Annotated in this window: 222 protein-coding genes, 1 tRNA gene, 6 pseudogenes and 2 riboswitches (1 of these 231 only partly in view); of the genes and pseudogenes, 103 read left to right on the forward strand and 126 right to left on the reverse strand. The window is 66.0% G+C overall.

The genetic code is table 11. From position 1 onward, the window contains the following. Nucleotides 1-189 precede the first annotated feature (189 nt). From AWB95_RS16235 to mntA, 13 genes and pseudogenes are all read right to left on the reverse strand, one after another. Entirely contained in the window at nt 190-693 is a 504-nt protein-coding gene (locus tag AWB95_RS16235; RefSeq protein ID WP_062539332.1) for a DUF3293 domain-containing protein, read from the reverse strand. Beyond that, nucleotides 690-1,700 carry a metallophosphoesterase gene (locus tag AWB95_RS16240; RefSeq protein WP_062539331.1) on the reverse strand — a complete coding sequence of 337 codons (1,011 nt, stop codon included), beginning with the start codon at nt 1,698-1,700 and terminating at the stop codon, nt 690-692. The genes AWB95_RS16235 and AWB95_RS16240 overlap by 4 nt, the downstream gene beginning before the upstream one ends. Nucleotides 1,701-1,933: 233 nt before the next feature. Next, on the reverse strand, nt 1,934-2,560 hold the full coding sequence (locus tag AWB95_RS16245) for a TY-Chap domain-containing protein (RefSeq protein WP_062539330.1): 627 nt from the start codon (nt 2,558-2,560) through the stop codon (nt 1,934-1,936). Next, nucleotides 2,557-4,068 (reverse strand): ADP-ribosylglycohydrolase family protein, encoded by a 1,512-nt coding sequence (locus AWB95_RS16250; protein ID WP_084707021.1) that lies wholly within the window; start codon nt 4,066-4,068, stop codon nt 2,557-2,559. Before AWB95_RS16250 ends, AWB95_RS16245 begins: the two co-directional genes overlap by 4 nt. Beyond that, the gene (locus tag AWB95_RS16255) at nt 4,059-4,457 is read right to left on the reverse strand and encodes a hypothetical protein (RefSeq protein ID WP_139818504.1); all 399 of its coding nucleotides are present in this window, start codon (nt 4,455-4,457) and stop codon (nt 4,059-4,061) included. Before AWB95_RS16255 ends, AWB95_RS16250 begins: the two co-directional genes overlap by 10 nt. Nucleotides 4,458-4,585: 128 nt before the next feature. Beyond that, nucleotides 4,586-4,697, reverse strand: a riboswitch (SAM riboswitch). A gap of 64 nt (nt 4,698-4,761) precedes the next feature. Then, a complete protein-coding gene (locus AWB95_RS16260; RefSeq protein WP_062539328.1) occupies nt 4,762-5,562 on the reverse strand; it encodes a hypothetical protein in 801 nt (266 codons plus the stop codon). A 32-nt stretch (nt 5,563-5,594) separates the two neighbouring features. Continuing rightward, nucleotides 5,595-5,703: riboswitch (SAM riboswitch) on the reverse strand. Nucleotides 5,704-5,783: 80 nt separating this feature from the next. Next, nucleotides 5,784-6,131 (reverse strand): hypothetical protein, encoded by a 348-nt coding sequence (locus AWB95_RS16265; RefSeq protein ID WP_062539327.1) that lies wholly within the window; start codon nt 6,129-6,131, stop codon nt 5,784-5,786. After that, a complete protein-coding gene (locus tag AWB95_RS16270; RefSeq protein ID WP_338016599.1) occupies nt 6,128-8,536 on the reverse strand; it encodes an AAA family ATPase in 2,409 nt (802 codons plus the stop codon). Before AWB95_RS16270 ends, AWB95_RS16265 begins: the two co-directional genes overlap by 4 nt. Beyond that, nucleotides 8,533-14,922: an anti-phage protein ProA gene (gene proA / locus AWB95_RS16275; RefSeq protein ID WP_062539326.1), complete on the reverse strand. Its 6,390-nt coding sequence runs from the start codon at nt 14,920-14,922 to the stop codon at nt 8,533-8,535. Before proA ends, AWB95_RS16270 begins: the two co-directional genes overlap by 4 nt. A gap of 419 nt (nt 14,923-15,341) precedes the next feature. After that, a pseudogene (locus AWB95_RS16280) lies at nt 15,342-17,636 on the reverse strand (GH92 family glycosyl hydrolase); the annotation flags it as partial. 81 nt (nt 17,637-17,717) lie between these two features. Further along, nucleotides 17,718-18,596, reverse strand: coding sequence for a DMT family transporter (locus AWB95_RS16285; protein ID WP_062539325.1), 879 nt, complete (start codon nt 18,594-18,596; stop codon nt 17,718-17,720). 129 nt (nt 18,597-18,725) lie between these two features. Next, a complete protein-coding gene (gene hepT / locus AWB95_RS16290) occupies nt 18,726-19,145 on the reverse strand; it encodes a type VII toxin-antitoxin system HepT family RNase toxin (protein ID WP_062539324.1) in 420 nt (139 codons plus the stop codon). Next, nucleotides 19,135-19,515 carry a type VII toxin-antitoxin system MntA family adenylyltransferase antitoxin gene (mntA, locus tag AWB95_RS16295; protein WP_099539564.1) on the reverse strand — a complete coding sequence of 127 codons (381 nt, stop codon included), beginning with the start codon at nt 19,513-19,515 and terminating at the stop codon, nt 19,135-19,137. Before mntA ends, hepT begins: the two co-directional genes overlap by 11 nt. A gap of 116 nt (nt 19,516-19,631) precedes the next feature. Between mntA and tpx the strand changes: the two genes are divergently transcribed. The 5 genes and pseudogenes from tpx to AWB95_RS16320 all read left to right on the forward strand — a co-directional run bounded on the left by tpx (nt 19,632) and on the right by AWB95_RS16320 (nt 23,645). Further along, nucleotides 19,632-20,126: a thiol peroxidase gene (tpx, locus tag AWB95_RS16300; RefSeq protein WP_062539322.1), complete on the forward strand. Its 495-nt coding sequence runs from the start codon at nt 19,632-19,634 to the stop codon at nt 20,124-20,126. A 42-nt stretch (nt 20,127-20,168) separates the two neighbouring features. After that, entirely contained in the window at nt 20,169-22,535 is a 2,367-nt protein-coding gene (locus AWB95_RS16305) for a lysylphosphatidylglycerol synthase transmembrane domain-containing protein (protein ID WP_085168409.1), read from the forward strand. A gap of 104 nt (nt 22,536-22,639) precedes the next feature. Continuing rightward, nucleotides 22,640-22,888, forward strand: coding sequence for a hypothetical protein (locus AWB95_RS16310; protein WP_062540788.1), 249 nt, complete (start codon nt 22,640-22,642; stop codon nt 22,886-22,888). Next, nucleotides 22,885-23,355 (forward strand): annotated as a pseudogene (locus tag AWB95_RS16315) (hypothetical protein); the annotation flags it as partial. The gene AWB95_RS16310 and the pseudogene AWB95_RS16315, both read left to right, overlap by 4 nt. Before the next feature lie 38 nt (nt 23,356-23,393). Then, nucleotides 23,394-23,645, forward strand: coding sequence for a FitA-like ribbon-helix-helix domain-containing protein (locus AWB95_RS16320; protein WP_062540787.1), 252 nt, complete (start codon nt 23,394-23,396; stop codon nt 23,643-23,645). Nucleotides 23,646-23,664: 19 nt separating this feature from the next. Here the strand turns inward: AWB95_RS16320 and AWB95_RS16325 are convergent, their stop codons facing one another. Further along, nucleotides 23,665-24,603, reverse strand: a complete 939-nt coding sequence (locus tag AWB95_RS16325) for a class I SAM-dependent methyltransferase (protein WP_085168410.1) — start codon at nt 24,601-24,603, stop codon at nt 23,665-23,667. A 66-nt stretch (nt 24,604-24,669) separates the two neighbouring features. On the opposite strand from AWB95_RS16325, the gene AWB95_RS16330 reads away from it, so the two are divergent. The 3 genes from AWB95_RS16330 (at nt 24,670) to AWB95_RS16340 (ending at nt 26,350) form a co-directional block, all read left to right on the forward strand. Further along, a complete protein-coding gene (locus AWB95_RS16330; RefSeq protein WP_085168411.1) occupies nt 24,670-25,185 on the forward strand; it encodes a hypothetical protein in 516 nt (171 codons plus the stop codon). Next, nucleotides 25,178-25,804, forward strand: coding sequence for an RES family NAD+ phosphorylase (locus tag AWB95_RS16335; RefSeq protein ID WP_099539565.1), 627 nt, complete (start codon nt 25,178-25,180; stop codon nt 25,802-25,804). Before AWB95_RS16330 ends, AWB95_RS16335 begins: the two co-directional genes overlap by 8 nt. A 66-nt stretch (nt 25,805-25,870) precedes the next feature. Continuing rightward, nucleotides 25,871-26,350 carry a hypothetical protein gene (locus tag AWB95_RS16340; RefSeq protein ID WP_062539933.1) on the forward strand — a complete coding sequence of 160 codons (480 nt, stop codon included), beginning with the start codon at nt 25,871-25,873 and terminating at the stop codon, nt 26,348-26,350. Here AWB95_RS16340 and AWB95_RS16345 read toward each other — a convergent pair. The 4 genes from AWB95_RS16345 to galT all read right to left on the reverse strand — a co-directional run bounded on the left by AWB95_RS16345 (nt 26,347) and on the right by galT (nt 29,939). Then, nucleotides 26,347-27,093 carry a Mut7-C RNAse domain-containing protein gene (locus AWB95_RS16345; RefSeq protein WP_062539934.1) on the reverse strand — a complete coding sequence of 249 codons (747 nt, stop codon included), beginning with the start codon at nt 27,091-27,093 and terminating at the stop codon, nt 26,347-26,349. The genes AWB95_RS16340 and AWB95_RS16345 overlap by 4 nt on opposite strands. Before the next feature lie 115 nt (nt 27,094-27,208). Then, complete coding sequence (locus AWB95_RS16350) at nt 27,209-27,574, reverse strand: hypothetical protein (RefSeq protein WP_062539935.1); 366 nt, start codon at nt 27,572-27,574, stop codon at nt 27,209-27,211. A 203-nt stretch (nt 27,575-27,777) separates the two neighbouring features. Then, entirely contained in the window at nt 27,778-28,869 is a 1,092-nt protein-coding gene (locus AWB95_RS16355; protein WP_062539936.1) for a galactokinase, read from the reverse strand. Then, nucleotides 28,866-29,939 (reverse strand): galactose-1-phosphate uridylyltransferase, encoded by a 1,074-nt coding sequence (gene galT / locus AWB95_RS16360; RefSeq protein WP_180275975.1) that lies wholly within the window; start codon nt 29,937-29,939, stop codon nt 28,866-28,868. Before galT ends, AWB95_RS16355 begins: the two co-directional genes overlap by 4 nt. A 119-nt stretch (nt 29,940-30,058) precedes the next feature. Between galT and AWB95_RS16365 the strand changes: the two genes are divergently transcribed. Continuing rightward, on the forward strand, nt 30,059-32,119 hold the full coding sequence (locus AWB95_RS16365; RefSeq protein ID WP_062539939.1) for an FUSC family protein: 2,061 nt from the start codon (nt 30,059-30,061) through the stop codon (nt 32,117-32,119). On the opposite strand, the gene AWB95_RS16370 is transcribed toward AWB95_RS16365, so the two are convergent. After that, nucleotides 32,094-32,894: a glycoside hydrolase family 16 protein gene (locus tag AWB95_RS16370; RefSeq protein ID WP_062539940.1), complete on the reverse strand. Its 801-nt coding sequence runs from the start codon at nt 32,892-32,894 to the stop codon at nt 32,094-32,096. The two genes, AWB95_RS16365 and AWB95_RS16370, sit on opposite strands and share 26 nt — an antisense overlap. A 132-nt stretch (nt 32,895-33,026) precedes the next feature. Here AWB95_RS16370 and AWB95_RS16375 point away from each other — a divergent pair, with 132 nt between their 5' ends. Next, nucleotides 33,027-36,206 (forward strand): adenylate/guanylate cyclase domain-containing protein, encoded by a 3,180-nt coding sequence (locus AWB95_RS16375; RefSeq protein WP_085168412.1) that lies wholly within the window; start codon nt 33,027-33,029, stop codon nt 36,204-36,206. Next, the gene (locus AWB95_RS16380; RefSeq protein ID WP_062540521.1) at nt 36,203-37,918 is read left to right on the forward strand and encodes a hydroxysqualene dehydroxylase; all 1,716 of its coding nucleotides are present in this window, start codon (nt 36,203-36,205) and stop codon (nt 37,916-37,918) included. The genes AWB95_RS16375 and AWB95_RS16380 overlap by 4 nt, the downstream gene beginning before the upstream one ends. Nucleotide 37,919: 1 nt before the next feature. Here AWB95_RS16380 and AWB95_RS16385 read toward each other — a convergent pair whose 3' ends face one another. After that, nucleotides 37,920-38,753, reverse strand: a complete 834-nt coding sequence (locus AWB95_RS16385; RefSeq protein WP_062540522.1) for a DUF5995 family protein — start codon at nt 38,751-38,753, stop codon at nt 37,920-37,922. A 648-nt stretch (nt 38,754-39,401) separates the two neighbouring features. On the opposite strand from AWB95_RS16385, the gene AWB95_RS16390 reads away from it, so the two are divergent. The 6 genes from AWB95_RS16390 to AWB95_RS16420 all read left to right on the forward strand — a co-directional run bounded on the left by AWB95_RS16390 (nt 39,402) and on the right by AWB95_RS16420 (nt 44,085). Continuing rightward, nucleotides 39,402-40,052 (forward strand): hypothetical protein, encoded by a 651-nt coding sequence (locus tag AWB95_RS16390; protein ID WP_062539262.1) that lies wholly within the window; start codon nt 39,402-39,404, stop codon nt 40,050-40,052. A gap of 89 nt (nt 40,053-40,141) precedes the next feature. Beyond that, nucleotides 40,142-40,864, forward strand: coding sequence for a type VII secretion target (locus AWB95_RS16395; protein WP_169714693.1), 723 nt, complete (start codon nt 40,142-40,144; stop codon nt 40,862-40,864). Between the two features lie 76 nt (nt 40,865-40,940). Beyond that, entirely contained in the window at nt 40,941-41,804 is an 864-nt protein-coding gene (locus tag AWB95_RS16400; protein ID WP_139818505.1) for an NHL repeat-containing protein, read from the forward strand. 382 nt (nt 41,805-42,186) lie between these two features. After that, a complete protein-coding gene (locus AWB95_RS16410; RefSeq protein ID WP_139818506.1) occupies nt 42,187-42,504 on the forward strand; it encodes a hypothetical protein in 318 nt (105 codons plus the stop codon). Between the two features lie 370 nt (nt 42,505-42,874). Beyond that, the gene (locus AWB95_RS16415; protein WP_084707007.1) at nt 42,875-43,681 is read left to right on the forward strand and encodes a zinc ribbon domain-containing protein; all 807 of its coding nucleotides are present in this window, start codon (nt 42,875-42,877) and stop codon (nt 43,679-43,681) included. Between the two features lie 80 nt (nt 43,682-43,761). After that, nucleotides 43,762-44,085 (forward strand): DUF732 domain-containing protein, encoded by a 324-nt coding sequence (locus tag AWB95_RS16420; protein ID WP_169714694.1) that lies wholly within the window; start codon nt 43,762-43,764, stop codon nt 44,083-44,085. Nucleotides 44,086-44,901: 816 nt separating this feature from the next. Here AWB95_RS16420 and AWB95_RS16425 read toward each other — a convergent pair. Continuing rightward, nucleotides 44,902-44,984, reverse strand: a tRNA-Tyr gene (locus tag AWB95_RS16425). 80 nt (nt 44,985-45,064) lie between these two features. Between AWB95_RS16425 and AWB95_RS16430 the strand changes: the two genes are divergently transcribed. Genes AWB95_RS16430 through AWB95_RS16450 form a run of 5 tightly spaced genes read left to right on the forward strand, consistent with a single transcriptional unit; the run spans nt 45,065 to nt 48,594 of the window. Beyond that, nucleotides 45,065-45,556 (forward strand): YajQ family cyclic di-GMP-binding protein, encoded by a 492-nt coding sequence (locus tag AWB95_RS16430; RefSeq protein ID WP_062540027.1) that lies wholly within the window; start codon nt 45,065-45,067, stop codon nt 45,554-45,556. 56 nt (nt 45,557-45,612) lie between these two features. Next, complete coding sequence (locus AWB95_RS16435) at nt 45,613-46,119, forward strand: hypothetical protein (protein ID WP_062540028.1); 507 nt, start codon at nt 45,613-45,615, stop codon at nt 46,117-46,119. Nucleotides 46,120-46,174: 55 nt separating this feature from the next. Next, on the forward strand, nt 46,175-46,729 hold the full coding sequence (locus AWB95_RS16440) for an RES family NAD+ phosphorylase (RefSeq protein WP_232315675.1): 555 nt from the start codon (nt 46,175-46,177) through the stop codon (nt 46,727-46,729). A 42-nt stretch (nt 46,730-46,771) separates the two neighbouring features. Continuing rightward, entirely contained in the window at nt 46,772-48,247 is a 1,476-nt protein-coding gene (locus AWB95_RS16445; RefSeq protein WP_373280773.1) for a flavin-containing monooxygenase, read from the forward strand. Nucleotides 48,248-48,279: 32 nt separating this feature from the next. Further along, nucleotides 48,280-48,594: a hypothetical protein gene (locus AWB95_RS16450; RefSeq protein ID WP_062540031.1), complete on the forward strand. Its 315-nt coding sequence runs from the start codon at nt 48,280-48,282 to the stop codon at nt 48,592-48,594. Nucleotides 48,595-48,605: 11 nt separating this feature from the next. Here the strand turns inward: AWB95_RS16450 and AWB95_RS16455 are convergent, their stop codons facing one another. Both AWB95_RS16455 and AWB95_RS16460 read right to left on the reverse strand, forming a co-directional pair. Then, nucleotides 48,606-49,064: a hypothetical protein gene (locus tag AWB95_RS16455; RefSeq protein WP_232315674.1), complete on the reverse strand. Its 459-nt coding sequence runs from the start codon at nt 49,062-49,064 to the stop codon at nt 48,606-48,608. Between the two features lie 70 nt (nt 49,065-49,134). Further along, nucleotides 49,135-51,006, reverse strand: a complete 1,872-nt coding sequence (locus tag AWB95_RS16460; protein ID WP_062540033.1) for an alpha/beta hydrolase — start codon at nt 51,004-51,006, stop codon at nt 49,135-49,137. A gap of 130 nt (nt 51,007-51,136) precedes the next feature. On the opposite strand from AWB95_RS16460, the gene AWB95_RS16465 reads away from it, so the two are divergent. Together AWB95_RS16465 and AWB95_RS16470 are read left to right on the forward strand one after the other, a co-directional pair. Further along, nucleotides 51,137-52,159: an NAD(P)H-dependent glycerol-3-phosphate dehydrogenase gene (locus AWB95_RS16465; protein ID WP_062540034.1), complete on the forward strand. Its 1,023-nt coding sequence runs from the start codon at nt 51,137-51,139 to the stop codon at nt 52,157-52,159. A 1,038-nt stretch (nt 52,160-53,197) separates the two neighbouring features. Further along, a complete protein-coding gene (locus AWB95_RS16470; RefSeq protein WP_062540035.1) occupies nt 53,198-53,908 on the forward strand; it encodes a YoaK family protein in 711 nt (236 codons plus the stop codon). Between the two features lie 13 nt (nt 53,909-53,921). On the opposite strand, the gene htpX is transcribed toward AWB95_RS16470, so the two are convergent. Both htpX and grcC1 read right to left on the reverse strand, forming a co-directional pair. Then, complete coding sequence (htpX, locus tag AWB95_RS16475; protein ID WP_062540036.1) at nt 53,922-54,785, reverse strand: zinc metalloprotease HtpX; 864 nt, start codon at nt 54,783-54,785, stop codon at nt 53,922-53,924. A 63-nt stretch (nt 54,786-54,848) separates the two neighbouring features. Continuing rightward, nucleotides 54,849-55,856: a nonaprenyl/(2E,6E)-farnesyl/geranylgeranyl diphosphat synthase gene (gene grcC1, locus AWB95_RS16480; protein WP_062540037.1), complete on the reverse strand. Its 1,008-nt coding sequence runs from the start codon at nt 55,854-55,856 to the stop codon at nt 54,849-54,851. 15 nt (nt 55,857-55,871) lie between these two features. Here grcC1 and menJ point away from each other — a divergent pair, with 15 nt between their 5' ends. From menJ to AWB95_RS16500, 4 genes are all read left to right on the forward strand, one after another. Then, a complete protein-coding gene (menJ, locus tag AWB95_RS16485) occupies nt 55,872-57,098 on the forward strand; it encodes a menaquinone reductase MenJ (protein WP_099539568.1) in 1,227 nt (408 codons plus the stop codon). 141 nt (nt 57,099-57,239) lie between these two features. Beyond that, nucleotides 57,240-57,923, forward strand: a complete 684-nt coding sequence (locus AWB95_RS16490; protein ID WP_062540471.1) for a class I SAM-dependent methyltransferase — start codon at nt 57,240-57,242, stop codon at nt 57,921-57,923. Nucleotides 57,924-57,927: 4 nt separating this feature from the next. Next, nucleotides 57,928-58,377: a nitroreductase family deazaflavin-dependent oxidoreductase gene (locus tag AWB95_RS16495; RefSeq protein ID WP_062540470.1), complete on the forward strand. Its 450-nt coding sequence runs from the start codon at nt 57,928-57,930 to the stop codon at nt 58,375-58,377. Then, entirely contained in the window at nt 58,377-58,733 is a 357-nt protein-coding gene (locus AWB95_RS16500) for a DoxX family protein (protein WP_062540469.1), read from the forward strand. The genes AWB95_RS16495 and AWB95_RS16500 overlap by 1 nt, the downstream gene beginning before the upstream one ends. Before the next feature lie 58 nt (nt 58,734-58,791). Here AWB95_RS16500 and AWB95_RS16505 read toward each other — a convergent pair whose 3' ends face one another. Beyond that, nucleotides 58,792-59,478, reverse strand: a complete 687-nt coding sequence (locus tag AWB95_RS16505) for a demethylmenaquinone methyltransferase (RefSeq protein WP_062540468.1) — start codon at nt 59,476-59,478, stop codon at nt 58,792-58,794. 68 nt (nt 59,479-59,546) lie between these two features. Here AWB95_RS16505 and AWB95_RS16510 point away from each other — a divergent pair, with 68 nt between their 5' ends. After that, nucleotides 59,547-60,386 carry an SDR family oxidoreductase gene (locus AWB95_RS16510; protein WP_062540467.1) on the forward strand — a complete coding sequence of 280 codons (840 nt, stop codon included), beginning with the start codon at nt 59,547-59,549 and terminating at the stop codon, nt 60,384-60,386. Here the strand turns inward: AWB95_RS16510 and AWB95_RS16515 are convergent. Beyond that, entirely contained in the window at nt 60,308-61,465 is a 1,158-nt protein-coding gene (locus tag AWB95_RS16515) for a glycosyltransferase family 4 protein (RefSeq protein ID WP_062540466.1), read from the reverse strand. The genes AWB95_RS16510 and AWB95_RS16515 overlap by 79 nt on opposite strands. A gap of 142 nt (nt 61,466-61,607) precedes the next feature. Between AWB95_RS16515 and AWB95_RS16520 the strand changes: the two genes are divergently transcribed. After that, nucleotides 61,608-62,231 carry a DsbA family protein gene (locus AWB95_RS16520; RefSeq protein WP_084707171.1) on the forward strand — a complete coding sequence of 208 codons (624 nt, stop codon included), beginning with the start codon at nt 61,608-61,610 and terminating at the stop codon, nt 62,229-62,231. Here the strand turns inward: AWB95_RS16520 and AWB95_RS16525 are convergent. The 8 genes and pseudogenes from AWB95_RS16525 to AWB95_RS24160 form a co-directional block, all read right to left on the reverse strand. After that, nucleotides 62,195-62,716: a DUF3592 domain-containing protein gene (locus tag AWB95_RS16525; RefSeq protein WP_062540472.1), complete on the reverse strand. Its 522-nt coding sequence runs from the start codon at nt 62,714-62,716 to the stop codon at nt 62,195-62,197. The genes AWB95_RS16520 and AWB95_RS16525 overlap by 37 nt on opposite strands. 5 nt (nt 62,717-62,721) lie before the next feature. Further along, nucleotides 62,722-64,353 (reverse strand): 2-succinyl-5-enolpyruvyl-6-hydroxy-3-cyclohexene-1-carboxylic-acid synthase, encoded by a 1,632-nt coding sequence (gene menD, locus AWB95_RS16530; RefSeq protein WP_085168417.1) that lies wholly within the window; start codon nt 64,351-64,353, stop codon nt 62,722-62,724. 23 nt (nt 64,354-64,376) lie between these two features. Beyond that, a complete protein-coding gene (locus AWB95_RS16535; RefSeq protein ID WP_062538291.1) occupies nt 64,377-65,165 on the reverse strand; it encodes an alpha/beta fold hydrolase in 789 nt (262 codons plus the stop codon). 34 nt (nt 65,166-65,199) lie between these two features. Then, entirely contained in the window at nt 65,200-65,904 is a 705-nt protein-coding gene (locus AWB95_RS16540) for a sensor domain-containing protein (RefSeq protein WP_085168418.1), read from the reverse strand. Between the two features lie 4 nt (nt 65,905-65,908). After that, nucleotides 65,909-66,643: a DJ-1/PfpI family protein gene (locus tag AWB95_RS16545; RefSeq protein ID WP_062538289.1), complete on the reverse strand. Its 735-nt coding sequence runs from the start codon at nt 66,641-66,643 to the stop codon at nt 65,909-65,911. A 12-nt stretch (nt 66,644-66,655) separates the two neighbouring features. Beyond that, on the reverse strand, nt 66,656-67,618 hold the full coding sequence (locus tag AWB95_RS16550; protein ID WP_062538288.1) for a GlxA family transcriptional regulator: 963 nt from the start codon (nt 67,616-67,618) through the stop codon (nt 66,656-66,658). Nucleotides 67,619-67,672: 54 nt separating this feature from the next. Beyond that, a complete protein-coding gene (locus AWB95_RS16555; RefSeq protein WP_062538287.1) occupies nt 67,673-68,632 on the reverse strand; it encodes an o-succinylbenzoate synthase in 960 nt (319 codons plus the stop codon). 101 nt (nt 68,633-68,733) lie between these two features. After that, nucleotides 68,734-68,808 (reverse strand): annotated as a pseudogene (locus tag AWB95_RS24160) (hypothetical protein); the annotation flags it as partial. 87 nt (nt 68,809-68,895) lie between these two features. Here AWB95_RS24160 and AWB95_RS16565 point away from each other — a divergent pair. Next, nucleotides 68,896-69,303: a YciI family protein gene (locus tag AWB95_RS16565; RefSeq protein ID WP_062538285.1), complete on the forward strand. Its 408-nt coding sequence runs from the start codon at nt 68,896-68,898 to the stop codon at nt 69,301-69,303. Nucleotides 69,304-69,357: 54 nt separating this feature from the next. Further along, nucleotides 69,358-70,959 (forward strand): fatty-acid--CoA ligase FadD8, encoded by a 1,602-nt coding sequence (gene fadD8, locus AWB95_RS16570; protein WP_062538284.1) that lies wholly within the window; start codon nt 69,358-69,360, stop codon nt 70,957-70,959. A gap of 81 nt (nt 70,960-71,040) precedes the next feature. Here the strand turns inward: fadD8 and AWB95_RS16575 are convergent, their stop codons facing one another. Next, complete coding sequence (locus AWB95_RS16575; protein ID WP_062538294.1) at nt 71,041-71,577, reverse strand: TetR/AcrR family transcriptional regulator; 537 nt, start codon at nt 71,575-71,577, stop codon at nt 71,041-71,043. 93 nt (nt 71,578-71,670) lie between these two features. On the opposite strand from AWB95_RS16575, the gene AWB95_RS16580 reads away from it, so the two are divergent. The 8 genes from AWB95_RS16580 (at nt 71,671) to menE (ending at nt 78,133) form a co-directional block, all read left to right on the forward strand. Beyond that, nucleotides 71,671-72,591: an aldo/keto reductase gene (locus AWB95_RS16580; RefSeq protein ID WP_062538283.1), complete on the forward strand. Its 921-nt coding sequence runs from the start codon at nt 71,671-71,673 to the stop codon at nt 72,589-72,591. 136 nt (nt 72,592-72,727) lie between these two features. Then, nucleotides 72,728-73,630 carry a 1,4-dihydroxy-2-naphthoyl-CoA synthase gene (locus AWB95_RS16585; protein WP_062538282.1) on the forward strand — a complete coding sequence of 301 codons (903 nt, stop codon included), beginning with the start codon at nt 72,728-72,730 and terminating at the stop codon, nt 73,628-73,630. A 101-nt stretch (nt 73,631-73,731) separates the two neighbouring features. Further along, nucleotides 73,732-74,616: an SDR family oxidoreductase gene (locus AWB95_RS16590; protein WP_062538281.1), complete on the forward strand. Its 885-nt coding sequence runs from the start codon at nt 73,732-73,734 to the stop codon at nt 74,614-74,616. A 13-nt stretch (nt 74,617-74,629) separates the two neighbouring features. Further along, on the forward strand, nt 74,630-75,037 hold the full coding sequence (locus AWB95_RS16595) for a VOC family protein (protein ID WP_062538280.1): 408 nt from the start codon (nt 74,630-74,632) through the stop codon (nt 75,035-75,037). 95 nt (nt 75,038-75,132) lie between these two features. Further along, nucleotides 75,133-76,353, forward strand: coding sequence for an inorganic phosphate transporter (locus AWB95_RS16600; protein ID WP_062538279.1), 1,221 nt, complete (start codon nt 75,133-75,135; stop codon nt 76,351-76,353). Further along, entirely contained in the window at nt 76,350-76,634 is a 285-nt protein-coding gene (locus AWB95_RS16605; protein ID WP_062538278.1) for a hypothetical protein, read from the forward strand. Before AWB95_RS16600 ends, AWB95_RS16605 begins: the two co-directional genes overlap by 4 nt. A 60-nt stretch (nt 76,635-76,694) precedes the next feature. Then, complete coding sequence (locus AWB95_RS16610) at nt 76,695-76,997, forward strand: DUF3349 domain-containing protein (protein ID WP_062538277.1); 303 nt, start codon at nt 76,695-76,697, stop codon at nt 76,995-76,997. 50 nt (nt 76,998-77,047) lie between these two features. After that, nucleotides 77,048-78,133, forward strand: a complete 1,086-nt coding sequence (gene menE, locus AWB95_RS16615) for an o-succinylbenzoate--CoA ligase (protein WP_062538293.1) — start codon at nt 77,048-77,050, stop codon at nt 78,131-78,133. Nucleotides 78,134-78,178: 45 nt separating this feature from the next. Here menE and AWB95_RS16620 read toward each other — a convergent pair whose 3' ends face one another. Further along, nucleotides 78,179-78,799 carry a hypothetical protein gene (locus AWB95_RS16620; RefSeq protein WP_142358460.1) on the reverse strand — a complete coding sequence of 207 codons (621 nt, stop codon included), beginning with the start codon at nt 78,797-78,799 and terminating at the stop codon, nt 78,179-78,181. A gap of 174 nt (nt 78,800-78,973) precedes the next feature. Here AWB95_RS16620 and AWB95_RS16625 point away from each other — a divergent pair, with 174 nt between their 5' ends. Beyond that, nucleotides 78,974-80,326 (forward strand): hypothetical protein, encoded by a 1,353-nt coding sequence (locus AWB95_RS16625; RefSeq protein WP_062538275.1) that lies wholly within the window; start codon nt 78,974-78,976, stop codon nt 80,324-80,326. Between the two features lie 3 nt (nt 80,327-80,329). Here the strand turns inward: AWB95_RS16625 and AWB95_RS16630 are convergent, their stop codons facing one another. From AWB95_RS16630 to AWB95_RS23510, 3 genes are all read right to left on the reverse strand, one after another. Beyond that, nucleotides 80,330-80,992, reverse strand: a complete 663-nt coding sequence (locus AWB95_RS16630) for a TIGR04282 family arsenosugar biosynthesis glycosyltransferase (protein WP_062538274.1) — start codon at nt 80,990-80,992, stop codon at nt 80,330-80,332. Continuing rightward, nucleotides 80,989-81,645, reverse strand: a complete 657-nt coding sequence (locus AWB95_RS16635) for a glycosyltransferase family 2 protein (RefSeq protein WP_062538273.1) — start codon at nt 81,643-81,645, stop codon at nt 80,989-80,991. The genes AWB95_RS16630 and AWB95_RS16635 overlap by 4 nt, the downstream gene beginning before the upstream one ends. A gap of 338 nt (nt 81,646-81,983) precedes the next feature. Then, entirely contained in the window at nt 81,984-83,762 is a 1,779-nt protein-coding gene (locus AWB95_RS23510; RefSeq protein ID WP_062538272.1) for a DUF7159 family protein, read from the reverse strand. A 252-nt stretch (nt 83,763-84,014) separates the two neighbouring features. On the opposite strand from AWB95_RS23510, the gene AWB95_RS16645 reads away from it, so the two are divergent. Next, the gene (locus AWB95_RS16645; protein WP_099539580.1) at nt 84,015-85,466 is read left to right on the forward strand and encodes a DUF7937 domain-containing protein; all 1,452 of its coding nucleotides are present in this window, start codon (nt 84,015-84,017) and stop codon (nt 85,464-85,466) included. Here the strand turns inward: AWB95_RS16645 and AWB95_RS16650 are convergent. Both AWB95_RS16650 and AWB95_RS16655 read right to left on the reverse strand, forming a co-directional pair. Next, complete coding sequence (locus AWB95_RS16650) at nt 85,463-86,497, reverse strand: NAD-dependent epimerase/dehydratase family protein (protein WP_062538271.1); 1,035 nt, start codon at nt 86,495-86,497, stop codon at nt 85,463-85,465. The two genes, AWB95_RS16645 and AWB95_RS16650, sit on opposite strands and share 4 nt — an antisense overlap. Beyond that, nucleotides 86,494-87,270 carry an S-methyl-5'-thioadenosine phosphorylase gene (locus tag AWB95_RS16655; protein WP_062538270.1) on the reverse strand — a complete coding sequence of 259 codons (777 nt, stop codon included), beginning with the start codon at nt 87,268-87,270 and terminating at the stop codon, nt 86,494-86,496. Before AWB95_RS16655 ends, AWB95_RS16650 begins: the two co-directional genes overlap by 4 nt. Before the next feature lie 87 nt (nt 87,271-87,357). On the opposite strand from AWB95_RS16655, the pseudogene AWB95_RS16660 reads away from it, so the two are divergent. Next, a pseudogene (locus AWB95_RS16660) lies at nt 87,358-88,218 on the forward strand (1,4-dihydroxy-2-naphthoate polyprenyltransferase); the annotation flags it as partial. A 146-nt stretch (nt 88,219-88,364) separates the two neighbouring features. Here the strand turns inward: AWB95_RS16660 and AWB95_RS16665 are convergent. Continuing rightward, entirely contained in the window at nt 88,365-88,676 is a 312-nt protein-coding gene (locus tag AWB95_RS16665) for a DUF4229 domain-containing protein (RefSeq protein ID WP_062538860.1), read from the reverse strand. Nucleotides 88,677-88,722: 46 nt separating this feature from the next. Between AWB95_RS16665 and AWB95_RS23040 the strand changes: the two genes are divergently transcribed. After that, nucleotides 88,723-88,884 carry a hypothetical protein gene (locus tag AWB95_RS23040; protein ID WP_099539569.1) on the forward strand — a complete coding sequence of 54 codons (162 nt, stop codon included), beginning with the start codon at nt 88,723-88,725 and terminating at the stop codon, nt 88,882-88,884. Here the strand turns inward: AWB95_RS23040 and AWB95_RS16670 are convergent. The 7 genes from AWB95_RS16670 to hemL all read right to left on the reverse strand — a co-directional run bounded on the left by AWB95_RS16670 (nt 88,881) and on the right by hemL (nt 96,127). Next, entirely contained in the window at nt 88,881-90,173 is a 1,293-nt protein-coding gene (locus AWB95_RS16670; RefSeq protein WP_180275976.1) for a MinD/ParA family ATP-binding protein, read from the reverse strand. The two genes, AWB95_RS23040 and AWB95_RS16670, sit on opposite strands and share 4 nt — an antisense overlap. 56 nt (nt 90,174-90,229) lie before the next feature. Beyond that, nucleotides 90,230-91,177 carry a c-type cytochrome biogenesis protein CcsB gene (gene ccsB / locus AWB95_RS16675; protein WP_062538862.1) on the reverse strand — a complete coding sequence of 316 codons (948 nt, stop codon included), beginning with the start codon at nt 91,175-91,177 and terminating at the stop codon, nt 90,230-90,232. Next, nucleotides 91,174-92,754, reverse strand: a complete 1,581-nt coding sequence (gene resB, locus AWB95_RS16680) for a cytochrome c biogenesis protein ResB (RefSeq protein WP_084706961.1) — start codon at nt 92,752-92,754, stop codon at nt 91,174-91,176. The genes ccsB and resB overlap by 4 nt, the downstream gene beginning before the upstream one ends. Nucleotides 92,755-92,852: 98 nt before the next feature. Continuing rightward, nucleotides 92,853-93,614: a cytochrome c biogenesis CcdA family protein gene (locus AWB95_RS16685; protein ID WP_062538864.1), complete on the reverse strand. Its 762-nt coding sequence runs from the start codon at nt 93,612-93,614 to the stop codon at nt 92,853-92,855. After that, a complete protein-coding gene (locus AWB95_RS16690) occupies nt 93,611-94,216 on the reverse strand; it encodes a TlpA disulfide reductase family protein (protein ID WP_062538865.1) in 606 nt (201 codons plus the stop codon). Before AWB95_RS16690 ends, AWB95_RS16685 begins: the two co-directional genes overlap by 4 nt. Nucleotide 94,217: 1 nt before the next feature. Next, nucleotides 94,218-94,820, reverse strand: a complete 603-nt coding sequence (locus AWB95_RS16695) for a histidine phosphatase family protein (protein WP_062538866.1) — start codon at nt 94,818-94,820, stop codon at nt 94,218-94,220. Beyond that, nucleotides 94,814-96,127, reverse strand: coding sequence for a glutamate-1-semialdehyde 2,1-aminomutase (gene hemL / locus AWB95_RS16700; RefSeq protein WP_062538867.1), 1,314 nt, complete (start codon nt 96,125-96,127; stop codon nt 94,814-94,816). Before hemL ends, AWB95_RS16695 begins: the two co-directional genes overlap by 7 nt. 100 nt (nt 96,128-96,227) lie before the next feature. Here hemL and AWB95_RS16705 point away from each other — a divergent pair, with 100 nt between their 5' ends. From AWB95_RS16705 to car, 3 genes are read left to right on the forward strand one after another with little or no spacing between them, the layout of a single operon-like run. After that, nucleotides 96,228-96,623, forward strand: coding sequence for a nitroreductase family deazaflavin-dependent oxidoreductase (locus AWB95_RS16705; RefSeq protein ID WP_062538868.1), 396 nt, complete (start codon nt 96,228-96,230; stop codon nt 96,621-96,623). Between the two features lies 1 nt (nt 96,624). Next, nucleotides 96,625-97,011 (forward strand): nitroreductase family deazaflavin-dependent oxidoreductase, encoded by a 387-nt coding sequence (locus tag AWB95_RS16710; protein WP_062538869.1) that lies wholly within the window; start codon nt 96,625-96,627, stop codon nt 97,009-97,011. A 33-nt stretch (nt 97,012-97,044) separates the two neighbouring features. Next, on the forward strand, nt 97,045-100,590 hold the full coding sequence (gene car / locus AWB95_RS16715) for a carboxylic acid reductase (protein WP_085168420.1): 3,546 nt from the start codon (nt 97,045-97,047) through the stop codon (nt 100,588-100,590). Nucleotides 100,591-100,654: 64 nt separating this feature from the next. Here the strand turns inward: car and AWB95_RS16720 are convergent, their stop codons facing one another. Genes AWB95_RS16720 through AWB95_RS16730 form a run of 3 tightly spaced genes read right to left on the reverse strand, consistent with a single transcriptional unit; the run spans nt 100,655 to nt 103,944 of the window. Further along, the gene (locus tag AWB95_RS16720) at nt 100,655-102,466 is read right to left on the reverse strand and encodes an amino acid permease (RefSeq protein ID WP_062538875.1); all 1,812 of its coding nucleotides are present in this window, start codon (nt 102,464-102,466) and stop codon (nt 100,655-100,657) included. A gap of 43 nt (nt 102,467-102,509) precedes the next feature. Then, a complete protein-coding gene (locus AWB95_RS16725; RefSeq protein ID WP_062538871.1) occupies nt 102,510-103,112 on the reverse strand; it encodes a TetR/AcrR family transcriptional regulator in 603 nt (200 codons plus the stop codon). Then, nucleotides 103,090-103,944, reverse strand: coding sequence for an oxygenase MpaB family protein (locus AWB95_RS16730; protein ID WP_062538872.1), 855 nt, complete (start codon nt 103,942-103,944; stop codon nt 103,090-103,092). Before AWB95_RS16730 ends, AWB95_RS16725 begins: the two co-directional genes overlap by 23 nt. A 102-nt stretch (nt 103,945-104,046) precedes the next feature. On the opposite strand from AWB95_RS16730, the gene AWB95_RS16735 reads away from it, so the two are divergent. Both AWB95_RS16735 and AWB95_RS16740 read left to right on the forward strand, forming a co-directional pair. Continuing rightward, the gene (locus AWB95_RS16735; protein WP_198157750.1) at nt 104,047-104,829 is read left to right on the forward strand and encodes a class I SAM-dependent DNA methyltransferase; all 783 of its coding nucleotides are present in this window, start codon (nt 104,047-104,049) and stop codon (nt 104,827-104,829) included. A 74-nt stretch (nt 104,830-104,903) separates the two neighbouring features. Beyond that, on the forward strand, nt 104,904-105,758 hold the full coding sequence (locus AWB95_RS16740) for an alpha/beta hydrolase (RefSeq protein ID WP_062538874.1): 855 nt from the start codon (nt 104,904-104,906) through the stop codon (nt 105,756-105,758). Between the two features lie 4 nt (nt 105,759-105,762). On the opposite strand, the gene AWB95_RS16745 is transcribed toward AWB95_RS16740, so the two are convergent. From AWB95_RS16745 to AWB95_RS16785, 9 genes are all read right to left on the reverse strand, one after another. Continuing rightward, nucleotides 105,763-107,832, reverse strand: coding sequence for a heavy metal translocating P-type ATPase (locus AWB95_RS16745; RefSeq protein ID WP_085168421.1), 2,070 nt, complete (start codon nt 107,830-107,832; stop codon nt 105,763-105,765). A gap of 9 nt (nt 107,833-107,841) precedes the next feature. Continuing rightward, a complete protein-coding gene (locus AWB95_RS16750) occupies nt 107,842-108,096 on the reverse strand; it encodes a hypothetical protein (protein ID WP_062541923.1) in 255 nt (84 codons plus the stop codon). Next, complete coding sequence (locus AWB95_RS16755) at nt 108,083-108,628, reverse strand: DUF3093 domain-containing protein (protein WP_085168422.1); 546 nt, start codon at nt 108,626-108,628, stop codon at nt 108,083-108,085. Before AWB95_RS16755 ends, AWB95_RS16750 begins: the two co-directional genes overlap by 14 nt. Before the next feature lie 22 nt (nt 108,629-108,650). Next, nucleotides 108,651-109,004 (reverse strand): hypothetical protein, encoded by a 354-nt coding sequence (locus tag AWB95_RS16760; RefSeq protein ID WP_084707488.1) that lies wholly within the window; start codon nt 109,002-109,004, stop codon nt 108,651-108,653. Nucleotides 109,005-109,126: 122 nt separating this feature from the next. Further along, nucleotides 109,127-110,113 (reverse strand): porphobilinogen synthase, encoded by a 987-nt coding sequence (gene hemB / locus AWB95_RS16765; protein WP_099539571.1) that lies wholly within the window; start codon nt 110,111-110,113, stop codon nt 109,127-109,129. An 83-nt stretch (nt 110,114-110,196) separates the two neighbouring features. Further along, nucleotides 110,197-111,855, reverse strand: coding sequence for a bifunctional uroporphyrinogen-III C-methyltransferase/uroporphyrinogen-III synthase (locus tag AWB95_RS16770; protein WP_062541860.1), 1,659 nt, complete (start codon nt 111,853-111,855; stop codon nt 110,197-110,199). A 25-nt stretch (nt 111,856-111,880) separates the two neighbouring features. Further along, nucleotides 111,881-112,810 (reverse strand): hydroxymethylbilane synthase, encoded by a 930-nt coding sequence (gene hemC / locus AWB95_RS16775; protein WP_062541861.1) that lies wholly within the window; start codon nt 112,808-112,810, stop codon nt 111,881-111,883. Nucleotides 112,811-112,823: 13 nt separating this feature from the next. Then, entirely contained in the window at nt 112,824-114,173 is a 1,350-nt protein-coding gene (locus AWB95_RS16780) for a glutamyl-tRNA reductase (protein WP_085168423.1), read from the reverse strand. A gap of 93 nt (nt 114,174-114,266) precedes the next feature. Beyond that, nucleotides 114,267-114,542: a glutaredoxin family protein gene (locus tag AWB95_RS16785; protein ID WP_062541870.1), complete on the reverse strand. Its 276-nt coding sequence runs from the start codon at nt 114,540-114,542 to the stop codon at nt 114,267-114,269. A gap of 41 nt (nt 114,543-114,583) precedes the next feature. Between AWB95_RS16785 and AWB95_RS16790 the strand changes: the two genes are divergently transcribed. The 3 genes from AWB95_RS16790 to AWB95_RS16800 all read left to right on the forward strand — a co-directional run bounded on the left by AWB95_RS16790 (nt 114,584) and on the right by AWB95_RS16800 (nt 117,029). Next, nucleotides 114,584-115,489, forward strand: a complete 906-nt coding sequence (locus AWB95_RS16790) for an HAD family hydrolase (protein ID WP_085168424.1) — start codon at nt 114,584-114,586, stop codon at nt 115,487-115,489. 123 nt (nt 115,490-115,612) lie between these two features. Next, complete coding sequence (locus AWB95_RS16795; RefSeq protein ID WP_062538623.1) at nt 115,613-116,167, forward strand: FAS1-like dehydratase domain-containing protein; 555 nt, start codon at nt 115,613-115,615, stop codon at nt 116,165-116,167. After that, entirely contained in the window at nt 116,160-117,029 is an 870-nt protein-coding gene (locus AWB95_RS16800; protein WP_062538622.1) for a cyclopropane mycolic acid synthase family methyltransferase, read from the forward strand. The genes AWB95_RS16795 and AWB95_RS16800 overlap by 8 nt, the downstream gene beginning before the upstream one ends. A gap of 76 nt (nt 117,030-117,105) precedes the next feature. Here AWB95_RS16800 and AWB95_RS16805 read toward each other — a convergent pair whose 3' ends face one another. The 9 genes from AWB95_RS16805 to AWB95_RS16845 form a co-directional block, all read right to left on the reverse strand. Further along, a complete protein-coding gene (locus AWB95_RS16805) occupies nt 117,106-118,173 on the reverse strand; it encodes a lysophospholipid acyltransferase family protein (RefSeq protein ID WP_062538621.1) in 1,068 nt (355 codons plus the stop codon). Further along, nucleotides 118,163-119,281, reverse strand: coding sequence for an SDR family oxidoreductase (locus AWB95_RS16810; protein WP_062538620.1), 1,119 nt, complete (start codon nt 119,279-119,281; stop codon nt 118,163-118,165). The genes AWB95_RS16805 and AWB95_RS16810 overlap by 11 nt, the downstream gene beginning before the upstream one ends. A gap of 77 nt (nt 119,282-119,358) precedes the next feature. After that, a complete protein-coding gene (locus AWB95_RS16815; RefSeq protein ID WP_003402602.1) occupies nt 119,359-119,460 on the reverse strand; it encodes a 30S ribosomal protein bS22 in 102 nt (33 codons plus the stop codon). Nucleotides 119,461-119,594: 134 nt separating this feature from the next. Next, entirely contained in the window at nt 119,595-119,858 is a 264-nt protein-coding gene (locus AWB95_RS16820; protein ID WP_045383791.1) for a helix-turn-helix domain-containing protein, read from the reverse strand. Between the two features lie 138 nt (nt 119,859-119,996). Further along, on the reverse strand, nt 119,997-120,872 hold the full coding sequence (gene proC / locus AWB95_RS16825; protein WP_180275978.1) for a pyrroline-5-carboxylate reductase: 876 nt from the start codon (nt 120,870-120,872) through the stop codon (nt 119,997-119,999). A gap of 26 nt (nt 120,873-120,898) precedes the next feature. Then, nucleotides 120,899-121,678, reverse strand: a complete 780-nt coding sequence (locus tag AWB95_RS16830) for a thioesterase family protein (RefSeq protein WP_084706929.1) — start codon at nt 121,676-121,678, stop codon at nt 120,899-120,901. 50 nt (nt 121,679-121,728) lie between these two features. Then, nucleotides 121,729-122,565, reverse strand: a complete 837-nt coding sequence (locus AWB95_RS16835) for a sugar phosphate isomerase/epimerase family protein (RefSeq protein ID WP_062538617.1) — start codon at nt 122,563-122,565, stop codon at nt 121,729-121,731. Nucleotides 122,566-122,572: 7 nt separating this feature from the next. Continuing rightward, the gene (locus AWB95_RS16840) at nt 122,573-123,565 is read right to left on the reverse strand and encodes a hypothetical protein (RefSeq protein WP_085168425.1); all 993 of its coding nucleotides are present in this window, start codon (nt 123,563-123,565) and stop codon (nt 122,573-122,575) included. Next, entirely contained in the window at nt 123,562-124,581 is a 1,020-nt protein-coding gene (locus tag AWB95_RS16845; protein WP_062541385.1) for a Ppx/GppA family phosphatase, read from the reverse strand. The genes AWB95_RS16840 and AWB95_RS16845 overlap by 4 nt, the downstream gene beginning before the upstream one ends. Nucleotides 124,582-124,699: 118 nt before the next feature. On the opposite strand from AWB95_RS16845, the gene AWB95_RS16850 reads away from it, so the two are divergent. Beyond that, nucleotides 124,700-125,485 carry a DUF3109 family protein gene (locus AWB95_RS16850; protein WP_099539572.1) on the forward strand — a complete coding sequence of 262 codons (786 nt, stop codon included), beginning with the start codon at nt 124,700-124,702 and terminating at the stop codon, nt 125,483-125,485. Here the strand turns inward: AWB95_RS16850 and AWB95_RS16855 are convergent. Next, on the reverse strand, nt 125,441-126,235 hold the full coding sequence (locus AWB95_RS16855; RefSeq protein WP_085168426.1) for a FadR/GntR family transcriptional regulator: 795 nt from the start codon (nt 126,233-126,235) through the stop codon (nt 125,441-125,443). The two genes, AWB95_RS16850 and AWB95_RS16855, sit on opposite strands and share 45 nt — an antisense overlap. A gap of 27 nt (nt 126,236-126,262) precedes the next feature. On the opposite strand from AWB95_RS16855, the gene AWB95_RS16860 reads away from it, so the two are divergent. The 4 genes from AWB95_RS16860 to AWB95_RS24165 are packed head-to-tail and all read left to right on the forward strand — an operon-like array spanning nt 126,263 to nt 129,973. Beyond that, on the forward strand, nt 126,263-127,207 hold the full coding sequence (locus tag AWB95_RS16860; protein ID WP_062541800.1) for a tocopherol cyclase family protein: 945 nt from the start codon (nt 126,263-126,265) through the stop codon (nt 127,205-127,207). Then, complete coding sequence (locus tag AWB95_RS16865; protein ID WP_062541801.1) at nt 127,204-127,536, forward strand: hypothetical protein; 333 nt, start codon at nt 127,204-127,206, stop codon at nt 127,534-127,536. Before AWB95_RS16860 ends, AWB95_RS16865 begins: the two co-directional genes overlap by 4 nt. Then, nucleotides 127,533-129,386, forward strand: a complete 1,854-nt coding sequence (locus AWB95_RS16870) for a GMC family oxidoreductase (RefSeq protein ID WP_099539574.1) — start codon at nt 127,533-127,535, stop codon at nt 129,384-129,386. The genes AWB95_RS16865 and AWB95_RS16870 overlap by 4 nt, the downstream gene beginning before the upstream one ends. Before the next feature lie 23 nt (nt 129,387-129,409). Further along, the gene (locus AWB95_RS24165) at nt 129,410-129,973 is read left to right on the forward strand and encodes a DUF6624 domain-containing protein (RefSeq protein ID WP_420799436.1); all 564 of its coding nucleotides are present in this window, start codon (nt 129,410-129,412) and stop codon (nt 129,971-129,973) included. Here the strand turns inward: AWB95_RS24165 and AWB95_RS16880 are convergent. After that, a complete protein-coding gene (locus tag AWB95_RS16880; RefSeq protein ID WP_062538466.1) occupies nt 129,966-131,030 on the reverse strand; it encodes an oxygenase MpaB family protein in 1,065 nt (354 codons plus the stop codon). The two genes, AWB95_RS24165 and AWB95_RS16880, sit on opposite strands and share 8 nt — an antisense overlap. Before the next feature lie 136 nt (nt 131,031-131,166). Between AWB95_RS16880 and AWB95_RS16885 the strand changes: the two genes are divergently transcribed. Beyond that, nucleotides 131,167-131,763, forward strand: coding sequence for a TetR/AcrR family transcriptional regulator (locus tag AWB95_RS16885; RefSeq protein ID WP_062538465.1), 597 nt, complete (start codon nt 131,167-131,169; stop codon nt 131,761-131,763). A gap of 30 nt (nt 131,764-131,793) precedes the next feature. Here AWB95_RS16885 and AWB95_RS16890 read toward each other — a convergent pair whose 3' ends face one another. The 6 genes from AWB95_RS16890 to AWB95_RS16915 all read right to left on the reverse strand — a co-directional run bounded on the left by AWB95_RS16890 (nt 131,794) and on the right by AWB95_RS16915 (nt 138,171). Beyond that, complete coding sequence (locus tag AWB95_RS16890; RefSeq protein WP_062538464.1) at nt 131,794-132,705, reverse strand: alpha/beta fold hydrolase; 912 nt, start codon at nt 132,703-132,705, stop codon at nt 131,794-131,796. Nucleotides 132,706-132,712: 7 nt separating this feature from the next. Then, entirely contained in the window at nt 132,713-133,666 is a 954-nt protein-coding gene (locus tag AWB95_RS16895; RefSeq protein WP_084706907.1) for an SDR family NAD(P)-dependent oxidoreductase, read from the reverse strand. Then, the gene (locus AWB95_RS16900) at nt 133,663-135,219 is read right to left on the reverse strand and encodes a flavin-containing monooxygenase (RefSeq protein WP_238600898.1); all 1,557 of its coding nucleotides are present in this window, start codon (nt 135,217-135,219) and stop codon (nt 133,663-133,665) included. The genes AWB95_RS16895 and AWB95_RS16900 overlap by 4 nt, the downstream gene beginning before the upstream one ends. A 34-nt stretch (nt 135,220-135,253) precedes the next feature. Then, nucleotides 135,254-136,150 carry a metal-dependent hydrolase gene (locus AWB95_RS16905; RefSeq protein ID WP_062538462.1) on the reverse strand — a complete coding sequence of 299 codons (897 nt, stop codon included), beginning with the start codon at nt 136,148-136,150 and terminating at the stop codon, nt 135,254-135,256. Nucleotides 136,151-136,180: 30 nt separating this feature from the next. Beyond that, nucleotides 136,181-137,080, reverse strand: a complete 900-nt coding sequence (locus AWB95_RS16910) for a metal-dependent hydrolase (protein WP_084706906.1) — start codon at nt 137,078-137,080, stop codon at nt 136,181-136,183. Between the two features lie 383 nt (nt 137,081-137,463). Further along, nucleotides 137,464-138,171 (reverse strand): TetR/AcrR family transcriptional regulator, encoded by a 708-nt coding sequence (locus AWB95_RS16915; RefSeq protein WP_062538460.1) that lies wholly within the window; start codon nt 138,169-138,171, stop codon nt 137,464-137,466. Nucleotides 138,172-138,325: 154 nt separating this feature from the next. Here AWB95_RS16915 and AWB95_RS16920 point away from each other — a divergent pair, with 154 nt between their 5' ends. From AWB95_RS16920 to AWB95_RS16940, 5 genes are read left to right on the forward strand one after another with little or no spacing between them, the layout of a single operon-like run. Further along, nucleotides 138,326-139,882: a flavin-containing monooxygenase gene (locus AWB95_RS16920; RefSeq protein WP_062538459.1), complete on the forward strand. Its 1,557-nt coding sequence runs from the start codon at nt 138,326-138,328 to the stop codon at nt 139,880-139,882. Next, nucleotides 139,872-140,459, forward strand: coding sequence for an SRPBCC family protein (locus AWB95_RS16925; RefSeq protein ID WP_099539576.1), 588 nt, complete (start codon nt 139,872-139,874; stop codon nt 140,457-140,459). Before AWB95_RS16920 ends, AWB95_RS16925 begins: the two co-directional genes overlap by 11 nt. After that, nucleotides 140,456-142,018: a flavin-containing monooxygenase gene (locus AWB95_RS16930; protein ID WP_062538458.1), complete on the forward strand. Its 1,563-nt coding sequence runs from the start codon at nt 140,456-140,458 to the stop codon at nt 142,016-142,018. The genes AWB95_RS16925 and AWB95_RS16930 overlap by 4 nt, the downstream gene beginning before the upstream one ends. Then, the gene (locus AWB95_RS16935; RefSeq protein WP_062538457.1) at nt 142,015-142,899 is read left to right on the forward strand and encodes an SDR family NAD(P)-dependent oxidoreductase; all 885 of its coding nucleotides are present in this window, start codon (nt 142,015-142,017) and stop codon (nt 142,897-142,899) included. The genes AWB95_RS16930 and AWB95_RS16935 overlap by 4 nt, the downstream gene beginning before the upstream one ends. Before the next feature lie 59 nt (nt 142,900-142,958). Then, nucleotides 142,959-144,437 carry a flavin-containing monooxygenase gene (locus AWB95_RS16940; RefSeq protein ID WP_062538472.1) on the forward strand — a complete coding sequence of 493 codons (1,479 nt, stop codon included), beginning with the start codon at nt 142,959-142,961 and terminating at the stop codon, nt 144,435-144,437. On the opposite strand, the gene AWB95_RS16945 is transcribed toward AWB95_RS16940, so the two are convergent. Then, nucleotides 144,425-145,852 carry an ABC1 kinase family protein gene (locus AWB95_RS16945; RefSeq protein ID WP_062538456.1) on the reverse strand — a complete coding sequence of 476 codons (1,428 nt, stop codon included), beginning with the start codon at nt 145,850-145,852 and terminating at the stop codon, nt 144,425-144,427. The two genes, AWB95_RS16940 and AWB95_RS16945, sit on opposite strands and share 13 nt — an antisense overlap. A gap of 122 nt (nt 145,853-145,974) precedes the next feature. Between AWB95_RS16945 and AWB95_RS16950 the strand changes: the two genes are divergently transcribed. The 13 genes from AWB95_RS16950 (at nt 145,975) to AWB95_RS17010 (ending at nt 158,200) form a co-directional block, all read left to right on the forward strand. Next, entirely contained in the window at nt 145,975-146,646 is a 672-nt protein-coding gene (locus AWB95_RS16950; RefSeq protein WP_062538455.1) for a TetR/AcrR family transcriptional regulator, read from the forward strand. After that, nucleotides 146,643-147,254 carry a TetR/AcrR family transcriptional regulator gene (locus tag AWB95_RS16955; protein WP_062538454.1) on the forward strand — a complete coding sequence of 204 codons (612 nt, stop codon included), beginning with the start codon at nt 146,643-146,645 and terminating at the stop codon, nt 147,252-147,254. The genes AWB95_RS16950 and AWB95_RS16955 overlap by 4 nt, the downstream gene beginning before the upstream one ends. Nucleotides 147,255-147,366: 112 nt before the next feature. Further along, nucleotides 147,367-148,368: an alpha/beta hydrolase gene (locus AWB95_RS16960; RefSeq protein WP_062538453.1), complete on the forward strand. Its 1,002-nt coding sequence runs from the start codon at nt 147,367-147,369 to the stop codon at nt 148,366-148,368. A gap of 173 nt (nt 148,369-148,541) precedes the next feature. Further along, nucleotides 148,542-149,351 carry an MlaE family ABC transporter permease gene (locus tag AWB95_RS16965; RefSeq protein ID WP_062538471.1) on the forward strand — a complete coding sequence of 270 codons (810 nt, stop codon included), beginning with the start codon at nt 148,542-148,544 and terminating at the stop codon, nt 149,349-149,351. After that, nucleotides 149,351-150,223, forward strand: coding sequence for an MlaE family ABC transporter permease (locus AWB95_RS16970; RefSeq protein ID WP_085168428.1), 873 nt, complete (start codon nt 149,351-149,353; stop codon nt 150,221-150,223). Before AWB95_RS16965 ends, AWB95_RS16970 begins: the two co-directional genes overlap by 1 nt. A gap of 3 nt (nt 150,224-150,226) precedes the next feature. Then, nucleotides 150,227-151,273, forward strand: coding sequence for an MlaD family protein (locus AWB95_RS16975; protein WP_062538452.1), 1,047 nt, complete (start codon nt 150,227-150,229; stop codon nt 151,271-151,273). After that, nucleotides 151,270-152,340 (forward strand): MlaD family protein, encoded by a 1,071-nt coding sequence (locus tag AWB95_RS16980; RefSeq protein ID WP_062538451.1) that lies wholly within the window; start codon nt 151,270-151,272, stop codon nt 152,338-152,340. Before AWB95_RS16975 ends, AWB95_RS16980 begins: the two co-directional genes overlap by 4 nt. Beyond that, nucleotides 152,340-153,356 (forward strand): MlaD family protein, encoded by a 1,017-nt coding sequence (locus AWB95_RS16985; RefSeq protein ID WP_062538450.1) that lies wholly within the window; start codon nt 152,340-152,342, stop codon nt 153,354-153,356. The genes AWB95_RS16980 and AWB95_RS16985 overlap by 1 nt, the downstream gene beginning before the upstream one ends. Before the next feature lies 1 nt (nt 153,357). After that, nucleotides 153,358-154,530 carry an MlaD family protein gene (locus tag AWB95_RS16990; protein ID WP_062538449.1) on the forward strand — a complete coding sequence of 391 codons (1,173 nt, stop codon included), beginning with the start codon at nt 153,358-153,360 and terminating at the stop codon, nt 154,528-154,530. Further along, on the forward strand, nt 154,527-155,618 hold the full coding sequence (locus AWB95_RS16995; protein ID WP_062538448.1) for an MlaD family protein: 1,092 nt from the start codon (nt 154,527-154,529) through the stop codon (nt 155,616-155,618). Before AWB95_RS16990 ends, AWB95_RS16995 begins: the two co-directional genes overlap by 4 nt. Then, the gene (locus AWB95_RS17000) at nt 155,615-156,598 is read left to right on the forward strand and encodes an MlaD family protein (protein WP_232315468.1); all 984 of its coding nucleotides are present in this window, start codon (nt 155,615-155,617) and stop codon (nt 156,596-156,598) included. The genes AWB95_RS16995 and AWB95_RS17000 overlap by 4 nt, the downstream gene beginning before the upstream one ends. 2 nt (nt 156,599-156,600) lie before the next feature. Continuing rightward, the gene (locus tag AWB95_RS17005) at nt 156,601-157,350 is read left to right on the forward strand and encodes a hypothetical protein (protein WP_062538447.1); all 750 of its coding nucleotides are present in this window, start codon (nt 156,601-156,603) and stop codon (nt 157,348-157,350) included. Between the two features lie 28 nt (nt 157,351-157,378). Continuing rightward, nucleotides 157,379-158,200: a hypothetical protein gene (locus tag AWB95_RS17010; RefSeq protein ID WP_084706908.1), complete on the forward strand. Its 822-nt coding sequence runs from the start codon at nt 157,379-157,381 to the stop codon at nt 158,198-158,200. A 5-nt stretch (nt 158,201-158,205) separates the two neighbouring features. Here the strand turns inward: AWB95_RS17010 and AWB95_RS17015 are convergent, their stop codons facing one another. The 5 genes from AWB95_RS17015 to AWB95_RS17035 all read right to left on the reverse strand — a co-directional run bounded on the left by AWB95_RS17015 (nt 158,206) and on the right by AWB95_RS17035 (nt 163,352). Beyond that, nucleotides 158,206-159,081, reverse strand: coding sequence for an oxidoreductase (locus tag AWB95_RS17015; protein WP_062538469.1), 876 nt, complete (start codon nt 159,079-159,081; stop codon nt 158,206-158,208). Nucleotides 159,082-159,086: 5 nt separating this feature from the next. Then, the gene (locus tag AWB95_RS17020) at nt 159,087-159,860 is read right to left on the reverse strand and encodes a class I SAM-dependent methyltransferase (protein ID WP_062538445.1); all 774 of its coding nucleotides are present in this window, start codon (nt 159,858-159,860) and stop codon (nt 159,087-159,089) included. Further along, nucleotides 159,857-160,786, reverse strand: a complete 930-nt coding sequence (locus AWB95_RS17025; RefSeq protein ID WP_232315467.1) for an SAM-dependent methyltransferase — start codon at nt 160,784-160,786, stop codon at nt 159,857-159,859. The genes AWB95_RS17020 and AWB95_RS17025 overlap by 4 nt, the downstream gene beginning before the upstream one ends. Before the next feature lie 26 nt (nt 160,787-160,812). Continuing rightward, nucleotides 160,813-162,549, reverse strand: a complete 1,737-nt coding sequence (locus AWB95_RS17030; RefSeq protein ID WP_062538443.1) for an SDR family oxidoreductase — start codon at nt 162,547-162,549, stop codon at nt 160,813-160,815. Between the two features lie 212 nt (nt 162,550-162,761). Beyond that, on the reverse strand, nt 162,762-163,352 hold the full coding sequence (locus AWB95_RS17035) for a TetR/AcrR family transcriptional regulator (protein WP_169714696.1): 591 nt from the start codon (nt 163,350-163,352) through the stop codon (nt 162,762-162,764). A gap of 168 nt (nt 163,353-163,520) precedes the next feature. Here AWB95_RS17035 and AWB95_RS17040 point away from each other — a divergent pair, with 168 nt between their 5' ends. After that, nucleotides 163,521-164,879, forward strand: coding sequence for an oxygenase MpaB family protein (locus AWB95_RS17040; RefSeq protein WP_062538468.1), 1,359 nt, complete (start codon nt 163,521-163,523; stop codon nt 164,877-164,879). Nucleotides 164,880-164,887: 8 nt separating this feature from the next. Here AWB95_RS17040 and AWB95_RS17045 read toward each other — a convergent pair whose 3' ends face one another. Next, a complete protein-coding gene (locus AWB95_RS17045) occupies nt 164,888-165,799 on the reverse strand; it encodes an oxygenase MpaB family protein (RefSeq protein ID WP_062538441.1) in 912 nt (303 codons plus the stop codon). Between the two features lie 99 nt (nt 165,800-165,898). After that, nucleotides 165,899-166,531 carry a TetR/AcrR family transcriptional regulator gene (locus AWB95_RS17050; RefSeq protein WP_062538440.1) on the reverse strand — a complete coding sequence of 211 codons (633 nt, stop codon included), beginning with the start codon at nt 166,529-166,531 and terminating at the stop codon, nt 165,899-165,901. A 70-nt stretch (nt 166,532-166,601) separates the two neighbouring features. Here AWB95_RS17050 and AWB95_RS17055 point away from each other — a divergent pair, with 70 nt between their 5' ends. Continuing rightward, nucleotides 166,602-167,597 carry an oxygenase MpaB family protein gene (locus AWB95_RS17055; protein WP_139818510.1) on the forward strand — a complete coding sequence of 332 codons (996 nt, stop codon included), beginning with the start codon at nt 166,602-166,604 and terminating at the stop codon, nt 167,595-167,597. A 15-nt stretch (nt 167,598-167,612) separates the two neighbouring features. Here AWB95_RS17055 and regX read toward each other — a convergent pair whose 3' ends face one another. The 6 genes from regX to AWB95_RS17085 all read right to left on the reverse strand — a co-directional run bounded on the left by regX (nt 167,613) and on the right by AWB95_RS17085 (nt 173,597). Then, complete coding sequence (gene regX, locus AWB95_RS17060; RefSeq protein ID WP_045385245.1) at nt 167,613-168,296, reverse strand: two-component sensory transduction protein RegX; 684 nt, start codon at nt 168,294-168,296, stop codon at nt 167,613-167,615. Then, nucleotides 168,293-169,528 (reverse strand): sensor histidine kinase, encoded by a 1,236-nt coding sequence (locus tag AWB95_RS17065; RefSeq protein WP_099539577.1) that lies wholly within the window; start codon nt 169,526-169,528, stop codon nt 168,293-168,295. Before AWB95_RS17065 ends, regX begins: the two co-directional genes overlap by 4 nt. 197 nt (nt 169,529-169,725) lie before the next feature. Then, complete coding sequence (locus tag AWB95_RS17070; RefSeq protein ID WP_062538437.1) at nt 169,726-170,475, reverse strand: phosphoglyceromutase; 750 nt, start codon at nt 170,473-170,475, stop codon at nt 169,726-169,728. A gap of 13 nt (nt 170,476-170,488) precedes the next feature. After that, nucleotides 170,489-170,995, reverse strand: coding sequence for a type III secretion system chaperone family protein (locus tag AWB95_RS17075; RefSeq protein ID WP_062538436.1), 507 nt, complete (start codon nt 170,993-170,995; stop codon nt 170,489-170,491). After that, nucleotides 170,992-172,266: a D-inositol-3-phosphate glycosyltransferase gene (gene mshA, locus AWB95_RS17080; protein ID WP_062538435.1), complete on the reverse strand. Its 1,275-nt coding sequence runs from the start codon at nt 172,264-172,266 to the stop codon at nt 170,992-170,994. The genes AWB95_RS17075 and mshA overlap by 4 nt, the downstream gene beginning before the upstream one ends. Before the next feature lie 35 nt (nt 172,267-172,301). After that, nucleotides 172,302-173,597, reverse strand: a complete 1,296-nt coding sequence (locus AWB95_RS17085; RefSeq protein WP_099539578.1) for an ROK family transcriptional regulator — start codon at nt 173,595-173,597, stop codon at nt 172,302-172,304. A 196-nt stretch (nt 173,598-173,793) separates the two neighbouring features. Between AWB95_RS17085 and AWB95_RS17090 the strand changes: the two genes are divergently transcribed. Then, nucleotides 173,794-174,534, forward strand: a complete 741-nt coding sequence (locus tag AWB95_RS17090; RefSeq protein WP_085168429.1) for an SDR family NAD(P)-dependent oxidoreductase — start codon at nt 173,794-173,796, stop codon at nt 174,532-174,534. On the opposite strand, the gene AWB95_RS17095 is transcribed toward AWB95_RS17090, so the two are convergent. Together AWB95_RS17095 and AWB95_RS17100 are read right to left on the reverse strand one after the other, a co-directional pair. Then, nucleotides 174,509-175,753, reverse strand: coding sequence for a L,D-transpeptidase (locus AWB95_RS17095; protein WP_099539581.1), 1,245 nt, complete (start codon nt 175,751-175,753; stop codon nt 174,509-174,511). The genes AWB95_RS17090 and AWB95_RS17095 overlap by 26 nt on opposite strands. Before the next feature lie 113 nt (nt 175,754-175,866). Then, a complete protein-coding gene (locus AWB95_RS17100; RefSeq protein WP_373280787.1) occupies nt 175,867-176,955 on the reverse strand; it encodes a UDP-N-acetylmuramate dehydrogenase in 1,089 nt (362 codons plus the stop codon). A 2-nt stretch (nt 176,956-176,957) separates the two neighbouring features. On the opposite strand from AWB95_RS17100, the gene AWB95_RS17105 reads away from it, so the two are divergent. The 4 genes from AWB95_RS17105 to AWB95_RS17120 all read left to right on the forward strand — a co-directional run bounded on the left by AWB95_RS17105 (nt 176,958) and on the right by AWB95_RS17120 (nt 180,451). Next, nucleotides 176,958-177,470, forward strand: a complete 513-nt coding sequence (locus AWB95_RS17105) for a DUF2505 domain-containing protein (protein ID WP_062540623.1) — start codon at nt 176,958-176,960, stop codon at nt 177,468-177,470. An 85-nt stretch (nt 177,471-177,555) separates the two neighbouring features. After that, a complete protein-coding gene (locus AWB95_RS17110) occupies nt 177,556-178,374 on the forward strand; it encodes a carbon-nitrogen hydrolase family protein (protein ID WP_085168430.1) in 819 nt (272 codons plus the stop codon). Beyond that, a complete protein-coding gene (locus AWB95_RS17115; protein WP_062541897.1) occupies nt 178,371-179,321 on the forward strand; it encodes an LmeA family phospholipid-binding protein in 951 nt (316 codons plus the stop codon). The genes AWB95_RS17110 and AWB95_RS17115 overlap by 4 nt, the downstream gene beginning before the upstream one ends. A 44-nt stretch (nt 179,322-179,365) precedes the next feature. After that, nucleotides 179,366-180,451 (forward strand): LmeA family phospholipid-binding protein, encoded by a 1,086-nt coding sequence (locus AWB95_RS17120; protein WP_085168431.1) that lies wholly within the window; start codon nt 179,366-179,368, stop codon nt 180,449-180,451. Between the two features lie 52 nt (nt 180,452-180,503). Here AWB95_RS17120 and deoC read toward each other — a convergent pair whose 3' ends face one another. The 6 genes from deoC to AWB95_RS17150 form a co-directional block, all read right to left on the reverse strand. After that, the gene (deoC, locus tag AWB95_RS17125) at nt 180,504-181,181 is read right to left on the reverse strand and encodes a deoxyribose-phosphate aldolase (protein ID WP_085168432.1); all 678 of its coding nucleotides are present in this window, start codon (nt 181,179-181,181) and stop codon (nt 180,504-180,506) included. Further along, the gene (locus AWB95_RS17130) at nt 181,181-181,570 is read right to left on the reverse strand and encodes a DUF2599 domain-containing protein (protein ID WP_084706992.1); all 390 of its coding nucleotides are present in this window, start codon (nt 181,568-181,570) and stop codon (nt 181,181-181,183) included. The genes deoC and AWB95_RS17130 overlap by 1 nt, the downstream gene beginning before the upstream one ends. 4 nt (nt 181,571-181,574) lie before the next feature. Beyond that, nucleotides 181,575-181,847 (reverse strand): DUF2516 family protein, encoded by a 273-nt coding sequence (locus tag AWB95_RS17135; protein WP_373280755.1) that lies wholly within the window; start codon nt 181,845-181,847, stop codon nt 181,575-181,577. An 83-nt stretch (nt 181,848-181,930) separates the two neighbouring features. Continuing rightward, the gene (locus tag AWB95_RS17140; RefSeq protein ID WP_062539155.1) at nt 181,931-182,548 is read right to left on the reverse strand and encodes a hypothetical protein; all 618 of its coding nucleotides are present in this window, start codon (nt 182,546-182,548) and stop codon (nt 181,931-181,933) included. A gap of 67 nt (nt 182,549-182,615) precedes the next feature. Further along, a complete protein-coding gene (locus AWB95_RS17145) occupies nt 182,616-183,008 on the reverse strand; it encodes a helix-turn-helix domain-containing protein (RefSeq protein ID WP_062539156.1) in 393 nt (130 codons plus the stop codon). Between the two features lie 85 nt (nt 183,009-183,093). Continuing rightward, nucleotides 183,094-184,449: a DUF445 domain-containing protein gene (locus tag AWB95_RS17150; RefSeq protein WP_084706993.1), complete on the reverse strand. Its 1,356-nt coding sequence runs from the start codon at nt 184,447-184,449 to the stop codon at nt 183,094-183,096. Nucleotides 184,450-184,568: 119 nt separating this feature from the next. Between AWB95_RS17150 and AWB95_RS17155 the strand changes: the two genes are divergently transcribed. Both AWB95_RS17155 and AWB95_RS17160 read left to right on the forward strand, forming a co-directional pair. Then, entirely contained in the window at nt 184,569-185,270 is a 702-nt protein-coding gene (locus tag AWB95_RS17155) for a TetR/AcrR family transcriptional regulator (protein ID WP_062539158.1), read from the forward strand. A 1-nt stretch (nt 185,271) separates the two neighbouring features. After that, nucleotides 185,272-186,237, forward strand: coding sequence for an alpha/beta fold hydrolase (locus AWB95_RS17160; protein WP_373280756.1), 966 nt, complete (start codon nt 185,272-185,274; stop codon nt 186,235-186,237). Between the two features lie 11 nt (nt 186,238-186,248). Here AWB95_RS17160 and AWB95_RS17165 read toward each other — a convergent pair whose 3' ends face one another. The 6 genes from AWB95_RS17165 to AWB95_RS17190 are packed head-to-tail and all read right to left on the reverse strand — an operon-like array spanning nt 186,249 to nt 191,565. Beyond that, nucleotides 186,249-186,941, reverse strand: coding sequence for an anti-sigma factor (locus AWB95_RS17165; protein WP_062539160.1), 693 nt, complete (start codon nt 186,939-186,941; stop codon nt 186,249-186,251). Continuing rightward, a complete protein-coding gene (locus AWB95_RS17170; protein ID WP_062539167.1) occupies nt 186,938-187,501 on the reverse strand; it encodes a sigma-70 family RNA polymerase sigma factor in 564 nt (187 codons plus the stop codon). Before AWB95_RS17170 ends, AWB95_RS17165 begins: the two co-directional genes overlap by 4 nt. Before the next feature lie 35 nt (nt 187,502-187,536). Beyond that, entirely contained in the window at nt 187,537-188,322 is a 786-nt protein-coding gene (locus AWB95_RS17175; protein WP_062539161.1) for a DUF1295 domain-containing protein, read from the reverse strand. Then, nucleotides 188,319-189,578, reverse strand: a complete 1,260-nt coding sequence (locus AWB95_RS17180) for a class I SAM-dependent methyltransferase (protein ID WP_085168433.1) — start codon at nt 189,576-189,578, stop codon at nt 188,319-188,321. Before AWB95_RS17180 ends, AWB95_RS17175 begins: the two co-directional genes overlap by 4 nt. Continuing rightward, a complete protein-coding gene (locus tag AWB95_RS17185; RefSeq protein ID WP_062539168.1) occupies nt 189,575-190,267 on the reverse strand; it encodes a DUF1365 domain-containing protein in 693 nt (230 codons plus the stop codon). The genes AWB95_RS17180 and AWB95_RS17185 overlap by 4 nt, the downstream gene beginning before the upstream one ends. Further along, entirely contained in the window at nt 190,267-191,565 is a 1,299-nt protein-coding gene (locus tag AWB95_RS17190) for an NAD(P)/FAD-dependent oxidoreductase (RefSeq protein WP_062539162.1), read from the reverse strand. Before AWB95_RS17190 ends, AWB95_RS17185 begins: the two co-directional genes overlap by 1 nt. 130 nt (nt 191,566-191,695) lie before the next feature. Here AWB95_RS17190 and AWB95_RS17195 point away from each other — a divergent pair, with 130 nt between their 5' ends. The 9 genes from AWB95_RS17195 (at nt 191,696) to AWB95_RS17235 (ending at nt 201,034) form a co-directional block, all read left to right on the forward strand. Further along, on the forward strand, nt 191,696-192,358 hold the full coding sequence (locus AWB95_RS17195; protein ID WP_062539169.1) for a fasciclin domain-containing protein: 663 nt from the start codon (nt 191,696-191,698) through the stop codon (nt 192,356-192,358). A 106-nt stretch (nt 192,359-192,464) separates the two neighbouring features. Then, nucleotides 192,465-194,147, forward strand: a complete 1,683-nt coding sequence (locus AWB95_RS17200; protein WP_062539163.1) for a cytochrome c biogenesis protein DipZ — start codon at nt 192,465-192,467, stop codon at nt 194,145-194,147. 67 nt (nt 194,148-194,214) lie between these two features. After that, nucleotides 194,215-194,802, forward strand: a complete 588-nt coding sequence (locus AWB95_RS17205) for a fasciclin domain-containing protein (RefSeq protein ID WP_062539164.1) — start codon at nt 194,215-194,217, stop codon at nt 194,800-194,802. A 19-nt stretch (nt 194,803-194,821) separates the two neighbouring features. Then, a complete protein-coding gene (locus AWB95_RS17210; protein WP_085168434.1) occupies nt 194,822-196,078 on the forward strand; it encodes an SAM-dependent methyltransferase in 1,257 nt (418 codons plus the stop codon). Further along, nucleotides 196,075-197,334, forward strand: a complete 1,260-nt coding sequence (locus AWB95_RS17215; RefSeq protein WP_085168435.1) for a molybdopterin-dependent oxidoreductase — start codon at nt 196,075-196,077, stop codon at nt 197,332-197,334. Before AWB95_RS17210 ends, AWB95_RS17215 begins: the two co-directional genes overlap by 4 nt. Nucleotide 197,335: 1 nt before the next feature. Next, nucleotides 197,336-197,854, forward strand: a complete 519-nt coding sequence (locus AWB95_RS17220) for a hypothetical protein (protein WP_085168436.1) — start codon at nt 197,336-197,338, stop codon at nt 197,852-197,854. Continuing rightward, nucleotides 197,851-199,059 carry an MFS transporter gene (locus AWB95_RS17225; protein WP_420799446.1) on the forward strand — a complete coding sequence of 403 codons (1,209 nt, stop codon included), beginning with the start codon at nt 197,851-197,853 and terminating at the stop codon, nt 199,057-199,059. Before AWB95_RS17220 ends, AWB95_RS17225 begins: the two co-directional genes overlap by 4 nt. 170 nt (nt 199,060-199,229) lie before the next feature. Next, nucleotides 199,230-200,099, forward strand: coding sequence for a cyclopropane mycolic acid synthase MmaA2 (mmaA2, locus tag AWB95_RS17230; RefSeq protein WP_085168437.1), 870 nt, complete (start codon nt 199,230-199,232; stop codon nt 200,097-200,099). A 38-nt stretch (nt 200,100-200,137) separates the two neighbouring features. Then, nucleotides 200,138-201,034 (forward strand): cyclopropane mycolic acid synthase family methyltransferase, encoded by an 897-nt coding sequence (locus AWB95_RS17235; RefSeq protein ID WP_085168438.1) that lies wholly within the window; start codon nt 200,138-200,140, stop codon nt 201,032-201,034. Here the strand turns inward: AWB95_RS17235 and AWB95_RS17240 are convergent. Continuing rightward, nucleotides 201,009-202,369, reverse strand: a pseudogene (locus AWB95_RS17240) (FAD-dependent oxidoreductase). The gene AWB95_RS17235 and the pseudogene AWB95_RS17240 sit on opposite strands and share 26 nt — an antisense overlap. 67 nt (nt 202,370-202,436) lie before the next feature. Between AWB95_RS17240 and AWB95_RS17245 the strand changes: the two are divergent. Beyond that, entirely contained in the window at nt 202,437-203,447 is a 1,011-nt protein-coding gene (locus tag AWB95_RS17245; RefSeq protein WP_085168439.1) for a prenyltransferase, read from the forward strand. Between the two features lie 122 nt (nt 203,448-203,569). Further along, nucleotides 203,570-204,433 (forward strand): cyclopropane mycolic acid synthase family methyltransferase, encoded by an 864-nt coding sequence (locus AWB95_RS17250; protein WP_085168440.1) that lies wholly within the window; start codon nt 203,570-203,572, stop codon nt 204,431-204,433. A gap of 3 nt (nt 204,434-204,436) precedes the next feature. Here the strand turns inward: AWB95_RS17250 and AWB95_RS17255 are convergent, their stop codons facing one another. Then, nucleotides 204,437-205,312 carry a cyclopropane mycolic acid synthase family methyltransferase gene (locus AWB95_RS17255; protein ID WP_085168441.1) on the reverse strand — a complete coding sequence of 292 codons (876 nt, stop codon included), beginning with the start codon at nt 205,310-205,312 and terminating at the stop codon, nt 204,437-204,439. A 113-nt stretch (nt 205,313-205,425) separates the two neighbouring features. On the opposite strand from AWB95_RS17255, the gene AWB95_RS17260 reads away from it, so the two are divergent. After that, nucleotides 205,426-206,322, forward strand: a complete 897-nt coding sequence (locus AWB95_RS17260) for a cyclopropane mycolic acid synthase family methyltransferase (protein WP_062539268.1) — start codon at nt 205,426-205,428, stop codon at nt 206,320-206,322. 21 nt (nt 206,323-206,343) lie between these two features. On the opposite strand, the pseudogene AWB95_RS17265 reads toward AWB95_RS17260, so the two are convergent. From AWB95_RS17265 to AWB95_RS17285, 5 genes and pseudogenes are all read right to left on the reverse strand, one after another. Next, a pseudogene (locus tag AWB95_RS17265) lies at nt 206,344-207,245 on the reverse strand (cyclopropane mycolic acid synthase family methyltransferase). An 80-nt stretch (nt 207,246-207,325) separates the two neighbouring features. After that, nucleotides 207,326-208,186, reverse strand: a complete 861-nt coding sequence (locus AWB95_RS17270; protein WP_062539269.1) for a cyclopropane mycolic acid synthase family methyltransferase — start codon at nt 208,184-208,186, stop codon at nt 207,326-207,328. Between the two features lie 92 nt (nt 208,187-208,278). Further along, a complete protein-coding gene (locus AWB95_RS17275) occupies nt 208,279-209,133 on the reverse strand; it encodes a 3-hydroxybutyryl-CoA dehydrogenase (protein WP_084707013.1) in 855 nt (284 codons plus the stop codon). A gap of 90 nt (nt 209,134-209,223) precedes the next feature. Next, nucleotides 209,224-210,510 (reverse strand): isocitrate lyase, encoded by a 1,287-nt coding sequence (gene aceA, locus AWB95_RS17280; protein ID WP_062539271.1) that lies wholly within the window; start codon nt 210,508-210,510, stop codon nt 209,224-209,226. Nucleotides 210,511-210,774: 264 nt separating this feature from the next. Beyond that, the gene (locus AWB95_RS17285) at nt 210,775-211,569 is read right to left on the reverse strand and encodes an acyl-[acyl-carrier-protein] thioesterase (protein WP_062539272.1); all 795 of its coding nucleotides are present in this window, start codon (nt 211,567-211,569) and stop codon (nt 210,775-210,777) included. 131 nt (nt 211,570-211,700) lie between these two features. Between AWB95_RS17285 and ramB the strand changes: the two genes are divergently transcribed. Continuing rightward, on the forward strand, nt 211,701-213,113 hold the full coding sequence (gene ramB / locus AWB95_RS17290) for an acetate metabolism transcriptional regulator RamB (protein ID WP_062539273.1): 1,413 nt from the start codon (nt 211,701-211,703) through the stop codon (nt 213,111-213,113). Beyond that, the gene (locus AWB95_RS17295) at nt 213,110-213,664 is read left to right on the forward strand and encodes a carboxymuconolactone decarboxylase family protein (RefSeq protein ID WP_062539274.1); all 555 of its coding nucleotides are present in this window, start codon (nt 213,110-213,112) and stop codon (nt 213,662-213,664) included. Before ramB ends, AWB95_RS17295 begins: the two co-directional genes overlap by 4 nt. On the opposite strand, the gene AWB95_RS17300 is transcribed toward AWB95_RS17295, so the two are convergent. The 7 genes from AWB95_RS17300 to exaC form a co-directional block, all read right to left on the reverse strand. Beyond that, nucleotides 213,652-213,927, reverse strand: a complete 276-nt coding sequence (locus tag AWB95_RS17300) for a hypothetical protein (protein WP_099539747.1) — start codon at nt 213,925-213,927, stop codon at nt 213,652-213,654. The genes AWB95_RS17295 and AWB95_RS17300 overlap by 13 nt on opposite strands. Nucleotides 213,928-213,932: 5 nt before the next feature. Further along, nucleotides 213,933-215,330, reverse strand: a complete 1,398-nt coding sequence (lpdA, locus tag AWB95_RS17305; RefSeq protein WP_085168442.1) for a dihydrolipoyl dehydrogenase — start codon at nt 215,328-215,330, stop codon at nt 213,933-213,935. Nucleotides 215,331-215,382: 52 nt separating this feature from the next. After that, a complete protein-coding gene (locus tag AWB95_RS17310) occupies nt 215,383-216,624 on the reverse strand; it encodes a fatty acid desaturase family protein (protein ID WP_085168443.1) in 1,242 nt (413 codons plus the stop codon). 250 nt (nt 216,625-216,874) lie between these two features. Further along, nucleotides 216,875-217,234: a hypothetical protein gene (locus tag AWB95_RS17315; RefSeq protein ID WP_373280760.1), complete on the reverse strand. Its 360-nt coding sequence runs from the start codon at nt 217,232-217,234 to the stop codon at nt 216,875-216,877. Nucleotides 217,235-217,346: 112 nt separating this feature from the next. Then, on the reverse strand, nt 217,347-217,625 hold the full coding sequence (locus AWB95_RS17320) for a putative holin (RefSeq protein ID WP_084707014.1): 279 nt from the start codon (nt 217,623-217,625) through the stop codon (nt 217,347-217,349). A gap of 30 nt (nt 217,626-217,655) precedes the next feature. Beyond that, entirely contained in the window at nt 217,656-218,195 is a 540-nt protein-coding gene (locus tag AWB95_RS17325; protein WP_062539277.1) for a DUF779 domain-containing protein, read from the reverse strand. Next, nucleotides 218,196-219,719 carry an acetaldehyde dehydrogenase ExaC gene (exaC, locus tag AWB95_RS17330; RefSeq protein ID WP_062539278.1) on the reverse strand — a complete coding sequence of 508 codons (1,524 nt, stop codon included), beginning with the start codon at nt 219,717-219,719 and terminating at the stop codon, nt 218,196-218,198. 56 nt (nt 219,720-219,775) lie between these two features. On the opposite strand from exaC, the gene AWB95_RS17335 reads away from it, so the two are divergent. The 3 genes from AWB95_RS17335 to mca are packed head-to-tail and all read left to right on the forward strand — an operon-like array spanning nt 219,776 to nt 223,433. Further along, nucleotides 219,776-221,803 (forward strand): prolyl oligopeptidase family serine peptidase, encoded by a 2,028-nt coding sequence (locus AWB95_RS17335; protein WP_062539279.1) that lies wholly within the window; start codon nt 219,776-219,778, stop codon nt 221,801-221,803. 32 nt (nt 221,804-221,835) lie between these two features. Continuing rightward, nucleotides 221,836-222,483 (forward strand): LpqN/LpqT family lipoprotein, encoded by a 648-nt coding sequence (locus AWB95_RS17340; RefSeq protein ID WP_062539280.1) that lies wholly within the window; start codon nt 221,836-221,838, stop codon nt 222,481-222,483. A 2-nt stretch (nt 222,484-222,485) separates the two neighbouring features. After that, entirely contained in the window at nt 222,486-223,433 is a 948-nt protein-coding gene (gene mca, locus AWB95_RS17345; protein WP_062539281.1) for a mycothiol conjugate amidase Mca, read from the forward strand. Here mca and AWB95_RS17350 read toward each other — a convergent pair. Beyond that, the gene (locus tag AWB95_RS17350) at nt 223,405-223,962 is read right to left on the reverse strand and encodes a DinB family protein (RefSeq protein WP_062539282.1); all 558 of its coding nucleotides are present in this window, start codon (nt 223,960-223,962) and stop codon (nt 223,405-223,407) included. The two genes, mca and AWB95_RS17350, sit on opposite strands and share 29 nt — an antisense overlap. Between AWB95_RS17350 and AWB95_RS17355 the strand changes: the two genes are divergently transcribed. After that, complete coding sequence (locus AWB95_RS17355; protein ID WP_085168444.1) at nt 223,961-224,347, forward strand: DUF732 domain-containing protein; 387 nt, start codon at nt 223,961-223,963, stop codon at nt 224,345-224,347. The genes AWB95_RS17350 and AWB95_RS17355 overlap by 2 nt on opposite strands. Before the next feature lie 15 nt (nt 224,348-224,362). Here the strand turns inward: AWB95_RS17355 and AWB95_RS17360 are convergent, their stop codons facing one another. From AWB95_RS17360 to AWB95_RS17375, 4 genes are all read right to left on the reverse strand, one after another. Beyond that, nucleotides 224,363-225,424, reverse strand: coding sequence for a 3-deoxy-7-phosphoheptulonate synthase (locus AWB95_RS17360; RefSeq protein ID WP_062539284.1), 1,062 nt, complete (start codon nt 225,422-225,424; stop codon nt 224,363-224,365). 324 nt (nt 225,425-225,748) lie between these two features. Continuing rightward, a complete protein-coding gene (locus AWB95_RS17365) occupies nt 225,749-226,777 on the reverse strand; it encodes an aminotransferase class V-fold PLP-dependent enzyme (RefSeq protein WP_062539285.1) in 1,029 nt (342 codons plus the stop codon). Beyond that, the gene (locus tag AWB95_RS17370) at nt 226,774-227,349 is read right to left on the reverse strand and encodes a pyridoxamine 5'-phosphate oxidase family protein (RefSeq protein WP_062539286.1); all 576 of its coding nucleotides are present in this window, start codon (nt 227,347-227,349) and stop codon (nt 226,774-226,776) included. Before AWB95_RS17370 ends, AWB95_RS17365 begins: the two co-directional genes overlap by 4 nt. Before the next feature lie 127 nt (nt 227,350-227,476). After that, nucleotides 227,477-227,916, reverse strand: partial view of an SRPBCC family protein gene (locus AWB95_RS17375; RefSeq protein ID WP_062539287.1) — the 3' portion only. Its footprint extends 19 nt past the window's final position; 440 of the gene's 459 nt are visible here — the last part of the coding sequence; its start codon lies off the right edge, out of view — the gene reads right to left on this strand; it ends in the stop codon at nt 227,477-227,479.

Consider the following 227,916-nt stretch of genomic DNA (forward strand, 5'->3'; position numbering starts at 1 on the left):
CACCGGCGCCTCACACCCCGCGAGCCAGCCAACCCCGGCCCTCGCAACCGAATAGGAACAAAACTTGGGGTACTTCACTAAGTCGTTCTGCGGCCGTACAGGCCAGTGGTTGGCGGCATAGCCGCGAGCAAGATGGGCTCTAGCATTTCTGTCACCGACCCCTCATTACCCGTGGAGGTAGAACCTACGTCAGCAATCGGGTGCGGGATCCCACAGCCAGCCGCGGTGAGTTTGTCGGTCAGCTGCACATGCCAGTAGTGACCAATCCGTACCGCGCCAAGCGAAGACGGCGACCTGCCCGAATCGTCGGCCCAACGCCCGGGCTTGCCCATCGTCGAGGCCGAACACGGCACGGCTGTCTTCGCGATGACGGCCGTCGAGGCTCGCCCCAACCGCCGGCAGCGCTTGCAGACCAACGTCGCGCAGCTCGCGGTCCAACACGGCCATCCGCGCGATGTTCTCCCCGTTATCCGGCTCGGCCTCCGGCTGAACCACGGCGATGACGTGCAGCGGCCCGAAAGGTGGGGTCTCCTCACCAGTTCCGGGTGCAACGGGAAGGACGGTCCCGCTGCAGTTCGGTCCGCTGAACTGCACCACGGTCCTCAAGTAGTGGCGCCAGGGAAACTCATTGCGGGCCAACAATGTCAGCCGCGCGGGGGTGGTCCACTCGAAGTCGTCGTAGGCCGGGATCACCAGTGGGCTCTCGACACGTAATGCTCAGGGCGGATGTGCTTTTCCCCGGACCAGCGGTAGGCGGTCAGTGTCCCGCCCATGACGGCACTGAAATCCACACACGCGGTGTAGTCCGTCCAGTCGCGCCCGCGTTGGGGCAAACCCTGCCGCCAGTAATGGCCGTAAAACACTGGAATTTCGTCGGCGTAGACGTACGAGTGGGTGCCCTCCGGCAGAGTAAGTTCGGGCAGCTGCGGGTACGGCTCACCGGACGCGGTCCTGAATTTGGCCCCTGTTTCGGCGATCTCGCGAAGCGTGCGGGCGCTGCTGTTCCACCATTGGACTCGCGCATGGTCCCGCGGGGTGCCGTCCTTGTCGTAGTACTCGGGCTGGCCGTGGTCAACCAGACTGATTTCCGGACCCTTAAGCAGCGTCTCCACCGCCCGGTGCAGCGGATCCTCCTCCTCACGGTTGGCCGCTGCCACGAGATGATCCGGCTCAGTGAACGGGGTGCTTGAACCGCACCGCTGCTGGACGAGCGCAATCGAATCGTCATGCCAGCAGGCGTGTACGACGCGTAGCTCGCCGAGATCCAGCCAAAGTGACATGGTCTTGAACCAATCAAGGTAGAGGCGGCGATCAGCGCCGGTGACCTGATCGAGGAAGGCTCGGTGCTGCCTGGTGTTCTTCTCCGACCAGGGGCTCTCCGGGTCGTCGTGTGCACGCAGATATTTTCCACTGCCGTACGGCCATTCGGTGTGGTAGGCGATCGCGTTGAATTCGTGATTGCCCATCACAATTTGGGCGCTGCCCTCGTCGACCATGGGCTTGACGAGTTGCAGCACGCGAAGTTGTTCGTCTCCGCGATCGATGAGGTCGCCGACAAAGATGGCCTGCCGACGAGGGTGCCGATACCCGGCCCCGCCGGCTTGCCGGTAGCCGAGTTCAACCAGCAACGCTTCGAGCTGGGTGGCGCATCCGTGGATGTCTCCGATGATGTCGTAGCCCTCCGCCGCGGCGTTGGCCATGGCGCACCTCCTGTCGTGATACCCGATCGACCGTTGAACTTGGCGAGAATCATTCCAGTATCCACTGACAAGTACGTCAGCAGTTTTGTCGCGAGCGCACCGCCCTGGCTGCGGCGCCCACGGACATGGAGCCAGTTGCAGCCCAGGCATTCAGCCTTCGCACCTGGCCACCTGGCGGTCGCGTTGGAACTGTTCCGGCAGAGTAACTTTCGGCGGCCTGACACTGGTGGCCCTCACTCCTCGGCGTACTTCGGCACACCGCCGCCGACCAGGTACCCAGTCTTCGGCGTCGCACTGAATGGATCGACCCAACTTCGGAGACGGGCCAACTCAGCCGCGAAGGCGATGGAGGCGATCGAACCGCTCTTGGTCGCGGCGAAGGCGCTTTGGCCGACCGCTCGGGCCGCCGCATCAATCGCGTCACCCTCGGTATCGATGTCGGCGGACCTCCTCGCGTGTAATGCGGCGTTTCTGACCGGGTCGCTGCCATCACCGCTCATGAACCCGGCCTTAGCGAGCACGGCCACCGCACTGGCGGGGCCGCTGCCACTGAGCCGCAGCTCGCTCGGGTCATCCACGTTCGCCTGATCGCGGAGCACACGTACCGTCTGCTCCGCGACCTGATTCAGTTGCTGACGTGAAACTTGGACGGCCGCGCCATCCTCGTCACTCCATGACAGCGCGCCGACACTGAACCATAGGCGGCCGGCGGCATCGCAGCGGAACTCCACGAGCGGAGGTGCCACCGCAGACTTCCGCGAGATGGTGAAGACATCCCGGGAATGCAACATCCCCGCGAGGTACGCCGCGACGAAAGTCTGGAACGATCGCCACTGGTCGTCCGAAGTGAACTCACTCATAAAACGCCACCCTTTCTCTCGCGTATCCTGCGCGCGTCGATGGCCTCACGACGCACCTCCGGGGTGGGATGCAGTCGCCGCAACGCCCTGCGGAACTCAGCATTCGGGTTTGCCTCCTGCAGAACGGCGAGCACGTCGCGCAGCGCATCGTCAATGTCGCTGTGCTGCTTTCGAGCTCCGTAAAGTGCCGCGATGGTCGGCGTGCGACTGTATGCCTGAACGCAGTGCAGGAACACCGTGCGGCCGTCGGCTCGCAGTTTCTCGATGGCTCTAACGGTGTCGAGCAGCACGAAGTACAGGTTCGCGTTCTTGCCCGGCTCGTCGATCAGGCGGACGTCGAGGTGTTCGGCTCCGGCCGGCACATGCTCGTCAGCGACCCGACACAGCGACACGACCGCATCGATCTCCGTAGACAACTCCAGCAGCGCGGCGATACCGCCGATCCATACACCCTCGTCGTGGGGATGCCGAACAGCCTTGCGGGCTTGCGGAAAGCCGCCGTAGGTGTAGTCGAAAATGTCTAGCTTTCCCTTGTCAATGATCTTGTCCGCCAGCTGGATCAGGCCGCGGCTCGTCAGACCGGGCCAGCCCTGCAGCATCAACCGCCAGTGCGACGGCACCGCTGAGGCACCGTAGGCCGCGCCAAGCAGGCCGCCCGCGATGGCGGCGACCGTGTCGGTGTCCCCGCCGCCGCGCACCGCGGCTTCCAGCGCCAGCCGCAAATGATCGACACGGAGCACCCCTGCCGCGGGATCCTCCTGTGGAACCGGTGTGCAATGTATCGCCGACCAAGCCCCCTGCAGTGCCGCAACCACCCAACCGTTCTTGTCTGCGAACGCCGCAGGTCCCGACTTCTCCGCCTCATCTAGGCGTGATGCCCACAGGCCGCGGCGCTCGTCGTCGATGTGCCGCAAGCCGATTCGTGCGTCCATCTCCCCCGTCAGCACCGCGTGGCGGATCGCGGCGCACCACAATACGCAGGCGTCACCGGCTTCGGGGTCGTAGTGAGTGAGCTCGCTGATCACGCGTGCCGCCTTGACCAGACCCGCCTCATCGTCTAGGAATGCGAGTGCCACCGGTGCGGTGCGCATCAGCGACCCGTTGCCCGCCGTGCGCCCAGTGCGTTGGTGCAACGCAGCCGACTCATCTCGTGCGGCTTGCGCGGAGATACCCCGCTGGCCCGCACCGGTCAGAACCGAGCGTGTTTGCACACCGACATCCGGTGCGGTTCTGGACCACTCGCGCCAACGTTCGACGATGTGGTCCAGCGCCGACTCGGAGCACAGATCAGTTCCCGTAGCGGCAATCTCGGCGATCGCGATCGCCATCGAGGTGTCGTCGGTCCACTCGCCGGGCTTGAACGGGCCTAGACCGCCGCCGACCATTGCGACCGGCTCATTGGACGCGCGCGGGCGGCCGAATTCGTAGCCTGCGCCCAGTGCATCGCCGGCAGCGGTGCCGAGCAGTGTGCCGCAGGCCCGATCACGTTGTGAGGTAGTCAGTTCCATAGGTTCTCTCCTTCAAAGCAGTAGCGGTAGAACGGCAACGGGCAGCTCCACGGCAGGTCATCGGTGTCGCCGTCCGGTACGGCGTCGAGATCGACCAGCCAGCGCGCCGGCACCGTGTAGCCGTAGTAACCACGCATCGCCCGTTCGATGAACTGCCGGGTGCTTTCTGCCGGATGCCGGGAAATCGGTGGTACGCATGGCGTCACTTTGCCCGGACTGGCGAGGCTGAAGAGACCGCCCGAAACCACAGACAGCACATGGTATTTCGGCTTCCATTGCGCATCACTGCCCACCGCCCGGCGAAGACTGCTGGGAACGTGATACCAGAGCGTCAGTTCTAGGTCGGCGCCCTCGATGTCGACGCGACCGTCGTCGTAAACAGCGACCACTTCGACCTCGATGACCGGTTGGCCGGGCTCATGCGATTTCTTGGCCTGGATCCAGTGCGGGCAGTGGCCAGGCCGATACGAGGCGCAGGACATTGCAGTACTCCCGATAACTCGGGCCTCCGTCGCGGGAGGCGCTCTTGCCGGTGCCGGTTGGCGTCGGCCGCTTCGTCATCCGAGCCACCCACGAGCGTGGGGTTGGCGTGCCGTCTAGTCGGAGCTTGGCGACGACATCTCGTGAAGCAAATTCAGATTATCGCACCGGACCGACAACCGGGGCCGAATTCGGACTGCGGCAGCGGATTTCTCACATGCGGGCCTCCGCCCCCTGGTCGTAGCGACCGTTGAGCAGAGCCGACACCGTCGTCGGCCGCCAGAGGTGGCCTTTAGCGGTGCGCTGGCCCGCCGAGTTCAGAACACGCGCCGTGGCCACTTGCGTGACGCCGCATCCATGCACGAGCCAACGGACGTAGCGCTTCAGCGCTGGCTGCCGCTGCGCCCAGGGCGCCGTCGGCGCCGGAAGCATCGGCGGCAAGGCGCTTTCCGTGCGCGGACCAGCATCGCTGCCCATCCCGCGCTGAGCCCCTCGCGTCCCCGGCGTGACGGGCGCGGCGGCACCGGCGGCAACCAAGGCTAATTCGATTTCACGGCCAAGGCTTTCGGCTCCGACCGCAGCCAGGGCTGCGATGTCGAGTCCGTCGACGGCTTGGACTTCGCGTCGGAGAGCGAAGTCGATTTCGCTGGAACCGCCAGCCGTCGGGCATGACGCGAGTTCCCGACCGAATCGGAGATTGAGGCCATGGCGCTGCAGCACCAAACTCAGCCGCCGCCAGTGCTGCTCACGTCCGAGATCCGGCCCCAGGAAGGGCACCCAGATGTCCATGCGGTCAGCGATTGCGCGACCCAGCGCTGAGACAACGGCATCGACCTGAGTTAGGTCGTCGCTCGCCATCGGCACTCCCGGCGAGAACGAGAACGCCTCTTCGATGGCGCATCCGTGGTGCGCGGCAAGTTCGGACAAGTCGTCGCGGTGGCGCAGCACAGTGTCATGGTCGCCGAGCAGAATGACGTGAGATTCCGCTGGCGAGTGGTCGGGGGAATGCGCCATGGATACCTCCTGATGTTCGAACCTCCGCTGTGGAGGCGCTCTTACCGGCCGTTGGAGCCGGCCGCTTCGTCATCCGAGCCACCCACGAGCGTGGGGTTGGCGCGCCGTTCAGTCGGAGCTTGGCGACGGCGTCTCATGAAGCTGAAGTAAACGTAGCGCGAGGCACCGACAAGTCCTGGCCAGAGCGTTGCCCCCGCCGGCCGCTGGCCGGCGAGTGACAACTACTGCGGAGCTTTTGGCAGCAGCGCGGCCACCATGGTGCACAGGTGCTCGATCTCGGCGGACGAGGGCTGCATCTCGTAGGCGTGTACGTGGCATGCGTTGCTGAGACGGTTCCACGCCCGCGCGACACGGTCGGCTGCCTCGTCGGTATCCAGCGATCGAAGCACTAGGAGTCGGCTGCGTGCGGTCGCCGACGGAACCGACGCACCGAGGTCGGCGCAGCGTTGCTCGATGATCTCCTCCAACGCCTGGCGGGCAAGGAATGCCGCTAGCCGCGACGACAACCCTTCGACATCGGATCCGCTGAGGATTCGCTGGGCATGGCCGAGTAGTTCTACAGCGCTCATCGCAAAGCCAGCACCTCCGCGACCGTCCGTTCGAGGTCACGCGCGTCCTCAATAGAGACCGCACCGGCGTTCCCATGCACCGCGTTGCTGATCTTCAGCGATCGCCTGCGCGCAGGCTTGGCATCGAGCCAGCTCGTCAGATCGGCGGCAGGGTCACCGTGGACGACTAAAGCCAGCCTCGTGGCGGTCTTCTTCGCGGACAGCCACCTCTCCTCGGATTCCGCTCTGGGTCGTCCTGCCAACGCCTGCTTGGTGTAGTACGCCTGCCGCGCGGCGGATTCGAGCGCCATCCTGAACAGACCGGGTGCCACCCGCTTCTTGACGTCGTCGGGCATGCGGTCGTCTTTGATCAAGGCAAAGACATCACTCACCTGCCGGAGAGCTGGATTGACGTTGTCACGCAAGGTAATCCGTGATCCGGTCTCGCGTACAACTTCGACCATACGCGCGTCCGCACCGGTTTCTCGGATAACCGAGGCGAGCCGGTCATCGTGTGAGAAGACGACTACTTGATGGGTCTGCGCAATTTCGGAGAGCACCCGGACGAAGCCGTCGATCTTGGCGGGGTCCATCGCCTGGATGGGGTCGTCGAGTACGACGAATCGGAACGGACTCTTAGCGGTAGTGGCGCGCGGGAGGAAAAGCGCCAATGCCAGGGCATGCAGTTCGCCCTGGCTCATCACCGATAGCGCTTTGGTGGGCTCGCCGTCCACGGAGCCGCCGAGGACCACTTTGCGCCGGTTTGCGGTTCCTTCCAGGGTGATGTCATCAAGGTCGACGTTGCTTTCTTGACGGAGTTGACTCCAAATGTGCCGTGCTTGTGCAGCAATGGGTTTCAGTCGCAGATTTCGAAATAGGCCGGCGTGATCGGCCACCCACTTCTTGGCATCGGTCAGGGTCTTGACGGTGCTGTCAAGGTCGCGGGCTTGCTCTTCGAGGCGCACCCAACCGCCGAGCTGGGCAGCCAATGGCGCCCAGGCGCTCTCCCGTCGCGCCAACGCGGCGTCTGCCTCGGCGCGCAGCGTCTCCGCGGCAGCGATGACATTTGTCAGCTTGGACTCGAGGTGGTCCGCCAGCGCGTTGTCGTCTGCAGGTACCTGCTTGGCGGCGGTGACGGCGCGGTTGTATCCGGGCACCGCCGGAAGGTCGACTCCGGAGATTTCGTCTGCTGAGCGCAAGCCGGTCAGGAGAGCCGTCGCCACGGAGCGTGCGGCTGTGAGTTCTTTTGTTGCAGACCGGTATTCGGCTAACTCGCCTTGGCTTCTGGCGACGAAGTCGCGCGTCCGCATCGCCCAGTCGGCATCTAGTTGGCCCTGTCCGCAGACCGGGCATTCGGTGTCACCGGCGTGGTCGTGGAAACGCAAAGCGTCCTGCAGTAACTCCACGCGTTGATCGGCGAGGTCGATCACGGCGGTCGCAGCGTGAGCCGCAGCCTGCGCTGCCGAGCGGAGCCGACTGGTAGCGGCCTCAACTTCATCGAGTGTCGGAGTTTCGAGGTTCGTCAGCGCGCGTAGCACGGGGACTACTTGTAGTTGCGCGTCTCCGGCCCCAGTTGCCAGGGCCAGCACCTCGTCTGTGGGCACACTCCGTTTCCGTAGCAGCGTGGACGCACGCTCGGCGCGCTCGTCCGTGTGCTCGGCGAGCACGGTGAGCAATCTTTTGCGTTCGTGGTCGGCGCGGCTGCGCGTGTCCTTAGTTTCCTTTAGTTTGGCGGCAAGCCATTTCTCAGTGTCGGCCAGCACTTCCAGACCAAGTACCTTGGCAAGTGCGTCATAGAGCACTGACGGCCCACCGTCGAACAGTCGGCCCAGTTCGTCGTAGGACAGAACGGGCCGATACACCTCAAGGGGGCGAGACCACCCGAGGCCATCGGTGCCCTCGACCCGTTTTTCCGTGCCGGTCTGGGTCCAGGATGTGCGAGCCGTCAGCGAGTCCTCTGCTTCCCATTCCATGCCGACGGTAAACGGGCCGGTCCCCTCACGGGTGAACCCGATCAGGATCTCGCAAGGGTTGGAGTGATGTAGGTTCCGCCAGGTTTCAGCCCATAGTGCCTCCTTGTTCCGCCAGCGGTAGCTGGTACCGGTCAATGCCAGCTCAATGGCCTCGGCGAAACTTGACTTGCCGCAGCCGTTTCGGCCGCTGACCACCATCAGTCCCGGGGCCGGGTAGAGATCCAGCCGGGCCGCCGGCCCGATACCACGGAAGCCCTCTACCGAGATTGCGGTGAGAAAAGTTGCCGCCGGATCGGCTTCGTCTGACCCGACGGTCTGTCCGATAATCTCGGCGAGCGCTTCCAACACGACGTCTTTGACGGTGGTGTCGACCGCAAAATCGTCCTCAAGCATCTCCAAGATGACGTCTTGAACGGAGCGGTCCACTTGTTCGACAACCGGTGGCGCACTCAATTTGTGCTTCCTTCGCTGAAGATCAGGCCATTGTCGGATTGCCGTAGTAACCCCTTCGCCAGTGCGCGTTTGAGCGCAGCCTCCAGGCGAGAACCGACAGACTGCGTAATTCTGCGTCCTCCAAACAGATTGAGCGCTTCCCGCTTCAACTCCTCGGCTGCGATCCCCCCAGCCTGTTCGGCGACCACGATCATTGCGTTTCCGATCTCGATGAGGCAGACCTCTTCGAGCGCACGACTCGAACCATCCCGAGGACAGCGGATAGTCCGCCACGCCTGGGGGTCCAGCCCGGGAGGCCAGTAGAATCCCTCCTCGTCATTGCGGGTGTACTCCGACGGGACGACGCGCTGGATGGATCGCCGCCGTTCCTCGCTAACCCGGTTCAAACCGAATGCGCCAGCGACAATCTTGGCTAAGCGATCCGGGTGGATGGGAGCCTCGGCATCGATCGCGGCGTGAATCGCCATGCGGACTTCTGACTTCGCCCATGAATCGGGAAGGTGATCGAGCGTGCTGACATCACCACTAACCTGCGGAACCCACTCGTGGTAGTCCCGGATCATCGGATGCCGTTTGATTTCCTGCGGTCGAGTCGGCGCCACGGCAATCTTGGTCGATGCGACAACCGTTGGCGCGACCTTAATCGGCGTCGGTTCCGGTGCTCGCCGTGAAGGATCCGGCTGAACGTCGTGCCGCAGTACCCGTTGCCTTGCCTCGTCCACCGTCTTCCGGACGCGGGCAACGATCTGTTCCTTGTTTCGCAGCCACCCCGGCAGCCAAATCCGCTCTACCGCAGGCCAGTGCATCAGATTCTCCAGGACGTCGACCGGTAGCCCATCACGGTCGGCGGCCGTCTTACGGGAATACCAATTGGGCCCGTCGAGCAGAACGGCGACCAGCGGCTGCTCGGGATTATCGGGGTCCGCGATAACGAGGTCGACTCTAAAGTCGGAAAGCCCTACATCTGTTCGCACCGGTAGCCCTTCAGCCCGCAGCGCCTGGGCAATGTCATCGCGATGCCGGTCGATCACCGGCAGGCGTCGCCCACCTTCAGAGAAGGCCTGCACCCCATGGGCTGCCATTTCGAGATAGGCCTTGAGGTGCTTGGTGCCGACCTGCGTTGTCTCTTCGGCACGCAGCGCTTCGGGGTCGAAACTTGAGTACAACACGACCTCGCGACGGGCACGCGTAACCGCCACATTGAGCCGGCGTTCGCCGCCCGGTTTGGATAAGGGGCCGAAGTTCAGCGGTACCACGCCTTTGTCGTTTGCACTGAATGCAACCGAAAACAGGATGGTGTCCCGCTCATCACCCTGCACGTTCTCGAGATTCTTGACGAATAACCCATCGGGCTCATCCAGCGCCTGCAACAGTCGTTCATCACCGCTGTCCCGCAGCAGATTTTCAATCAGATCACGCTGCTGCGCGTTGAAGGTGATTACACCCAAGGACGGTGGCGCCCCGGGTGACGCAGAGAATCGTTGGCGAATATCCGCCACGATCTTTCCTGCTTCCACACGGTTGGTGCGCAAGGCTCTTCCGCGGCCGGTCCGGTCAAAGACGCCGTTGACGCGGATCAGCGAAATGCCGTGTCCAGCAGCAGAAGTCGTCGTACCCAGCGGCGCCGGGAATGACGCGAGTCGCCCTTCGTAATATTGATGGTTGCTGAATGCGATGAGCGACTCATCTTGACTGCGGTAGTGCCATGACAGCCATTGCCGCGGGACCTGAGCCTGTACGCACTCAGTCAGGATCGACTCCTCGTCAAACACAACGTCAGGGTTGTACTCGTCCTCGTCTTCGAGGCTTGCGTTCGCCTCGGCGAAGCTTGTCGGCGGCATCTGCTTGCTGTCTCCGACAACGACGACCGCCTTCGAGCGCCCCATCGCCCCAACGGCGTCGGCGACTCTAATCTGCGATGCTTCGTCGAAAACTACGATGTCGAAGGTTCCCTGTTGGGCCGGGAAGAACCGAGCTACGGAATCAGGGCTCATCAATGTGCACGGCAGAATCTGAGTGATCAACTCGCCGTAATTCTCCATCAGCATGCGCACGCTCATCCCACCGCGCCGGCGTTCCAACTGCCGTCGCAGACCACCGATTTGACCACTCGCCGTATTGGCATCGAACCTTCTGTTGCCGACCACGCGAGCCGGAATAGCCCTGGGTAACTCATGGCGTATCGCGCGAGTGCTCTCGGTGAACCGTCGTATTGTCTTGCTGTGCGCGACCACGTCGAAATCGTTAAGTGCGCTTGCTTCCAGGCGTTCTGAGACGGAGGCGATAGCTGTCCCGCGGTCGAACGCCAGTGCAGCGTCTTCAGCGGCAATCTTTCCTCGGAGGATGGCAGTCCTGGCGGACTCCATTCCGGCGCTCCGCAATGGTTCCACATGTCGGATCAAGTCGATCCAGCGCTCGAGAGTCGCGGCCGTTTCCAGCCGGCGATGTGGTCGCGTGGCTAACCACTGCGCGATGAACGTTTTTCCATTGCCCCAGGCCCGTTGTCTTCTAACCGAAGCTTCGGTCATCTCCTCGAGTGCCTGCCAGGCGGCTGCGAGTCGCATAAGCGGCTCCGCCAATGTTCCGGCCGGTGTTCGCGCGTAGTACTCGCGCAGATCACAAACATGGGGGTCGTTCGGTTCCGCGCACAACGCGGAGGCAGTCCAGCTGACCGATTGCAACCCTCGTCTCAGTTGTTGCACATGCTCATCGATCAACGGGTTCCACCCGGCGCCCACAAGGGTCACCGGCAGTTTAGCGACGCAGCACCGCAGGTTGGTAACAAGTGCGTGCGTCTGGGCGATCTCGGCAGCCGTTGACGACAGTGATTTGAGATCAATAGCTTTGGGATCCACTACCAACACATCCATCAGCTGCGCGAGGACCGCTCTGCGCCGTTTCTTTCGACCGAAGAAGCTCGAATGATCGGCGGCGACCGTCGCTTCGTGGATCGCTGGTATGTCGAGGTCCATTGCTGCGGGACTTGCGATCGCCAACCAACCAGGCTGCGCATCGGATGTTTCCGCCATCGACTGGCGGAGGGCTTTCAATGCGCTTTGCCACGCGTCGCTGTGGAGCTTATCGAGGGCTGCAAGCGCGTGACGGGGCGCCGTCGCGAGCTTAGCCCACTGGTTCATTGCGGCCGACGTCTCAGTTCGGCTGAGCTGGTCAAGCCCGACGCCACGTTGCAACAAGTCTTCGAGCGCCTTGTCAAACTCGACCGCGGCGGCGTGAACCTTGACCACATCCAGCTTGTTTGGTGAATCATCGATGAAACCCCACGCGTGGTTTTCACCTGGACGAGCCAGGTCAGCCTTCTCGGGAAGTTCACGAAGGGCACGTCCAATTGCGTCAAATGTTTCGGGGGCGCCGCTGGCGACGAGGTCGTGCGGAACATCTAATGGTGGGACTTCTTGGTCAGCCGCCAATTCCGAAGTCCTCGCGGTGTACAGGGATTGCCCCGCAGCGTTTAATTCATGCAGACGGTCCGCATAGCGCGCAAGGCTTCTGCGAGTGGATACGGCAGTCTCAGTCTGAGTACGCAGAAGATCCGTGTCCTGACTGACCCGAAGGTCGAGCGCCTCCTTGATTTGAGCGCGCACCGCCGCCGGCCGCGCAGATTTGTCATGAAGGTTGAGCGAAAGCTCGCCTAAGCCAACGGCTTCCAGGCGCTTCTTCACGACTTCAAGCGCGGCCCGCTTTTCAGCGACGAATAGCACGCGTCGCCCCGACGACATCGCATGGGCCAGCAAGTTGGTGATCGTCTGCGACTTCCCGGTGCCGGGAGGCCCCTCGAGCACGAAAGTTCGCCCGCCAACCGCTTCTGCGACCGCCCGAAGCTGTGACGAGTCAGCGGGAACGGGCAGCATCGAGCCCAGGTCGTCGAGATCGACCTCAGTAACCTCGCTCACCGGATCGACATACTGATCGTTCGGCGTCTCGATAAGATGAGATACCAAACTGTTGTGTGACAGCAGCTTCCACGACTCGTCGAGGTCTTTCCACAAAGGGAACTTGGCGAACTGGAGTATCGACAGATGAACCGATTCTTCGACACGGAAGTGCAGTCCGGCCTCGGCGATTGCGCGACGCACTGCGTTGAAGGTCTCACTGAGATCAATGCCAGACCCATCGTCCGAGGGGTTCGCCAGACCAGGGATCTCCAAACCAAATGCCACCCGAAGCTTTTCAACAAGGCAGTAATTGGGCGTCGAAGCTCCCATTTCATCGATCGTGAGAAGGTACTTTTCACCCAGATTTGCGGTCGACATCGACACCGGTACCAGCACCAGGGGCGACCGCAACTCCCTGTCGTTGAACCGCCAGCTCAGCATTCCGAAAGCCAGATACAGGTTGTTAGAGCCTGTTTCCTCGACAATGGTCTTGGCCTTGTACGCCAAGTACCGCAGCTTGCTCTTGTACGACGCACTGCTTATGTCGATGTATGCGCTGTGCTTCTCGGCTAGCAGAAATTCCCGTTCCTGCTCGGGTAAGTCTCGCCCGTAACGAATGCCCCGCGCGAGATCGATCTCGTTGATCGCGTCTGACGCCAACAGCGCGATGCGCGCCGACGCGTTGACCATGTCTTCGAACCGGCCGGGCGCCGGCCCTGGCACTTCGAGCCGGTATCCGGAACGCTCGGTGTAGTTGATCAGCTTGTTGCGCAGGCTCAGGTCCAGCAGCGCGTTCTTCCATTGGCTCACCCGCGCCGGTACCGCCTCGAAGTTCCCACTCGGCTTAGTGCCTTGGGTGGGTGTATACGGTGCCACCACGCGCTTGGGCGCAGGTTCGTATCGGGTGACAACGACGTTGCCCTCCCCGTCGACCGTTCTGCTCGGCAAGGGAAATATTTGCGCCTCGCGTGCCTGGCGGATACCGGTTACACCAACAATCGCGGACAAGTCATCCGAGAGATGTTTTGTCCGTGGCGCATTGACAGCCTCAGTGAATGAATGCGGTTCCTCGCTAGCGGTCACCATCGTTGTCTCGACAAGACGGATGTGCCCCAGATCAACCAGATTCACCGCGTCCACAACGTCTGTGGACGAAACCGTGGCGAGGCTGGAATCGATCCGCCAGTAGCCCAGGAAGGCGTGGTTCTTCAGCACCCAGACCGTCGAGTTGATGCCGGCCTGTTCGAGCGCCGCAGCCATCGTCAGTGTTGTATCCAAACAAGTTCCGAGCCGGCGTTCGAGAACCTCGGCGGGTGTGCGGACCTTTTGGCCGTCAAGGCCCCAACTGGCGGGCGGTTCGGCGTAGCGGATGTCCTTCGCCCGCATGGCTTCGAAAACCGCCTGCGCGATCGCATCCACTCGATCGGGATTTTCGCTTTGATATCCGTCGATCGCGGGATTTCCGGTCAGTGCCTTCAGGCGGTCGGAGACCTCTGTCATCAGCGCTGCTATCGCAGCCGAGTTGGGCTGCACATGCGCGGCCAGCATCTCGAGAGCGAGTTGAGGAGGTACCGCCTTCCACTGGTTGGCGGCCAGAATGTTGACGTTCTTCAGCGCTTGAGCTAGCACGTTTCGAGCGGCGTCGCGCAGGACCACCCGGATAGAACCAGGGCGTTGCTCGTCAATCCGTAGCATTGACGCCGGGTCGAGAACCAGGTCGATGTCGCGCAGAATGGTGGGCTTGTGTGCGGCGAGGTCAAGGTACACCTCTCGGGGTCCTCCGTGAGAGCCCTCGGCGCTCAGGACGTCGACTTCGACGACGGCGCCGTGTATCTCTCCACCGACGTTGTCGACGGTGACATGGTCGATCACCGGCACGCGGCAATGCGCCATCGCGTAACTCAAGTCAGTGACCGCTTGTAGTTCGATCCGCGGCGCGGGCTCTTGGTGCTGCGCGGGCGGCACCTGAGGTGCCGATACCGCGCTCGCGTCGATTGATTGCTCGGTGGCTGGGGCCTCCCTCGTGACGGGTTCAGCGGCGGCATGCTGTCCACGGCTGGGTGCGACCGAGGCCTTCAATTGTGCAGCTTGACTTGCCGCCGTCGCGGCGCCCACAGAACGCAGCAGCAATTCGACCGTGTCGATCGCCCTATACGCCTCAGATTGGGTGAACGCCTCGTTGTGGGCCCATCGGTTGCGCACATCGCGTAACTCGCTGGCGTAGTTCTGCCCCTGCCGCGACAAATGCTGGCTGAACGGGTAACCGAGCTCGCCGAGCCGCTCGGTCATCGCCCGAAGCATCAAGGACAAATCGCGGTTTCGGTACATGCCGACCCGCCGGCCGACGGCGAGGTCCTTCCGACGAAGAAGCTCGGTCCACTCAATGCTGGGCGGCAGAGTATCTGCAAAAACTTGCTCAACGAACGGCGTCAAGCCTTGGACGAGGATTCCCAGCGCATCGCCTACTGCCGAGTGATGGTCAGCGTTGTCCATCGCGTGTTCTCCTGCTTGAGGTGTCCTCGAGCCACCGGCGGTGTGCCGAGGTCTCAGCAGCATAAGTCTCCGCACTGACAGTCGGGGGCGCATTATGCAGCACGAAGGCGCCGGCTTCGCGTCGGATTCCGGTACATAAATAGGGCTCCCGATCGAATGGGGACCAGCACCTCTGTGCGGGGCTGGGTTGGGATGGACCGAACCGGCGGCGTTTAAGTCCGCATCCGGAATTAACCATCTGCGTGCGCGTGTCGGCTCCGTTAGTTTCACTTCCAATCAACTCACAGCGACGCCCCGTCGGCGCCGCCGCTGGAGGTGGGGTTCGGCAACGCTGGGCCGCATCTGTGGCAAACAAGCGCGGATCTCGACACGGCGATACATACCGCGCCGTGCAGGCGACGCCGTCGGGGCAGACGTTAACTTTCCGCACCGAATGACGGTGGTGCGGAGGACTCGGCGAAGCCCCACAGGATGTTGCGGATCGCGGAGAGTGAAAAGGTGATGTCGCCGCCAGTCCGCACGAACGACTCCGGCAGATACGTCTGATCGGTGGGCCGGCCGTCGACGCTCAGCCCATCGATGTACTTCAGCCCGCTCGATGCGCCCGGCGCCGAGATTCGGATGAATTTGTCTGCAGGAAGCCGAATCTCGACGCGATCGAACAACGGGGTGTTCGCCGTGAGAAGCGCGGTGCCCGGAGTAATCGGATACAGGCCCAGAGCGGCCCAGACGTACCAGCTCGACATTGCGCCGAGGTCGTCGTTGCCCGGCTCACCGCCCGGCGTAGGGCCGAACAGTTCGCGGCGCACCCGGTCGACCGTCTCCTGGGTTTTCCACGGTTGACCGACGTAGTTGTACAGCCACGGCACCCCGAAGTTCGGCTCGTTGCCGAGCCACAGATTCGGCTCGTCGGGGCCCGCGTTGAGCCCCGTCGTGAACCGGTCCAGCCGCTCGGCCACCGCCTCCCGACCGCCCAACGCGTTCACCAGCCCGGCGATGTTCTGCGGCACCATCCACAGGTACTGCTCGGAGTTGCCCTCGTCGAATCCGTCCTCCCCAAGGTCTGACGTCGGCCCGGTGAACCCGGGGTTGTCGAGGAATGCCCCGTCGTCGCCCCGCGGCGTGATGCGACCCGTGGCCGGGTTGAACAGGTTCTGCCAGAACTGTCCCCGGCGCAGGAATTCGGCTCCAATCGCCTTCTCGCCCAACGCATCCGCGATTCGTGAGATAGCGAAGTCGTCCACCGACCACTCCAGCGTGATCGAGGCCCCATCGATCCCGTGATCGCCGCGGAACTCTTCGGTCTGCGGCGCGTAGCCATGCTCCAGGTAGCTGGCGATTCCCGGCCGCTCCATATAGCCGCCCCGCCCCACACCCCCGTCGGTCGCGCCCTTCACCATGTAGTACAGCGCCCTTTTGGTGTCGAAGTCCTTGGCGCCGAACGCATACAGGCTCGCGATGAGCGGCACCACGTTGTCCCCTGTCATCTCGCCGGTCGCCGAATTCGCCAGCGCCCAGCGAGGCAGCGATCCGCTCTGCTCGGCGTCATTCACCAGCGACTGTGCCATGTCGCTGGCCCGATCCGGGAACAGCAGCGCCTGCAATGCGGCCAGACAGCGGTAGGTGTCCCAATCCGAGAAGTTCGCGTACCGCGTGTGCCCGGTGGCCACGGTATGCACCACGCCGTCGAAACCGAGGTAGCGTCCGTCCGCGTCGTTGAACGTGTTGGGATGCAACAGCGATCGATACAGCGAGGTATAGAAGGTCTCGATGTCGGCGCTATTGCTGCCCGCCACCGCCACCCGCGACAGCACGGCGTTCCACTCGCTCGACGCGGCAGCACGCACATCCTCGAAACTCCCGCCACTCTCGGCGGCCAGGTTGGCCCGCGCCCCCTCGACGCTCACATACGACAGCGCGGTCCGCACCTCGATCACCGAGCCGGCCGGAAACTCCACGTACCCGCCGCTGCTCCACGAATCCGCTTGCCGGGCACCAGCGAAGACCGATTCGCCGTCCCAAGTGCCGAACGACGTGAACGGCTGGCTGAACCTCATCGCGAAGTACACCGTGTAAGTGTTGTCCCTGCCGCAGAATGCTCCGGTGGTCGCCGAGCCGGTGATCGTGGTGTTGTCCGCGCCGAGCTGGATGCTCGCCGCGTAATTGCCCGCCAGCGACCCACCGGACCGCACATGGAACAGTGCGGGCCGACCGTCGTCGGGATAGCTGAACCGGCCCACACCGGTGCGAGTGGTGGCGGTCAGCTCCGCCGTCACTCCGGTATCGGGAAACCGCACCGTGTAGTAGCCGGGCACCCCGATCTCGGTGTCGTCGTGGGCGATCGTCTCCCAGGCGTACCAGGGCTGCGCGCCGATCGGCGTCGTCGTCGGCAGCATCGGGAGGTCGCCGAACGCCGCGCAGCCCACCGAGGCGTGGGTCATGGAAAAGCCGGTGGAGCGGTCGTTGTCGTGGTCGTAGCCGGCGTAGGTGTCGGTGGTGTCCGGCGAGTACTGCACCATGCCGAACGGCACCGAGGCACCCGGGAAGTTGTTGATCTCTCCCCACGTCTCGTTGCCCGTCCCGGTGCCGTCGAGCGTGTCGACGTGCTCGACCGGGTTCGCGACGAAGGCGGCCTCTTCGGCGTGCACCATCGGCGTCGGCCATACCGTCAGGCAGACAACCGCCAGCGCGGCGATGGCCCTTCGTGACCGCATAGCTGTCTCTTACTGCATACGTGTCACGACCGGGGGGTTTTCGGCCTTACCTGCAGCCCGCGCGCCGCTGGCGCGGATATTTCAGGCAATATTCGGCTGCGCCGGCTGCTTTTTCGCAGGTTCAGAATCAGGTGCTTCACCGAATCGGGCCAGTACCAGTGCTCCGGCAACTGCTATGGCGAATCCCGCGAAAACCATCCAGCCGAGGCCGCCGCGAGTGCGGTCACCCAGCCAAACCACTCCGACCAGCGCAGGCCCGATCGTTTCTCCCACGACCATTCCGGCGACGGCCGTTGTCACCGATCCGCGGTTGAGGGCAGACGTCAGCAAGAGAAACCCTGCCGCCCCGCCGGCGAGCACCGCGTACAGCGCCGGATTGCCGTAGAACGTCGCTTTGGTGGGATCGATGGGATCGACCAGGCGCACGCCGACCTCGACGACACCGAAACCGCATCCGGCGCCGACCCCCAGCGCCAGCGCGCGCGAGCGGTCGCCCAATCGGCCTCCCGCGACGCCGGCGAGAAATATCGCGACGACCACGCCCAGTAGCCCCCATGCGAGTCCGGCCGGGCCGTGCCGGGAGCTCTCCGGTCCGGCCGCGAACCCGAGCATCGCGAGCCCCACACAGACGACGCCCACGGCCGCCCACTCGGTTGATGACAGCCGCGCCGACAGCAGCCACGCCGCCACGATGGCCGTGACCGCCAGCGAGGCCGCTATCGCCGCAGCGACGACGTAGATCGGCACCAGGCGCAGCGCCACCACTTGCAACAGAAAGCCGAGGCCGTCAAGCCCGAAGCCCGCCAGGTAGCGCCACTGCCGAACGGCGCGCAACAGCAACACAGCGTCGACACCCGAGCCGCTGCCGACTTCCACCGATCGCGTCGCCACGGCCTGCAACACCGTCGCCGTGCCGTAACACAGCGAGCAGCCCAGAGCGAGCAGTAACCCGATCAGCACACACCGACCTTAGAAGGCAGGTCGGTTGGCTACACACCCCAATGCTGAAAATCCTTGTCGCGCAGGGATGCTGCGCTCGTCACCACAATTCTCGACATCCGGCGGACTGGACGGCCCGGCGTCGCCAGGCTAGGACACGTCGGTGACGAGTGCGGCTATTTGCTTGACGAAGCCCTCAAGGTCGCCGACGTCGCCAAGCCGGGCGATCACGACCTCGTCCGACACCTCGACATATTCGTGGACGAGAACGCTTCGAAAGCCAACAGCTTTGCGCAGCGGTTCGGCCAGGTCAGCCGCGAGGACACCATGCCTGCCGAGCAGACGCATCGCGTCGCCGTTGTCGGCCGGCGGGCCCCAACCCTCCGCGGCACAGATGTGCTGCGCGATGTCGATGCACGCCTCAATCGCTGTTACGAACGTGTACTTGATGCCGCGCAGCCAAATCGGGTCCGCACGCCGAGCGTCGTCGGCCGCCGATTCTCGATGCAGTATTGCCAAGTCGTCGGTGACGCCCCGCAGCAGCCGCAAGACTCGAGTCTCATCGACCACGACGCACCGCTTCAGCGAACTCGCGGTGTGCCCTTGTGATTCTCGGCAGTTCATCGAGGTAGATCTTGCGGGTCGTCGCTTCCCAAGCCACTCGCCTCGCGCGATCGGTCTCGAAAAGAAGTTTTCCGCGCATCGCGACGCGGCCCGCAAGTTCAAGGGGAGCATTGTCCAGGACCAGGAGGTCAACACCGCTGGGCAACATAATCTCGAACGCCTCAGGTTGCTGCGCGCCGAAGTACGCAGCGATGTCGATGTCGGAGGTTGGCCGAGCCGAGTTGTCGGCACGGCTGCCATGCAGGTAGGCGAACACCGCGCCGTGTCGCCGCAGCGCCTCGCTGGCCTCGGCGGTTCGCTCTGCGACATCGCTCACGTGGGCAATTGTCTCATCGCTGCCCGGCCGCACGCTAAGGATGCGGTCATGGCGAGTTCCGTGGAACGACCACCCGCCTCCCAGGGTGATCCGCACCGCTTGGCAGACTGGTCGCCATGGCACAGATCACGTTGCGCGGAAACCCCATCAACACCGTCGGCGAGCTGCCGGCCGTCGGCTCGCCGGCGCCGGACTTCACGCTGACCGGCACCGACCTCGGCGCGGTCAGCAGCGACCAGTTCCGTGGTAAGCCTTTGCTACTCAACATCTTTCCGTCCATCGACACCCCGGTCTGCGCGACCAGCGTTCGCACCTTCAACGAGCGCGCCGCCGGAAGCGGTCTTTCCGTGCTGTGCGTCTCCAAGGACCTGCCATTTGCCCAGCAGCGGTTCTGCGGCGCCGAGGGCATCGAGAACGTCACCACCGCATCGGCGTTCCGCGGCAGCTTCGGCGACGACTACGGCGTCACCCTCACCGACGGCCCGATGGCCGGGCTGCTGGGGCGGGCCGTCGTGGTGATCGACGCGGACGGCAAGGTCGCGCACACCGAGCTGGTGCCCGAGATCGCCCAGGAGCCCAACTACGACGCGGCGCTGGGCGCGCTGAGCTAATCGGTCTGCCGGGCGTCACACGCCCGGTTAAGTTGTTGGACCATGCGAGTCGACGGGCGCGAGGTCGCCGTTTCCGGCAGCCTGCTGCAACCGCTGACCCGCCGCACCAACGACATCCTGCGGCTCATCCTGGCGGCGCTGTTCCTGGCGACGGTGATCACCAGCTCGCTGATCACCCGCACCCAGTGGGTCGCGCTGGAGAAGTCGATCTCGCAGATCGTCGGGGTGCTCACCCCCGCCCAGTCCAATCTGGTGTACCTGATCTACGGCATCGCGATCCTGGCGCTGCCGTTCGTGATCTTGATCGGGCTGATCGTCGCCCGGCAGTGGAAGCTGCTCGGCGCCTACGCGGCCGCCGGCATCCTTGCGATCCTTGCGCTGTCGATCAGCGGCAAGGGCATTGCCGCGCCGCGGTGGCACTTCGACCTCTCCGACCGGCTGTCCACGATGCTGTCGCAGTTCCTCGACGACCCGCGGTGGATCGGGATGCTCGCCGCGGTGCTCACCGTGTCGGGTCCCTGGCTGCCCGCGCGCTGGCGACGCTGGTGGTGGACACTGCTGCTGGCCTTCGTGCCGATCCATCTCGTGGTCAGCGCGATCGTGCCGGCCCGCGCCCTGCTGGGGCTGGCGGCGGGGTGGTTCGTGGGCGCCTTGGTGGTCCTGGTCGTCGGGACACCCGCGCTGGAGGTGCCGCTCGACGGCGCGGTCCGCGCGCTGGCCCGCCGCGGCTTCGTCGTGTCCGCGCTGACGGTGATCCGGCCGGCCGGGCCTGGGCCGCTGCTCCTTTCGGCCCAATCGCACGATCCCGCGGTGATCGAGCTGTACGGCCCGCACCAGCGAAGCGGCGGCGCGCTGCGCCAACTGTGGCGCAAGCTCCGTCTGCGCGGCACCGAGACCGCGCCCCTGCACGCCTCGATGCGCCGCGCCGTCGAGCATCGCGCTTTGATGGCCATTGCGATCGGCGCGGCCGGTGTGGCAAACACCTCGACGGTTGCCGTCGCGTCCCTCGAGCGCGGATGGACGCTCTACGCGCACAAGCCCGTTCGCGGTAAACCGATCACCGAATGCGCGACGACGACGCCGGTCACCCGGGTATGGGAATCGTTGCGGCGGCTGCATGATCAGCAGATCTCCCACGGCGACTTGCGCAGCAAAGAGATCACGGTCAACGACGGCACTGTGCTGTTCGGCGGCTACGGCAGCGCCGAATACGGTGCCACCGACGCCCAACTGCAATCCGACATCGCTCAACTGCTGGTGACAACCTCGTCGCTCTACGACCCGCAGTCCGCGGTGGCCGCGGCCATCGACACCTTCGGCAAAGACGCCGTACTGACCGCGTCGCGCCGACTCACCAAAACTGCTGTGCCCAAACGCATCCGGGACTCGGTGCCCGACGCGCGGAAAGTCATCGCCGACAGCCGCGCAGAGGTGAAGCGCCAAACCGGGGCCGATCAGATCCAGGCCGAAACGATCACCCGGTTCACCCGCGGCCAGCTCATCCAACTGGTGCTCCTCGTTGCGCTCGTCTACGTCGCCTACCCGTTCATCAGCACGGTGCCGACGTTCTTCTCGGAGCTGAAGACCGCCAACTGGTGGTGGGCGCTGCTGGGGCTGGCGGTCTCGGCGCTGACGTATGTGGGTGCGGCCGCCGCGCTGTGGGCCTGCGCCGACGGATCGGTGAGCTTCGTCAGGCTGTCAATCATGCAGGTGGCCAACACCTTTGCCGCCACCACGACCCCGGCCGGGGTCGGGGGGCTCGCGCTCAGCACCCGCTTTCTGCAGAAGGGCGGGCTCAGCGCTCTGCGTGCCACCACGGCGGTGGCGCTGCAGCAGTCGGTTCAGGTGATCGTGCACGTCGTGTTGCTGATCATCTTCAGCACCGCCGCGGGCGCGGGAACCGACCTGTCGCACTTCGTTCCGAGGGCGACGGTGTTGTATCTGATCGCCGGTGTGGCGCTGGGCATTGTCGGCGCGTTCTTGTTCGTGCCTACGCTGCGGCGCTGGCTGGCGACCGCGGTGCGCCCGAAGCTTGCCGAAGTTTCCCGCGACCTCGTCGAGCTCGCGCGCGAACCGCAGCGCCTCGGGCTGATCGTACTCGGTTGCGCCGGAACAACTCTCGGCGCGGCGCTGGCACTGTGGGCCAGCGTCGAAGCGTTCGGTGGGACCACGACGTTCGTCACCGTCACCGTGGTGACGATGGTCGGCGGCACCCTCGCCTCGGCCGCCCCCACTCCCGGCGGCGTCGGCGCCGTCGAAGCCGCACTGATCGGTGGGCTGGCCGCCTTCGGCGTCCCCGCGGCCGTCGGGGTGCCGTCGGTGCTGCTGTACCGGGTGTTGACGTGCTGGCTACCGGTTTTCATCGGCTGGCCAGTGATGCGCTGGCTGACCGACAACGAAATGATCTGAGGGCGACTACAACCGCCGGTGAAGTGCGCGGGACACCCCGCCTCAGTAGCGTCATCGCGGGTGCTCCGCCTTAATTCTTGACAATACGCAAGAGAATGGGCATTGTGAACAGCGACATTCACCACATCGCCAAGTGGGCAGTGTCGCAAGGCTGGCGAGTCGAGGACGATAGCAAGGGCTATACCCGCTTTCATGACCCGCACGGCAATTACGTGGCTGCGTACCCGGCGACACCGAGCAACCCGCGCCGACGGATGCACGACCTGCTGGCAAAGCTGAAAAAGGCCGGACTGACGTGGCCTGCACCCAGCAAGAAAGAACAACGCACACAGCGCAAGAGAGGAGTGACGTGACCGCCGATTGGGTTATCTCACTCACTTTCGATCTCGACCCATCGATGGAAACGATGGACCGCTGGGAGAGCAACCTCAGCACGGTCGACGGATCGGTCGCACGCATTCCGGGCCGTGGCATTGACGTGACTGTATATGCTCCGGGATCACTTGGCGTGTTAGATGCGGCCGCGAAGGCAGCAAGCAAGGTCGCCCATGTCGTAAATGCTGAGCCGGTCGGCATGGAAATCTTGCGGGAAACTGAGTGGCGGCGTCGAGCTGAGGCACCGACTATGCCCGAGCTAATGTCCGCGACGGAGATCGCCGAGGAACTGAGAGTGTCGCGTCAGCGGGTACACCAGTTGCGTGAATTAACTGCGTTCCCCGCCCCTTTAGCTGAGCTGCGTGGTGGCGCAGTTTGGGACGCGGCAGCGATACGGAAGTTCGCGCAAGAGTGGAAACGAAATCCCGGCAGGCCCCGCGCCGGGGTGCATTAACAGCAAATTGCCTGCCGATTGGAGATGCGATGCCGGTTATCACAGTGCGCAACTTGCCCGCAGAGGTGCACCGCGCGCTTAAACTGCGCGCCGCCCGGCAGGGCCGCAGTATGGAAGCCGAGGCGCGCGCCATCTTGACAGAAGCGGTAAAGCCAGAGCGGCGCAGCAAGTTTGGTTCCGTACTTGCCGACATTGGTCGCGAGGCCAAACTCACCGATGAGGAGTTTGCCGTCTTTGGGCAGCGCGAGAGAACACGAATTCAGCCGGTCAGCCTGCAATGATTATCGGCGTTGCCAATTCCTACAACCGCTGCGCGGACACAAACAGACTGCGCGGCGACGAGTCCTCGATGTCGGCGGGCGGGCGGCGGTAACTGGCCATCAACTCCTCGGCCGGGACCACCGAGACCTCCCAGCCGTGGTCGCGCAGCCAGTCGCCGACGTCGGCGCGGTCCTCGAGGTACCACAGGTCCTGCACGTCGGGAATGTCGCGATGCTCGCCCAGCCTGGCCGCGAGATCGCGGATGCGCTGCATCTGCTCACGCTGGCGCGCATGAACCTCCGGGTCGTTGAAACCGGGGCCATGCGCCTCCACGGCGATACGGCTGCCGGGTGCGCTGAGCGCGGTCACCCGCTCGAAGAGCAGATCCTGGGCGGCTGCCGGCAAAAACGGCAGCAGCCCCTCGGCCGACCAGACGCTGGGCGCCGACGGGTCAAAACCCGCGTCCTGCAATGCCTTCGGCCAATCCTGGCGCAGGTCGACGGCGACATTGACCAGCTTGGCCGTCGGCTCGGCGCCGTGCTGCTGCAGCGTCGACGACTTGAAGTCCAGCACCTTGGGCTGGTCGAGTTCGTACACCGTCGTCCCGTCCGGCCACGCCAAGCGCCATGCACGCGAATCGAGGCCGGCCGCCAAGATCACCGCCTGGCGCGCCCCGGCCTTGGTGGCCGCAAGGAAGAACTCGTCGAAAAACGCTGTGCGCGAGGCCATGTAGTTGCGCATTGACCGCATCCGCAGCGGCAGGTCAGGCTCGGCCTCGACGATCTCGGGGGGCAACTCGGGCCCCGCGAACCAATTCCACATGCCCTCGCCGGCCGCGTCGAGGAAGACCCGCGCGAACGGGTCGTTGATCAGCGGGTCCTCGCTCTCGGTGTCAGCGGCGCGGGCCGCCGCCACGCCCAGCGCCGTCGCGCCCACGCTTTCGGTGATGTCCCAGGTGTCGTTGTCGGTTCGTGCCATGGCCTCGACCGTACGCGAGCTTCCTGTGAGTGTTTCAATTGTTTCAATCGATGGTAGTATTAGGGCATGCCCACTGCCGTTGCCCCGCTTGTCCGCCAGGTCGCCGAGCGCGCCCAGAAGGATTCCGGGTTCGCCGAGGTGCTCGACGCCATCCTGGACGCACCGACCGCCCCCCAGGGGACGCTGGAACGCATCGCCGCGCGCAGCCTCAACGACGAGCGTCGCGGCGCCCTGGTACACGAGTTCGTCGACGGCTCGCTGCCGACGCCGGCCGTGCAAGCCCGGCTGGGGCTGAAATCGCCGCAGGCAGTGCACCGGCTGCGCAGCCGAGGCAAACTGATCGGTTCTGCTGTCGGCAACCAAACATGGTTCCCGGCTTGGCAATTCGACGACGATCGGCTGCGGACGGATCTGCCGCGGATCCTGGAGTTGCTGGTGCGGTTCACATCAGATCCGCTGGCCGCCGACCGGATCATGCGGCTAAAGCACGACGAGCTCGGCGGCTCGTCGATCGCCGAGGCGCTGCGCCGCCCGAAGACCGCCGAGACCGCGTGGCGGATGCTCGCCGCCGTCGGTGCCTGACCTTCCCGACGGTTACCGGGCGCCGCTGCCCGAGGCCCGGCCCGTCGGGCTGCGCCGTCGACGCGTCGAGGCGGGCACCGAACTGTGGCGCGTGGAGGCTGCCGCGCCGGCGGAGTGGACATGGGACGGGTTCCCCACCCCGCGCTTTCGCTTCGATCCGGAGTCTGGCGCGTTCCGAACCCGCTATGCCACAAGCACACTCGTCGGCGCGTTCCGCGAGCGCTACCGGCCGACGGGACTGATGATTCCCGCCGACCATGCGGCGCACTATCTGGTGCGGCTGGTCGCGGTCCGGCATCTGAGGGTGCTCGACCTGCGCACCGAGGCGAACCTGGATGTCCTGCACGTCGACGACCAGATCAACACCGGCCAGCACCCCGACGTGTGGGGCACGTGTCATCGGCTGGCCGATGCGGTGCGGCGATGGTGGACCGGGCCCGACGCTCTCGACGCCATCGTATACCGGCCGCGCACCACCCCGGAGACATCGATCAACTACGCCTTCTTCGCCCTCGACGCGTTCACCACCTCGTCATCGACATTGGCCGAGCGCACCGACGTTCTTACCGAACTTGTGCTGCGCCATGGGTTTACCGTCGGCTGGGATATCGGCGGCTAGTGCCGTGTAGGCAGACCATCGGCACCATGTATAGCCAAACCGGCGCCCCGTACTTACGGTATTGGCATGGCCGAACAGTCACCCGCGATCACGGTTTCTCACCACCCGACGGCAGTGCTCCGTGTCATCAACCCGGTCGTCCGGCTCTTGCTGCGTCTTCCCGTTGGGGCGGCCCGCAAGCAGCTGATGTTGTTGAGCTTCACGGGACGAAAGACCGGTCGCCAGTATTCAATTCCCTTGACTGCACACCGGCTCGGCAATGACCTGTATGCGCTGACCGACTCGGGCTGGAAGTGGAACTTCCGCGGCGGTGCTCAGGCGCAGGTTCTCCACGACGGCAAGACCAGCACGATGCGTGGCGAGCTCGTCGAAGACCCGGTGGTCATCGCAGATCTCTACCGCCGCTGTGCGCAGTCATCTCCGGGCAAAGACCCACAGCGCGCAATGGGATTGAAGTTCCGCGATGGCGAGATCCCGTCGGTCGAGGCCTTCACCGAAGCGGTGGATCGGCTCAATCTGGCCGCGATTCGGTTGACTCCCGCTTAAAGCTGCTCGCGCAGCCGCTCGACCAGCCGGACCAATCCGGTGTGATGCGACCCGGGCCAGTAGATCCGGCCACAATCCGCGCAGCGTCGAAAATCGTTGTAATAGCGCCTTGTTAGCGGTTCCAGGTCCTCGATTACCTCGTCCTTGGAAACCGTGACCAGCGGGCCATTGCAGCGCAGGCATCGGGTCAGCGGCGCCAACCGTTGCGCCAAGTCCAGTCGCCGGATCACCTCCAGCGTCTGCTCCTCGGCGTGCTCCGAGTACACGAACAGACCATGGGTGATCGTGCGTCGCTTCAGCAGACCGCGGTCGCGGGTCAGCAGGATTCGCTGTCGGCTCAGGCTGATATCGGTCAGGGTCTGGTCGTCGGCGTCATTCGACCACCACACGTCGAAGCCGAGCACGCGCAGCAGCCGCGCCAACCGGCCGAGGTTGACGTCGACGACGAAACGCGGCTCCCGTAGCGGCACCGGCCGCAGCTGGGCCGTCGACCCGACGTCGAGCGCCTCGAACATCGGGTAGGCGGCGATGCGGTCGCCCACCGCCGGGCGGTGCGCGAACCCGACCGGATCCCCGTTGACGAGGATCAGGTCGACCTCGGTGTGCGGCACGCCCATCGCCTCGAGGATGTCCTTGACCGTCTGGTGCGACCGGAACGGGCGGCGCACCGTCACGCCGCGGGACTCGGGCCCCAGGAACTCGTTCAGCTCGGCGTATGCCCGGACGTCTACGTAGCCGGCCATTGCTCCATGCTCTCCCCGCGGGATCGCGGGGCACAAGAATAGGTGGACGTCGATGTGCCCGCCTCGCAGCGACAACCGCCGGTACGACGCTCGTCGACGCGCGCGAATTGCTCACCTACGCCACTGGTGACTCGCCAAGCACACCAGTGGTCCCGAAAAGGGCGGTTTCGGCCTGCCCGGCTATCAGCGACAACTTGGCTTTGTCGCGCAACGCCAGCACCCGCTTGTGGATCCGGTATTCAGTGCTGCGCGGCATTCCGCCGGGGCCATAGCGACCGCGGCCGAGCCGGCGCACGCGGCCGTATCCCATCTCCCAGCGCAAGGCATCCGAGATCGCCTTCGACGCGCGCCCGCTCACGGCAAAGCCGTGCCACCTGAGCGCCTCGGCCAACTCGGTAATGGTTGCCGGCCCGTGCAGGGCCAAATGCCATGTCAGTACATAGCGGAGTTCGGTACCCCGCAGCTGCAACGGTTCATTCATCATCGAACCCTCGCAGCTGCCACCGACAACTCCAGTCGTTGTCGCTGATAGCCGGGCACCCCGAAATGGCCGAATCTGCGGTAACAGATGGGGCGCACCAGCTTTGAGTGTCTGGTGTGACGACTCGGTCACCGGCTGAGCCCGTCAAACCCCGGTTTGTCGCTAGGAGGAGGGCACATCGTGCATCCCTTCTCGCCGGTGACTCATGTGACGCGTGGGACTCCGGCGCCTTGTGCCGCATACGTCCGGGTAATCACCGGCTGCTCGTACCCCGCTTCGTGCACCGCCCCTCGTACCGCGGAAGCGACGGCATCCACCCGCTCAACCGGAACCAACGCGATCACACAGCCACCGAACCCGCCACCGGTCATCCGCGCCCCGAGCGCGCCCGCGCCCACCGCCGCGTCGGCGATCACATCGATGTGCTCCGTGGTGATTTCGAAGTCGTCCCGCATCGAGGCATGCGACGCGGTGAAGATGCGCCCCGCCTCGGAAAAATCCGAGTCGCCCAGCGCCGCAACGAAATCCAACACCCGCTGGTTCTCCGTCAGCACGTGCCGGGCACGACGCGCATCGACCGCATCGCCGACAGCCGCCAGCGCCGACACGTCAGAAACCTCTCGCAGCGACGACACCCCCACCGCGGCGGCCGCCCGTTCGCACGACGCACGACGGGCCGCATACTCGCCGCCGGCGTGGGTATGCCGCGCCCGAGAGTCGACCAACAACAGCGCAACCCCCGCGGCCTCGGGATCGAACCGCACCGGCCGCACGGTCAGGTCGCGAAAGTCGATCAGCAAAGCCGTCGCCGGCTCACCGAACAGCGCAGCCAACTGGTCGAGCAAACCCGTTGGCGCGCCAACGTATTCGTTCTCCGCGCGCTGAGCCAGCCGCGCCTGCGAGATGCGGTCGACGCACACACCGGCGGCCGACACCAGCGCGCCCAGTACCGCGCACTCCAGCGCCGCCGACGACGACAGGCCCGACCCGATCTCGACGTCACTGCTCACCGATATCGCGCCGCCGGGCACCGAGTAGCCGGCGCAGCGCAACGCCCACACCACCCCGGCCACATAGCCGGCCCAGCCCGTCACCTCACCGGGAGCGGTGTCGAGCGGAATCCGCACCGAGCCGTCCATCCGGTCGCTGCGCACGGTAATCGCACGGGCATCCGAGGGTTCGAACGTCACCGTGGTGCGCTGCGGCAGCGCGATCGGCAGCGCGAATCCGAGGTTGTAATCGGTGTGTTCGCCGATCAGGTTGATCCGCCCGGGCGCGGCGTATCGGACGGTCACCCGAGTTCTCGCAACCGCTGCGCGACGGCTTCCGGCATCACGTCGCTGATGAACGCGTCCATCGCCGACTCGGAGGCCGCCAGGTATTTCAACGCGGTGGCGCTGCGCCGGATCGACATCAGCTCGACGTGAAAGTAGCCCTCCCGCTGCGCGTCGGTGTCGGTGTACTGGTGCAGCGCCGACATATACGGCAGCGGAGCGGAATACAGCCGGTCGAATCGCCGCAGCAGGTCGAGATAGATCTGTGCAAAATCGTCCAGTTCAACGTCAGAGAGATCACCGAGGTTGTGCACGAACCGATTCGGGTAGATGTGCACCTCCACCGGCCAGCGTGCGGCAAACGGCACGAACGCCGTGAACGACGTGGTGCGCGCAACGACACGACTGCCGTCGGCGACCTCGCCCGCCAGCAGATCTTCAAACAGGTTGCGGCCACACCGGTTTCGATGCACACGCGCCTGCTCCAGCATGGTGGCGGTCCGCGGCGTCAGATACGGATAGCCGTAGATCTGACCGTGCGGGTGGCTCAGCGTCACCCCGATTTCCTCGCCGCGGTTCTCGAAGCAGAACACCTGCTCCACACCCGGCTCGGCCATCAAGTCGACCGTGCGATGCCGCCACGCGTCCACGACCAGCCGGGCGTGCGCTGAGTCCAGGTCGCAAAACGAACCGGTGTGATCGGACGAAAAGCAGATCACCTCGCAGCGGCCGTAGCCGGGCACCGGCACGATCCCGTCGGGCACCTGAAGCTCCCCACTCCCGCACAGGCTCGGGAACCGGTTCTCGAAAACCACGACGTCGTACTCGGGCGCGGGCACCTCGCTGGTAAGACCGGTCGGGCCCGGGCACAGTGGACACTGGTCGGCGGGCGGCTTGTAGGTGCGGTCCTGGCGCAGCGCCGCGACGATCACCCACTGCCCGGTCGTCCGGTCGAACCGCAACTGCGACTGGCGCGGGTCACGCTCGGGCAGCGGCCGGCGGTCTACAACCGGCGCCGGCGTGTGACCGGGCAACGAGAAGAACAGCAGGTCGCGGCCGTCGGCCAGCTTCGCCCGGGTCGGCGCCGTCACGATGTCGAAGACTAATCGACCGCCGCGTTTGGACCACGGCGCCACAGTGCAGTAACGATGAGGAAGGCAGAAGGAGGCGGTCACAGGTGCGCGGTCGGTTCGAGCGAGCCCTGAACTGGCTGATCGGATCCGACCCCGGGGCGCTCCGGCTGCGGATGGCCACCCGGACGACGGCCGCGCTTGGGTGCGCGCTGGCGATCCTGTTCCTGCTGGCCAAGGCCACCGGCCAGCCGGTGACCGTCGCCCTGCTCGGCGTGCTGATCACGATGGTCGCGGCGCGGTCCGTCAACGAGCCCGACCCTCGTCAGCAGAAAATCACGATGGCGCTGCTTCCGCCGCCCGCCGCGGTGGCCATCTCCGCCGGCACGCTGCTGGCGCCACACAAGCTGGTAAGCGACATCGTGTTCGTGGTGGTGGTGTTCGCCGCGGTCTACATCCGCCGCTTCGGCCCGCGCGGACGGGCGCTGGGCATGGTCATGTTCATGGCCTACTTCTTCACGTTGTTTCTGCGGGCCACGACTGCTGAGCTGCCCTGGCTGATCGGGGCCGTGCTGGTGGGCACGCTGTGCAGCTTTGTCTTCGCCACCTATGTGCTGCCCGATCGGCCCGAACGCGTGCTGTCGGCAACCCTGCGCTCCCTGCGGGCGCGGATGGCCATCGTCGTCGACACCACTGCAGAGGCAGTCCGGGCCGGGCGGCTCGACGAGCGACGGCGCCGCCGGCTACGGGCCCGGATCGCCCGGCTCAACGAGACCGCGCTGATGGTCCAGAGCCAGATCGAAGACAAGGTCAACCCCGCGACGCTGCCCGGCATCACCGGCGAGCAGCTGGCGCTGTGGCTGTTCGACGCCGAACTCACCGTCGAGCGAGTCGCCACCGCCGGGGCGCGAGCCGCGATGGCCGACATTCCGGCCACGGACCGTGCCGAAGCGGCCGCGGCGCTCACCCAGCTGGCCACTGCCATCCGCCTGCCCGACCGCGGCGGGCTCGAACAGGCCGCGACCATGGCTCAGCGGATGCTCGACCAGCGGCCACCCGGCCCAATCAGGCGCCTCGCGATGGCGGTAATCGCAACGACCACAGCCACTTCCGAAGTTCGCGCGCGCATCGAGCACCAGGAAAGCAGAGCGCCGACGCCGCCCGACACGGAACCGCCCGAACCCGGTCTGCGGCCAACCACCCGGCAGGCCATTCAGGTCGCCGTCGCCGCATCGTTGGCGATCGTCGTCGGCGAAGCGGTATCCCCGGCGCGCTGGTATTGGGCGGTGATCGCTGCGTTCGTGATCTTCGCCGGCACCAACTCCTGGGGCGAAACCCTCACCAAGGGCTGGCAGCGGCTGCTCGGCACCGCGCTCGGTGTGCCGAGCGGCGTGCTGATCGCCACGCTGGTCTCCGGCGACCGCGCCGCGTCGCTGGTCCTGATCTTCGTGTGCCTGTTCTGCGCCCTCTATGTCATGAAGATCGCCTACAGCATGATGATCTTCTGGATCACCACGATGCTGGCGTTGCTGTACGGCCTGCTCGGTCAGTTCACCGTCCACCTGCTGTTGCTGCGCATCGAGGAGACCGCGATCGGCGCGGTGATCGGCGCCGCGGTCGCGATCCTGGTGCTGCCGACCGACACCCGAAGCGCCATCCGCGACGACGCCCACGCCTTCTTGACGACGCTGTCTGCCCTGATCGAAGCGTCCGTGTCGTCGCTGCTCGGAAAGGCCGAGGGCAACCCGACAGACCTGGCCCGTCAACTCGACCGCAACCTGCAGCAGTACCGAGTCACGGCCAAGCCGATGATGGCCGGGGTCGCCGGCCTCTCCGGGCGCCGCAGTATCCGTCGCGGCCTCCGCATGCTCTCCGCCTGCGACCACTACGCGCGGACCCTGGCCCGCAACAGCGCACCGTACGACGACGCGCCGTCCGCGCTGGCCGATGCCGTGAGCGCAGCTGCCGCGCAGGTCCGCCGCAATATCGACGCGCTGGACGCCACCCGCGACGGCACCGCAACAAACGTAGCGCCCGCCACCGACTACCTCGACGCCGCCGAAACCCTGGCTCGTGAAAACGAGCGCCCCAGCCTGCTCGCCGCCCTCCACGCGCTGCGTCAGATCGACCGGGCTGTCGTGACCGCGGCCGTCGAACTGGGTGCCGACGACGCTGCTACCAGACCCGTAGCCAGTCGATGAGCATCTCGGCCGGGTAGCTGCCCGGGCCGGGGTCGCCGCCGCCTGACCCGGCAACGGCCAGGTTGAGCACCGGAAACACCTGGTAGCCGGGGTCGTTGAACGGCCAGTCCGCGATCGAGCGCGCCGGGACGGTGAAGTACGGCGCCGCGCCGTCGGTGTAGTCCTGCCAGAACCGCATACCGGCGTCGTCCCATTGGCACCGCCAGGTGTGCCACCCGCTGTCCAGCGCGATGTTGTGCGTCGCCCACTCGGCGCCGTTCGCCTTGGTGTGCACCGTGGTGGCCGACGGCCAGCTGCCGTTGCCGTACCACTCCATGACGTCGATCTCGCCGTTGTTGTCGTTGCCCAGCCAGAACGCGGGCCAGCAACCGGCGGTCAGGCAGTTGAGCTTGATCCGGGCTTCCCAGGTGTGCCCGATGCCGCCGCGCCACGAACTTTGCACCTTGCCGCTGTAAAAGGTGTTGCCCTCTTTTGCGGCGCGCAGCACCAGGTTCGAATTGCCGTCGAGGAACACGTTTTTGCGGTCGTCGCGGTACTGGCCGACGTTTTCCGGCCGTTCCCAGTACGTCGGGTCCTTCATCGACTCGCGGGCCCGCGCCACCGTCCACTTCGACCGGTCGGGCGCCGAGCCGGCCGGGCCGTCGAACTCGTCGTGGAACAGGTAGTTTGCGGATGCCGCGGGTGGCGCGGCGCTGGCCGTGGGAACGGGAACGGCGGCGGTCAGCAGGCCGAATCCCGTCATCAACATCATGCTGCGTCGGTCCATCTCAGGCAGACTACCCATTCGAGTACCGGCCGACCGTGAAGCGGGTAGACGCCTACTCCACTTGTGTCGATTTGCTGAACATCGCTGGTCACACGCGTACCCTTAGGCACCCAGGGGAGCCTTCGGGGGCCGGAGGCGCATGTGAGCCCATCTAATACCGCGATCGACGATTTGCTGGACCGCGCAGTGCGGGCCATCAACGCGGGCGACCGCGCGACCGCGACCACCCTTGCCGGACAGGTCCTGTGCGTCGACCACGGCAATCCGGAGGCCGAGGACCTGCTCGCCGCTCCCGACCGATACGGCGAAATCCGACGCCTCACAATCATGTTCGCCGATCTGGTGGATTCGACGCTGCTGTCCACCCGGCTGGAACCGGAGACCTACCGGACGTTGGTCGGCCGCTACCGCGACGAGGTGTCCCGGCTCATCGACCGGTACGAGGGCCATATCTGCTCGATCAAGGGCGACGGACTGCTGGCGGTATTCGGCCACCCCAAGGCACACGAGGACGACCTGCGCCGCGCCATCGCCGCCGGACTCGACATCACCCGGGCGGTGGCACGGCTCAGCGAGCAGGCCAGCCGCAAGTTCGGGGCCCCGATCAGTGTGCGGGTCGGCATCCACCGCGGCCTGGTCTACCTCGACACCGGCCAGGACGACGTCTACGGATTCGCCGCCAATCTGACGGCCCGCATCTCCGGTCTGGCCGACCCGGGCACCGTCGCGGTATCCGATGCCGTCGCGCCGTTGGTGCGCGACGCGTTCGAGCTCACCGCCCGCCCACCGGCTGCGGTGAAAGGCGTCGACGGCCTGATCCCCCACCATCGGGTGGTCGCCGAGCGGCCGGCCGCCCCGCCGCTGCGCCCGCTGCCGCTGATCGGCCGGGACCGGGAACGCGACTGGCTGCAGCAGAGCTGGCAGCGGGCCTGCGACGGCGTGCTGACCACTCCCGGCGTCGCATTCCGCGGCGAGCCCGGAATCGGCAAGACCCGGCTCGCCGGCGAGGCCGTCGCATTGGCCCGCGCCTCGGGCGCGCCGATCGTCGAGCTGATCGGCTCGCCGCTGCATACCGACAGCGGCCTGCACCCGGTGCGAATGCTGTTGCAGCGGCACTGCGGCATCACCCGGCTCACCGACGGCGCGGAGCGGCTCCGGCTATTGGAAAACGAATTAGCCGCCCGCGCAATGGATCCCGAAAGCACAGCGCCACTGCTGGCGCCGGTGCTGGGCGTTGGCCCCGAGCACGGTTATCAGCCGGCGGCCGCGGAAGGCCGCACCCTCTACGAGTCCATCGGCGCGGCCGTCCGGCAGTACGTGCTGGCCTGCATCGGTGACCAACCGGGATTGGTGGTCGCCGAGGACCTGCACTGGTTCGACCCGTCCACCCTGGAACTGATCACCGCGCTGCTGGGCACCGCCGACGGCCGCCTGCTGGTAGTCCTGACCGGGCGCGAGGACGGTTGGATGCAATCCGATTGGCCGGTAACGCTTTTCGACCTTGCCCCGTTGACCGACGAGCAGTCCGATGCGCTGATCGATGCGTTGGAACCCGAGCTCAACGATGCGCAGCGGGTAGCGGTGCGCAGCCGGTGTGACGGTGTGCCGTTCTACCTCGAACACGTGGTCGGCGAACTCGACGCCGAGGTCGGGGTGCCCGAGGCGTTGTACGAGTCGCTGTTCGCCAGGCTGCATCGCCCGCACGCCGACGTGGTGCCGGTCGCGGAAGCGGCCGCCGTCATCGGGCGCGCCGGCGACATCGCCTTGCTTCGCGCCGTGGTCGGCCGCGACGCCAAGGACGTCGACGAAATCGCCGCCGAACTCGTACGCGCGCGGGTGCTCGAACTCATCGGAAACGACGGCTGGCGATTTCGCCACGAGCTGCTCCGCGAGGTGGCCGCCGAGTTGGCCCCGCCGTCGCTGCGCCGCGAGCTGCACGCTCGCACCGCCCGCGCGCTGGTCGACGCGGCGGCCACCGTCGAACCGGATTGGCGTGTGGTCGCAAGCCATTTCGAGCAGGCCCAGCAGCACGATGAGGCCGTCGCCGCCTACCAAAAGGCATCCATCGACGCCCGTCGCCGCGGTGCCGCCGCGGAGGCGCTCACATGCCTGACCAACGCACTCGAGCAGCTGACCTGCTGTCCAGCAGGGCACGGGCGGGATCGCACGGAGATCGGTATCCGGCTGGAGCGCGGATTTCTGGCCGGCGCCGTGCAGGGCAGCATGAGCGGCGAGGGACCCGCCGACTTGGAACGCTGCCTGGAATTGGCGAGTAGGGGCAGGCACGAGGAAGAGCTCTTCCTCACGATGGCTGCGCTGATCGGCTACTACGTGCCGCGGGCAGACCTGCGCCGAGCCAACGAACTGCTCGAATCACTGTCGAGCCACCTCCCGCGGCACTGGCGGTGGTGTTACCCGGCGATCGCGTCCACGCTGGGATCGGTCAAATGGCTGGAGGGCGATTTCGCGGCCGCCCGCAGGCAGTTCCAACTGGCCTTGGCGGATCGCTCGGCGGCGGATCCGCAGGAGCTTGCTCATGCGTGGTGGCTTGCCGACGACCCGATCTCCTCGGCACACACCTACTTGGCGCTGACGAATGTGCTGTCCGGCGACCTGGATCGCGCCGACACGGAGCTGGCCGAGTCGTTCCGGCGTTGCGATGCCCTGGAATTTCCGCAGAACGCCTCCAACCGGGCCCACACGTACTACACGGCGACGTGGGTCTGCCTGGAGGCCGGCCAGATTGAGCGGGCCGCCACGCAGGCGGTCGAGCTCCGCACACTGAGCGATCGGACGGGGCTGGACTTGTGGCGAGCGGTCGGCGCGGCCGAACATGCGACCGTCAAGGCGCTCGCCGCGCTCAGCGCCGGCGCCGACCCGGCTACGTTGACGGCCAGCGCTGAGCGACTGTCGTGGTGGGTGGACGGGTCGCGCCTGATGCACCTCAACCTGTACCTGACTTTCCACGACGCGGTTATCGGCCGCCTGCTCATTGCCGCGGGCCAACCGGACAAGGCGCGCGAGCGGTTGCAGACGGCGCTGCGCCACGCGGAAGAAACCGGAATGCACTTTCAGGACGCCGAGCTCAGGCGCCTCCTGGCACACACGTTCACCGAGCCGCAACCGCGCCGCGAGGCCCTGGCCGGCGCGCTCGAGTTGGCACGTCGGCAAGGTGCAGTGTTGTTCGAATTGCGGTGCCTCCTCGATGGTTTCGACCTGTTGGGTGAGGGTGACAGGTCAGCGCTGGCCGATGTCGTCGGCCGCTTTCCCGGTGACGCCCGTTGGCCGGAATACGCCCGGGCGGAAGAGATCCTGTCATGACATCGGTGGCGGTGCTGGGCGGTGGAATCGGTGGGCTGACGGCCGCGCACGAACTCGCTCAACGCGGATTCGACGTCACCGTCTACGAGCTGCGCGACGCATTCGGCGGTAAGGCCCGCTCGATGCCGGTGCCGGGCTCGGGAACCGGTAAGCGCGATGACCTGCCTGCCGAACACGGATTTCGGTTCTTCCCAGGCTTTTACCGCCACATCCCGGACACCATGGCACGAATCCCCTACAAGAACCGGACCGTCGCAGACCATCTCACCGCGTCAAAGCGAATGCTGTTGGCCCAGGCCAACAATGGAAATGAGCTCATCGGAATTGCCGAACGACCGTCGTCGCTCGACGACGTCGAGGTGATGATCCGATTCATGTGGGGAGTCGGCGTCGGGCTCGGCATCCCACCTCCGGAAATTGCCTGGTTCTTCGACCGGTTGTTGACGCTGTTGTGTTCCTGCGACGAGCGCCGCTTCGGCGAGTGGGAGCTGGTGAGCTGGTGGGATTTCATGGGTGCCGAGCAACGGTCACCGGCTTTCCAAAAGTTCCTGGCCGACGGGATGACCCGAACTCTCGTCGCCGCACGGGCGCACGAGATGTCCGCGCGCACCGGCGGATTGATCCTGTGCCAGCTGATGTACGACCTGGTGCGCGGCGGCGGACGGATGGACCAGGTGCTCGACGGTCCGACGAGCGAGGTCTGGATCGACCCATGGATCGCGCACCTGACCGGGTTGGGTGTGAAGCTGCGCAGTGGCTGCCAGGTCGCCGCGATCGACTGCACAAGCGGCCGGATAACCCACGTCATCATTGGCGGTGCGGGCGGCCCGGAGCGGGTCGTCGCAGACCACTACGTGGCGGCATTGCCGGTCGAACGACTGCGCACGTTGGTCTCGCCGGCCCTGTGCGAGGCCGAGCCACGGCTGGCCGCGCTGCCGCAACTGGTCGTGCGCTGGATGAACGGCGCGATGTTCTACCTGTACCGCGATGTGCCGCTGGTGCGGGGCCACGCCATCTTCATCGACTCGCAGTGGGCGCTGACCGCGATCTCGCAGGCTCAGTTCTGGCCCGGCATCGACCTCTCGCAGCGCGGCGACGGCAGCGTCCAGGGCATCCTGTCGGTCGACATCTCGGAGTGGAAACGCAAGGGCCGGCATGTCAAGAAGACGGCAATGAAGTGCTCCCCCGCCGAGATTCAGACCGAAGTGTGGGGGGAGCTCGTCGACGCCATCGACGACGGCTCGCTGGATCCCGCCAACGTACACAGCTTCTTTCTCGACCCCGCGATACAGCCGCCGAACCCGACCAAGGCGGCCAACCTCGAGCCACTGCTCGTCAACACCAAGGGCTCGTGGGCGGACCGGCCGGACGCGGTCACCCGGATACCCAACCTCTTCCTCGCCGCCGACTTCGTCCGGACCTACACCGATCTGGCGACGATGGAGGCCGCCAACGAGGCGGCGCGCCGCGCGGTCAACGGCATCCTCGACGCAACCGGTTCGACAGCTCCGCGCTGCCCGATCTGGACGCTGCGTGAACCCGGTGTGCTGGCGCCATTTCGCAAATTGGACCAGGTGCGGTGGCGGCTGGGCCGGCCCGTCACCAAGCCACCCATCCGGGTGAAGCCGGACGGCAAACCGGTGCACAGCGGCCCGCTGGCCCGCGGACTGCTCGCCGTCATGCGCCGCATGCATACCGGGCGCCGCAAATAGCTCACAGGAAGGCTCTAACCAGCGCCTTCTCGGGTTTGTCCGTGATTCCTGCGATCGCTCTTATGTTGGCGGCAACGTCACGGCTTTCACGTTTGCCGACGACGCGAACGAGGACGGGAACCAGCGTCATCCGCGCGGGCGGTTGCAGATACCAGGCGCCCATCGCGGCCGTCCACGATGCGTGGTTGACTTTCGTCCCTCTCGCATTTTCGGGATGCAGAGCGAGGTCGGTGGCGAAATCCCAAGCGGCAGCACGGAATTTGAAGAGCACCCGTTTGATAAACCAAATCTCGTTCGGCACCACTCGGCGGATCCGGCGGAGTTCCGGGGAAAGCTGGTCGACGACGCCGAGCATGCCCGGGATCTGGCCGGCCAGGATGGCGTTGACCCGGTTGAAGTCCTGCGCCAGGCTCTTCAATGCGTTGGGCGAGACCTCGGCCGCGGCGATGCCCAGGTCGAAACCGATGTGTACGTTGATCGCCGCCATCAGCTGCTGAATCATCGTGGCCTGGCTGTCGGTATGGCCGATGAAGGCCACCTCCCACGGAAGCGTCAGCCCGTCGTATTGATGCACGTGGAAATAGGAGTTCAACGCATTGAAGTAACGCTGGGCGAACACGATGTCGAACTTCTGCATCCGCTGTGGGTCGTCGAACTTGCCCTCTTTGACCGCTTCCCGAATCGCGACCGTGGTGCGCTTGTACAAGGAAGCGAAGTAGCCGATGGTGCTCTGCGCTTTGATCGACCAGGCGATGACCTTATCGAGATTGTCCACGACGTCGTCGATCGATTTGACTTTGTTCAGACGTTGCAATGGCAACACGCGACCGGCCATGTCGAGAGGGTTTCCTTTGCTGCGCTAGCTGGGGAAACGATTCTCTCAACGAAAGCAAGGACCGGCTAGGGTAGCCGGATACTCGAGCTATGGCAGGTCCAGGATTCGAACCTGGGTAGGCATACGCCGACGGATTTACAGTCCGCGTATCTGGCCGTTTGTACGTTCAAGCTTTGACGGCTTGCGGAAAAAACCGCTGGTCAGCCCGTTGTGTTTGGAGCAGCTTCCGGTAACCATCCAAACCAACTACGGGCGATCTGCGGGCGGACTGACGAGCACCCGTGCAGTCGGCACCTAACGGCGGCGTGACAGCGAATGTTGCTGAGCTAGCAGATATGGCCCGGGCGCTGCTCGTGAAAGATTGATGGATGCCCGAACACAAGCACAGTTGGGTGGAGGTTGGACAGCCACAACCGGTCGACGACGGGAGCGGCAGAGTGGTTGAAGTTATCAGGCAATTCCGCTGCAGCGTGTGTGGCCGGATTGAAACGGGCAACTACCCGCCCGGTACGTCACCCAAGCCATAGCCATGTCAATGCACGGCACGCGCAACGGCGGACGCGACGCGTTGGTAGCCATCAACCGGCGGGCACGCCGAGGCGTGATGCGCAGCGATGATCTGAGCACCAATCCAGCGACACTGGGCGGGTGAACTACTGCTACTGGTTGTATCCGTGGCCGGTGGAAATAGTCAGCAACCCATCACCGTGGACATGGCTGGGACCAGTGCTGACGTTCTTTGGGTCCGTACTGCTGTTTGTGGGTTCATTGATCGTGTTACAGCGAACCAATGATGCCGCAGACCGGCGTACCGCCGAGGACCGCCAGAATGAACGCCAGCGTGACTATCGACTGTTTCAGCGAGACACGTTGTTGCGCATTGGTGATGAGGTTGTGGAGGCCGCAATCGAAACGTGGGATCAGTTCGTCACAATCCGCAACTCGCCTGCGCCCTTGCGGGATGAGCCGTTCAAAGAGATCGCTGTGTGGGGTCGGAAGATTGCAGGAAATGTCGTACGTCTGAGTCTTATCGGTGCACATGAAACATCGCAGCGCTGCATAGAGTTGCGGGACGCGGTAAATAACCCCGAGCTACAGCAAACGATCTTGGACCTCGACGTGGTGGAGCGAACCACTATCGGTGCTCAACTGCATGGCAAGGAGGCCGAACGCTTGGCCCGCCAACAGGAACTAAGGTCGAAATTTGAGGAACTCATGGAGGGTCTTAATGACGCACGCAAGGCTTTCAGCGACTCGGTCGAGCGTGAACTTGCCCGAACCAACCAACCTCCTCGATAAATGCATAACGCACTGCAGCCGGTCCTACCAGCACCCGGCCAGGTTAATTGACGTGCCGACGGAACCTGTGGCCGCCTTACGATGTCCAGGTGGTACCTGAGCCATTGCAGGTCGACCCCGAGCGGCTCGCCGCTGCGGCGTCGCTGCTGTTGGCGTCGGCGGGCGAGATACCGAGCGCACCCGCGCCCCAGCCCGTGTCTGGCAGTGATCCACTCAGCCAGGCCATCGCGGCGCAGGCGGGCAAGGTTGAGGCTCCGGTGACTGAGGGCCTGCCAGCTGTGCAGAAGGCCGCGACCGAGAACGTCGAGAATGTCGCCAAAGCGGCGAAGGCTTACGAACAGACAGATCAGCGACTTGGCGACGACATCAACCGGCGCACGTTTCCCGTTGACAACACAACGACAACCACACCCACGACTCCCTCTACGGCACCAATGCCTGAATGCGATCTTGACGAGATAGCCAAGCTGCACCGGAAAGTGGATGACCTTGATCGTCGAGAAGCCAACCTGAGAACGGAAATAGAAGCATTCAACAAGTTGCCGCACGATTTCGACATGACTAACCCGGCGGCAGTGAAGGCTGCCGCTGAGTACGAAACAAAACGGGCTGCACTAGTGAAGCGCCGTGACGCCCTGGCGCACGAGGAAATGGACCTTCGCCGAGAGCTAACGGAGTGCGGAATCAAGATGTATTCGAAGAACGGGCAAGAGATCATCGAGTGGCCTGACGGATCAACAACTCCCACCCCTACCCCGAGTACGCCAGCTCCGAACACTCCAACCCCAACCCCATCGGCCAGGCCCCGCTAAGGTGTCGCGGTTTCGATTTTCGCCCTCGCGGTGGCGTATTCGCACCGTATTGATTTGCGCCGCAATCATTGTGCTGGTGATCGCAGGCGTGGTCGTATACGAGCGCCATTCGCACAGCACCCTGCCTTGGCGTGACAGCCACGTCGCGACATCACCGGCACCTGTCCAAACGGTCGTGCCGTTTACCGGACTGTCCGGTCCTGGTGCCTTGGCTGTCGATTCTGCCGGGAACGTCTACGTCGCAGATACCGGCGACAACCGTGTGGTAAAGCTGGCTCCCGAGTCTGCGGCGCAGCAGGTAATCGGGTTCACCGACCTTAACCGCCCGATGGACGTAGCGGCTGATCGGGCAGGCAACGTCTACGTCGTTGACTTCAAGGACCGACTACTGGAATGGGTTTCGGGGCGTAACACCCAGCGGGTGATTCCGTTTTCTCACCGGGAGTCACCGGTCGCGGTGGCGGTGGATCCAGCTGGAAACGTCTACGTCGCAGAACAACTCAGTAAGCGGGTTGTGAAGCTGGCAGCGGGAACCGATACGCCACAGGTGTTGCCGTTTACCGGCCTTGAATCTCCAGGTTCATTAGCGGTCGATTCGGTCGGCAACGTCTATGTCACCGATTTGGTTAATGGTCAGGTAGTTGAATTGGTTGCCGCGTCGAACACTCAGCGTGTGTTGCCGTTTGCACGCAACGCCAACCTGTCCACCGACCTCACCGATCCTGGTGCGCTGACAGTTGATTCGGCGGGAAACGTCTACGTCACAGACAACCTTCTTCGCCAGGTATTGGAGTTGCCAGCGAGCGGTAGCACTCAGCGCGTGGTGCCGTTTTCCGGTCTTGACGGTCCAGGTGGGCTGGCGGTCGATTCCGCCGACAATGTCTATGTCACCGACACGGGCCACAACCGAGTGCTCAAATTGACAGTGCGTTCGCAATGATGAACCTGCCGACCGCGTTTCGCTCACCCAGTTGGTGCTTTAGGCGGTCGTTCTCCCCAAGCAATCACGTTTGTCAGCGCGGTTTGGACTTAGCGACAGGACAATCCGCATGAACCATCATAACCGAAAGCGAGAAAACGTATGCCCGACGTGAAGCCACTAACGTCCGATTACCTGAAGCTCTGGGTTGATTCGTGGTCGCAGACCTACCCCGTAGATCACGATACGCTGCTGGCCAAACTACGTGACTTGCCGCATTTCACGATTGAGCAGATGGCCGCTCTTGTCGATTGGAAGTACCCCCCCCCCGCCCTTGACTGGTCGGCGTCGGGTGCGCCATGAGAGAATACGCGGCCTGGTCGAAAAGAACAGTGAGCAAGCCGTGATCGACGCAACCGCAGCGACATTCGCGGAAATCGACGATGAGCGGGCGCTCAAATTGCTGACGAAGCTTTCCGGCATTTGGACGGCGATTGGCAGTACCGCGCTCATGGCGCATGACCCGGCGCGGTTCACGGTCTATGACGGCCAAGCATCAAAGTCGTTGCGGGCGTTGAATTATCCAGCCAAGCGGGATTCATGGATTGACCATCTGCACGGATGCCGCGCTGTAGCAGCGGATACGGGCCACAGCTTACGTACCGTTGACCACGCGCTATTCACGGCCAAAGGGCGGCTGACGCTGCCGGGGCTTAAATAACAGGGTTCCGATAGTCATCAAGCCGGAGGACGACAGCGCCGTCGAGCAACCGTGCTATAGCGGCGCACTTGTCGTGACAGTGGGCTAGCCATCCCCGCGCGGCTGCGCGTTCGGATTCGTCGACGTCACCGGATTCGCGGGCCAGGGCATCGGCTGCGGCCTCCGCTCTGCAGTGCCAGCCTTCCAATTCGGCGTGGAGTTCGCGGCATGACTCCAAGGGTAGGCCGCTGGCCCCTCTATCCGGGCCAAGGTTTTTTACATGATTGTGGTTGCATTTTCTTCGCCGAACACCGGTTGATCAAGCTCGCCGAGGCATACGCTGCCAGCCAGTAAGGCCAGGTCATCCAACGGTGAGCTTGGGAGGTTCGCCATGACGAGTAAAGCGGGGTCCGAGAATCCACTCGGGCTGGGGCTGGTGATGGTCGGTGCGTTTGCCATAGCTGTCGCGGCGTTCTTACCGCTCGACGAACCGACCGGCATATTCCGCAGGGTCGAAGACAACACCCTCATCCAGCACGGCGGCTGGATGCTTGTCGCGCTTGCGCTGGGAATTGCCGCCAGTGGCTACCGGGTCAGCCAGGGCGGGCGAGGCTTACGCTGGCTGCCCACCATCCTGTCTGTCATCGCAGCGGCGCTAGTCGTCTACATGGCCAACGATACAGACTTCCGAACTCTTTACCCGGTGCGTCCCGACGGAACCGTTGATTCCAACCAACCCGGCATGGTCGCCAGCCTTGGCATCGCTATCTACGTTGCGGGTGTGGGTGTGGCTGCCGCACTGATTGGCTCGCTGATACTTCTTCAGACCGCGAAGCAACATGCTCTGGATGATCCTTTAGTTGCTGATTGGGAGGAAGCCGCAACGACGAAGAAGTGTCCCGATTGCGCCGAGACAATTCTCGTTGACGCCAAGGTCTGCAAGCACTGCGGATACCGGTTCGCCGCTGCGGCTGCGTCTTCCGCACCATCGCCAGCGCTGGCAACGAACAAGCCGAAACCGGCTCCGATAAAACAAAGCTCAAAAGCGCCGCCGAGCCAACGGAAGCCAAAACCGACCTTGGGGCCACAGCCTGACCCGAGTAGGCCGGGTGGGTTGAAAGGCTTTGTGCAAGATTGGAAATCGGTGCCAGCATGGCAAACGCCTCCCAAGCCACAAGGGAAAAGGCAACACAAGTGAACATCACGTCCGGTCTCATCGTCTTCTGACAGTGGCTAAAGATGCCCATCGGACGTAGCACGAACTCGCAAGGTCAGAGAGTGTTGACCAAAGCGCTACTTGCCATTGCGTTGGTCGCGACAACGGCATTACAGCCCGCTCTTGCTTATGCCGATCCCGACAGCGACTTCTTGAAGGCACTCAATATGTACGGGATCGACCTCTCAGTGATGATGGGGCATACCATCACCCCGCAAGACGCTATCGAGCTTGGGCACGATATTTGCAACGATCTGCACTCAGGGAAGTCGGCAGAGGCCGAGACCAACGAGGTGTACCGGATCATGCCGAAAATAACCGACAAACAGGCCGGGAACTTGGTGTCAGCAGCTCAGCTCACGATTTGCCCCGACACCGAATCCTGACGAGCCGACCGGAAGCTAACCGACCGTGTTTTTATCCTCACCCTGAGAATGAAGCTAACGCCGGCTGTCGCAACAGTTTTCGCAGCGCTGACACTGAGCGTGCCTGTGGCGCGGGCTGACCCCTATGCCGATCTGATCTGCAACAGTCTGCGCGAGCAACTAAACGGCAACGTGGGCCACGACGACTGTGTCGTCCTAGGTGGCTGGTGTTTTACACGGTTAACGATCTCGGGCCGCCAAATATCGTGATCTCCGGGCGGGTGATTTGGTCGGCGGGTCGTCGAAAGTCGCTCAGCGTCCATTCTGGCGATGCCGGTTTTGCCGATTTCGCAGCGGCGCATGAAACTGCCCGTTCAACACCAGCCACCTAGGCATAACTTACGCGTGGGGCAAGCAGTTCGACCTTTCACCAATGGCGTCAGCGGCGATCATCAGATACGCGGTTAGCGAATACTGTCCCGTGTATCTGCCGCAGGTGCAACACACCTACCGGGTATCCGGATTGTGAGGGCATCAGTTGTTGGTCGAGTTGGAGAGATGCCAGCGCCAAGATCACGCTCAGGGGTACCTATGGTGAACGGGCCAGCGGTGCCGGGCGATGATCGCGGTGCCAAGTGCAGCAGGCTGTGCTGATGGCGTAAGCCATTCATTACTTGGGGTTATGAGCAATCCTGAGCCACCTTCGCGGGTGGGCAGGACGACCTCGGCGCGGTGGCCGACGCTTTCGACACGGCAGCGCGATCTACTGCGGGCGACCTGCGGGCGGTCGGCCCGTTGAAGGTCGTTGCGTCAGAGGGAAATAGCCTCTGACCTGGGTGGCAGGTCCAGGATTCGAACCTGGGTAGGCATACGCCGACGGATTTACAGTCCGCTCCCATTGGCCGCTCGGGCAACCTGCCTTGGTGCGACTAGCACCCTACAACGAGGATGTACTCAGGATACAAACGGCCAAGCAACCAATCGAGAGGGGACGGATCCAATGGCGGATTCATCGTTCGACATCGTCAGCAAGGTCGATCGCCAGGAGGTCGACAACGCCCTCAACCAGGCCGCCAAGGAACTGGCCACCCGGTTCGACTTCCGCGGCACCGACACCAAGATCGCCTGGAAGGGCGACGAGGCCATCGAGCTGACCAGTTCGACCGAGGAGCGCGTCAAAGCCGCCGTCGAGGTGTTCAAGGAGAAGCTGATCCGCCGCGACATCTCCCTGAAGGCATTCGAGGCCGGCGAACCGCAGGCCTCCGGCAAGACCTATAAGGTGACCGGCACACTCAAGCAGGGCATTTCCAGCGAGAACGCCAAGAAGATCACCAAGCTGATCCGCGACGAGGGCCCCAAGAACGTCAAGACCCAGATCCAGGGCGACGAGGTACGGGTGTCCAGCAAAAAGCGCGACGACCTGCAGGCCGTCATCGCGATGCTGAAGAACGCCGACCTCGACGTGGCCCTGCAGTTCGTCAACTACCGGTAGACCGTGCGATTCGTGCGATTTAGCATAGTGCACGAATCGCATGTAGAGTGGTCGCTATGACCACCGTCGACGACTTAACCGCAGCTACGCAACGCGTTCGCGAGAGCGCACGAGCCGTGGGCGCCGCCTTGTCGTCGGTGGCGGTGCACACCGAGCCCGCAATCGCCCGGGCGGTACAAGCGGAACACAACCTCTACGCGCGCATCGAGGCCGAGTTCGGCCTGCTGACCAGTACCGAAGCCGGCAAGCGGATGGGGTCGCGGTCGCGTGCTCCGCGCAATCTCGCTGCCAGCGCGCACCGCAATAACCAATTGGTCGCCATACGCCGGGGCAACCAGCTCGTCTACCCCGGGTTTCAGTTCGGGCCGGATGGACAGCCCCTTGCTGTGATCGGCCGCCTCCGCGAGATCGCGGAGGCCAACGACTGGTCGGAGGCGGGCCTAGTGCAGTGGCTGTGCTCACCCACGACCTACTTCGACGGGGACCGGCCCGTCGACCACCTCACCGAGGATCCGGACCGCGTCGTCGCCGTGGCGGCGGACGACATGGGTATCGAGTGGTAAAAGCGCCACCGACCCCGTTCAGACTGCCATCGAGAAACTGCCCGCGGGACACCTGCTGTATCGCGTCTTCACGGCGACCCGCACGCCCGCCGAGTTCAATCCAGGCGTCGGGGCCCCGACCCCGTTCGGATTTTTCGGTAAACCCGTGGTCCCCATCATGTACGCCGCGGAAACCGAGGAGGCGGCTGTCGCCGAAACGCTGCTGCACAACGTCCCGGCCGAAGGGGGCGTGCTCACCTATGACAGGTACTCCTCCAAAGCGCTCGCGCTCCTCAAGGTGACCCGCGAACTTCGCCTCGCTATCTTGCACGGCATTGACTTACGACGCCTCAAGGTCGCCCCCGACGAGGTGACGACGAGCCCGGCCTCGACCTATCCGGACACAGTGCGCTGGGCCGAAGCCGCGCACGGCATCGGCGTGGACGGCATGGTGTGGATGTCGCGGTTGTGTAATGACGCCAAGGCGTATGTGTTCTTCGGCGACAAGTGCGCGAACGCGTTCGCCCAGGACACCTCCCATGCGCGCATCTTCGCCAGCCCTGCCGATCAGATCTGGCTGATCGACTTGTGTGCACCGCTGCACATCGATGTGCTGCTGCAGCCCTCGTGATGCTCTGGCCCAATCAACCGGTGGGTGCCTAATCTGATGGGCATGACTCCCGAACACGACGGCGACTACGACGTCGTCATCATCGGCGCCGGCATCTCCGGGCTGGGCGCGGCCTACCGGCTCACCGAGCGAAACCCCGGGCTGAACTACGTGATCCTGGAGCGGCGCGAGCAGATCGGCGGCACCTGGGACCTGTTCCGCTACCCCGGCGTCCGCTCCGACAGCAGCATCTTCACGCTGTGCTTCCCCTACGAGCCGTGGACCCGCAAAGAGGGTGTGGCCGACGGCGTGCACATCCGCGAGTACCTGACCGAGACCGCACACAAGTACGGCATCGACAAGCACATCCGGTTCCACAGCCATGTGCGCGCGGCAGACTGGGATTCGAGCAGCGACACCTGGACCGTCACCGTCGATCAGGACGGGACCGAGAAGACCTACCGAGGGCGCTTCGTGTTCTTCGGATCCGGCTACTACAACTACGACGAGGGCTACACCCCGGAATTTCCCGGCATCGAGCAGTTCGGCGGCACCGTCGTGCATCCGCAGCACTGGCCGGAGGACCTCGACTACACCGGCAAGAAGATGGTGGTGATCGGCAGTGGTGCGACGGCGATTTCACTGATCCCGTCGCTGACCGAGAAGGCCTCGAAAGTCACCATGCTGCAACGCTCCCCGACGTACATGTTCTCGGCGTCGAGGTACAGCTGGTTCGCCGACGGCCTGCGAAAGCTGCTGCCGCGCAAGGTTGCCCATCCGATCATCCGGCTGCGCAACGCGCTGTTCGAAGGCGCGATCTGGTTTCTGGCCCGCAAGACGCCGGCCTTCATGAAGTGGTGGATCCGCCAGATCGCGGTGCGTAACCTGCCCAAGGGTTATGACGTCGACACCCACTTCAAGCCGCGGTACAACCCATGGGATCAGCGGCTGTGCCTGATCCCCGACGCCGACCTGTATGTGGCGATCAGCGAAGGCCGTGCCGACGTGGTCACCGACCACATCGACCACTTCGACGCCACGGGCATCGCGCTGAAATCCGGCGGGCACCTCGACGCCGACATCGTGGTCACCGCCACCGGTCTGCAGTTGCAGGCGCTCGGTGGCGTAACGCTGTCGCTGGACGGCGCCGAGATCAAGCCGCAGGACCGCTTTGTCTACAAGGCGCACATGCTCGAAGACGTGCCCAACCTGTTCTGGTGCGTGGGCTATACCAACGCCTCCTGGACGCTGCGCGCCGACATCACCGCCCGCGCGACCGCAAAACTGTTGGAGTACATGCGGGCTCGCGGCTACACGCATGCCTACCCGCATCTCGGTGGCGAGCCGATGCCCGAAAAGCCGTCCTGGGATATCCAGGCCGGCTACGTGTTGCGATCGCTGCATGCGCTGCCGAAGTCGGGCACGAAGCGGCCGTGGAACGTGCGGCAGAACTACTTCGCCGACGCCATCGACTACCGGTTCGACCGCATCGACGAAGCGATGGTTTTCGGTCGGTGTCGCCAGTCACAAGTTGCTTGAAAACGGCACCATCGGCCGTGCATTATTAAGTAATGCTAAGCACACGGAAGTTCGTCAGATCGACGGTCGTTGCGGCTGCTGCCGCGACAGCGATCGCGGCCGGACCGATGGCCGTGTTCCTCACTGCCCCACCGACAACCGCCAGCCACCAGGTCGTCGTTGCCGATCCCGGTGGCACTCAGGGCGGCGGCGGCCCCGACGGCCAGGGCGGCGGCGGTGGCTGCGGCAGCGGTCCCGGCTGGAACGGCTGCGGTAGCTGGAACCCCTTCCAGGGCGCCATTGTCAACGCGTGCACCAACGGCGCATGCGGCGGCTGGGACGGCCAGCGCGGCTGGGGCCACTTCTAAGAAGACGGCTCTCAACTCCCGGCGATCTCGTCGGTGATGTCGTGCCAACCGCTGTCGTTGCGGTGGTCGTTCATGTTGCGGCACTCGCCGAATAGCTCAATACTGCCGCCGTTGGAGGGGGCCGGCCCCATCGTGATCGTGACGTTGCCCTTGTGCAGATTCTCGCCGTGCGGCTGCATGCCGGGCGCAGCACCGCTGGCCCAGCCGGGCTGCTTTGCCATGGTCGCGGTGATCTGACGGAAAAAGGCGTTTCGATCGGTACCTGCTGGAATATCGAATGTCATGTCGACGCGGCCGTGGTATGGCGGGTCGCCCTGGTCGTTGCACCACTCCCAGGCGAACGTCGCATAGGTGACATGCAACCCGGTGGTCTTGACGATCTCCTTGGCCGGGTCGACTACCTGGGCCCGGGATTGCTCATCGGAGAGCGGCGCGACGTCGGGTGAGGCGCGGTGCCGGGACGGAAACATCAGCGAGCATCCTCCTAGGACTAGGACCAGGGTAAGGGCGACCGGCAGCACCCGTCGCCGCCGAAGGTGGCTAATTCGGTTTGTAGTCATGACCAAGCGTTCCGGGTCGGTCCCATTCGGGGTCGTAGATCGGTGATTCGAGTTTCGGTACGGGGATGTTGCCGAACGGAGTATGCATCTGGCCCGCGGTGACCGGCGGTACGTCGACCCGCGGTTTGGCCAGCAGTCCTTCGTCTCCCAGGTTGGCGCCGTGGCCGGTGGCGATGTCGGTCATGCTGCGCAGCGATTCGCTGCCCATGTGGTAGTAGAACGAATGGTCGCTCGGGTTGAGGTGGGTGGTGCCGGGAACTTCGGCTTGAAACCGCGTCGCTCCGAAACCGTCATGCGCGGGGTCGGCGCCCAACCCGGCCGAGGCTCCGATCGGGTGACCCAACATATCGTTGAGCGGGTTCGTCAAGCTGTGGCCTTCGCCGATCCAGCCGACGGGATCGGTGGAGGCGTCGCCGACGTAGAGCTTGCCGCCGTCGAGATGGAAATCGGCGGCGCTGTGCGCCATATCGGTTCCGGGACAACCCAATAGCACGGCGTCATTGGCATGCATGCCGCTGCGGGCGAACGCGTCGGCCACCGTTGTCGAGCCGTAGGAATGCCCAATCACGGTGACATGCTGCGGAATTCCACTGTCGTGGGTCACGCCGAGCCCGTTGACGTCCCATGCCAGCAGATCGCCACCCGCTCGCGCCAGACCCGGGTTGGCAATGTTGAGGTCGGTGAAGTCCGCGGGGGTGTCGTAACCCATCCACGCGATCACCGCGGTGGGATGGTCCGGATCCGCATAGTAAGACTGCTTCCACAGGTTGATCGCGTCGTTGTGGCCGTCGGAGAGCCAGCCGCCCTTCACACTGCTGCTGGTGCCCGGCACGATCATCGCGGTGTTCGGCGATTTGTCGGGGTTGCCGATCGCGATCGCGGCCTTGCCCTTACCGTTGAACGCCGTGGGGTCGTACGCCCACAGCATGGTGGGGCGCAGGTGCCGCGCCGCCTTCTCCTCGTCGCTGATCTCGCTGTAACGGCGGTGGTCCTTGCTGGTGTCGATACCGAGATCGTGCAACAGGCCCTCTTGCGTCTTCTGCGCATTCTGATAGCGAGTGACGTCGTTGGCCGAAAGCCCATAGCGCCCCGGGTCTTTCACGACGTCATTCGCGGAGACGCCGTGCTGTTGTGCGGCGTGCTCGACCCGGCTGAGGTCGTCGTCCATCACCTGCACATTGACCTTGTCACGCACATCGGCCGGAATACCATTGAGGTTGCCCAGGATCGGCGGATGCTGCGCAATCAGAGCCTGCCGCTGCTCGTCGGTCAGCGAATCCCACCACTTCTTGACGTCCTCCGGGCTGGTATCCGGGGACGGGATCGCAATGTCTTGTCCCGACACCTTGACCGGTGGATTGGGAATCGACGAGCCGCACGCTTCGGCGATCGCCGCCGCGGTGGATTGGTCGGTCTCGTCGAACACCTGCAGGAGCTTCTGCAGAAACTTCGTGAATTTGTCCGCCAGTCCGTTCAAGAACCTGCCGATGAGCCACTGGTGTGGCTTGACCACGCCGTCGTCGCTGACCGAGAAACCCATGGTCTGCAGGCTCTCGACCAAGTCCAGGATGGCCTTGCGGAGGGCCGACAGTTGGTCGCCCCCGTTTTGCAGCGCCGACTGCAGTTCCTGCAGCCGGGTGTGGAACCTCTCCTGCTTGCCCAAGATCTGCAAACCCTTGGCGATCGCGGCTTGCGCGGCATCGCCGTGCCAGGACTGCTGAAGATAGGACAGCTCTTCGCGCTCGCCGGCCATGATGGTTTCGAGCTGGGTGATCTTGCCGCCCAAGGCACTGGCAGCATCGAGCAGCTTCTCGGGATGCGACGCCCTCACGGTCGAAACCGATACGCTCACGTCGCTAGATCTCCCCGGCCTGACTGCGAACTGCAGGTTTTCTGAAGTTACCATCGGTTCGCCGGGTGGCGGCGCAGCAATTTCCGCGCACTGGCACCAACGCGACGATCCCGGCAATACGCTGATCGCCATGGCAGCTTTGCGCGAACCGAAGGTCGTCGTCCTGGGCGGCGGTTCCTGGGGCACCACCGTCGCGTCCATTTGCGCGCGACGCGGACCGACGTTGCAGTGGGTGCGCTCGGAGGACACCGCCAAGGACATCAACGATAACCATCGCAACACCCGCTATCTGGGCGACGACGTCGTGCTCAGCGACACCCTGCGCGCCACGACCGACTTCTCCGAGGCCGCCAATGCCGCCGACGTCGTCGTGATGGGGGTGCCGTCGCACGGGTTCCGCGGGGTGCTGACCGAACTGGCCGCCGAGCTGCGGCCCTGGGCGCCGGTGGTGTCACTGGTCAAGGGCCTCGAGCAGGGCACGAACATGCGGATGTCGCAGATCATCGACGAGGTGCTGCCCGGGCATCCGGCCGGAATCCTGGCCGGCCCGAACATCGCGCGCGAGGTGGGCGAGGGGTACGCGGCCGCGGCGGTGCTGGCGATGCCCGACCACCACCTTGCTGCCCGGCTGGCAGAGTTGTTCCGCACCAGGCGTTTTCGGGTGTACACCACCGATGACGTCATCGGTGTCGAGATGGCGGGTGCGCTGAAGAACGTCTACGCGATCGCCGTCGGCATGGGCTACTCGCTGGGCATCGGCGAGAACACCCGCGCATTGGTGATGGCCCGATCGGTGCGCGAGATGTCCAAGCTGGGCGAGGCGATGGGTGGACAGCGCGATACCTTTTCCGGGCTGGCGGGGATGGGCGATTTGATCGTCACCTGCACCAGCCAGCGCAGCCGTAACCGCCATGTCGGCGAGCAGCTCGGCGCGGGCAAGCCGATCGACGAGATCATCGCGTCGATGAACCAGGTGGCCGAGGGGGTCAAAGCCGCCAGCGTGATCATGGAGTTCGCCGACAAGTACGGGCTGAACATGCCGATCGCGCGGGAGGTGGACGCGGTGATCAACCACGGCTCCACCGTCGAGCAGGCCTATCGCGGGCTGACCGCCGAAAAACCCGGACACGAGGTGCACGGCGCCGGCTTTTAACAATCACCCTTGTGCGTATGTATTTCCTATGTATTGCACCGGTGCGGTTGTTGCCCTGCTGAACCGATAAATAGGCTGGCCCATAGCAATTGGGATTCGGCTCGCGGTGATCGTAATCACGATATCTGTAATGGGTTGTGCGCGAAGAGTTTTACTTCGCCGCAATCTTGGATACCAAAATGTTAACGCCTGGCCGTTACCCTTACACTCATCGCGTCAATATGGGTTGGGGAGTCGGATGTTCGCCGTGATCAGTGCCGCAGTGGAGGCGCGGTGATTTCTCGCGGCGCAGGAAGAGTTTCGCGGATGCGGCCGATCAGCGCGCTCGCGGTTGCGATCTGCGTCCTCGCTGCCGCAATCGGATATGGGGTAGCGCGGGCCGACCATGCGGTCTCCGCCCTGCCACAGCCGGTATCGACATCCTCGAGCGGTCCCAACATCGCCGACGAACGTCTTGACCACCATGTTGAAGACGCCTCTTCACGCACCATTCACGCGGCGTTGCACATGGCGGTCCTGCATCGCACGCGGCCATCGACCTTGTCACCGTCGACGCAGTCGGCTTGGTGGTCAACGTCGCTGGGTCTTTCACCCACGAAGCGGTATGGGTTGGGCACGGCCGGCTCCTGTTCGGCTGTCACGCCCCTGGCCGGACGAGAACGTCTGACCCAGCTCTGCGTCGCCCGGCACTGATCGACCCCAGCCAAGCCGTTGTGCAGTCACTGCGGCCCGCGCCTGCCTGCGTGACCCTTGCGGCAACCGCGATATGACGCAGCGACTTGCACAATCAGCGTGAATAAGACTGCACCGCAACGCTGTACGCCATGCGTTGTGTGGTCGTGCCATCGGCACGCCACTAGCCCAAGTCTTTTGACGAGAAGTTCGAGAAAAGGGATAGCTCATTTCATGACTGAGCGCACCACAGCGGAAATCGGACAAGTCGATACCATCGACATGGCGGAATCACCTCACACGAATGACCGGCCGCGACGAGTCAGGCGCTCGACTTGGGCGCGTCTATTTCGTCTTCGTCGCGGCGTGGGCGATACCGCGAAATCCCGGGCAGCGCTACGTGAAATCTTCGACAGTGAGGCACGATTGTCGTGGATCCTTGCCTGGCTGGCGGGCCTTGTCGGTGCGGTGACGTTCACCCACTCGGCCGGCTACTTCGTGACCACCGCAACCGGCAACACGCAACGCGCAGTGGCGGGTTTGTTCATCGACGACCCATGGCTGTCGATATCGGCCACATTGCTGGTGTCGTGCTTTCTGGGCGGCGTGATTTTCGGGTCCGTGTGCCGCCGGCGAATCTGGCGAGGGCATCCGCACGGACCCACCGTGATCACCACGGTTTGTCTTTTTCTCGCGACTATCGGCGATGTCCTGCTGCAGGGCTGGTCGACGGCACCTGTCGCCTTCATACCAATCTTGGTTGTTGCCTTCGGCATTGGCGCTTTGAACACCACGTTTGTCAAGAACGGCGAAGTGTCGATAGCGCTGAGCTACGTGACGGGAACGGTTGTGAAACTCGGTCAGGGCATCGAGCGCCACCTCAGCGGCGGATCGGTTGCCGACTGGCTCGGACACTTCCTGCTCTTCGCCAGCTTCGTCGGCGGCGGACTGACGGGCGGGTGCATTTGCTCGCTGGTCAGTGGTTCGCAGCTGCTGGCGGCCGCCGCCGTCGTCTGCGCGTTCACAACCGCATACACCTACTTCTTCACCGACCGGCGTGCTGTGGCGCAGCAGTAGTCTCGCCTGGGACTTAGCCGCGCGCCATCGCCTCGAGCCGGCGAATGCGGTCCTCGATCGGCGGGTGTGTGGAGAACAGCGACCCGATCCGCTCGCCCGTCCGGAACGGGTTGGCGATCATCAGGTGGGCCTGGCTGGCCAGCTGCGGTTCCGGCGGCAACGGTGCCGCCTGCACACCGCCCGAGATCTTGCGCAGCGCCGACGCCAAGGCCAGCGGGTCACCGGTAAGCACCGCACCGGACTCGTCGGCCTGGTACTCGCGCGAGCGGGACACCGCCAGCCGCACCACCGTCGCCGCGATCGGACCCAACAACGAAACCAACAGCAGCGCAAAGGGATTGCCACCATCGCGGTTACCGCCACCGAACATTCCGGCGAACATCGCCATGTTGGCCAGCGCGGTGATCACCGACGCCAGCGCGCCGGCCACACACGAGATCAGGATGTCGCGGTTGTACACATGCGAGAGCTCGTGACCCAAAACGGCACGCAGCTCGCGCTCGTCGAGGATTTGCAGGATGCCGGTGGTGCAACACACCGCGGCGTTGCGCGGGTTGCGGCCGGTGGCGAAGGCGTTGGGCGCGTTGGTGTCGCTGATGAACAGGCGCGGCATCGGCTGGTGGGCGCCGGTAGCCAGCTCGCGCACGATCCGGTACATCGCCGGCGCCTGTACTTCCGACACCGGCTGGGCGTGCATCGCCCGCAGCGCCAGCTTGTCGCTGTTGAAGTACGTGTAGGCATTCATGCCGACGGCGAAGAGCACCGCCAGCCACATCATCGTCTTCCCGAACAGCGCGCCGACGAACACGATCAGCGCCGACATGACGACCAACAGCGCGAAGGTCTTGAACCTGTTGGCGTGCGGATGCCAGGTCATCAGCCTCCTCCTAACACGGGTTCTTGCTGATTAAACGCCGACGCGGGCCCGCCCGGTTCCGGATCAGCCGTGCCGGTTGACGGTGTAGTCGACCAGGGTGGCCAGCGCGTGGCGTCCGGGCAGGTCGGGTAGCGCGGCCAGCTCCTCGCGCGCCTGCGCCGCGTACCGCGCGACGGTGTTCTTGGCCTGCGCCATGCCCGGCGACCGGCGCAGCAGCGTCAGCGCCTCAGCCAGCACCGCGTCGTCAGAGACGGGGCCGGCCAGCAACTTGCGCAGCCGGTCGGCGTCCGGGCCGGTCTCGCGCAACGCGTAGAGCACCGGCAGCGTGTGCACGCCTTCGCGCAGGTCGGTGCCGGGCAGCTTGCCGGACTCGTCGGGGTCGCTGTCGATGTCGATGATGTCGTCGGAGATCTGGAATGCGGTGCCGACGATGCCGCCGAGCCGGTCCAGCCGCTCGATCTGGTGCTCGTCGGCGCCGGAGAACATCGCGCCGAACCGCCCGGCGGCGCCGATCAGGCAGGCCGTCTTCTCGTGCACCACCTTCAGGTAGTGCTCGATCGGATCCGCGCCGCCGGCGGCGCCGCGGGTCTCGCGCATCTGCCCGGTGACCAGCTGGGCGAACGTCTCGGCGATGACCCGCACCGCTTGCGGGCCCAACCGTGACACCAGTCGCGAGGCCGTCGCAAACAAATAGTCGCCGGCCAGGATCGCGACGTTGTTGCTCCAGCGCGCGTTGGCGCTCTGCGCGCCGCGGCGCACCTGGGCCTCGTCCATCACGTCGTCGTGGTACAGGGTCGCCAGGTGCACCAGCTCGATGACGGCGCCCGCGATCGTGACTTCGGGCGCGTCCGGCCGCGGCCCGAGCTGGGCGGACAGCACGGTGAACAGGGGGCGGAACCGCTTGCCGCCGGCCTCGAACAGGTGCAGCACGGCCTCGGTCATCAGGTCGTCGGCGCCGCGCAGTTCGGTCTCCATCAGGCGCTCGATGCGATCGACGCCGTCACGCACGTCGGCGGCGAATTCGGCGTCGCCCAAGTCGACGCCCGCCACCACAGTCGCCGGAGTTCTCACCCAACCAACATACTGGTGGATGTGGAGACCAGCGCGGACGTGGTGGTGGTCGGCGCCGGCCCGGCCGGGTCGGCGGCGGCGGCCTGGGCCGCCCGGGCGGGCCACGACGTGCTGGTGATCGACGCGGCGAGCTTTCCCCGCGACAAGGCCTGCGGCGACGGGCTGACCCCTCGGGCGGTGGCCGAGTTGGAGCGGCTGGGGCTGGGCGACTGGCTGGATGCCCGGATCAGGCATCGCGGCCTGCGGATGAGCGGTTTCGGCGGCGCGGTGGAGGTGGACTGGCCCGGGCCGTCGTTTCCGTCGACCGGCAGCGCGGTGGCGCGCGTCGAGCTGGACGACCGGATTCGCAAGGTCGCCGAGGACTCCGGTGCCCGGATGCTCTTGGGCGTCAAAGCCGTTGGCGTGCATCGTGATTCGTCGGGACGAGTGGCATCGGTGGAGCTGGCCGACCGCTCTACGGTGGGCTGCCGTTCGCTGATCGTGGCCGACGGCGCCCGCTCGCCGTTGGGCCGGGTGCTGGGGCGACGCTGGCATCAGGAGACGGTGTACGGCATTGCCGCGCGCGGGTATCTGGCCACGCCGCGCAGCGAGGAGCCGTGGCTGACGTCGCATCTGGAACTGCGCTCCCCCGATGGCTCCAAGGACAAAGTGCTGCCCGGCTACGGCTGGATTTTCCCGCTCGGCAACGGCGAGGTGAATATCGGCGTCGGCGCGCTGTCGACCTCGAAACGCCCGGCCGAGCTGGCATTGAAGCCGCTGATGTCCTATTACACCGACTTGCGCCGCGACGAGTGGGGCTTTGACGGGCAGCCGCGGGCGGTGGCGTCGGCGCTGCTGCCGATGGGCGGCGCGGTGTCAGGGGTGGCCGGGCCCAACTGGATGCTGATCGGCGATGCCGCGGCCTGTGTCAATCCGCTGAACGGCGAGGGCATCGACTACGGACTGGAAACCGGGCGGCTGGCGGTCGAACTGCTGGGCGAATCGCCGGCGTGGCCTTCCGTGCTGCAGTCGCATTACGGCCGCGGGTTCTCGGTGGCGCGCCGGCTGGCGCTGTTGTTGACCTTTCCTTGGTTCCTGCCGGCGACCGGGCCTATTGCGATGCGCTCGACGAGGCTGATGAGCATCGCGGTGCGGGTGATGGGCAACCTGGTCACCGACGACGACGCCGACTTTGTCGCGCGCGTATGGCGCGGCGGCGGGTGGTTGTCACGCCTGGCGGATCGCCGCAAACCTTTTGGGTGATTGGCCTTTTTCTTGCGCGAGCGTGCGTGTCCCCGGCCGACTCGCCGACAGTATTCCCGGGTTTGCGCACGCTCGCGTCAAAACCGGCGCGCACATATCAAGACTATTGACATATATCAGGCCGCTTGATATACCTGCTGCATGACTGGACCCCTGGACTTCGAATTCGAAACGGCCTACCGCGGCGAAACCGAGCAATTCGGCGCGGGCGCCAAACCGCCGTGGAGCATCGGCGAACCACAACCCGAGCTTGCCGCGCTGATCAAGGCCGGCAAGATCCACGGCGAGGTGCTCGACGTGGGCTGCGGTGAAGCCGCCATCTCCCTCTACCTCGCCGAGCGCGGCTACACCACCGTCGGCATTGACCTCTCCCCCACCGCAATCGACTTGGCCAGGCGCGAGGCCAAGAAGCGGGGGCTGACCAACGCCAGCTTCGAAGTAGCCGACATCAGCTCGTTCAGTGGCTACGACCGCAGGTTCGACACCATCGTCGACAGCACGCTGTTCCACTCGATCCCGGTCGAGGCCCGCGAGGGCTACCAGCGCTCGATTGTGCGCGCCGCCGCGCCCGGGGCGTCGTACTTCGTGCTGGTGTTCGACAAGGCAGCAATGCCCAACGGCCCGGCCAACGCCGTCACCGCCGACGAACTGCGGGCGGTGGTCTCGAAGTACTGGGTGATCGACGAGATCAAGCCGGCCCGCCTCTATGCCAACGCACCGGACGGATCGACCGACCTGTCCTCACTGATGGGCGCCGAGTTCCGGCCCGAGCCCAACGGCCGCATGTCAGTAGCAGGCTGGCTGCTGTCTGCACACCTGGGGTGAACAGATGACTGACCCGAAGCCCCCACGCTGGCTGAAGCTGACCAACAAAGTCATGATCCGCATGCAAAAGCTCGGTATCCCAACGGGCCCGCCGATGGTGTTGACGGTGCCGGGCCGGAAGACCGGCCAGCCGCGCAGCACGCCGATGACACCGTTCACGTTGAACGGCCACCTGTATACCGTCGCGGGATACCCGGGCGCCGACTGGGTGCGCAACGCCCGGGCCGCCGGCTCGGGGACGCTGGCCAAGGGCCGAAAGTCGCGGCGCGTCAAGATCGTTGAGCTGTCGCCCGAGGACGCCCGGCCGGTGCTACGAGCGTTTCCGGTCGAGGTGCCCATCGGCGTGAGCTTCCTCAAGCGCGCCGGCCTGGTCCGCGAAGGCACCCCGGACGAAGTCGAGGCGTTGGCCGGCCGAATTGCGGTATTCCGCCTGGACCCGATTCCCGCGGGCTGATGCACACCGCCTATCTGGTCGTGACACTGATCGCGATCGCGCTAAACGGGTTCTCCGGTGTGGCTGCGCTGGCCCACTTCGCGCCGATCATTCCCGGCATGGAAGCGGCCGGTGTGCCGTTGTCCTGGCTGACGTTTCCAATCGGCACGCTCAAAACGCTTGGCGCACTGGGACTTGTTGTGGGCCTGTGGGTTCCAGCCATCGGCTTAGCTGCCGCGGGTGGGCTGGTCGTCTTTTTCGTGTGCGCGATGTACACCCATGTACTGGCTGACGACATCTCGTCGCAGTTCGGGCTCGCGTCGCTGTTCCTGGCTCTCAACGCAGCGACGTTCGCGTTGACTGTTGCTGTTTTGTAGTGGCGAGCAGACGCAGAATCGCACCCGCGGCCGAAGATTCGTGCGAGTTTGCGTCTGCTCACCGTTTAAAAGCGGCGTGCAGCGCGACGATGCCGCCGGTCAGGTTGCGCCAGCGCACCGCCGACCAACCGGTGCGGGCTATCTGGTGCGCGAGGGCAGCCTGGTCGGGCCAGGCGCGGATCGATTCGGCCAGGTAGACATAGGCTTCGGGATTGCTCGAAACCGCACGGGCCACCCGCGGCAGCGCCTGCATCAGGTATTCCTTGTAGACGGTGGCGAACAGTGCGTTTGTGGGAGTGGCGAATTCGCACACCACCAGCCGGCCGCCGGGCCGGGTGACGCGCGCCATCTCCCGTAGCGCCGTTTCGCGGTCGGCGATGTTGCGCAGCCCGAAGCTGATCGTCACCGCGTCGAAGACGTTGTCGCCGAACGGAAGTCGGGTAGCGTCTGCGGCAACCTTGGGTACTTGCCTGCCTCGGCCCGCCGCGAGCATCCCGACCGAGAAGTCCGCCGCCACACACCACGCGCCCGAGCGCGCCAGCTCGACCGTCGACACCGCGGTGCCGGCGGCCAGGTCCAGCACATGCTCGCCGGGGGTGAGCCGCAGCGCCGAGCGGGTGGCGCGCCGCCAGTACCGGTCCTGGCCCAGTGACAGCACCGTGTTGGTCAGGTCGTAGCGGCGGGCGACGCCGTCGAACATCGACGCCACCGCACGGGGGTCTTTGTCCAGGGTCGCGCGGCTCACGCCGACGACGCTACCTGTGAACTTCGCGGAGCGGGAATGCGGCGCCGACTCCGACGTTGCACACCGGCGTGAGTGAAAAAGTTTGGTTCATTACCGGGACGTCGCGCGGCTTCGGTCGCGAATGGGCGATCGCCGGGCTCGAGCGGGGCGACAAGGTCGCCGCGACCGCACGAAACACCGCGACGCTCGCCGACCTGGCCGCCAGGTATGGCGACGCGATACTGCCCATCGAGTTGGACGTCACCGACCGCGACGCGGATTTTGCAGCGGTCAAACGGGCCCACGATCATTTCGGTCGGCTCGACGTCGTCGTCAACAACGCGGGCTACGGGCAGTTCGGCTTCATCGAGGAACTGTCCGAGCGGGAGGCCCGCGATCAGATCGAGACCAACGTGTTCGGCGCGCTGTGGATCACCCAGGCCGCGTTGCCGTATCTGCGCGAGCAGCGCGGCGGGCACATCATCCAGGTGTCGTCGATCGGCGGTATCGTCGCGTTCCCGTTGGTCGGCATCTACCACGCCTCGAAGTGGGCACTGGAGGGCTTCTCGCAGGCGCTGGCCCTGGAGGTGGCGCCGTTCGGCATCAACGTCACCTTGATCGAACCGGGCGGCTTCGACACCGACTGGGGCGGATCGTCGGCCAAGCACGCCGAGCGGTTGCCGGCCTACGACGACGTGCGCGCCTCGGTCGAGGCCGAGCGGCGGCGGCGGTGGGCTGACCCGGGCGATCCCGCCGCATCGGCGGCTGCGCTGCTGAAGGTGGTCGACGCCGAAAAGCCGCCGCTGCGGGTGTTCTTCGGGGCATCGCCGCTGCAAACGGCTCGCGCCGACTATGAAAGCCGGTTGCGCACCTGGGAAGAGTGGCAGCCGGTGTCGATCGAGGCGCAGGGCGGCAGCACCGCCTCGTAGTGCTCGAGCAACTGGTCGCAAATCGCCGGCCACGACCGCTCCAGCACGCTGCGCCGGGCGGCTAGCGAATAGCGCGGCCGCTCCGCGATCAGGTGCGCGACCGCGGCAGGCAGTTCAGCCTCGAAATCCTTGACAGGCAGCAGCATTCCGGTGCGGCATGGCGTCACCAGGTCACGCGGGCCGCCGGCGTCGGGGGCGATCACCGGCAGCCCCGACGCCAGCGCTTCCTGCACGGTTTGGCAAAACGTCTCATGCTCACCGGGATGCACGAAGACGTCCATGCTGGCATACGCCGCGGCGAGTTCGTCGCCGTACAGCGCGCCGGTGAAAACCGCTGTGGGCATTGCCGATTGCAGCTTGGCCCGATCGATCCCGTCGCCGACGACGACCAACTGGACCGCATCACTCAACGCCGCCAACCGCTCGACATGCTTCTCCGGCGCCAGCCGACCCACGTAGCCGACGATCGGTTTGCCGTCCGACGACCAGAGCCGTCGCAGCGCCTGGTCACGCGCCGACGGCACGAAGCCGGTGATGTCGACGCCGCGCGCCCAGTGGTATACCCGCGGAACACGATGTGCGGCAAGGCTTTCCATCGCCGACGTCGACGGGGCGAGGGTTCGGTCGGCAAGCCGGTGCAGGTGGCGGATCCACGTCCACGCCGCCCGGGAGAGCCCCCCGATACCGTAACTGGCGGCGAATCCTGCGACGTCGGTTTGGAATACCGCCACGGTCGGCACGCCGAGGCGGCGGGCGGCCCGCAGCCCGCCGTAGCCGAGCAGAGCCGGCGACGCCAGATGCACGACGTCGGGCTCGAAGCCGCGCAGTACCCGCAGCATTCGCGGGAGCGGCACGCCCAGCGGCAGCGTCGTCACCTTGGGGAACATCCGCGACGGCACGCGGTGCACCCGGATGCCGTCGTGAAGCCGCTCGGCGCGTGGCTCGCCGGGCGGGGTGTCCGGAGCGATGACGAGGGCTTCGTGGCCGGTGCGGCGCAAGTGCTCGAGGATGCGAACCACCGAGTTGCACACGCCGTTGACGTGCGGGAGGAAGGACTCCGCGACGATGGCTACGCGCACACCGTTACGGTGGCAGCGCCGCCTGTCGATAAGGTTGCCGACGGGCATACGGCGTGCGACAAATGCGCGAGCAGACGCAAAAGGCCCCGACACGCCGGTCGAAACGGGACTTTTGCGTCTGCTCGGCAGAAAGGGGTGACCCATGCGGTCCTGGCTGGGAGTGGTAACGGCCGCGGTGTGTTTGGTCACACTCAGCGCGAACCCGGCTCACGCCGATGTTCCGCGAAGCAGCGACGGCACCGGGATCCTCGTCGGATCTGCAATTGCCCCAGTGCAGTTGGAGATCTTCATCGATCCACAGTGCCCGCACGTCGCCGAGTTGGAATCGGCTGACGGCGACCAGATCGCCGCCGGTATCAGCGACGGCCGGCTGGCGGTGACGTACCGGCCGCTGACCTTTCTCGACGACCGCAAGCACACCGACGTGTCCGCCCGGATCAGCAACGCGCTGTTCCTGGCCGCCGACCCTGCGACATCGCCGACGGCGTATCAGGCTTTCGTGCAAGCCCTGTACCGCAACCAAACCGGGCCTGACAACGCCGACATCGCGTCGATGGCCCGCGAAAGCGGGTTACCGGGCGCGGTGGCCGACCGGATTGCCGCGGGCGACTACGCCGTCGACACCGCCGCGGTGAACGGCGCCAACCGGGACCGCCTCAAAGAGGAAAACCCGGAAAATCCCGGCACCCCGACGGTTTACGACCTGAACACGAAAACCGTTGTGGACATTCAGGACTCGGATTGGCTAGACAAACTGCTCGCGTGACGGCCGACCCGCTTTTCCAGTAACGCCAAGGCGGCCAGCGCGGCGGCAGCAACCAGCCAGCCGACCACCATGATGGAACCGGCCGGGATGATCGCCAGCTTGGCGGTGCGGTGCTGCACGCGGACCAGGTCGGGATTCTTCTTGTCGTACTCGACGTAAATCCGCATCCCCGTGGCCAATTCGGACGGGTAGAGCACGCCGAGTTCGGGGCGGTAGGTGACCCGGTCGGGTGTGACGAACTCGATGGTGGAGCGCCGCGGCCCGGCGCTGAGCACCTCGGCCTGCGCAACCCCCATGTTGTTTTGGATCGACAGGTCGTTGCGCCAGGCTCCGGCGACCAACAGCACCGACTGCAACGTGACAAGGCCGGCGGCGATCAGCACCCCGATCCGCGTCCAGCGCAGGATCCGTCGCGCCGGGGTGTCGGGAAGCTCGTCGGCGCGGCCGTGGATCAGGATGCGCGCCAAGGTTTTCGCCGTGTTCAGCGCCCTCACAGTGCAGCCTTGATGGCGGCGTGCAGCTGACGTAGCGAGGACCGGTCGGCCTTGACTTCCAGCACTCGCATGCCGGCAGCGGGTTCGTGCAAGGCGGCGCCGAGCTCGTCGACCTCGATCTGGCGGCTCTCCACGTGGTAGGCGCGGCACAGCGCGCCGACGTCGACGTCGTGCGGGGTGCCGAACACCCTCGACGACACGTCGGAGAACCGCGGGTCACCCTGCTCGAGCAGTTCGAAGATGCCGCCGCCATTGTCGTTGGACACCACGATGGTCAGCTGTCGCGGCGTCGGCTCGGTGGGACCGATCAGCAGCCCGGAGCTGTCGTGGACGAAGGTCAGGTCGCCGATCAGCGCGACGGTGCGGCCCTCGTGGGCCAGCGCGGCGCCGATCGCCGTGGACACCGTGCCGTCGATGCCGGCAACGCCACGGTTGGAGCGCACTGTGATCTCTCCGCGATGCCTCGCGGAAGCCAGCCCGACCAGCGCCGCGTCGCGCACCGGGTTGGAGGCGCCCAGCACCAGCTGGTCGCCCGGGCGCAGCGCGTCGGCCACGGCCGCGGCTACGTGCAGGCCGGTGGTCAACGGGTGCGCTGCGAGCTGCGTGCGCACCGCGTCGACCGCCTGCCGGTTCACCTGAGAACAGCGGCGCAGCCAGGCCGGGCTGGGCTGGCCGCTGGTGACCGCGCGGGTGCCGGTGGCCTGCGAGTTGCCCGACACGTCGGGCCAGCGCGGGCCGGTGGTCAGCGCGTAGACCGGCACCGACGGATCGGCCAGCAGCGCCGACACCGGCCGGTGCAAGGTGGGACGGCCCAGCATGATCACCTGCTGTGGGTGCAGCAGCCGCAGCGCCAGCGGATGCAGCGGATTGGCCGGCGCCGGTGCGGTCGGCTCGGCGACAGTCGGCAGCGCGGCCAGGTTGGGGTGCGCGCCGGCGCCGTGGCCTGCGATGACGACGGTGTCGAGGCTCAGGTCTATGTCCAGCGGCTGGTCGAAGCTGACCGGCGGCGTGTGGGTCCACGGCTTGCCGCCGGGGCGGCCGGGCGGTGTGGGCGCGGTTTCCGGGTCGGGCACCAGCGGCTCGCGCAGCGGGATGTCGAACTGCACCGGGCCGGCGTTGGCGGTACGGGCGCCGGTGGCGGCCACCAGCACGCGGCAGGTGGCCGATCGCCAGGTCGCGTTGAGCGCGTCCATCCGCTCGGGCGCGTCCTCGGCCAGGCCGAGGCTGATGGCGGCGCGCACCTGGGTGCCGAAATAGCCCAGCTGTTCCATGGTCTGGTTGGCGCCGGTGCCCAGCAGCTCGTAGGGCCGGTTGGCCGACAGCACAATTAGCGGCACCCGCGCGTAGTTGGCCTCCACCACGGCCGGGCCCAGGTTCGCCACCGCGGTACCCGACGTCATCGCCACGCACACCGGCGCCCCGGCGCCGATCGCCAGACCGATGGCCAGATAACCCGCCGTGCGCTCGTCGATGCGCACATGCAGCCGCAGCCGGCCGGCCCGGTCGGCGTCCTGCAGCGCGAAAGCCAGCGGCGCGTTGCGCGATCCGGGACACAACACCACGTCGCGGACCCCGCCGCGGATCAGTTCGTCGACGACGACGCGGGCCTGTGCCGTCGAGGGATTCACAGCTAAAGCGTAGTCGCGCGGCCTCAGGCCGCCATGCCGGCGAAGAACTGCAGGATCGCGGCGTTCACCGCGTCGGGGCGCTCGAGGAACCCCAGATGCCCGGCGTCGGCGATCTGCAGGTAGCGGCCGTTGGGGATGGCGTCGGCGACCTCACGGCCCAGATGCGGCGGAGTGACCAGGTCGTCGGCGAAACCGATCACCAGCACCGACGCGGTGATCGCCTGATACGCCGGCAGCCGGTTGCTTTGCGGCGAGACCTCGAGCTGGCACCGCAGCCCCGGAGTCATCTTGTTGGGCCACATCGTGAAGATGTCGATCCATTCGGCGACCGCAGCGTCGTCGTTCAAGGTCTTGGGTGAAAAGCTTTCCAGCAGACGGACTTTCGCGTCGTAGGCGGCTGGCAGCCGGGTCTCCGAGGCGGCCAGGTCGGCCTCAGCGGTGTGAAAGAACTGCCGGGCACGGTCCAACCGGCCGCGGGTGGCCAACAGCACGGCTTTGCTGACCAGATGCGGGTGCGCGACCATGAGCTCTTGGGCGATGAACGCGCCCATCGACGCGCCGACGATCCGAGCGGGCGCGGCGCCCAGGTCTTCGATCAGCGCCGCGGTGTCGGCGACCATGGTTTTCGTCGTGAAACCCGATGCGTTCTCGGTGGCGCCGATCCCGCGGTTGTCGAAGGTGATGGTCCGATATCCGGCCGCCAGAAAAGCCGGGACCTGGTGCAGATGCCAGCCGCGCCCTGCACCACCACTGCCGGAAATGAAAACGACGGGCTCACCGGTCCCGCGGTCGTCATAAGCAAGGTTGATCACCCGTGAGAACCTACGGGACGCGACGCGACGCTCCTCAGCCTGGGATGCGCTCCAGGATCCGTTTTGCGATCAAGGTGGCCTCGTCGCTCAGGTTCATCCCGAGGACTTGGAGGTCGACGACAACGTTGGACTTGGCAGCCAGCACCCGCTCCAAGCCGAGGCTCTGCTGGCGCACAGCGGTGTTGCGGATGGTGGCCACACCACCGGACTCGGCCGGGTCGCCGAGTGCCCATGGCACGGTACTGCCGTCGGGCCACGTCCAGACGAGCTGCTTGCCGGCACATTGGCGCCACTGGGCGGCCCATTTCGACACGAAGTTCTTTGCGGCCGCCGCGTCGTCAAACGTCGCCACGCCCTCGTCGACATCCGGAATACCCTGCGGATCTGCCTGCCGCACAATGTAAATCGCCGTGAAGCCACTGCCGTAGTACGCCGACGCCTCGCCGCCGAACGCGGCGCTCGTACACTCGACGGGGTCAACCTTGGTGTCGGTGCTGTCGTCGGGCTTGTTCCAGGTCTGCTGGGTGACGATGTTGGGCGACTTCATGACGTCTTTGATCTCGTCGACGGTGGCCAATAGTTTGGGCAGGTCCGCGGCGGTCACTGCGGGCTTGGCCTGCGTTGTCCCGGGGCCATGGCCGCCGGCGGGAACCGCTGTCCCGCCGACGGTGGACACGCAGCCGGCGGTCATCACGCACACCGCCCACGCACAAACCGCTTTCAGACCGAGTCGCAGCACGCTGTCAGCTTACGGAGCGGGCAAACCTTTCGCGCCGGGATCGCACTGTACGCAGCGCTTGCCCCCAGGCCAGTAGTGTCGCGGCCTTGAGCTGAGCGGGTTTCACGAGGTCCCGGGCCATCAGCGCGGTGGCGGCGGCCTTCGTCGTCGCCGACGCCTTGGACATGTGGCCGGAGTCGAAAGGCGGCTGCGGGTCGTACTCCATGCCCAATTGGATGGCCTTGGCGCGGCTTTCGCCGCCGATCTCGCCGGCCAGCCACAACCCGAGGTCGATGCCGGCCGACACCCCGGCGCAGGTGACGATGTCACCGGATTGCACGATGCGCTCGTCGCCAACCGGGTTGGCGCCCAACGTTTTCAAGACGCTGAGCGCCATCCAGTGCGAGGTGGCGCGCTTGCCGTTCAGCAGCCCGGCGGCGGCCAGGATGATCGAGCCGGAGCACACCGACGCCGTCCATGTCGCCGTCTCGTGGGCGCCACGTACCCAGTCAAGCAGCTTCTGGTCACGCGCGTGCTCGACGGACGTCATCCCGCCCGGCACCAAAATCACTCCGGGCGAAGGGGTTTCGTCGAAGGAATGGGTTGCACCGACGACCAGCACGCCGGAGTCGGCGGTGATCGGTCCGGGCTCGTGCCAGACGAAGCGGACGTCGGCTTTCGGCAGCCAGCGCAGCACTTCGTAAGGCCCGATGAAATCCAATGCGGTGAAGCCGGGATACAGAACGATGGCGATTTGCATGTAGTTCTCCTATCAGGCGAAGGTTTTGCGATATTGATCGGGCGAAATGCCGATGCGTCGAACGAAGTTGCGCCGCATGGTTTCCGAGGTGCCAAAGCCACACCGTGCGGCGATCGCCACGACGGTGTCGTCGGTTTCCTCCAGCTGGCGGCGCGCCGCGTCGATGCGAATGCGTTCGACGTAGGCCCCGGGCGATTCGCCGACTTCGTCGGTGAAGACCCGGGTGAAGTGCCGCGGGCTCATCCCGGCCAGGCTGGCCAGCTCGGTGATGCTGTGCGCGTCGGAGGGATTCGATTCGATGGCGTCCTGGACGTCGCGGATCGGTTCGCGCTTGGCACGAGGCATCCACACCGGGGCGGCGAACTGGGTCTGCCCGCCGGGGCGGCGCAGGTACAGCACCAGCCAGCGGGCCACGGTCTGCGCGACGTCGGTGCCGTGGTCGTCTTCGACCAGCGACAGCGCCAGGTCGATGCCGGCGGTGACCCCCGCGGCCGTCCACACCTTGTCGGAACTGCGCACGAAGATCGGCTCGGGATCGACGGTAATGGAGGGGAATTCACTCGCCAGCCGGTCGGCGAACGCCCAGTGCGTTGTGGCGGTGCAGCCGTCGAGCAGACCGGCTTGCGCGGCCAGGAACGCGCCGGTGCAGACGCTGACGACCCGGCGTGCGGTTTTGGCCACGGCCTGGATCCAGGCGATGACCTCGGGATTCCGGCGGGCGGCGTCCACACCGCGGCCGCCTGGCAGCACGACGGTGTCCACCGGCTGACGCGGGTCGGGTAGCCGGGTCGCGGCGAACGTCAGGCCCGTTTCCGTCGTCGCCGATTGCCCGCCGACCGAGGCCAGCACCGGTTGGTAACCGTCGCGTTTGTGTGCAGCCAGGTAGCTAGACGCCGCCGCGAACACCTCGAACGGGCCGACGACATCGAGCCCCTGGATGCCCGAATAGCCGAGGACCACGACCGATCGCGTCATTGGTTCAGTGTTGGCCACCCGGGGCCATGGCGTCTACGCCACGTACCCCACAGATCAGGACATGAGCCGGTAGCAGGCCTTGACCCGGTCGATCCACCACTGCCGCCGTTCCGGCGGGGCGGCCAATCCTTGCAGCCGGGCAGGGTCGGGTGTGCGTGGCGCGACCGGAAGATAGCCGTCCTGCGGCGTTATCGGTTCGGCGACGTCTTCGACGAACAACCCGCCGGTGCCCAGCCCGCACGCATGCTTCAGCTCCGGCAATGCGGCAGCTGCGAGCAGTCCGACACCGATCCCGACCGCCGAATCCAGCGCGCTGGAAACCACCACCGGGATGTCGATCTGCTCGGCGATGTCCAGCAGCGCCGAAATACCACCCAGCGGAGCAACTTTGAGCACCGCGATGTCGGCGGCTTGTGCGCGGACCACGCGCAGCGGGTCGGTGGCCTTGCGGATGCTTTCGTCGGCCGCGATCGGCACGTCGACGCGCTTTCGCAACTCGGCGAGCTCCTCGACTGTCTTGCAGGGCTGCTCGAGGTACTCGAGAGGTCCTGTTGCGGTCAAGGCATCTGCGGCCTCGACAGCTTGCGCGACGGTCCACGCGCCGTTGGCGTCGACCCGCACGGTGGGCACCAGGGCACGCACAGCATCGACGCGCGCGACGTCGTCGTCGAGCGTCTGCCCGGGCTCGGCAACTTTGACCTTGGCGGTGGACGCGCCCGGGAAGCGCGCCAGCACATCGGGCACCTGAGCCGCGGGCACGGCGGGCACGGTGGCGTTGATCGGGATGCGATCACGCCGTGTAAGCGGCGGTGTGGCGTAAGCGGATTCGAGGCCCGACGCCAGCCAGAGGGCGGCCTCGGCAACGTCGTATTCGAGGAAGGCGCCGAATTCGCCCCAGGCGGCCGGGCCGTCGATCAGCGCCAGCTCGCGGCTGGTGATACCGCGGAACTGCACCCGCATCGGCAATGCGACGACGTGCAGCCGGTCCAGGATGTCGTCCAGTGACGGCGTCACTCGCCGTACACCTGCCGGCCCGCCAAAAACGTTGCGCGCACGTCGAGATCGGCGATGTCGTTGCCGTCGCGGGGTTTGGCGTCGTTGCGCATCCGCGGGTTGAGCGCCTCGGCGGTGGGCCGCGCGTCGTCGACGGTCAGCACGGTGCCGGTGATCACGAGGTCAGCGTCGGCCATGTGCGGACATGCTAACGATCCCGCGATGAGAATTGCCGGTTCTGCGGGTCAGTCGTGATGAAACGTTCCCACCGAGAGGAGTTAGCGATGCGCTACATGATGATCATGCGGTCCACCGCCGAGGCGCAGGAAGCCACCAAGGATGTCCCGTTCGACGAGATCCTGACCGCAATGGGCCGCTACAACGAGTCGCTCATCGAAGCGGGTGTGTTGCTGGCCGGCGAGGGGCTGGCCGGGCAGGAGGAAGGCTTCGTCGTCGACTTCGATTCCAACCCGCCGGCGGTGTCCGACGCACCGTATCCCGGTGAGCTGTTCAACGGGTTCTGGATCATCGGGGTGGCGTCGAAGGAAGAGGCTGTGGCATGGGCGACCCGCTGCCCGCTGGGCCCGGGCGTGACGCTCGAAGTGCGTCGCGTCCAGGAGGCCGAGGACTTCCCGCAGGACAACGAGTACGTCCAGAAGGAAATCCAGTGGCGCGCTGAGCTGGCAAAATAGCCAAATTTCGGCGGGGGCTCGGCTCTTTCTGTAACACGTTCTAGTCTTGAGCGCATGAGTGACGAGCTGCTGCGCAATCCCACCCATAACGGTCACCTGCTGGTAGGCGCTTTGAAGCGTCACCGCGACAAGCCCGTGCTGTTCCTCGGTGACACCACGCTGACCGGCGGCCAGATGGCCGACCGGATCAGCCAGTACATCCAGGCGTTCGAGGCGCTGGGCGCCGGCACCGGCGCCGCCGTCGGGCTGCTCTCGCTCAACCGGCCCGAGGTGCTGATGATCATCGGCGCCGGCCAGACCCAGGGCTATCGCCGCACCGCGCTGCATCCGCTCGGTTCGCTCGACGACCACGCCTACGTGCTGTCCGACGCCGGGATCAGCTCGCTGATCATCGACCCCAACCCGATGTTCGTCGAGCGGGCCCTGGGGCTGTTGGAACGGGTGGACTCGCTCAAGCAAATCCTGACGATCGGCCCGGTGCCCGATGCGTTGAAGGATGTGGGCGTCGACCTGTCGGCGGAGGCGACGAAGTACGAGCCGCAGCCTCTCGTGGCCGCTGATCTGCCGCCTGATCAGATCATCGGGTTGACCTATACCGGCGGCACGACGGGCAAGCCCAAGGGTGTGATCGGGACGGCGCAGTCGATCTCGACGATGACGATGATCCAGTTGGCGGAATGGGAATGGCCGGAGCAGCCGCGCTTTTTGATGATCACCCCGCTATCGCACGCCGGTGCGGCGTACTTCTTGCCGACGTTGATCAAGGGCGGCGAAATGTACGTGCTGCCCAAGTTCGACCCGGCCGAGGTTCTGAAAACCATTGAGGAGAAGCGTATTACGGCGACGTTCGTGGTGCCGTCGATGCTGTATGCGCTGATGGACCACCCGGATTCGCACACCCGCGACCTGTCGTCGCTGGAGACGGTCTATTACGGCGCCTCGGCGATCAACCCGGTGCGGCTGGCCGAGGCCATCCGCCGGTTCGGGCAGATTTTCGCGCAGAACTACGGCCAGTCCGAGGCGCCGATGGCGATCACCTATCTCGGGAAGAAGGATCACGACGAGAAGCGGCTGACGTCGTGTGGGCGCCCGACGCTGTTCGCGCGGGTGGCGCTGCTGGACCTCGACGGCAAGCCGGTTCCGCAGGGCGAAGTGGGCGAAATCTGTGTCAGCGGAACGCTTTTGGCGGGCGGCTACTGGAATCTGCCGGAGGCGACGGCCGAGACGTTCCGCGATGGGTGGTTGCACACCGGCGACATGGCCCGCGAGGACTCCGACGGCTACTACTACATCGTCGACCGGGTCAAGGACATGATCGTCACCGGCGGCTTCAACGTGTTCCCCCGCGAGGTGGAGGACGTCGTCGCCGAGCACCCCGCCGTCGCGCAGGTGTGCGTGGTCGGGGCACCCGACGAGAAGTGGGGCGAGGCCGTCACCGCCGTGGTGGTGCTGCGCCCCGACGCGCCGCGCGACGACGACGCGATCGCGACGATGACCGCCGAAATCCAGGCCGCGGTCAAGGACCGCAAGGGGTCGGTGCAGGCGCCCAAGCGGGTGGTGGTCGTCGACTCGCTGCCGGTGACCGGGCTGGGCAAGCCGGACAAGAAGGCGGTGCGCGCGCAGTTCTGGCAAGGCGCGGGCCGGGCGGTCGGCTAGGTTTCCCCGCGCCGAGCGTGAAACTGGCTTCACGCTCGCCGCCCGAACGTGAAACTGGCTTCACGCTCGGGCGAAGAGGGGCTAGGTTTCCACTCCGGCGACCAGCAGATCGAGCATGCGGCTCGTCTGTTCCGGCGAACCGCTGGCCAGGAAGATGCCGATGAGGCTCGTCACCACATCGTCAGGTGACACGTCGGAACGCAGGCTGCCGTCGTCGACACCGGCGCAGAGCAACTTCTCGACGGCACCGACGATGCTGTCGCGAGTCCGGCTGGGCTCCATCGCGCCCGAGGCGAAGATCGCGTGTAACGACTCGGCCATCCCGCGCTTGGTGGCCACAAAACTCGCGTAACGGTCCATCCAGCGTCGCAAGGCAGCCTTGGGCGGATGCCGCTTGAGCAGCTGTTCGGCCGCGGCGGCCACTTCGGCGAGCTCGGCACGGTAAATCGCCTCGACGAGAGCCTCCCGATTGGGGAAATGCCGGTACAGCGTGCCGATCCCGACGCCGGCGTCGCGCGCAATCGACTCAAGCGACACCGGTCGCCCCTCCGCGGCGGCGAACGCTGCGGTGGCCACCTCGAGCAACTTCTCCCGGTTACGGCGCGCGTCGGACCGAATTGGTTCGGATACCAAAGCGGAGGCTCCTCCGGTTATGCTACGGTTCGGACAAGCGGAGGACCCTCCGCCTTTCACCAGTGTGACGGGAGCACCATGACAGATCAATCCCACCCCGGCGGTACCGGCAGGATCGGCGCGGCGACGGTGGCCCGCGTCGGATACGGCGCAATGCAACTGTTCGAGCCGTCGTCTGCGGAGGCGGCCGCGGTGTTGCGTCGCGCGGTGGAACTCGGGGTCAACCACATCGACACCGCGTCGTTCTATGGCCCGGGCGAGGTGAACCGACGGATTCGCCAGGCACTGGCCCCCTACCCCGACGACCTCGTCATCGTCAGCAAGGTCGGCGCGCGATACACCGGCGAAGATCCGGTACCCCTGGCCGCGGCGCAACGGCCCGCGGAGTTGCGCGCCGCGGTCGAAGACGATCTGCGTCAGCTGGGCCTCGACTGCATTCCGGTGGTCAACCTGCGACGCCTCGACCTCGGGCCAGGGCTGCAACCAGAGGGCGACCAAATCGTCGACGTCGACGACCAAATCGCCGAGATGGTCGCGCTGCGCGACGAAGGCAAGATCGGCGCGATCGGCATCAGCGCCGTACCGCTCGACGTGGTGCAGCGGGCGCTGCCCGCCGGCATCGTATGCGTGCAGAACCCCTACAGCCTGCTCGACCGCTCCCAAGAAGCCACACTCGACTTGTGCGCCACCGAGGGCGTCGCCTGGGTGCCGTACTTCCCGCTCGGCTCGGCGTTCCCGGGTTTCCCCAAGGTCGCCGACAACCCGGTGGTGGCCGAGATCGCCGGCGAGCTCGGAGTCACCGGCGCACAGGTGGGACTGGCGTGGCTGCTGGCCCATGCGCCAAACACGTTGCTGATTCCGGGCACCCGGTCGATTGCCCACCTCGAAGAGAACCGCGGCGCGGCCTCCGTCACCCTGAGCGCCGACGCGCTGGCACGGCTCGACGCCGTCGGTGCAACGGAACCCCAACCTCATGGTGTCCAGCCCTTTCGGAGGTAACGTCGCTGCCTGTGGGAAATAGCGCAGCTGCCCGACCGCCGTGGTTTCGGATGTCGCGGCTGGGTTTGCGTTTCGGCGGCGAGGGGGCGCTGGCCGGAATATGCCCGGTGTTCCGCCTGGAGGGAGTCCAAGAGCATTGAGCGACAATCCTTTTGACGCTGATGCGTGGCGACCGGTGGACGGTTTCGCCGGGCTGACCGATATCACTTATCACCGCCATGTCACCGACGCCACCGTGCGCGTCGCGTTCAACCGGCCCGAGGTGCGCAACGCTTTTCGCCCGCAGACCGTCGACGAGCTCTACCGCGCGCTGGACCACGCCCGGATGTCCCCCGACGTCGGGGTGATACTGCTGACCGGCAACGGGCCCTCACCGCGCGACGGCGGCTGGGCGTTCTGCTCCGGCGGTGATCAGCGCATCCGCGGCCGCACCGGCTACCAGTACGCCTCCGGCGAGACCGCCGACACCGTCGACGCGGCGCGCGCCGGGCGGCTGCACATCCTCGAGGTGCAGCGGCTGATCCGCTTCATGCCCAAGGTCGTCATCTGCCTGGTCTCCGGGTGGGCGGCCGGCGGCGGGCACAGCCTGCACGTGGTCTGCGACCTCACCCTGGCCAGCCGCCAGCACGCGAGGTTCAAGCAGACCGACGCCGACGTCGGCAGCTTCGACGGCGGCTACGGCAGCGCGTATCTGGCCCGCCAGGTGGGTCAGAAGTTCGCCCGCGAGATCTTTTTCCTGGGCCGGGAGTACACCGCTGAACAGATGCACGAGATGGGCGCGGTCAACGCCGTCGTCGACCATGCCGAGCTGGAGGCCGCCGGCATCCAGTGGGCCGCCGAAATCAACGCGAAATCCCCTCAGGCCCAACGGATGCTGAAATACGCGTTCAACCTTCTCGACGACGGGCTGGTGGGCCAGCAGCTGTTCGCCGGCGAAGCGACCCGGCTGGCGTACATGACCGACGAGGCCGTCGAGGGCCGCGATGCCTTCCTGGAAAAGAGGCCGCCCGACTGGAGCCGGTTCCCCCGGTACTTCTAGAGGGTGCGCCGTCGAAACCGACGTTTTGCAGGGAAAGCGCGAGAGGCGGGCTGCAAAACGTCGATGTCGGGGCCACACCGCCGGCCCCCTAGACTCCCGACGTGAGCAAAAGTCCACTTCGTCGAATTTCCGAGCAGATCGCCCTGGCCGGCATGCGGCCGCCCATCGCGCCGCAACTGCGCCTCTACAGTCCGGCGGCCAAGCCCGTCGACCTCGACGGCAAACGAATCCTGCTGACCGGCGCGTCGTCGGGCATCGGCGAAAGCGCCGCGGAAAAGTTCGCCCGCCGCGGGGCCACCGTCGTCGCCGTCGCCCGCCGGGAAGACCTGCTCAACGCCGTGGTGGACCGCATCCACGCCAACGGCGGCGCCGCGCTGGCCATCCCCTGCGACCTGTCCGACATGGACGCCGTCGACGCCCTGGTCGCCGACGTCGAACAGCGGCTGGGCGGGGTGGACATCCTGATCAACAACGCGGGCCGCTCCATCCGCCGGCCGCTGGCCGAATCGCTGGAACGCTGGCACGACGTCGAGCGGACGATGGTGCTCAACTACTACTCGCCGCTGCGGCTGATCCGCGGCATCGCGCCCGGCATGCTCGAGCGCGGCGACGGCCACATCATCAACGTCGCGACCTGGGGTGTGTTCAGCGAGGCGTCGCCGCTGTTCTCGGTGTACAACGCGTCGAAGGCCGCGCTGTCGGCGGTCAGTCGCGTCGTCGAAACCGAGTGGGGCCCAAAGGGAGTGCACTCGACGACGCTTTACTACCCGCTGGTGGCCACCCCGATGATCGCCCCGACCAAGGCCTACGAGGGCATGCCGGCGTTGACGCCCCGCGAGGCCGCCGACTGGATGATCACCGCCGCGCGCAGCCGGCCAGTGCGGATCGCGCCGCGCATGGCCGTCGCCGCCAAGGCGCTGGACACCGTCGGCCCTGGCTGGGCGACCGCGCTGATGAAGCGTCAGCGCATCCAACCCAGCTCGTGATAGACACGACCACATGGAAATCCTGGCCAGCCGGATGCTGTTCCGGCCGGCGGACTATCAGCAGTCGCTGAGCTTCTACCGGGACCAGATCGGGCTGGCCATCGCCCGCGAATACGGCGCTGGCACAGTGTTTTACGCAGGGCAGTCGCTGATCGAACTGGCCGGCCACGGTGCGCCCGAGCGCCCCGCCGGCCCATTTCCGGGGGCGTTGTGGCTGCAGGTGCGCGACGTCCGCGCCACCCAGGCAGAACTGGAGGGCCGGGGTGTGCCGATCACCCGGGAGGCCCGCCGCGAACCCTGGGGACTGCATGAGATGCACGTCACCGATCCCGACGGCGTGACCCTGATTTTTGTGCAGATACCGCCGGACCACCCGCTGCGGCGTGACACCCGTGGTGAACGGCGCACTGCCGAAGGTTAACTGAAAGGTAACATCAGGCGACGAGTGGAAATCCACCCGCGTTTCGCATCGCCGTTCGTTAGACACCGCCGGAACCTAGACCCAGAATTGGCCCCGTGAACCTTGAGTTGTTCCTACTGATCATCGTCGTGATCACGGCACTCGCGTTCGATTTCACTAACGGGTTCCACGACACCGGCAACGCCATGGCCACCTCCATCGCCAGCGGCGCGCTCTCCCCGAAAGCCGCGGTGACTCTGTCCGCGGTGCTGAACCTTGTCGGGGCCTTCCTGTCCACCGCCGTCGCGGCGACGATCGCCAAAGGTCTGGTGGACGCTCAACTGGTGACGCTGGAACTGGTGTTTGCCGGTCTGGTCGGCGGGATCGTGTGGAACCTGCTGACTTGGCTGCTCGGTATCCCGTCAAGCTCTTCGCACGCCCTGATCGGCGGCATCGTCGGCGCAATGATCGCCGCGGTCGGCGGCCACGGGGTGATCTGGACCGGCCTGGTGTCACGCGTGGTGATCCCGGCGGTGGTGGCGGCCGCACTGGCCACCGCAGTCGGAGCGGTCGGCACCTGGCTGGTCTACCGAACCACCCGCGGAGTTCCGGAAAAGCGCACCGACCACAACTTCCGCCGCGGCCAGATCTTCTCGGCGGGCCTGGTTTCGCTGGCCCATGGCACCAACGACGCGCAGAAGACGATGGGCGTCATCTTCCTGGCGCTGATGTCCTACGGCGCTGTCAGCCGGAGCGCCACCCTGCCGCCGCTGTGGGTGATCGTGTGCTGCGCGGTCGCGATGGCGGCGGGAACCTACTTCGGCGGCTGGCGGATCATCCGCACCCTGGGCAAGGGGCTGGTCGAGGTCAAGCCCCCGCAGGGTATGTCGGCCGAAACGTCGTCTGCGGCAATCATCTTGCTGTCTGCGCACTTCGGTTACGCGTTGTCGACCACGCAGGTGGTGACCGGGTCCGTGCTGGGCAGCGGCGTGGGCAAACCCGGCGCGGAGGTGCGCTGGGGCGTGGCCGGCCGGATGGCGACCGCGTGGGCGGTGACGCTGCCGTCGGCCGGCATCGTCGGTGCCCTCACCTATCTGCTGGTGCACAGCATCGGCGGATACTTCGGCGTGCTAGTCGGTTTCACGCTGCTATCCGCGGCGGCCCTGGCCATTTGGCTGCAGTCGCGCAAGGTGCGGATCGACCACACCAACGTCAACAACGACTGGGCCGGCAACCTGACGGCCGGGTTGGAATCGACCAACGGGCACGTCCCGCAGGTCAACGGACGAGTTCCGGGCACCGAATCCGTGCCCGCTGGGAGTCTCCACGCGTCATGACCACCTGGTTCAACTACGCTGCCACGCTGAAGATCCTGGTCTTCGGCCTACTCGTCGGCGCTGCACTGCCCGTGCTGTTTGCGGTCGGGGTGCGGCTGGGCGCCGTCGGCGCCGGGGTCACCGGCGACGCCGCCACCCGAAAGCGCCCCGCAATGACCGCGCTCAGCTGGGCGATCTTCGCGCTGGTGCTGGGTGCCGTTGCGCTCGGTGTGCTGTTCATCGCTCGCGACTTCATCGCCTACCACACCGGCTGGTTCATCCTCGGCGCCAGGTCCACGTAGCATCGAATCTGTTGGCTGCTTGATGCGTGACGGAGGCCCAAGCCGGGAAGTTGACGCAGTGTGAACCGATTCCTCAACTCGATCGTCGCGTGGTTGCGGGCGGGATACCCCGACGGGGTCCCGCAAACCGATTACATACCGCTGCTTGCGTTGCTGTCCCGGCGGCTGACCAACGACGAGGTCAAAGCGGTGGCCCGTGAGTTGATGCAGCGCGGCGAGTTCGATCACATCGACATCGGCGTGGTGATCACACAGTTCACCGATGAGCTGCCGTCCCCTGAGGACATTGAGCGAGTGCGGGCCCGCTTGGCCGCCAAGGGCTGGCCGTTGGACGACGTCCGCGAGGGTGAGGAGCGCGAATAGCCGTCCTGCGCGCACTTGCCATCCCGCCGGGCGCCGCGGTGCGCACACTGATGCCCGCGCTGGAAGATGTTCTGTCCGGCCGCGATTCGGCCTTTGTACCGGCGCCGGTTGGGGCTTCAGGGTTGTCACCGCTGCGGATTGGCGAAGCCATCGACGATGACGTCGCGCTGGTGGCGACGACGTCGGGCACCACGGGACCGCCCAAGGGTGCGCTGCTGACGGCCGATGCGCTTCGCGCGAGCGCAACGGCCACCCACGACCGCCTGGGCGGGCCCGGCCGCTGGCTGCTGGCGTTGCCGCCATATCACATCGCCGGCGTGCAGGTGCTGGTGCGCAGCCTGGTGGCCGGGACAGTTCCGGTGGAGCTGGACGTCTCGTCGGGCTTCGATGTGGCTCAACTGCCTTCTGCCGTAGGGCGTTTGGGGCCCAGCCGACGATATGCGTCGTTGGTGGCTGCCCAGTTGGTCAAGGCGCTGACCGACCCGGCGGCCGCCGCGGCGCTGGCTTGCTTGGATGCCGTGTTGATCGGTGGCGGGCCGGCGCCGCGACCTGTGCTGGATTCCGCTGCTAGAGCCGGCATTACCGTGGTACGCACCTACGGGATGAGCGAGACTGCCGGCGGCTGCGTGTACGACGGTGTGCCTTTGAAGGGGGTGCGGCTGCGGGTGGACGCCGACGGGCGCATCGTGATCGGCGGCGTGACATTGGCGAAGGGCTACCGCAATCCCGTCGATCCCGATCCGTTCGCCGAGCCGGACTGGTTTCGCACCGAAGACATTGGCGCGCTTGATGGTTCGGGTGTGCTCACGATATTGGGCCGAGCTGACGAGGCGATCAGCACCGGCGGGTTGACCGTGTTGCCGCAGCCGGTGGAGGCCGCCCTGCGCACGCATCCCGCCGTGGCCGAGTGTGCAGTGTTCGGGGTCGCCGACGATCGGCTGGGTCAGCGGGTGGTCGCGGCGGTGGTGGCCGTTAAGGGTTGCGCCACACCGACACTGGATGACTTACGTGCGCACGTCGCGGGCACGCTGGACGTCACTGCGGCACCGCGCGAATTGCACATTGTCGACGCGCTGCCGATGCGCGGCATCGGCAAGGTGGACCGGCAAGCCTTGGCGCGCCGATTCGGCGGCTAGCCGAGGTTGGTCTGCCGAAAGCGGGTCATGTGCGTCCCACCGCACCTATTGTCCTGCCCGCCGCCGACGAAGCACAGCAGTCAACACCAAAGTCAAGACCCCGACAGACATTAGAGCTAGGCCACCGAGACCAGCGACGAAGGCGCCGACGAAATCACCCATGTGAAGGTCTCCGCCGACGCCGAACGTGTCGGACGAAGACCCTGTGCAGCTGACCGTGTAATCGCCGGACTGGCTGGCGGTGATCGTGAAGTATGCCTTCCACTGATTCAGGGTCAGGTCTCCGTTGTAGTTCGTCATCGCGACGCCGACTCCCGGCGTTACGCCGCAATGGACTCGGTGCCGGGCGCCGGTGTCGGCGTTGGCGATGAAGACGACGTTTGTGCCGCCCGCATCGATGTGCAGGGTGGTGGACTCGCCACTGCCGAAGGTGTGCTCGGTGCGGGGCTGCTTGCCCATGACGTCGATCAACTTGACGCCCGCGCCAACGCCGAACACAACACCCAGGACAATCAGCGCCGTACCGATGGCATACCAGTACTTTCTTGGTGCGGCCTTACCGACCGCCGGATACGGTGGGTAGGCCCCCGGCGGGCGCACGACCGGTGAATTCCAACCGTATCCGGGGTGCGCATCAAATCTTGGCTGGTAAGCCGGCGGCGGCATCAGTGGCGGGTTGCCTCGGTCAGCGCCGGACCAGTCCGGTGGATCAATTGGCATGGGCGCCCCCTGTTCGTCCGTTGGAGATGCCCACAAGCGTCCCACAGCGCGTCGTCAAGAAGGTTCACCGGCGCAAACGTCGGACCGTCGTGCGGCGCCGTACCAATAGGCTGACCGGTGATGAAGATCGGTCGCAGGGAGGCAATCGCGGCCGCAGTCGGGTTCGTCCTGGTTGCGGCCGCATTCGTGTTGCCGCGGCTGCATTTGGGCATCATGTCGCGCCGTCATTCGGCGCCCGATCGATTCGGCTCGCATGCCGGCGCCGCGCCGCTATTCGGTTGGTTCGATGCCCATGTCGGCTGGGGCACCGTCCCGGCCATTGTGATCGGGCTGGCCGCGGTGATCTGGGGGCCGGTAGTCGCCCAGCGACTGCGATGGCGGCTCCTGACGTGGGTGACCTGGGCGACCGCCTTCGCGTGGGCGTTTTCCCTGGCGATGATCGACGGCTGGCGGCGCGGCTTCGCCGGCCGGCTGACCACCAAAGACGAGTACCTGCACGAAGTTCCGGGCATCACCGATATCCCGCGGGCGCTGCGCACCTTTTCTGGCCGCATCCTGGATTTCCAACCACACTCGTGGACCACCCATGTGTCTGGTCATCCTCCTGGCGCGCTGCTGACGTTCGTCTGGCTAGATCGCATCGGCTTGAGCGGCGGCGCATGGGCGGGCCTGCTGTGTCTTTTGGTTGGGTCCAGCGCGGCAGCCGCGATCTTGATCACGCTGCGGGCGGTCGCCGGCAAGGCAACTGCCCGCATCGCCGCACCATTCGTCGCGGTGGCACCGACGGCGATCTGGATCGCCGTCTCTGCGGACGGATACTTCGCCGGGGTGGCGGCCTGGGGCATCGCGCTGTTGGCGGTGGCGGTACACAGCGAGGTGCGACGCCCCCGCTTGGCGGCGGCAGGGTCGGGCCTGCTGCTCGGCTGGGCCCTCTTCCTCAACTACGGGCTGACGTTGATGGCGCTACCGGCGTTCGCCGTCCTGGTGTGCGCGAGAGATTGGCGACCCGCGCTGCGGGCTCTGGGACCGGCCGTGCTGGCGGCCGTCGCGGTGGTCCTGGTATTCGCCGCCGTCGGCTTCTGGTGGTTCGACGGCTATACCCTTGTCCAGCAACGCTATTGGCAGGGTCTCGCGAGCGATCGACCGTTCGGGTATTGGAGCTGGGCCAATCTGGCCGCAGCGGCGTGTGCGACGGGCTTGGGTAGCATTGCCGGTCTGGGGCGGGTGTTCGACGCGGCGGCGATCCGCCGACGATCCGGTATTCATCTGCTGATGCTGGCGCTACTGATTGCGATCGTCTGCGCCGACCTGAGCATGCTCAGTAAGGCCGAGACGGAACGGATCTGGCTGCCGTTCACCGTCTGGCTGACCGCGGGTCCCGCGTTGCTTCCGGCGCAGTCGCATCGATTCTGGCTGGCGGTCAATGTAATTGGCGCGCTACTGGTGAACAGCCTGATCTACACGAATTGGTAGCGACTACAGCCCCGCCGCGCGGGCGGCTTGGGCGAACCGGCTGCTGGCTCGGCAGATTTCGCGTACTGCGGCCACGTCGTCTGCGACATCGAAATCAGCCAACTCCTGCAGCAGTGAGGCCTCAATACCGCTGGAATTCAACGCTTTTAACGTGAGAAGCCCGGTGTCCGGCTGCGACATTGGAACGGCGCGCAGACAGTCGGCGCTCTCCGGTGTGCGCACCCCCAACGCCCACCAACCGCCGTCACGGGCGAAACCGAGCACGGCCGGCGATTCGCACAACCGTCGCCCGCAGTCGACCAGCAACTCGGCGGTCACCTGTGGGGTGTCCATCCCGATCTGCAACACCGGATACCCGTCGGCCGCGTCCACGTGCGCGTTGGCCAGCCGGTCGGCAAAGGTATTGCCGCGCTGAGGAATAACGGTGAACGACGTGAGCCGGCTTCGGATCTCGTCGGCGTCGACAGCCGCGTCGAGCTCACCGGTGAAAGCCACCACCCGCGCAGCGAACGGCGCAGCCGTCACCGCGTCGAGGGTGTCCAGCAGTGCGGCGGCCGCGATCTCGGCGGCGACCCGGTCACCCACCGTCGCGGCCAGCCGCGTCTTAGCCCAACCCGGCACCGGCGCTTTGGCCACCACCAGCACCGTCACCGGCACGACGCTCATGAGATCGCCTTCCAGAAGTCAAGGATCGCGATCACGCTGCCCCGCAGTGAACCGCTCACCTTCGATTTGCCGCCGGTGCGCGCGCCGTAAGCGACGTCGTGTTCGACGACACGCCAGCCGGCGGCCGCCGCCCGCACCAGCAACTCCAGCGGATAGCCCGAGCGGCGGTCCGTGATGCCCAAACCCAGCAGGGCATCGCGACGAAATACTCGCATGGGCGCGATGTCATGCACCGGCAAGCCGTGCCGGGAGCGCAGCCGCCAGCTCATCATCACACTGCCGAGCCGCGCGACCCACGGCCAGTGCAATCCGGGCACCGGTCTTCGACGCCCAACGGCAAGGTCGGCGCCGTTGTCGAGCTCGGTGACCAGCCGGGGCAGGTCGGCGGGATCCAGGGAGCCGTCGGCGTCGATGACTGCCACGATCGGCGTCGTCGCCGCCACCACCCCCGCGTGGACCGCGGATCCGTAACCGGGCCGCGGCTCGGTGACGACGGTGGCGCCGTGGCGGCGAGCCAGCTCGGCGGTGTCATCGGTGCTGTTGTTGTCGACCACCAGCGCGTGGTAGCCGGCGGGGATGGCCGCCAGCACGTTCGGCAGCGACTCGGCCTCATTCATACAGGGCAGCACCACCGTGACCAGACCGTCAGGCATGTCGATTGACCTTAAAGCGTGTCGGACCCCGAGCGCACGGTGTCGGTAAGCAGGACGGGAAGGACATTGCCACCGTCGACGACTACCTCGACCTCTTATCCGACAAGATGCTCAAGCGCGGGTGGACCGTTGCAGTAACTCGGGAACGTGCGGATGCCGTTCGCTTACACGATCGACCTCACCAAATCTTTTGCGCGCCTCGGGTTGTCGCTAGGAGTCGGGCAAACGGTGGACCGGCTTGACCAGAGATTCCTGCGGCAGATGTGACGGCCGGGACACAGCTGATTGGTAACTCGCGTCGATGGCCACAAACCCAGTTGGTAGACGATGGCGGCGTTTCAGTGGCCGAAGCCGCCGAACCCGCCACCGCCGAATCCACCGCCGCCGGAGCTAGAGCCGCCGCCGATGCCACTGCTACCGGAACCGCCGCCACCGGAGCCGGACCCACCGGACCCGAAGCCGCCTGATCCGCCACCGGATCCGATACCGCCACCGCCACTGCTACCGGATCCCCCTCCGCCGGAGCCAAAGCCGCCGCCAGAGCCAGGGCTGCCGGACCCGCCGGAGCTCGTCCCGCCCGAACCAGAGCCGCCACCGCCGGTGCTACTGGAGCCGCCACCCGTGCTGCCGGATCCGCTGCCACCCGATCCGGCGCTGCCCGATCCACTGCCACCGCCGGTGCTCCCCGAGCCGCTTTCGCCGCCAGTGCCACCGGACCCGGTGCCGCTGGAGCCACTGCTGCCCGACCCCGACCCACCGGTGCCGCCGCTCCCGCTGCCACCCGGGTTCGTGCCCGGGTTAGTACCGGGATTCATCCCCGGATTCGTGCCGGGATTCGTCCCCGGATTGGTACCGGGATTCGTCCCCGGATTGGTCCCGGGGTTCGTGCCAGGGTTAGTTCCAGGATTCGTCCCCGGGTTAGTACCGGGGTTCGTCCCGGGATTGGTCCCGGGGTTCGTCCCAGGGTTAGTTCCAGGATTCGTTCCCGGGTTCGTCCCCGGATTGGTGCCCGGGTTAGTGCCGGGATTCGTCCCCGGGTTCGTTCCAGGGTTCGTCCCTGGATTGGTGCCGGGCAGAGGCCCGCTGGGCACATTGATCGGGAGCGGAATCGGTATCGGGATCGGCACCGGGTTGAAGCCCGGCGCAGGCGGGGCGGCTGGCGGCGGTGCCTGCTCGACGGGCGGCGGAGCAACCGGCGGCGCGCTGGGCGCCTGCTGCGGACCCGGACTCGAAACGCCCTGCGGTGAGCCCGGATTGCCGACCACCGGAGCCTGCACTTGCGGGCTCGCGTTGGGTGACGGCAACACCGGCATGAAGTTCCCCGGCACGGGCTTCTGTTGCTGCTGCGGCTGTTGCACCGGCGGGGGCTGAGGTTGACTGGCGGCGCTCGGGCGAACGCCGATCGTCACCGCAACAGCTAACGCGGCACATCCCGCGACCACGATCCCGCCCACGGTGCTGCCCACCAGCAAGGCCCGGCCAACCGGCTGAGCGACGACCTCGGTCTCGCCGTAGTCCTCGTCGTCGCCGTCGTATTCCATCGGCAGCAGTTCGGAGCCGTCGTCGGCCATAGAGTACGCCAGCTGGTGCTCCGCCTCCGGCACCTCTGCCGCCGGCTCGTTGATCGTCGGGTCCTCGACCGGCATCGCCGCATCGGTCATGGCCGCCGCGGGCGCAGCCATCGTCGCGTCCTGGGCGGGCATGGCGGCCTGCGTCATCGTCGCCGGCGCCGCGGCCATCGCGGCGCCCCACGCGACTGTGAGGTCAGGATCGCCCGTCGGCATAGTTGCGGTGGCTTCCGGGCTGGTGATCAGCGCAGTTGCCGCTTCTGACTCGGGCAACACCGCGACGTTCTCGACGCCGGAATCGTCCAGCGCGCGCCGCAGCTCGTCGGCTTGCTGCTCATCCGACCAGCACAACCGAGTACCGACCAGCCGATGGTCCTCTGCGGCCAGCAGCCGATGGGTGCCGAGCACCGTTTCGGTCAGTTTGTCGACCGCATCCGAACCCAGGTCGACCACCGATTCGTCGATCAGGGCGTCGCCGTCGGGTCCCGAGCCGACCAGCGCCAGACGGGCGACCGGACCGCTGACCGCGACGCCCAAAGTCACGTCCACCGTGGCGCTCCTTTCTGACACTGCAGTATCGGCTATTCGGCCGACGAAGGCTGAGCGAATATCCAGATCCAGCCTACGGAAGTGCGCCTCGCGCCGGAGCGGGCCTGCGTAGGCCACACTGGATGACAACCGACGACGACGTTCGCGGCGAGCAGCGCGAACCTGTCATATCGCAAGGGGAAACTGGTGACCGACAGCCGCGACGACACGAGTACGGTGCGCCACGGCGCCGTCCCGCGGACCGAAAACCAACTGCCGTCACGATCCGTGGTGACCCGCAAGACCATTCAGCGTTGGAACATCGGGCGCGACGTGGTCGCCGGTGTTTTGTTGCTCATCGCATTGGCTTTACCGTGGAACCTTTATTTCGGCGTCGGCGTCCCCGGCAGCCGCGGTGGACTGTTCACGGTAGTTCTTGTGGCGACGCTGCTTTCACTGACCTCCATCGCCGGCTCGTGGCGCCTGGATCCGTTGGCCCGTCGGCTCCGCGCCCCACTCAACATCCCCTACCTGCTGTTGGTGCTGGGATTTGTGGTGTTCGACGTGGTCCAGACGGTCCGGTATGGCGGCAGTGCCAATGTGCCGGGCGGCATTGGACCGGGCGCATGGCTCGGAGTCGCCGGCTCGTTGTTGAGCGCTCAACCGCTGATCACTGCGACGGCCGCCGACAAGGATAGGTTCCGCCGGTGGCTGCTGTCGGCCCGCATCCTGGGCTATGCGTCGATCGTTGGGGCGGCGCTGGCTGTGGGGTTCAACTTGTTCTGGCGGACAAAGGCCGCCCTGCCCACCGGCTCATCGGGTTTCGGCAAGCAGAACGTCGCAATCATCGCCACCGCGGTCGTGTACGGCATTGTGGCGTTGGTTGCCGTCGTCGTCGCAACCCGATGGATCTTCCAGGGCAGCAGGGTAACTCGGCTTGCGGTCATCGGGTTGGGAGCGTCCACCCTGCTCGCCGGAATCGTCGTCTGGGTCTTGCCCATTGGCCGCGAGATTGACGGATTCCACGGCATCGCGCAGAACACCTCCACGTCCGGGGTTGGCTTCGAGGGCTACTTGGTCTGGGCGGCGGCCGCGGCGGTGTTCGCACCGCTGACATTGCTGCGCATCGCCACGACGGAGCACATCCCCGAAAGTTTGTGGCGACCGGCGGCACGGAAAGGCTTGCTGCTCATCATCGTTTGGTGTGCCGGATCGGTGCTGATGCGCATCACCGACATCGTCGTCTCGGTGAGCTTGAACCTGCCGTACTCGCCCTACGACAGCGCGGCGATGGCCGCATTCGATCTGGTGACCGCCGTGCTCGCGGTGTGGCTGTACCTCAACCTCGCCAACTTGTCACTTCCCCGGCCCGTGATCTCCTCGCTGTGCGGAGTTCTCTTCGTACTCAGCGTTTCCCGCATCGTGATCGCCGTCGCGCTGGCGCCGCGGTATGCCAGTTCACCCTCCTGGCTGAGCAACCCGGTTTACGGCAACGACCTCGTCCAGCAGATCACCAGCACGTTCGACGTCGTACTGTGCGGCCTGACCCTGTGTATCCTCGCCGTCGTCATCGTCACCGGTCGAGCGGCTCAACACCGTACCGCCTCACCAGAACCCGTGACCACTCGGCTGGACACCGGCCGACCACGAATCTTTCGGGGTGACAACGCTCCCACGCAGCAGCTGTCCCGTGCGCCCAAGATCTACCGGCCCGGACAACGCTAACCGCGCAGCGGCGCCGACGCGAATTCGCGCAACCCCTGTTGCGGGTCGACGGCCGCGCGGAAGCCCAAAATCCGGGCAGCCCGGGCCGGATCGGCGACGATATGGCGTACGTCGCCGCTGCGATACTGGCCGGTGACGACCGGCGACACACTGCCGTCGCGCGCATCGCATAGCGCTGTCGCCACTTCCAGGATCGAAATCGGCTGGCCCGAACAGACATTTGCGGCGACAAAGCCCTTATGGTCAGACGCCGCAGCGGCCACGTTGGCGGCCGCCACGTCGTCGACGTGCACGAAATCGCGCATCTGGCCGCCATCTTCGAAAACTGGTGGCGCCTCGTCTTTTTCGAGCGCCGACCGGAAAATAGCGGCCACGCCCGAATACGGGGTGTCGCGCGGCATGCCCGGCCCGTAGACGTTGTGGTAGCGCAGCGCCACCACCGAGCCGCCGGTCGACTCCGACCACGCCAGCGCGTAATGCTCCTGTGCGGCCTTGCTGGCCGCGTACAGGCTGCGCGGCCGCAGCGGAGCTTCCTCGTCGACCAGCTGCCACGCCACTTCACGGCCGCAGCGCGGGCAGCGGTGCTCGAATACCCCGGCATCCAGGTCGGCCCGGCTCCGCGGCGGCGGGTCGACGGGCCCGTGCTCGGCGCAGCGGTAGCCACCCTGGCCGTAGACCACCATCGACGACGCCAGCACCAGCCGCCGCACGCCGGCGGCGAACATCTGCGCGAGCAGCACCGTGGTGCCAAAGTCGTTGTGGCTGCCGTACGCCGGGGCGTCGGCGGCATTCACCCCGGCACCGACGACGGCGGCCTGATGACAGACCAGGTCCACCCCGGTCAGGAGCGGAGCCAGTGCGTCGGCGTCGCGGACGTCCACCCGTCGGCATCCCGGTGGCACCACCGCATCTGGTCCGTGCGCGGCCGGTAGCAGGGCGTCGATCGCAATGACCTCGTGCCCCGCCGCTTGCAACGCCGCATGCACCCGGGAGCCGATGAAGCCGGCGGCGCCGGTCAGCAGCACCCTCACGGCAGGTCGAACGGCAGGCCGACGCCGGCGTGTGACTGGCAGTCGGTGCAGGTGCGCTCGGCGGCGACCTGGCCGATGGCCTCGTGCACCAGCTTCTTGAACGGCTCGATGTTCTTCTCGAATTCGCTGAACACGCCGACGGCCGTCACTCCCGCGCCCACCTCGATTCCGGCGTCCAGGTCGGTCACCAAAGCGATTGAAGCATAACACATCTCGAGTTCGCGGGCGAGCACCGCCTCGGGATAGCCCGTCATGTTGATCAGGGTGAATCCGGCGGCGGCGTACCACTGGCTTTCCGCGCGGGTGGAAAACCGCGGGCCCTGGATCACCACCATGGTGCCGCCGTCGACCACGCCGGGCAGGCCGGTGACCGCGGCACGCAAAGCCGGGCAGTACGGATCGGCAAATGCGGCGTGTGCCCCGCCGGATTCGAAGTAGGTGTCGGCGCGGCCGTGGGTGCGATCCACCAATTGGTCGGGCACCACGATCGAGCCGGGCCCGAGATCGGGCGTCAGGCTGCCGACCGCGCACGGCCCGAAGACCCGCCGCACGCCTAGCGCGCGCAGCGCCCACATGTTGGCCCGGTATGGGACGGTGTGCGCCGAATACTGATGCTGCGCGCCGTGACGGGGCAGGAAGGCGACCTCATGCTCGCCGACGACGCCGACGGTGACCGGGGCGCTGGGTTCGCCGAACGGGGTGTCGAGTTTGATGGTGCGCGCGTCGGCCCCGAAAAAGGTGTAGAAGCCGCTGCCGCCGATCACTCCGAGCATGTACGCCGTTCCTCCTCATCGCTCCGCTCTGCATCGTCGCCGGCGGGCATTAGCTCATTCTGGTACAGCGCATGGAACGATCGAGCCATGGCTAGCTTTGCGCAGTGGATCGCCGGTGCGCGGCCACGCACGCTGCCCAACGCCGTCGCCCCGGTGATCGCGGGCACCGGCGCCGCGGCTTGGCTGCATGCCGCCGTCTGGTGGAAAGCACTGCTGGCGTTATTGGTCGCGTGCGCCTTCGTTATCGGGGTCAACTTCGCCAACGACTACTCCGACGGCATCCGTGGCACCGACGACGACCGGGCCGGCCCGGTGCGGTTGGTGGGATCGCGGCTGGCCACGCCGCGCTCGGTGCTGGCGGTGGCTGTGGCGAGCCTGAGCGTCGGGGCGGCGGCCGGGCTGGCATTGGCGCTGACCAGTGCGCCGTGGCTGATCGCCGTCGGGGCGGTGTGTATCGCCGGGGCTTGGCTGTATACCGGCGGGTCAAAACCCTACGGGTACGCGGGTTTTGGCGAACTTGCGGTGTTCGTGTTCTTCGGCCTGATTGCGGTCTTGGGCACCGAGTACACCCAGGCGCTGCGGGTCGACTGGGTGGGCCTGGTTTTGGCGGTGACGACGGGCGCGCTGTCGTCGGCGGTCTTAGTGGCCAACAATCTGCGCGACATCCCGACCGACGCGCAGTCCGGCAAGATCACGCTGGCGGTGCGGCTGGGCGACGCCGGAACGCGGACGCTGTATCACGTGCTGCTGGTGCTCGCCGCGGTGTTGACGCTGGTGCTGATGCTCGCCACGCCCTGGTGCGCCGTGGGGTTGGTGGCCGCGCCGTTGGGTTTGCGTGCCGCGCGCCCGGTGCGATCCGGCCGCACCGGGCCCGAGTTGATTCCGGTACTGCGGGATACCGGGCTGACGATGCTGGTGTGGTCGGTCGCGGTGGCTTTGGCGCTGGCGCTGGTTGACTGCACGTCGAGCGTGTACTGGGGGCGAAATTTCGGCCGGTTTTCCGCCGTGAGTACACGTTCGGCGCCTAGGGCGAAGCCGGGGCGCCTAGGGCGAAGCCGGGGCGCCTAGGGCGAAGCCGGGGCGCCTAGGGCGCGTCAGTCTTCGGGCGGAGCCTCGCCGCGCAGCCGGGCGCGCAGTTGTTCACGGTCGCGGCGTCGTCGCGCGGTGGCCGCCTCGATCCCCGCGGTGGCGCGCCGGCGCAGTGGGCTGAACAGCCAGATGCCAAGCGGCATCGCGATGATCAATGCGAACAAGGCGGCAACGACCAAGGGGAACTCCCGCACACCGAGCAGTCGGGCCACCCCGTAGATCGCGGCGGTCAGGGCCACCGCCAGAGCAATCCGGGCCGCCCCGTAGAGCAGCACGTCGACCACGGCGCGACCAGCGGGGCTTCGACCAACCGGCACGGTCCGAGCCTACGGTGCGCGTATATTCGGATGCAGGAGGTGTCGAGTGCTCTACCTGCTCCTCGTCTTGGTCCTGGGGACGCTGATCTACCTTGGCTTGCGGGCCGCGCGTTCGCAGGTGAACCGCCCGAAGACTCGCGTCATCGGACCCGACGACGATCCGGAGTTCCTGTGGCGGTTAAGCCACGGCGATAACAACCCGCGTTAGATAAACCCTGCGGTGCGGCGGTCGTCGCTCGGGAAACCATCGGCCACAACGGCTGCCAACTCGATCAGCGCTTCGCGCGTCTCCCGCTTCAACCGTTCCAGGCTGATTTCCGCGCCCTCCTCGAGATGCGGGTCGAACGGGATCAACCGCACCGCGCGGCAGCGCCGCGAGAAGTGATCGACCACCTTTTGCATGTCGACCTTGCCTGACCGGGGCCGCACCGCGTTGATCACCGCGATCGAGTTGCGCACCTGCTCCTCGTGGCCGTGCGCGTCCAGCCAGTCCAGCGTCGCCGAGGCGCTGCGGGCGCCGTCGATCGATCCCGAGCTGACCACCACCAGCGTGTCGGCCTTGGACAGCACCGCCGACATCGCCGAGTGCAGCAGCCCGGTGCCGCAGTCGGTGAGCACTAAGCCGTAATAGCGCTCCAGGATTTCCAGCGTGCGGGTGTAGTCCTCGGCGCTGAACGCATCCGACATCGCCGGATCGCTCTCCGAGGCCAGCACCTCCAGCCGGCTCGGGCCCTGCGAGGTGTAGCTGCGCACGTCGCTGTAGCGCTGGATGCCCTCGGCGTCGCGCAGCAAATGCCGCACGGTGGCCGGGGTCTCCAACGGAACCTTCTGGCTGAGTGTGCCGCGGTCGGGGTTGGCGTCGACGGCGATCACCCGGTCGCCGCGGATGGACGCGAAGGTGGCGCCGAGGCAGGCGGTGATCGTGGTCTTGCCGACACCGCCCTTCAGCGACAGCATCGCGATGCGGTAGCAGCCCCGCAGCGGCCGGTTGGCCTGCATGATCAGGTCGTTGTAGCGGTTGACCCGCGGGCTTTCCCCTACGTTGATCAGCTGGCCGGAAAGAATGTAGAGCCATTTGCGCCAGCCCTCCGACGGCGGCGGCTTGACCTGGCGCAACAGGGTGCTGGTGGACAGCTCCGGGTACGGCGACGGCGGGTGGTGTACCGCACCTTGGCGGTACGGCGCGTTCGACGGCTGTCCGCCGTAGAAACCGGTGCCGTACGGCGGCGAGTCGACGACCCGGGGCAGGCCCTTGGCCGGAGTGGCCGCCCAGGCCCGCGGCTCGACACGGGTTGGCGGCGCCAGGCCGCCTACGGTCTCGTTCTCGGCGAAGCGGCGTTCGGTGCGGAACCCGGCGAATGCCTTGGTCTCGGCGTTGCTGGTCCTGGCATCCGGCTCACCGGGGTGCGGCTGTGGCGGCTGTGGCGGCAATTCCGTCGTCGGATGGTCTTCATGCCCTCGAGACGCCCCAGCGCCCTGGGCCGGATGCTCAGACACGTGCACTTCCCCTCGTTGCAGTACTCGGGTCGTTTGTCGATGAACGATCGCCCTGGTCAGCCAACACCCGCATATGAATGCAGGCCAACAGTCACCAGGTTAACGAAGAACAGATTGAAGACCATGGCCACGAAGCCGGCCACGTTGATCCACGCGGCTTTGCGGTCGCGCCAGCCCGCCGTCGACCTGGCATGAAGGTAGGCGGCGTACACCACCCAGGCGATGAACGCCACAGTTTCCTTGGGGTCCCAGCCCCAGTAGCGGCCCCAGGCTTCCTCGGCCCAGATGGCGCCGAATATCACGCCGAACCCGAAGACCGGGAAGCCGAAGATCGTCGTTCGGTAGGCGATGCGGTCCAGGGTTTGGGCGTCGGGCAGCCGTTGCACCACGCGGGCGTCGGCCATCCGCGAGGTCCGCAGCAGGAACAGGATGCTGGCGACCCCGGCCACCAGGAACACCCCGGAGCCCAGGCTGACCACCGAGACATGGATCGGCAGCCAGTAGGACTGCAGCGCCGGCATCACCGGCGCCGCGTTGGCGTACAGCCAGCGTCCGGAGACCGTCAGCAGTATCAGCACCGGCAGCAGCAGGAACACCCACAGCGGGCGATATTGCGGGCGGCGCAGCGTGACCGCACCGGCGACCAACCCGCAGAAGCAGGTCAGGTTGATGAACTCGTACATGTTGCCCCACGGCACCCGCGCGGTGGCCAGACCGCGCAGCACGATGCACGCCAGCAGCATCGCGATCCCGACGTAGACCAGCGCCAGACCGGCCCGCCCGATACGCTCGTCGAACGGGCGCCGCGGGGCCTCCTGCACGACGCCCGGGGTGGCGCTGTCGGCGGCAACCCCGACGCTCACCAGCTCTGTGGCTCTGCGGGTGCGCATGTAGGCGAGTTCGGCGGCCAGCAGCAACAGCGCGACCACCAACACAACCACCGCCGAAGTGAACGCCCAATCGGAGGTGCGCGCCAGGCCGATGTGGACGTGCGCGGTGTTCATCCGACGCCTACCTCCTCCCGGTCGCCCGCATCGAACCCGGCCAGTAAGCGGCTGGTCAGCCGCTCGAATTCGTCGCCCCAGCCGGAGTTGTCGGTGCGGGCCAGACCGCCGAGCTCGACGTTCACCGTATCGGCTGTTCCGGTTGGGACGATCCGCGCCCAGACCCGTCGTCGTCGCACCAGCAGCGATACCAGCAACCCGGCCATCATCGTGATCGCGGATACCAGCACCCAGACCTGGCCCGGGTCGTGGGAGACCTGCAGGTTGACGAACGGCACGGCGCCGTCGAAACGCACCGTAGTGCCGTCCTCGAGCGTTACCGCTTCACCCGCGCGCAGGTTCACCCGTTTGGCCTTGGTCAGCCGGTGCTGCTCGATCAGCCGCGGATCCAGCGTGTACAGCGACTGCGGCCGGCCGGTGTCCAGCCCGGTGTCGCCCCGGTAGATGTCGACGGCCACCGCGGGCGCGTTCAGGGCGGGAAAGCTCGATGACAGCAATGTGCCATCGAGCTGCTCGGTAGGGGCGAGCAGTCCCTGGATGGCGATCTGATGTTTGCGACGCTGATCGGGGTCGGGAAAGCTGCCGGCCGGCGGGTCGATGCGGGCCACGCCCGACGACAGCAGGGTCTGCGGGTTGTCGGGCCGCCACTGCACCGTCGACGTGCGGGTACGCCCGTCCGGGAAGGTCACCGTGAACGTCGGCGCGTAGCCGTGGCCCTGCAGATACACCCGGTCGCCGCCGGTGCGCAGGGGGTGGTTGACCTCCAGCCGGTAGGGCCGCCAGCTGTCGGTCGTCAGGTCGCGGCCGGTCTGGTAGTCGATGTTCGCGGCGAACGACGTGGCCTGCCCCGACGGCAGGTAGTGCGCGTCAAAGTTGTTGACGCGGATGCAGATTGGGTGCAGCGAGGTGCCGTCGACGGTGTTGCCGGCGCGGAACGAGTCGAAGGCGGCCGGCGACGCCGAGCAGAACCCGGGGCCGCCGTCGGCGATGACGATCACGTTGCCCTCGTAGCCGAACATCTTGCCGACGGCCACCGCGAGCAGCAGGCCCAAAAGCGCGAAATGGAATGCCAGGTTGCCGAATTCGCGCAGGTAGCCTTTTTCGGCGGACACCACGACGGTGCCTTCTGGTGGCGACCCGCTGCACCCGGCTTCGCCGCGCTGGCGATCGCCACGGTCGTCGTGGCGACGGGTTACGGTGCGCCAGCCGCGCAGCCGGTGGGTGATCGTCGTTGCTATGTGCTCGGGATCGCCGGTGACCGTGGCGGTGGTGTGCTTGGGCAGCCGCGCCAGGTTGCGCGGTGCGGCAACAGGTTTGGCCCGCAGGCTTTTCGCGTGTTCGGCCATCCGCGGGGTCAGGCAGCCGACCAGCGAGGTGAACAGCAGCACATAGATCGCGGTGAACCAGAAGCTGCCGAACACATCAAACGCCTGCACCGCGTCCAGCCACGGCCCGATCACCGGATGGGCAGTCAGGTAGTCGTCGACCTTGCCGGCGTTGAGGCTGCGCTGCGGCAGCAGCGCGCCGGGGATGGCGCCGAGCGCAAGCAGGAACAGCAGCACCAGCGCGGTGCCCATCGACGTCAGCGCCCGCCAGGTGTTGCGTGCTGTGGCGAGCAGACGCAAAAGGCCCTTACGCCTCGGCGTGTCGGGGGCTTTTGCGTCTGCTCGCGCCACTAGACCGGCAGCCTCACGTCGGTGACGAACGCGTCGCGCAGCCACGAGACGAAGTCGTTCCAGCCGCCGCTGATCAGCGCGACCCCGACGGCGATCAGCAGCACGCCGCCGACGATCTGCAGCGCCCGGGTATGGCGACGCAGCCACCCTAGCCCGGCCACCGCGCTGGCCGACCCAAATGCCAAGAGCACGAACGGAACTCCCAACCCCAGGCAGTAGGCGATCACCAGCGCGATGCCGCGCGCGACGCTGGCGCCGTCGGTCGCCGAGGCGACGGTGATCACCCCGGTCAGCGTCGGGCCTAGGCACGGTGTCCACCCCAGCGCGAACACCGCGCCCAGCAGCGGCGCTCCCGCCACCGTCGAGAGCTGCCGCGGGGTGAACCGGGCCTGGCGCTGCAGGGCCGGGATGAACCCGACGAACACCAGCCCCATCACGATGGTCAGCGCCCCGCCGACCCGTTGCAGCAGAAGCTGATTGGTGATCAGCGTGGTGGTCATGCCGAGTACCGCGACGGTGCCGAGCACGAACACCGCGGTGAACCCGGCGACGAACAGCGCGGCCGACCCGGCGACCCGCCACCGCGCGGCGTGCGTCCGGGGCTCGTCGACGCCGACGACGGCCGCCAGATACGAGAGATAGCCGGGCACCAGCGGCACCACACATGGCGACGCGAACGACACCAGCCCCGCCAGTAGGCACACCGCCAGCGCCACCAACAGCGGCCCAGCGGCGGCGATTTCGGTGAACCCGCTGCTCATTGTGGCCCCGGCGGCGCCTGATCCTCGGTGGCAAGTCGCTGCACGAGCGGCTGCAGGTCCCCGGCGAGCAGCTCGCGCAGGAACACCGCGGCAACCCGATGCCGGCGGTCGAGCACCACGGTCGACGGGATCACCGTGGCCGGGTATTTGCCGCCGAACGCGATCATCGTGCGCATCGCCGGGTCGTAGATCGACGGGAACGTGGCGTGGCGGTCGGTGACGAAGTCCTGCGCGGCCTGACGGTTGTTGTCGCGCACGTCGATTCCGAGGAAAGCCACCCCGTCGGCGCGGGTGGCGTCGTAAACCTGTTGCAGCTGAGCGACTTCCGTCCGGCACGGTCCGCACCACTGCCCCCACACGTTGATGACGACGACCTTGCCGGGAAAGTCGTCGACGGACAGCGTGCGCGCGGGCTCCATCAGGTCCGGGCCGGCCAGCGGCCCGGGGCGACCGCGGTGATCGGGCGGGTCGTAGAAGATGTCGGTCTTTCCGCCCGGCGCGACGAATTCGAAGGTGCCGCCCTGCGCGACGGCGTCGTCGCCGTGAGAGCAGCCGACCAGCAGCGCGGCCAGCACCGCGCTGAGGATGGCCAGCCGGCGCATGTCAACAGCCGCCCGGCAGCGAATACTGCACGTCGACCAGCTGATCGCCGTCGTAGACCAGCGAAGTCACCGAGCCCACCGCGCATTGCCGCCGGGTGGGCCAGTGCCAGAGCCGCCGGCCGGTCAGGTGCAGCCGCACCGTCCAGATCGGCAGCTGGTGGCTGACGCATACGGCTTCGTGGCCGGCGGCCCGGGCCCGCGCCTTGTCGACCGCGGTGGTCATCCTTGCCGCGATCTGGGCGTACGGCTCACCCCACGACGGGGTGAACGGGTTGCGCAGGTGCCACCACACCCGCGGGTCGCGCCAGGCGCCGTCGCCGGGTGAGACTCCCCTGCCCTGCAGGATATTGGTCGATTCGATCAGGTCGGGGTCAGTGTCCACCGGCAGGTCGTGGCGGGCGGCGATAGGCGCGGCCGTCTCCTGTGCACGCTGCAGCGGCGAGGCGATCACCGCGACCACGTCGCGGTCCGCCAGCGCGTCGGCCACGGCCTGCGCCTGCCGAATTCCCTTGTCGGACAGGCGGAATCCCGGCAGGCGTCCATAGAGGACGCCGTCGGGGTTGTACACCTCGCCGTGACGCACCAGGTGAATTCGGGTCAACATCGGGGTTTCGGCTCCTTGGCTTCCTTGGCTGCGGCGGCGGCCGCGGGTAGTGCGCCGGCGATCCGGTCGAAGGCGGCGTCGTCGAGCGCGGCCGAGACGAACCACGCCTCGAACGCGCTGCAGGGTGGGTAAACACCGGCGTCGAGCAGCACATGGAAGAACGGGGGGTAGCGCCAGGTGTCGCTGGCGCGGGCGGTGGCGAAGTCGGTCACCGGCTCGTCGGCGAAGAACACCGACAGCATGTTGCCTGCCCGTGGAATCTGATGTGGCACACCGGCTTCCTTCAGAGCTTCAGAGAGGAGCCCGGCCAACCGGTCGGCGTTGGCGTCCAGCGCCGCATAGACGGCGTCGTCAGCGGCCCGCAGCGTGGCCAGGCCCGCGGCCACCGCCACCGGGTTGCCCGAGAGGGTGCCGGCCTGATACACGGGGCCGAGCGGGGCCAGCCGTTCCATCACCTCGGTGCGTCCGCCGAACGCCGCGGCGGGCAGCCCGCCACTCATCACCTTGCCGAAGGTGAACAGGTCGGCGTCGACGGGATCGATTCCGTACCAACCGCTTCGGCTGACCCGGAAACCGGTCATCACCTCGTCGACGATCAGCAGCGCGCCGTGCTCGGCGGTGATCGTCCGCAGCGCGGCGTTGTAGCCGGGCACCTGCGGGACGACGCCCATGTTGCCGGGGCTGGCCTCGGTGATGACCGCTGCAATCTGGTCGCCGAACCGGGCGAACGCCTCGCCCACCGCGTCAATGTCGTTGTAGGGCAACACGATCGTGTCGGCCGCGGTAGCCCCGGTGACGCCGGGCGACGATGGCAGGCCCAGCGTCGCGACGCCGGATCCGGCGTCGGCCAATAGAGCGTCGACGTGGCCGTGATAGCAGCCGGAGAACTTGACGATCTTCGCGCGGCCGGTGTACCCGCGGGCCAGCCGCACCGCGCTCATCGTGGCCTCGGTGCCGGAGTTCACCAACCGTATCCGGTCCACCGGCGCCACCCGGTCGACGATCTCGGCGGCCAGCTCGGTCTCCGCGGGCGTCGGCGCCCCGAACGAGACACCAAAGGCCGCGGCTTGCTGCACGGCGTCGACCACCGCGGGGTGGGCATGGCCCAGAATCATCGGGCCCCACGAGCAAACCAGGTCCACGTAGCGGTTGCCGTCAGCGTCGGTGAGCCAGTAGCCGCTGGCCTCGGTGATGAAGCGCGGCGTACCGCCCACGGCCTTGAAGGCCCGCACCGGGGAGTTCACCCCGCCGGGGATGACGGCGCAGGCGTCGTCGAACAGCTTCGCCGAGGTTTCGGTGCTGTACATGGCCACCAGTGTCCCAGTTGCGGCAAAACGGTCGACTACAGGGTGTAGTTCTGGGCCGACGGGGTTGAGTTGGGCAGGCCGCGGCAGGTTGGATGGCTACATGCAACTACCGCAGCGGCTCGCCCGATTCAACCGGCACGTCACCAACCCGATCCAGCGAATGTGGGCTGGCTGGCTCCCCGGATTCGGGATTCTCGAGCACGTCGGGCGGCGCTCCGGCAAACCGTATCGCACCCCGCTGAATGTGTTCAGCGCCACCATCGACGGCAAGCCCGGCGTGGCGATCCTGCTGACCTATGGCCCGGACCGCGACTGGCTGAAGAACCTCAACGCTGCCGGCGGCGGGCGGATACGGCGCAACGGCAAAACCTTCGGCGTCGTCCAGCCGCGGACGGTCACCAAGGAAGAAGCGGCCGAATACATCAGCAGCCGATCGCGGGCGCTGTTCGCCCGGCTGCCGTTCGAGCAGGCGGTTCTGCTCACCCGAATCGACTAGCGTGCTGTTCTCGCGAGCGCATGCCCGGTTCAACCGCCGGGTGACCAATCGCATCGTGTTGCCGATTTCCGGCTGGCTACCGGTGTGGTCGGTCGTCGAGCACGTGGGACGTCGATCCGGCAAGACCTACCGCACCCCGGTGTCGGCCTTCCGCACCCGCGACGGCGGCGTTGCCATCTTGCTGCCGTACCGGCCGGACCGTGATTGGGTGAAGAACCTGCAAGCGGCGGGCCGCGGGCGAGTCAAGCTGTACGGCAAGACTTTCGACGTCGCCGACCCACGAGTTGTCCCGACCGGGGAGGCGGCCGATTCAGTGAAGGCGCCCTGGCGCCAGCTGCTGGGGTTGTCGGGGGTCGAGTCGACGCTGCTGCTCTCCCGCGCCGGCTGACGCGGGGGTAGCCACGGTGAGAGGGAGCCGACCATGACCGAAACGGGACGAGAGCAACGCCTGGTTCGCCGCATCGAGGAGCTGTACGCCACCGACCCGCAGTTCCGCGCCGCGGCGCCGTTACCGCAGGTGACTGCCGCCGCCCACCAGGAGGGGCTGCGGCCCTGGCAAGTGGTCGAGGAATACCTCACCGGCTATGCCGACCGCCCGGCGCTGGGGCAGCGGTCCCGTGAGCTGACGCGCGACGACGCCCCCGGACGCGCCACGTCGACGCTGTTGCCGGGTTTCGAGACGATCACCTATCGACGGTTGCGGGAACGCGTGGAGGCGCTCTCCAGCGTGTGGGACTCGAACCTGCGGGGCGGCTTTGATCCTGGCGACTTCGTGGCCGTCCTGGGTTTCACCAGCATCGGCTACGCGATCATCTACCTGACCTGTATCCGGCTCGGTGCGGTATTCGTCCCGCTGCAAACCAGCTCGACGGCGCAGCAGCTGAAACCGATTGCCGCCGAGACGGGCCCGCGAATATTCGCAGCCAGTATCGAGTCGCTGGACACCGCCGTCGACGTGGTGATCGACACGCCGTCGGTCGAGCGGCTGGTGGTGTTCGACTACTTCAACTACGACCACGAGCAGCGCGCCAAGTACCAGGCCGGGTGCGAACGCCTCGCTGCCGCGGGCCGCGAGGTGGACGTGATGCCGCTGTTGCCGGAACTGGAATCCGGACGCAACCTGCCGGTGATCCCACCGTTCATCCCGCCGGCTGGCGAAAACCACCTGGCCACACTGATTTACACGTCGGGCAGCACCGGCACCCCGAAGGGGGCGATGTACACCGCGGACATGGTGACAAGGCTGTGGCAGCGTCCGCACAGCCCGTCGCTGGACATCGGCAGGCAGATTCCGGCCATCCATCTGCAGTACATGCCGCTCTCCCACGTGTACGGACTGGAATGGCTGATCGCCACGCTTGCATCAGGCGGGATCGGCTACTTCGCCGCCAAGAGCGACATGTCGACGCTGTTCGACGACATCGCGCTGGTGCGGCCCACCGCGCTGAACCTGGTGCCGCGGGTGTGCGACTTGATCTACCGGCGCTACCGCAGAGAGCTCGACATCCGGTCGGCCACCGATGACAGCTCAGCGGCAGACGAAGTGAAAGCAGAACTGCGCCAAGACTTTCTCGGCGGACGAGTGGTGTCGGCGATGTGCGGCAGCGCGCCGCTGTCCAAGCATATGCACGCGTTCATGGAATCGCTGCTTGACGTCACCGTCGCCGACGGCTACGGCGCCACCGAAACCGGCGGCGGAATCATGCGCAACGGCATCGTCCGTCGTCCACCGGTGACCGAGTACAAGCTCGTCGACGTTCCCGAACTGGGCTACTTCACCACTGACAAACCGCACCCGCGCGGCGAGCTCTATGTCAAGGCAAGCAACGTAATCCCGGGCTACTTCAAGCATCCCGAGCTGTCGACCCAGATCTTCGACGACGACGGCTTCTACAAGACCGGCGACATCATGGAGGAACTCGGCCCGGATCGCCTGAAATATCTGGACCGCCGCAACAACGTCATCAAGCTCTCCCAGGGCGAGTTCGTCGCGGTGTCCCAACTGGAGGCGATCTATGCAGCCAGTCCCTACATCCGGCAGATCTATCTGCACGGCAGCAGCGACCAGCCGTTCCTGCTGGCGGTGGTGGTCCCCAACGACGACGCGGTCGGTGGCGGCGACCCGCGCGCGATGATCGCCGAGTCGTTGCAGCAGATCGCTGCGGCGAATCATTTGCAGCCCTATGAGATTCCGCGTGACTTCCTGCTCGAACGACAGCGGTTCACCCGCGACAACGGGTTGCTGTCCGGGGTCGGCAAGCTGCTGCGGCCGGCGCTGCGGGCCCGTTACGGTGAACGGCTCGACGCGCTGTACGCCGAGATCGCCGCGGGTCAGGAAAACCAGATCGATCAGCTGCGGGCGGCGGCTGCCGAACTGCCGACGATCGACACGGTACGGCGAGCCGCCGTCGCCACCCTGGGCCTGGAGGCCACCGGGGAGGGTATGCCTGCCGATTCGAAATTCGTTGAGCTGGGCGGCGATTCGCTGTCGGCATTCTCGTTCGGATCGCTGCTGGAGCAGATCTACCACGTCGACGTCCCGGTGCAGACCATCGTCAGCCCCACCGCGACGCTGGCCACCATCGCCCGCTACATCGACGGCGAACGCGACGCGGCTTCCACGCGGCCCACGTTCGCGTCGGTGCATGGCCGCGGCGCGACGCAGGCCCGTGCCGCCGAGCTGACACTGAACAAGTTCATCGACGGCGATATTTTGGCTGCGGCACAGGACCTTTCGGTGAGCGGCGAGGCGAGGACCGTACTGTTGACCGGCGCCAACGGCTACCTGGGCCGATTCCTGTGCCTGGACTGGCTGGAGCGGCTCGCCGAGACCGGCGGCACGCTGATCTGTATCGTGCGCGGCGCCGATCCCGTCGCTGCGCGGCAGCGCATCGAGGCCGCGATCGACACCGGCGATGCCGGGCTGTCGGCGCACTTTCGCGCGCTGGCCGCCGACCACCTCGAGGTGCTGTCCGGTGACCTCGGGGCGGCGAACCTGGGGGTCGACAGCGAGACCTGGGACCGGCTCGCGGAATCGGTCGATCTGATCGTGCACGCCGCGGCGATGGTCAACCACGTGCTGCCCTACAGTCAGCTGTTCGGCCCGAACGTGGTGGGCACCGCCGAGATCGTCAAGCTCGCAATCACCAAGCGGCTCAAGCCCGTTACCTACCTGTCGACGGTCGCGGTGACGGCCCTGCCCGACGGCAGCTTCATCGGTGAGGACGTCGACGTGCGGGAGGCCTCGCCGTCGCGGTCGCTGGGTGCCGCGTATGCCAGTGGCTATGCGGCCAGCAAGTGGGCGGGCGAGGTGTTGCTGCGCGAGGCGCATGATCTGTGCGGCTTACCCGTTGCGGTGTTCCGGTCAGACATGATCCTGGCGCACAGCCGCTACACCGGTCAGGTCAACGTGACCGACATGTTCACCCGGCTGATCCTGAGCCTGCTGGCCACCGGTATCGCGCCACGCTCGTTCTATCAACTTGACGCCGACGGCAACCGGCAAAGGGCCAACTATGACGGGCTGCCAGCCGATTTCACCGCCGAGGCGATCACCACGCTCGGTAGTCGAGCCACCGAGGGCTACCGCACGTACAACGTGCTCAACAACCACGACGACGGCATCTCGCTGGACACCTTCGTCGACTGGCTGATCGCGGGTGGTCAGAAGATCGAGCGGATCGACGACTACGGCGAGTGGCTCCCGCGGTTCGAGGCGGCGATGAAGGCGCTGCCGGAGAACCAGCGCAAGAACTCGGTGCTGCCGCTGCTGAGCGCCTACGCCCGGCCGGCGACGCCGACACCTGGAAGCCACCTGCCCGCCGAGAAGTTTCGCGCCGCAGTCCAATCCGCCGGCATAGGCACCGACAACGACGTGCCGCACCTCACCGAAGCGTTGATCGACAAGTACGTCACCGACCTGCATCAGCTGGGTCTCTTGGAGACGGCGGGCGAACACGTGGCCTAGTCGGGGCCGTTGATTCTGCGTCTACCACGACAAAGTGCGAGAAGACTCCCTGGTACACGCAGAGTCAACGCCGGGCCACACCTGCGGGCTCGCGCGACACCACGTGGGTGACCGGGATCGGATACGTCGAGCGCGCCTTGTCGACGAGCCCGAGCCGCAGCCAGGACGACCGGCCTTCGGCGATCACCAGCTGATCGGGGCGGAAATTGCGCACCGCGTGGGCCAGCGCACGCAGCGGCCGGTAGTCGCCAAGCTCTCCCTCGGCATGCAAGCCCATCTCCCGCATCGCGGACAAGATAGTGTCCAGCCGCTGTTGTGCGGCCTGCAGCGTCGCGTCGAAAACATAGACGGGGCCGGTGTTTTCGGCTTGTCCGGTGTCGACCGGGCTGGCCGGCACGCAGACGAAATAGTCCGCTCTTGCCTTGGCGTCGACGCGGCGCAGCACGTCGAAAAGCTCACTGCCGGAGACGTTTTTGTTGGCCAGCACCAACACCCGGGTCGCCTTGCCGGTCGGCGGTGTTTCGCCGCCGGGTTCGGCCGGCCCGCGCCACCATTTGGGCACGAAGTACAGCGCCAGCACCACCGCCCAGGACAGCAGGCTCAGGAACAGCTGGGTGCGTGCCTCATGCTCGAACACCATTTGCACGAGGACGGCGACGATCCCGGCCAGGGTCAGAATCGACAGCGCCGGAAAGCCCCACATCTTGACTCGCAGCCGCTCCGGCGGTGTCCTGCGGCGCAACACGATCTGCGACAGCGCGATCAGCAGGTAGACAAACAGCACGATGGCGCCGGAAGACTTCAGCAGGAAGACGAAGACGCTGCCCGGTGCGATCCACGCCATCACCACACACAAGAACCCCACCACCGACGCGCCGAGGATGGCGTTGTAGGGCACGCCGCGGCGGCTGACCTTGACGAATTGGACCGGTGCCTCGTGACGCGCGGCCAGCACGAACAACATTCGCGACGCGGTGTAGAGCCCGGAGTTCAGGCACGACAGCACCGCGGTGAGCACCACCGCATTCATGATGTGCCCGGCTCCCGGGATGCCCATCGTCCGCAGCGCCGCGACGTAGGGCGAGGCGCCCAGTTCGGTCGAGTTCCACGGCACAATCACCGCGAGAAGGAACACCGAACCGACGTAGAAGACCAGGATGCGGGCGACCACCGACTTGGTGGCCCGCCGCACCGCGCGTTCGGGGTTGTCGGTTTCGGCGGCGGCGATCGTGGCGACCTCGGCGCCGACCATCGCCGAGATGACGACCGCGACCGCACCGAACACCGTGCCGATGCCGTGCGGGAAGAACCCGCCGTGCGCAACCAGGTTGCCGAAACCCGTGCCGTGGTGCGGCCAAAGCCCGACGACGAACAGCGACCCGACGGCGAGGAAGACCATGATCGTGGCGACTTTGATTCCGGCGAACCAGAATTCGAACTCCCCGAACGACGAGACCGAGAACAGGTTCGTCGCCGTCATTGTCACCATCAGGATCAGCGACAGCACCCACAGCGGCGCGTGGAACCAGTAGGTGATCACCCGGCCGCCGGCCACCGCCTCGAAACCGACGACGATCACCCAGAAGTACCAATACAGCCAGCCCACCGAGAATCCCGCCCAGTCGCCGAGAGCGTCGCGGGCATAGTCGGCGAACGATCCGGTTGCCGGGTTGGCGGCGGCCATCTCCCCCAACATCCGCATCACCAGAACGATCAGCAGACCGCACAGCGCGTAGGTGACGAACGCCGCGGGCCCGGTCTCGCCGATGACGACGCCGGAGCCGACGAACAACCCGGCGCCGATCACCCCGCCGATCGCGATCATGTTGAGCTGCCGCTGCGTCAGGCCTTGGCGCAGCTTCGCCGTCGTGCTCATGCGCCCCTCCTGCGTCAGCAGCATGAGCGGACGCTACACCGCGCTACACCGGCGCGGCGCGCAACACGGCGGGCAGGCTGGGCAGGAAGTGCTCGGTGGCAAAGGCGCGGAGGTCGTCGGCGCTGGCCAGCGGTTGGCGGCTAGGCAACAACAGCACCATCGCCGCGTAGCGCAGGATCGTCTCGGCCAGTTCGTCGACCGCGGATTCGCCGATGCGTTCGGCGAACCCGTCGGGGAAGATCACCCGCAGCGCGGCGGCCATCCGCTCGACCGCGGCACCCCAATGCTGCTGAGCCAGTTCGAGCATCAGGCCGGGCTCGTCGGCGATCATCCGGGTCAACACCCGATGCTCGCGGAACCGCATGATCGCGCATGTGAACGCCTCGACGTAGTAATTCGATTGCGGCCGGCGGTTTTTCAACTCGTCGGCGATGGCGGCGAACAGCGCGGCGTTCTCCCGGTCGATGACGGCGGCGACCAGCTCGTCGCGGTTGGCGAAGCGGCGGTAGATCGTGGTGCGGCTGACCCGGGCGCGGCGCGCCACATCGTCGAGCGCGACCCGACGAAAGCCATGCCGCTCGAACTCGACGACGGCGGCGTCGAGGATGGCGCGGGCGGCGGGGTCATCCCCGTGCGTAACCGGCACGAGCAAACCTGTTGTAGCGCAACCGCATCGGCAGATGATCCCACAGCCAGTTGACCGGCCGTGAGCGCCACACCGCGGCGAAACGCTGGTAGCGACGCTCCTGCCGCTCGCTCCACGGCAGGTTCAGCAGGGCGCGGGCCTGCGGCGGCAGACCGCCCGTCGTCAGGAACGCCGCGACCGGATCGAACATCGGCGACACCAGCCGCCACACCAGCGGCGGCACCCCTTTGGGGCATGGGAAGCCCTTGGTGACGTAGCCGACACCGTATCTGGCGGTCTTGTGCGCCACCACGACGTTGTCGAGCATGTCGTTCCAGTACTTTTCGAACTCCGCGTAGTCGGTAGGCATCGCCCGGTCGCTGACCCCGTAACGGCGATACCAGGTCTTCGACTCGAGGTAGATCTGTTCCTTCTCGGCACGGGTGAGCCGCTTGACGAACGTGTCGGCGAAGTAGAGCACCTGCTCGACGAAGGTGGCATGCGCCCAGTAGTACGTTTCCGGGTCAAGCGCGTGGTAGCGCTGGCCGTCGAGCATCTGGCCTTTGATCTCGTGGTGGAAGTCGCGCACTTGCTGGCCCGGATGGCCGTCGTCGGAGCCGTAGACGGTCATGAAGATCGGCGGCAGCGAGCGCTTGACTCGGGCGGCGGTGTCGGAGAAGAACACCGAGTGGTCCAGCACGCCCTGGCCGAGCTCGGCGAGCATGTTCTGCAGCACCGCGGGCCGCGGCCCGATCAAGAACATGCGGTTGTCGCCGAAGTAGCGCCACACCAGCGACTCGGGGCCGAGCGGCAAGGCGTCGACGTCGATGTGCGTTTCCGACAGCTCAGTCATGTGGCACAGTGTTACACATTCTGAACTTTGTACCAACCCCGTGGTGGGCAGTCGGCCGCACCCAGATAACGAAACGATTACGGCGAGTGTTAGAATTGCATGATGACTTCGCAAATCTATCGAATTCAGTTTCCACCGGCGAATTCCGAACGGCTGGCGCAAGACGAGGTCTCGTTCAAGCTTATCGATAATGGCGGATCTCGGGAACTGCGCTTTCACGATTACGCGGAGATCTACAAGCGCCCCGGCCTTTATGAAGAATTGTTTTACGGCCGGCTGCGGTGTAATTCACCCGGTAAGGTGATGGAGCTGCTCGAGCGGGCGTTACAGACCACGCGTGAACCGCTGACCGAGTTGCGGGTACTCGACCTCGGTGCGGGCAACGGAATGATGGGCGATGTCCTCAAGCGCGAGGGGGTGGCCCGGCTGGTAGGCGTCGACATCGTCCCGGAGGCTCGTGACGCCGCCTACCGCGACCGTCCGACCGTCTACGACGCCTACTACGTCGCCGACCTCGGCGATCCCGACTCCCGGCTGCGTGACGAACTGACCGAGTGGAATTTCGACTGCCTGACCTGTGTCGCCGCACTCGGTTTCGGCGACATACCGCCACGCGCATTCTTCAACGCAATGAAACTCATCAAGACCGAAGGGTGGCTGGCGTTCAATATCAAACAATCGTTTTTGAACCCGGATGAGCAGACCGGGTTTTCCCGGCTGGTCCGAGCACTCATCTTCTCCAAATACCTCGATATTTACCATCTGGAGTTGTATCGCCATCGCCTCTCCATGGAGGGCACGCAGCTGTTCTACTACGCGTTCGTGGGCCGGTTGACCGCATCGATCCCGGACGACTTCCTGGAGACCCACGGCATCGAGGACTAGGCCGTTATCAGCCTGTTGTCGGATAGGTGACGCGGCGAGACCTGTCGCGGTCGTCTGCTTGGCATGATGCGCTGGTGAAATCGCTGACCCGCCGCGACGCGCTGCACTTGGGTATCGCCGGGGCGGTGGGTATGGGTGCGGCGGGGTTGTCCGCGCTGGGCGCCCTGCTCGATCCACCGACACCCCGTGCGGCGCCCGACCCAGGACCGGCATCGGCAGCCGGCCCACTGCCCACTCGCGAGTCCGGCTCGTTCATCTCCGCGGCCCGCGGCGGCGTCGAGACCAAATGGATCATCGCCCGCCCGCCGGGCACAACCGGCGTCTTACGACCGGTGATCGCCCTGCACGGGATGGACAGCGACGCCGCCGGCGTGATGAGCCTCGGCGTCGAGGACGCCCTGGCGCGGCTGACTGCATCCGGCCGGCCGCCGTTCGCGGTGGTCAGCGTCGACGGCGGCAACGCCTTCTGGCGCCGACGGGCCTCCGGGCAGGACTCCGGCGCGATGGTGTTGAACGAGCTGATCCCGATGCTGGCCACCAAAAGCATCGACACCTCTCGGGTGGCCTTCATGGGCTGGTCGATGGGCGGTTACGGCGCCCTGCTGCTGGGCTCTCGTCTGGGTCCGGCGCGCACGGCGGCGATCTGCGCGATCAGCCCGGCGCTGTACATGACGTATTGGGGAGCGCCGCACGATGCCTTCGACAGCCTCGACGACTGGCGCAAGAACTCGGCAATGAACCTGGTGCCGCAGCTGGCGGGGATCCCGCTGCGTGTCGATTGCGGCACCGGCGACGGCTTCTACGTCGCGACACGGCAATTCGTCAACGAGTTACCCACACCACCGGCCGGGGGGTTCTACCCCGGCGGGCACGACGCCGAGTTCTGGCACCAGCACCTTCCCGACGAGCTGGCCTGGCTGGACTCCTGAACGGCTAGCGGCCGAATCGCTTGAGCCGCAAGCTGTTTGCCACCACCAGCACCGACGAGCAGGCCATCGCCGCGCCGGCGATCATCGGGTTGAGCAGACCCAGGGCCGCCAGCGGGATCGCCGCCACGTTGTAGCCGAAAGCCCAGAACAGGTTTGCCCGAATGGTCCGCAGCGTGCGCGCCGACAACCGCAGCGCCGTCGGCACCGTGCGCAGGTCGCCCCGCACCAGGGTCAGGTCGCCGGCCTCGATCGCGGCGTCGGTGCCGGTGCCCATCGCCATGCCGATGTCGGCGGTGGCCAGCGCCACAGAGTCGTTGACGCCGTCGCCGACCATCGCGACCCGGGCACCTTGGGTCTGCAACCGCTTGATCACGTCGGCCTTGTCGGTCGGTAGCACTTCGGCGATCACGTCGGCGGGGTCGATGCCGACCTCGGCGGCGACCCGGTGTGCGACCGCGCCGTTGTCGCCGGTGAGCAGCACCGGCCGGATCCCCATCCTTCGCAGCTGCGAAATCGCTTGAGCGCTGGTCGGTTTCACGGCGTCGACCAGCCGGATGACGCCGCGCAACCGGTCGCCCCAGATGACCTCGACGCTGGTGCGCCCGTCCGACTGTCCGGCCTTGACCACGCTGACCGTCACGCCGTCGACGTCGCCGCTGACCCCGGTACCCGGGTCGTTGGCGAAGTTGGAGACCGGTGCCACGTCACCGGCGGCGGCCACGATCGCCGCCGCCACCGGATGCTCGGAGGCCGATTCGACCGCCGCGGCGCGGGCCAGCACGGCGTCGGCGTCCTCACCCGCGGCGGGCTCCACCGCATCGACGCTCAGCACGCCGGTGGTCACAGTTCCCGTCTTGTCCAGCACGACGGTGTCGATGCGCTGCACGGCCTCCAACACCTGCGGGTCCTTGATCAGGATGCCCAGCTGAGCGCCGCGTCCGGTCCCGACCAGGATGGCGGTCGGCGTCGCCAGCCCGAACGCGCACGGGCAGGCGATGATCAGCACCGCGACGGCCGCGGTGAACGCCGCGGCGGCAGGCTGGCTGGCCAGCAGCCAGCCGGCCAGGGTCGCTGCGGCGATCGCCAGCACCGCGGGCACGAACACCGCCGAGACCCGGTCGGGGAGCCGCTGGATGGATGCCTTGCCGTTCTGGGCGTCGGCCACCAGCCTGGCCATCCGCGCCAGCTGCGTGTCGGCGCCCACCTTCACCGCGCGAACCAGCACGCGGCCGTAGGTGTTCACCGCGCCGCCGAGTACCTCGTCGCCCGGGCCGACGTCGACGGGCACCGGCTCTCCGGTCAGCGCCGAGGTGTCCAGCGCCGAGACGCCCTCGACGACGACGCCGTCGGTGGCGACCCGCTCGCCAGGCCGCACCACGAACACGTCGTCAACCTGCAGCTCGGCCACCGGCACCCGCACCTCGGCGCCGTCGCGCAACACGGCGGCCTCCTTGGCGCCCAACGTGAGCAGCGCCCGCAGCGCCGCGCCGGCCGAGCGTTTGGCCCGCGACTCGGCGTAGCGGCCGGCCAGCAGGAACACCGTCACGGCCGCGGCTACCTCGAAATACAGGTGGCCGCTGCCGGTGGTCACCGCGATCGCCGACCACAGGTAGGCGGCCAGCGTGCCCAGCGACACCAGGGTGTCCATCGTCGACGCGCCGTGCCGCGCGCCGGCCAGCGCCGCCCGGTGGAACGGGTAGCCGCCCCAGGCCACGATCGGCGTCGTCAGCGCCAGGACCAGCCATTGCCAGCCGGGGAACTGCCATCCCGTCACCATCGACAGCGCGACGACCGGAATGGCCAGCGCCGCAGAGCCGATCAACCGGGCCGGCAGCTGAGCCTCGGCCACGTCGTCGCGGGCGGGATCGCGGCTCACCGAGGCCTGGTAGCCGGCCGACTCCACGGCGCGGATCAGGTCACGGGCCGACACCGTGGGCCCGTGCTCGACGTGGGCGCGTTCGACCGCGAAGTTCACCGTCGCGCGCACACCGTCGAGCTGGTTGAGGCCCCGCTCGACCCGCGCCGCACACGATGCGCAGCTCATGCCGCGCAGCTCGAGGTCGGTGGTGGGCATACTTCGGTTCTACCGGGCAGAGGTGTTGCGTGCCCGTCGCAGGTTGGCGAAGCCCACCACGGCCAGCACGCCGGCCACCGACGCCAGCAGCAGCGTCAGCAGCAGCAGCGGCGGGTTGTAGACCACCGACGTGGTGACCGGCTGGCCGTCGAGCACCGGCGCCACCGACACAGTGGAGCGCACCTGAGACCACGCCGTCGCACAACCGAGCACCGCGGCGCAGGCCAGCGCGAGTTCGACGACGGCCCGGCTACCGGCGCTCACCGGCGCGACCGTCCTCGTTGTCGTCGTCCGCCCCGGCCGGTCCGACCCGCTCCTCGACCAGCGGGGTCAGCGCTGCCCGCAGCGACTTGTGCCGCCGCGCCCAGGCCTGCGCGGTGCGCCCGTGGGTGAGCCGCAGCCCGATGCCGACGCGGCCCTTCGGCACCCCGACAAGCTCGCCGAGTGCGCGCGCCGACTGCCACCGCGCCGATTCCTGTTCGGAGGCCTGCGGATGTCCGGCCTCCGGGTACACCCGCACGATCTCGGCCACCTTGATGGTCTCGGTGCCCTGACGCAGCGTTTGCGGGGTCAGCTCGACCGAGGTGTGGATGCGCGCCGCTTTCACCTGCAACGCCACGAACCCGGACACCAGCACCAGGAACACCGCCGGGACCAGCGGTTGCCAGCCGTAGCCGCTGGAATGCTCGATCAGCAGCATGGCTCCGGCCGCGAGCGGGCCGGTCAGCACCCAGTACCAGCTGGCCCCGGGCTCGCGGAACAACGGAGCCTGCTTGGTGTCGGTGTCTGTGGTCACTGACGTGAGCCTAACCTGGCGCTCACCTGGTGAAGTAGGTGTGGGCGTCGCCGCGGTGCAGCAGGAACATGCCCCCGGCGATCAGCACGCAGCCGACGATCCCGGTGACCGCGCAGATCACCGCTGCCAGTGGCGGCCAGTCCACGCTGAACAACCGGGTGCCGACGTAGACGACAGCGGCGATGCCGCCGCCGGTCAACACCGTGCGGGCCCAGCGATACCCGGCCCGCATCAGGATCAGGAAGGTCACCACGACTGCGCACAGCACCGCCGCGAAAAGCCCTGACGCGGCGTAGACGATCGGCGAGCCGTGGCCGTGCCGGGAGGCGACCAGGTCCACCACGTAGCCGATCACCATCAGCGGCAGTGCAGCCATCCACAGCCAAAAGCCGGTGTCGACGTCCACCGGCCGGGTCTGCGGCTCCTGCGCCTGCGGCGGTCCCGGCGGGCCGGGCGGTCCCGGCGGGCCGGGCGGTCCCGGCGAGCTCGGCGGTCCGGTCACGACAACCAGCCCGCCGCCTCGGCGGCCCAGTAGGTCAGCACGATGTCTGCGCCGGCGCGACGGATGCCGGTCAGCGATTCCAGCACCGCGGCGCGGCGATCGATCCAGCCGTTGGCCGCGGCGGCCGAGATCATCGCGTACTCCCCCGACACCTGGTAGGCCGCCACCGGCACCGGGGATATGGACGCCGCCGCCGAGACGATATCGAGATAGCCCATCGCGGGTTTGACCATCACGACGTCAGCGCCCTCGTCGAGATCCAGCTGTACCTCGCGCAACGCCTCCCGCGCGTTGCCGGGCTCCTGCTGATAGGTGCGACGATCACCGGACAGGCTGGAGCTCACGGCCTCGCGGAACGGCCCGTAGAACGCCGACGCGAACTTGGCGGCATACGCCAAGATCACCACGTCGGTGTGACCGGCGGCGTCCAGGCCGTCGCGGATGGCGCCGACCTGGCCGTCCATCATACCGCTCGGCCCTACCACCTGGGCTCCTGAATCTGCTTGCGCCACAGCCAGTTCCACATAACGGGTCAGTGTAGCGTCATTATCGACCCGGCCGCGTTCGTCGAGCACGCCACAGTGTCCGTGGTCGGTGAACTCGTCGAGGCAGGTGTCGGCCATCAGCACGGTGGCCTCAGCGAGATCCTTGGCCAGATCCCGCAACGCGACGTTGAGGATGCCGTCCGGGTCGGAGCCGACCGACCCGGCGGCGTCCTTGTCCTCGTCGCGGGGGACGCCGAACAGCATCAGCCCGCCGACTCCGGCTTCCACCGCTTCGGCCGCGGCAGCGCGCAGTGAGTCGCGGGTGTGCTGCACCACGCCGGGCATCGACGCGATCGGCCGCGGCTCGGAGATGCCGTCGGCGACGAACATCGGCAACACCAAATGCCTTGGCTCCAAAGACGTTTGCGCCACCAGCCGGCGCATCGCCGGTGTCGAGCGAAGCCGACGCGGACGCTGCCGGGGGTACGCCATGCTCATTCCTCACCGCGAGGGTGCGCAGAATGCCAGCTTCGACGGCGTGTCGGCGTACAAACAGGCACACTCGGCTGTTGGCCGGCCACTTAGCGCCTGCGGCTCTTCTTACGCGGCGGCGGCAACGCGCCCTCGGCCCGCAGCCGTGCGGCATGCTCGGCCAGCGCCTCGATCAGCGGTCCCACCGCGGCGGTCTCCGGCTGCACGTCGACGCGCAGACCGAATTCGGCTGCCGTCTCAGCGGTTTTGGGACCGATGCAGGCAACGATGGTCCGGGCGTGCGGCTTGCCGGCGATGCCGACCAGGTTGCGCACCGTCGAGCTCGACGTGAAACACACCGCGTCGAACCCGCCGGTCTTGATCATTTCCCGCGTTTCCGCCGGCGGCGGCGCGGCCCGCACCGTCCGGTAGGCGGTGACATCCTCGATTTCCCAACCCCTTTCGCGCAGGCCCTCGGCCAGCGTCTCGGTGGCAATGTCGGCCCGCGGCAATAGAACCCGGTTCACCGGGTCGAAAACGCTGTCGTAGGGCGGGAATTCGTCGAGCAGACCCAGTGAGGACTGCTCACCCGACGGCACCAGCTCCGGGCTGATGCCGAACGCGCGCACCCGGTCGGCGGTCGCCTCGCCGACGCAGGCGATCTTCACGCCGGAGAACGCGCGAGCGTCCAGGCCGAACTCGCCGAACTTCTCCCACACCGCGCGCACCGCGTTGGTGGAGGTGAACACCACCCACTGGTAGCGGCCGTCGACCAGACCCTTGACCGCGCGCTCCATTTGCGCGGGGCTGCGCGGCGGCTCGACGGCGATGGTCGGCACCTCGATCGGCAGGGCGCCGTGCGCAGTCAGCCGTTCGCTCATCTCGCCGGCCTGGTCCTTGGTGCGCGGCACCAGCACGGTCCAGCCGTACAGGGCGCGGCTCTCCCACCAGTTCAGTTTGGCCCGGTTGGCCACTGTTTTGCCGATCGTGACCACCACCGCTCCGGTCAGCGGGCCGGCGGGGTCGGTGCCGCCCAGCGGCGCGCCGTCGGTCAGTGTGCCCAGCGTCGACTCCACTGAACGCTGCGCGCAGGTGGTGCCGGACCCGGTCACCACGCAGGGCGTCGACTCGGTCAGCCCGTATTCGATCAGCGTGCGCGCCGCGTCGGCCACGTGAGATGCGGTGGCCTGCAGGATCAGCGGACCCGGTGCGGCGGCCAAAGCGGCCCAGTCCACATGTGGGTCGCGCACGTCGGCAACGGTGTGCGACGAGCCCAGCGGCAACCCGGCATACGCCGGCACCGCGGAGCTGGGCGCCAGCCCGGGCACGATCTCGAAGTGCAGGTGGTTGCGCGCCACCGCACTCACCTCGGTGATGACCGCGTCCACCGACAGCGGGTCACCGGCCACCAGCCGCACCACGTCGTGGCCCGAACGGGCTTCGGCGACAAGTGTTTTGGCTACTTCGGCCGGATCACCCAGAGCCGGCCGGATGTCGGGCCCTACGGACACAACCGCCACGGCGGCCGGATCGTCGGCGGTGCCCTCTGGGGCGTCCGAGCTCGGCTCGGCGGGCGCTGGGCCGGACACCGGCGGCAGGTCTTTGCCGATCAGCCCCAGCACAGCCTCGGGCACGTCAGGGTCGGTGAACACCAGGGCGGCATTGGCCAGCGCCGTCGCGGCCCGCGTCGTCAGCAGACCCGGGTCCCCAGGACCAGAGCCCACGAACATGATGCGGCCCGGCTTCGGCTTACGCCCTCGCGTCGTCATCTGTCATTCCTCCTCGCGCGGGATTTCACCGCGCCCCCGACATGAGTTCCCGTGCGCCCAACTCGAACAGCTCCGCGGCCACCGAGAGCCCGAGCTCCCGTGCCCGATCCGGACTGCCGATGCCGGATGCGCGGATCACGTCGGATCCGTCCAGCGCCGCCACGCAGCTGCGTAGCGACAGCTCCTCGAAGACATGTGAGTCGTCCTCGTCGATGGACTCGACCACCTCGGCGATCGCGCCCACCGGCGCGGAGCAACCTGCCTCCAGTTCGGCGAGCAGGGCACGCTCGGCGGTGACGGCCGCGCGGGTGTCGGCGTCGTCGAGCTCAGCCAACAGTGCCGCCAGACCGGTGTCCCCGGCGCGGCACTCGACCGCCAGCGCCCCTTGAGCCGGCGCCGGCAACATCTGTACCGGCTCCAGCGTCTCAGTAACGGCGTCGAGTCGGCCCAGCCGGGCCAAACCCGCCCTGGCCACCACGATCGCGTCGAGATCACCGCTGCTTACCCTGTTCAACCTGGTATCTAGGTTGCCTCTTAGGGGGCGGATTTCCAAACCGAGACCCAGTGCTCTAAGCTGTGCGGCCCGTCGCGGCGACGAGGTGCCCACCACCGAACCCGTCGGCAACTCCGCCAGCACCAGCCCGTCGCGGGCCACTACGGCGTCTCGCGGGTCTTCGCGGGGCGGTATCGCGGCCACGGTGAACCGAGGATCGTCGGCCGTCGGCAAATCTTTGTGCGAGTGCACCGCGGCGTCGACCCGGCCCTCGAGGATGGCCTCCCGCAACGCCGCGGTGAACACCCCGACACCGATGCTGGCAATCGGATCGCTCGACCGGTCGCCCTCGGTGCTGATCGTGATCAGCTCGGCGGCATGGCCGTTGGCGGCCAAGGCGTCTTTTATGGCGCCGGCTTGGGTGGTGGCCAACAGGCTGCCCCGCGTGCCTATCCGGATCAGGTCGGCCAAGCGGCTACTCGCCCGAATCGGTTGTGACCGTAGGCAATTCACCTGCGGTGGCGACGGCGTCGACAGCCGTCTGGTCGAGTTCGAACAGCTCGCGCAGGGCCTCGGCGTAGCTGTCGCCGCCGGGCGCACTCGCCAACTGTTTGATCCGCACGGTGGGCGCGTGCAAGAGCTTGTCCACCACGCGGCGCACGGTGCGGGCCACCTCGTCGCGCTGGGCGGCCTCGAGGCCCGGCAGCCGGTTGTCCAGCCGCAGCAACTCCGATTCGACGACGTCGGCGGCCCGCTGCCGCAGCGCGGTCACCGTCGGGGTCACCTCGGCCATCCGCTGACCGGCCAGATAGGTGGCGACCTCGGCGGCGACGATGTGGCGGGCGGCTTCGGCGTCGGCGGCCGCGGCCCGGGCCGACGGTTCCCGTTGGATGCGGTCCATGTCGACGACCCAGACGCCGGGCAGGCCGGCCACCGCCGGGTCGACGTCGCGCGGCATGCCCAGGTCGCAGATCACCAGCGGTTGGGTGGTCTCGTCGCGGCGGGCGGCCGCCAGCGCGTGGTGCACGTCGGCCAGCGACACCACCGGGCGCACCGCGCCGGTGCAGCTGACGACGACGTCGGCGTCGGCCAACGCAGCCGGGAGCCGGTCGAGGGCCCAGGCTTCGGCTTCGGCACCGGATTCGCGGACCTTGCGGGCCAGCCGGTGCGCCCGCGGCAGCGACCGGTTCACGACGTGGACGTGCTCGACGCCCGCGCGGGCCAGATGCGCCGCGGCCAGCGCGCCCATCGCCCCGGCGCCGATCACCGCGGCGGTCTTGCCGGTGAGCCCACTCAGTCTGCCGTCGGCCATGCCGAGCGCCACCGACACCACCGAGGCGCCGGCGGCGTCGATCGCCGTCTCGCTGTGCACCCGCTTGCCCACCGCCAGCGCGCGCTGAGCCAACTCATGCAGCACCCGTCCGACGGTGCGGTTGGCCTCGGCGGTCGCGTAGGCGCGGCGCACCTGGCCCAGCACCTGCCGTTCGCCGAGCACCGCCGAATCCAGACCGCTGGCCACCGCGAACAGATGCTCGACGGCGGCCTCGCTGTAGCGCACGTAGGCGTATTTCGTCAGGTCGCCCAGCGACATCCCGGAATGCTCGGACAGCGCCTGCCCGATGACCGACAGACCGCCGTGGAAGGCGTCGACCACGGCGTAGACCTCGACCCGGTTGCAGGTGGACAGCACCATGGCCTCGGTAACCAGGGGCGACTGCAACACCTGGTCGATGATCTTGATCTGGTCGGACTCGTCGGTGGACAGCTGTTCCAGAACGGAAACCGGCGCGCTGCGGTGCGACACACCGAAGAGCAGGACGCTCACGGCTGAATCACCTGGCCTGCTCCCTTGCTATCACCAGTGAACGAACTGCTCTCCACGGTAGACGTTCGGCTGGTGGGCTACCAAATTTCAGCGCTAGGTCGATCCGCGGCGATCCGCTACGAGGTCCGCGCGCAGCCGCTCCTCGTCGACCTCCCAGTAACTGTGCTCGCGGCCGTCGAGCAGGACCACCGGCAGCCGGTCGCCGAATTCCGCCCGCAGGCCGGGATTCCCGGCGTCCGCCGCGGCGTCGACGTCGACGGCCGACAGGTCGAACCCCAACTCCGCGGCCAGCCCGGCCAGTTGGGCGTATGCCCGTGCGCAGATCGCGCACCCGTCGCGGGTCAGCAGCTGCACCTGCGGGCGGTCCACGACCCCAGTGTGCAGCAGTTGCCGGATAGTGTTGTGGCGTGATGGCTTTTGCCGACTCGGGCCGTGAGCAGCCCGGTCGCTCTGACCTCAAGGCGCTGGCGTCCAACGCCAGCGCCGAACGCGCGCTCGACGGCCTGCACGACGACGCCGCGGCCGGGCCCGAGCAGCCGCCGGTCGACCTGACCGCGGCCGCGTTCTTCGACGTGGACAACACCTTGGTGCAGGGTTCGTCGCTGGTGCATTTCGGCCGGGGCCTGGCGGCCCGCAAATACTTCACGTACCGCGACGTGCTGGGATTCATCTACGCGCAGGCCAAATTTCAGATCATCGGCCGCGAGAACAGCGACGACGTCGCTGCGGGCCGGCGCAAGGCGCTGGCGTTCATCGAGGGCCGGTCGACGGCCGAGCTGATTGCGCTCGGCGAGGAGATTTACGACGAGATCATCGCCGACAAGATCTGGACGGGCACCCGCGAGTTGGCGCAGATGCACCTCGACGCGGGCCAGCAGGTGTGGCTGGTCACAGCCACGCCCTACGAGCTGGCGGTGACGATCGCACGTCGGCTCGGGCTGACCGGGGCGCTCGGCACGGTGGCCGAATCGGTCGACGGCGTGTTCACCGGCCGGCTGGTCGGCGACCTCCTGCACGGCACCGGCAAGGCTCATGCGGTGCGGTCGCTGGCAATTCGGGAAGGGCTGAACCTGCGACGCTGCACCGCCTATTCGGACAGCTACAACGACGTGCCGATGTTGTCGCTGGTCGGCACCGCGGTCGCGATCAATCCCGACGCCCGGCTGCGCGCCCTGGCCCGCGAGCGGGGGTGGGAGATCCGCGACTTTCGGACCGCACGCAAGGCCGCCCGCATCGGGGTGCCGTCGGCGCTTGCGCTGGGAGCGGCGGGCGGGGCCCTGGCGGCGGCCGTGTCGCGTCGCCACGAGCGCGGGTAGCGCGCGAGGGGCGCACCGACCGCATAGGCACCGTGTCGCGTCGCCACGAGCGCGGATAGCGCGATGCGGCAATCCCGCTGATAAGCTGCGCCGCTGAGCACCCATACGAGTGGAGAGCAGCGCATGTCAGTGCCCGAAGGCGCCCAAGACCTCATCGGGACGCACTACCGGTTCCCGGATTACTTCGACGTCGGACGCGAAAAGATCCGCGAGTTCGCACGGTCGGTCAAGGACGATCACCCCATGCACTTCGACGAGGCTGCCGCCGCCGAAGCAGGTTATCCGGCGCTGGTGGCTTCGCTGACATTTCTGGCGGTCGCCGGGCGGCGCGTGCAGCTGGACGTCTTCACCAAGTTCGACATCCCGATCAACCTCGCGCGGGTGCTGCACCGGGACCAGAAGTTCATCTACCACCGGCCGATCCTGGCCGGCGACCGGCTCTTCTTCGACACCTATCTGGACTCGGTCATCGAGTCCCACAGCACGGTGATCGCCGAGATCCGCAGCGAAGTCACCGACGCCGACGGCGACCCCGTGATCACCAGCGTCGTCACAATGCTCGGAGAGTCGACGCATCCGGAGGCCAACGCGGAAGCGACGATCGCCGCAATTGCATCGATCCGAGGCGGAGGCCAGGTGGCCGCCGCTACGACTCAGGGGGCTAAGACCAGTGAGTAACAATCTCACGCCGCACTTCGAGGACGTCCAGTCGCACTACGACCTGTCCGACGACTTCTACCGGCTGTTCCTCGACCCGTCACAGACCTACAGCTGCGCGTACTTCGAGCGCGACGACATGACTCTGGAAGAGGCGCAACTTGCCAAGGTCGACCTGTCGCTGGGCAAGCTCGGTCTGCAGCCCGGTATGACGCTGCTCGACGTCGGCTGCGGCTGGGGCGCGACGTTGCGGCGCGCAGTCGAGAAGTACGACGTGAACGTGATCGGCCTGACGCTGTCGAAGAATCAGGCCGCCCACGTGCACAAGTCGTTCGACGAAATGGACAGCCCGCGCTCCAAAGAGGTGCGGCTGCAGGGCTGGGAGCAGTTCGACGAGCCGGTGGACCGCATCGTTTCTATCGGCGCGTTCGAGCACTTCGGCCGGGACCGCTACGACGACTTCTTCACGATGGCCTACCACGTCCTGCCGGCCGGTGGGGTGATGATGCTGCACACCATCATCAAGCCCAGCGACCAGGAGTTCGCCGACCGCGGGCTGCCGCTCACCATGAGCAAGCTGCGCTTCTTCAAGTTCATCATGGACGAGATCTTTCCCGGCGGGGATCTGCCGCAGGCGTGTGTGGTCGAGGAGCACGCGGCCAAGGCGGGCTTCACGCTCACCAAGAAGCAGCCGCTGCGGTTGCACTACGCCCGCACGCTGGACATCTGGGCCAGGAACCTGGAAGCCCGCAAGGACGAGGCCATCGCGATCCAGTCGCAGGAGGTCTACGACCGCTACATGAAGTACCTGACCGGTTGCGCCGACCTGTTCCGCGAGGGCTACACCGACGTCTGCCAGTTCACGTTGGTCAAGCCGTCCTGATAGGCCCGTCGAACGTCGACTTATCGTCGAAATTCGGCGTCTATCAGCTCAACAACTCGACGTTCGCGCTGAAAACTCAGCCGAAGAACATGTTGCGCCGGCCGGCCAAGAGCCGATACAGCGTCTGCTGGATGGTCTCGCGGACCTGGTCGGTCAGCTCGAAGGTGACCATCGGGTCGTCGGCGTCGGCAACGTCGTAGTCGGCGGTGGAAATCGGCTCGCCGAACGCGATGTGCCACTTCGACGGCAGCGGCACCATGCCCGCCGGACCGGCCAACGGGAACAGCGGCGTGATCGGGAAGTACGGCAACCCGAACAGCCGTGCCAAGAGCTTGAGGTCGGCCACCATCGGGTAGATCTCCTCGGAGCCGACGATCGAGCACGGCACGATCGGCGCCTTGGTGCGCAGCGCCGCCGACACAAACCCGCCCCGGCCGAACCGCTGCAGCTTGTAGCGGTCCTTGAACTTCTTCCCCAGGCCCTTGTAGCCCTCCGGGAACACCGCGGTGAGCTCGCCGGAAGCTAGTAACCGGTGGGCGTCGGTGGTGCAAGCCATGGTGTGGCCGGCCTTGCGGGCGGTTTCGCCGATCACCGGCAAGTCGAACACCAGGTCAGCGGCCAACAGCCGCAAGTCGCGATGCGCAGGGTGCTCGTCGTGTACGGCAACCGAGGCCATCAACCCGTCGAAAGGCAACACTCCGGCGTGGTTGGCCACCACCAATGCGGCGCCGGTGTCCGGCAGGTTCTCGATACCGCTGACCTCGACCCGGAACCACGACCTGAAAAAGAATCTCAGCAAAGGCCGCACGATGGCGTCGTTGAAGTGTGGGTCGAACCCGAACTCGTCGACGCTGTAGTCGCCGGTGATCCGCTGACGCAGAAATGCGGCAACCGCACCGACCCGCTGCGCGAGGTCGCTGCCGGGCGTTTCGGTTTCCGGTTTGGCGCCGGCGACGCGGCGGTGCTGGTCGATCTCACGGACGACGGCGGCGATCTGCTCGGCCGACGCCCGCCCGCCGGGATCCGACAACAGCGACGGATGCCGACGCGACGCCTGGGTCCGTTGACCCGCCCGCCGCTGCGCGGCTGCACGACTCGGATTCGTGTGCAGCGGAATGACTTTCGCCTTCGGCTCACCCGCCACGATATTTACTTCCCCCAACCGATGGAATTGGGTTCCAGTGGCCAAAGCGCTGCGCTGCTGCCACGGCCCGACCCTCCAAGGAGACTACCAACTCCGGTTTGATAATGGGAGTCAAACCTCGACCACGCACGTAGTCATCGAAGGCTTCGGCCGTCGTCCACTTGGGCTGGAAGCCAAGTTGGACACGCATCCGCGTTGTGTCCATCACCCGGCCATAGCTGAGATAGTCGAGTTGCTCGCGGTTGATTTCGGTATAGCGATTGGCGCGTCTCAGCGAATCGAGAATCCACAGCCCGAATCCCGGTACCGGCAGCGGAATTCGGCCCGCCCGCCGGATCGCCTGCGACAGCATGATGATCCCGTCGGCGCCGATGTTGAAGGTGCCGGGCTTGCCGGCCATCGCGGCGCGCTCCAGCGCACCCAGCGCATCCTGCTCGTGCAGGAGCTGGAGGCGGGCATCCCGTCCGACCACGGTGGGAACCAGCGGGCCGGCCAAGTAACGAGACAGCGTGGTGTCCATCGCGGGCCCGATCATGTTGGCCAGCCGCAGAATTGTCACCGAGATGTCGGGCCGTCGCCGACCCAGCCCGCGCACATAGCCCTCGATGTCGAGGCTGTCCTTGGGAAAACCCTCGCGGAAGGGCCGGCGGCTACTGCTGTCCTCGGTGAACATCACCGGGTCGTGCGGGCTGGACCCGTAGACCTCCGAGGTGGACTTGAGCACCACGCGGCGCACCGAGGGCGCCTTCTGACAGGCAGCGAACAACTGCATGGCGCCCATAACGTTGATTTCCTTCAACGCCGCGCCGCCGCCCGATCGCGGCGCAAACGACGCCGCCGCGGCATGCACCACGGTGTCGACGTCGCCGTTTCGAATCACCTTGGCGATAAACGGGTTGCGGATGTCGGCGCGGACGAATTCGGCGCGGCCCATCCGCCGCAGCATGTCCTTGCTGGGGGCAATCGCGTCGACGGCGATGACCCGGTTGATCAACGGGTTCTGCGCCAGCCGGGCCGTCAGGTAGCCGCCCAGAAACCGGCAGGCGCCGGTCACCAACACGACTTTGGGATAGTGCACCGTGTCGCTGGTGCCGCCCGACGAATCCACTCCGACAGCCTAACGGCCCGGCGCTACCACGGCGTTACCAGACAATGACGTCCGACCACCAGTCCAGTTGCCGAGATTTACTTTCCGAGTTTTCTGCGCTGCACCCGGGTGCGGCGAAGCAGCTTGCGGTGCTTCTTCTTCGACATCCTCTTGCGCCGCTTCTTGATTACTGAGCCCATAACCCCGCTATCCCTATGGCCGTGCAACAACCCGCACACTCTACCTGGGCGACCGGGCACAGCGAAAAGCGCCGACGTGCACCCCGGGGCGACGGCACGCTCAGGCCTAAGCGCACGTTCGAAGCGGTGACCAGCTAGCCAGCGTCGAAGTAGGAGCTCTCCAGCATGTCGTGCACGGCCTTGGCGTGCACCCGGAAGGAGCGCCCGACGCGGACCGCGGGCAGTTCACCGTTGTGAACCAGCCGGTAGACCGTCATCTTGCTGACCCGCATCAGCGCCGCCACTTCGGCCACAGTCAGAAATTGAGTCCTGGGCTGCTGGCCGTCGGGGGAACCGCTGTCCCGCGCCGATTTTCCGCCAGCTGAATCTCGTGCCGATGGCCCGTTCATAGACGTCATCGCAACCCAATCCGTCAGGCACGCGCAGTCCCAGCGGCTTCCCCTCCGCTGGCACCCACACGTGCATACACACAGGAGAATAGCGGTACTAGTGGGGTTACTGCGACGGGTGGTAGGAATTCAGGGAAAATTTATGAATTACTCTGATGTGATTCGTAGCTGCTCAGAGCGGGTTTTCGCGGCCCGGACCGCCTCGTCGACGGCGCTGCGCAAGCCGCCGCGTTCGAGTTCCCGCAGCGCAGCGGCGGTAGTGCCGCCGGGCGAGGTAACCGTGGCCCGCAGCCGCGCCGCCGTTGTGTCCACACTGAGGTCGGGTGCGACGTCACCGGCAGGCGCCCGGTCCTGCTCCATCCGCTCCAGCAGCATCGCGGCCGACCCGGCCATCGTCTGGGCGACCAGTTCGGTCGCCACCTGACGGCTCAGCCCCACCCCGACGCCGGCGTCGATCAGCGCCTCGACCATCAGGAAGAAGTACGCGGGACCGGAACCGGACACCGCGGTCACCGCGTCCATCTGCGCCTCGGGGACGGTGAGCACGCCACCGACGCAGTCGAACAGCGCGGCGACCTCCTTGAGCTGTTCGGGGGTGACGAAGCGGCCCTTGGCCAGCGCGCTGACGCCGGCGCCGACCAGCGCCGGCGCATTGGGCATCACCCGGACCACCGGCGTGCCGGCCGGCAGTTTCGATTCCAGGTATCCGGTGGTGACCCCGGCCGCGACGGTGATGAACACCTGCTCGGGGCTGTCGCCGTCGGCTTGGGCGGCCGCGTGGGCGATCTCGGTGATGGCCGCCTCGACGTCGGCGGGCTTGACGGCGAGGATGACGAACGTCGCGTTCTCGGCCGCGTCGGTCATCGACGTCACCAGCACCGAATAGGTGTCGGCGAGGTAGCGAGCACGCTCCGGCAGCCGTTCGGCCACCACCAGGTCCTTGACCTGGCGCCCGGATCGCAGCAGGCCCGAGAGCAAGGCTTCGCCCATGCTGCCGCCGCCGATGATCGCGATTCTGGCCATGCCGCACAGCATGGCAGACCTCTCCGTCAGCGAAGAGCGGGGACCATCGCCAGCTGGCGGCTCTGCACCACGATGCGGCCCTCGCAGTCGACGACGGTGTGGTCCTCGTCGAACCAGTCCTGCCCGATCTGCACGCAGGTGCACAGCACGCGCAGCCATCCGTCGGCCGGCAGGCCCCGCAGGTAGGCGGTGAGCTGCACGGTGGGCGCCCAGCCGGTGCGGCCCACGGCGAAGCTCACCGGCGCCGACACGTCACCGCACATCAGCGCGAACAGCACGTCGGGCGCCACCCCGCGCGGGCGCACCCACATCTGGATCAGCGGTGGCCGCCCGTCGGTGGGCTCGAGCGTGGAGACCACCGGCCGCACGTCGCAGCCCTCGGCGAGGTGCACCAGCCCGGCCATCGGATGGCCCGGACCGATCGGAGCCACACCGGGCGGCGGTTCCGGGGCCATCAGCTCGGTCACCGGGTTGGCCGAAAGCAGCGGCGGGACATGATGTTCGGGCTCCCCGAGGGTGACGACGGTGTGCACGGCGGTCCGCTCGCCCTGGTTGAGTTCGACGTCGACCACGCTGATCCGCCTGCCGCGCTTGCGGATCGAGGTCGTCAGCTGCATCGGCCCGGGGTCGGGTGCCCACAGGTAGCTGCCCGACACCGCGACCGGCTGGACGCCGTCACCGTGGGCGGTGCGGGCGGCGTTGGCGCACAACGCCAGCATCGCCCCGCCGTGCACCTTGGGTCCGATGGTCCAGTGCTTGTTCAGTTCGCCCTCGAAAAGGGCGGGCCCGGCCTCGCGCAGCGTCATCGCTTCGGTGAATAACGGGGTCTTGGACACAGCGAGAATTCCTCTGGGCCTCAACGCAACAGGTGTTTCCGGGCAAACTGTAGCGACTCGGCCAGCATCGCCTCGCGCTCGTGGATGGAACGCGCGCGTGAGGTCGACACCTCCAGCACGACGTGGCCGGCGAAGCCGCCGCCGGCCAGCATCTGGCACACCTCCACGACCGGCTGGGTGCCCCGGCCGGGCACCAGATGTTCGTCGGCCGGCAGCCCGCTGCCGTCGCACAGATGCAGGTGCACCAGGCCCGAACCCATCCGCTGGGCCATGTCCAGCGCGTCGCTGCCCGCCGTCGCGGTGTGCGACAGGTCCAGCGTGTAGTGCGCGTGGTTGCCGTCCAGCGGGTCGTAGGACGGTGAGAACGCCGAGATCGCCGGGCCCGGCCCGCCGCCTCGTCTGCGCATCCGTTCCATGGACTGCCGGAAGAATCGGTCGGCCCGGAACGGGAACATGTTCTCCACCGCCACCAGGACGTCGCTCGACTCCTCCAGTGCGGCAACCTGTTCGGCGAACCCCTCGGCGTAGCGGCGCTGCCAGCGGAACGGCGGATGTACGACGACGGTTTGGGCGCCGAGCTTTTCGGCGGCCTGTACGCTGCGTTCCAGCTTGGGTATCGGGTTGGACCCCCAGACTCGTTGCGAGATCAGCAGGCACGGCGCGTGTACCGACAGCACCGGCATCCGGTAGCGCCGGGAGAGCTTCTCGACGGCGGCGATGTCCTGGCTGACCGATTCGCCCCACACCATCAGCTCGACGCCGTCGTAGCCGAGCTTGGCCGCATATTCGAAGGCGGCCTCGGTCCTCATCGGGTAGACCGAGGCCGTCGACAGGCCGACCTTGATGGCTGGGCGCACTGACTGGCTAGCCGGACTGCAGCAACGCCAGCGGCCCCAGTGTGACCAGCGCCCCCACCGCGACCGCGATCAACGTGCTGCCGATGTCCTCGGTCTTGCGCACCACCCGAACCCCGACCACCAGACCGAGGATGACGAGCACCGAAAGCACCAGCGCCACAATGTTGTTCCACCGCCACAGCTGGTCGAAGGCGATGAACAGCCCGGCGCCGAACGCGACGGCCAGAATCGACTGCAGCACAACCAAACCGCCGCGCAGCAAGGCTTCGGTGCGGTCCGGCCACGCGTAGGCGTCCTCGGCATCGTCGGCCAGATCGTCGATGTCGGAGTCGATGTCGGAGTCGATGTCGGAGTCGAGATCGGCGTAGTCGTCGGCCTCGTCGATGTCCGGGTAGTCCTCGTCGGCCTCGACGTCGTCGGCGGTCTTGTCACGCAGGAACCGGCCGAGATAGGACCGCACGTAGGCGGAGTCCTCGGTGGGCGGTTCGGCCTCTCGCACGTCGGTGTCCATGACGTCGACGGGCATGCCGGCGTAATCCTCCAGCGGGTCGGGGTTCATCCCCTCGGCGCCGGCTTGCGCGGCGGGCCGGACGGCTCGCTCCTCGTCGTCGACAGGGGCTTTGCGGGTCGGCAACGGGTAGGGGCTGCGCTCGGGGCGAGCTTCACGCGGGGGCCGCTGCGGCGACGACTCCGGCCAGCGCGGCTGCGGCTCGGACCAGTACGGCGCTGAGTCGGCGGCGACGTCTGGCTCCTCGACCCGGGTGGCCCCGTTGGGGCGGCGGGCATGTGACCGCGGGCCGGGACGGTCGGTGTCGTCGTGCTCGGCGTCCTCGACGACAGGGATCTCGCCGGTCAACTCGGCGACGGTCACTGCGTCGTCGTTGCCGCGGCGGCGGCGACGGCGTCCGGCAGGCGGCGGTGCGCCGATGGTGCCGTTCTTGGCGAGCAACTCGGCCACCGAGATCGGCCGGGTGCCCGGGCTGTCGTTCGGTCCAGTCATGGTGTGCTGCCTCTCGATCGGCCAACCGCAGTCCGATCAGCTTGCTGGCTTCCAGCATCGCCCACGGAAGTCTCGACGAGGGCGGTTCCGTCGGCTTCGCTGTCAAGTTTGCGCAAGATGAGACCTTCCCGCAGCGCCCACGGGCAGATGTCCACCGTTTCTATCGACAGCGCTCGCATACTCGCCTCCGCCACCAGAGCTCCCGCCACGATTTGCGGCGCCCGCTCGGCACTCACTCCTTCCAGTTCGGCTCGGTCAGCCGTGGTCATCCTAGAGATGAAAGATATGAGTTGTCTGAGGCCGCTAGCGGTCAATGTCCGCTTCACCCGCGGGCCCGCCGCCGACGGCGCCGCGCCGGTCAGCCGCGCCAGCGAGCGGAACGTTTTCGACGTTGCTACGGCCAGGTCGGGGCTGCCGGCGTCCAGCAGCGTCACGCTGGCTTCGGCCAGCTCGGAGTCCAGCCAATCCCGCAGCATGCCGACCCGTCGCCGGCCGGGCGGATCGTCTTGCAGCCACTCGCGGGTCAGCCGCCCGGCGCCCAGCGGCAGCGACATCGCGACCTCGGGTTCCTCGTCGACGCCGTTGGACAGCTCCAGCGAGCCGCCGCCGATGTCGAGGTTGATGATCCGCCCGGCGCTCCAGCCGTACCACCGGCGTACCGCCAGGAAGGTCAGCCGCGACTCGTCGACGCCGCGCAGCACCTGCAGCTCCACACCGGTCTCGGCCTTGACCCGGGCCAGCACGTCCTCGGAGTTCTCCGCGTCGCGGACCGCAGAAGTGGCGAACGCCATCAATTCGGCGCAGCCGGAGCTCACCGCGATCTTGCTGAACTCGTCGATCGTCGAGATCAGTTTGTCGGCGCCTTTTCGGGTGATCTTGCCGGAGCTGTCGGTGGCTTCGGCCAGCCGCAGGGCGGACTTGGTCGAACTCATCGGCGTCGGATGCCCGCCGCGGCGTGCGTCCACCACGAGCAGATGGACTGTGTTGCTGCCCACGTCGAGCACACCCAATCTCACGGGGACAACCTACTGCCTGGCGACAATGCAGACCGCGGAGCGGTCTGAGGAGAAGCCAGGCAATCAGGCCTGCGTGGCTCGTAGCTGGTTACCGGCGCAGCCACTACCGTGGACATACGTGACGTCCTCGCAACCAGAGCGCCCCGGCGAAGTCGAATTGGACTTTGCGCGTGAATGGGTCGAGTTCTACGACCCGGACAATCCCGAGCATCTGATCGCAGCGGACCTGACCTGGTTGCTGTCACGCTGGACGTGCGTGTTCGGGACTCCTGCCTGCCAGGGCACCGTGGAAGGGCGCCCCGACGACGGATGTTGTTCGCACGGCGCGTTCTTGTCCGACGACGACGACCGCGCCCGGCTCGACGATGCCGTGTCACAGCTGAACGACGACGACTGGCAGTTCCGGGAGAAGGGCCTGGGCCCCAAGGGCTATCTGGAACGCGACGAGCACGACGGCGAGAAGGCCTGGCGCACCCGTAAACACAAGGGCGCCTGCATCTTCCTGAACCGGCCAGGATTCAAGGCCGGCCCAGGCTGCGCACTGCACACCGCGGCGCTGCGGCTGGACGTACACCCGCTGACGATGAAGCCCGACGTCTGCTGGCAGCTGCCGATCCGGCGCAGCCAGGAATGGGTGACGCGTCCCGACGGCAGCGAGATCCTCAAGACCACCGTCACCGAATACGACCGTCGCGGTTGGGGAGCCGGCGGCGCCGACCTGCACTGGTATTGCACGGGCGATCCGGCCGCCCATGTCGGCCGCGAGCCGGTGTGGCAGAGCCTGGCCGCCGAACTGACCGAGCTGCTCGGCGAGAAGGCCTACGCGGAGCTGGCGGCAATGTGCAAGCGGCGCAGCTCATTAGGACTCATCGCGGTCCACCCGGCGACTCGGCTCGCCGAATAGCTGCTTTGGGCGCCGAGACTGCGTGCCTAGCCGGGGTACGGTCTCCTTGTAGGACGCCACCATCCGCAGTGCGCTGGCTCGCAGGTAGGACTCGACCGTCGCGGCGGCCGTCGAGGCGTCGTGCGCCAGCACCGCGTCGGCGATCGCTCGCAGCTCGGTGACCACGGTGTCAGCGTCGTCGTAGGCGGCGGTGAGCTCGTGTTCACGGCCGCCGAAGGCCTGCTCGACCCAGCGGTATAGCAGCCCCAGCGCCCGGTTGCGGGTCGCGTGGATGAGCACGCTGAAGAACGCCAGGTCGGCCTCTTGGCGGGCCTCGGACGTCTCCGCCGCGCCTACCGCCGCGAGCGCCGCGCGCAGCGCCCGGGCGTCGTCGGGTGTGCCGCGCTCAGCGGCCAGCCGGCCGATGAACGCGCCGAACGCCGCCCGCAGCTCCAGCAGCTCCACCAGGAAATCCGGCCCCAGCTTGCGGACCAGCGCCTCGACCACCGCGGGGTGGGTCAGCCCGCCGGGGTCGCGAACCACGTTGCCGCTGCCCTGCCGGGCCTCGATGAGGCCCATGTGCTGCAGCCGCGCCAGGCCCTGCCGCAGCGACGTGCGGTTGACGCCAAACTGCTCCGCGAGTTCCCGCTCGGGCGGCAGCGTCGACCCAGGCGGGAAGGCGCCGTCGAGGATGGCGTCGGCGATCGCCGCGGCGATCTGTTCGTCGAGGCGCTGACGATCCGGCGGACGAAACGGGCTTGACTGGTTCATTGGCCCAACCAATATAGTAGACGCACCATGGACGCCGAACTCCGGTCCGCCGCCGTCCCGCGCTGGCGGGGCAACCCTGGCCGCCTGGAAGTCTGGTACGCCACGCTCTCCGACCCGGTGACGCGCGCCGGGCTGTGGGTGCACTGCGAATCGGTTGCCCCGACGACGGGCTCGGCTTACGGGCATGGCTGGGCGACGTGGTTTCCCGCCGACGGGCCGCCGCGCACCGAACGCTTCGGTCCGGGTCCGATCTCGCCGGCTGTCGAACCGGCGTGGTTCCGGGCCGCCGACGCGCACGTCGCCTTTCAGGAATTGGCCGGGCGCGCCGGATCGCTGGCCTGGGATCTGCACTGGAAGGACACCGGCAGACCACTGTGGACCTTTCCGCGGGTGGTGTGGGAGCGCGAGCTGCTGCCCGGCGCGCAGGTGGTGCTCGCGCCCACCGCCGATTTCACCGGGTCGGTCACCGTCGGCGATGCCGCTCACCGGCTCGACGGTTGGCGCGGCGCGGTAGCGCACATCTACGGCCGGGGCAACGCCAAGCGCTGGGGCTGGATTCACGCCGACCTCGGTGACGGCGACGTGCTCGAAGTGGTCACCGCCGTGTCGCACACACCGGGCCTGCGCAGGCTGCCTCCGATCGTGTTCGTCCGGTTCCGAATCGACGGAAAGGATTGGCCGCCAATGGGTTTGCCGTCGCTGTGGATGAAGACGAGGTTGGGTGTGCGGCACTGGCAGCTGGAAGGACGTATCGGGGGTCGCAACGTCCTGATCCGCGTGGACCAGCCCGCGGACCGATGCGTGAGCCTGGGCTACACCGATCCGGACGGCGCCACCGCGGTGTGCACGAACACCGAGCAAGCCGACGTTTACGTCGAACTCGGCGAGCGGCGCTGGTCGGTGCTGGGTCATGCAGAAGTCGGGTTGCGCGGCGATGCGGCGCCGGCAGTCAACGAAAGGATTCCGTCATGAGTTTTCTGCTCGACCCGCCGATGCTGGTGGTCTCCGGTGTGGCCATCGAACGCGGACTACCGGCAGAGCAGCGCGACGCCGCCGAGGCCGCCACGCTCGGCGTGTTCTTCGGCGGCTCGTTCGGGCTCTACAACAATGTGCCGGGCCTCGGGGTGCTGTGGCGACCGTTCCGGGCCCGCAACGGACGCGACTTCATGTGGAACAGCGGGGTTTTCGGCGTGAACACCGATGAGCTCCGTTGGCCGATGCATGCGCTGGCAGCCGGGATTTTCGCGACGTATCCGTTCTTCCTCAAGCTGGGCCGCGGGCTCGGGCGGCGCTTCGGGTGACGGCCCCGTTCGGCCAGGCGTTGCTGCCCGAGGAGTGCGGCGGCCCGTCGCCTGCGCAGCTGGTCGACCGCGTCGACCGGTATCTCGACCGGCTGCCCACGGCGTCGCGGCTAGCGGTCCGGGCCGGAATGCTAACCGTCGCGGCCGCGAGCTATCTGAGCACCGGTCGGTCTTTGTCGCGGTTGACCCCGCAGGCTCGTACTGCAGTGCTGCGCCGCATTGCCGGGCTCACTCCCGACACCGGCGCGGCGATCGAAGGGTTGAAAGCCGTTGTGCTGCTTGCTAACGGCGCCGACACGTATGCAGCAGAGTTGCTTGAGCGTGCGCGGAAGCACGATGTGGCCCGCCCCGACGCAGCGCTGAACCTCGCTTCCTCGCTTGATATTCCGTCGGTTCTGCGCGCCGACGCGGTGGTCATTGGCTCCGGCGCAGGCGGAGCGATGGCGGCCCGCACGCTGGCCCGCGCCGGAATGACGGTGGTCATCGTCGAGGAGGGCCGGCGCTGGACGGTCGACGAGTTCCGCAGCATGCATCCGATCGACCGCTACGCCGGGCTGTACCGCGGCGCCGGAGCCACCGTCGCGCTGGGACGCCCAGCGGTGGTGTTGCCGATCGGCCGTGCGGTCGGCGGCACCACCGTCGTGAACTCGGGCACCTGCTATCGGCCTCCGCTGCCGGTACAGCAGCGCTGGCGCGACGAATTCGGTTGGAACTTAGCCGATCCGGGGCAGTTGGCCGGCTACCTCGACGACGTCGAGCAGACGTTGCAGGTGGCGCCTGTGCCGGTGGAGATCATGGGACGCAACGGGCGGCTGCTGCTCGACAGTGCGGCGGCGCTGGACTGGCGGGCGGCGCCGATCCCCCGCAACGCGCCGGGCTGCGACGCCTGCTGTCAATGCGCAATCGGCTGCCCGCACAACGCCAAGTTCGGTGTGCATCTCAATGCGTTGCCGCAGGCATGCGCGGCCGGCGCGCGCATCGTGTCGGACGCCCGCGTCGAGCGGGTCTTGCATTCGGGCGGTCGCGCACAAGGGGTTCGGGCGCGTCGGCCCGACGGTACCGCGGTCGACGTGCTGGCGGAGACTGTGGTGGTCGCGGCGGGCGCGACGGAGACGCCGGGACTGTTGCGGCGCAGCGGGATTGGCGGGCACCCGCGGCTGGGCCGCAACCTTGCGCTGCATCCGGCGGCGATGCTGGCCGGCCGCTTTGACCATGACATCACCGCGTGGCGAGGAGTGCTGCAGAGCGCGGCGGTCGACGAGTTGCACGAGTCGCACGGTGTGCTGATCGAGGCGACCTCGACGCCGCCGGGAATGGGGTCGATGGTATTCCCCGGCTACGGCGCCGAGCTGCTCGACTGGCTCGACCGCGCCAGCCATGTCGCCACCTTTGGCGCGATGGTGGCCGACCGGGGCGTCGGCCGGGTCTATTCGGTACGCGGAGAGACGCTGCTGCGCTACAACATCACTCCGACCGACACGGGCAAGGTGATGACCGCGCTGCAGGCCATGGGCCGGCTACTGTTCGCCGCCGGCGCAGTCGAGGTGCTGACCGGGCTGCCGGCCGGTCCGACCGTAACGAGCATGCCGGAACTGCAGGATGTGCTCGGTCGCACGAACCCGAAAAGCTTGCACCTAGCGGCTTTTCACCCAACCGGCACGGCGGCGGCCGGCGACGACGAGCTGCGCTGTCCGGTCGACCCGCGCGGCCGGCTGCGCGGAATTGACGGAGTGTGGGTGGCCGACGCGTCGATCCTGCCCAGCTGCCCGGAGGTCAACCCGCAAGTCTCGATCATGGCGCTGGCGTTGGCGGTGGCCGACGAAATCGTCGAAGAAACCGCCGCGGCATGAAGTTGCGAGAAGAACTCTTACAGATGATCGCCGAGGACGATTCGGTTTGGGCCCGCCTTGCTGCCGATGGTTCGGTGTTCGACGGCTATCACCCGGCGATGGAGGAGGTCCACAACCGCAACGCCGACCGGCTCGAGCAATTGCTCGAAGATGGTTGGCCCGCCGTCGCCCGCGTTGGCGAGGACGGAGCCGATGCGGCCTTCCGGATCGCGCAACATGCGATCAGCCGGCCCGATTTCCAGCGGCGCTGCCGCGAATTGCTGCAGGCTGCGGTTGTCGCCGGTGACGCCGACCCCAAGCAGCTCGCGATGCTCACCGATCGGATCAGGTGTTTCGAGGGTCGAGGACAGCTTTACGGAACCCAATTCGAGTGGGACGACGAGGGATATCTGTCGCCGCGTCCCATCAGCGATCCCGAGGACGTCGATCTTCGGCGCGCGAGCGTCGGGCTCGGACCGTTGGCCGAAGCGATTGCGCACCAACGTCAGCGAGCTGTCACTTGCGGCGCACGGCCGCCGGGAAATCCCGCCGAGCATCGCGCGGAATACGAAAAGTGGCGTCGCCGCGTGGGTTGGAGCTTCAGTTGACGACCGCCACTCGTTGCCGGCGCCCGGTCGACTTCCGTGGAGCGTCCGCCAGCTGCTCGATGGCGCCGCGACTCAGCTTGGATTCAGCGGCAATCTTCTCCGGATCGAAGCGAATCGGTTGCAGCGGCACACCGGTCACTCGCGCTTGCGCTTGCTGAAATTCGGGCAGCGGGCCGGGCAGCAGGTGCGCGCCGTTGAGCATCACCTTCAGTGCTTGCCGAATCGACCACACCGTCAGCGGATCGGGTCGGGTGTGCATGTACAGGTTGCGCGCCCATCGTGGTTGCATGTCGCGAATGAACCAGTTGACGAACGCTTGGGGAGGCCACTGCCAGACGGGCATGGCGTGGCGGTTGTTCGGCCAAATCGCTTGTGACACCGCCGGTAACAGCGCGAGCTTGGGTACCCAGCTGTCGAGGACCTCGAGCACCTCGCCCTTGCTGGCCGGCAGATCGGTTCCACCGAGCGCGTAGCCCACTCGGGTGAACTCGCGGTAGTAGCGGTCCAGGTCGGCGCCACGAAGCGGCGCGAAGTGGTAGCGCTCGTGGGCGGTGGCCAGCCCCCAGACGACGTTGGCGTAGTTCCACCGCAGCAGCTCAGGGTCACGGGCGTCGTAGCGCATGCCGGTCAGCGCGCTCACCCCATGCACGGTTCCGTGCATGGCCCGCACGATCCGCGCGCATCTTTCTGCTGTCTCGGTCGGGCCATAGGCAACACCGAGAAAGAATGCCAGCGAGTGGCCGAACCGGACCGCAGCTCCTTCGGGGTCGATGGCGAATCTGGGGTTGCCGTCGTCGTCACGCTTCAGCGCACGTGAGTGGTGGTAGCCGCCCGAAATCGTCGAAGGGTCAAGCTGTTCCATCGTCGCCGAGGAAAACAGCCCCAGCGCCACCAACGGCATGTGCGAGTGCACGTACCACACGGCGCTGTCCGGTCCGAACCATCCTTGGTCGCCCTTCGGCTCTGCAAAATCGAGGCCTTGGAAGAAGCGGCTCCGCACCGCCTGAGCGAAGATCCTGTCGAAAATCACTGCCACGGGATTCTGCAGAATCGCCATGCTTCCGGCCTTTCTACGAGGATGATTTCATCATGACGCAAGTAAAAACTCGCTTTCAATTCGCGTTCTGATGGCGCGTTCTACCAGCGGTCCGGTTGCTCCGCGGCGTGTCCCGCAACAACAGCGCTCGCGTTTGATGGTGCGGCGGATCCTCGACGCCGCCAAAACGGTGCTGATCGAAAGGGGCTATGACGACGCGACGACCAACCGCATCGCCGAAGCCGCCGGCATCAGCCCCGGATCTCTCTACCAGTACTTCCCGAACAAGGAAACGATCATTGCCGCTGTGATCGATCGCTACACCGACCACATTGCCGACCGGGTCACCGCCCACCTCTCGGCGCACATCGGCGAACCCGAAGAGCCGCAACGTATTTACGCCACCCTCGACATCCTTCTTCAAGCTATGGAAGAAGAGCCCGGTCTGCTACGGGCCCTGATCGAGCAGACACCGCGGCTGGGGCTTGGAAACAAGATCACGGCGTTCGAGGACCGCGTCGGCGAGTTGGCGGCGGCCCACCTGCGGCTGCGCTCCTTGCCTGTCCGTCATGCGCAGACAACTATTTGGCTGCTGGTTCGGACCGTCGAACACCTCACCACTCGCTATTTGCTCGACCGGCCGCCGATCGATCGGGACGAATTCCTCAATGAACTCACTGCACTCGTCATGGGCTATTTCCGAATCCATAGCGAAAGCCGAGGCGACGGGCCGGCAAACGCACCCGAAACGTGATTGCCGCAATTCACGGCGCAGTACGGGGATTCACCCGGCGATGCCGGCAATGCTCTGTCCCGATCTACGGGCTTTGGCCACCAGGTTGAGCAGGTGGGCGGTGACCGCCTCGCGGCGCTCGTATGGCAAGAAGTGGCCAGCGCCGCGAAAGATAACCAGTTGGCTGGCCGGCAATTTCTCCGCGATCCGGCGGGCATGGACGGGTGAGGTCAGTGGATCCCGAGTACCGGCCATGACGACGGCATGGGCATGCCGGAATGCCGGCAACGCGTCGTAGCGGTTGTGCTGCAGTATCGATCGGCCCAGCGCCGCAACGGCCCGTGGATCGCTTTGGGCTGCCTGCAATGTAGTCCGGTTCATGTCGTGGCGTCGGGGCTGCTTCCCATAGGCCGCGCGGCCACCTTGCCGCACGAGCAACAGTGGCTTGCTTGGCAGCTTGACCCGGGCCGCCGGCACGAGTGCCGCTCTCATCGCGGGCTCGGTACCCGGAACCCTCCTGATCGTGCCCAGCAGATGCCCGGCGCTGGTCGCCACGAACGCCACTGCGGCGACGCGTTCGGCGACAATGCCCGGGTGGCGCTGCGCCAACGCCATCAGCGTCATTCCGCCCAGCGAATGCCCACCGAATACGATCGGTCCCGCCGGGACCGCCTGGGTCACCACAACTGCCAGGTCGTCCGCGAGTTGCTCGATTGAGGCGGTGGGCACTGACGCCGAATTACCGTGGCCCCGATGGTCGTACGCGATGACACGCACTGACGGCTCCGCCCTGGCGATCGAGGTGGCGACGTCCTCCCAGAGGCGGCCCGACAGGGTCCAGCCGTGGGTGAGCACGACGGTGACATCAGGCTCGGTCGAGCCCCATTCCCTGATGTTGAGCCAGGCGTCCGGCAGCGTCAGGCCGTACTGCCGGCACAGCACCTCCGATCGATCGCTGGTCATCAGCGGCCTAGCCACGCGAACTGGGCACTGGCGCGGTCTGTACGTCGGTGCGATCGCCGGGCGGGTCGAGCGGTTTGGCGTCGAAGCGCTCCAGCAGTCGAGCGCCAAGCTTTTCGAGGGTGTCCACCGAAAACGGCTGCGTCATGCGGCGGTTGACGCCCGGCGCAATGCGCAGCATGAAATAACCCAGCCAGGCCTCGGTACGCACCGGCACAACCGCGAGGTCGAACCGGACTGCGCGCACAGCAGCACGCGCGACGAGGTTGGGGCTCATCGGGGCGAACGGAAGCCTCTCGGCAAGTTCTTGCAACTGCCGGTTGACCCGCTTTCCCCGATCCATCAGTTCCTGGTCGACACCGACGGTGATCGCGTGTTCGCCGATATTTGTATTGATCACTCCGGGGCAGATCGCGCTGACCCCAACACCTTTGGGTCCCAGCTCCAGCCGCAGGCATTCGGTCAACATCTTCACCCCAGCCTTGGACACCGAGTAGGGGGCCATCACGGGTGTCGGTGTGAATGCCGCGGCCGAGGCGATGTTGACGATGTGCCCGCTGCCCCGTTCCACCATCTGCGCGCCGAAGGCCCGGCATCCGTACACCACGCCCATCAGATTCACGCTGAGCTGCCGCTCCCAGTCGGCCGGGCTGAGCTCCAAAAACGGTCCACCGACCAGCATTCCGGCGTTGTTGACCAGCACGTCGGTATCACCGTGCTCGGCGAGCACGTCACGCGCGAACGCCTGCCAGGCTTCTGGATCGGTGACGTCAAGCTGCACCGCCGAAGCGCTTCGCCCGTTGCCGCGAATCATCGCCGTGGTCGCGGACGCCGCGTCCAGATCGATGTCAGAGACCACCACGTGGGCGCCCAGCTTGGCGAATTTGATCGCAGTGGCCCGGCCGATGCCGCTCCCGGCGCCTGTGACGATGACGAGACGGGGATGCAACCTGTTGATCTTCACGCGTTCTCCTTCGACTTGGCCGCGACGTGCTTGTGCACCGCAGGACCGAGGCTGTAGCGATAGACGTCCAAGTCGTAATGCCGGTTCTGCCAATACATCTCACCGTGCGTCGACGGCCGGAACGGCGAGTCGCCCTTGTTGTCGATGTAATAGGTGTTCGAGCCAGCACAGGTCGGAGTGAACAGGAAGTTGCGCTCTTGACGCTTCAAGCACTTCCGGAAGTACTCGTCGTGCGCTTCCTGACGGATCTCGCAGATCGTCGCGCCGAGGCGCTTGGCTTCCGCGATGGCCCGGCTCAGGTGAGCCGAGGTTGCCTCGATCATCCACAGGTAGGACCCAAGAACGAAGCCGTACGGCCCGGTGATCGTGAACATGTTAGGGAATCCCGGCACCGAAACGCCTTGGTAGGCCTGGTATCGGTGCTCATCCCAAAATTGCCCGAGGTTGACACCGACGCGACCGATGACGGGGAACGGTGGAACTGCGCGGTTGTCCCACAGGCGGAAGCCGGTCGCGCAGATCAACACGTCGACGGAATGCTCCACACCGTCGACGGTGCGCACACCGGTTTCGGTGATGCGGTCGATGGTTTCGGTGACCAGACTGACGTCGCTGCGGTTGAAAGTCTTCAAATAGTCGTTGGACATCGACGGTCGCTTGCATCCCAGCCCGTAGCGCGGGATCAGCTTTTCCCGGATCACCGGGTCGTCGACTTGGCTGCGCATCCAGCGCCGGACCGGGATTTCTGCCAGCCGTCGGCTGGCATCGGTAAGCCAGCGCGGGCCGACCAGCTGGCCGCTCATCGCGATTTCTGTCCCCACCGTGCCCACCAACCGGATCGCCGACCGAAGCCGCCTACGCCCCATGACCCAACGCCCGACGGACTTCATTTCCATGTCTATTTTGGGAAATACCCAGATCGGGGTGCGCTGGAAGACGGTCAGGTGATCGACCTCGTCGACAATGGCCGGCACTACCTGCAACGCGGTCGCACCGGTGCCGATGATCGCGACCCGCTTGCCCTCCAGCGCGACATCGTGATCCCACAGCGCGGTATGCATCAGTGTGCCGCCGAAATCGTCCAGCCCCGGGATATCGGGCATTTTCGGGCTTTCCAGCCCACCGACTGCCATCACCGCGTATCGGCCGGTGATTTGCTCGCCGCCGTCGGTGGTCAACCGCCACAGGCAGTTGACCTCATCGAAGACTGCCGAGGTAATCGTGGTGTTCAGTCGCAGCTTTTCCCGCAGACCGTACTTGTTCACCATATCGTTGGCGTACTCGCGAAGCTCTTCACCAGGGGCAAACAAACGCGACCAGTCGCCGCGCTGCTCGTAGGAGAAGCTGTAGACGAACGACGGGATATCTACTGCCACACCGGGATAGGTGTTGGCGTGCCAGGTGCCGCCCACCTGATCCCACTTGTCTAAGAGGACGAAATCGTGAATTCCTTGCCGCTGTAGCGCGATGCCAGCGCCAATGCCGCCGAATCCCGCTCCTACGACGACGACCTCATAGTCGGGAATCACGCGCTCCTCCGTCGGCGTCGGCACGGATTCGACAGTTGTACTCAATGGAATCCCCCTGCTACTTGAGGTGTCCGACGAGGGCGCCCTCGGCCCCAAACAGTTCCTGGCGCCACCGCTCCACCAGATGGTCGGTTTCAATGTCGTCCGGATGGAAGCCTGGTCTCATGTAGGTGCGCAGGTCGGCCATCAATCCCTTCACCAAGGGTCCTCGGAAGAGCCCGATGGTCTGCCGCAGCACTGTGATCGGGCGCCATCCTCTGGGGTCCGTCGCGATGGACAACAGCACTCCCACAGTCACAACGGGAATGGTGAAGTAGTACATGACCGCCATCACCGAGATACGGAGCCACTCCGGCCCGCCGACCGCCCGATAGACGTCGAAGGCGACAGACTTGTGCTCCAATTCCTCCACGGCGTGCCAGTTGAACAGGTTGCGGACCTCCGGATCCTCAGCGATTGCCTGGATTTCGTCGCTGGACAGCACGCGTTCGGCAAGCGTCGCGGTGTAGTGTTCGGCCGCCGCCGTCATCGCCAAATGCGCCAGGGCCGGGGCTCGATTCTCGATACGCAGAATTAACCGCTGGCGGCGGCTGTCATGGGGAAATGTGAACAGCCGTACGAACGGATAGCCCATCTCGATGAGTTTCTCGTTGAGCCGGCGGTGTTCCTGGCCATGCACCGACTCCTGCCCGATGAACGCGGCCACCCGCTTTTTCAGCACCGGGTCGCTCACGCGATCGGCAAAACGGCGCACCGAGCGGATGAACGACTCCTCACCCGGCGGAAAAGCAGCCGACAGCACGGCAACCAGGTGGCTGAACGGAATATCGCCCTCCACGAAATGGTGGTTCATCGGCTGGGGATCTCCGAACCGGAATCGGATCCGCCGCACCTTTGGATACGGGTTCGCGGGAGCCCTTTCGTTCGTCGCAGTCGTTATCGGATCAGCAGCCATGGCCGTTCTCTCCTTGTAGGTATCGGTAGGTCATTTCAGGTGGTCGACGAGTGCGCCGTTTGCACCGAAAAGCTCCGTCTGCCAACGGTTCAGTAAGGCCGTCGTATCGATGTCATCGGGATGGAAACCAGGTCGCAGGTACTTGGCCAGGTCGCCGAACAAGCCTTTGAACAGCGGGCCACGCAACTGTGCGTAGGTCTCCCGAACCAGTCGGGCGGGCTGTCGTCGCGCGACTGGGTCGCGGGCCAGCGAGACCGCCAGTGACGTCGCGGTCAGCGGAATCGTGAGAGCAATCAGGGCCATCATCACAGCGATGCGCGCACGCTCGGACCCGCCCATCGCGCGGTAGACGTCAAAGGCCACCGATTTGTGCTCGAGCTCTTCCAGAGCGTGCCAGTTCAGCAGATTCCAAACCTCAGGATCGCCTGGTATCGCCTGGATTTCGTCGTTGGACAACACCCGTTCGGCCAATACGGCGGTGTAATGCTCGGCAGCCGCGGTCATCGCCAGATGCATGCGGCTCGGAATCCGCTGCTCGAAGCGAATCTGCCTTTCCTTCCACGGCTTCGAGTCCCACCATTCGATCCGGTACCCCTTTTCGACGAGCTTCTGGTTGAGTCGGCGATGTTCTTGGCCGTGCATGGATTCCTGACCGATGAACCCGGCGACCCGCTTCTTCAGCGTCGGATCGGTGATGTGGTCGGCGAAACTGCGCACCGACCGGATGAACGACTCCTCACCTGGCGGAAAAGCAGCCGACAAGCCCGCCACGAAGTGGCTGAAAACGATGTCGTCGTTGACGAAGTACTTGCCGTAGGTGCGGTCCTCGCCGAAGCGGAAGCGGATCCGCCTGGTCTTCGGGTAGCCGGCCATTTTCCCGACTGCGTCGGCGACGGCGACTGCTGCTCGTCCTGAATGCCCGCTGGCCATAGCCCAGCCCCTTTCTGAACACCTAGTACCTAGTACTAGTAGTACTAGTTACAGACGGTACTGCGCGGCGTTGCCCCGCGCAAGACCCTTCTGTGACAACGGCTGCCGAAGGCCGCACGCCTGTGGTGCGACGTCGACATTCGCATGGAATTTATTGCAGGACAATGGATTTAGCGACGACAGGCATGGAGCAGCACCAGCCATGATTAGCATGCACGCGCCGCCCGTTGGGCGCCGACGGTCATAACGACTTGCGATTGGCGCCGGAGTTGGCCGCATCGTCATCCTCCCGTAGTGGGATGTCCCAAATAATGTGACTGATATGTCACTCTGTCAAGTAGGGCGTCTGGCAGCGCGGTTATTTGCGGAGGTTGTCGGGGCGCTCAGCCGGCGGTGTCGAGCGGCAGCACCTTGTCGTCGGGATCGAGAACAACCCCGCGCGCCGCGGCAGTGGTCGAAAGAGCACCCCACACAAAGCAGGTGAGCTGATCGACGAGAGCACACTTGTTGATCGCCGGACCGTTCAGCCAGCGCAGCACGCCAAGCGTCACCGATCCAAGCGCAGCATCGACGACATACTCGAGATTGGCGCTGCGTCCGCCGCGGGCCCGAAGCACCGCGGCCCAAACCTCGACCATGGCATCCGACAGCGGCCTGCCGCTGTCGATCAACTCCGCGGCCGAACGCCCGTCCCTGAAATGCGAGTCCACTAGGAAGCGAAAGAGAGCGGGGCGCTCGTCGACCAGGTCGACATATCCGGTCAGCGCTGAGCGAACCAACTCCCGCGCCGTTGCGGTGACATCGAAATGCGGCACCACGCGCTCGATGATCATCTCCTGCACGCGTTCGGCGACAGCGGCGAACAACGTCGCCTTGTCCTCGAAAAAGCGATACAGCTTCGGCCGGGTTACAGCGGCCGTCTTGAGAACGTCGTCGATGGACAGATGTGGACCGTGCTCGTCGATCGCGCGAAGTGTCGCATCCACCAACTGGGCCCGCACGGCGGCCCGGTGCTCACGCCACCGGTCGGCCCGGGCATCCCCGGTCAACTTCGGCAGGCGTCCACGACCAGCAGGTGCGTGCGTCGACACGGGGGCAATCGTAATCGACACGCCCGATCAGACCATCCGACCAGCCGAAACGCGTCCGGTTCCCACGCCTGGGCCTCCACAGCTTGACAGAGTGACATATCAGTCCGATTATTTCGGGAGCCACCCATGCCTCGGTGAGTAGTGGAAGGACGCAATGCAGCCAGACGAAACGCCCGACCATGAAGTTGCCATCATCGGTGCCGGCCTGGGCGGGATCTGCGCCGCGATCAAACTGCGCGAAATCGGCATAGACGATTTCGTGATCATCGACCGGGATGCAGGTTTCGGCGGCACATGGCTGCGTAACACCTATCCCGGGGTGGGCGCCGACATCCCGGCGATCGCTTACCAGTTCTCTTTTGCCCCAAAAGGCAACTGGCGACGGTTTTTTGCCGACGGCGACGAGATTCGGCAGTACATCCTCGATTTGGCTATGACCCACCGCCTTTACCCGCACGCGCGGTTCAACACCCGAGTGGAGCGAGAGATTTTCGACGACGAAACCCACCAGTGGCAGTTGCACACTGCCGACGGGGACGTCATCACCGCACGCTTTGTCATCAGCGCGATCGGTGCCTACATCAACCCGAAAACCCAGCCAGACATCCCCGGGCTGAACAGCTTCGCCGGACCCGTACTGATTCCCTCGCGCTGGCAGCATGATCTGGATTTGCGCGGGAAGAAAGTCGGCATTATCGGCGTCGGCAGCTCCACGGTGCAGATCGCGCCGGCGATCGCCCGTGACGTTGCCAGACTGGACATTTACCAGCGCACTCCGCAGTGGTACTTCCCGAAGCCGGACTTCCCGATTCCCATTGTGCTTCAGCGGATGCTGGCGAAACGCCGGTTCGCCAACGCGGTGCACTCGGTGGCGTTGGCGTTTATCGAGGCGGGGCTTCGGGTTCTGATCTACACACCCCGACCGCTATTTCGGGTGGGCGCAGCAGTTTTCGACCGCGTGGCGCTATTGGCCTACATGCTGTGGCTGCGCTACAAAGTCCGCGACCGCCAGGTCCGATCCCAGCTTCGTCCCCGCTTCGGGGCAGGGTGCACGCGAGGCACCCTCGGCGGCGACTATCTTCCGGTGTTCAACCGCCGCAACGTAGAACTGATCAGCATCGGAATCGACCGGATCACGCCACACGGAATTGTCGACACCGCGGGAGTGGAACGGCCAATCGACGTCCTCGTGCTGGCCACCGGCTACGAGATGTTCTCCGACCCGGAAACGTATCGGATCGGGACCGTCCTGGGCAGCAACGGATTTGACCTCGCGGAGTTCTATCATCGCAACGGCTTGCAGGCATACCAGAGTGTGACGGTCCCGGAGTTGCCGAACCGGTTCATGATGGTCGGACCATATTCATGGACGGGCACCAGTTTCCACTACATCCTCGAAAACTCGATGCGGCACATCAGCGCCGTGATCGAGCTGGCCCGTGCCCAGAACGCCACCCGGGTCGAAGTCACCAGGGATGCACTGGCGCGCTTCCAGGCGGGCTTGCGACGCAGCGGCGCCAACCTTCAGCGATACTTCAGCTTCAACTGCGCAGGTTCGAACAGCTACTTCATCAACTCCCACGGTGACACGCCGTATGTGCGGCCGTGGACCATCCTGCAGTCACGCCGCCGCAGCGTGCGGTTCCCGGCGTCAGACTACGAGTTCACCCGCCTGAGTAGTCATGCACGAGAGGTCAGACATGCGGTTTGACGCCATACCGATTACCGCGGAGCGCGCCGACGAATTCTTCGAGACGGCACCTTTCGTCACATACATCCAACGCAGCTTCGCTGCCCCGCCGGAACACGTTTGGGGGGTCATCGCGGGCAGCCGAATGTGGTCCTGGCTGCCGACGGTGTGGGGATGCCGCTACCCGGTGGCTACCGAGCCGGCCGCTGGCGTGGTCCGCGATTTCCAGATGCACGTCCACAAGTGGCTGGTGTTCGCCCAGCACGAGCAGCTCATCGAATTCGATACGACACGAATGATGATGCGCTACACCGCGATCGATGCCACCCTGCCGGTATTCGGGTCTTGGTGCGAGGAATACCGCGTGGAGCCGGCCGATAATCCCGAGCATGCCACGGTGAAGTGGACGCTAGCCTGCGCACCGCGATACCTGCGCCGGATACCAGGTGTGCGCTTTGCGCTGCGCCCGACGGCGGCCGTCCTGCAACCGATCTTCCGGATCGGGTTGGGCGGCCTGGAACGCGAACTGCCGTCGCATGCGCCGCCGCAACTCACTGCGGGAATCCCGCTGGGGCTAAACAGTAAGGACCACATATGAATCCGCAGTGCAACGTGGCTGTCATCGGCGCTGGACCGGGCGGCATCGGAGCCGGGGTCCGGCTCCTCGAGGCCGGCATCGACGACTTCGTGGTCCTGGAACGCGCAGGCGCACCCGGCGGAAGCTGGCGCGACAACGACTACCCCGGCATCGGGGTCGACGTCCCCAGCTTCACCTACCAGTATTCGTTCGCCAAGAACACCACGTGGTCACGAATGTTTCCCACCGGCTCGGAGGTCTGGGCCTACCACGACACGGTCGCCCGCGAACGCGGCGTATATCCGCACATCCGATTCGGGGTGAATGTCGTCAAAGAGGAGTGGGACGACGCAGCCATGGTCTGGCGGCTGCACACCGCCGCAGGCGAGGTGATCACCGCTCGATTCGTGATTAGCGCCGTCGGCGCCTTCATCAACCCCAAACACGATCCTGGCATACCGGGCTACAACGGCTTCGCTGGAAAGATCCTGCGGCCCACCGAGTGGGATCACAACTATGACTTGACCGGTAAGCGGGTCGGCGTGATCGGCACAGGTGCCAGTTCAGTACAGATAACCCCGGCCATCGCACCGCTCGTCGAGACCTTGGCGGTGTTCCAGCGCACACCCGTATGGTGCTGGCCGAAGCCCGATTTCACCATCGGCCGCTGGCTACGGCTGATTCTCGGCCGCCGGACAACCCAGGCGGCCCTTTCCGGAGCGGCACTGATTTTGGTGGAGCTGGCGACTCGCCTGCTGGTGTACACGCCGCCCCTGATCGCCAAACCCGTGATGGCCCTGATGGATTCCGGGGCGCGCGGCCTCTACCGGTGCTACCTGTGGGTTGCCGTTCGTGATCGACGTGATCGGCGCTCGCTGACGCCACGGTACGGCCTGCTCGGCAAGCGTCCCACGATGTCGAACGCGTTTCTGCAAGCGTTCAACCGCGACAACGTCGAGTTGGTGGATTCGCCGATCAGCGAGATCACCCCTTGCGGGGTGCGGACCGCCGACCGCCGCGAACGCCAGCTGGATGCTTTGGTCGTCGCGGTCGGCTACGAACTGTTCTCCGACCCGGAGACCTACAAGCCGGGAATGGTCGTGGGCGTCAACGGGTTCGATCTCGGTGACTTCTTCGCGCAGAACCGGCTGCAGGCCTACGAGAGTGTCGCTGTGCACGGCTTGCCGAACCGGTGGATGCTGGTCGGCCCCTACTCGTGGACCGGCACCGGCTGGCATTTCATGGTGGAGTCGTCCGCACAGCACGCTGTCCGGGCGATTGTCGAGGCCAATCGTCGCGGTGCTGCATACGTCGAAGTCACTTCCGAAGCGCAGCGGGCCTACCACGAGAAGATCCAGCGTCAGGGTCGAAACATTCAGCATTACTTCCAGGTTCGCAACAAGGGTCTGCGCACCTACTACGTCAACTCCCACGGAGACATGCCCTATATCCGGCCGACCACCGCGCTGCAGTCGCGACGCGCAGCGGCCAGCTACCCGTTCGACGACTACCTGTGGCGAGGGCCGGTTGCGCGGACCGAAACCGCGCAGGCCGAACTGGTTGCCGGAGACATTCCATGATCGGTGGATATCCCAAGATTCGGCTGGACGGCGCTGTCGTCGTCGTCACCGGCGCCGCGCGAGGCATCGGCCTAGCCACCGCCAAACGCTTCGCACAGCGCGGTGCCCGAGTGGCCATCGGCGACCTCGATGGCGAGGCGGCCGCCGCGGCGGCGGACTTTGTGGGGCGCGGCATCCGCGCCTACCCGGTCAACGTGGCCCAATTCGATAGTTACCAAACGTTTCTCGACGAGGTCGAACGCGACCTCGGAGAGATCGATATCCTGGTCAACAACGCTGGGATCATGCCGATCGGGCCATTTCTCGCCGAATCCGCCGAGGTCACCCGCGCAGTGTTCGATGTCAACGTGGCGGCACATATGCACGCCGCACGCCTCGCGGCCCCCCGAATGATCGCGCGGGGCCACGGACACATTGTCAACGTCACGTCGGCGGCGGGAAAGCTGCACTCGGCCGGGCTGGCCAGTTACACGGCGTCAAAACACGCCGCGACCGCTTTCAGCCGCAGTCTGCGCGAGGAGCTGCGTCCGCACGGCGTATCGGTCACGGCGGTCCTGCCCTCGGCGATCAAAACCCAACTGGTCGACGGCATTCCGTTGGGGATGTTGAGTATGGGTGTGCTCTCAGCGAATGTTGTGGCGCGACGGGTCGTTTCGACGGTCCGTACCAGGCCGCCGCTGGCAAGCGCGCCGATGGGTCTCACCGCCTTGTTTACCGTGGCGAACCTCATCCCCGAGCGCGTGTGGCTGTTGGGTCGGCGGCTGGTGAATGCGGATCGAACGATGGGGCCGATCGACCGGACGGCGAGAGCCGAATACGACGCACGCATTGCGGCCAATATCGACCAGTTACACGACAGTGCGCCGGGGGTGGCGACGTGACATCCAGTGAATTGACGTCAACCGACACGGACTCGACTCCGGGCCGTCGCCGACCCGACATGCTGGTGGCAATCATCGGGGCGGGCATCGGCGGACTCGGCGTAGCGATTCACCTGCACCGGGCCGGCCACACCGATTTCACTATCTTCGAGCGCGCCGACGACATCGGCGGGACGTGGCATTCCAACCGTTACCCCGATGTCGCGGTGGATATCCCGGGCATCGTCTACCAGTTTTCGTTCGAAAAATCGCCGTTCTGGTCGCGTACGTTTCCCAAGGGGGCCGAGGTCCGCGACTATGTCAACCACCTTGCCGACAAGTACCGGCTGAGGAGCCACCTCAGATTGCGAACCGAGGTCATGCGCCGCGACTGGGACGAGGACAATCACTTCTGGGTCCTGGCTTTGAACGACGGGTCCAGTGTCACAGCACGTTTCGTGATAACCGCCACCGGAGCCTTCGTCGAACCACGTGTTCCCGACATTGCGGGGCTTGAAGATTTCGCCGGAAAAGTGATCCAGACCCAAGCTTGGGACGACGATTTCGATCCGGCCGGCAAACGGATCGCGGTCATCGGAACGGGCGCCACCGCCATCCAGGTGGTGCCTGAACTCGCCAAAACCGCCGCGAGGCTTGATGTCTACCAACGCAGAGCGATCTGGGTGTTTGCCAAGCCGGATTTCCCGATCCCGAACATCGTCCAGGCCGCATTCAAAGCCATGCCGTTTCTGCAGACGCTGGTGCGCGGAATCGCCGCCGCTTTCGTCGAGGTTGGCCTGGTCGCAATAACCGTCTACGGCAAGCAGATCGCGCCACTGGCGCGAATCCCGGCGCTGGCGTGCCGAGCGTACTTGTTCACCCAGGTCCGCGACCGTGAGCTGCGACAAAAACTCACTCCGCGTTACGGATTCGGGTGTAAGCGGCCCAGCGTGTCGAACGTGTATTACAAAACCTTCACCAAGGACCACGTCACGCTGGTAACCGACCCGATCGAGCGGATCACCGCCACCGGTATCCGAACCCGTGACGGCGTCGAACGCGACGTCGACGTGCTGGTGTTGGCAACCGGCTTCGAAATGTCGAACAGTCCGCTCGTGTATCGGATGCGGCCGGTCAAGGGCCGCAACGGGTTCGACCTCGCGTCGTTCTACGACACGCAGCGCGCCACCGCGTACGAAGGGGTGTCGATGCCCGGCTTACCCAACACCTTTATGGTGTTCGGTCCGTACGCGTGGTCCGGTAGTTCTTGGCACGTCATGGTCGAGAACGCGGCACGGCACGCCCTGCGGGTGATCGACGAGGCTCTTCGCCGCGGCGCGACCGCGGTCGAGATCTCCCCCGAAGCCAACGATCGGTTCCACCGGTTCGTCGACCGCCGCGGCTCGGCGACTCTGATGCACGGGCGCGCCTGCATCGATTCCAACAGCTACTACATCGACAAGAACGGCGACTTCTCGTTCTTGCGGCCGACCACTGCCTACCAATCGACGCGTGCGTCAAAGACATTCGACCTCGACGACTACGTCTACGAGTCCTGACCGTCGCGGCTTTGCGCCGTTAGCTCCCGCCACTGCGCTTCGGCCCGGCCGAGCTCGGTGACCGGCCCGGCGCCGTAGATCCACTCCGCCGCGATGCGGAACCAGTTTGCGCCGGCGCCGATTTGACTCAGGGTCCCGAACAGCAGGAAATCCAGTCGACGGGAAAACAAATGCTCCGGTGGCAGCCGTTCGTTGCGCATCGTCTGGAAGGACTCCGCGGCCGGGTTGACCACGCCCAGCAGGGCCGCGCTGACGTCGATCGGCCGTACCACCACGTACTCGTCGACGAAATTCCATCCCGCGGCATCCAGCGTGTATTCCAGGCAAGCCTGCGCCGACACTGTCGATCCCGGCCGCAGCACGCCGTACTCTTCCATGCTCGCCTGCAGACCCTCGCCGTCGCCAGCGATGCACAGTTGCGCCGCGCGCCGTTCGAATTCGACGGCAATGGGGTCCATGTGTTTGTAGAGACCGAAGTCAAGGAAGGCGACCCGACCGTCGGGCAGATACAGGAAATTGCCCGGGTGCGCGTCGCCGTTGAACTCGCAGTCGCGAAACAACGAACCGAGGTAGAAGCGGTAGATGATCTCCCCGATGCGGTCCCGCTCAGCCGTGGGCAGCTGCGCGACGTCGGCGGCCGGCAGCCCCGCCACGTACTCGGTGGTCAGCACCGACTCTGAACTCAACTCCGCGATCGGGCGAGGCACGTGGATGAACGGATGACCGGCATACCGGGCGGCGACTCGAGCCTGGCTGGCCAACTCCTGGCGGTAGTCGACTTCGCGCGATAACTCGTGAGTGATCTCGTCGAGAAACTCACGGGCCGCCACGGTGGGTATGGCCGCCTTCCACATGCGCAGGAACAACGCCAGGTTTTTCAGGTCGGCCCGCACCGCGGTGCGAACACCGGGATACTGCACTTTGACTGCCACGTCGAGGCCGTCGTGCGTCACCGCACGGTAGACCTGTCCGATGGACGCGGCTGCGAACGCGTCGGTGTCGAACGACGAGAACAACCGCTCGACCGGGGCACCGAGTTCGCCTTCGATCACCGGGCGCATCGTCTCGAACGGCATGGCGTTGATCGAGCCCTGCAGTTTGGAAAGCTGTTGGCGGAAGTAGTCCCGCGAGCGTGCGTCGACGATTCCGAGGTCGACCACCGACAGCAACTGGCCGATTTTCATTGCCGCGCCACGCATATTGCCGAGCACGGCGACGAAGTCGCGCGCGATGCGCTCGTTGGCGCGATCCAGCATCGCCTCACGCCGGCTTTCGGTGACAACGATCGATCCGGCTTTGATCGTGACCCGCCGCAACGTCTGCTTGGCAACGAGTCCCCCCAGCCGCGCGCCCCGGCCCAACCGGGACGTCGCCAGCGCGTCGGCATCCTTCGACGGTGCTGGGCCGTTCGACATGGGCTCACCTTAACCAGGTGCTAGATTGGTTCTGACACCGCAGTCCGGGAAATCACGCGGTCGGTCAAATCAGCAGACTCAACCCATCAGCGGGAGGCACACAATGCCATCGGATCGGCGCTGTGGTCGCTGAGGCCGCAAACCCGCCCCGCCGCAAGCGGGGCCGGCCGCCGATCGAGAATCTCGAGGAGCAACGCCGCGCGCAGATCATTGCCTCGGCGGTTGCGGTATTCGCCGAGCGCGGGTTCGAGGCGGCGACGATGTCCGACATCGCCCGCCATGCAGGTGTCGGGCAGGGCACTATCTACCGCTACGTCGCCAGCAAACGGGAACTGCTGGACCTGGTGTTCGACTACTCGGTGGAGGAAGTGGTCCGAGTGGTCCGGCCCATGCTGTTCGTCGACCAACCGCTGAACGGGCCAGCCGATGTGCTGGACCGGCTTGACGCCGCGCTGTCGGCCATTACGGAGACCTTCGACCGCCAGCCGGAGTTGCTGTCGTTGGTGGTTGTCGAGGTCGGTGCGATGGACGAGGAGCTCAAGCTGCGCATGCTCGGGGTGGAAGCCACCGTGGAGCGGATGGCGGCCAGTTTGTTCGAGGAGGCCCAGGATGCCGGGTTCATCCGACCCAGCCTGGACCCCGAGGTGCTGGGCCTGCTGGCCACCAAGCTGTTGCTGCCCGCCGGCCTGCGCGAGGTGATGGGTCAGCGAGACGCCGCCACTCGCGACCGCTACCGTTCGGCGCTAGCGGAATTCGCACGCCACGCCCTGTTCACCGAGGAGACCGATCGGTGACGACGAGCGCGCAACCAGACCGTCGGGTCCAGCTGACCCGCGCCGCATTCGAAGTCTTCACCGACCGCGGCTACCGCAACACCTCGGTCGCCGATATTGTCGCCGCGGCCGGGCTGGGACACGGCTCGTTCTACAACTACTTCGCCAATCGGCGTGAAATCCTCGATGCCGTCATCGATCTGGGGTTGGAAGAGCGAGCGCCGGAACTATCTCCGCCGGAGGAGCTCGCCGAAACCCTCGACGAGTTCCTGGACGCGGTGACCGCACCGTGGCGAGCGTTGCATTCGCTGTCGGATGCCGACAACAAGGTGGTCTCGCTGATCGTCTTTGACGCCGGCGCCATCGACGAGCAGCTCACCCAACGGGTCGTCGAAATCTTCCAGTCGTTCGCCCGCTCGGTGCAGCGGCAGATCGACCACGGCATCGCCAAGGGATTTCTACGTCGCGGGCTGGACAGCGAAGTACTGGGCGAAATGCTGGTCTGTATGAGCCTTGCCATGCTGCTACCCGCGCAAGGCGGAGCTCCCCTTCCGGGCGGCCTCGAGCATGTCATCGGCCAAGCCCGGGAACTGCTGCGAGCCGGCCTTGGCCAACCAACGAGTCCGTGACGAGCGGTTCCCTTAAATAAGGGGTGACAGAGGCCACACCGTGTGGTTAACTCACCCGAGTGACACATCAGTCTGGTAATTAGCCAGCTGGTAGAGCTCGGTTAGGGGTGCCATGTCACTAGTCGCCGGAACCGCTGTTGGCCACACCGGCCGAAACCGCCCCGAGTTGGTCCGCTTTCCTGGCCCGGGGCTGGTGTCGCGCGTCCTGGCCGCCCTGCTGGTGACGTTCGTCCGACCGGTGATCGCGCTCTTCGCGCGCTTCCCCGACGCTCGTTGGCCTTTCGCGCTGGTCGACGGGGCAGCCATCGTGTTGCCGCGCCCGCGCAAAGTACACCACCGCAAGGTTGCGCTGCCCAGCTGCCGTGCCGAGCTCATCACGCCCCGGTCGGTCGCCGACTCCAGCACCGCGATCCTCTATCTCCACGGCGGCGGCTTCATCACCTGCGGGCTGCACACTCACCGGCGGCTCGCGGCCGATGTTGCCCACGCCGCGGGCTGTCCGGCGCTTGCCGTCTGCTACCGGCAGCTGCCGCTGCACGGTCTCGGTGAAGCACTCGAGGACGCCGTCGACGGGTTCCGTGCGCTGATCGCGCTGGGTTATTCGGCGGAGAACATCAGCGTGGTCGGCGACTCGGCGGGCGGCTACCTTGCCGTCGCTACCGCGCTCGCCATTGTGCGGGCGGGATTGGGCCGAACCCGCGCCTTGGTGCTGATGTCTCCCATGACGTGGGTCGACCCTGACTTTCCCGTCGACGACGACGCCGACGACCCCCTGCTCACCGCGTCGACGATCCAGGCGATCAGCCGCAAGCTCTCCGCGGTGTCGGCGAGCCCTGCAGCCGAGTTGCCGCCCGTGCGGCTGGCATCGACGGACCTGACGCAACTGCCGCCGACATTGATTCAGGTCGGCACCCGCGAGGTGCTCTACGACGGCGCCGAAGAATTGGCCGACCGCATCGCGGCCGCAAGGGTGCCATGCCAATTGCAGGTCTGGGAAGGACAGTTCCACGTGTTCCAGGCCGCCGCGCTGCTGATGGCGCCCGCGCGGGCGGCGGTGTCGGAAATCGGCGCTTTCTTACGCACTGTCGAGGTGAACCGGGGAGTTTGCCGTTGACTCCAGCCACGCGCGCAGCGGCCGAGGCCCGACAAGAGGCCTCAGACGCTGCGCGCGGGACCACCGACAGTGCCGACGCCAACGCAACAGTTGACGCCAACGGCCAGAAGCCTGCTGTGCCGGAAGAGCCTGCGCCGCTGACGGATTCGTCGATCAGCGGCCAGGTGCTGGTGATGCTGACCCGGCCGCTGCGGTACGGCCTCAACCAGGCCGACTCGTCGCTGAAGACCCTGGGCCGCTTTCTGGAGTTGGCCGCCCAGTCGGCTGTCTACCTGGCGGCGGATCTGATTCGGTTGCGCCATCCGTGGCGAGACACCGTCAACCAGGCCTGGTTCATCGTCAGCGTCACTGCGATACCGGCGTTGCTGGTGTCCATCCCGTTCGGGGTCATCGTGGCCGTACAGGTGGGCAGCGTGATCCAGCAGGTCGGCGCGACGTCGATCTCGGGTGCGGCCGGTGGCCTGGGCGTGATCCGTCAGGGGGCGCCGATTGTGGCCGCGCTGTTGCTCGGCGGGGCGGCAGGCTCGGCCGTGACCACCGACCTCGGCGCGCGCACCATCCGCGAAGAGGTGGATGCGTTGCGCGTCATGGGCATTGACCCGGTGCAGCGGCTGGTCACACCCCGGCTGGCGGCGATTGTGTTCGTGGCACCGTTGTTGTGCGTCTTCATCATCTTCATGGGGTTGGGCGCGGGTTACCTGATCAATGTTGGCTTCCAGTCGGGCACCCCCGGTAGCTATATCGCGTCGTTCGCCTCGTTCGCGAGCGTTGCCGATGTCGTTGTCGCATTGGTCAAGACGTGGCTTTTCGGCGTGGTGGTGATCCTCATCGCCTGTCAGCGCGGCCTGGAGACCAAGGGAGGCGCCCGCGGTGTCGCCGACGCCGTCAACGCGGCGGTGGTCATCGGTGTGGTCGCGGTGTTCGTGCTCAATTTGGTGATCACCCAGTTGGTCACCATGTTCATGCCGACGAAGGTCGGCTGATGGCGACCCCTTCACGGCATCTCCCCCACGGCTTGGGTTGGGCAGCGCGTGGCCCGTGGTGGGTCGTCGGTACAGGTGCCGGAATAGCCGAAACCCTTGGCCACCAAGCCACTTTCCTGTTCCAGGTGCTTGGAGCGATTCCCCGGACGATTAGCCGGTACCGGCGGCAGACAGGCGCCTTGTTGGTCGACATGGTCTGGGGCAACGGGTCACTGATCGTCGGGGGCGGCACCATCGGGGTTCTGGTGTTTCTCGGCGCCGCGGTCGGCGGATCGGTGGGCGTGGAAGGGTATGCGGCCCTGGACATGGTCGGGATGGGCCCGCTGACCGGGTTCGTCTCGGCGTATGCGAACACTCGCGAGATGGCGCCGATGATCGCCGCGATCGGCTTCGCCGCCCAGGCAGGCACCCGGATGACCGCCGAAATCGGCGCAATGCGGATCTCCGAGGAAATCGACGCGCTGGAAGCTCAAGGCATCCAGTCGATCCCGTTCGTGGTGACCACCCGCGTCATCGCCGGGATGATGACGATTGTTCCGCTGTACGTGCTGACACTGGTGCTGAGCTACGTGTCCTGCGCGGTGGTGGTCAACGTGATCCACGGCCAGTCGTCGGGCACCTACCACCACTACTTCGACTCGTTCATCCAACCGTCCGACGTGGCGTTCTCACTGATCAAGGCGGTCATCTTCGTCACCGTGATCATCGCCATCCACGGCTATCAGGGCTACTACGCCGGCGGCGGCCCCGAGGGTGTCGGACGGGCCTCCGGACGGGCGATCCGCGCCAGCATCATCACCGTGGTGGTCGCCGACATGGTGCTGACATTGCTGTTCTGGGGCAACAACTCTGGCGTGCGGATATCGGGGTAGGGCATGCCGAGGTATTCAGACCAGGCGGGGCGCGGCCCCAGTTCCTTGAAGTTGCGCATCCGCGGCGTACTCGTCGCCGCGGTGCTGGGCGTCCTCGCTCTGGTCCTGCAGCAACTGGCCACCGGCAAGTACGACGACACATTTCCGCTGACGGTGGTGGCCGACACCATTGGCGAGGGCCTGGCGCCCGGCGCCGAGGTGAAGTTCCACGGCCTGGCCATTGGATCGGTGAAGGCACTGCAGTCCGTCGGATACAACAAACAGAAGATGACGGTGCTGCTGGACCCGCGCCAAGCCAAAGCCCTGACCGCCGACACCAAAGCTAAGTTCTCGTCGTCGAACGTCTTCGGCAGCGCCGTGGTCGAACTCGTCAGCGACGGCAAAGGCGGCCCGCTGCGCGCGAACCAGACGCTGGTGATGCCCGCCGGCACTGAGGCTGTCTCCATCACCGGGATGCTGCGCCAGACCCAGAAGCTCAGCGAGATCCTGGACGCTCCCCAGTTCAGTCACATTGTCAAAGTTCTGGGTCAACGCGCCGACCTGGTCGAGCCGGTGGTCAGGTCCGCGTTCGACCTCGCGAAGATCCTGGCCGACGCCCAGAGGGTGCCGTTCTCGCAGTCGCTGTCGATGGTGGCTTCGGTTGCCAACGGCGCCAACGACTTCATCCCGCTTTTCGGGCTGATGAACAACCTGCTCGACGGGTTGGCGTTTTTGGCCGAGCCCGCCGGAGTCGACCGCACGAATCGGGTCTTGACCGAGACCGGTGGGCTGATCATCGATGCCGGCCAGCTGATCGTGGACAACAACTACTGGCTCATCCCAGCGGTGGCCGCGACGCTGAACTTGGCAATCCCACTGACGTTTTTCGTCGGCAGCTGGTTTCCGGCGTATGACCGGCTCCCGGGTTTGTTCGACCGGATCAGCACCGCGTTTCCGGTGATCGACGGTCAGGTTCAGATGCGAACCGAGGTCATCATGAACACGATGCCGGGATTGGCCGCTGCGCTGCCCTCCGAGCCGGCCTCGCTGCCCCCGGGGGGTGGCCAGTGAGGGGGGTCTCCAAAGCGGTGCTGTGGCTGACCGTCTTTACGGTGATCGCCGCGGTGTGCGCGACGATCGTGGTGACCGCGTTGCGCAGCCCTGTGCGCGGGATGGTGTCGCGCTACACAGCGGCCTTTTCCGACGTGTCAGGGTTGTTCACCGGCGACGACGTTCGCATCTCCGGTGTGCAAGTCGGCAAGGTCGAGGCGGTCCGGCTCGATGGGCGCATCGCCAAGGTCGACTTCACCGCGCTCGACGATCACCCGGTGTATCAGAACACCGTCGCCGCGGTGCGTTATCAGAACCTGCTGGGCCAGCGCTATGTGGAACTCGTTCAACCGGCCCGGCCTGGCGCGCGGTTGGCCGCGGGTGCGACGATCCCGCTCGAGCAGACCATCCCGTCGTTCGATGTGGCCAAGCTGTTCAACGGGTTTCGGCCGGTCTTTCAGACACTGGATCCCGCCCAGTTCAACCAGTTCGGGGAAAACCTGCTGCGGGTGATTCAGGGCGACGAAACCGGGATCGGGGCGGTTCTGCATGACCTCGACACCATCTCCGGGGTCGCGGTGAACCGCCAGGCGGCCGTGACCCTGTTGATCCGCAATCTGTCCGAGATTTCCCGCGACCTGGGCGGAAAGTCGGCGCAGCTGTTCCACTTCATCGACACGCTCAACGGCGTGCTGGGCAAGTTCAACTCGCGCGCCGAGGCCTTTCGGGCTTCGATCGACGTGGAGCTGCCGGCTTTTCGAAGCCTCGTGCACATCCTGCAATATGCCGAACGCATCTTCGACGGAACGACGACTCCGTTCTACGACTTTGCGACGCGGACCTCGCCGCAGCTCGCGTGGGCCATCGCGGGGCTGTCCGTGGTGCCGGCTCTGCTCCAAGGGCTGCGAGACTCGCTTGTCGAAGAGGATCCCGCGACCGGCCAACCGTATTTGCCGCACACTCCCGATCATGCGGCGATCCAAGACCGCTACCCGGCAAGGGATTTGACCTGCTCTCACGGCGAAGTCGAGTTGCCGGGCGTCGGGCAGGTGTCGTTCGAGAATCAGAATCTGGTGGTGTGCAAATAATGGAGTTTCGCAAGCGGCGGCGCGGTGTGCTCGACGAGCGCACCGCGGCAGCCCGCAGTCGCCGGCGCGGCATCGTCGGCGTCGTCGTCATCGTCAGCGCACTGGCAGCCAGCGCCTTCGCCTACCTGAACCCGACCGGGCAGACCAGTTACAGCGCACATCTCGCCACTGCGGCCGGGGTCCGCGCAGGCGACGAAGTGCGGATCGCCGGTGTCAAGGTCGGCAAAGTCACCAGTGTCCGGCTGGACGGGACTGTCGTCGAAATGAAATTCGACGTCAAGCGATCAGTGGCCGTCGGTTCCGAATCCACACTGGAGGTCAAGCTCCTGACTCCGCTGGGCGGGCACTACATGGCCCTCGATCCTAAGGGCGCTTTGCCGTTGGGCCGCAAGGTGATTCCTCCGGAGCGCACCACAACGCCGTATGAGATCAACGACATACTGCAGGCGGCGACCCCGCTCGTCGAGCAGGTCAACGGCCAGGTCATCCACGACACCTTCACCGAGGTCGCCAACGCCGCCAACAAGTACCCCGACGCGCTGCGCGACGTCATCGAATCCGCCCATGTGCTGACCCGATCGCTCAGCCAGGTCACCGCCGACTTCTATCGCGGCCTGGATTTCACCAACAACTCTATGCGGGCGCTGATCACCAGACGCAAAGAGTTCCTGTCGGTGGTCGAACAACTCGCGCATCTCGGGCAGCTGTATACCTCGAAGGCCGTCGACATCGTCGAGTACTTCACCGTGCTCGACGAACTGGCCCGCATCGTCGACCGCGCGATCACGTTCTACGGCCGCGAGATTGCGCCGTGGGTCAACGCGATCGACGACATCTTGGATACCTTGTTCGCCGACCCCGCCCCCGAGCGCCTGGCCAAGGCGGCCGCGGGCTACGACCAGCTGATGCATGTCCTGGTGCCGATGCTGAGCGGCAACGGCGTCGCTATCGACCAGCAGGACCGGCTCATGCCGGGACAGGACCTGTGTCTGCCCAGCATCATGAGGCACTGCTGATATGACCGGAATCTCCGCGATCCGCCGCCGGCTGAGCTCCCGGGTAGCGATGGTCTTGGCCCTGGCCGTGGTGGCCGCGATCGCAGCGGCCGCTGTCGTCGGCGCAAAAATCGTGGTGCCCAAACTTGCCAAAACCAGGGCGATGTGCGCCGAATTCACCGATGCGGTCGGGCTTTATCCGGGCAACAAGGTGGCGCTGCTGGGCATCGAGATCGGCAAGGTGACCGCGGTGACCAACATGGCCGATCACGTCCGGGTTGACTTCAGCGTGCCCACCGATCTCGACCTGCCAGCCGATGTCGGGGCCGTCACCTACTCGCAGTCGATCGTGACCGACCGCAACATCGAACTCACCAAACCCTATGCGGGCGGGCCGAAGTTCACCGGCCCCCAGTGCATCAACCTGCGATCGACCAAAACCCCTATCGGTGTCGGCGAAACCTTCTCTGCGCTCGGCAAACTCGCCGATGCGATCTTGGGACCCGGACAAGGCCAGGACCCGTCTGCGGCGCCGGGTGTGCAAGCCCTTAACGACAGCCTCAAGGCGGCCAGCCGCTCGCTGGCCGGCACCGGTCCCGAACTGAACCAGACGCTACGGGATTTGGCCGCCATGGTGGGCGACCCCGCCAAGTCCGACACCGCGTTCCGCCAGCTGTTCGCCAACAGCGAGGCCCTCACGTCGCTCTTTTTGGAGCAGAAGAATTGGGACAGCTTCGCCACCCTGATCCAGACCTTGCCCGACACCGCGAAACTGATCGAGGGGCTGTCGGACAACTTCGCCTCGGCTCTGGAACATGTCGTGCACCTCCTGCCGATCTTGGTGGACGCGCTGAATCGCTTCGCGCCGCGCGTCTATCTCAACCTCACCGACAAGATCATCCCCTGGGTGGGAGCGAACTTGGGCGCCTACTCGCAAAACATCGCGGGCGTCATCAACGGCGTGCAGCCCTACACCGATTGGCTGGGAAGCGTCTACCATCCGGCCTGGGCCAACCAGAATGTAACGTACACCCCTGGGCAGGTGGATGTTTCACCGCAGCAGGCCAACGACATCTGCGCGGTGCTGCGACAGCGAAACACCCCGGGTAGCGCGGCCGCCTGCGCACCCGGGACCGCCTCCAACCCGGCCAGCCTCGGTTTGGCCGACCTCATCCTGGGCGCCGGGCTGCCATGAGCAGGCGATGGCTACGCACCCTCGCCGCGCTGCTCGGCGCTCTTACCATCAGCATGGCCACGGCATGTTCGCTCGACCCCACCCGGCTGCCGGTGCCCGGATCCTATGTGCCAGGCCACAAGTACACGATCAAGATCGAATTCTCGAGCGTGTTGAATGTGCCCGCCAGAACCAAAGTCGACTCCGGCGGAGTCCAGGTCGGCGTCCTTGACCGGGTGCAGCTCGCCGGCAACACGGCGGTGGCCTACGTCGACATCTCCGGTGATGTGCAGCTGCCGCAGAACACCCGCGCCGAGCTCCGCCAAGCTACCGTACTCGGCGACATCTACATCGCGCTGCTGCCGCCGGAGCGTCCGGCGCCGGCGTGGCTGCGCGACGGCGACACGATTCCGCTGCGCAACACCGTCCCGGTTTCCAATGTCGAAGATGTCTTGCGGTCCGTGTCGAACCTGTTGGGCGGCGGCACGATCAGCACGCTGCAACAGGCCGTGATCCACTTCAACAATGCGTTCCCCAAAGACCCCACCGAGGTGAACAAGATCAAGGACAAGCTGGGCGGCGTGCTCAACGACCTGGCAGCCAACCAGGCCATCCTCGACCAACTCGTCACCGACGCAGAGAACGTCAGCAACAGCTTGGCGGCCAATACAGGCACCTTCGACCGGCTGGTCAACGAGGGACCGCCCAAGCTCGCCGGGCTGGAAAGCGTGACCCTGAACATTCTCGCGCTGATCGACGACGCCCAGGACCTCGGCCGCTCTGCGGATCGGTTGGTCACCCCCTACACGCCCGACATCATCGAGCTGCTCTCCTACCTCACCCCAATGACCGAGTCGTTCTTCAACATGGACATGACCGGGCCGGTGATGGGCGACAAGCTGGTCAGGCTGATCCGCGACAAGCTCAACCCGTACTTCGACAAGTTCAACCCGTGGACCCCGCACGCACCCGGGGAGGAGCCGAAATACATTGTCTCCGAAGTACATCCACCCACAGCCAACACGGGCATGCCGGTGCCCGAAACCGGTTCGGGGGTCGGGGCCTTCCAAGCAATCGACGTACTGCGGTCGATGGGACTGTTGCCATGATCAAGGCCAACGCGCCCCTCACCATCGCCATCCTGGCGATCATGACGGTGCTCGGCGCCGGCTATATGTCGTTCGGCGTGCTTCATGCCGGGCCGACCAAACACTTCACCCACGTCACGCTCATGCTGCACGACTCGGGCGGGCTGCTGCCGACATCGCAGGTGACGATGCGCGGGATCAGAGTAGGCCGGGTGACCGGTATTCAAGCCACCCCCACCGGGCTGGCCGCTTCCCTAGACCTCGACGGCGCCTATCCAGTCCCCGCCGACGCCACGATCAGCGTGGAACCCCTCTCGGTCGCCGGCGAGCAGTACGTCGACTTCAAGCCGAAAGTCATTGCGCCGCCCTACCTCACCGACGGCTCGGTGATTCCCGCCGACCGGGTCGCCCCGACGGTCACAGTCAGTGAATTGCTCGCCCGGTTCAACGCGCTGCTCTCGGTCGTGAACCCGGCCGACGTGCACACCATCGTCACCAACGTCGCCCAGGCGTTGACCGGCGACGACGCCGCCCTAGATGTGCTGAGCACCACCGCCAGTTCGATCGCCAAATATGTGAGTGAAAACAAGCAATTGCTGGCAGCGCTCGTCGGCAACATCTCAAGGCTGACGTCCGGGTGGAGTGAAATAGGGCTCGGCGAGGCGTTGAGTTCAACCGGCAAGGTGCTGCCCGACGCCGTGCCGGCATTCACCCGGCTGATCCAATCGTTCGACCACTTCTCGCATGTCGGTGAAAACGTCTTCGGCCCCGGTGATACAGCGAATGTGCTCGTCGCGAAGCTCGCTCAATATTTCGACATGCTCGCCCCTTCCTTCAGTGTGATCTTCGAGTCACTGCAACGAGTTTCGGAACCTGTGCACGACTACAAATTCCACGCCGGGTACTGGGTAGACCTTTGGGAGTCGACCTTCAACGACACCGGCAGTGTGCGCGTCCAAGTAAACGTGCCAGAACAGCAGCAGCGCAATGATGGAGGATGAGCATGACCGAAGACACGATCAATACGGTGACCGACATGGTCACGGACGGCGAGGCTTCGGACGAGGCCCCCGCTAAGCCGGCGGCGAATGGCGACGACACCGACAAGTCCGCCGACGACACTGCACGGACCGAAAAGCGATCGCGCGCTCTGTCCAAAGTGCGCTGGCGGCGGCCACGCACCCCGTGGCTCTGGGTGTCGGCCGTGTTGGCGGCGGCGATGATCGGCGGCGGGGTGTTCGGGTTCTTCAAGTACCAAGGCGTCGCCGACGATCTCGCCGCGATGCGTCGGGCCGAAGCCGACCGCAACGCCGCGGCACAGGTCGCGAAGGACTACGCGAAGAAGTCTCTCACGTACACCTTCGACGACCCCGACGCCTTTTTCCGATCGGTGCAGGGCGGCGTATCCCAGCCGCTGAAGGACAAGTACACCAACGCCGCGGACCTGCTCAAGGGCGTCATGCTGCAGGCGCAGGTCACGTCGAGCGGTGAGGTGCTGGCTGCCGAATCCGTTGCCCAGCCCGGCGGCATGTACCAGGTGGTCGTGACGGCTGCGCAGACCACCCGCAACCTGCAGCACCCGGAGCCTAAGGTGTCGCTCATCGCACTGCAGATCACCGTCAACAAGGTCGGCGACACCTGGCAGGTCTCCGACATCGGCCCCAAGACCGGCAGCCACCCACCGAACACGGATCAGATTCCTCAGCCAGCGCCCGCGCCTGCGCCCGGCCAGCCCTCGCCGCCGGGGAGGTAATGTGCGCCGCGCGATAGCCGTCGCCAGCATGGCTGTGATCATCGCCGCAGCGGTGCTGTGTCCGCCCGCCGCCGCGGACAAAGCCTTGCCCGCGTGCTCGCAGACTGCCACCGTGATCAATCCCAAAACCCAGTTGGCCCACCAGGATTGCCGCCTGCACTCTGGCGATCGCAAAAGCTTGGACTTCGACGTCCGGTACTTCAACCTGCCCGAGGCGCCCGGGCCTTTGGCAGTGAAGGTCATCGCGACCACCCCGTCGGGCGAGGTCGTCCAAACCATCAACGAGCTGATAGAACCGTCGAGTCCGAGCCCCGTCGGCTTGCAGGACCTCGACTGGGACGGCCTTGACGAACTGATCATCCCGATGGCCCAACATCCCTACAACGGCAGCCCGAATACCCGATTCTCGGTGTGGCGAGCAGATGGCGAGCGCCTGCATTTCGAACGCACCCAAATGGAGGGACAGGCGGTCTATCCCAGCGGTGACGGCTACCTCGTGGTGAACGGTGGTGCACTCATCAGCCGCGATCTCTGGTTCTACCTGCCAACCGCCGCCGGCTACTCGCTGGTGACCGTCGTGACCATCGAAGCCGAGCAGCTAGAGCCCGGCACGAACCGGGTGTTGACAGCGAGTTGCCGAATGCACAAGGAGCAGGGGCTTGGGATGGTCGACATGCTCGCCGGCCCCAACTACCCAGGGTCCGGTCAGCTGCCGGTCCCCGAGGCCGAGACCACCTTCTGTAATTCTCCGGCCGCGAAGGCGATCTGGCCCCACGCCGAGCGCGTCGCGATCTGTTCGCCCCCCGAAGGCGGCAACCCTCCCATTTGCAGTCCGGGCCGCGTGCAGTAACCGCTCTACAGGTCAAAGGTAACGCCGGTCATTTTTTCGGACTCTTCCCACAACCGGCGCCACAGCGTTTGATCCCGCGACAGCCTGCTCGACGGCGACGGCCGCACCGGGCCCCTTGTCTGCATCAGTCGTGTTGGACCCCAGTAGATCTGCGGATCCGCGTCCGGTGTCGTCGCCGCGAACAGTGTCGAATGCGCGGCCTGCGCGGGGGGATGACCCACCAGCCGTGCTCCCTGCTTGGCGACCAGGTCCAGCACCGTCTCGGTCTTGGTGAACAAGTCGGTGCCTGACACTCCGGGATGCACTGCGAAGGACCCCTTGGGCGATCCAGCCTCGGTCAGCCGGCGCTGGAGCTCACGGGCAAACATCAGATTCGCCAGCTTCGATTGCGCGTAAGCCAAATTGCGCTGATAGCGCCGCCGTTGGTAGTTGAGGTCGTCGATCCACAACTTGGGCGTCTGTCGGTGGGCGATGCTGGAAAGCGTCACCACCCGGTCCCCGATTTTGTCGAGGAGCAAACCGGTTAGCGCGAAATGACCCAGATGGTTGACTCCGAACTGCGTTTCGAAGCCGTCCTTTGTCCGGGTGAACGGTATGTTCATCAGCCCCGCGTTGTTGATCAGGACATCGAATGGTCCTTGCAGCGACGCAAATTCGTGTATCGAGTCAAGGTCGGCCAAGTCCAATTCGACGACGCGCACGTTCCCGTCGATCGCCTCGGCGACGGCCTTTGCTTTCTCGGTGTTGCGGCAGGCCATCACCACGGCTGCACCGTTGCCGGCGAGCACGCGTGTAGTGATTTCGCCCAAGCCGCCGTTCGCGCCGGTCACGACAAAGGTTCGTCCGGATTGATCAGGGATCTGACTTGGTTGCCACGCCATCGGAATCAGCACATCCCCTTAGTTGCGACAATGGTCTGCGAAAGACCGGCGATGTGCTGTTCAATGCCGGTGAATCCACTATCACCGAGAAATCCGGTGACCTCCTCGCGGCCGAACCAGCGGACACCGCTGACGGCATTCAGTACGGCGCCACCAACTGCGTTTCGGCGTCGACCAGGCAAGAGGCTGGTCAGAATCACCACGCGCCCACCGGGTTTGAGTACGCGGGCAAGTTCGCGGATCGCCTGGAACGGGTCGTTGATCAGGTACAGTGCGGCAAGGCAGCTCGCCGCATCGGCCACGCCGTCAGCGAATGGCAAGTGCTCGGCATCACCGCGTACGTACGCGACGCACGGACCGGAGTTATCGACGACGGCACGTCGCAGCATCGCGTGCGATGCGTCCAGTCCGACGGCGAGGCCCGCCGGGACTACTTGGTCGCCGAACCACCCGGTGAAGTTGCCAGGACCGCAACCGATGTCGAGAACGACCGAGCCTGACTTGAGTCCGAGCCAGCTTGACATTCGCCGTCGATCTTCCTCACGCCCGGGTGCCTTAGGGCCGCCCGCCAACTTGAGACCGATCGGCCGGCCGATCTGGTAACCGGCGGAATATATCCTCGTGCGCATGAGGCGCTGAGGGATGCTGCGTACCTGCGGTCCCGTGTCACCGAGTAGGTCGTAATAGCCGTTGCGCGCGCCGCGGATCCGCGCCAGCTGCTGCGGTTCCAACAGCTCCAGCGTGCGTGCTGTGGCCCCCTGTTGTGCGGTGAACGTCATCGCTTCTTGGCTTTCTGCGCGACGGCCACGATGTAATCCGACTGCAGTGTCGTTAGCCGAAACCCCAGCGGCGTAAAAGAATATCGGATAACCGGATTCACATGCCGCATGTCGGGATCGCTGAGGCGGTTGCGCAGGAATTTCGCTAGCGGTAGGTAGACGTCGTCGGTGATCGACCGCGTTACCGCCTCGGCAAATCCGACGTCGAGCAGCAAGTCTCGGTATCCGGCGAGATCTACCGCGCCCCGCACAGCGCGTCGCGACGCCTTTCGCCAGCCGCGCCGCGCGACCTCGCTGCGTGCCCATGCATTGAGAACGGTACGTTTGGGGACAATGTCGGCGGTGACCAATCGACCGCCGGGTTTGAGCACCCGCAGCGCTTCGGTGAAGAAATCGACGCGCGACGGGAAGTGAAAGGCGGATTCGAGCGCCACCACCTTCGTGCACGATCTGTCGTCCAGCGGCAGATCGGTGGCTGACGCGTTGACGTAGTCGATCCTGTGGGACAACCCGGCTTCGGCCACCCGACGGGTGGCGATGCTGATCTGTTCGGTCGCCAGGTTTACCCCGGTGATGTGTTTGGGCCCAAACTCGTTGATCCACAAGATGTCTTGGTCGCCATAGCCTGGGCCACAGTCGACAATGACGTCCGACGACTTGAACTCGGCGCTCTGCGCGACGAGTCGCGCGAGGTCTCGGCTTGCCTCGTCCAGCGTTGTGGGCTTGTTTCGCCAGTACCCGAAGTTGATGAACAGCGATTCCTCACCGAACAGATTCTGGGTACCGACGATGTCGTAGATCTGGCCGGTCTTGGGACCCTCCGAGCGCGCCAGCGCCACGCCCGCCATCTGCCGCCACTCGTCGGCCCAGCGACGTAGCCGGTCACCGGCCGATTCGTCCTGGATGTGACGCGGAACTGTAACCACGGCTCTCCTATCCCTGGCTTTTCCGGTCATCGGGCGAGCGCAACCGATTTGGCGCTCAGGCGCCCGACCGCCGGGGCCAGCCTGTTGACGTAGTAGGCGATACGCGCCTCCGGTGTCACCGGGACCACCTGCTTGCTCGTCTTGACGGCCTTGACGATCCGTTTGGCGACTTTGTCGGCGCTGTAATGGCGCAACCGGTAGGCGCGGTCGACCATCGCGACCTTTCTTGCGGCCTGCTCGTCGGACAGTCCGGACACGACCGTGTTGCGAACGATGTTGGTGTGCACCACACCCGGGCAGATGGTGCTGACACCGATACCCGCCGAGGCGAGCTCGGCGCGCAGGCAGTCGGAGAACATGAACACCCCAGACTTGCTTGTCGCATAGGCGCTTAGGCCTTGTTGCGGCGAGTACGCAGCCATGCTCGACACGTTGACGATGTGTCCACCCAGGCCGCGGCGTGCCATGCTCGGCCCGAACGCGCGACATCCGTTGACCACTCCATACAGATTGACCTCAAGCACCCGGCGAAAATCCGCAGAGGGGGTGGCCAAAAACCGGCCGGCCTGACCGACGCCGGCGTTGTTGACCAGTACATCCGGCACACCGTGCGCGGAAAGGACCTCGTCGGCATGTGCCGTGACGGTGTCCTCGTCGGAGACATCGAGACGATAGGCGTGCGCGGTGCCGCCCTTCTCGGCGATCAGTGCGGCTGTCTCTTTCGCCGACGACAGATTGATATCGGAGAGCACGATCTCGGCACCTTCCCGCGCAAACGCCAGCGCGGTCGCTTGGCCGATCCCGCTGCCCGCACCGGTGATCACCACAAGCTGATCCTCGAATGGCAGCCGCTGCCTTCCCATCTCGGCGCGACGCAAACCCCTTGCCGGAGGCAGGCCCGAGGTCGCATCGATCAGTTCGACAGTGGCGGTGGCGAGCAACTCCGGATGGGAGAACGCCAGCCAGTGCCCACCCGTGACCACGCGCTGCCACACCGTCGGCGCCCAATTCGGTTCGTCGGCAAAGCTTCCCCGGCGAACCGCCGGATCGCGCGTTCCAACGATCACTTGAACCGGGACCTGGGTGAAGCGTTCCCGAAGCTTCCACTGGGAGAACAAATTGGCGCGATAGATCCGGAGCCCGTTGCCGATGTCCTTGTCGAATGTCGGCCCAAGGTGAATCTGGTCCGTACTGGCGCCCTCGGCTCGATGCAGCCAGGCGCGCCACCGATCCCGCTTCGCCACCAGGCGGAGCGTGACCTTGGGAAGCCACGGCAGCATGAGGAAGAGCATGTAGCTGAGCGACCCCGCCTGTGCCAGCACCAATCCCAAATTCTTCGGCGTCGGCCGCTTCAACCGGTTGCGCGCCCACATCAACAGATGCGCCACGTTCGGACCTGCCACCGAGGTGAAGGAGGCGATCCGGTGTTGCGCGGAACTGTCGCATACCAATTCCCACATCGCGACGCTGCCCCAGTCGTGGGCGAGCACATGGACGGGTTTGTCGGGACTGACGGCGTCGATCACCGCGAGGTAGTCACTGGCCAGGGCATCCAACGTGAATTCTCGGTAGCTCCTCGGATTGGTCGAGTTGCCGTGACCGCGGTTGTCGACGGTCACCACGTGAAATCGCTCGGTCAACAGCGGCGTCACGCCGTCCCACATGTGGTGCGAGTCTGGCCAGCCGTGCAGCAGCAACAACGTCTCACCCGCGCGATTGCCCTGCTCATAGATGGCGATCTCAACGGCACCGTTACGGACCATGCGCGGGCTCGGGGCTTCAGGTGTCGCCTCGGCCGGCCGCCCGACCGTCGTCAATGCTGAGTCCATCCCGATGCTCCGTCCCGGCAGTGCTGACAATTACCTGTGTGACACGTCAGTCTGCATTACTGTCGGTATCGTGTACCGGCTGTAATAGGAATGTCAAGGTGTCCCGGCGGCGAACACCGTCGTCGCTTATGCGTCCGACAGATTTGTCAGTTCGGCGCGATTACCGATGTCGGCGCCGTGTCGCCGACCACACTCGACGCCGCGCTCACCAACGCCGCGGTCCGGCCGATCAACGACTCGCGATCGAGATGCGGCGGCCGTCCGATCGCAATCCGCAGCGCGGTGTGTAGCACGATTCCCATTCCGAGATAAAGTATTTCGTCGGTATCGCGTGCCGACAGCTGCGGATAGCGCTGCAACAAGGCGAGCCGAGCGATGTGGTACAGCTGCTGCTCGATCGTCGGCAGAACGTTGCTTTGGATGCCCATCGGCAGGTCGTTGACAATCGCGGTGATCACGCCGCGATGGCGTTCGAGCGCCTCGACGAGCGTGGTCACCACGTGTCGCCCCGCGGCCGCAGCCTCCATTGCCGATGCCGCGGCGAGCCCGTCGATGAGTCGGTGCATGATGTCGCCTTCTGCCCGCGCCCGCAGTGCCGAGATGATGTCACTCTTGTCGTTGAAGTAGCGGTAGACCGTTCCGATGCTCACATGGGCCTGCTCGGCGATCTGGTTGGTCGACAACTGGTGATAACCGATTCCGTCAAGAAGCTGAGCCGTGGCGTCAAGGAGCCGCACAATCGTTTCCTGGGCCCGCTTCTGTATCGGATCTTTCCTCTTTGACGTCGTCATATGGTCCTCCAGGCTGGAGCCGCGAGCCCTGACAAAACTGAATTGTAAGTGAGTTCTGCTCAGCTTTATCGTGGATTTGTGACGCGGGTCACCAATGCCCGGAAGGACTTCGCGATGACCAAGGCAGCGACCCCAGCCACGACTGTGGCGCCCGGGCGACACCGCTACGACTACTACTACCAACCGGGGATACCGTTGCGGCCGGCGCCCCCGCGGTTACAACCCGACCCGGCGTGGAGTGCCTTGCCGGTATTCGACGCGTTCAAACCGACGTCGCTATCGGAGCGCCAGTCCCGGCTGCTGGCGTTGTTCATCGACCATTACTGGCAAGGCGACCGCCTGATGGACGCGGTGGCCATGAAGTTTCGCGAGATCGGCGCGAAACATGGACGCCGACTGCTCGACCAAGCGCTTGAACACGGTATCGATGCACTGGATGATCCACCGCAAGAGTTGGTGGATCTCTTTGCCAGCCTGGACAATCCACCGGCGTGGCACGATCCGCGAGTATGGGAACGAGGCCGGCGGCTATGGATCGACTGTTCCCTGGCCGGCAAGGTCGGCATGGTGATCCAGGACGCGATCGGCACCTTCGTCGGCGCTGAGGTGTCTTCGGCGGTCGGGGCAACCGGCCGGTTCGTCAATCGATTCACGGTGCGCAATGTCGAAACGGTGCAATGGTTTTTCGACGCAACCAAACCGGGCTTTCTGGATCGTTTCGGCGACGAATTCAAGAACACCGTGCGGGTGCGGCTGATGCACTCTCAAGTACGGATCGGACTCCGGAGTTCCTGGGGCGATGAGCATTTCGACGTTCACGGCAACCCGATCTCGACCAGTCTGACGATGGGTGCGGCCGTCACGTTCGCGTTATTGCCGATGCTCACCGATCACAATCACGGCCGGACGAAGTCGCGCGCGGACATGGACGCGGCGATGCTGTATTGGTCCTACATCGCCTACGTGTTCGGCGTTGCGCCGGAGATTATCCCGACCAACGCCGAAGACGGAATCATGCTGGCCCAGTATGCGACTTCCACTGCCGGCGGCCCGACCGATTGGACCGCCCAGATGGCGGGCGCCGCTTCCGACAACCTCGCTCGGGTTCCCGGAATAGCCGGAATGCTTGCGCGGTCAGCTGTTTCGCCAGCAATCGGCGCCGTCGCGTATTACAGCGGCGATGCGCTGGCCCGGGCATTGGTAGCCGCCACGCCATACCGCGATGTGCCGTTGCAGCCGTGGAAAATGTTGACCGGGCTGGCAGTTCATGCGGCGGTCAAGTCCCGGATGGTGACGGACCGGATCCCCGGTCGGCGGATCAGGATGGCTACTCGCTCGGCATTTGGCGATCCCTGGGAGCTTGCCGGCGTGCAGTTGACCAAGATTGTCGCCAAGCGCGCGGGAGTCAACGGCTCGCCGTTCAAGCATCACGACCAAACACCGAACACGCCCGCGGGCTGCCCAATCCGTTAAGGCGATATCTAGAACCGCCTCGGTAGTTTTCCTGTTTCGCGCAGCCAACCCTTGCGAGCGGTGTAATGCCACTTCAGCGATGCCGGAACATACGGCCACGCCGCGCGGATCGACGCACGCACCGCGGTGTAGGCGCGTTGATCGTAGGTCGTCCAAGAGATTTGGAATCGCTCCCGCACGCTGGCCGGCAGTCCGCCGAAGATCACCAGCCGCATCGGCGGCGCCAGCAGCGCACGCACCGGCCAAGCGGGAAGCAGTCTGTTGGCGATGGGCTTGAGCGCGGGCGGCGCGGGGAAAAACGGCGACGAGCTCATGTCCGGGATCGCGGTGCGGTTGATGAACTCGATCAGGTAATCAGAGGCGGGGTTGGGCTCCAGGACCTCGTCGCAGTAGTGGACCCATTGGGTGTCGAACTCGGCGCGGTCGCGCGGGAGCACGGATTCGGTCATCCCGTACTGGCGATACCACTCGCACCCTTCCCGGCAAAGCTGATCGCGCTCAGTCTCGGTGAGGCGGTGGGTATCCCAGTACTCGGCGACACGCTCCACCATCCGCTGGAAAGTGGCATGCGCCCACCAGTAGGTCTCGGGATTGAGCGCGTGGTAGCGCGTCCCGTCCGGCTGGATGCCCTTGATGTCGCGGTGGTAGTCGCGGACTTGTCGGCCGGTGGTTTCCGCCTGTGGGCCGTTGTAGACGGTGCCGAGAATTCCTGGCAGAGAACGGAATACCCGATCGACGGGATCGTCGAAGAAGTTGGAGTGCTCGATCAGTGCGTACCCGATCGCCGGGTGCATGGTTTGCAACAGGCCCGCGGTGCCGCCTTCGAACGCGATCCGCATGTCTCCGGCCCACCGCCAGATCAGCGAGTCGGGCCCCAGCTGCAAGCGCCCTTCGAGGCGGGAATCCCCTTGGCCGTCCATGATTTACCCACACCCGAAGCTACTGTTGACAACAGTCGATGTCAACGAGACGCGGCTATCGACCTTTATACACAACATGATCCGTTGCCGACGTGGCCGTCAGGGTCGATGTTTCTGCGGCGGTGTGATCCTGACGAGACCGGAGGCCAATCGGGTGAGGGCGACCAGCGCGTCACCTTTGGCTAATTCGCGGTCGGGCGCATCGGCGATGAGCAGGGCGGCCTCGCACAGGCAACTGATCAACATGCTGGCGGTCATTGCAAGCGGCACATCGTGCAACTCCCCGCGATCGCGCAACGCCGAAAGTAGGCGCTGTAGCGGCGGGATGAGCAGTTCCTCGTCGATGCGCCGATAGAGCCGGCTCGTCAGCACCGCGGGCGCTTGTTTGAGCAGTTCCCGATAGGCGCGATCGTCGACGATGGTGGTCAGGTAGTTCTCCATGAGCCGTTGACTGACCGCCCAACCGGGCGCGGCGCCGGTGGTGATTTGCTCAGCCGACTCCTCGATGACCGCTGCCAGCCGCGTGATGCGCGCCCGAAACAAGCGTTCGAATACCGAACGCTTGTCGGGAAAGTGGTGGTAGAAGGCGCCCTTGGTAACCGATGCGCGGGCGGCGATGTCATCGACACTGGCGCCGTCGAAACCGTGACTGACGAACAGCTCATCAGCGGCGGTGAGCAGCATCTCGCGCGTCTGGGCGGTGTAGGCAGCACGCCGGCTCTGGACAACCATGGAAACCAACAGTACCGTACTCTGAGTACGTTACCTACTCAGAGTATGTGGAGTCGCCGTGGCATCGTCGGTGAGGGGTACGGACGCGATGATCGTCCGGCTTTTCGGCAAGAGAGGACGGCGCGCAGTCGAGATAGCCGAAGCCCCGCGACTCGACGATGGCTACTTCGGACCCGGCTCAATCAGTTGGGAGGTGTGGGCCAATCCGGCGATCTTGGCCATGGCCGGCATTCTGGGGTCCATCGTGGCGGTGCTCGACCCTGTCGGCGCCGCGGGCGTGAGTCAGCACAGCAGCTACCCTTCCGATCCACTGGGCCGGGTCCAGCGAAGCAACGCCTACTTCGTAGGCGCCGTGTTCGGTGACTCCGCGACCGCCGACAAAGTCGGACGGGATCTGTTCCGTCGGCACTCGCACGTCAACGGCGTCGAACCCACCACGGGCAAGGCCTACCGCGCCAATGAGCTCGAGTACCTGATCTACACCTACGTCACCGGCTGGCCGTGCCTGTGGGACATCTACAAGGCGTTCAGCGGCAAGAAGTTGACCGAGGATGACGAGCGTGCCTTCTACGCCGAGAACAACATCGTCGGCGAGTTGCTCGGCATCCCATCTGGGATGCTGCCACGCACGCCGGAAGAGGTGGAAGCCTATGTCCGCGACGCCGAGAACAACAAGATGGCGCTCACGCCGGCAGCGCAGGAGTTGATCGACTTTTTCTTGCACCCACCGTTTACCCCGGCATGGCCAATGGCGATCGCCAGCCCGTTCTTGAGGGTGGTCACCTGGGCGGCGCTATCCCAAATGCGTCCCGGCGCACGCGAAGTCACCGGCATTCCTGCTATGCCGATCCGGACAGCGTTCGCCAAGGCGGCCCTGCGGATCGCGGTGCAGGCAGTCAAACTGCCGATCATCGACCGCGTTATCGCCCTCGGAGGGTTCGAGGCATGGGGCTACCGGCACAACGCGTTCCGCCATACTCCCGGCACGGGGCGAGTGCCGTTCACCCACAATCCGGGATTGCGGTTGCAACAAGGCAAAGGCGGCACTTTGCCGGCCCGGACGTAGTGTTCGCGCTACTTACTAGCCCTCGAGTTTGTAGCCCAGGCCGCGCACCGTGACCAGGTGCACGGGGTTGGCCGGGTCGGCCTCGATCTTGGAGCGCAGCCGCTTGACGTGCACGTCGAGCGTCTTGGTGTCGCCGACGTAGTCGGCGCCCCACACCCGATCGATCAGCTGCCCGCGGGTCAGCACCCGGCCGCTGTTACGCATCAGGTACTCGAGCAGGTCGAATTCCTTGAGCGGCAACGTGATCTGCTCACCGTTCACCGACACCACGTGGCGTTCGACGTCCATGCGCACCGGTCCGGATTCCAGCACTCCGTCGGCGACCTCGGAGTCGTCGTCGCCACCGCGGCGCAGTACTGCCCGAATCCGAGCGATCAACTCCCGCGCGGAATACGGCTTGGTCACGTAGTCGTCGGCGCCCAACTCCAGGCCGACTACCTTGTCGATTTCGCTGTCGCGGGCGGTCACCATGATCACCGGGACGCTCGAGCGCGCGCGCAACTGCTTGCACACGTCGGTGCCGGACATGCCCGGCAGCATCAGGTCCAGCAGCACGATATCCGCACCGGCACGGTCGAATTCGGCCAGCGCCGACGGTCCGTCGGTCACCACGGTGGCCTCGAAGCCTTCCTTGCGTAACAGAAACGCCAGCGGATCGGCCAGCGACTCCTCGTCTTCCACGATCAGCACACTGGTCATCGACGTAGTTCTTCCTCTCTTACGTGTGCAAGTGCTTTCTTGGGCCGGATTTGGGGCTCCGGCGGTTTGTCCGGTTGCTCACCAGTGTCCTGATAGGCCGGGATGGACAGCGTGAACGTCGACCCGGTACCCGGCTGGCTCCACAATCCGATGCTGCCGTTGTGGTTTGCCGCGACGTGCTTGACAATCGCCAGTCCCAGCCCGGTGCCGCCGGTGGCCCGCGAGCGTGCCTTGTCGCCGCGGTAGAACCGCTCGAAGACGCGCTCCTGGTCCTTGCGCGGAATACCGATACCCCGGTCGGTGACGGCGATCTCGACGTTGTTGCCGCGACGGCGGCGGCTGATCGACACCAGCGATCCGCGCGGCGAGTAGGCGATCGCGTTCGACACCAGGTTGGCCAGCGCGGTGATCAGCAGGGCCTGGTCCCCGAGGACCCGCAGGCCGCTCGGTTCGTCGGTGCGGACCCCGATGTCGGCGTTGTCCGCGGCCACTTTGTGACGCGAAATCGCTTCGGACACAACGGTATCCACGTCCACAGCACCCAGATCGGGCAACCGCTCGGCGCCCTGCAGCCGGGACAGCTCTATCAGCTCGCCGATCATGTCGCCGAGCCGGTTGGCCTCGACGAGCACCTTCTCGCCGAAACGGCGGACCGTCTCGGGGTCGTCTGCGCAGGACAGCAGCGCCTCGGCCAGCACAGCCATCGCACCGACCGGCGTCTTGAGTTCGTGGCTGACATTGGCGACGAAGTCGCGCCGCGTCGCCTCCATGCGGGCGTACTCGGATTGGTCGTAGACGAACACCACCGCAAAGCGGCGGTCCTCCTCGCTGAGCAGCCGCGCCTGCCCGTGCACCGACAAGTCGGACCGGTCCGGCGCGGTGCGCTTACCCGGCAGCAGGTCGAACTCGACGTCCTCACCGCTGGCCAGCGTCCGCCGCGCCGCATCCCAGGCCTCGTCGTCGAGCAGGCGATCCCGCACCAGGCCCAGTTCCCTGGCGCGGTCGTTGAGATAGACCACGTCGCGGTGGGTGTCCACGACGGCGGTGCCCAGCGGGGTCAGCGCGACGATGCGCTGCAGCATCTGCGCGACGGTGATACCGGCCCATTCGGCCGCCACCCGCTGCCGTCGTTCGACGACGCGCGGCGCCAGTCGGGTGCCGATCGCAATCCCGGTGGCCAACGCCAACAGAATCGAAACCCCGGCCAGCGACAGCGCCGAGAACACAGTCACATAAAAATCCTACAAATCCACATGAACTTCGCCCCAGCAGCGAGAGGCCAAAATCGGACATGTCACACGCTGCGGCGCAGGTATTCGACCGTTGTTCATGTGCTGTTTGCCAAACCGGGCCCCTATGCGCGCGTCTGGTGGCCAATTGTTGCACGCTTTTCGCACCATCGCGTGTCACAACTGGCCACTCGACGGGGCTACTTGGCGCCCTGGCTTGCCACCGCGGCCGCTCCGGCGGCGGCGGCTTCCGGATCCAGGTAGGTGCCGCCGATGACGGTGGGCCGCAGGTCGTCGTCCAGGTCGTAGCGAAGCGGGATCCCGGTCGGGATGTTGAGCCCGACGACCTCCTCGTCGGACATGCCGTCGAGGTATTTGACCAGCGCACGCAGCGAGTTGCCGTGCGCCGCGATCAGCACGGTCTTGCCACTGCGCAGGTCCGGCACGATGACGTCGGTGAAATAGGGCAGGAACCGGACCACCACGTCGGCCAGGCATTCGGTCAGCGGACCGCCGCCGATGTTGGCGTAGCGCGGGTCGGTGTCCTGGCTGAACTGGCTGCCCTTCTCGATCGGTGGCGGCGGCGTGTCGTAGCTGCGCCGCCACGCCATGAACTGCTCGTCGCCGTAGCGGGCCTTGGTCTCGGCCTTGTCCAGGCCCTGCAGCGCACCGTAGTGGCGCTCGTTGAGCCGCCAGCTGCGCCGCACCGGGATCCAGTGCCGGTCTGCGACGTCCAGCGCCAGATTGGCGGTGGTGATCGCCCGGCGCAGCAACGAGGTGTACACCACGTCGGGCAGGAGGTCGTGTCCGACCATCAGCTCGCCGCTGCGGACCGCCTCGGCACGGCCCTTGTCGGTCAGGTCGACGTCGACCCAACCGGTGAACAGGTTGAGGGCGTTCCATTCGCTCTCGCCGTGGCGGAGCAGAACCAGCCTGGAAGTCTCTGCCATGCCGGAAAGTTTCTCACGACTCTTCATCGTCGATCAGGTGGGCGAAGGCTTCCAGGTTCTTCAGCGACTCCCCGCGCGAGACCCGCCATTCCCATTCCTTTTGGATCGACGAGCGAAAACCCAACTCCAGCAACGTATTAAAGTCCGAATCCACCGTCTCGAGCACTTGCCCGAGCACCCGGTCGACCTCGGCGGCGCTCACCGACGCCAGCGACATCCGGCCCACCAGATAAATGTCGCCGACATTGTCGAGCGTGTACGCGACACCGTAGAGGCGGCGGTTGCGCCTGAGCAGAAACCGGTAGACGCCCTCGTGGTTTTCGTCGGGCTTGCGGCACACGAACGCCTCGACGCGCACCGAGTGCTCGCCGATGCTCAGGATGGTGTTGGTCTTGAGTTTGCGTTCGCCGGGCAGCTCCACAACCACCCCGGGCGAGCCGCCGTGCGCACCCTCGTGCCGCGAGTAGGTCAGCTTGCTGGCCTCGAGAGCGTCCTCGATCACCTTCTGCACGTCAGTCATGCGCGCATCAACTCGCGGACCGGACCACGGGAAGCGAACTCGCCGATCGCGCGGCGGTAGCTGGCCAGCAGCGCGTCGACGGTGTTGTCCCACGAGAACGTCGCGGCATGCTCGACCGCGGAGCGGCTCATGGCACCGTCGAGCCGCAGCACCTTGTCGATGGCGTCGGCCCACCTGTCCACGTCGTGCCCGGACACCAGGGTGCCGCTGACCCCGTCGCGCACCGCCACCGGCAGCCCGCCGACAGCGGCCGCCACCACCGGCGTCCCGCAGGCTTGCGCCTCCACCGCGACCAAACCGAACGACTCCGAATAGCTGGGCACCCCGACCAGATCGGCCGCCTGGAACAGCCTGGCCAGGTCCTCGCGGGACTGCGGCGGCAGGAACGTCACCCGGTCGCTGATACCCAATTCGTCGGCCAGGCGAACCAACCCGTCCGGGGCGGCAAGACCGCTGCCCGACGGCCCGCCGGCCACCACGATGTGTACCCGCGGCAGTTTCGCGGCGGCGCGCAGCAGAATGTCGGGCGCCTTGAGCGGCTGGATCCGGCCGACGAAGGCCACCACATGCTGGTCGAGCGGCAACCCCAGCGCGGCGCGGGCAGCGCGGCGGTCCCCGGGCCGGAACACGTCCAAGTCCACGCCGGGATGCGCGACGTCGATCCGCGCGGGATCGGCATTGTGCAGCGAAACCAGTTGTGCCGCTTCCTCTTCGGTGTTGACGATCAGCCGGTCCGCCTCGTCGACAACCTGCTGTTCGCCGACCGTGCGCAGCGGCGGCTCGGGAGCGTCCCCGTCGGCCAGCGCCGCATTCTTCACCGCGGCCAGGGTGTGCGCGGTGTGCACCAGCGGCACCGCCCAGCGGTCCCGGGCCAGCCAGCCGACCTGCCCGGACAGCCAGTAGTGCGAATGCACGATGTCGTAGTAGCCGGGCTCGTGGGCGGCCTCGGCGCGCAGCACCCCGGCGGCGAACGCGCACAGCTGGGTGGGCAGGTCGTATTTGTCCAGGCCCTCGAACGGCCCGGCCACCACGTTGCGCACCAGCACACCGGGCGCCACCGGCACGACGGGCGGATCGGTGGACGCGGTGGCCCGGGTGAAGATCTCGACCTGAATGCCGCGGCGCGCCAGATGCAGTGCGCTTTGCAGCACGTAGACGTTCATTCCGCCGGCGTCCCCGGTGCCCGGCTGGGCCAGCGGCGAGGTGTGCACCGATAGCACCGCCACCCGGAGCTCGGAGACGTCCAGCCGGGGCAGCGCGTTATGTGGCACACCGCCATCTTTGCAGCACCGCCCGACGGGCCACGTCAGGCGGACGATTCGGCTGCGGCGACCGGCAACACCGGGCCCTGTGCGCGCCGCATGGCACCGAGCGGATCGGCATACAGCCCGCCCAGCGACACGATGCCGGCCCCGGCCTCCTGCACCCGGTTACCGAACGCAGTCACCCGGATTTGCCGCCGCGGCAGCACCGAGCGCGCGGCGAATGCCGCCTCGACGTGCGCCATGCCCTCGGGGTATTCGGTGAACGCCTGCCCGCCGACCACCAGGTCGTCGGGGTTGAGCAGGTCACGCAGCAACGCGACCGCTTCACCGAGGACCCGGGCCCGCTCGGCCAGCAGGTCTTTGGCCTGCTGGTTGCCGCCCCGCGCGGCCTTGATCAGCTCCGTGATGCCCGAGCCGTTCCGCCCCGGCACCCGGACACCGGCCGGCAGACCCAGCCGCCTGGCCGCGGCCAGCACGGCCTCGTCGCTGACCGAGGACTCCAGTTGCCCGGAGCCGCCGAGCAGCTGGGACGTCGCGGGCAAGGTGGCGATGGTGCCCGGCCCGCTGGCCGGGCTGTGCACCCGCCCGTCGATCATCAGCGCATAGCCCACGGTTTCGCGGGCGTAGACGTACAGGCTGGTCGACGAATTCGGCCCGAACTGGCGCATGCCCAGCAGCAGCTCGGCCCCGGCCATCGCGTCGACGTGCGAGGCCACCGACACCGGCAGTCCCAGCGCCTCGGCCAGCACCGGGCCCACCGGCGCGTCGCGCCAGCCCAGCCGCGGATGGTCGACGTGCCCGGTGGCGCCGTCGACCGCCCCGCCGATCGCCACCCCGGCCCACAGCGGCCGCCGCCGGTGCCAGCGCCGCAGGTAGCGGCGGGCGCCGTCGGCCAGCGACGCCAGCGCTGACGTGTGCCCGTTCAGCGGTGTCGCGGTCTCGACGGCGTCCAGCGTGCGGCCCAACAGGTCGGTGGCCACGATGCTGGTGGTTCGCGCCCCGATGTGGATGCCCAACGTCAGGAACGGCTCGTGGTTGACCTCGACGGGCACCCGCGGGCGCCCGATGGCGCCGGCAACCGCGAGGTCGGCGCGTTCGCGCAGCAGACCGGCGTCGAGCAGCGCGATGACCTGGCGATTGACCGTGGCGATGCTCAGCGAGGTGGCTTGGGCGATGACGTCGCGGCCGATCGGGCCGCGCAGCCGCACCGCCCGAAACACCGACGCCGCGGCGGAGTCGGAGAGGTGCAGCGACGGCGCCACGACGCGGCGGGCCCGCAGCGGGGTCTTGCGGCTGTGCGAGTGGCTGGTGACGGTACTGAGAGTGGTGGTGCGCACGGGCGTGTGTCCTTATCCGAGTTCCGATGGCGGGTCCTGGCCGCACGCCGGCTTCGGTGGTTCTGCAAGGCCGGTCAGGCGCGGCAAAGTGCGCAGCGACAACATGCGCAGTCCGCGAACAGACACGCGGACGTCAGACCGAACACAGCGCTGGAGTACACACCAGGAATTTAGCACGGTTATTAAAGTGGTCCCGATGACGACTTCGAAGCGCGTCGCCGTGGTCACCGGCGCCAGCGCCGGAATCGGCGAGGCGACCGCGAGAACCCTTGCGGCTCAAGGCTTTCACGTGGTGGCGGTGGCACGCCGGGCCGACCGGATCGAGAAGCTGGCCGCCGAGATCGGCGGCTCCGCGGCAGTGGCAGACGTCACCGACTGCGCCGCGGTGGACGCGCTCGCCGCCGGGCTGGACCGGGTCGACGTGCTGGTCAACAACGCCGGCGGGGCCAAGGGCCTGGAGCCGGTGGCCGAGGCCGACCTGGAGCACTGGCGCTGGATGTGGGAGACCAACGTGCTCGGCACGCTGCGAATGACCCGCGCGCTGCTGCCCAAGCTGATCGCATCCGGCGACGGCCTGATCGTCACGATCACCTCGGTCGCGGCGTTCGAGGTGTACGACGGCGGCGCCGGCTACACCTCGGCCAAGCACGCGCAGGGCGCGCTGCACCGCACGCTGCGCGGCGAGCTGCTGGGAAAACCGGTGCGGCTCACCGAGATTGCGCCCGGCGCCGTCGAAACGGAGTTCTCGCTGGTGCGCTTCGGCGGCGACCAGCAGCGCGCAGACGCGGTCTACGAGGGGATGACACCGTTGGTGGCCGCCGACATCGCCGAAGTGATCGGGTTCGTGGCGTCGCGGCCGTCGCACGTCAACGTCGACCAGATCGTGATCCGGCCGCGCGATCAGGCTACCGCTAGCCGCCGGGTCGGACGCTCGTAGTCGGGGTGCCCGAGAGCGTCGGCGCATCCTTGGGCGTGGCCGGGGCACTGCGCGGCAGCGATGCCGGTGACGGCTTGGACCCGTTGGCCGGCGGCAGCGCCGACATCGACACCCAGGTATCCCAGTCCACGGCCCAGTCCCAGATGTCGCCGTCGGCGTAGGACAGCTCGATCCGGCTGCCGGTCACCTCGACCGGGTCACCGTAGATCGCGCTGTTGAAATACTGCTCGGCGTCGGCCGTCGACAGGTTGATGCAGCCGTTGGTCACGTTCGAATTGCCTTGTGCGCCAGCACTTGCCGGGTTGGCGTGGATGAATTCGCCGTTGTTGGAAATGCGGACCGCCCAGCGTTCGTGGATGTTGCTGTACCCGGCGGCCGGGTTGGACATGTAGAAGTCGGAGTATTTCTCGCTGACCACGTGGATGCCGTTGCGGGTGACGTTGCGCGGCTTGTCGCCCTCGCCGTAGCTGCACGGGAAATCCATGATCACGCCCTCGTCGCGGACCACCTGGATGCGGTGCGACGAGATTTCGGCCTTGACCACCTGGCGCCGGCCGATCGAAAAGCTCAGGCTCATGTCCTGCTTGCCGTAGGCGCCGTCGCCGAACGCCAGCCCGTAGAGCTTGGCCTCGACATTGACCTTGGTTCCGGCCGGGTAGTACTCGCGGGTGCGGTAGTGCACCCGCGCTCCCTCCGCCTCGTCGGGCAGCCAGGCCCAACTGCCCTCGACGGGCGGGTCGGTGGTGACCTTCAGTGCACGCTCGACGGCGGCCTTGTCGGAAATCGGCGAGTCGAACTGGATGATGATCGGCGCCGCCACCCCGACCGTCTGCCCGTCGGCCAGCTGGAATCCACCGTCGATCACCCTGGTGGGCGTGACCGTGGTGAGCTTGCCGGCCACCGGCACGGCCTTGCCGTCATGGCCGACAACGGAGCCGCTCCACGTGTAGGTGGCGTCGTAGCCGAGCGGCTCGGTGATGGTGTAGACGGTGCGGTCGCGGTTGAGCGCCCCGGCCACCACCTTGCCGGCCGAATTGGTCAGTGCCACCTTCTGAAACCAGCCGTCGCGCACCTCGACGCTGATCGGTGCCGTGGGCACCACGTCCTCGGCCTTGTCGGCCGGATGGAACGTCAAACTCGGCGCCGCCGGTGGCTTGGCCTTCTCGGCCTGCTTGGTCGACCCCCCGACACAAGCGGCCAGCACGTTGGGCGCCAACATCCCCACCACCAGCGTCGACAATGCCCGGCGCCGGTTGATCGACGGCAGGTCGCGCGCTGTGTTCACGACAGACAAAGATACCGGCGAAAACGACCCTCCCCGCGCACGTGCGGCTACAACTCGCAGCCGACCAGCACCGGTTCGGGTACGAGTGTGATGCCAAACACATCGCGGACGCCGTCGCGTACCGTGCGCGCCAGCGCCACCACGTCGGCGGCCGTGGCGGCTCCGCGGTTGGTCAAAGCAAGCGCATGCTTGGTCGACAGCCGGCAGGGCGCGCCGTCGGTGTCGGGGTAGCCCTTGCCGAAGCCGGCTTGCTCGACCAGCCATCCGGCGGCCAGCTTGACACCGTCGGCCGCCGGATAGTGCGGCACCGGCCGGTCGGCCTGATCCGCCAGTCGTTGGTAAACCTCTTGCGGGACAACGGGATTCGTGAAAAACGAGCCCACGCTCCAGGTGTCGTGGTCGGCGGCGTCGAGCACCATGCCCTTGCGGGCCCGCAGTGCCAGCACGGCGTCGCGCACGGTTGCCGGATCGGCGCGCTGGCCGGCCGTCGCATTCAGCGCCGCAATCAGCTCGCCGTAGCGCAGCGGCGCGCTGCGGCCCGACGCGTCCAGCGCGAACTCCACTTCCAGGACGACGGCATCCTGCGAATGCTTGAGCACGCTGGTGCGGTAGCCGAACCCCAGTTCGCCGGGCGGCACCCAGCGCACGTCGCCGCTGCGGCGGTCCAACAGACGCACGCGGGTGATGGAGTCGGCCACCTCGGCGCCGTACGCCCCGACGTTCTGCACCGGGGTGGCGCCTGCGGAGCCGGGGATGCCGGACATGCACTCCAGCCCGCCCAGGCCGGCGGCGACGGCCGTGGCGACGACCTCGTCCCACACCGCGCCGGCCTGCGCGCGCAGCAGGTTGCCCTCGATGCTGATGTCGCTGTTGGCCAACCGCACCACGGTCAGGTCGGTCAGCGTATCGGCGATCACCACGTTGGAGCCGCCCGCCAACACCAGCAGCGGCCGGCAGTTCTCGGCGTCGAGGTGCCGCAGCGTGGCGATCGCTTGTTCGGTGCTGGTGCAGGTGATCACGCGTTGCGCGACGGGCCCGACGCGCAACGTGGTCAGCGGCGCCAACGGCACCCTTTCGGCGACGCGCGCACCGGCGAACAACGTTCCCGCCACGGGCCGTAACGGTAGCGTGACCAGCTATGCCGCGTTCATTCGACATGTCCACGGACTACGGGGCCACCGTCGAAGATGTACTTGGCGCATTCGGCGACGAGAAGTACTGGCGGGCCCGACTGGCCGATTCCGGTGCCGACGACGCGACGCTGGACGTGCTGCGGGTCGACGGCGACGGCGGTATCGATGTGGTCACCACGCAGGTGCTGCGCAGCGACCGGCTGCCGGCTCTGGTCACCCAGTTCCACCGCGGCGACCTGCGCATTCGGCGCGAGGAGAAATGGACGGCGATCGCCGACGGGATCGCCAATGCCACTGTCTCCGGGGCGATCATCGACGCGCCGGCCGCGCTGAGCGGGACTGCTGTGCTGGAGCCGGTGGCCAAGACGGGCGGCGCCCGGCTGAAGTTCCGGGCAACCGTGGAAGTTCGCATCCCGCTGGTCGGCGGCAAATTGGAGAACTTCATCGGCAATCAGCTGGTCGAGCTGCTGATCGCCGAGCAGCGCTTCACCACGATGTGGATCAGCCAGACCGCCTAAGACCGCCGAGCGTCGACTTGTCGGGGAAAATCTGGGGAGTTTCGCCCGACAACCCGACGTTCGATGAGGCCCTAGGCTGGCCGTTATGCGGATCGCGGTAGCCCAGATCCTCAGTGGCACCAAGCCGGCCGACAACCTGAACCTGGTGCGCGACTACACCAGCCGGGCCGCCGACGCCGGCGCGGCGCTGGTGGTGTTCCCCGAGGCGACGATGTGCCGGTTCGGGGTGCCGCTGGCCCCGATCGCCGAACCGGTCGACGGGCCGTGGGCCGACGCCGTGCGCCGCATCGCCGCCGACGCCGGGATCACCGTGATCGCCGGGATGTTCACCCCGGCCGGCGACGGACGCGTCACCAACACCCTGCTGGCGACGGGCCCCGACACCGACGCGCATTACGACAAGATTCACCTCTACGACGCGTTCGGGTTCACCGAGTCGCGCACGGTCGCGCCGGGGCGAGAGCCGGTAGTGATCACCGTCGACGGCGTCGGGGTCGGGTTGAGCACCTGCTACGACATCCGCTTCCCCGCGCTCTACACGACGCTGGCGCGCCGGGGCGCGCAACTGATTGCGGTCGCCGCGTCGTGGGGTGCCGGGCGCGGCAAGCTCGACCAGTGGACGTTGCTGGCGCGTGCCCGCGCGCTGGACTCCACCAGCTACATCGCGGCGGCCGGGCAGGCCGACCCCGGCCCGCCGCTGAGCGGCTCGGGCGCACCGACCGGGGTCGGGGGGAGTCTGGTGGTATCGCCGTTCGGCGAGGTGGTGTCCTCGGCCGGCGCCGACCCGCAACTGTTGGTTGCCGACATCGACCTCGACCAGGTCGTCGCGGCGCGGGACACCATCGCCGTGCTGCGCAACCAGGCCGACTTCCCCCAGGTCGATAAGGCAGAATCGCCCGGGTGACGAACCCGCAGGGACCACCGCACGACGACCCGTCGATTTGGGCTCGCCCGGGCAGCGGGGATCCCGCCGCGCCACCGCCCGGCCCGTCCGACTCACCGCAGACCACGCCGGAGCAGCAGCCCGCGGACGCGGCCTGGGCCCCGCCGCCGGGTGTCCAGGAGTACCCAGCTGAGGACGCCGCAACCGTGAAAATGCCGGGGAAAATCAAACGCCGCTTGTTCCGCGACCCACTGTCGATCGCGCTGGTCGCCGTCATCGTGCTGTTGCTGGCCGCAGCCAGCGTGGTCGGCGCCGAACTGTACGCCCGTCACCGCGCCGACAGTGTGGTGGCCGCCGCAACCGAATGCGTGGTGCAGGACAAGGCCAGCGTGTCGTTCGGCCCGTATCCGTTCCTGCTGCAGCACTTGGCCGGCGACTACCGCGACATCTCGATCAAGACCGCCGGCAACCAGATCCGCAGCGCCAAGGGCATGCGAGCCGACATCGAAATCAGCGAGGTCAACCTGCACGGCGACGCCAACTCCAAGGGCACCATCGGCGCGCTCGACGCCGCCATCACCTGGACGTCGGAAGGCATCAAGGAAACAGTGGCGGACGCGGTTCCGTTCGTCGGCGGCCTGGTCAACAGCGTGACCACCAATCCGGGCGCCGGCACCATCGAGCTCAAGGGCGCACTGGGCCTGGGCAGCGTCACGGTCAAGCCCGCCATCGCCAACAACGGCCTGTCGCTGAAGGTCGTCTCAGTCACCGCGATGGGCGCCCCTGTGCCGGCGGAGACCGCGCAGGATGCGCTGGACGTCTTCACCTCGAGGCTGATCAACGACTACCCGCTCGGTATCCACGCCGACAGCGTGCACGTCACCGACGACGGTGTGACAGCACACTTTTCGACGCGCAACGCCTCGATACCGCCCGGCCAGTCGGACCCGTGCTTCGCCAAGCTGTGACCGACCTTGGACTTCGCTGCGTTCGATAGGGCAAAATCGCGCTAGTGACGACTCCGCAAGGTCCCTCTCGCGGCGACGGGTCGGAATGGGCTCGTCCCCCAGGCCGCCCGCAGCCGACTCCCGGCCCGTCCCAATCACCCACGCAGCGGATCCCGCAGAGCGGCCGACCGCAGGAGCCCCGCCGGCCCGCTCCGCCCCCGCCGCCGCGCCAGCCCGGTCCGCCGCCACCGCCGCCGCGGCAGGCCGGCCCGCCGCCGCATCAGCCGGCGCCGCCGCCCAACCCGCAGTCGCGTCAGGCCGGCCCGACGCACAATGTGCAGGAGCAGGCCACCACTCGGATCTCGACCCAGTCACAGCCGAAGGACACGCCGGTGCAAGCCCATCGCAGCTTCTTCCGAAACCCCACGTCGATAGCGCTGATCCTGGTCATCGCGTTGCTGCTGGTGATCGCCGGACTGATCGGCGCGGAGCTCTATACCCGCCACACCGCCGACAGCAAGGTGGCCAGCGCGGTCGAATGCGAGGCGCAGGACAGCGCCACCGTGAAGTTCGCGGTGACCCCGCCGGTGCTGTGGCAGTACATCACCAACCGCTACACCAACATCTCGGTGCAGACCGCCGGCAACCAGGTGCGCAGCGCCAAGGGCATGACGCTGAGCCTCGACATCCACGACGTCAACCTGAACGGCGCCAACAACTCCAAGGGCACCATTGGCTCGCTGAACGGCACCATCACCTGGACGTCGGACGGCATCAAGCAATCGATCGAGGATGCCATCCCGGTGCTGGGCAGCTTTGTGGCCAGCAAGGTCACCACCAACGCCGGTGACGGGACCATCCAGTTGAAGGGCCTGCTGGACAGCGCCACCCTCAAGCCGCAGATCGTCAACAACGGGCTGTCGCTGAAGGTGGTCGACCTGAGCGCGCTGGGCTCGAAGATGTCGACGGACACGGTGCAAAAGAACCTCGACGACCTCACCTCGAAGGCCACCCAGAACTATCCGCTGGGCATCCACGCCGACAGCGTCAAGGTCACAGATTCCGGTGTGCAGGCGACGTTTTCGACCCAGAACGCCACTATCCCGGCGTCGTCGCAGTCCAGTCAGGACTCCTGCTTCGACAACCTCTGACCTAGCGCGACCAGACGTAAAGGCACCCTAAAACCGCAGGTTTTGGGTGCCTTTACGTCTGCTCAGCGAGTCCGTCGAGCACTGCGCGGGTGCCGGACAACCCCAGCCGGGTGGCGCCCGCGTCGAGCATCGTGACGGCGTCGGCGGCGGTGCGGATGCCGCCGCTGGCCTTGACGCCGAGCCGCCCGCCGACGGTTTCGGCCATCAGCGCGACCGCCGCCACCGAGGCCCCGCCGGCGGGATGAAATCCCGTGGACGTCTTCACGAAGTCCGCTCCGGCGTCCTCGGCGGCGCGGCACACGTCGACCAGGGTGCGCTCACCGGCCATGCTCAACAGCACCGCGGACTCGACGATCACCTTGAGCACGGCGGTCGGCACGGCGGCGCGCACCGCCGCGATATCGGACCCGACCGCCGCGATCTCACCGGCCAGCGCGGCGCCCACGTCGATCACCATGTCGATCTCGCCGGCCCCGGATGCGACGGCCAGCGCCGCTTCGCGCGCCTTCACCTCGGGCAGGTGCTTGCCCGACGGGAATCCCGCGACCGCGGCGATCCGCACATCACCGGCTTTGGCCGCGACCGGCACCATCGACGGCGAGACGCAGACGGCGTAGACGCCCAATTCGGCGCCTTCGGCGACGACGGCGGCCACGTCAGCGGCGGTGGCCTCGGGTTTGAGCAGAGTGTGGTCGACCAGGGCTGCGACCTGGTTTCGGTTGGGCGGCATCAGATTTCGGCGCCGCCGGGGTTACAGCCCGACGCGAGCATCGTGGCATCGTCGACGACGGGGCGCCACGGCTCGAGGTTCCAGCTGGTCTTGCCCGGTTCCGCGAACTCGGCCACCTCCCAGTGACAGACGAACTGCGCGCGCATCCCGGGAGTGTCGGCGCCCGGCGCCTTGGCCAGCACTTCGGCCCAGGCCTCGTCGCTGCGGTATTGGCCCTGCCGGGCGGCCGCCCGCGCCGACGGGGTCGGATACACCCGCAGGCTGGCTCCGCTGCCCCACTGCACCCATTCGGTGTGGTCCACAAATGGCGGCGTTGCCGTTTCCGCGGACGCGGGAGCCGCGGCAAGCAGCGCGAAAAACACCACCCCCAGCACAGCGAAAGCTCGCATACGACTAGCGCGATTTGCCTTGAATCTCAAGGAGTTTGGGACGCACATCGACTAGGTAGAGGCCAGCCGCGCCAGCGGCGATCGCCATCCCGAGTACGCCCAGCAACCAGGCCAGCGGCATGGCGACGCCCAGGATCACCAGCCAGATCGGTTTGGTCATTTTGTCTGCGGCGGTGTAGGCGTCCGGTGGCTGCATTGCCGCGTGCACGAACGCATACAGCGTTGTCAGGAGCACGGCGATCAGCAGGCAGGTCAGGACGCTTTGCACAAGGCTCACCCTCTAAGGGTATGCGGGCAGCCGTAAAAACGTCGACTCCGAGTTGCCCGGCCGGGCAACTCGGAGTCGAGGTGGTAGCGCTGTTACTTCTGCGTGACCTTCTTGGCCGCCGCCTTCTTGGCCGGAGCCTTCTTGGCCGCAGCCTTGGCCGGGGCCTTCTTGGCCGCCGTCTTCTTGGCCGGAGCCTTCTTCGCCGGAGCCTTCTTACCGGGCAGCTCGATGCCGACCAGCTTGGCGGCGCGCTCGCCGACCGCGCGGGTCTGCGAAGCCACGGTGCCCAGCGCCTCCTGGGTCAGCTCGACGGCCTGGTCGACGTAGCCCTCGGCGCGTGCCGACACGTCCTCGAAGCTCTGCTGGCTGCGCAGCCGCTCCAGCGCGGCCTCGCCGCGCTCGACCAACTCGTTGTAGCGGTTGGTCGCCGCCTCCAAGTAGCCCTCGGCGGCCGAGCGCAGTTCGTCGGCGGTGAACCGCTCACGCAGCTCGCGCAGTTGCTCACGCAGCTGCTCGGGCAGCTCTTCGCGGCGCTTGGCCAGGCGGGCGCGGCGCTCCTCGACCCGGCTGCGGGTGTCGGTGCGGGTCTCTTCGGCGCGCTCGCGCAGTTCGATGAGCAGGTCGTTGACCGTGGCCAGCGCCAGGTCGGCGGCGCCGAGTGCGGCGAGCAACGGGGCCTTCAGATCGTCAACGGTCGGGTTGTCGGCCATGGTGTGTGTTTCCTTTCGATGGATGGTTTCTCGTAGCGGCGGGTCGAACAGTTGGCATACCCAACGCTTAGGCAGGTGTCGGTTCCTCACGCGCCGCTTCGTTCTGTTGGACGAAGGACGTGTAGATGTCGAGCAGAACCTGTTTCTGCCGCTCGGTGATCGCCGTGTCGGTGACGATGGCGTCGCGGACCTCACTGGTCGGGCTGGGTTCGAGAATCCCGGCCCGCACATAGAGAACCTCGGCAGAGACCCGCAGTGCCTTGGCGATCTGGTTGAGTACGTCAGCGGACGGTTTCCGCAATCCGCGCTCGATCTGGGACAGATACGGATTGCTGACACCGGCCTTTTCCGCCAACTGCCGCACCGACACCTGGGCCGCCTCACGCTGCGCCCTGATGAAACTGCCGATGTCTGACGCAGCCGTGGACACCACTGCAGCAAGCTTCTCGTCCTGCGGCATTGGTGCTCCTCGCGTCTGATCGTCGGTGCTGACGCGCACCACAGTACGACCGAGTGCTAACTATTGCAAGCACTGTTAGCAGAGCTCAGAACATTAGCTGGGCAATCGTGTAGATGACCAGGCCGGCCAGCGAGCCCACCACGGTGCCGTTGATCCGGATGAACTGCAGGTCGCGGCCGACGTGCAGCTCGATGCGACGGCTGGCCTCGGCGGCGTCCCAGCGCTCGATGGTGTCGGTGATGATCGTGGTGATCTCAACCCCGTACTGCGAAACCAGGTGCTGGGCGGCGCGCACGATCCAGTCGTCGACCTTGTCGCGCAGGTCGGCGTCGTCGCGTAGCGACTCACCGATCCGCACCACCGTGTCGGCAATGCGGGTGCGCAGCGCGCTGGACGGGTCGTCGACGCCCTCGAGCACCAGCCGTTTCAACGTCTTCCAGGCCGTCGCGGCGGCATTGGTGACCTCATCGCGGGCCATCAGCTGCTCCTTGACCGCCTCGGCCCGGGCGATCGTCGCCTCGTCGTGCTGCAGATCGTCGGCGAACTCGAAAAGGAAGCGGGTCGCTGAGCGGCGCAGCTCGTGGTCGGGGTTGCGGCGCACCTTGTCGGTGAAATCCATCAGCTCGCGGTGGATGCGGTCGCCGACGAGGTGGTCGATAAACCGCGGCGACCAGCTCGGCGAGTCCCGCTCGACCACGCGCTGGATGACCTCACCGGCATTCAGCGACCACTGGAACGCCCTGTCGGCCAGCAACTGGATCAGGGCCTCCTGCCGGTTCTCCGCTAGCAGGGTGGCCAGCACGCGGCCCACCGGCGGGCCCCATTTCGGTTCGGCGATGCGTCGCACGATCATCCGGTCGATGACATGCTGGACGTCCTCGTCGCGCAGCAGTTCCATCAGCACCCGCAGCACCGTCGCGCTCTCGGCCGCCACCCGTTGTGCGTGGGAGATGTCCGACAGCCACTTGCCCAGCCGGCCCGCGATCTGCGCATCCCGCAGCTTTGTCTCGACCACCGGCGGTGACAGGAAGTTCTCCCGCACGAACGTGCCCAGGCCCTCGCCGAGCTGGTCTTTCTTGCGCTTGATGATCGCGGTGTGCGGGATCGGAATGCCGAGCGGATGCTTGAACAGCGCGGTAACCGCGAACCAGTCCGCCAGGGCACCGACCATGCCCGCCTCGGCGGCCGCGCCGACGTAGCCGACCCAGGCGGCCGCGCCACCGCCTGACTGGGCCCAGCGGCAGCCCAGAAATATCCCGGTGGCGCCGACCAGGAAGCTCAGCGCCACCACCTTCATCCGGCGCAGGGACCGGCGCCGTTCGGCGTCGGCCTGCGGATCGGCCGCGACGAACGACTCCGCCAGCGACACCGGGGTGCGCTGCACTCCGATCGCCAACCTCCCCCGTTCCGGCCGTGCCGCCGGATTGGCTCGATGTACCACCCCCCCATCATCCGCTATGAAAATGGATAGTTACCTGTTACCGGCCCAGCTGCGAGGCTACGAGGGGCCAGGAGAAGCACGTAGTATCGACAAAGTCTGATGAATTGGAATCCGCGATAGTGGCACAGCAGGTCCCGGCCGGCGCCGTAAAGACTGATGGCCGGAAGCGGCGTTGGCACCAGCACAAGGTGGAGCGCCGCAATGAGCTGATCGACGGGACGATCGAAGCCATCCGCCGGCGCGGTCAGTACGTCAGCATGGACGAGATCGCCGGTGAGATCGGGGTCTCCAAGACCGTCCTGTACCGCTACTTCGTGGACAAGAACGACCTGACCACCGCGGTGATGATGCGGTTCGCGCAGCAAACCCTGATTCCCAACATGGCGGCCGCACTGTCGTCGAACCTCGACGGCTTCGACCTCACCCGAGAGATCATCCGGGTCTACGTCGAGACGGTGGCCGCGGAGCCGGAGCCGTATCGGTTCGTGATGACGAACAACTCGCCCGGTAAGAACAAGGTGGTCGCCGATTCAGAGCGAATCATCGCCCGCATGCTCGCGGTGATGCTGCGCCGCCGCATGAAAGAGGCCGGGATGGACATCGGCGGGGTGGAACCGTGGGCGTACATGATCGTCGGCGGCGTACAACTGGCCACCCACTCGTGGTTACTGGATCCGCGGATGACCGCCGACGAGCTGATCGACTACCTGACCATGTTGAGCTGGAGTGCGTTGTGTGGGATCGTCGAGGTCGGCGGATCGCTGGAGAAGTTCCGCAGCCAACCGCACCCGCCGCCGATCGTCCCGCCGCTGCCGCACTGAGCTGATACCGCTACGGGAAGGGACTGCGCCTGTGAACGACGGCGATGACGCCTGCGCGGATGAAGGATCGGGTCTTGAGCCTCCCGTGTCACCCCGGGTGCGCAGGGCGTTCGGCATTCTGGAGCGGTTCGCTCCGCGTCTGGGTGCCCGCTGGGCGATCGAGTTGTGGTGTTCGCCGCCCGAGCCCAAGTCGACTCGCATGCCGCCCGGTGTAGGCCCAGGCGAACCTATCCGGGCATGGTGGTCGGGGCACCGCGTCACCGGCGAGGCGTGGGGCGAGGGACCGCCGGTTTACCTGGTCCACGGGTGGGGTGGATGCCGCGCGCACCTCGGCGTCTTCGTCAAGCCGCTCGTCGCGGCGGGGCACCGTGTTGTTGCCTTCGACCTACCCAGCCACCACGAATCCGGGCCGGGTGAGCTGGCACCGGGCCGCACCACGATCGCCGAGTGTGCGCGTGCGGTGCAGGCGATGGTGGATACCCACGGCCCCGCGCGGGCGATCATCGCGCACTCCCTCGGCGCCAAGGCCACGGCGCTGGCGCTGTCATGGGGCGCATCCGCTGAGCGGCTGGTGTTTTTAGCCCCGATGGGCGGTTTTTCCTTCTACCTCGATTGGTTTGCGCGCCGCCACGGTTTCGGCCCGCGCATCCGCGATGCGCTGCACCGACGGCTCGACCACCGGCTGGGTTTTCCGCTGCTGCACTCCGACCTGCTGCATTTGGCATCGTCCATTGCGGATCCGCCGCCGCTGCTGGTTGTCCACGACCCGGACGACCCAGATTCACCCCTGGCAGGCAGTGAGCAGTTGGTGAGTGTGTGGCCGGGCGCGAGCTTGACGTCGACCCGCGGTCTCGGACGTCTCGCGCACTACCGCATCCTGCGGCACCCACCGGCTGTACGCGCCGGTGTGGAGTTCGCAGTCCGGGCGCCGTCCACGCCTGCAGCAATGCCCGAAACAACCACGTAGCCGCCGGCTGGTCAGCTCAACGGCAGTTCGGCGAAGATCTTGCCAGTGGGTTGCTGTGAGCCACTCCCGGGTTCGACCGTGAACGCGAGCGCGCTGGAATCACCCAGCCTGGACAACACGGCGGTGGTCGACGGTGCAACGGCGGCGGTGCTCATTGTTCCGGCCGAGACGGGGCCCTTGTTACTCAGTAGCCACATTTGGTAGACGGTGCCCGGCGATGGCGGCGGAACATTGTTCATCACCAGCACGCCCGCGTTGCGCTCGCGGGAGAACACCACCGTCGCTGTGCCCCCGTCGGCGAGCGGACGGGAGACGGACCGCACATCCGGTGCGGCCATGACCTGCTCGGCCACCGTCGGCGTTGCGGGTGGTCTCAGCGCAATTCCCGCGCCGAACGCCCCGACTCCCACCACAATTGCCGCTGCTGCAGCCAATGCTGCTGTGCGCCTACGCGACCGACGCGGCTGCTTCGCTACAGCGAGCACCGCTTCGCGCAGATCGGCCGGCGGCTCGGCTGCGGTTACCGCCGACATCACCGCCATCGTCTCGCGGACCGCACGCACTTCTTCGCGGAACGCCTCGACCACCGCCGGAGAGGCCGCCGCGAGTTCCCGGTCAATCGCGCTGCGTTCCTCGTCGGAGATGGCGTGCAACGCATAGGGCGTGGCCAGCTCGAGCAGTTCGAAATCGGTCGGCTCGGTCATGACACACCCAGGCAATTCCGCAGCCCGCGCAACGCGTCGCGCATTCGCGATTTGATAGTCGACAAGTTGATCGAGAGTCGTTGTGACACTTCGACATAGGTTAATCCGCCATAGTAAGCCAGCTCGATGCACTGCCGCTGGGCGTCGGTCAGCGCGTCAAGGCACTCGGCCACCCGCCGCCGTTCGTCGCCGGTGATCGCCGAATCGGCGACGACGTCGCTGGGTGGGTCCACGGCGGCCGCACCGTAGCGCGATTCGCGCAGACTGGCGGCCTGTTCGGAGCGGACCCGGTCGACGGCGCGCCGGTGCGCCATGGTCAGCAACCAGGAGAGGGCAGACCCCTTGGCGGAGTCATAACTGCTCGCGGTTCGCCAGGCCTCGAGGTACACCTCCTGGGTGGTCTCTTCGCTGTATCCCGCGTCGCGCAGCACGCGCATCACCAGTCCGTAAACCCGCGCCCTCGTGTGGTCGTACAACGTCGCGAACGCGTCGGCGTCGCGACGCGCGACCCGGCGCAGCAATGCGTCGAGGTCGCTGCCTTGCCGCGACGGTCCGGTCATCGACCGGTAGCCTATCCTCTCCGCCGCGACGGTCGTCATCTCCTGGCCAAACCGGGCGGGCGCGGAACGAAAAACGGCGTCCGCGCCTGGTATTCGGCGAAACCAGGGCGGTCCGCCATGTACTTCTCGGTGCGCCGCGCGCCGGTCGCATACACCAAGAAGTAGGTCATCAGCAGCGGCGAAGCCGCGGTCGCCAGCGCCCCTGCCCCTGTGATCGTGATCAGCCATAATCCCCACCACACGCACGCGTCGCCGAAGTAATTGGGATGCCGCGTCCACGCCCACAGGCCGCGATCCATCACCATGCCGCGATGCGCGGGGTCGGCCTTGAACACCCGCAACTGACGATCGCCGACGGCTTCCACGACGAGGCCAACGGCCCACAGCAAGACGCCGACGACGGTAACCACCAGCAATCGCCGCGACGTGGGGCCGGCGACCGCCGACGCCTGCAGCGGCAACGAGACGAACCACGTCGCGAACCCCTGGAGCAGGAAGACCTTCCGCAGCACCCGGCCCACCGACGGCTCGGCACCGAGCAGGTCGGCATAGCGCGGATCCTCGCCCTTGCCGGCCGACTTGCGGTACATGTGCCAACTCAGCCGCAGGCCCCAGATCGCGACCAGAGCCAGCAGCAGCCACCGCCGGATCACGTCACCACCGCCTACGACCGCCGCCACCGCAGCAACGGCGATGAACCCGATTCCCCAGGCCACATCCACAACGTTGTAGCGGCCGATGCGCCGGCCGATAACGAAGGTGACCGCGTGTACCACAACCAGCGCCACAGCCGACCCAGCAGATACCACGACAACGCTCATCGGACGAACGTCCACTGGTAGACGTCGAGATAACCCGACCGGAAGCCGGCCTCAGCATATGCCAGGTAGAACTCCCACATCCGCGCAAATACCTCGTCGAATCCCATGTGCGACAGGGTAATTCGACGCTGAAGGAACCTTTCCCGCCACAACCGCAGCGTCTCGGCGTAGTGGCAGCGCAACGAGACCGTATCGACGGTGCGCAAGCCGGTGTGCTCCGCGACTATCCCCCGGATTGCTTCCGCCGAGGGGATCAGGCCCCCTGGAAAAATGTACTTCTGGATCCAGGTGTGTGTCTTGCGGGTGGACAGCATCCGGGCATGCGGCATTGTGATCGCCTGGATCGCTACCCGTCCACGGGGCATCAGCAGCCGCTCGAGCGTCCGAAAGTAGTTGGGCCACGCGTGAAATCCAATCGCCTCGATCATCTCGACGGAGATGACCGCGTCGTAGTTGCCGCCGACGTCGCGGTAATCACGCAGGTCGACATGGACGCGGTCAGACAGTCCAGCGGCGGCAACTCGTTGTTGTGCCAGCTGTTGCTGCTGCACCGACAGGGTCACCGAGCGGACCTGCGCTCCGCGCCTTGCCGCGCGAATGCACAGCTCGCCCCAGCCGGTGCCGATCTCGAGCACGCGACTGCCCGCCTGCACCCCTGCTGCATCCAGCAGCCGATCGATCTTGCGCCGCTGAGCATCGGCCAGGTCCGGCCAGGACGCTGGTAGGCGGTTGAACAATGCGCACGAGTACGTCATCGTCTCGTCGAGGAACTCCCCAAACAGGTCGTTCGACAGGTCGTAGTGCGCACCGACGTTGCGCCGATCCCGTTCACGACTGCTGTAGGGCGAACGGGGTTGACGCGCAAGGGCGATCGGTCTAAGCCAGCGCAACGCTGCCGGCACGAGTTCGCCAACCTGCGTCGCCAAAATCGTGAGCGCTGCGGTCAGATTGTCCGACTCCCATTCGCCGGCCATGTAGGACTCACCGAACCCGATCAGGCCGTGACGCCCGATCCGTCGGGCCATCCGGCCGGGCTGGCGGATCGCCAGTGTCGGTGAGGTCAAGTCGCCGCCGCCGACCACCGTGCCGTCGGGATAAACCAGTCGCAGCGACAGCCGCGCAGCCGCTCGGCGCAGCAACCGGTCGGCGACAACCGCCGACACCGCGGCCGCCGGGCCGGCCGGCACGTTTGCCACCGCTGGCCAGCGGTGCGAATCGACTGCGGGCGAGCAGGTTTCGTTCGTGGCAGTGCTCATCGAGGCACCACCGGGACTCGTCGTAGCCACAGTTTGATCCCCTGGATCCGAATGCGCAGGGCCACCATCAGCGGAGCCAACGGCGCGCGCAACTGCATTCGCAGGACGTTCGCCGCGGTTGCCGGACGCCGGGTACCGCGCAGGGTAGCCACGAAGGCCGGCCGGCCGTCGCCGCAGAGCGTCACCGTCACGTTCAGCCGGTGCTCGGGGCGAGGCGCCAACACCAGATAGTGGCCGAACACCGGGTTGAACGGCGAGACGTAGAACTTCTTGGTGACCAGCACCGCCCTGTTCGCCGGGGGTAGCAGGTAAGCGTGGCGTTCTCCGTAGGTGTTGTGGACCTCGGCGACGACGTGACGGAGCACGCCGTCGCGGTCGTGACACCAGAAGATACTGATGGGATTGAACACGTAGCCGAGCACCCGCGCCTGCAGCAGCGCAGTCACCCGGCCCGGGGCGGGCACGTCGCGGTCTGCGAGAAAGGCATCCACCCGCTGGCGCAGCGAATCACCGGGCCGGCCGGTGAGGTGGTCGCCGGGATCGAACCGCGCGAGCGGCCGCAGCCACCGGGGCAGCGACGGCAGTTCGTCGATGTCGACATACCAGCTATAGCTGCGGTATTCGAAAAAGTGCCGCACCGGCGCTTGGCGGTCGTGCGTGATCGTGGTGCGGTAGATCGCCGGTGTCATCAACACGCCATCACCTCCGTACGCCCGACACGTGCCGGCCAATCGGCGCCCAGCCGTCGGGCGGCCCGCACCCCCGAGGCCGCACCGTCCTCGTGGAATCCCCAGCCGTGGTAGGCGCCGGCGAACGTCACCCGATCGTCATCCAGCGTAGGCAATAGCCGTTGGGCGGCAACGGATTCCGGCGTGTATAGAGGATGGCTGTAGGTCATCTCGGCGATCACGGATCGCGGGTCGACGCGGCCGTGGCCACCAAGTGACACCAAGAACCGGCGGTCGGCGTCGATCCGCATCAACCGACTGACGTCGTAGCTGACCACGACTTGGTTGTTGTGCGACGTGATCAGGTAATTCCACGATGCGCGGGCCCGCCGGTGCCGGGGCAGCACCGACTCGTCGGTGTGCAGTTGAGCGCGGTTGGTCGAGTACGGAATCGCGCCCAGCACCGCCCGCTCGTGCGGGGAGGGGTCGTCGAGCAAAAGCAGTGCCTGGTCAGGGTGGACGGCCACGACGGCCGCGTCGAAAAACCGCGGCGCCGCGGCGCCGGCCTGTACCAGCACCCCGTCGGACAACCGGCGCAGCAAGCGCACCGGGGTGCCCGTCGCGATTTCGTGAAGCCGTGATGCGACGGCCTCGACGTAGCGCGCCGATCCGCCCGTCACCGTCCGCCACGTCGGCGAGCCGAAGACCGACAGCATGCCGTGGTGGTCGAGGAAGACGAACAGGTAGCGCGCCGGGTAGCGAAGCGCGTCGTCGCCGCTGCATGACCACACCGCCGCCACCAGCGGTCTGATGAAGTGCTCGACAAAAAACGCCGAAAACCGGTGGCGGCTCAGGATGTCGCCCAACGTCTCCAGGTGGTCCTCGGCGCCGTCCCGCAAAAGCCGGGTCGCGACGCGGTGAAAGCGGATGATCTCGGCGAGCATGCCGAGATAGCGCGGTCGCAGCGATTGCCGGCTCGCGAAAAGCCCGCCCACGCCGAGCGCGCCGGCGTATTCCAGTCCGGTGTCGTCGGCGCGCACAGACATCGACATCTCCGATTCCTGGGTGGCCACGCCGAGCTCGGTGAACAACCGGCACAGCGTCGGATATGTGCGGTCGTTGTGCACCAGGAAGGCCGAGTCGACGGCGACAACGGTGCCGTCGCCGCGGTCGACGATGTGTGTGTGGGCGTGGCCGCCCAGCCGGGTGTCCGCCTCATACAGGGTGACCCGGTCCCGTGCGGACAAGACGTAGGCGGCAGTAAGTCCGGCGACGCCGCTGCCGATCACCGCAACCGAACGCCGGAATGACCCTTGCACACCAGGTATTCGGAGAGGCCGGCGACACGGATGGACTCCCGACCCGTCCGTGACGGCGGTCACTCCGAATGACCTGTGTCCGACCCGAAAGCGGCGGCTGTTTGCCGCCATGACCAAGGAGCCAAGCGGCATGAAGCATCTTCAGAGCAAGACACTCGCGGCGGGCCTGGCCGCCCTCGCGGTCGTGGGGTTCTCCGCGTGTTCGAGCAACAAATCCGAGTCCGAGAAACAGACGAACACAAGTCCGGCGACCAGCACGGCAGCGCCGGTGACGACGTCGGCAATGGCGGGTCCGGCCGCCGATCTGATCGGCCCGGGCTGCGCGGATTACGCCGCACTGCATCCCAGCGGCCCGGCTTCGGTGGCAGGAATGGCGCAGGACCCGGTCGCCACGGCCGCGTCGAACAACCCGATGCTGAGCACGTTGACCTCGGCGCTCTCAGGCAAGCTGAACCCGAACGTGAACCTGGTCGACACCCTCAACAACGGCCAGTACACGGTGTTCGCGCCGACCAACGACGCGTTCGCCAAGCTGCCGGCCTCGACGATCGACGAGCTCAAGACCAATGCCGACATGCTCAAGAACATCCTGACCTACCACGTGGTGCAGGGGCAGCAGAGTCCGGCAATGGTCGACGGCACGCACAAGACGTTGCAGGGCGCCAACGTGAACGTCACCGGGCAGGGAAACGGACTCAAGGTCAACGACGCGGGGCTGGTGTGCGGCGGGGTGCACACCGCGAACGCGACGGTGTACATGATCGACACCGTGCTCACGCCGCCCGGGCAATGAACGTCTAACTTCCCTAGGCAAGGCAGCTCGCAGCGGCGGGCTGCCTTGTCGCATTCATGCGGTTCGCGACACCCATCCAAGCCGGACGCGGCACCGAATACCAAACATGTTGTCTCTAGTGCTGATTGGTCTGGTCGGAGGCCTGATCACCGGTATATCGCCGTGCATACTTCCGGTGTTGCCCGTGATCTTCTTCTCCGGCGCACAGAACACCGGCGAGCGTGCGCGCCCGTACCGGGTGATCGGCGGCCTGGTGTGCAGCTTCAGCTTGATAACGCTGGCCGGGTCGGCATTGCTGTCGCTGCTTCACCTGCCGCAGGACGCGATTCGCTGGGTCGCGCTCGTGGCGTTGGTGGCGATAGGCATCGGCCTGATCTTCCCGAAGTTCGAGCAACTGCTCGAGCGCCCGTTCTCCCGCATCCCGCAAAAGCGAATCGCCACGCGCACAAAGGGCTTCGGTCTCGGACTGGCGTTGGGTGTGCTCTACGTTCCGTGCGCGGGCCCGGTTCTCGCAGCGATCGTGGTGGCCGGGGCCACCGCGAACATCGGGTTTCCCATCATCGTGCTGACCGTGGCGTTTGCCGTGGGCACAGCGATTCCCTTGTTGTTCTTCGCGCTGGCCGGCCAACGAGTCGCCGAACGGATCAACGCGTTTCGGCGTCGCCAGCGGCAGATCCGCATCGCAGCGGGGGTCGTGACGATCCTGCTCGCCGTGGCATTGGTGTTCAACCTGCCGACCATGTTGCAGCGAGCCGTCCCCGACTACACCGCCTCGCTGCAGAACAAGCTCGGCGGCGATGACCAGATCCGGCAGAAGCTCAACCTCGGTGGCATCGTCAACGAGCAGAACAAGCAACTGGCCAACTGCACCAACGGAGCCTCCGCCCTGCAGAACTGCGGGCCGGCCCCCGACATCAAAGGCATTGCCGCATGGCTGAATACGCCAGGCGACAAGCCGATCGACGTGCACTCGCTGCGGGGCAAAGTAGTACTGGTTGACTTCTGGGCGTATTCCTGCATCAACTGCCAACGCGCAATTCCGCACGTCGAAGGCTGGTATCGGGCCTACCGGGACAAGGGTTTCGAAGTCATCGGCGTACACACCCCCGAGTACGCCTTTGAAAAGGTGCCCGGCAACGTCAAAAAGGGCGCCGCCGATCTGGGCATCACTTACCCGATCGCGTTGGACAACGGCTACTCCACCTGGACCAACTACCGCAACCGATACTGGCCGGCCGAGTATCTGATCTGTGCCGGCGGCAACGTGCGGCACATCAAGTTCGGCGAAGGAGACTACAGCGGCACCGAAAAGCTGATCCGCCAGTTGCTGACCGACGCCCACCCCGGCGTCAAGCTGCCCCCGCCGGTTGACGCCCCGGACACCACCCCGCCGCCCGGGCTGACACCCGAGACTTACTTCGGAGTCGGCAAGGTGGTCAACTACGCCGGAACCGGTGTCTACGACGAAGGTTCGGCGACGTTCGCATTCCCACCCTCCTTGCCGGACGACTCGTTCGCGCTGCAAGGCCCGTGGAAACTTGACTACCAAGGAGCCACGGCCGACAGCAACGCCTCGAGCATCGAGTTGAACTACCACGCCAAGGATGTCTACGTCGTCGTCGGCGGTACCGGAAACCTGACCGTGACGCGGGCCGGTGAGACCACCACGCTGCCGGTCAGCGGACCGCCGACATCCCACCAAATCGTCGCCGGCCACGACGTGACACGCGGAAGCCTTCAGCTGCAACCCAGCCAGGGACTCACCTTGTATTCGTTCACCTACGGGTAGTCACCCAATCCGGCGTCGCCCCGGCTTCGAATAACCGGTGTCGAGACGACGAAGGGAGCCAACCGAAATGAACAACCAATACAAGTCGATTGCAGCGACCGCTTTCGCGGCAGCCGCCGCGGTGAGCCTGGCGGTGGCCGGCTCGCCCACCGCGGCCGCGGCGGATCTGGTCGGCCCGGGCTGCGCGGACTATGCGGCGATGCATCCCGATGGCCCGGCGTCGGTGCAAGGAATGTCGCAGGACCCGGTGGCGACGGCCGCGTCGAACAACCCTGAGCTGACCACGCTGACCGCGGCGGTGTCCGGCCAGCTCAACCCCAACGTGAACCTCGTCGACACGCTCAACAACGGGCAGTACACCGTGTTCGCGCCGACCGACGCCGCGTTCAACAAGCTGCCCGCGTCGACCATCGACCAGCTCAAGACCAACTCCGACCTGCTGAACAAGATTCTGACCTACCACGTCGTGCAGGGCCAGCTGAGCCCCGCCAGAGTCGTTGGCACCCAAAAGACTCTGCAGGGCGGCACCGTCAACGTGGCCGGTCAGGGCAACGATCTGCGGATCAACAACGCCGGTTTGGTCTGCGGCGGCGTGCCGACCGCCAATGCCACGGTCTACATGATCGACACCGTCCTGATGCCACCCGGCCAGTAAGGGGCGGCACCGACACCGTATGACAACAGCGGTTGCGCCCACGCTGGCGGCCACAATCGAGCCGCTGATCGGCGGTGAGTTGCCGGTACGTCTAGTCGGCTGGGACGGCAGCACCGCCGGGCCGGCGAACGCCCCGACCGTGCGGCTGTGCAGGGCAGCCGCACTTCGTCGCATGCTTTGGCACCCCGGCGAGCTCGGGGCCGCGCAGGCCTACGTCTGCGGCGACCTCGACGTCGACGGCGATCTCGGGTCGGCACTGGCCAGGGTGTGGTCACACATCACCGAACGCCGACTGATGACCACCCGGCGATCACCGTGGGCGCTGGTCCGGCTGGTGACGGTTGCGGCCCGGCTGGGCGCGCTCGGCGGACCGCTGCCGCCACCGGCCGCTCAGGCCCGGGTGCGCGGCAGACGGCACAGTCCGGCTCGCGACAGGGCGGCGATCAGTCACCACTACGACCTGTCCAATGCGTTCTACCGCCTGCTCCTCGACCCGTCGATGAGTTACTCGTGCGGCTATTGGGAATCATCCGACCCGAACGCCACCCTCGCGCGGGCCCAGCACGAAAAGCTGGACCGGGTCTGCCACAAGATCGGCCTGCAACACGGCATGCGGCTGCTCGACGTGGGATGCGGCTGGGGCTCGCTGAGTCTGCACGCCGCCGAGCATTACGGCGCGCGGGTCGTGGGCGTAACCCTCTCGGGTGAGCAGAAGGCCTACATCGACGCCGCACTGGCCGAGCGCGGACTCGACAACCGAGTGGAAATCCGCGTCCAGGATTACCGCGCCCTCACTGATGGGCCGTTCGATGCGGCAGCGTCGATCGAGATGGGCGAACACGTGGGCCGGCGCAACTACCGGGCCTATGCCCGGATCCTGCACGCGTGCGTTCGCCCGGGCGCCCGGGTGGTGATCCAGCAGATGTCACGGCGTGGCCGCCACCCGGGCGGCGGACCGTTCATCGAATCGTTCATTGCCCCAGACATGCACATGCGACCCCTCAGCCAGACCATTGCGCTGTTCGAAGAAGCAGGCCTGGAGACGATCGCGGTCGAAGGCATGCGTGAACACTATGTGCGCACCGCGGGGGCCTGGATCGACAACCTCGAAACCCACTGGGATGTCGCGGTAGCACTGATCGGCGAGGAAGCCGCCCGCGTCTGGCGACTGTACTTGACCGGGGGACGGCTCGCGTTTGCGCAGGGCCGCATGGGCGTCGACCAGATCCTGCTTGCCCGGCCCGAGAAGCATCACCGCCGACCGGTGGCGCCATGAGTGATTTTGACCGGCCGCGCGGGGTGCATCGGTGGCGCAGCCCGCTGCGCGGACCGTGGCTGACTTCGGTGTTCGGTTCGGTGCTGTTGGTGGCGCTGCCCATCGTGATCCTGACCGGGCTGCTGTCGTATATCGCCTATTCGCCGCAATTCGGCCAGGCGCTGCCCAGCCACGTGGGCTGGCTCAGGCTGCCATTGTTCGATTGGCCCACTCGCCCGGCCTGGCTGTATCGAGTCAGCCAGGGCGTCCACGTCGGGCTGGGACTGGTGCTGATTCCGGTGGTGTCGGCCAAGCTATGGTCGGTGATCCCGCGCCTGTTCACGTGGCCGCCGGCGCGTTCGATCGCCCAAGTGCTGGAACGGGTTTCGATAGCCATGCTGGTCGGCGGAATTCTGTTCGAGATGGTCACCGGAGTGCTCGACATCCAGTACGACTACATCTACGGGTTCAGTTTCTACCCGGCGCACTATTACGGCGCATGGGTGTTCATCGCCGGCTTCGTCATGCACATCGTCGTCAAGGTTCCGCGGATGATCAGCGCGCTGCGGTCGGTGCCGTTTCGGGACGTGTTGCGCACCAACACCGTCGATACCCGTCCCGAGACGCCCGATCCGGACGGGCTGGTGGCCGCCGACCCGGCACCGGCGACCATGAGCCGCCGCGGTGCGCTCGCGCTCGTCGGTGGCGGCGTGGCGCTGACCGCCGTCGTCACCGCCGGACAGGCGATCGGCGGTATTGCGCGCCACCTGCCTCTGCTGCTCCCTACTGGAGACACGACAGGAAAGGGGCCCAACGACTTTCGTATCAACAAGACCGCTGCGGGAGTCGGTGTCGATCGGGCGGCCACCGGTGAGCGCTGGCGGCTTACCCTGCGCGGCGGCCCCGCACCGGTGTTGCTGGACCGCAACCAGCTGACCGAGATGCCCCAACACAGCGCCCGGTTGCCGATCGCCTGCGTCCAGGGTTGGTCGACTGTGCAGGCGTGGAGCGGGGTGCGACTGGCCGATCTGGCCGCGCTGGCAGGCGTGTCCGCGCCACGCTCGGCCCGCGTAGCCTCGCTGGGTCGCAGGGGCAGCTTCAACGGAGCAACATTGCAAGCCAATCAGATTGGCCACCCTGATGCCATGCTGGCGTTGCGGGTCAACGGCGCCGACCTCTCACTCGATCATGGCTACCCGGCCCGGGTCATCGTCCCGGCGCTGCCCGGTGTGCACAACACCAAATGGGTGGCTTCCATCGATTTCGAGGCAAGCTGAAATGCCCCGGCTGACCACGCGTTTCCGCAGCATGTACGGATCCGGTCCGCTGCATCTGCTGACGATGGTGGGCGGCTTCGCGCTGCTCGCCTACCTGATTGTGACGGCCGGTCCTTCTGCATTGTTGAAGCCAGAGGGGGCGTGGTGGAAATCGATAGCGCTGTGGTTCGGCGCAGCGATCGTCTTCCACGACCTCGTGCTGTTTCCGGTCTACTCGGTGGCCGATCAACTCCTGGGTGTCGCGGTCAAATACTGCCGCGAGCCGCTCGTTCCGCTGCGCAATCATCTGCGCGTGCCGGCGCTTGGATCCGGGCTGATACTGCTCATCTTCTTGCCGGACATCATCGAACAGGGTGCGGAAAAGTATTTCGAGGACACCGGTCTGACCCAGCAACCTTTTTTCGGTCGGTGGCTGATGCTGACCGCGATCATGTTCGGCGCCAGCGCCGTCATCTATACGATCCGGGTGACGGTGACACGTCGGCGTGCAAGCCGAACCGCCTCAAAGGTGCTCCGTTGAGCACCGAGACCGTCGGCGAGATCAGCACTGCCCGGCGCTGGTCAATGCTGACGGTGTCGTTGGCTGCGACGTTGTCCGCCAACGTTTTCATCAACGGTGTCGCCTTCTTGATCCCTGCCCTGGCCCGACGGGGTACCGGCCTGGCGGAGGCGGCCCTGCTGGCGTCCGCGCCGAGCTTCGGCATGATGCTGACCCTCATCCCGTGGGGCTACCTACTGGACCGTTTCGGTGAGCGGATTGTGCTCACCACGGGTTTAGGGGTGACTGCCGCGGCCGGTTTCGCCGCGGCGTCGGTGCACTCGATAATGGCAATTGGTATATTCCTGGTCCTCGGCGGCATGGCTGCCGGCGGCTGCACCAGTGCCAGCGGCCGGCTGGTAACCGGTTGTTTCCCGAAACATCAGCGGGCCCTGGTGATGGGAATACGGCAGACAGCGCAGCCGCTGGGAATTGCGGTGGCCGCCTTGGCAATCCCCGAGTTGGCCAAACGCAACTTCTCGGTGGCGCTGTTGTTTCCGGCGGTGCTGTGTGCGGTGGCGGCAGCAACCAGCGCCCTGGGCGTGCATGACCCGCTACGACCCGATCGGGGCGACGTCAAATTTTCCGAACTCGGCAACCTCTACCGCGGCGCCGTGTTGTGGCGTATTCATTTGGCGTCGGCGCTGCTGATGGTGCCGCAGCCGGTGGTCCTGACGTTCATGCTGATCTGGTTCATCGGCGAGCACGGTCTATCGATGGCATGGGCCGGTGCGCTGGTGGGCGCGTCGCAGCTGCTCGGCGCGGTGGGCCGTATCGCGGCCGGCCGATGGGCCGACCGCGTTGGCTCGCGAATGCGGCCGGTCCGCAAGATCGCCATGGCGACCGCCGCGGTCATGATGGTGCTGGCGCTCACCGATCACTCGGGCTCCGCGTTCGCGATACCGGTCATGGTGGTCGCGTCGGCGATCACCGGCGACAACGGGCTGCCATTCACCACGATCCCGGAGATCGCAGGACCGTTCTGGAGCGGATGGGCGCTGGCCAAGCAGAACACCTTTGAGCGGCTGGTGGTGGCAGTCGCACCGCCCGTCTTTGCGGAATTGATCGTGGCGGCCGGTTATCCGGTGGCGTTCGCGGTATGCGGGTTGTTCCCGCTAGCGGCGCTGCCGGTTGTACCGGTCCGCTCTCCCGGCACGACGCCTGACGACCGGAAAGCCGCCAGTTGATGCCGCCGTATTCTGCACTTACGTCAGGGGCTGCGGCACTGCCCGACCCCCGGTGGGACCAGAACGACGGCGGGCATGCAACAAAACGCATCGGGGTAGTTCATGGTCATGTTCGGGAACAGTCTTGACGCCTGTGAATGCCTGTGGGCGCTACTAGGAAGGCACACGCTATGCCGCAAAAATTGAAACCCCATTTCGAGGACGTCCAGGCTCATTACGACCTGTCCGACGACTTTTTCGCGCTGTTTCTCGATCCCACCCGGACCTACAGTTGCGCCTACTTCGAGCGGGACGACATGACGCTGGAAGAAGCACAGATCGCCAAGATCGACCTGGCGCTGGGCAAGCTGGGTCTGCAGCCGGGCATGACGCTGCTCGACGTCGGCTGCGGCTGGGGCGCCACCATGCGCCGGGCGATCGAGAAATACGACGTCAATGTCATCGGCGTGACGTTGTCGAAAAACCAGGTCGCCCACGTGCAAAAGATGTTGGACGAGATGGACACCCCGCGCGGCCGGCGGGTGCTGCTGCAGGGCTGGGAACAGTGGGACGAGCCCGTCGACCGGATCGTGTCGATCGGCGCGTTCGAGCACTTCGGCCACGAGCGCTACGACGACTTCTTCACGATGGCCCACGACGTGCTGCCCGACGACGGGGTGATGCTGCTGCACACCATCACCGCGCTGACCGGCCCGCAGATGGTCGAGCGCGGCATGCCGCTGACCTTCGAGCTGGCCCGCTTCATCAAATTCATGATCACCGAGATCTTCCCGGGCGGCCGGCTGCCGTCGATCGAGAAGGTGCAGGAGCACTCGGCAAAGGGCGGCTTTACGCTCACTCGCCGTCAGTCGCTGCAGCCGCACTACGCGCGCACGCTCGATTTGTGGGCGGCCGCACTGGAGGCCAACAAGGACAAAGCCATCGAGATCCAGTCCGAAGAGCTCTACGAGCGCTACATGCGCTACTTGACCGGCTGCGCCAAGGGTTTCCGGGTCGGCTACATCGACGTCAACCAATTCACATTGGCGAAGCGGACGTAATTGCAGGGTGCAAGGCGTGACGTATAAGGTCGGCGAATATGACGGACGGGAACACCGAACTGAAGCCGGATGTCGACCACATCCAGTCGCACTACGACCGGTCGAACGAATTCTTCAAACTCTGGCTCGATCCTTCGATGACATACAGCTGCGCGTACTGGGAAGATGGCGCCACGACACTGGAAGAGGCGCAGTACGCCAAACGTGAGCTGGCGCTCGGCAAGCTCGGGTTGAAGCCGGGCATGACCCTGCTCGACATTGGTTGCGGCTGGGGCTCGACCATGCGGCACGCGATCGAGAAGTACGACGTCAACGTCATCGGTCTGACGTTGAGCGAGAACCAGTTGGCGCACTGCCAGCAAAAGTTCGACGAGATGGACAGCCCGCGGCGCAAAGAGGTGCGGCTGCAGGGCTGGGAGGAGTTCGACGAGCCGGTGGACCGCATTGTGTCACTGGGCGCGTTCGAGCACTTCGCCGACGGCATCGGCACCTACGAGCGCTACGCCGACTTTTTCAAGATGACCTACAACGTGATGCCCGACGACGGCGTCATGCTGCTGCACACCATCGTGGTGCCCACCGCCGAAGAGGGCGAAAGGCTCGGGCTGAAGCGGACGATGTCGCTTATGCGGTTCATCAGCTTCATCCGCAAAGAGATCTACCCGGGCGGACGGCTGCCGCAGGTGGACATCGTCGACAAGTACGCCACCGAGGCGGGGTTCCATATCAGCCGCCACCACTTCATCGGTAAGAACTACGTGCGCACCTTGGACACCTGGGCAAAAGGCCTGGAAGCCCACAAGGACAAAGCCATTGAGCTCAAGGGCGAGCAGATGTATGAGACCTTCATGAAATACCTGACCGGCTGCCGAGAGCTCTTCCGCGACGGCTACACAAACGTGTGCCAATTCACCATGGAAAAGCAGGCCGCCTAAGCGTCTTGCGTTCGCGCCACATCTGACGACGCTCGGCGAGCCACAATCGCATATTGTGCCGGATGGTGCGCAGGACCAGCCTTGCTGAAGGCACCATGTAGAGGCTGTCCAGTAGCGAGAACCGGCGCAGGAACCATTCGGCCAGAACGGGATCGGTCTCTGCGGCGCCGAGTAACTGGTCGAACAGGTTGCCCACCGGGCGGTACCACCAGGGCGCGGGTCCGCTCGCATGATGGAAGCTGAAATCGGCGACGGCGTTCATGATCCAGACTGGATAGGTGGTCTTTGCCGTGGCCCGGTTCAGTTCCCGCGCCAGATCATGCTGCGGCATTTGCAGCGCTTCCCGCAGATGGCCGGCCTGCAGCGACGCCATCGTCATACCTTGGCCGAAGGTGGGGTCAAAGCTGGCCACAGCGTCGCCCAGCGGCAGGATGCCGGCGGGGAAGCGGTCCAGCTTGTCGTAGCGCCGCCATCTGCTGGCGGGGAAGCGATGCAAGGCCACCTCGCCGAGGGGTTCGGCCTGCTCCAGCGCTGCGGTGAAGTGGGCGGGCAGTAGCTTCTCGGCGAGTACACGCATCTCGGAAAAGGTATGCGGCGGCTCGACTTCGGCTACACCGAAGGTGGTCAAGACCCAGGTGCCGTCCTCGTAGCCCAGCATGCCCAACCCCAGCGGCTGTGCTCCCGGGAGGCCCCGGCAACCACGACCCGCTGGTCGATCAGGCCATCGGGGATTCGGAACTGATGCGACGCGTAGCCGATACCCACGTCGACAATATCCTCGCGCGGCCGGTCAAACCCCCACTGTTCGAGCCATAACGGCAACCGGCTGCCGCGCCCAGCGGCGTCGACGACCAGATCGGCGGGTACAAACTCCCCGGAGTCGAGGAACACGCCGGTTACCCGCTGCCCAGCGGCATCGAAGCGCGGTTCGATCACCGCCAGCTGCTGAATCTCGACAGTGGGGATTGCGTCGACCCGGCGGCGGATCTGCCATTCCAACTGTGGCCGGCTGGGCACATACGCGGTGAACTCGTCGCGCAAGGTGTGCCCGACACCCAGCACGTGCCCTGCCGCTCCGAAGTAAATGCAGTCCGGCCGGTTCTCCAGTATCGGCACGCCCGCAGCCACCATTTCCTTGAGCAGCCCCGGAAACAAGCCATCGAACTCCTGCGCCCCTCGCGCCATCAAAAGGTGTACGTGCCGTCCTTGCGGGACGGCCACGCGATTCGCAGGTGTGTTCGGTAACCGATCGCGTTCAAACAGTGTCACCCGGTCATGGAAATCAGAAAGCACCCGTGCGGCGCACAGTCCCGCGATACTGGCCCCGATGACGATGGCATGTCCGCCCGGACTTTGGGTACTTTTGCGCATCCCCGCACGGTAGCCGTTCTACGCTTGAGTGATGCCAGAAGTATCGGCACCGTCCCGGCTGAAGTCGTGGGCATACGCCCTGCGCACCACCAATCCGCCACCCGGCGGGCCGGTCGACGTCGTCACCCGCTGGATCGTCGTCACCCGCGCTGCCGTACTCCCGATGACGCTCTTCGCCGGACTCGTCGCCGCACTGCTGGCGGTCGGCAAGCCGGGACTGGATTGGCGCTGGCTGGTGCTCGCGATCGCCGGAATCACGTTGGCGCACATTGCCAACAACCTGATGAACGACCTCTACGACACGCAGACGGGAACCGACAGCGCCAGCTATCCGCGCGCCCTCTACGCCCCGCACCCGGTGCTCTCGGGTCTGGTCAGCCGTCGCACCCTGCTCGTTGCGATCGCCGTCGTGAACGTGGCCGACCTGGCGATCCTGATCGTCTTGACGTGGGCGCGTGGCTGGCCGGTGGTGGCGTTCGCGTTGTCGGGTTTCGTATTGAGCGTCGCCTATACCGCGCCGCCGGTGCGGCTGAAGAAACGCGGCCTGGGCGAACCCGACGTCTTCGTGGTGTGGGGTCCGTTGATGGTGTGCGGAACCTACTACTCCGCGGTCGGCACGGTCGGCTGGGATGTGCTGCTGGCGTCGCTGCCATACGGGCTGTTGTGCACCACCGTGCTGATGGGCAAGCACATCGACAAGATCCCCTACGACGAGCCGCTCGGCATCCACACGCTGCCGGTGATCCTCGGCGAAACCCGCGCCCGCGCCGTCACGCTCGGCATGATGGTCGGCTGCTACGCACTGGTGGCCGTCGCCGTGGCGGCGGGCGCGATGCCGTGGCCGGCGCTGCTCGTCGTGTTGGCGCTGCCCCGACTTGTCAAGGTGTGGCCGTATTTTCGCCGCCCGCCGCCAGACGAGCCGCCGAAGGGATTTCCGGTGTGGCCGCTGTGGTATGCGGCGCTGGCGTGGGTCCACGTCCGGCAGGCGGGCGCACTGCTGGTGCTCGGCCTGGCGATCGGCGCGCTGCTACGCACCCTCTGACATCGAACACTTCCGCGCGACGACCCGCAGCGGCTAGCATCCAACGAACGCATGGGGGTAGATCATGCTGCTGTCGCGGAACTCGTGAATGCCTCTCGAATCGAGAAAGGCCCACCACTGTAATGCCCCTCCAGCTGACGCCGCGCTTCAGCGACGTGCAGGCCCACTATGACCTCTCCGACGACTTCTTCCGGCTCTTCCTCGATCCCACCCAGACTTACAGCTGCGCCTACTTCGAGCGCGACGACATGACGCTCGAGCAAGCGCAGCTGGCCAAGATCGACCTCGCGCTGGGCAAGTTGCGGCTGGAGCCCGGAATGACGTTGCTCGACATCGGATGCGGCTGGGGCGCCACGATGAAACGCGCCGTCGAGAGGTACGACGTCAACGTCGTCGGCCTGACGCTATCCAACAACCAGGCCGCCCACGTGCAGAAAATGTTCGACGACGTGAATACCCACCGCTCGACGCGCGTGTTACTTCAAGGCTGGGAAGAATTCAACGAGCCCGTCGACCGCATCGTCTCCATCGGCGCCTTCGAGCACTTCGGCCGCCAACGCTATGCCCGCTTCTTCACGATGGCCGCTCATGCATTGCCGGCAGACGGCGTCATGTTGCTGCACACAATCGTCCGGCCCACCTTCAAGGAGTTGCGGAGCCGGGGCAGGGGCTTGACGCACGACATCGTCCACTTCAGCAAATTCATTCTGACGGAGATCTTTCCGGGTGGGTGGCTGCCGACGGTCCCGACGGTAGAGGAGCACGCCGCCAAAGCCGGTTTCGAAGTGACGCGGATCCAGTCATTGCAGCCCCACTACGCGAGGACGCTGCAGATGTGGGCGGCGGCGTTGCGGGCCAACAAGGAACGGGCCATCGCGATGCAATCGCAGGAGATCTACGACCGCTACATGAAGTACCTGAGCGGTTGTGCGCAGCTGTTCCGCGACGGGTACACCGACGTCGACCAGTTCACCTTGGAGAAGTAGCGATCAGCACTTGGTGAGGGTGAACTGCGCCACCTCCGTGATGCCGCGGTTGAAGAAGTCGGCGCATCCGGTCAGATATCGCAGGTAACGCTGGTAGACCTCTTCGGAGGTAGCGGCGACCGCCTCGTCGTGATGGGCTACCAGGTTGGCCGCCCAGGTATCGAGGGTCCTGACGTAATGCGGGTTGAGCCGCTGGATGTCGTCCACCGAAAACCCGGCCGCGCTCGAATACTCGACGACATCTTCTGCCGATGGAACCTGACCGCCGGGGAATATCTCCTTGCCGATGAAACGCATGAATCTCAGATCACTCATCGTGATCGCGATACCGTTTTTCTTCCAGTAGCCCGGCGGGTGGGTGAATATCGTCTGCAGAACCATCCGGCCGTCACCGGGCAGCACGCGGTGGGCCATCTCGAAGAACGCCGCATATCGCTGTTTGCCGAACGCCTCGAACGCCTCGATGCTGACAATGCGGTCGACCGGGTCGTTGAACTCTTCCCAGCCGTGCAGCAGGACCTCACGGGAACGACGAGTGTCGAGGCCGTCGAGCAGACGCTGACTGTAGAGGTGCTGATTTTTGCTCAAGGTCAAGCCGATGACGTTGACGTCGTACTTTTCGACAGCGCGCCGCATGGTCGAGCCCCAGCCGCAGCCGATGTCGAGCAGTGTCATGCCCGGCCGCAGCGCCAGCTTGGACAGGTTCAGGTCGACCTTGGCCAGCTGCGCCTCCCCCAGCGTCATGTCCTCGCGTTCGAAGAACGCGCAGCTATACGTCCGGGATGGGTCCTGGAATAGCCCGAAGAAATCATCGGACAAGTCGTAGTGCGCTTGAACGTCCTCGAAGTACGGCCGCATCTGGGTCGTGCTGTCAGCCATGTCTCGACCTCCGAGCGTGTCTCGTTTGGCACCCGGCTTCGGTCGGGTACCCAACAAAAATGGCCAGAAACACTCAATTGCGGCAGTCCGCCGCGGCATCAGCGTCGGCGGCTATGACACACGGCAACAGTGGACTCAAGCCGAATGTCGACCACATCCAATCGCACTACGACCGGTCCAACGAATTCTTTCGGCTTTGGCTCGACCCGACGATGACCTACAGCTGCGCGTATTTCGAGCGCGACGACATGACGCTTGAAGAGGCCCAGCGAGCCAAAATCGACTTGGCGTTGGGCAAGCTGGGGCTGCAGCCGGGCATGACACTGCTCGACATCGGCTGCGGCTGGGGCTCGACCATGCGGCGCGCTGTCGAAAAATACGACGTCAACGTCATCGGGTTGACGCTCAGCGAAAACCAGCTGGCGCACTGCCGACAGAAGTTCGCCGAGATGGACAGCCCGCGGTCCAAAGAGGTGCGGCTGCACGGCTGGGAAGAGTTCGACGAACCGGTCGACCGCATCGTGTCCATCGGGGCTTTCGAGCACTTCGCCGACGGTGTCGGTACTTACGAGCGATACGCCGACTTTTTCAAGATGTGCTACCACGTGCTGCCCGACGACGGTGTGATGCTGCTGCACTCGATCGTGCTGCCCTCTGCGGAAGAAGAAAAACAACTCGGGCTGAAGCGGACCATGTCGCTGCTGCGGTTCATCAGCTTCATCCGCAAAGAGATCTACCCCGGCGGACGGTTGCCAATGATCGAAGTGGTCGACGAATACGCGACCGGGGCCGGTTTCGAGATCACCCGCCACCACCGGATCGGCAAAAACTACGTCCGCACCCTCGACACCTGGGCCAAGGGACTGGAAGCGCACAAGGACGAGGCGATCGCCCTCAAAGGCGCACAGACATATGAGACGTTCATGAAATACCTGACCGGCTGCCGCGAGCTGTTCCGAGACGGGTATACGGACGTCTGCCAGTTCACTATGGAAAAGCGGGCCGCTTAGCTGCACCCCGCTTTTCAGCCCTCATTTCGTGAGGGTGAACTGGCCTACGTTGCTGATGCCTTTGCGGAATAGACCCGCGCATCCGGTCAAGTACCGCATATACCGGTCGTAGACTTCTTCGGACTGCAACGCGATGGCGCGATTCGCGATTGGCCTCCAGATTTGCCGCCCACATGTCTAGAGTCCGAGCGTAATGGGGCCGCAGAAATTGCATCCTCTCGACCGAGAATCCCGCGGCTTCCGAGTACTCGCAGACATCCTCTGTTACGGCAACTGGCCGCCGGAGAATATCTCCGTCCCGATGAATTTGAACAGTCGCACATCGCTCATGGTGAGCTTCATGCCAGTTTCCTTCAGGTATTTGTACGTGTAGGTCATGATGGTGTGCAGGAGCATCCGGCCGTCGTCCGGAAGGATGTCGAAGGCTCGTTCGAAGAACGCAGGATAGCGCTCCTTCTTGAAGGCTTCGAAGGCGCCGATGCTGACTATCCGGTCGACCTTGTCGTGGAATTCTTCCCAACCAGCAAGCCGCACTTCGACATTGCGATTTGTCGGTATCTTGGCGAATTTGGCCTTGCTGTACTCGTACTGATTGCGGCTGAGCGTGATGCCGATGACGTTGACGTCGTAGTTCTCGATGGCCCGTCGCAATCCGCCGCCCCAGCCGCAGCCGATGTCGAGCAGGGTCATCCCCGGCTCGAGGTTCAGCTTGCCCAGTGCCAGGTCGAATTTGGCGTTCTGCGCCTCCTCGAGGGTCATGTCGTCGCGCTCGAAATAAGCGCAGGTGTAGCCCATCGTGGCATCGAGGAACAACGCGAAGAATTCATCCGAAATATGTAGATCGATTGCGACTCTTCATAAAACGGCTTCAACTGATTCGTTTGTGAACGTACACCCCAACCCTCAAATTTTTTCGGTCGCAAGCACCATACTCTGAGGGCGGGACGGCCCGCGCACCGGCATGCCCGGCGCCGCCAGATTTAAATTGGTGTGACGCAGATCGCTATTTGATCAGGGTGAACTGCGCGACTTCGGTGATTCCCCGGCGGAAAAAGTCTGCACAACCGACCAGGTACTTCATGTAGCGGTCGTAGACCTCTTCGGACTGGACGGCGATCGCCTGTTCGCGGTTGGCCTGCAGGTTGGCCGCCCAGGCGTCCAAGGTCCGCGCGTAATGGGGGTTCAGCGACTGGATCTGCTCGACCGAGAATCCGGCACCGGCGGAAAACTCGAGGATGTCTTCTTTGGCCGGCATCTGGCCGCCGGGGAAAATCTCCTGGCCGATGAAACGCATGAACCGCAAATCGGTCATGGTCACCGGGATGCCGTGCTCGGACCAATAAGTCCAGGGATGCGTGAACAAGCTGTGCAACAGCATCCGGCCGTCACCGGGCATGATGTCGTAGGCGCGTTCGAAGAACGCCGGATACCGCTCCTTCTTGAAGGCGTCGAACGCCTCAACGGTGATGATCCGGTCGACCTTCTCGTCGAACTCCTCCCAGCCTTGCAGCCGCGCCTCCGCGGTGCGCTCGGTCGGGATCGCGGCCAGCTTGGCCTGGCTGTAGGCGCACTGGTTGCGGCTCAACGTGATGCCGATGACGTTGACGTCGTACTTTTCGACCGCTCGCACCAACGCGGCACCCCACCCGCAGCCGACGTCGAGCAGCGTCATCCCCGGCTCGAGATTCAGCTTGTCCAGCGCCAGATCCCATTTGGCGATCTGCGCTTCTTCGAGGGTCATGTCGTCGCGCTCGAAGTAGGCGCAGGTGTAGGTCATCGTGGGATCGAGAAACAACGAAAAGAACTCGTCGGAAAGGTCGTAGATCGCCTGGGCTTCTTCGTAGTACGGCCGTAGTTTCGTCATTCCACCAGTACCTATGCGTCTCAGTGCTGTGCTGCGCATACTTTACCGCAGCCCGAAAGGTCTGCTCCGCACCGCAACTCGTGAACAAGACCTCAGTATGAATAGAATCCTTGACCGGATTTCTTGCCCAGCAACCCGGCTTCGACCATGCGCAGCAACAGCGGCGGCGGGGCGTATTGCGGCTCCTTGAATTCCTCGAACATCTTGTCGGCGATCAGCTTGCACGTGTCCAGCCCGACCAGATCGCAGAGCCGCAACGGGCCCATCGGATGCGACAGCCCCGCGACAACGGCCTTGTCGACGTCTTCGACGCTGGCGAACCCGGCCTCGACCATCCGGATCGCCGACAGCAGGTAGGGCACCAGCAGCGCGTTCACCACGAAGCCGGACCGGTCCGAACAGCGCACCACCTGCTTGCCCAGCACGGCGCTGGCGAATTCCTCGGTGCGGGCGGCCGCGGCCTCGTCTGTGACCAGCGTGCAGACCAACTCGACCAGCGGCAGCACCGGCACCGGGTTGAAGAAGTGCAGCCCGAGCACCCGCCGCGGGTTCTTGGTGGCCGCGGCCAGCTTCATGATCGGGATGCTGGACGTGTTCGACGCCAGCACCGCGTCGGGATCGGTGATGATCTCGTCGAGCTCGGCGAAGATCTGCGCCTTGACGGACTCGTCCTCGATGACGGCTTCGATGACCAGTTGCCGGTCGGTGAGGTCTTTCAGATCGGTGGTGAAGGTCAGCTTCTCGACGGCGCCGTCGCGCTCGCGTTCGGTGATCTTGCCGGCGCTGACACCGCGCTCCAGCGATTTGACGACGCGGTTGCGTCCCGCAGTGACCAGCGCGTCGGTGGTCTCGAAGACCGTCACGCCGACACCGGCGCGTGCTGACACCTCGGCGATCCCGGCGCCCATCTGGCCCGCCCCGATGACGCCTACTCGTTCGATAGACACAGCACTCCCTAACACAGATGCACGAGCAGACGCAGACTCGCACGATCGCGGCGGCAAAAGTGCGATTCTGCGTCTGCTCGGCAGACTAACTCAGTGGAACTGGCCCTCTTCGGTCGAGCCGGCCAGCGCGGTCGTCGACGACGTCGGGTCGACGGTGGTGGCGATCCGGTCGAAGTAACCGGCACCGACCTCGCGCTGGTGCTTGGTCGCGGTGTAACCCCGCTCCTCGGCCGCGAATTCGCGCTCCTGCAACTCCACATACGCGCTCATCTGGTTGCGGGCGTAGCCGTAAGCGAGGTCAAACATCGAGTAGTTGAGCGCGTGGAAGCCGGCCAGCGTGATGAACTGGAACTTGAATCCCATTGCGGCAAGCTCTTTTTGGAACTTGGCGATGGTGGCGTCGTCGAGATGCTTGCGCCAGTTGAACGACGGCGAGCAGTTGTAGGCCAGCATCTGGTCGGGGAACTCGGCCTTGACCGCCTCCGAGAACTGCTTGGCGAGTTCGAGGTCGGGGGTGCCGGTCTCCATCCAGATCAGGTCGGCAAACGGCGCGTAGGCCTTGGCCCGGGCGATGCACGGGTCGATGCCGTTGCGGGTGCGGTAAAAGCCCTCGCGAGTGCGCTCGCCGGTGATGAACGGCTTGTCCCGCTCGTCGACGTCGGAGGTGATCAACGTGGCAGCCTCGGCGTCGGTGCGCGCGATGACGACGGTCGGCACGTCGCACACGTCGGCGGCCAGCCGCGCCGACGTCAGCGTCCGGATGTGCTGCTGGGTGGGGATCAGCACCTTGCCACCCAGGTGGCCGCACTTCTTCTCCGATGCCAGCTGGTCTTCCCAGTGCGAGCCCGCGACGCCTGCCGCGATCATCGCCTTCTGCAGCTCGAACACGTTCAGCGCACCGCCGAAGCCGGCCTCGCCGTCGGCGACGATCGGCGCCAGCCAGTTCTTCACTGAGGTGTCGCCCTCGATCTTGGCGATCTGGTCGGCGCGCATCAGCGCGTTGTTGATCCGGCGCACCACCTGTGGCACCGAGTTGGCCGGGTAGAGGCTCTGGTCGGGATAGGTGTGGCCGGATAGGTTGGCGTCACCGGCGACCTGCCAGCCCGACAGGTAGATCGCCTTCAGGCCAGCGCGGACCTGCTGCACGGCCATGTTGCCGGTCAGCGCACCGAGAGCGTTGATGTACTCCAGGTCGTGCAACTGCTCCCACAGCACCTCGGCGCCGCGCCGGGCCAGCGTGTGCTCCTCGACCACGCTGCCCTGCAACGCCACCACGTCCTCGGCGCTGTAGGTCCGGGTGACGTGCTTCCACCGCGGGTTGGTGTCCCAGTCGTGCTGGATTTGCTCGGCGCTTTTCGGCGTGCCAACGGTTGACATGGAGGTGCTCCTTCAGGTTCTTCATCGCCGCGGAACGTTGTTAAGCCCGCAGCAACTTCACTGGTTTGCTAAGTCGAAGATGGCACAGCTTAGCTCCGCAGGTCCACCCGTTTCAGTTGCCAACTTCGGCTACGACTTGGCAGCATTTTGCAAAGTTTGCGAAGGAGCAGCATGTCTGAACCGGTTCAGATGATTACCGGTCAGTAACCAAATTGCACAGGTCAGCGGCAGTGTTTGCCGGTGCGGCCGGCGGGTGACGAATGGCTACAGCGAGAAGATCGACGCGACCGCTTTGGTCTCGTCGCCGACGGCATATGTGAGCGTTGTAACAGTGCGATCCACCAGGCCCGGACCGAACTGCTCGGTGGAACCGGGCGGGTAGACGTGCGAGATGATCTCGAGCTTGTCGCCGAGGGCGACGGGCGCGTCGTGCTCGATGGTGACCCGCAGCGGCGCGTTGAGCAGCTCCGGGTGCGACGCCAGGTAGTCCTCGATGACGCTCCAGTACACCGAGTTGTTCATGTGGTCGAACAGGTCGATGTCGGTGACCCGGACCGGGTACTCGTGGATTTCCAAAGCGTCGTCGCGGCTGCCGGCGCTCAGATACGCCTTCCACCGCAACCGGTCGACGTTGGTCGTGCGCCGCAGGCCCTCGATGAAGTCGTCGGCGATTCGCGCCGGCCCCTGAGTCTCCCGATTGATGTTGATCCAGAACGCCTCGGACTCCATCAGCCCGCCCTTGCGCCCGTCGATGCGGACCCGCATCTCACACCACCGGTTCGACGTCCCCGAGCACCAGCGGCGCAACCGCAGCATGTCGCCGAATTCGATCGGGCGGATCAGGTCGATCATGGTTCGCCGGACAATCCACAGCGGATGGGTTTCCTCAAAACCCAACTCGCGCAAGTGATCCTGGCCGATGTCCTGAATGTGGCGGGTGGCCGCGTCGAAGCGCAGCCGGCCCTCCCGGTCGATGTCGGCGACGCGCAGCGGCCATTCCCGGTCGAAGACGTCGGGATGGCCGTCCGGCACCGGCATCATCACTTTGTCCAGGCTCACGGCTCCACTCCCCGGTTAGTCTCCCCCAACCCTGCAGCGAATCATGCCAAACGCCTGCGGTGCAGCGCCAATCTACGCGGCCGTGCGAACTCTGCTAACCGCAATCTTCGCAACGCCGGTAGCCTAGTCGCGTGCCCAAAACGTTCGTCGGCTCCCGCGTTCGGCAGCTGCGCAGCGAGCGCGGATTCAGCCAGGCCGCACTGGCGCAGATGCTGGAGATCTCGCCCAGCTACCTCAACCAGATCGAGCACGACGTCCGCCCGCTGACCGTCGCCGTGCTGCTGCGGATCACCGAGGTGTTCGGAGTGGACGCAACGTTCTTCGCCTCCCAGGACGACACCCGGCTGGTCGCCGAACTGCGCGAAGTGACCATGGACCGCGACCTGGACATCGACGTCGACCTGCCCGAGGTCGCCGAAATGGTCAACGCCCACCCGAAGCTGGCCCGCGCGATGGTCAACCTGCACCGGCGCTACCGACTCACCACCGCCCAGTTGGCCGCCGCGACCGAGGAGCGCTACTCCGACGGCAGCGGCACCGGGTTGCTGACGATGCCGCACGAAGAGGTGCGCGACTACTTCTATCAGCGGCAGAACTACCTGCACGAGTTGGACACCGCCGCCGAGGATATGACGGCCCGGATGCGCATGCACCGCGGTGATCTGGCTGGCGAGATCGCCCGTCGCCTCACCGAGGTCCACGGCGTGCACATCAACAAGCGCATCGACCTGGGCGACACGGTTTTGCACCGCTATGACCCGGATACCAGGACGCTGGAGATCAGCAACCACCTCTCGTCGGGTCAGCAGGTGTTCAAGATGGCGGCCGAGCTGGCGTATCTGGAGTTCGGCGACCTGATCGACCGGATGGTCACCGAGGGGAAGTTCACCTCCGAGGAGTCGCGCACGCTGGCCCGCCTCGGGCTGGCCAATTACTTTGCCGCGGCTACGGTCTTGCCGTACCGGCAATTTCTCGACGTGGCCGAGAACTTCCGCTACGACATCGAGCGGCTCTCGTCGTTCTACTCGGTGAGCTACGAGACGATCGGGCACCGGCTGTCCACCCTGCAGCGGCCGTCGATGCGCGGGGTGCCGTTCTCCTTCATCCGCGTCGACCGGGCCGGCAACATGTCAAAACGCCAGTCCGCCACCGGCTTTCACTTCTCCTCGAGCGGCGGCACCTGTCCGCTGTGGAACGTCTACGAGACGTTTGCCAACCCTGGCAAGATTCTGGTGCAGATCGCCCAGATGCCCGACGGGCGCAACTACATGTGGGTGGCCCGCACCGTGGAACGACGGGCATCGCGGTATGGTCAGCCCGGCAAGACGTTTGCGATCGGGCTGGGCTGCGAACTCCGCCACGCCCACCGGCTCGTCTACTCGGAAGGACTCGACTTGTCCGGCGACAACGCCACACCGATCGGCGCGGGCTGCCGGGTCTGCGAACGCGACAACTGCCCGCAGCGGGCCTTCCCGGCGCTGGGCCGTGCACTCGACCTCGACGAGCACCGCAGCACGGTGTCGCCGTACCTGGTGAAGCAATGACGGGCACCGAAGTGGGCCGCATCCCGTCGGGAGGATTCCGCGAGCTGGGGCCGATCAACTGGGTGCTCGCCAAGCTTGGCGCCCGCACGGTCCGCGCGCCCGAGTTCCACTTGTTCACCATCTTGGGGCAGCGCCAACTGCTGTTCTGGGCCTGGGCCTTCTACGGCGCCCGGCTGCTGCGCGGACGGCTGCCCGCCATCGACACCGAGTTGGTGATCCTGCGGGTCGCGCATTTGCGAGCATGCGAATACGAGCTGCAGCACCATCGCAGGATCGCACGCAAGCGGGGGCTCGACGCGGACATGCAGGCCGCGATTTTCGCGTACCCGGACGGCGACGCCGCGGACCGATTCAGCGCCCGGCAGCGGGCGCTGCTGGCGGCCACCGACGAATTTGTCAAGGATCGCACGGTCTCCGACGGCACCTGGCAGCAGCTGGCCAGTCACCTGGACCGCCGCCAACTCATCGAATTCTGTTTACTGGCAAGCCAATACGACGGGCTGGCGGCCACCATGGCAGCCCTGGACATTCCGCTGGATCACCCAGAGTAAGTCGCCGCCAGCACACCGAGCGTCAGTACAACCGGAAGAATCGGCAGCCCAAAGGCGAACGCCGCCAACGAGTAATTGCGCCGCCGGCGCAGCCGCCGTCCCCACAGCACCGCCCAGATCGCCAGCACCACCGAGAGCGCCAGGACGATCAGGCTCCAGCAACCCACGGTACCCAACGCGGCGCCTATCGAAGTCGCCACCAGCCATCCGACGTAGCCGACAAGCACTCCGCCGGCGGCGCTCCAGACGGTCTCGGCACGCACGGCGGTCAGAAGTTGATCATGTGCCCGGTCAGGCCGTGGAAGCATTCCTGCAGGGCCTCCGACATCGTCGGATGGGTATGCACGTTGCGCGCCAACTCGTTTGCGGTCAAGTCCCATTTCTGCGCGAGGGTGAGCTCGGGCAGTAGCTCCGAGACGTCGTGGCCGATCAGGTGACCGCCGAGCAGCTCGCCGTAGCGGGCGTCGGCGACGAGTTTGACGAACCCGCTGGGGTCGCCGAGGCCGTGCGCCTTGCCGTTGGCGGTGAACGGGAACTTGGCGACCTTGACGTCGTATCCCTCCTCGCGGGCCTGCTCTTCGGTGAGGCCGAAGCTGGCGACCTGCGGCTGGCAGAACGTCGCACGGGGCAGCATCCGGTAGTCGCCGAGCGTCAGAGTCTCTGCGCCGCCGATGGTTTCGGCGGCCACCACGCCCTGCGCCTCGGCGACGTGCGCCAGTTGCAGCAGCCCGGTGACGTCGCCGATGGCGTAGATGTGCGGCACGGACGTGCGCATGTTGTCGTTGATGCCGATGGCCTTGCGGTCGGTCAGCGCCACCCCGGCTTTGTCGAGTCCGTAGCCCTCGACGTTGGGCGCAAACCCGATGGCCTGCAACACCTTATCGGCCTTGAGCTCCTGGGATTGGCCGTCCTTGCTGACGGTGACGGTGACCTGTGCGCCGTCGTCGTCCATGCCCTCCACTTTGGTGCCGGTCAGGATCTTGACGCCCAGCTTCTTGAACTGCTTCTCGATCTCCTTGGACACCTCGGCGTCCTCGTTGGGCAGGGCGCGCGGCAGGAATTCGACGATCGTCACGTCGACGCCGTAGTTGGCCAGCACATAGCCGAACTCCATGCCGATGGCGCCGGCGCCGGCGACGATGATCGAGCCCGGCAGCTCCCGGGACAGGATCTGCTCCTCGTAGGTGACGACGTTCTGGCTCAGCGACGTGCCCGGCACCAGTCGGGTGCTGCTTCCCGTCGCGATGATCGCGTTGTCGAAGGTGACCGTGTCGGTGCCGCCGTCGTTGAGTTCCACCGCCAGCGTGTTGGGGTCGGTGAACCGGCCGTAGCCGTGGATTTCGGTGATCTTGTTCTTCTTCATCAGGAAGTGCACGCCGGCGACGCGGCCCTCTGCCACCTTGCGGCTGCGGTCGTAGGCGATGCCGTAGTCGACGGTGGCCTCACCGCTGATCCCGAAGGTCTTGGCTTCCCTGGTGACGATATGGGCGAGCTCGGCGTTGCGCAGCAGCGCCTTGGACGGGATGCAGCCGACGTTGAGGCACACGCCGCCCCAGTACTTGGGTTCGACGACTGCGGTGTTCAGCCCCAGCTGGGCGGCGCGGATCGCGGCGACGTAACCGCCGGGGCCGGCTCCGAGGACGACGACGTCATAGTGAGAAGTCACGAGCCCACCCTAATTGACGAGATCGGGCGTCACCGCGTCGGCGATGACCCGGCTAGGTCGTGCGGCGATCTGAAGGGCGGTGGCCATTTCTGCGGGCAAGTATCGCCGTCGCCAGTCCACGCCGGCGCACACCGTCACCCACGCCCGACGGTTCCGATCGTTTCGCGACATTGTTGAACTTGCCCTCCGACGCGGTCTCCGGTGCATCGTCAGAGGTCGCGGAAAGAAACCGGTCGGGCAGCGCCAATTTGCAGATCGTCCGCGCGGTGAGCAGGTATTGGCGGACCAGCGGACCGGTCGTGTAGGGCAGGTCGTAGTCGACGCACAACGCGCGCACCCGTTCGGCGATCTCGGGGTAGCGATTACTCGGCAGGTCGGGATAGAGGTGGTGTTCGATTTGGTAGCAGAGGTTTCCGCTCATGAACGCCAGCGCCGTCCCGGCCCGGAAGTTCGCGGTACCCAGCATCTGCCGGAGATACCATTCGGGCTTCGTCTCGTCCTCCAGCACTGCCGCGGTGAACTTCTCCGCGCCGTCCGCGAAGTGACCGCAGACGATCACCACGTAGGCCCACACGTTGCGTAACCCGTTGGCAACGACGTTGGCCGCCAGTGTGCGGCGCCACCGTCCGCGGCTCAGCGCGGGAAAGAAAACATAGTCCTTCCCGGCTTGGCGAACCATCTTGCCGATCATCGCACTCCGGTGGACGGATTTACCGGCCTCTGTCGGCTCGGCATCCTGGACTGAATACAGGCCGTGCAGTGCGACACCCCATTCGAAGGCGAGCGCCAACAGGACGGCGTACAACGGCTGTAGCAGGGCGCTCGGCCGCCACTTCTGGTCCCGAGTGACCCGCAGGAGCCCGAATCCGAGGTCGTTGTCCATGTCGACGATGTTCGTGAACATGTGGTGTCGGTAGTTGTGGGCGTGCCGCCAGTGTGACGAGAGACTGGACGCGTCCCATTCCCACGTACTGGAGTGGATTTCCGGGTCGTTCATCCAGTCCCATTGCCCGTGGGTGATGTTGTGGCCGAGTTCCATGTTCTCGATGCACTTGGCCGCGGCCAGCGCACCGGTCCCGACGACCCACCCCACCGGGCCTTTGCTTCCGCCGATAGTCAGCCTCGCTGCGATCTCGAGGCACCGCTGGAAAGCGATGGTGCGCCGGATATATGCCCGGTCTTTGGTGCCACGCGAATCCTCGATCTCGCACCGGATTGCGTCCAGCGCGGCGCCGAGCGCCCTGACGTCGGCGTCGCTCAGATGCGCGTATTCGGGTACGTCGGCAATGGCCATCGACGCTCAAACAGATTCGGGCGAGGTGGCGGACGGCTCCCATTCGCGCGCAGGCGCGCAGCACGAAGGGTATGGGTACCGCGGCATCTCGCGTCACGTCCGATCTATTGGGGGATGGATGTTTGCCGGCATGACGCGAAGACCCGAGACTTTTTGGTCGGCCCGGTCGAGGCGTGGGATCGAACCGTAATCGATGTGCAGCGCCGCCGTCAACACGGCTTTGGTCACGGTTGGGCGGCTAGTAGGGAACCTAGTAGGGAACGATGCCTCCCAGGCAGGGCCCCGTCGTGTGATCGCAGTAGAAGGCGCCGTAGAACGGCGCCGCAGCAGCTACGGACGCAAAGACCGCCGACATCATCGCGATCCCCAGTGCCGAGAGCAGCGGCCGGTCGGGCGCCATCGCCAGCATCAGGCCGGCAACCGTGCATACCACGACGTAGACCAGTGTCACGAAGACGACCGGGGTCTTGTGCGCCGAGCCGTCCTGAGTCCACCAGTAGAAGAGGCCTGCCCCGACCGCCGCCGCGGGAATCCACACCGCGACGAGCATCAGGACGTAGTGCCACCACTTCAGGTAGTGATAGCGGCTGGGCACGGTGATCGACGGCACCGGCTCCAGTCGTGGCGCATCGGCCGTGCCCAGCGCCGCGCCATCCAGCGCGGGGTGCGCGTCGGTGTCGAAGGCCGGCGTGTAGGGCTCCGTCTTCGGGAGGGATTCGTGGTCAGACAGGGGTCATCACCTCGATCAGCGCAAGCACACCGAACCACCCCGGCGCCACAGCGAGCGTGAACGCGCCCAGTGCGGTCACCCACCGCCGCCTGGACATCAGGATCAGCAGCAGCCCCGCTGCGCTGGGCAATCCGACCACCAGCGCGATGACGACGTCGGGCCGGATTCGGGCGCTGACGAGCAGGGTGGCCGCTGTACCCGCTAGCACGCCGACCGCGGCGCCGATCAGCATTGCGCTGGTCAGCATCCAGGGACGTGGCAGCGGGATCACGTCTTACGACGATACTGCGGTAGCTGCCAGCTAGCGCGGTACGCGATCGGCGCGCCCTCGGGGTATTGCGCACGCGTCAGCGGCCTCGGCCACCACCGGGCTCCGGGTCGGCGGGCGATCCCCGCGGGCGTAGCCGACACCGGTGATCACCGGCGCGCCTGCCAGTGCCGCGTTCTCGTCGTCGCTGAAGGCCCGCCCGCGGGACAGGAACCGCATGCCTTCGGGGGCTTCCAGGCTGAACCCGCCGCCGCGGCCGGGCACCACGTCGATGACGAGCTGGGTGTGTTTCCAGGCCTCGAACTGCGGCCCCGAGATCCACACCGGCACGCCGTCGCCGACGTCGAGCATGCCCAACAGCACGTCGCGGTCGCCGACGATGAAGTCCCCGTCGGGGTAGCACATCGGCGACGACCCGTCGCAGCAGCCGCCGGACTGGTGGAACATCACCGGCCCGTGCCGCTCGATCAGCTCGCCCAACAGCTTGGCGGCCGCGGCGGTGATCACCACCCGATCACTCCCATGGCGCCGCTCCTCCTCATCGCTCCGCTCTGCATCGTCGCCGGCGCGCATTTAAAAGAAGCCTTGCGCTTTGTTGCTGTAGGACACCATCAGGTTCTTGGTGTTCTGGTAGTGGTCGAGCACCACCTTGTGGTTCTCCCGCCCGAAGCCGGACTGCTTGTAGCCGCCGAACGCCGCGTGTGCGGGGTAGACGTGATAGCAGTTGATCCACACCCGGCCGGCTTGGATATCGCGGCCGGCCCGGTAGGCGGTGTTGCCGTCGCGGCTCCACACCCCAGCACCCAGGCCGTAGAGGGTGTCGTTGGCGATGCCGATCGCGTCGTCGTAGTCCTTGAACGACGTCACCGCCACCACCGGGCCGAAGATCTCCTCCTGGAAGATCCGCATCTTGTTGTTGCCGGCGAAGATCGTGGGCTGCATGTAGTAGCCACCGGACAGGTCGCCGCCGAGCTCGGCGCGCTCTCCGCCGGTGATGACCTTGGCGCCCTCGTCCTTGCCAATCTCGATGTAGGACAAGATCTTTTCCAGTTGGTCATTGGATGCCTGCGAGCCCAGCATGGTCTCGGTGTCCAACGGGTCGCCTTGGCGGACCGCCTTGGTGCGGATGGCCGCCAGCTCCAGGAACTCGTCGTAGATGTCGGCCTGGATCAGGCTGCGCGACGGACAGGTGCACACCTCGCCCTGGTTGAGGGCGAACATGGTGAAGCCCTCCAGCGCCTTGTCCTGGAAGTCGTCGTTCTTCGCCATCACATCGGAGAAGAAGATATTGGGGCTCTTGCCGCCGAGTTCGAGGGTGACCGGGATCAGGTTCTGGCTGGCGTACTGCATGATCAGTCGCCCGGTGGTGGTCTCCCCGGTGAACGCGATCTTGGCAATCCGGTCGCTCGACGCCAGCGGCCGTCCCGCTTCGGCGCCGAAGCCGTTGACGACGTTCACCACTCCGGCCGGCAACAGGTCACCGATCAGGCTCATCAGGTAGAGGATGGAGGCCGGGGTCTGCTCGGCCGGTTTGAGTACGACGGTGTTGCCGGCGGCCAGCGCCGGCGCCAGCTTCCACGCGCCCATGAGGATCGGGAAGTTCCACGGGATGATCTGGCCCACCACGCCCAGCGGCTCGTGGAAGTGGTAGGCGACGGTGTCCTCGTCGATCTGGGAGAGTGTGCCCTCCTGGGCCCGGATCGCCGCCGCGAAGTAGCGGAAATGGTCGGCGGCCAACGGGATATCGGCGGCCAGCGCCTCGCGGATCGGTTTGCCGTTGTCCCACGCTTCGGCCAGCGCCAGCTTGTCGCGGTTGGCGTCGATGCGCTCGGCAATCTTGTTGAGAATCGCGGCTCGCTCGGCCGGGGCGGTCTTGCCCCACTTCGGCGCGGCGGCGTGCGCGGCGTCGAGCGCTTTGTCGATGTCGGTCTCGTCGGACCGCGGCACCTCGCAGAATGTCTGACCGGTCACCGGCGTCGGGTTCTCGAAGTAGCGGCCCTTGGCCGGCGCCACCCATTCGCCCCCGATGAAGTTGTCGTACCGGGACTGGTAGCTCATCAGCGCCCCATCGGACCCCGGACGTGCAAAGACGGTCATCGTTTCAGCTCCTCTTTGTTTCCCGTGACACAGCTCACAGTACCGCTGAGGCGACAATGACTTCCATGGCGACTTCCGTGCCCGCTGACGAGCTCGACGACCCGTATCTGTGGCTGGAGGACATCACCGGAGACGACGCGCTCGACTGGGTGCGTGCCCGCAACGAGCCGACCGTGGCAGAGTTCGGCGGTCCCGATTTCGAGCGGATGCGGGCCGAGGCGCTCGAGGTGCTCGACACCGATGCCCGCATCCCGTACGTGCGACGCCGCGGCGAGTACCTGTACAACTTCTGGCGCGACGCGGCCAACCCGCGCGGGCTGTGGCGGCGCACCACGCTGGACAGCTACCGCAGCGACTCGCCGTCCTGGGATGTGCTGATCGACGTGGACTCGGTGGCTGCCGCCGACGACGAGAACTGGGTGTGGGGCGGCGCTGTGGTCATAGAGCCGGAGTACACCCGGGCGTTGATCAGCCTGTCGCGCGGCGGGTCAGACGCGGCGATTGTGCGCGAATTCGACTTGACGACACGGGAATTCGTTGCCGACGGGTTCGAGCTTCCCGAAGCCAAAACCAACATCAGCTGGGCTGACCCCGATACCGTGTTGGTCGGCACCGACTTCGGCGAAGGCTCGCTGACCGAATCCGGCTATCCGCGGATAGTCAGGCGCTGGCGGCGCGGCCAGCCGCTGGCCGAGGCGACGACGCTGTTCGAGGGGTCACGCAGCGACGTGATCGTCGCGGCGGGCGTTGACCGGACACCGGGTTTCGGGCGAACGTTGGTGCGGCGGGCCATCGACTTCTTCAACGACGAGGTCTACGAGCTGCGCGGCGACGAGCTGATTCGCATCGACGCGCCCACCGATGCGACAGTCTCCGTGCATCGGCAGTGGTTGCTGATCGAGCTGCGCACTGACTGGTTCACCGGCAGCGCTTCGTATGCAGCGGGGTCGCTGCTGGCAGCCGACTATGACGAATTCCTCGCCGGCACAGCGGAATTGACTGTGGTGTTCGAGCCCGACGAGCACACCGCGCTGAACCACTACACGTGGACGCGTGACCGGCTGGTCGTGGTCACGCTGGCCGACGTGGCCAGCCGCGTCGAGATCGTCGAGCCCGGGAGCTGGGAGCGACAGCCGGTCGACGATGTGCCGGCCCACACCAACACGGTCATCGTAGCCGCCGACGATCTGGGCGACGAGATCTTTCTGGACTCCAGCGGATTCGACACGCCGTCGCGGCTGTTGCATGGTGCGGCGGGCGGGCCGCTGCAGCAGATCAAGTCCGCCCCGGCGTTTTTCGACGCCGAGGGCTTGACCGTGACGCAACATTTCGTCGCGTCGGCCGACGGCACGTCGATTCCGTACTTCGTGGTGCGGCCACGCGATGCGACCGGCCCCACGTTGCTGGGCGGCTACGGCGGTTTCGAGGTGGCGCGCACCCCGGGATACGACGGGGTGCTGGGCCGGCTGTGGCTGGCCCGCGGGGGAACCTACGTGCTGGCCAACATCCGCGGCGGCGGTGAGTACGGGCCGACCTGGCATACTCAGGCGATGCGCGAGGGCCGGCATCTGGTGGCCGAGGACTTCGCCGCGGTGGCAGCCGATTTGGTGAATCGCGGCATCACCACCGTCGAACAGCTCGGCGCGCGGGGCGCCAGCAACGGGGGTCTGCTGATGGGCATCATGCTGACCCAATATCCCGAGCTGTTCGGCGCCCTGGTGTGCCAGGTGCCGCTGCTGGACATGCGCCGTTACCACCTACTGTTGGCGGGGGCGTCGTGGGTGGCCGAGTACGGCGATCCCGACGATCCCGAGGACTGGGAGTTCATCGCCGAATACTCGCCGTATCACCACATTTCGACTGATCGCCAGTACCCGCCGGTGTTGATCACCACGTCGACCCGTGACGACCGGGTGCATCCCGGGCATGCCCGCAAGATGACCGCCGCGCTCGAGGCGGCCGGGCATCGAGTCTGGTACTACGAAAACATCGAGGGTGGCCATGCGGGCGCGGCCGACAATGCACAGATCGCGTTCAAGTCGGCGCTGAGCTTCTCGTTCTTGTGGCGAATGCTGAGTACTTGACAGAGCAAACAACGAAGGTGTGGTGTTGTGGCATGCGATCGCCGTATGCACTGTGTGCGGCGGTCGCGGCCGCCGCAGCCCTGTTCGCACTGCCCGGCTGCAGCAGGGTGGTGGCCGGTAACGCCGTACAGGGCGCTGGCGGGGTAAGCGCGAACAGCGCTGCGTGCGAGCATGTTTCTGCGCCACTTACACCGATCCAGGCGCATGGGGCCGGCGAGCCGCAGTTACGGATTCCGCAGCCGCCCGGCTGGCAGCGTAGCTCGATGCTTGATTCAGAAATCATTCGCTTCGCGATGGGAAACCAGCGACTGACTGCGGACAAGTTCACCCCCACGGCCGTCGTCACCCTCGAATCGGTGCCCGGCATGACCCAAGATCGCCAAAAGATATTCGAAGAGGAACGAGCGACGTTGGTGGATCGCTTGGGGGCCACCGATATGCACAGCACCGAAACATCCCGATGCGGCCAGGCAGCTGTGATGGCCAGCTTCAACGCCCCTGCCATGGGCCGGATCCCATCGCGGAAAGCCAAAACGCTCATGGTGTTCGGCGCCTTCAGCGGCCGTACCTACGTTGTAACGGTCACCGTTCAGTCGACAGACCCGGACAACCCCACATACGCGCGCGACACGCAAACCATCCTGACCGGGTTTCAAATGTTGCCGCCGGATGCGGGCTAGCTATGCGACTGATGGCGGTACACGCGCATCCGGACGACGAATCGACCAGAGGCGCAGCCACGTTGGCCAAATATGCGGCCGAGGGCCACGACGTGCTTGTGGTGACGCTGACCGGCGGCGAACGCGGCGATGTCCTCAACCCGGCAATGGACCAGCCGGGCGTCAAAGACAACATGGCCGAGCTACGACGTACTGAAATGGCCAGGGCGGCGAAGATTCTTGGTGTCGAGCATCGCTGGCTTGGCTACGTCGACTCCGGGTTGTTCCACACCGAGCCCCTGCCCGCCGACTGTTTCGCCGAGGTTCCCCTGGAGGAATCGACGGGGCAGCTGGTAGAGGTGATTCGCGATTTCAAGCCGCACGTCATGATCACGTACGACGAAAATGGCGGCTACCCCCACCCCGACCACATTCGCTGTCACCAGGTTTCGATGGCGGCGTACGAAGCCAGCGGTAATCCCAACGCCTATCCGGAGGCAGGAGCCCCGTGGGTAGTTGCCAAGATCTACTACATCCACCAGCCGATCCGGATAACGTTGTCAATGGTCAAGCTCGCCGGACAACTGGAGAAGCTTTCTCGAGCGGCCGCCCGATTTCTGCCTGACAGTCCGCGCATACCTCGGCTTCGCGTAGACCCTGATAGTCGGGCACTCCGGTTGGTGGAAGCCTTGAGACGGCTGCCCATGCGGTGGCCCAGGCGATCTCGCCGGGCGCTCACCGAGATCGGCTGCAGTGACTACTTCGGTGTACGCGACGACGCATTACGCGCCCACTCAACCCAAGTCGACCCGAACGGGCTCTTCTTCATCGTCCCTCTCGAGTGGAGGCAGCGGCTGTGGCCGACGGAAAAGTTCAGGCTCGCCGAGTCCCAGGTCCCCACGTCACTCCCAGAATCGGATCTGTTTGCGGGTATCACACCGACTAAGGGCGAGCGCCGACCTCCACGCTGACCCGGCGAATGTCGGCAAGATGGTGAACACCTTCGTGCATCGCCTGGCGGACAAGCCAACGGGCGGTGCGCTGTTCGCCGGGTAGGCGAGTCGCGGTCCGATCCCAACCGTCTTGGCCGGTGCGGGAAATTTCTTCACAAAAACCCACTGTCGTCGCAGCGAGCTCGTCGAGCACCGCTTCCACGTCGCGCTCGTTGTAGCGGAAGCGGCGGGCCCGTAAGTCGTTGAGCATCGGCTCCAGCACCGGCTGGTCTTCGGTGCGGGTGCGATGCAGCCGAATCGTGTAGGTGAGGTAGACGTCGCGCAGATGACAGACATACTCGGTGATCGACCAGACGTGCGGGCGGGGGCGTTGTCGCAGCGCCTCCGGCGGGATACCCGAGAGTGATCCTCGGACCGCGGCCGCTACGGCACCGATGACCTCCACTGCGTGCTCGATGGTGATCTCCCGATAGGCCACCGCACAATCCGCGCAGACATGATCTTCTGCCGCGAGCGGCGGTAGCTGCCTGTCGCTAGATGACGTCATGTTGGATATCGTCCACCTGCCGCGTGCTGGGGACGTCCGCCAGAGCGATTGGAGATCGCCAGTGAATAATTTCGCGTGCATCATCGGTGCGGTGGCAGCTATCACGTTCATGACCACCGACGTCGCACACGCCGATCAAGCGGATGACGCGTTTTTGAAAGCACTCGCCGATCAAGGGATTACGGGCGATCCCGCGCAGCTGATCGCGGCGGGCCACCTTGCCTGTGACAGGCTATCGGGGGGTGCCACCGGGCAACCCGGGTTAGCCAGGCTCTCGGCGCTGCGCGCCGTCACGGATGCGCTGCAGGTACCGCTCGAACCCCAGGCCGACTTCGTCGTGCGTGCCGCCGAAACGGCGTACTGCCCGCAATACGGGGGCTTCTGATGCCCACGCGGCGAGTCAACCCTTCGCGCCGTACAGACCCGCAAGGGTGTCTGCGGTGGTGGGCAAGTCCATGCACGCATCGGTCACCGATTGGCCGTATACCAACTCGCCGCTCAACGGCTGAGCGCCGGCAACGAGGAAGCTTTCCAGCATGAGACCGGCGATGCCGCGTTCACCCGCGGCGATGCGTGCGGTCACCTCCGCCGCGACGTGCGCCTGTCGGACATGGTCTTTACCGGAGTTGGCATGGGAGCAGTCGATCATGACGTGTTCGGGGAGCCCTAGTTTGCGCAACTCCGCAACGGCGTCGGCTACCGAGGCGGCATCGTGGTTGGGGCCAGCCGAACCGCCCCGCAGGATCACGTGGCAGTCGGGATTGCCCGTCGTCTCGACAACGGCTGCGCGCCCGCAGTTGTCGACGCCGAAAAAGCTGTGTGGTGCCGCCGCGGCTTTGACACCGTCGATCGCGACCTGAATGCCGCCGTCGGTGCCGTTCTTGAATCCGACGGGCATCGATAGGCCGGACGCCAACTGCCGGTGCACTTGCGATTCGGTGGTTCGGGCGCCGATCGCGCCCCAGGCGACGGCGTCGGCGATGTACTGCGGGCTGGTGGGCTCCAGGAATTCGCACCCCACGGGCAGACCGAGTTCGATCACGTCGAGCAGTAGCCTGCGGGCGGTGCGTAGTCCGCGCTCCACGTCGAAGCTGCCGTCCAGCCCGGGATCGTTGATGAGTCCTTTCCAGCCAATAGTGGTGCGCGGCTTCTCGAAGTAGACCCGCATCACGATCTTCAGCCGGTCGGCGTACTCGGTGGCCAGCGCGGCGAGGCGATGCGCATAGTCCAGAGCGGCGGCCGGGTCGTGGACTGAGCAGGGCCCGACCACGACCAGCAGTCGGTCGTCGCGACCGGTCAGGATTGCGGCGATCTCGTCGCGGTCGCGCTGGACGGCATCGGCTTGGACCGATGTCAGCGGTAATTCGGTGCGGATTACGTTGGGCGCCGGGATTTCTCGGAACGAGACGATACGACGGTCGTTGGTGTTGACGCTTGCCGCGGCGCGGTTGGCGGTCGACATGGTGGGTTGTGCCTTTCTGTGATGGTCTCAGGGCACGCCCACTGGTGCCCGATGCCCTGAAAGACGAAAAGCAGCGACCTAATGGTCACTGCTTGGGCTCCGGGTATCGGTCGTGCGCCGCCTCAGTCAGACGCTCCATCCACGGCCCCACCCGGAGCCGAGATAAAGCGCCAATACACGCGCGCGACGATGTTCACGTCGGCGAACTTACCATGCGATGCGTTCAGCGCGGGCCGCCGCTCGCATGGCCAGGGGTCGGTCCGGACGACGACAGCATCTGCCGCTGGGTGGGCGGCGCAGCATCGGCTGCACACCGATCAGTACCTAAAGTGCCTCCAGGATCCGATCCAGATCATCGTCGGTGTTGTACAGGTAGAACGCGACACGGGTCGCGCCGGCGCGCACGGAAGCCCGAATACCCGCCCTGTGCAACGCTTCAGCCGCGTGGGTGACTGGGATCGAGACGATCGCCGACTCAGTGGGTGGTAACTCCAGCTCGGCACGGAGCCGATTGGCCAGTCCCACACAATGTCCTTCCACCGCGACGCGATCAAGAGACGCCATCCAGGGCAGCGAAAGCCCGGCTCCTAACACGCTGAACCAAACTGGTGACGAGTCGAACCGTCGCGCATCACGAGCCAGCCGCAGCGGCAGCCCATACAGCGACGACCACATGTCTTCACCGGCAGAGAAGTTTGCCGCATGTGGCACCAACGCCCCAACCATGCGCTTGCTCAACGACATCCATGCCACTCCGCGCGGCCCCAGCAACCACTTGTAGCTTGCCGCAACCGCAACGTCGGCCCACGACAGCTCCACGTTCTTCCATCCCAGGGCCTGCGTCGCATCGATCACCGTGAGCGCGCCAGACTCGGCGACGCTACGACACAACCTGTCGACGTCCACCACGGCTCCGTCAGCGGACTGCACAAGACTGACCGCTACGACGTCGAAACCACCGGCAGCATCTTCTAGCTGGCCCGCCGGCAGCTCGGTAACCGTCACACCGCGCGCCGCTTGCGCAGCGAACGGAAAAGTGACGCTGGTGAATTCACCGGGCAGTGTCACTACACTGCTGCCGTTTGGTATCGACGCAGCGACCAATCCGAGGACCGACGAAACGCTGGTGCCCATTGCTACCCCGTGTTCGTCGGTCCCGATCAGGGAAGCATATGCCGCCCGACTGGCAGCGACCGGCTCATCGAATCCGTCCACTTCCAGCTTGCCCTGTTCCCATGATCGCAAACAGTCGCGCACCGCCTCGGCAACAAACCGCGGCGGCAATCCAAAGGTGGCGGTGTCAAGGAATCCCTCGGCTCCGACAAACTCGGCGCCGAACGCTTCACGGGTCACCGCTCGACCGTCGACGGCAGAGGATGGTCGGGTTCGAGTGCCGACAGACCATCGATGCTATGGCCATTGTCACCGGCGATCCGCCGCGCGAACTTCTTATCGGGCTGCTTTGCATGATGTGCATCGAGCACGGGCCGCTCACCGATGAGCTCGTAGTAGGGCACCGAGAAGCCGCACGCGTCGGCGATCCGCTCGATGTCGATGACGATGGCGGCCCGTATCCCGGGATGTTGACCGAAATATGGCCTCAGACTGTCAAATCGAGCATCGTCGGGCCTTACTATCCGTCCGGTGCCGAACAGCCGCAAGATCCGTGAGTTACGGGTGAACGAGCAGAACATGACGGTGATACGGCCGTTGTCCCGCAGATGCGCGATCGTTTCGGCGCCGCTCCCGAACAGGTCGAGATAGGCAACTGTACGCTCGTCGAGCACCGCGAACGTATCGCGATATCCCTTGGGCGACAGGTTGACCCGCCCTCCCTCGGAAGGTGCCGTAGCGACAAAGAACATGGCCTGTTGCCGAATGAACTCCTGCAACGACGCGTCGATACGCGAGAACACCTTCGCCACGTACTCCCCTTCCGTCGTACACCTGCTGACGGCTGCGTCTCGCAGCGTAGCGGCGCACGCCAAGCTAACGCGACTGATATTTGTCTCCCTCTGAACCGACGCTCGGCGGACGGACAGGAGTCGGGCGTCAGACCTGCTCGGCCAGGTCGGCAAGACGATCGAGCGAAGCCTGGAGCTTGTCAGCGGTGGTGGCGCGGGCACGCGCCAAGCGTTTCTGGTCGGTCATATTCGACCAGTCGTAGGTGTGGGTGACGCGCGTGTGTGCCTCATCCACCGGCTCGAGTTCCCAGCGCCATAGATGACCCGGTGGCGCTTGGCCCGGCTCGGCGGGTAGCCAGGCAATGCGACGACCTTCCTCGAACTCCACCACGTGGTTCTCTCGTACATTTCCCTGGATAGTCCGCATGGTGAACACTTCGCCGACGGCATGCACGCGTTGACCGTCGGGCGCCTCGGCCAGGTTGTCGTTCCCGTCCCATCGGGGTTGCTGGGACGGATCGGCAATCAGCTCGAAGATCTGCTCCGCCCCAGCGGCGATCACGCGACATGCGCTGACAACCTGCGGAA

Source organism: Mycobacterium celatum, assembly GCF_002101595.1.
Taxonomy (GTDB): Bacteria; Actinomycetota; Actinomycetes; order Mycobacteriales; family Mycobacteriaceae; genus Mycobacterium; species Mycobacterium celatum.

Excerpts from the sequence above, each read along its gene's own strand:
- AWB95_RS16240 (WP_062539331.1), bottom strand. The coding sequence starts at position 1,700 with ATGGCCAACGCCGCGGCGGAGGGCTACGACATCATCGGAGACATCCAC.
- AWB95_RS16245 (WP_062539330.1), bottom strand. The coding sequence starts at position 2,560 with ATGAGTGAGTTCACTTCGGACGACCAGTGGCGATCGTTCCAGACTTTC.
- AWB95_RS16250 (WP_084707021.1), bottom strand. The coding sequence starts at position 4,068 with ATGGAACTGACTACCTCACAACGTGATCGGGCCTGCGGCACACTGCTC.
- AWB95_RS16260 (WP_062539328.1), bottom strand. The coding sequence starts at position 5,562 with ATGGCGCATTCCCCCGACCACTCGCCAGCGGAATCTCACGTCATTCTG.
- AWB95_RS16265 (WP_062539327.1), bottom strand. The coding sequence starts at position 6,131 with ATGAGCGCTGTAGAACTACTCGGCCATGCCCAGCGAATCCTCAGCGGA.
- proA (WP_062539326.1), bottom strand. The coding sequence starts at position 14,922 with ATGGACAACGCTGACCATCACTCGGCAGTAGGCGATGCGCTGGGAATC.
- tpx (WP_062539322.1), top strand. The coding sequence starts at position 19,632 with ATGGCACAGATCACGTTGCGCGGAAACCCCATCAACACCGTCGGCGAG.
- AWB95_RS16305 (WP_085168409.1), top strand. The coding sequence starts at position 20,169 with ATGCGAGTCGACGGGCGCGAGGTCGCCGTTTCCGGCAGCCTGCTGCAA.
- AWB95_RS16320 (WP_062540787.1), top strand. The coding sequence starts at position 23,394 with ATGCCGGTTATCACAGTGCGCAACTTGCCCGCAGAGGTGCACCGCGCG.
- AWB95_RS16325 (WP_085168410.1), bottom strand. The coding sequence starts at position 24,603 with ATGGCACGAACCGACAACGACACCTGGGACATCACCGAAAGCGTGGGC.
- AWB95_RS16330 (WP_085168411.1), top strand. The coding sequence starts at position 24,670 with ATGCCCACTGCCGTTGCCCCGCTTGTCCGCCAGGTCGCCGAGCGCGCC.
- AWB95_RS16340 (WP_062539933.1), top strand. The coding sequence starts at position 25,871 with ATGGCCGAACAGTCACCCGCGATCACGGTTTCTCACCACCCGACGGCA.
- AWB95_RS16345 (WP_062539934.1), bottom strand. The coding sequence starts at position 27,093 with ATGGCCGGCTACGTAGACGTCCGGGCATACGCCGAGCTGAACGAGTTC.
- AWB95_RS16350 (WP_062539935.1), bottom strand. The coding sequence starts at position 27,574 with ATGAATGAACCGTTGCAGCTGCGGGGTACCGAACTCCGCTATGTACTG.
- AWB95_RS16380 (WP_062540521.1), top strand. The coding sequence starts at position 36,203 with ATGACATCGGTGGCGGTGCTGGGCGGTGGAATCGGTGGGCTGACGGCC.
- AWB95_RS16385 (WP_062540522.1), bottom strand. The coding sequence starts at position 38,753 with ATGGCCGGTCGCGTGTTGCCATTGCAACGTCTGAACAAAGTCAAATCG.
- AWB95_RS16415 (WP_084707007.1), top strand. The coding sequence starts at position 42,875 with ATGACGAGTAAAGCGGGGTCCGAGAATCCACTCGGGCTGGGGCTGGTG.
- AWB95_RS16430 (WP_062540027.1), top strand. The coding sequence starts at position 45,065 with ATGGCGGATTCATCGTTCGACATCGTCAGCAAGGTCGATCGCCAGGAG.
- AWB95_RS16435 (WP_062540028.1), top strand. The coding sequence starts at position 45,613 with ATGACCACCGTCGACGACTTAACCGCAGCTACGCAACGCGTTCGCGAG.
- AWB95_RS16445 (WP_373280773.1), top strand. The coding sequence starts at position 46,772 with ATGACTCCCGAACACGACGGCGACTACGACGTCGTCATCATCGGCGCC.
- AWB95_RS16450 (WP_062540031.1), top strand. The coding sequence starts at position 48,280 with ATGCTAAGCACACGGAAGTTCGTCAGATCGACGGTCGTTGCGGCTGCT.
- AWB95_RS16455 (WP_232315674.1), bottom strand. The coding sequence starts at position 49,064 with ATGTTTCCGTCCCGGCACCGCGCCTCACCCGACGTCGCGCCGCTCTCC.
- AWB95_RS16465 (WP_062540034.1), top strand. The coding sequence starts at position 51,137 with ATGGCAGCTTTGCGCGAACCGAAGGTCGTCGTCCTGGGCGGCGGTTCC.
- htpX (WP_062540036.1), bottom strand. The coding sequence starts at position 54,785 with ATGACCTGGCATCCGCACGCCAACAGGTTCAAGACCTTCGCGCTGTTG.
- AWB95_RS16490 (WP_062540471.1), top strand. The coding sequence starts at position 57,240 with ATGACTGGACCCCTGGACTTCGAATTCGAAACGGCCTACCGCGGCGAA.
- AWB95_RS16495 (WP_062540470.1), top strand. The coding sequence starts at position 57,928 with ATGACTGACCCGAAGCCCCCACGCTGGCTGAAGCTGACCAACAAAGTC.
- AWB95_RS16500 (WP_062540469.1), top strand. The coding sequence starts at position 58,377 with ATGCACACCGCCTATCTGGTCGTGACACTGATCGCGATCGCGCTAAAC.
- AWB95_RS16520 (WP_084707171.1), top strand. The coding sequence starts at position 61,608 with ATGCGGTCCTGGCTGGGAGTGGTAACGGCCGCGGTGTGTTTGGTCACA.
- AWB95_RS16545 (WP_062538289.1), bottom strand. The coding sequence starts at position 66,643 with ATGCAAATCGCCATCGTTCTGTATCCCGGCTTCACCGCATTGGATTTC.
- AWB95_RS16550 (WP_062538288.1), bottom strand. The coding sequence starts at position 67,618 with ATGACGCGATCGGTCGTGGTCCTCGGCTATTCGGGCATCCAGGGGCTC.
- AWB95_RS16565 (WP_062538285.1), top strand. The coding sequence starts at position 68,896 with ATGCGCTACATGATGATCATGCGGTCCACCGCCGAGGCGCAGGAAGCC.
- fadD8 (WP_062538284.1), top strand. The coding sequence starts at position 69,358 with ATGAGTGACGAGCTGCTGCGCAATCCCACCCATAACGGTCACCTGCTG.
- AWB95_RS16580 (WP_062538283.1), top strand. The coding sequence starts at position 71,671 with ATGACAGATCAATCCCACCCCGGCGGTACCGGCAGGATCGGCGCGGCG.
- AWB95_RS16595 (WP_062538280.1), top strand. The coding sequence starts at position 74,630 with ATGGAAATCCTGGCCAGCCGGATGCTGTTCCGGCCGGCGGACTATCAG.
- AWB95_RS16605 (WP_062538278.1), top strand. The coding sequence starts at position 76,350 with ATGACCACCTGGTTCAACTACGCTGCCACGCTGAAGATCCTGGTCTTC.
- menE (WP_062538293.1), top strand. The coding sequence starts at position 77,048 with ATGCCCGCGCTGGAAGATGTTCTGTCCGGCCGCGATTCGGCCTTTGTA.
- AWB95_RS16620 (WP_142358460.1), bottom strand. The coding sequence starts at position 78,799 with ATGCCGCCGCCGGCTTACCAGCCAAGATTTGATGCGCACCCCGGATAC.
- AWB95_RS16625 (WP_062538275.1), top strand. The coding sequence starts at position 78,974 with ATGAAGATCGGTCGCAGGGAGGCAATCGCGGCCGCAGTCGGGTTCGTC.
- AWB95_RS16630 (WP_062538274.1), bottom strand. The coding sequence starts at position 80,992 with ATGAGCGTCGTGCCGGTGACGGTGCTGGTGGTGGCCAAAGCGCCGGTG.
- AWB95_RS16635 (WP_062538273.1), bottom strand. The coding sequence starts at position 81,645 with ATGCCTGACGGTCTGGTCACGGTGGTGCTGCCCTGTATGAATGAGGCC.
- AWB95_RS16655 (WP_062538270.1), bottom strand. The coding sequence starts at position 87,270 with ATGCTCGGAGTGATCGGCGGCAGCGGCTTCTACACCTTTTTCGGGGCC.
- ccsB (WP_062538862.1), bottom strand. The coding sequence starts at position 91,177 with ATGAACACCGCGCACGTCCACATCGGCCTGGCGCGCACCTCCGATTGG.
- resB (WP_084706961.1), bottom strand. The coding sequence starts at position 92,754 with ATGGGCACCGCGCTGGTGCTGCTGTTCCTGCTTGCGCTCGGCGCCATC.
- AWB95_RS16685 (WP_062538864.1), bottom strand. The coding sequence starts at position 93,614 with ATGAGCAGCGGGTTCACCGAAATCGCCGCCGCTGGGCCGCTGTTGGTG.
- AWB95_RS16690 (WP_062538865.1), bottom strand. The coding sequence starts at position 94,216 with ATGCGCCGGCTGGCCATCCTCAGCGCGGTGCTGGCCGCGCTGCTGGTC.
- AWB95_RS16695 (WP_062538866.1), bottom strand. The coding sequence starts at position 94,820 with ATGTTGACCCGAATTCACCTGGTGCGTCACGGCGAGGTGTACAACCCC.
- hemL (WP_062538867.1), bottom strand. The coding sequence starts at position 96,127 with ATGTACAGCACCGAAACCTCGGCGAAGCTGTTCGACGACGCCTGCGCC.
- AWB95_RS16705 (WP_062538868.1), top strand. The coding sequence starts at position 96,228 with ATGCAACTACCGCAGCGGCTCGCCCGATTCAACCGGCACGTCACCAAC.
- car (WP_085168420.1), top strand. The coding sequence starts at position 97,045 with ATGACCGAAACGGGACGAGAGCAACGCCTGGTTCGCCGCATCGAGGAG.
- AWB95_RS16720 (WP_062538875.1), bottom strand. The coding sequence starts at position 102,466 with ATGAGCACGACGGCGAAGCTGCGCCAAGGCCTGACGCAGCGGCAGCTC.
- AWB95_RS16730 (WP_062538872.1), bottom strand. The coding sequence starts at position 103,944 with ATGACTGAGCTGTCGGAAACGCACATCGACGTCGACGCCTTGCCGCTC.
- AWB95_RS16735 (WP_198157750.1), top strand. The coding sequence starts at position 104,047 with ATGACTTCGCAAATCTATCGAATTCAGTTTCCACCGGCGAATTCCGAA.
- AWB95_RS16745 (WP_085168421.1), bottom strand. The coding sequence starts at position 107,832 with ATGCCCACCACCGACCTCGAGCTGCGCGGCATGAGCTGCGCATCGTGT.
- AWB95_RS16760 (WP_084707488.1), bottom strand. The coding sequence starts at position 109,004 with ATGGCTGCACTGCCGCTGATGGTGATCGGCTACGTGGTGGACCTGGTC.
- hemB (WP_099539571.1), bottom strand. The coding sequence starts at position 110,113 with ATGAGCATGGCGTACCCCCGGCAGCGTCCGCGTCGGCTTCGCTCGACA.
- AWB95_RS16770 (WP_062541860.1), bottom strand. The coding sequence starts at position 111,855 with ATGACGACGCGAGGGCGTAAGCCGAAGCCGGGCCGCATCATGTTCGTG.
- AWB95_RS16790 (WP_085168424.1), top strand. The coding sequence starts at position 114,584 with ATGGCTTTTGCCGACTCGGGCCGTGAGCAGCCCGGTCGCTCTGACCTC.
- AWB95_RS16795 (WP_062538623.1), top strand. The coding sequence starts at position 115,613 with ATGTCAGTGCCCGAAGGCGCCCAAGACCTCATCGGGACGCACTACCGG.
- AWB95_RS16815 (WP_003402602.1), bottom strand. The coding sequence starts at position 119,460 with ATGGGCTCAGTAATCAAGAAGCGGCGCAAGAGGATGTCGAAGAAGAAG.
- AWB95_RS16820 (WP_045383791.1), bottom strand. The coding sequence starts at position 119,858 with ATGACGTCTATGAACGGGCCATCGGCACGAGATTCAGCTGGCGGAAAA.
- proC (WP_180275978.1), bottom strand. The coding sequence starts at position 120,872 with ATGGCCAGAATCGCGATCATCGGCGGCGGCAGCATGGGCGAAGCCTTG.
- AWB95_RS16830 (WP_084706929.1), bottom strand. The coding sequence starts at position 121,678 with ATGACGCTGCGCGAGGCCGGGCCCGCCCTTTTCGAGGGCGAACTGAAC.
- AWB95_RS16840 (WP_085168425.1), bottom strand. The coding sequence starts at position 123,565 with ATGACTGGACCGAACGACAGCCCGGGCACCCGGCCGATCTCGGTGGCC.
- AWB95_RS16855 (WP_085168426.1), bottom strand. The coding sequence starts at position 126,235 with ATGAACCAGTCAAGCCCGTTTCGTCCGCCGGATCGTCAGCGCCTCGAC.
- AWB95_RS16860 (WP_062541800.1), top strand. The coding sequence starts at position 126,263 with ATGGACGCCGAACTCCGGTCCGCCGCCGTCCCGCGCTGGCGGGGCAAC.
- AWB95_RS16865 (WP_062541801.1), top strand. The coding sequence starts at position 127,204 with ATGAGTTTTCTGCTCGACCCGCCGATGCTGGTGGTCTCCGGTGTGGCC.
- AWB95_RS24165 (WP_420799436.1), top strand. The coding sequence starts at position 129,410 with ATGATCGCCGAGGACGATTCGGTTTGGGCCCGCCTTGCTGCCGATGGT.
- AWB95_RS16880 (WP_062538466.1), bottom strand. The coding sequence starts at position 131,030 with ATGGCGATTCTGCAGAATCCCGTGGCAGTGATTTTCGACAGGATCTTC.
- AWB95_RS16885 (WP_062538465.1), top strand. The coding sequence starts at position 131,167 with ATGGTGCGGCGGATCCTCGACGCCGCCAAAACGGTGCTGATCGAAAGG.
- AWB95_RS16890 (WP_062538464.1), bottom strand. The coding sequence starts at position 132,705 with ATGACCAGCGATCGATCGGAGGTGCTGTGCCGGCAGTACGGCCTGACG.
- AWB95_RS16905 (WP_062538462.1), bottom strand. The coding sequence starts at position 136,150 with ATGGCTGCTGATCCGATAACGACTGCGACGAACGAAAGGGCTCCCGCG.
- AWB95_RS16910 (WP_084706906.1), bottom strand. The coding sequence starts at position 137,080 with ATGGCCAGCGGGCATTCAGGACGAGCAGCAGTCGCCGTCGCCGACGCA.
- AWB95_RS16920 (WP_062538459.1), top strand. The coding sequence starts at position 138,326 with ATGCAGCCAGACGAAACGCCCGACCATGAAGTTGCCATCATCGGTGCC.
- AWB95_RS16925 (WP_099539576.1), top strand. The coding sequence starts at position 139,872 with ATGCGGTTTGACGCCATACCGATTACCGCGGAGCGCGCCGACGAATTC.
- AWB95_RS16930 (WP_062538458.1), top strand. The coding sequence starts at position 140,456 with ATGAATCCGCAGTGCAACGTGGCTGTCATCGGCGCTGGACCGGGCGGC.
- AWB95_RS16935 (WP_062538457.1), top strand. The coding sequence starts at position 142,015 with ATGATCGGTGGATATCCCAAGATTCGGCTGGACGGCGCTGTCGTCGTC.
- AWB95_RS16940 (WP_062538472.1), top strand. The coding sequence starts at position 142,959 with ATGCTGGTGGCAATCATCGGGGCGGGCATCGGCGGACTCGGCGTAGCG.
- AWB95_RS16945 (WP_062538456.1), bottom strand. The coding sequence starts at position 145,852 with ATGTCGAACGGCCCAGCACCGTCGAAGGATGCCGACGCGCTGGCGACG.
- AWB95_RS16960 (WP_062538453.1), top strand. The coding sequence starts at position 147,367 with ATGTCACTAGTCGCCGGAACCGCTGTTGGCCACACCGGCCGAAACCGC.
- AWB95_RS16965 (WP_062538471.1), top strand. The coding sequence starts at position 148,542 with ATGCTGACCCGGCCGCTGCGGTACGGCCTCAACCAGGCCGACTCGTCG.
- AWB95_RS16970 (WP_085168428.1), top strand. The coding sequence starts at position 149,351 with ATGGCGACCCCTTCACGGCATCTCCCCCACGGCTTGGGTTGGGCAGCG.
- AWB95_RS16975 (WP_062538452.1), top strand. The coding sequence starts at position 150,227 with ATGCCGAGGTATTCAGACCAGGCGGGGCGCGGCCCCAGTTCCTTGAAG.
- AWB95_RS16985 (WP_062538450.1), top strand. The coding sequence starts at position 152,340 with ATGGAGTTTCGCAAGCGGCGGCGCGGTGTGCTCGACGAGCGCACCGCG.
- AWB95_RS16990 (WP_062538449.1), top strand. The coding sequence starts at position 153,358 with ATGACCGGAATCTCCGCGATCCGCCGCCGGCTGAGCTCCCGGGTAGCG.
- AWB95_RS16995 (WP_062538448.1), top strand. The coding sequence starts at position 154,527 with ATGAGCAGGCGATGGCTACGCACCCTCGCCGCGCTGCTCGGCGCTCTT.
- AWB95_RS17000 (WP_232315468.1), top strand. The coding sequence starts at position 155,615 with ATGATCAAGGCCAACGCGCCCCTCACCATCGCCATCCTGGCGATCATG.
- AWB95_RS17005 (WP_062538447.1), top strand. The coding sequence starts at position 156,601 with ATGACCGAAGACACGATCAATACGGTGACCGACATGGTCACGGACGGC.
- AWB95_RS17010 (WP_084706908.1), top strand. The coding sequence starts at position 157,379 with ATGGCTGTGATCATCGCCGCAGCGGTGCTGTGTCCGCCCGCCGCCGCG.
- AWB95_RS17015 (WP_062538469.1), bottom strand. The coding sequence starts at position 159,081 with ATGGCGTGGCAACCAAGTCAGATCCCTGATCAATCCGGACGAACCTTT.
- AWB95_RS17020 (WP_062538445.1), bottom strand. The coding sequence starts at position 159,860 with ATGACGTTCACCGCACAACAGGGGGCCACAGCACGCACGCTGGAGCTG.
- AWB95_RS17030 (WP_062538443.1), bottom strand. The coding sequence starts at position 162,549 with ATGGTCCGTAACGGTGCCGTTGAGATCGCCATCTATGAGCAGGGCAAT.
- AWB95_RS17040 (WP_062538468.1), top strand. The coding sequence starts at position 163,521 with ATGACCAAGGCAGCGACCCCAGCCACGACTGTGGCGCCCGGGCGACAC.
- AWB95_RS17045 (WP_062538441.1), bottom strand. The coding sequence starts at position 165,799 with ATGGACGGCCAAGGGGATTCCCGCCTCGAAGGGCGCTTGCAGCTGGGG.
- AWB95_RS17050 (WP_062538440.1), bottom strand. The coding sequence starts at position 166,531 with ATGGTTGTCCAGAGCCGGCGTGCTGCCTACACCGCCCAGACGCGCGAG.
- regX (WP_045385245.1), bottom strand. The coding sequence starts at position 168,296 with ATGACCAGTGTGCTGATCGTGGAAGACGAGGAGTCGCTGGCCGATCCG.
- AWB95_RS17070 (WP_062538437.1), bottom strand. The coding sequence starts at position 170,475 with ATGGCAGAGACTTCCAGGCTGGTTCTGCTCCGCCACGGCGAGAGCGAA.
- AWB95_RS17075 (WP_062538436.1), bottom strand. The coding sequence starts at position 170,995 with ATGACTGACGTGCAGAAGGTGATCGAGGACGCTCTCGAGGCCAGCAAG.
- AWB95_RS17090 (WP_085168429.1), top strand. The coding sequence starts at position 173,794 with ATGACGACTTCGAAGCGCGTCGCCGTGGTCACCGGCGCCAGCGCCGGA.
- AWB95_RS17095 (WP_099539581.1), bottom strand. The coding sequence starts at position 175,753 with ATGTTGGCGCCCAACGTGCTGGCCGCTTGTGTCGGGGGGTCGACCAAG.
- AWB95_RS17105 (WP_062540623.1), top strand. The coding sequence starts at position 176,958 with ATGCCGCGTTCATTCGACATGTCCACGGACTACGGGGCCACCGTCGAA.
- AWB95_RS17110 (WP_085168430.1), top strand. The coding sequence starts at position 177,556 with ATGCGGATCGCGGTAGCCCAGATCCTCAGTGGCACCAAGCCGGCCGAC.
- deoC (WP_085168432.1), bottom strand. The coding sequence starts at position 181,181 with ATGCCGCCCAACCGAAACCAGGTCGCAGCCCTGGTCGACCACACTCTG.
- AWB95_RS17130 (WP_084706992.1), bottom strand. The coding sequence starts at position 181,570 with ATGCGAGCTTTCGCTGTGCTGGGGGTGGTGTTTTTCGCGCTGCTTGCC.
- AWB95_RS17140 (WP_062539155.1), bottom strand. The coding sequence starts at position 182,548 with ATGGCCGACAACCCGACCGTTGACGATCTGAAGGCCCCGTTGCTCGCC.
- AWB95_RS17145 (WP_062539156.1), bottom strand. The coding sequence starts at position 183,008 with ATGCCGCAGGACGAGAAGCTTGCTGCAGTGGTGTCCACGGCTGCGTCA.
- AWB95_RS17165 (WP_062539160.1), bottom strand. The coding sequence starts at position 186,941 with ATGACCGAGCCGACCGATTTCGAACTGCTCGAGCTGGCCACGCCCTAT.
- AWB95_RS17170 (WP_062539167.1), bottom strand. The coding sequence starts at position 187,501 with ATGACCGGACCGTCGCGGCAAGGCAGCGACCTCGACGCATTGCTGCGC.
- AWB95_RS17175 (WP_062539161.1), bottom strand. The coding sequence starts at position 188,322 with ATGAGCGTTGTCGTGGTATCTGCTGGGTCGGCTGTGGCGCTGGTTGTG.
- AWB95_RS17180 (WP_085168433.1), bottom strand. The coding sequence starts at position 189,578 with ATGAGCACTGCCACGAACGAAACCTGCTCGCCCGCAGTCGATTCGCAC.
- AWB95_RS17185 (WP_062539168.1), bottom strand. The coding sequence starts at position 190,267 with ATGACACCGGCGATCTACCGCACCACGATCACGCACGACCGCCAAGCG.
- AWB95_RS17195 (WP_062539169.1), top strand. The coding sequence starts at position 191,696 with ATGAAGCATCTTCAGAGCAAGACACTCGCGGCGGGCCTGGCCGCCCTC.
- AWB95_RS17200 (WP_062539163.1), top strand. The coding sequence starts at position 192,465 with ATGTTGTCTCTAGTGCTGATTGGTCTGGTCGGAGGCCTGATCACCGGT.
- AWB95_RS17205 (WP_062539164.1), top strand. The coding sequence starts at position 194,215 with ATGAACAACCAATACAAGTCGATTGCAGCGACCGCTTTCGCGGCAGCC.
- AWB95_RS17210 (WP_085168434.1), top strand. The coding sequence starts at position 194,822 with ATGACAACAGCGGTTGCGCCCACGCTGGCGGCCACAATCGAGCCGCTG.
- AWB95_RS17215 (WP_085168435.1), top strand. The coding sequence starts at position 196,075 with ATGAGTGATTTTGACCGGCCGCGCGGGGTGCATCGGTGGCGCAGCCCG.
- AWB95_RS17220 (WP_085168436.1), top strand. The coding sequence starts at position 197,336 with ATGCCCCGGCTGACCACGCGTTTCCGCAGCATGTACGGATCCGGTCCG.
- mmaA2 (WP_085168437.1), top strand. The coding sequence starts at position 199,230 with ATGCCGCAAAAATTGAAACCCCATTTCGAGGACGTCCAGGCTCATTAC.
- AWB95_RS17235 (WP_085168438.1), top strand. The coding sequence starts at position 200,138 with ATGACGGACGGGAACACCGAACTGAAGCCGGATGTCGACCACATCCAG.
- AWB95_RS17245 (WP_085168439.1), top strand. The coding sequence starts at position 202,437 with ATGCCAGAAGTATCGGCACCGTCCCGGCTGAAGTCGTGGGCATACGCC.
- AWB95_RS17250 (WP_085168440.1), top strand. The coding sequence starts at position 203,570 with ATGCCCCTCCAGCTGACGCCGCGCTTCAGCGACGTGCAGGCCCACTAT.
- AWB95_RS17255 (WP_085168441.1), bottom strand. The coding sequence starts at position 205,312 with ATGGCTGACAGCACGACCCAGATGCGGCCGTACTTCGAGGACGTTCAA.
- AWB95_RS17260 (WP_062539268.1), top strand. The coding sequence starts at position 205,426 with ATGACACACGGCAACAGTGGACTCAAGCCGAATGTCGACCACATCCAA.
- AWB95_RS17270 (WP_062539269.1), bottom strand. The coding sequence starts at position 208,186 with ATGACGAAACTACGGCCGTACTACGAAGAAGCCCAGGCGATCTACGAC.
- aceA (WP_062539271.1), bottom strand. The coding sequence starts at position 210,510 with ATGTCAACCGTTGGCACGCCGAAAAGCGCCGAGCAAATCCAGCACGAC.
- AWB95_RS17295 (WP_062539274.1), top strand. The coding sequence starts at position 213,110 with ATGACGGGCACCGAAGTGGGCCGCATCCCGTCGGGAGGATTCCGCGAG.
- AWB95_RS17310 (WP_085168443.1), bottom strand. The coding sequence starts at position 216,624 with ATGGCCATTGCCGACGTACCCGAATACGCGCATCTGAGCGACGCCGAC.
- AWB95_RS17325 (WP_062539277.1), bottom strand. The coding sequence starts at position 218,195 with ATGCGCGCCGGCGACGATGCAGAGCGGAGCGATGAGGAGGAGCGGCGC.
- exaC (WP_062539278.1), bottom strand. The coding sequence starts at position 219,719 with ATGACCGTCTTTGCACGTCCGGGGTCCGATGGGGCGCTGATGAGCTAC.
- AWB95_RS17335 (WP_062539279.1), top strand. The coding sequence starts at position 219,776 with ATGACTTCCATGGCGACTTCCGTGCCCGCTGACGAGCTCGACGACCCG.
- AWB95_RS17340 (WP_062539280.1), top strand. The coding sequence starts at position 221,836 with ATGCGATCGCCGTATGCACTGTGTGCGGCGGTCGCGGCCGCCGCAGCC.
- mca (WP_062539281.1), top strand. The coding sequence starts at position 222,486 with ATGCGACTGATGGCGGTACACGCGCATCCGGACGACGAATCGACCAGA.
- AWB95_RS17355 (WP_085168444.1), top strand. The coding sequence starts at position 223,961 with ATGTTGGATATCGTCCACCTGCCGCGTGCTGGGGACGTCCGCCAGAGC.
- AWB95_RS17350 (WP_062539282.1), bottom strand. The coding sequence starts at position 223,962 with ATGACGTCATCTAGCGACAGGCAGCTACCGCCGCTCGCGGCAGAAGAT.
- AWB95_RS17360 (WP_062539284.1), bottom strand. The coding sequence starts at position 225,424 with ATGTCGACCGCCAACCGCGCCGCGGCAAGCGTCAACACCAACGACCGT.